General features: G+C 70.7%; 216 protein-coding genes, 5 tRNA genes, 2 pseudogenes and 1 riboswitch (2 of these 224 cut by a window edge). Of the genes and pseudogenes, 125 read left to right on the top strand and 98 right to left on the bottom strand.

Annotated features, from left to right (window positions below):
• The 36 genes from ACIPSJ_RS01565 to ACIPSJ_RS01390 form a co-directional block, all read left to right on the top strand.
• Positions 1-339, top strand: partial view of a DNA-methyltransferase gene (locus ACIPSJ_RS01565; protein ID WP_401342620.1) — the final stretch only. 384 nt of this gene lie to the left of the window's left edge; only the last 339 of its 723 coding nucleotides appear in the window; its start codon lies beyond the left edge, outside the window; the stop codon is at positions 337-339.
• 126 nt (positions 340-465) lie between these two features.
• The gene (locus ACIPSJ_RS01560) at positions 466-636 is read left to right on the top strand and encodes a hypothetical protein (RefSeq protein ID WP_362752589.1); all 171 of its coding nucleotides are present in this window, start codon (positions 466-468) and stop codon (positions 634-636) included.
• 398 nt (positions 637-1,034) lie between these two features.
• Positions 1,035-1,283 carry a MerR family transcriptional regulator gene (locus ACIPSJ_RS01555; protein ID WP_401342619.1) on the top strand — a complete coding sequence of 83 codons (249 nt, stop codon included), beginning with the start codon at positions 1,035-1,037 and terminating at the stop codon, positions 1,281-1,283.
• A 48-nt stretch (positions 1,284-1,331) separates the two neighbouring features.
• On the top strand, positions 1,332-1,661 hold the full coding sequence (locus tag ACIPSJ_RS01550) for a hypothetical protein (RefSeq protein WP_401342618.1): 330 nt from the start codon (positions 1,332-1,334) through the stop codon (positions 1,659-1,661).
• Between the two features lie 9 nt (positions 1,662-1,670).
• Positions 1,671-1,847, top strand: coding sequence for a hypothetical protein (locus ACIPSJ_RS01545; protein ID WP_401342617.1), 177 nt, complete (start codon positions 1,671-1,673; stop codon positions 1,845-1,847).
• A 37-nt stretch (positions 1,848-1,884) separates the two neighbouring features.
• The gene (locus ACIPSJ_RS01540; protein WP_401342615.1) at positions 1,885-2,379 is read left to right on the top strand and encodes a hypothetical protein; all 495 of its coding nucleotides are present in this window, start codon (positions 1,885-1,887) and stop codon (positions 2,377-2,379) included.
• Positions 2,376-2,564: a hypothetical protein gene (locus ACIPSJ_RS01535; protein ID WP_401342614.1), complete on the top strand. Its 189-nt coding sequence runs from the start codon at positions 2,376-2,378 to the stop codon at positions 2,562-2,564. The genes ACIPSJ_RS01540 and ACIPSJ_RS01535 overlap by 4 nt, the downstream gene beginning before the upstream one ends.
• On the top strand, positions 2,561-2,872 hold the full coding sequence (locus ACIPSJ_RS01530) for a hypothetical protein (protein WP_401342613.1): 312 nt from the start codon (positions 2,561-2,563) through the stop codon (positions 2,870-2,872). Before ACIPSJ_RS01535 ends, ACIPSJ_RS01530 begins: the two co-directional genes overlap by 4 nt.
• Before the next feature lie 179 nt (positions 2,873-3,051).
• Entirely contained in the window at positions 3,052-3,312 is a 261-nt protein-coding gene (locus ACIPSJ_RS01525; protein WP_401342611.1) for an HNH endonuclease, read from the top strand.
• Positions 3,313-3,462: 150 nt separating this feature from the next.
• Positions 3,463-3,942, top strand: a complete 480-nt coding sequence (locus ACIPSJ_RS01520; protein WP_401342609.1) for a phage terminase small subunit P27 family — start codon at positions 3,463-3,465, stop codon at positions 3,940-3,942.
• A complete protein-coding gene (locus ACIPSJ_RS01515; protein ID WP_401342607.1) occupies positions 3,914-5,704 on the top strand; it encodes a terminase large subunit in 1,791 nt (596 codons plus the stop codon). The genes ACIPSJ_RS01520 and ACIPSJ_RS01515 overlap by 29 nt, the downstream gene beginning before the upstream one ends.
• A gap of 61 nt (positions 5,705-5,765) precedes the next feature.
• A complete protein-coding gene (locus ACIPSJ_RS01510; RefSeq protein WP_401342606.1) occupies positions 5,766-5,948 on the top strand; it encodes a hypothetical protein in 183 nt (60 codons plus the stop codon).
• Positions 5,948-7,879, top strand: a complete 1,932-nt coding sequence (locus ACIPSJ_RS01505; RefSeq protein ID WP_401342604.1) for a phage portal protein — start codon at positions 5,948-5,950, stop codon at positions 7,877-7,879. Before ACIPSJ_RS01510 ends, ACIPSJ_RS01505 begins: the two co-directional genes overlap by 1 nt.
• Positions 7,880-7,892: 13 nt before the next feature.
• Positions 7,893-8,810, top strand: coding sequence for an HK97 family phage prohead protease (locus ACIPSJ_RS01500; protein WP_401344529.1), 918 nt, complete (start codon positions 7,893-7,895; stop codon positions 8,808-8,810).
• Between the two features lie 6 nt (positions 8,811-8,816).
• Positions 8,817-10,142 (top strand): phage major capsid protein, encoded by a 1,326-nt coding sequence (locus ACIPSJ_RS01495; protein ID WP_401342602.1) that lies wholly within the window; start codon positions 8,817-8,819, stop codon positions 10,140-10,142.
• Positions 10,143-10,157: 15 nt separating this feature from the next.
• Positions 10,158-10,370, top strand: coding sequence for a hypothetical protein (locus tag ACIPSJ_RS01490; protein ID WP_401342600.1), 213 nt, complete (start codon positions 10,158-10,160; stop codon positions 10,368-10,370).
• Between the two features lie 86 nt (positions 10,371-10,456).
• Positions 10,457-10,870: a hypothetical protein gene (locus ACIPSJ_RS01485; RefSeq protein ID WP_401342598.1), complete on the top strand. Its 414-nt coding sequence runs from the start codon at positions 10,457-10,459 to the stop codon at positions 10,868-10,870.
• Positions 10,860-11,423, top strand: a complete 564-nt coding sequence (locus tag ACIPSJ_RS01480; RefSeq protein ID WP_401342597.1) for a mobile element protein — start codon at positions 10,860-10,862, stop codon at positions 11,421-11,423. Before ACIPSJ_RS01485 ends, ACIPSJ_RS01480 begins: the two co-directional genes overlap by 11 nt.
• A gap of 23 nt (positions 11,424-11,446) precedes the next feature.
• Positions 11,447-11,767, top strand: a complete 321-nt coding sequence (locus tag ACIPSJ_RS01475; protein ID WP_401342596.1) for a hypothetical protein — start codon at positions 11,447-11,449, stop codon at positions 11,765-11,767.
• Positions 11,767-12,135: a hypothetical protein gene (locus tag ACIPSJ_RS01470; protein ID WP_401342594.1), complete on the top strand. Its 369-nt coding sequence runs from the start codon at positions 11,767-11,769 to the stop codon at positions 12,133-12,135. The genes ACIPSJ_RS01475 and ACIPSJ_RS01470 overlap by 1 nt, the downstream gene beginning before the upstream one ends.
• The gene (locus ACIPSJ_RS01465; RefSeq protein WP_401342592.1) at positions 12,135-12,380 is read left to right on the top strand and encodes a hypothetical protein; all 246 of its coding nucleotides are present in this window, start codon (positions 12,135-12,137) and stop codon (positions 12,378-12,380) included. Before ACIPSJ_RS01470 ends, ACIPSJ_RS01465 begins: the two co-directional genes overlap by 1 nt.
• Positions 12,377-12,805, top strand: coding sequence for a hypothetical protein (locus tag ACIPSJ_RS01460; RefSeq protein ID WP_401342591.1), 429 nt, complete (start codon positions 12,377-12,379; stop codon positions 12,803-12,805). The genes ACIPSJ_RS01465 and ACIPSJ_RS01460 overlap by 4 nt, the downstream gene beginning before the upstream one ends.
• A gap of 76 nt (positions 12,806-12,881) precedes the next feature.
• The gene (locus tag ACIPSJ_RS01455; RefSeq protein WP_401342589.1) at positions 12,882-13,448 is read left to right on the top strand and encodes a hypothetical protein; all 567 of its coding nucleotides are present in this window, start codon (positions 12,882-12,884) and stop codon (positions 13,446-13,448) included.
• Positions 13,449-13,542: 94 nt separating this feature from the next.
• Positions 13,543-13,881 (top strand): hypothetical protein, encoded by a 339-nt coding sequence (locus tag ACIPSJ_RS01450; RefSeq protein ID WP_401342587.1) that lies wholly within the window; start codon positions 13,543-13,545, stop codon positions 13,879-13,881.
• A 29-nt stretch (positions 13,882-13,910) separates the two neighbouring features.
• Positions 13,911-14,294, top strand: coding sequence for a hypothetical protein (locus ACIPSJ_RS01445; RefSeq protein WP_401342586.1), 384 nt, complete (start codon positions 13,911-13,913; stop codon positions 14,292-14,294).
• A 15-nt stretch (positions 14,295-14,309) separates the two neighbouring features.
• Positions 14,310-18,785 carry a hypothetical protein gene (locus ACIPSJ_RS01440; protein ID WP_401342584.1) on the top strand — a complete coding sequence of 1,492 codons (4,476 nt, stop codon included), beginning with the start codon at positions 14,310-14,312 and terminating at the stop codon, positions 18,783-18,785.
• A 24-nt stretch (positions 18,786-18,809) separates the two neighbouring features.
• Positions 18,810-19,769 carry a phage tail protein gene (locus ACIPSJ_RS01435; RefSeq protein WP_401342582.1) on the top strand — a complete coding sequence of 320 codons (960 nt, stop codon included), beginning with the start codon at positions 18,810-18,812 and terminating at the stop codon, positions 19,767-19,769.
• 1 nt (position 19,770) lies between these two features.
• Positions 19,771-20,925 carry a siphovirus ReqiPepy6 Gp37-like family protein gene (locus ACIPSJ_RS01430; RefSeq protein ID WP_401342581.1) on the top strand — a complete coding sequence of 385 codons (1,155 nt, stop codon included), beginning with the start codon at positions 19,771-19,773 and terminating at the stop codon, positions 20,923-20,925.
• 9 nt (positions 20,926-20,934) lie between these two features.
• Positions 20,935-21,879, top strand: coding sequence for a hypothetical protein (locus ACIPSJ_RS01425; RefSeq protein ID WP_401342579.1), 945 nt, complete (start codon positions 20,935-20,937; stop codon positions 21,877-21,879).
• A complete protein-coding gene (locus ACIPSJ_RS01420; protein WP_401342578.1) occupies positions 21,879-23,312 on the top strand; it encodes a hypothetical protein in 1,434 nt (477 codons plus the stop codon). The genes ACIPSJ_RS01425 and ACIPSJ_RS01420 overlap by 1 nt, the downstream gene beginning before the upstream one ends.
• A gap of 9 nt (positions 23,313-23,321) precedes the next feature.
• Complete coding sequence (locus ACIPSJ_RS01415) at positions 23,322-24,641, top strand: hypothetical protein (RefSeq protein WP_401342576.1); 1,320 nt, start codon at positions 23,322-23,324, stop codon at positions 24,639-24,641.
• Between the two features lie 117 nt (positions 24,642-24,758).
• Positions 24,759-25,649 (top strand): peptidoglycan-binding protein, encoded by an 891-nt coding sequence (locus ACIPSJ_RS01410; RefSeq protein ID WP_401342574.1) that lies wholly within the window; start codon positions 24,759-24,761, stop codon positions 25,647-25,649.
• A 54-nt stretch (positions 25,650-25,703) separates the two neighbouring features.
• On the top strand, positions 25,704-26,012 hold the full coding sequence (locus tag ACIPSJ_RS01405; RefSeq protein WP_401342572.1) for a hypothetical protein: 309 nt from the start codon (positions 25,704-25,706) through the stop codon (positions 26,010-26,012).
• Between the two features lie 36 nt (positions 26,013-26,048).
• Positions 26,049-26,393 carry a hypothetical protein gene (locus ACIPSJ_RS01400; RefSeq protein WP_401342570.1) on the top strand — a complete coding sequence of 115 codons (345 nt, stop codon included), beginning with the start codon at positions 26,049-26,051 and terminating at the stop codon, positions 26,391-26,393.
• A gap of 16 nt (positions 26,394-26,409) precedes the next feature.
• Positions 26,410-26,589, top strand: coding sequence for a hypothetical protein (locus ACIPSJ_RS01395; RefSeq protein WP_401342568.1), 180 nt, complete (start codon positions 26,410-26,412; stop codon positions 26,587-26,589).
• Complete coding sequence (locus tag ACIPSJ_RS01390) at positions 26,586-26,897, top strand: hypothetical protein (RefSeq protein WP_401342566.1); 312 nt, start codon at positions 26,586-26,588, stop codon at positions 26,895-26,897. The genes ACIPSJ_RS01395 and ACIPSJ_RS01390 overlap by 4 nt, the downstream gene beginning before the upstream one ends.
• A 53-nt stretch (positions 26,898-26,950) precedes the next feature.
• Here ACIPSJ_RS01390 and ACIPSJ_RS01385 read toward each other — a convergent pair whose 3' ends face one another.
• Together ACIPSJ_RS01385 and ACIPSJ_RS01380 are read right to left on the bottom strand one after the other, a co-directional pair.
• Positions 26,951-27,805, bottom strand: a complete 855-nt coding sequence (locus tag ACIPSJ_RS01385) for a DUF5753 domain-containing protein (protein ID WP_401342564.1) — start codon at positions 27,803-27,805, stop codon at positions 26,951-26,953.
• 13 nt (positions 27,806-27,818) lie between these two features.
• Positions 27,819-28,559 carry a DUF6879 family protein gene (locus tag ACIPSJ_RS01380; RefSeq protein ID WP_401342563.1) on the bottom strand — a complete coding sequence of 247 codons (741 nt, stop codon included), beginning with the start codon at positions 28,557-28,559 and terminating at the stop codon, positions 27,819-27,821.
• Between the two features lie 175 nt (positions 28,560-28,734).
• Between ACIPSJ_RS01380 and ACIPSJ_RS01375 the strand changes: the two genes are divergently transcribed.
• Genes ACIPSJ_RS01375 through ACIPSJ_RS01355 form a run of 5 tightly spaced genes read left to right on the top strand, consistent with a single transcriptional unit; the run spans position 28,735 to position 30,791 of the window.
• Positions 28,735-28,947 carry a hypothetical protein gene (locus ACIPSJ_RS01375; protein ID WP_401342561.1) on the top strand — a complete coding sequence of 71 codons (213 nt, stop codon included), beginning with the start codon at positions 28,735-28,737 and terminating at the stop codon, positions 28,945-28,947.
• Entirely contained in the window at positions 28,944-29,339 is a 396-nt protein-coding gene (locus ACIPSJ_RS01370) for a DUF6415 family natural product biosynthesis protein (RefSeq protein ID WP_401342559.1), read from the top strand. The genes ACIPSJ_RS01375 and ACIPSJ_RS01370 overlap by 4 nt, the downstream gene beginning before the upstream one ends.
• Positions 29,336-30,118: a hypothetical protein gene (locus tag ACIPSJ_RS01365; protein ID WP_401342557.1), complete on the top strand. Its 783-nt coding sequence runs from the start codon at positions 29,336-29,338 to the stop codon at positions 30,116-30,118. The genes ACIPSJ_RS01370 and ACIPSJ_RS01365 overlap by 4 nt, the downstream gene beginning before the upstream one ends.
• Positions 30,115-30,594, top strand: a complete 480-nt coding sequence (locus ACIPSJ_RS01360; RefSeq protein ID WP_401342555.1) for a hypothetical protein — start codon at positions 30,115-30,117, stop codon at positions 30,592-30,594. The genes ACIPSJ_RS01365 and ACIPSJ_RS01360 overlap by 4 nt, the downstream gene beginning before the upstream one ends.
• Entirely contained in the window at positions 30,591-30,791 is a 201-nt protein-coding gene (locus ACIPSJ_RS01355) for a hypothetical protein (protein ID WP_401342553.1), read from the top strand. The genes ACIPSJ_RS01360 and ACIPSJ_RS01355 overlap by 4 nt, the downstream gene beginning before the upstream one ends.
• A gap of 76 nt (positions 30,792-30,867) precedes the next feature.
• Here ACIPSJ_RS01355 and ACIPSJ_RS01350 read toward each other — a convergent pair whose 3' ends face one another.
• The gene (locus ACIPSJ_RS01350) at positions 30,868-31,104 is read right to left on the bottom strand and encodes a helix-turn-helix domain-containing protein (RefSeq protein ID WP_401342551.1); all 237 of its coding nucleotides are present in this window, start codon (positions 31,102-31,104) and stop codon (positions 30,868-30,870) included.
• 489 nt (positions 31,105-31,593) lie between these two features.
• A complete protein-coding gene (locus ACIPSJ_RS01345) occupies positions 31,594-33,678 on the bottom strand; it encodes a hypothetical protein (RefSeq protein WP_401342549.1) in 2,085 nt (694 codons plus the stop codon).
• 409 nt (positions 33,679-34,087) lie between these two features.
• Here ACIPSJ_RS01345 and ACIPSJ_RS01340 point away from each other — a divergent pair, with 409 nt between their 5' ends.
• The 7 genes from ACIPSJ_RS01340 to ACIPSJ_RS01310 all read left to right on the top strand — a co-directional run bounded on the left by ACIPSJ_RS01340 (position 34,088) and on the right by ACIPSJ_RS01310 (position 40,214).
• Positions 34,088-35,167 (top strand): MBL fold metallo-hydrolase, encoded by a 1,080-nt coding sequence (locus ACIPSJ_RS01340; protein WP_401342547.1) that lies wholly within the window; start codon positions 34,088-34,090, stop codon positions 35,165-35,167.
• 54 nt (positions 35,168-35,221) lie between these two features.
• Complete coding sequence (locus tag ACIPSJ_RS01335) at positions 35,222-36,031, top strand: alpha/beta hydrolase (RefSeq protein WP_401342545.1); 810 nt, start codon at positions 35,222-35,224, stop codon at positions 36,029-36,031.
• Positions 36,028-36,855: an SDR family NAD(P)-dependent oxidoreductase gene (locus ACIPSJ_RS01330; protein WP_401342543.1), complete on the top strand. Its 828-nt coding sequence runs from the start codon at positions 36,028-36,030 to the stop codon at positions 36,853-36,855. The genes ACIPSJ_RS01335 and ACIPSJ_RS01330 overlap by 4 nt, the downstream gene beginning before the upstream one ends.
• A gap of 71 nt (positions 36,856-36,926) precedes the next feature.
• The gene (locus ACIPSJ_RS01325; protein ID WP_401342541.1) at positions 36,927-37,916 is read left to right on the top strand and encodes an alpha/beta fold hydrolase; all 990 of its coding nucleotides are present in this window, start codon (positions 36,927-36,929) and stop codon (positions 37,914-37,916) included.
• A gap of 14 nt (positions 37,917-37,930) precedes the next feature.
• Positions 37,931-38,410, top strand: a complete 480-nt coding sequence (locus ACIPSJ_RS01320) for a cupin domain-containing protein (protein WP_359215540.1) — start codon at positions 37,931-37,933, stop codon at positions 38,408-38,410.
• Positions 38,411-38,450: 40 nt separating this feature from the next.
• Entirely contained in the window at positions 38,451-39,284 is an 834-nt protein-coding gene (locus ACIPSJ_RS01315; protein ID WP_359215543.1) for an alpha/beta hydrolase, read from the top strand.
• Between the two features lie 30 nt (positions 39,285-39,314).
• The gene (locus ACIPSJ_RS01310; RefSeq protein WP_359215546.1) at positions 39,315-40,214 is read left to right on the top strand and encodes an alpha/beta hydrolase; all 900 of its coding nucleotides are present in this window, start codon (positions 39,315-39,317) and stop codon (positions 40,212-40,214) included.
• Positions 40,215-40,265: 51 nt separating this feature from the next.
• On the opposite strand, the gene ACIPSJ_RS01305 is transcribed toward ACIPSJ_RS01310, so the two are convergent.
• Both ACIPSJ_RS01305 and ACIPSJ_RS01300 read right to left on the bottom strand, forming a co-directional pair.
• Positions 40,266-43,049: an AAA family ATPase gene (locus ACIPSJ_RS01305; protein ID WP_401342538.1), complete on the bottom strand. Its 2,784-nt coding sequence runs from the start codon at positions 43,047-43,049 to the stop codon at positions 40,266-40,268.
• Positions 43,050-43,142: 93 nt separating this feature from the next.
• Positions 43,143-45,857, bottom strand: coding sequence for an AAA family ATPase (locus ACIPSJ_RS01300; RefSeq protein WP_401342536.1), 2,715 nt, complete (start codon positions 45,855-45,857; stop codon positions 43,143-43,145).
• A gap of 118 nt (positions 45,858-45,975) precedes the next feature.
• Between ACIPSJ_RS01300 and ACIPSJ_RS01295 the strand changes: the two genes are divergently transcribed.
• The 3 genes from ACIPSJ_RS01295 (at position 45,976) to ACIPSJ_RS01285 (ending at position 48,530) form a co-directional block, all read left to right on the top strand.
• A complete protein-coding gene (locus tag ACIPSJ_RS01295) occupies positions 45,976-46,551 on the top strand; it encodes a TetR/AcrR family transcriptional regulator (protein ID WP_355710637.1) in 576 nt (191 codons plus the stop codon).
• Between the two features lie 105 nt (positions 46,552-46,656).
• Entirely contained in the window at positions 46,657-47,451 is a 795-nt protein-coding gene (locus ACIPSJ_RS01290) for an SDR family NAD(P)-dependent oxidoreductase (RefSeq protein ID WP_401342534.1), read from the top strand.
• Between the two features lie 56 nt (positions 47,452-47,507).
• Positions 47,508-48,530, top strand: a complete 1,023-nt coding sequence (locus ACIPSJ_RS01285) for a methyltransferase (RefSeq protein ID WP_401342532.1) — start codon at positions 47,508-47,510, stop codon at positions 48,528-48,530.
• A gap of 1 nt (position 48,531) precedes the next feature.
• Here ACIPSJ_RS01285 and ACIPSJ_RS01280 read toward each other — a convergent pair whose 3' ends face one another.
• The 5 genes from ACIPSJ_RS01280 to ACIPSJ_RS01260 all read right to left on the bottom strand — a co-directional run bounded on the left by ACIPSJ_RS01280 (position 48,532) and on the right by ACIPSJ_RS01260 (position 54,814).
• Positions 48,532-49,587, bottom strand: a complete 1,056-nt coding sequence (locus ACIPSJ_RS01280) for a LacI family DNA-binding transcriptional regulator (protein ID WP_359215561.1) — start codon at positions 49,585-49,587, stop codon at positions 48,532-48,534.
• Positions 49,588-49,682: 95 nt separating this feature from the next.
• Positions 49,683-51,140, bottom strand: a complete 1,458-nt coding sequence (locus ACIPSJ_RS01275; RefSeq protein ID WP_401342529.1) for a GH1 family beta-glucosidase — start codon at positions 51,138-51,140, stop codon at positions 49,683-49,685.
• Positions 51,141-51,339: 199 nt separating this feature from the next.
• Positions 51,340-52,260: a carbohydrate ABC transporter permease gene (locus ACIPSJ_RS01270; RefSeq protein ID WP_359215567.1), complete on the bottom strand. Its 921-nt coding sequence runs from the start codon at positions 52,258-52,260 to the stop codon at positions 51,340-51,342.
• Positions 52,261-52,274: 14 nt separating this feature from the next.
• On the bottom strand, positions 52,275-53,267 hold the full coding sequence (locus ACIPSJ_RS01265) for a sugar ABC transporter permease (RefSeq protein ID WP_355710650.1): 993 nt from the start codon (positions 53,265-53,267) through the stop codon (positions 52,275-52,277).
• A gap of 230 nt (positions 53,268-53,497) precedes the next feature.
• Positions 53,498-54,814 (bottom strand): extracellular solute-binding protein, encoded by a 1,317-nt coding sequence (locus ACIPSJ_RS01260; RefSeq protein WP_359215571.1) that lies wholly within the window; start codon positions 54,812-54,814, stop codon positions 53,498-53,500.
• A 627-nt stretch (positions 54,815-55,441) separates the two neighbouring features.
• Here ACIPSJ_RS01260 and ACIPSJ_RS01255 point away from each other — a divergent pair.
• Entirely contained in the window at positions 55,442-56,869 is a 1,428-nt protein-coding gene (locus ACIPSJ_RS01255; RefSeq protein ID WP_401342526.1) for a GH1 family beta-glucosidase, read from the top strand.
• 178 nt (positions 56,870-57,047) lie between these two features.
• Positions 57,048-57,737 (top strand): hypothetical protein, encoded by a 690-nt coding sequence (locus ACIPSJ_RS01250; RefSeq protein WP_359215577.1) that lies wholly within the window; start codon positions 57,048-57,050, stop codon positions 57,735-57,737.
• A gap of 116 nt (positions 57,738-57,853) precedes the next feature.
• Here the strand turns inward: ACIPSJ_RS01250 and ACIPSJ_RS01245 are convergent, their stop codons facing one another.
• The 4 genes from ACIPSJ_RS01245 to ACIPSJ_RS01230 form a co-directional block, all read right to left on the bottom strand.
• Positions 57,854-58,435: an NADPH-dependent FMN reductase gene (locus ACIPSJ_RS01245; RefSeq protein ID WP_401342524.1), complete on the bottom strand. Its 582-nt coding sequence runs from the start codon at positions 58,433-58,435 to the stop codon at positions 57,854-57,856.
• A gap of 98 nt (positions 58,436-58,533) precedes the next feature.
• Positions 58,534-60,000, bottom strand: coding sequence for a cellulose binding domain-containing protein (locus ACIPSJ_RS01240; protein ID WP_401342522.1), 1,467 nt, complete (start codon positions 59,998-60,000; stop codon positions 58,534-58,536).
• Between the two features lie 108 nt (positions 60,001-60,108).
• Positions 60,109-61,509: a HAMP domain-containing sensor histidine kinase gene (locus ACIPSJ_RS01235; protein ID WP_355711392.1), complete on the bottom strand. Its 1,401-nt coding sequence runs from the start codon at positions 61,507-61,509 to the stop codon at positions 60,109-60,111.
• A complete protein-coding gene (locus ACIPSJ_RS01230; protein WP_359215589.1) occupies positions 61,506-62,216 on the bottom strand; it encodes a response regulator transcription factor in 711 nt (236 codons plus the stop codon). Before ACIPSJ_RS01230 ends, ACIPSJ_RS01235 begins: the two co-directional genes overlap by 4 nt.
• A 98-nt stretch (positions 62,217-62,314) precedes the next feature.
• Between ACIPSJ_RS01230 and ACIPSJ_RS01225 the strand changes: the two genes are divergently transcribed.
• Positions 62,315-62,845 (top strand): hypothetical protein, encoded by a 531-nt coding sequence (locus ACIPSJ_RS01225; protein ID WP_359215592.1) that lies wholly within the window; start codon positions 62,315-62,317, stop codon positions 62,843-62,845.
• 67 nt (positions 62,846-62,912) lie between these two features.
• Here the strand turns inward: ACIPSJ_RS01225 and ACIPSJ_RS01220 are convergent, their stop codons facing one another.
• Together ACIPSJ_RS01220 and ACIPSJ_RS01215 are read right to left on the bottom strand one after the other, a co-directional pair.
• Entirely contained in the window at positions 62,913-63,782 is an 870-nt protein-coding gene (locus ACIPSJ_RS01220) for a spermidine synthase (protein ID WP_401342519.1), read from the bottom strand.
• Between the two features lie 36 nt (positions 63,783-63,818).
• Positions 63,819-64,205 (bottom strand): hypothetical protein, encoded by a 387-nt coding sequence (locus tag ACIPSJ_RS01215; protein ID WP_359215598.1) that lies wholly within the window; start codon positions 64,203-64,205, stop codon positions 63,819-63,821.
• 255 nt (positions 64,206-64,460) lie between these two features.
• On the opposite strand from ACIPSJ_RS01215, the gene ACIPSJ_RS01210 reads away from it, so the two are divergent.
• Positions 64,461-65,885: a hypothetical protein gene (locus tag ACIPSJ_RS01210; RefSeq protein WP_359215601.1), complete on the top strand. Its 1,425-nt coding sequence runs from the start codon at positions 64,461-64,463 to the stop codon at positions 65,883-65,885.
• 117 nt (positions 65,886-66,002) lie between these two features.
• Here the strand turns inward: ACIPSJ_RS01210 and ACIPSJ_RS01205 are convergent, their stop codons facing one another.
• Positions 66,003-66,599, bottom strand: coding sequence for a histidine phosphatase family protein (locus tag ACIPSJ_RS01205; RefSeq protein ID WP_401342517.1), 597 nt, complete (start codon positions 66,597-66,599; stop codon positions 66,003-66,005).
• Between the two features lie 211 nt (positions 66,600-66,810).
• On the opposite strand from ACIPSJ_RS01205, the gene ACIPSJ_RS01200 reads away from it, so the two are divergent.
• The 7 genes and pseudogenes from ACIPSJ_RS01200 to ACIPSJ_RS01170 all read left to right on the top strand — a co-directional run bounded on the left by ACIPSJ_RS01200 (position 66,811) and on the right by ACIPSJ_RS01170 (position 73,228).
• Positions 66,811-67,764, top strand: a complete 954-nt coding sequence (locus ACIPSJ_RS01200) for a phosphatase PAP2 family protein (protein ID WP_359215607.1) — start codon at positions 66,811-66,813, stop codon at positions 67,762-67,764.
• Complete coding sequence (locus ACIPSJ_RS01195) at positions 67,718-68,899, top strand: hypothetical protein (protein ID WP_401344527.1); 1,182 nt, start codon at positions 67,718-67,720, stop codon at positions 68,897-68,899. Before ACIPSJ_RS01200 ends, ACIPSJ_RS01195 begins: the two co-directional genes overlap by 47 nt.
• Entirely contained in the window at positions 68,890-70,479 is a 1,590-nt protein-coding gene (locus ACIPSJ_RS01190) for a hypothetical protein (protein WP_401342514.1), read from the top strand. Before ACIPSJ_RS01195 ends, ACIPSJ_RS01190 begins: the two co-directional genes overlap by 10 nt.
• Positions 70,476-71,813, top strand: coding sequence for an AAA domain-containing protein (locus ACIPSJ_RS01185; protein WP_401342512.1), 1,338 nt, complete (start codon positions 70,476-70,478; stop codon positions 71,811-71,813). The genes ACIPSJ_RS01190 and ACIPSJ_RS01185 overlap by 4 nt, the downstream gene beginning before the upstream one ends.
• A 258-nt stretch (positions 71,814-72,071) precedes the next feature.
• A complete protein-coding gene (locus tag ACIPSJ_RS01180; RefSeq protein WP_359215616.1) occupies positions 72,072-72,437 on the top strand; it encodes a hypothetical protein in 366 nt (121 codons plus the stop codon).
• 73 nt (positions 72,438-72,510) lie between these two features.
• Positions 72,511-73,164, top strand: a pseudogene (locus ACIPSJ_RS01175) (bifunctional DNA primase/polymerase); the annotation flags it as partial.
• Positions 73,155-73,228 (top strand) — tRNA-Lys (locus ACIPSJ_RS01170). The pseudogene ACIPSJ_RS01175 and the gene ACIPSJ_RS01170, both read left to right, overlap by 10 nt.
• An 80-nt stretch (positions 73,229-73,308) precedes the next feature.
• Here ACIPSJ_RS01170 and ACIPSJ_RS01165 read toward each other — a convergent pair.
• A complete protein-coding gene (locus ACIPSJ_RS01165) occupies positions 73,309-74,541 on the bottom strand; it encodes a M6 family metalloprotease domain-containing protein (RefSeq protein ID WP_401344525.1) in 1,233 nt (410 codons plus the stop codon).
• A gap of 372 nt (positions 74,542-74,913) precedes the next feature.
• On the opposite strand from ACIPSJ_RS01165, the gene ACIPSJ_RS01160 reads away from it, so the two are divergent.
• Positions 74,914-76,758, top strand: a complete 1,845-nt coding sequence (locus ACIPSJ_RS01160; protein WP_401342510.1) for a putative bifunctional diguanylate cyclase/phosphodiesterase — start codon at positions 74,914-74,916, stop codon at positions 76,756-76,758.
• Here ACIPSJ_RS01160 and ACIPSJ_RS01155 read toward each other — a convergent pair.
• The 3 genes from ACIPSJ_RS01155 to ACIPSJ_RS01145 all read right to left on the bottom strand — a co-directional run bounded on the left by ACIPSJ_RS01155 (position 76,728) and on the right by ACIPSJ_RS01145 (position 79,518).
• Positions 76,728-77,825 carry an LLM class flavin-dependent oxidoreductase gene (locus ACIPSJ_RS01155; protein ID WP_365682135.1) on the bottom strand — a complete coding sequence of 366 codons (1,098 nt, stop codon included), beginning with the start codon at positions 77,823-77,825 and terminating at the stop codon, positions 76,728-76,730. The genes ACIPSJ_RS01160 and ACIPSJ_RS01155 overlap by 31 nt on opposite strands.
• Before the next feature lie 152 nt (positions 77,826-77,977).
• A complete protein-coding gene (locus ACIPSJ_RS01150; protein WP_359215625.1) occupies positions 77,978-78,709 on the bottom strand; it encodes an aspartate/glutamate racemase family protein in 732 nt (243 codons plus the stop codon).
• A complete protein-coding gene (locus ACIPSJ_RS01145) occupies positions 78,706-79,518 on the bottom strand; it encodes a decarboxylase (RefSeq protein ID WP_355711378.1) in 813 nt (270 codons plus the stop codon). Before ACIPSJ_RS01145 ends, ACIPSJ_RS01150 begins: the two co-directional genes overlap by 4 nt.
• Before the next feature lie 161 nt (positions 79,519-79,679).
• On the opposite strand from ACIPSJ_RS01145, the gene ACIPSJ_RS01140 reads away from it, so the two are divergent.
• The gene (locus ACIPSJ_RS01140) at positions 79,680-80,633 is read left to right on the top strand and encodes a D-2-hydroxyacid dehydrogenase (RefSeq protein WP_359215629.1); all 954 of its coding nucleotides are present in this window, start codon (positions 79,680-79,682) and stop codon (positions 80,631-80,633) included.
• Between the two features lie 16 nt (positions 80,634-80,649).
• Positions 80,650-82,074 carry an amidase gene (locus tag ACIPSJ_RS01135; RefSeq protein WP_401342507.1) on the top strand — a complete coding sequence of 475 codons (1,425 nt, stop codon included), beginning with the start codon at positions 80,650-80,652 and terminating at the stop codon, positions 82,072-82,074.
• Here the strand turns inward: ACIPSJ_RS01135 and ACIPSJ_RS01130 are convergent.
• Complete coding sequence (locus ACIPSJ_RS01130) at positions 82,055-82,549, bottom strand: DUF3830 family protein (RefSeq protein ID WP_401342505.1); 495 nt, start codon at positions 82,547-82,549, stop codon at positions 82,055-82,057. The genes ACIPSJ_RS01135 and ACIPSJ_RS01130 overlap by 20 nt on opposite strands.
• 47 nt (positions 82,550-82,596) lie before the next feature.
• Between ACIPSJ_RS01130 and ehuB the strand changes: the two genes are divergently transcribed.
• The 6 genes from ehuB to ACIPSJ_RS01100 all read left to right on the top strand — a co-directional run bounded on the left by ehuB (position 82,597) and on the right by ACIPSJ_RS01100 (position 86,845).
• Entirely contained in the window at positions 82,597-83,526 is a 930-nt protein-coding gene (ehuB, locus tag ACIPSJ_RS01125; RefSeq protein WP_401342503.1) for an ectoine/hydroxyectoine ABC transporter substrate-binding protein EhuB, read from the top strand.
• Complete coding sequence (ehuC, locus tag ACIPSJ_RS01120) at positions 83,523-84,239, top strand: ectoine/hydroxyectoine ABC transporter permease subunit EhuC (protein ID WP_359215640.1); 717 nt, start codon at positions 83,523-83,525, stop codon at positions 84,237-84,239. The genes ehuB and ehuC overlap by 4 nt, the downstream gene beginning before the upstream one ends.
• The gene (gene ehuD / locus ACIPSJ_RS01115; protein ID WP_359215643.1) at positions 84,236-84,886 is read left to right on the top strand and encodes an ectoine/hydroxyectoine ABC transporter permease subunit EhuD; all 651 of its coding nucleotides are present in this window, start codon (positions 84,236-84,238) and stop codon (positions 84,884-84,886) included. Before ehuC ends, ehuD begins: the two co-directional genes overlap by 4 nt.
• Positions 84,876-85,658 carry an ectoine/hydroxyectoine ABC transporter ATP-binding protein EhuA gene (ehuA, locus tag ACIPSJ_RS01110; RefSeq protein ID WP_401342500.1) on the top strand — a complete coding sequence of 261 codons (783 nt, stop codon included), beginning with the start codon at positions 84,876-84,878 and terminating at the stop codon, positions 85,656-85,658. The genes ehuD and ehuA overlap by 11 nt, the downstream gene beginning before the upstream one ends.
• Before the next feature lie 267 nt (positions 85,659-85,925).
• A complete protein-coding gene (locus ACIPSJ_RS01105; protein ID WP_359215649.1) occupies positions 85,926-86,684 on the top strand; it encodes an IclR family transcriptional regulator C-terminal domain-containing protein in 759 nt (252 codons plus the stop codon).
• 87 nt (positions 86,685-86,771) lie between these two features.
• Positions 86,772-86,845, top strand: a tRNA-Lys gene (locus ACIPSJ_RS01100).
• Here the strand turns inward: ACIPSJ_RS01100 and ACIPSJ_RS01095 are convergent.
• The 5 genes from ACIPSJ_RS01095 to ACIPSJ_RS01075 form a co-directional block, all read right to left on the bottom strand.
• Positions 86,811-88,466, bottom strand: coding sequence for an AMP-binding protein (locus tag ACIPSJ_RS01095; protein WP_401342497.1), 1,656 nt, complete (start codon positions 88,464-88,466; stop codon positions 86,811-86,813). The two genes, ACIPSJ_RS01100 and ACIPSJ_RS01095, sit on opposite strands and share 35 nt — an antisense overlap.
• Before the next feature lie 126 nt (positions 88,467-88,592).
• Positions 88,593-89,066 (bottom strand): DUF3592 domain-containing protein, encoded by a 474-nt coding sequence (locus ACIPSJ_RS01090; protein WP_359215654.1) that lies wholly within the window; start codon positions 89,064-89,066, stop codon positions 88,593-88,595.
• Between the two features lie 129 nt (positions 89,067-89,195).
• A complete protein-coding gene (locus tag ACIPSJ_RS01085) occupies positions 89,196-89,801 on the bottom strand; it encodes a lytic polysaccharide monooxygenase (protein WP_401342495.1) in 606 nt (201 codons plus the stop codon).
• Between the two features lie 115 nt (positions 89,802-89,916).
• Positions 89,917-91,047, bottom strand: coding sequence for an SPFH domain-containing protein (locus tag ACIPSJ_RS01080; protein ID WP_401342493.1), 1,131 nt, complete (start codon positions 91,045-91,047; stop codon positions 89,917-89,919).
• A gap of 53 nt (positions 91,048-91,100) precedes the next feature.
• Complete coding sequence (locus tag ACIPSJ_RS01075; protein ID WP_401342491.1) at positions 91,101-92,402, bottom strand: peptidoglycan-binding protein; 1,302 nt, start codon at positions 92,400-92,402, stop codon at positions 91,101-91,103.
• 197 nt (positions 92,403-92,599) lie between these two features.
• On the opposite strand from ACIPSJ_RS01075, the gene ACIPSJ_RS01070 reads away from it, so the two are divergent.
• The 3 genes from ACIPSJ_RS01070 (at position 92,600) to ACIPSJ_RS01060 (ending at position 96,970) form a co-directional block, all read left to right on the top strand.
• A tRNA-Lys gene (locus ACIPSJ_RS01070) sits at positions 92,600-92,673 on the top strand.
• A gap of 404 nt (positions 92,674-93,077) precedes the next feature.
• Positions 93,078-95,036, top strand: a complete 1,959-nt coding sequence (locus ACIPSJ_RS01065; protein ID WP_401342489.1) for a glycosyltransferase family 2 protein — start codon at positions 93,078-93,080, stop codon at positions 95,034-95,036.
• Entirely contained in the window at positions 95,033-96,970 is a 1,938-nt protein-coding gene (locus ACIPSJ_RS01060) for a kelch motif-containing protein (RefSeq protein ID WP_359215669.1), read from the top strand. The genes ACIPSJ_RS01065 and ACIPSJ_RS01060 overlap by 4 nt, the downstream gene beginning before the upstream one ends.
• A gap of 6 nt (positions 96,971-96,976) precedes the next feature.
• Here ACIPSJ_RS01060 and ACIPSJ_RS01055 read toward each other — a convergent pair whose 3' ends face one another.
• The gene (locus tag ACIPSJ_RS01055; protein WP_401342487.1) at positions 96,977-97,492 is read right to left on the bottom strand and encodes a MarR family winged helix-turn-helix transcriptional regulator; all 516 of its coding nucleotides are present in this window, start codon (positions 97,490-97,492) and stop codon (positions 96,977-96,979) included.
• 31 nt (positions 97,493-97,523) lie between these two features.
• On the opposite strand from ACIPSJ_RS01055, the gene ACIPSJ_RS01050 reads away from it, so the two are divergent.
• A complete protein-coding gene (locus ACIPSJ_RS01050) occupies positions 97,524-98,471 on the top strand; it encodes an EamA family transporter (RefSeq protein ID WP_401342485.1) in 948 nt (315 codons plus the stop codon).
• On the opposite strand, the gene ACIPSJ_RS01045 is transcribed toward ACIPSJ_RS01050, so the two are convergent.
• From ACIPSJ_RS01045 to ACIPSJ_RS00985, 13 genes are all read right to left on the bottom strand, one after another.
• On the bottom strand, positions 98,374-99,393 hold the full coding sequence (locus ACIPSJ_RS01045; RefSeq protein WP_401342483.1) for a glycoside hydrolase family 6 protein: 1,020 nt from the start codon (positions 99,391-99,393) through the stop codon (positions 98,374-98,376). The two genes, ACIPSJ_RS01050 and ACIPSJ_RS01045, sit on opposite strands and share 98 nt — an antisense overlap.
• Before the next feature lie 346 nt (positions 99,394-99,739).
• Complete coding sequence (locus ACIPSJ_RS01040; RefSeq protein ID WP_359215681.1) at positions 99,740-100,417, bottom strand: class F sortase; 678 nt, start codon at positions 100,415-100,417, stop codon at positions 99,740-99,742.
• A 13-nt stretch (positions 100,418-100,430) separates the two neighbouring features.
• On the bottom strand, positions 100,431-100,979 hold the full coding sequence (locus ACIPSJ_RS01035; RefSeq protein ID WP_401342481.1) for a hypothetical protein: 549 nt from the start codon (positions 100,977-100,979) through the stop codon (positions 100,431-100,433).
• A 118-nt stretch (positions 100,980-101,097) separates the two neighbouring features.
• Positions 101,098-101,877 carry an HAD-IIA family hydrolase gene (locus tag ACIPSJ_RS01030; RefSeq protein ID WP_359215686.1) on the bottom strand — a complete coding sequence of 260 codons (780 nt, stop codon included), beginning with the start codon at positions 101,875-101,877 and terminating at the stop codon, positions 101,098-101,100.
• 161 nt (positions 101,878-102,038) lie between these two features.
• Positions 102,039-103,106: a 2-aminoethylphosphonate ABC transporter substrate-binding protein gene (locus ACIPSJ_RS01025; protein ID WP_401342479.1), complete on the bottom strand. Its 1,068-nt coding sequence runs from the start codon at positions 103,104-103,106 to the stop codon at positions 102,039-102,041.
• A 47-nt stretch (positions 103,107-103,153) separates the two neighbouring features.
• Complete coding sequence (locus ACIPSJ_RS01020) at positions 103,154-103,951, bottom strand: ABC transporter permease subunit (RefSeq protein WP_359215692.1); 798 nt, start codon at positions 103,949-103,951, stop codon at positions 103,154-103,156.
• Positions 103,938-104,828 (bottom strand): 2-aminoethylphosphonate ABC transporter permease subunit, encoded by an 891-nt coding sequence (locus ACIPSJ_RS01015; protein ID WP_401342476.1) that lies wholly within the window; start codon positions 104,826-104,828, stop codon positions 103,938-103,940. The genes ACIPSJ_RS01020 and ACIPSJ_RS01015 overlap by 14 nt, the downstream gene beginning before the upstream one ends.
• Positions 104,791-105,843 (bottom strand): ABC transporter ATP-binding protein, encoded by a 1,053-nt coding sequence (locus ACIPSJ_RS01010; RefSeq protein ID WP_401342474.1) that lies wholly within the window; start codon positions 105,841-105,843, stop codon positions 104,791-104,793. Before ACIPSJ_RS01010 ends, ACIPSJ_RS01015 begins: the two co-directional genes overlap by 38 nt.
• A complete protein-coding gene (locus tag ACIPSJ_RS01005) occupies positions 105,840-106,472 on the bottom strand; it encodes a phosphonatase-like hydrolase (RefSeq protein WP_401344523.1) in 633 nt (210 codons plus the stop codon). Before ACIPSJ_RS01005 ends, ACIPSJ_RS01010 begins: the two co-directional genes overlap by 4 nt.
• A gap of 38 nt (positions 106,473-106,510) precedes the next feature.
• Entirely contained in the window at positions 106,511-107,596 is a 1,086-nt protein-coding gene (locus tag ACIPSJ_RS01000; RefSeq protein WP_401344521.1) for a TIGR03364 family FAD-dependent oxidoreductase, read from the bottom strand.
• 180 nt (positions 107,597-107,776) lie between these two features.
• On the bottom strand, positions 107,777-108,532 hold the full coding sequence (locus tag ACIPSJ_RS00995; protein WP_359215707.1) for a GntR family transcriptional regulator: 756 nt from the start codon (positions 108,530-108,532) through the stop codon (positions 107,777-107,779).
• A 42-nt stretch (positions 108,533-108,574) separates the two neighbouring features.
• Entirely contained in the window at positions 108,575-109,591 is a 1,017-nt protein-coding gene (locus tag ACIPSJ_RS00990; protein ID WP_401342472.1) for a hypothetical protein, read from the bottom strand.
• Positions 109,592-109,696: 105 nt separating this feature from the next.
• A complete protein-coding gene (locus ACIPSJ_RS00985; RefSeq protein ID WP_401342470.1) occupies positions 109,697-110,842 on the bottom strand; it encodes an ROK family protein in 1,146 nt (381 codons plus the stop codon).
• 48 nt (positions 110,843-110,890) lie between these two features.
• On the opposite strand from ACIPSJ_RS00985, the gene ACIPSJ_RS00980 reads away from it, so the two are divergent.
• Together ACIPSJ_RS00980 and ACIPSJ_RS00975 are read left to right on the top strand one after the other, a co-directional pair.
• Positions 110,891-111,976: a Gfo/Idh/MocA family oxidoreductase gene (locus tag ACIPSJ_RS00980; RefSeq protein WP_401342468.1), complete on the top strand. Its 1,086-nt coding sequence runs from the start codon at positions 110,891-110,893 to the stop codon at positions 111,974-111,976.
• Entirely contained in the window at positions 111,976-112,476 is a 501-nt protein-coding gene (locus ACIPSJ_RS00975; protein ID WP_401342466.1) for a heme-degrading domain-containing protein, read from the top strand. The genes ACIPSJ_RS00980 and ACIPSJ_RS00975 overlap by 1 nt, the downstream gene beginning before the upstream one ends.
• Positions 112,477-112,485: 9 nt before the next feature.
• On the opposite strand, the gene ACIPSJ_RS00970 is transcribed toward ACIPSJ_RS00975, so the two are convergent.
• The 3 genes from ACIPSJ_RS00970 to ACIPSJ_RS00960 all read right to left on the bottom strand — a co-directional run bounded on the left by ACIPSJ_RS00970 (position 112,486) and on the right by ACIPSJ_RS00960 (position 116,389).
• Positions 112,486-114,594: a protein kinase gene (locus ACIPSJ_RS00970; protein WP_401342464.1), complete on the bottom strand. Its 2,109-nt coding sequence runs from the start codon at positions 114,592-114,594 to the stop codon at positions 112,486-112,488.
• A 214-nt stretch (positions 114,595-114,808) separates the two neighbouring features.
• Entirely contained in the window at positions 114,809-115,666 is an 858-nt protein-coding gene (locus ACIPSJ_RS00965; RefSeq protein WP_359215722.1) for a fumarylacetoacetate hydrolase family protein, read from the bottom strand.
• A 195-nt stretch (positions 115,667-115,861) separates the two neighbouring features.
• Positions 115,862-116,389 carry a winged helix-turn-helix transcriptional regulator gene (locus ACIPSJ_RS00960; protein ID WP_401342461.1) on the bottom strand — a complete coding sequence of 176 codons (528 nt, stop codon included), beginning with the start codon at positions 116,387-116,389 and terminating at the stop codon, positions 115,862-115,864.
• A 68-nt stretch (positions 116,390-116,457) separates the two neighbouring features.
• On the opposite strand from ACIPSJ_RS00960, the gene ACIPSJ_RS00955 reads away from it, so the two are divergent.
• Entirely contained in the window at positions 116,458-117,864 is a 1,407-nt protein-coding gene (locus ACIPSJ_RS00955; protein WP_401342459.1) for an MFS transporter, read from the top strand.
• A 110-nt stretch (positions 117,865-117,974) separates the two neighbouring features.
• On the opposite strand, the gene ACIPSJ_RS00950 is transcribed toward ACIPSJ_RS00955, so the two are convergent.
• A complete protein-coding gene (locus ACIPSJ_RS00950) occupies positions 117,975-118,571 on the bottom strand; it encodes a hypothetical protein (RefSeq protein WP_401342457.1) in 597 nt (198 codons plus the stop codon).
• Between the two features lie 335 nt (positions 118,572-118,906).
• Complete coding sequence (locus ACIPSJ_RS00945) at positions 118,907-119,692, bottom strand: class E sortase (RefSeq protein WP_401342455.1); 786 nt, start codon at positions 119,690-119,692, stop codon at positions 118,907-118,909.
• 263 nt (positions 119,693-119,955) lie between these two features.
• On the opposite strand from ACIPSJ_RS00945, the gene ACIPSJ_RS00940 reads away from it, so the two are divergent.
• Entirely contained in the window at positions 119,956-121,428 is a 1,473-nt protein-coding gene (locus tag ACIPSJ_RS00940; protein WP_401342453.1) for a beta-1,6-galactanase, read from the top strand.
• 65 nt (positions 121,429-121,493) lie between these two features.
• On the opposite strand, the gene ACIPSJ_RS00935 is transcribed toward ACIPSJ_RS00940, so the two are convergent.
• Complete coding sequence (locus ACIPSJ_RS00935; protein WP_401342451.1) at positions 121,494-121,781, bottom strand: DUF1905 domain-containing protein; 288 nt, start codon at positions 121,779-121,781, stop codon at positions 121,494-121,496.
• 77 nt (positions 121,782-121,858) lie between these two features.
• Here ACIPSJ_RS00935 and ACIPSJ_RS00930 point away from each other — a divergent pair, with 77 nt between their 5' ends.
• Positions 121,859-122,878, top strand: coding sequence for a hypothetical protein (locus tag ACIPSJ_RS00930; RefSeq protein WP_401342449.1), 1,020 nt, complete (start codon positions 121,859-121,861; stop codon positions 122,876-122,878).
• 123 nt (positions 122,879-123,001) lie between these two features.
• On the opposite strand, the gene ACIPSJ_RS00925 is transcribed toward ACIPSJ_RS00930, so the two are convergent.
• From ACIPSJ_RS00925 to ACIPSJ_RS00910, 4 genes are all read right to left on the bottom strand, one after another.
• Positions 123,002-123,361: a hypothetical protein gene (locus tag ACIPSJ_RS00925; protein WP_401342447.1), complete on the bottom strand. Its 360-nt coding sequence runs from the start codon at positions 123,359-123,361 to the stop codon at positions 123,002-123,004.
• 80 nt (positions 123,362-123,441) lie between these two features.
• The gene (locus ACIPSJ_RS00920) at positions 123,442-123,663 is read right to left on the bottom strand and encodes a hypothetical protein (RefSeq protein ID WP_401342445.1); all 222 of its coding nucleotides are present in this window, start codon (positions 123,661-123,663) and stop codon (positions 123,442-123,444) included.
• Complete coding sequence (locus ACIPSJ_RS00915) at positions 123,660-124,046, bottom strand: hypothetical protein (RefSeq protein WP_401342443.1); 387 nt, start codon at positions 124,044-124,046, stop codon at positions 123,660-123,662. The genes ACIPSJ_RS00920 and ACIPSJ_RS00915 overlap by 4 nt, the downstream gene beginning before the upstream one ends.
• Positions 124,047-124,097: 51 nt before the next feature.
• A complete protein-coding gene (locus tag ACIPSJ_RS00910) occupies positions 124,098-124,397 on the bottom strand; it encodes a hypothetical protein (RefSeq protein ID WP_401342441.1) in 300 nt (99 codons plus the stop codon).
• A 1,155-nt stretch (positions 124,398-125,552) separates the two neighbouring features.
• On the opposite strand from ACIPSJ_RS00910, the gene ACIPSJ_RS00905 reads away from it, so the two are divergent.
• The 6 genes from ACIPSJ_RS00905 (at position 125,553) to ACIPSJ_RS00880 (ending at position 137,992) form a co-directional block, all read left to right on the top strand.
• Complete coding sequence (locus ACIPSJ_RS00905) at positions 125,553-127,646, top strand: hypothetical protein (protein ID WP_401342439.1); 2,094 nt, start codon at positions 125,553-125,555, stop codon at positions 127,644-127,646.
• The gene (locus tag ACIPSJ_RS00900) at positions 127,646-128,596 is read left to right on the top strand and encodes a hypothetical protein (RefSeq protein WP_401342437.1); all 951 of its coding nucleotides are present in this window, start codon (positions 127,646-127,648) and stop codon (positions 128,594-128,596) included. The genes ACIPSJ_RS00905 and ACIPSJ_RS00900 overlap by 1 nt, the downstream gene beginning before the upstream one ends.
• Positions 128,589-134,174, top strand: coding sequence for a DEAD/DEAH box helicase (locus tag ACIPSJ_RS00895; protein WP_401342435.1), 5,586 nt, complete (start codon positions 128,589-128,591; stop codon positions 134,172-134,174). Before ACIPSJ_RS00900 ends, ACIPSJ_RS00895 begins: the two co-directional genes overlap by 8 nt.
• A 153-nt stretch (positions 134,175-134,327) precedes the next feature.
• Positions 134,328-135,752 carry a PIN-like domain-containing protein gene (locus tag ACIPSJ_RS00890; protein WP_401342434.1) on the top strand — a complete coding sequence of 475 codons (1,425 nt, stop codon included), beginning with the start codon at positions 134,328-134,330 and terminating at the stop codon, positions 135,750-135,752.
• 508 nt (positions 135,753-136,260) lie between these two features.
• Positions 136,261-137,241: a NaeI family type II restriction endonuclease gene (locus ACIPSJ_RS00885; protein WP_401342432.1), complete on the top strand. Its 981-nt coding sequence runs from the start codon at positions 136,261-136,263 to the stop codon at positions 137,239-137,241.
• A 232-nt stretch (positions 137,242-137,473) separates the two neighbouring features.
• On the top strand, positions 137,474-137,992 hold the full coding sequence (locus ACIPSJ_RS00880) for a very short patch repair endonuclease (RefSeq protein WP_401342430.1): 519 nt from the start codon (positions 137,474-137,476) through the stop codon (positions 137,990-137,992).
• On the opposite strand, the gene ACIPSJ_RS00875 is transcribed toward ACIPSJ_RS00880, so the two are convergent.
• Complete coding sequence (locus tag ACIPSJ_RS00875; RefSeq protein ID WP_401342428.1) at positions 137,970-138,659, bottom strand: hypothetical protein; 690 nt, start codon at positions 138,657-138,659, stop codon at positions 137,970-137,972. The two genes, ACIPSJ_RS00880 and ACIPSJ_RS00875, sit on opposite strands and share 23 nt — an antisense overlap.
• A 218-nt stretch (positions 138,660-138,877) precedes the next feature.
• On the opposite strand from ACIPSJ_RS00875, the gene ACIPSJ_RS00870 reads away from it, so the two are divergent.
• From ACIPSJ_RS00870 to ACIPSJ_RS00860, 3 genes are all read left to right on the top strand, one after another.
• Complete coding sequence (locus ACIPSJ_RS00870) at positions 138,878-139,555, top strand: hypothetical protein (RefSeq protein ID WP_401344519.1); 678 nt, start codon at positions 138,878-138,880, stop codon at positions 139,553-139,555.
• A gap of 89 nt (positions 139,556-139,644) precedes the next feature.
• A complete protein-coding gene (locus ACIPSJ_RS00865) occupies positions 139,645-141,060 on the top strand; it encodes a transcriptional regulator (protein ID WP_401342427.1) in 1,416 nt (471 codons plus the stop codon).
• Entirely contained in the window at positions 141,057-142,880 is a 1,824-nt protein-coding gene (locus ACIPSJ_RS00860; RefSeq protein ID WP_401342426.1) for a DEAD/DEAH box helicase, read from the top strand. Before ACIPSJ_RS00865 ends, ACIPSJ_RS00860 begins: the two co-directional genes overlap by 4 nt.
• 54 nt (positions 142,881-142,934) lie before the next feature.
• Here ACIPSJ_RS00860 and ACIPSJ_RS00855 read toward each other — a convergent pair whose 3' ends face one another.
• The gene (locus ACIPSJ_RS00855; RefSeq protein WP_401342424.1) at positions 142,935-144,065 is read right to left on the bottom strand and encodes a DNA cytosine methyltransferase; all 1,131 of its coding nucleotides are present in this window, start codon (positions 144,063-144,065) and stop codon (positions 142,935-142,937) included.
• 270 nt (positions 144,066-144,335) lie between these two features.
• Here ACIPSJ_RS00855 and ACIPSJ_RS00850 point away from each other — a divergent pair, with 270 nt between their 5' ends.
• Positions 144,336-144,962: an HNH endonuclease gene (locus ACIPSJ_RS00850; RefSeq protein WP_401342423.1), complete on the top strand. Its 627-nt coding sequence runs from the start codon at positions 144,336-144,338 to the stop codon at positions 144,960-144,962.
• An 8-nt stretch (positions 144,963-144,970) separates the two neighbouring features.
• Here ACIPSJ_RS00850 and ACIPSJ_RS00845 read toward each other — a convergent pair whose 3' ends face one another.
• Positions 144,971-145,597, bottom strand: a complete 627-nt coding sequence (locus ACIPSJ_RS00845) for an ATP-binding protein (protein ID WP_401342421.1) — start codon at positions 145,595-145,597, stop codon at positions 144,971-144,973.
• A gap of 215 nt (positions 145,598-145,812) precedes the next feature.
• Between ACIPSJ_RS00845 and ACIPSJ_RS00840 the strand changes: the two genes are divergently transcribed.
• From ACIPSJ_RS00840 to ACIPSJ_RS00820, 5 genes are all read left to right on the top strand, one after another.
• The gene (locus ACIPSJ_RS00840; RefSeq protein WP_401342419.1) at positions 145,813-146,661 is read left to right on the top strand and encodes a helix-turn-helix domain-containing protein; all 849 of its coding nucleotides are present in this window, start codon (positions 145,813-145,815) and stop codon (positions 146,659-146,661) included.
• A complete protein-coding gene (locus ACIPSJ_RS00835; protein WP_401342418.1) occupies positions 146,662-146,859 on the top strand; it encodes a DUF397 domain-containing protein in 198 nt (65 codons plus the stop codon).
• A 109-nt stretch (positions 146,860-146,968) separates the two neighbouring features.
• Positions 146,969-148,690: a hypothetical protein gene (locus ACIPSJ_RS00830; RefSeq protein ID WP_401342416.1), complete on the top strand. Its 1,722-nt coding sequence runs from the start codon at positions 146,969-146,971 to the stop codon at positions 148,688-148,690.
• Positions 148,687-149,214, top strand: a complete 528-nt coding sequence (locus ACIPSJ_RS00825) for a hypothetical protein (protein ID WP_401342414.1) — start codon at positions 148,687-148,689, stop codon at positions 149,212-149,214. The genes ACIPSJ_RS00830 and ACIPSJ_RS00825 overlap by 4 nt, the downstream gene beginning before the upstream one ends.
• A 40-nt stretch (positions 149,215-149,254) precedes the next feature.
• Positions 149,255-149,767, top strand: coding sequence for a nucleoside deaminase (locus ACIPSJ_RS00820; protein ID WP_401342412.1), 513 nt, complete (start codon positions 149,255-149,257; stop codon positions 149,765-149,767).
• 31 nt (positions 149,768-149,798) lie between these two features.
• On the opposite strand, the gene ACIPSJ_RS00815 is transcribed toward ACIPSJ_RS00820, so the two are convergent.
• From ACIPSJ_RS00815 to ACIPSJ_RS00805, 3 genes and pseudogenes are all read right to left on the bottom strand, one after another.
• Positions 149,799-150,275, bottom strand: a complete 477-nt coding sequence (locus tag ACIPSJ_RS00815; protein ID WP_401342410.1) for a DUF6924 domain-containing protein — start codon at positions 150,273-150,275, stop codon at positions 149,799-149,801.
• Positions 150,276-150,433: 158 nt separating this feature from the next.
• Positions 150,434-150,595, bottom strand: a pseudogene (locus tag ACIPSJ_RS00810) (alpha/beta hydrolase); the annotation flags it as partial.
• Positions 150,596-151,106: 511 nt separating this feature from the next.
• The gene (locus tag ACIPSJ_RS00805) at positions 151,107-151,949 is read right to left on the bottom strand and encodes an alpha/beta fold hydrolase (RefSeq protein WP_401342409.1); all 843 of its coding nucleotides are present in this window, start codon (positions 151,947-151,949) and stop codon (positions 151,107-151,109) included.
• 771 nt (positions 151,950-152,720) lie between these two features.
• On the opposite strand from ACIPSJ_RS00805, the gene ACIPSJ_RS00800 reads away from it, so the two are divergent.
• Positions 152,721-154,634: an N-acetylmuramoyl-L-alanine amidase gene (locus tag ACIPSJ_RS00800; protein WP_401342408.1), complete on the top strand. Its 1,914-nt coding sequence runs from the start codon at positions 152,721-152,723 to the stop codon at positions 154,632-154,634.
• Positions 154,635-154,759: 125 nt separating this feature from the next.
• Here the strand turns inward: ACIPSJ_RS00800 and ACIPSJ_RS00795 are convergent, their stop codons facing one another.
• Entirely contained in the window at positions 154,760-155,692 is a 933-nt protein-coding gene (locus tag ACIPSJ_RS00795; RefSeq protein ID WP_401342406.1) for an SDR family oxidoreductase, read from the bottom strand.
• A 149-nt stretch (positions 155,693-155,841) separates the two neighbouring features.
• On the opposite strand from ACIPSJ_RS00795, the gene ACIPSJ_RS00790 reads away from it, so the two are divergent.
• The 7 genes from ACIPSJ_RS00790 (at position 155,842) to ACIPSJ_RS00760 (ending at position 161,411) form a co-directional block, all read left to right on the top strand.
• The gene (locus ACIPSJ_RS00790; RefSeq protein WP_398944435.1) at positions 155,842-156,384 is read left to right on the top strand and encodes a TetR/AcrR family transcriptional regulator; all 543 of its coding nucleotides are present in this window, start codon (positions 155,842-155,844) and stop codon (positions 156,382-156,384) included.
• Between the two features lie 58 nt (positions 156,385-156,442).
• Positions 156,443-157,630 carry a serine hydrolase domain-containing protein gene (locus ACIPSJ_RS00785; RefSeq protein WP_401342405.1) on the top strand — a complete coding sequence of 396 codons (1,188 nt, stop codon included), beginning with the start codon at positions 156,443-156,445 and terminating at the stop codon, positions 157,628-157,630.
• A 99-nt stretch (positions 157,631-157,729) separates the two neighbouring features.
• Positions 157,730-158,488, top strand: a complete 759-nt coding sequence (locus ACIPSJ_RS00780; protein WP_401342404.1) for a class I SAM-dependent methyltransferase — start codon at positions 157,730-157,732, stop codon at positions 158,486-158,488.
• 22 nt (positions 158,489-158,510) lie between these two features.
• Positions 158,511-159,053, top strand: coding sequence for an MOSC domain-containing protein (locus tag ACIPSJ_RS00775; RefSeq protein WP_393533746.1), 543 nt, complete (start codon positions 158,511-158,513; stop codon positions 159,051-159,053).
• A gap of 151 nt (positions 159,054-159,204) precedes the next feature.
• Positions 159,205-159,711 carry a SigE family RNA polymerase sigma factor gene (locus ACIPSJ_RS00770; RefSeq protein WP_359215776.1) on the top strand — a complete coding sequence of 169 codons (507 nt, stop codon included), beginning with the start codon at positions 159,205-159,207 and terminating at the stop codon, positions 159,709-159,711.
• A 29-nt stretch (positions 159,712-159,740) separates the two neighbouring features.
• Positions 159,741-161,036, top strand: a complete 1,296-nt coding sequence (locus ACIPSJ_RS00765; protein WP_401342401.1) for a hypothetical protein — start codon at positions 159,741-159,743, stop codon at positions 161,034-161,036.
• Positions 161,037-161,108: 72 nt separating this feature from the next.
• Positions 161,109-161,411, top strand: coding sequence for a hypothetical protein (locus ACIPSJ_RS00760; protein WP_359215782.1), 303 nt, complete (start codon positions 161,109-161,111; stop codon positions 161,409-161,411).
• A gap of 63 nt (positions 161,412-161,474) precedes the next feature.
• Here ACIPSJ_RS00760 and ACIPSJ_RS00755 read toward each other — a convergent pair whose 3' ends face one another.
• Positions 161,475-162,431, bottom strand: a complete 957-nt coding sequence (locus tag ACIPSJ_RS00755; protein WP_359215785.1) for a helix-turn-helix domain-containing protein — start codon at positions 162,429-162,431, stop codon at positions 161,475-161,477.
• 144 nt (positions 162,432-162,575) lie between these two features.
• Between ACIPSJ_RS00755 and ACIPSJ_RS00750 the strand changes: the two genes are divergently transcribed.
• The 4 genes from ACIPSJ_RS00750 (at position 162,576) to ACIPSJ_RS00735 (ending at position 166,791) form a co-directional block, all read left to right on the top strand.
• Positions 162,576-163,034 carry a hypothetical protein gene (locus ACIPSJ_RS00750; RefSeq protein ID WP_401342399.1) on the top strand — a complete coding sequence of 153 codons (459 nt, stop codon included), beginning with the start codon at positions 162,576-162,578 and terminating at the stop codon, positions 163,032-163,034.
• Between the two features lie 119 nt (positions 163,035-163,153).
• On the top strand, positions 163,154-164,575 hold the full coding sequence (locus tag ACIPSJ_RS00745; RefSeq protein ID WP_401342397.1) for an alginate lyase family protein: 1,422 nt from the start codon (positions 163,154-163,156) through the stop codon (positions 164,573-164,575).
• Positions 164,576-164,713: 138 nt separating this feature from the next.
• A complete protein-coding gene (gene ctaD / locus ACIPSJ_RS00740; protein ID WP_359215793.1) occupies positions 164,714-166,408 on the top strand; it encodes a cytochrome c oxidase subunit I in 1,695 nt (564 codons plus the stop codon).
• A gap of 17 nt (positions 166,409-166,425) precedes the next feature.
• Positions 166,426-166,791 carry a cytochrome C oxidase subunit I gene (locus ACIPSJ_RS00735; RefSeq protein WP_401342395.1) on the top strand — a complete coding sequence of 122 codons (366 nt, stop codon included), beginning with the start codon at positions 166,426-166,428 and terminating at the stop codon, positions 166,789-166,791.
• Positions 166,792-166,814: 23 nt separating this feature from the next.
• Here the strand turns inward: ACIPSJ_RS00735 and ACIPSJ_RS00730 are convergent, their stop codons facing one another.
• Both ACIPSJ_RS00730 and ACIPSJ_RS00725 read right to left on the bottom strand, forming a co-directional pair.
• On the bottom strand, positions 166,815-168,305 hold the full coding sequence (locus tag ACIPSJ_RS00730; RefSeq protein ID WP_401342393.1) for an MFS transporter: 1,491 nt from the start codon (positions 168,303-168,305) through the stop codon (positions 166,815-166,817).
• Positions 168,306-168,366: 61 nt separating this feature from the next.
• A complete protein-coding gene (locus ACIPSJ_RS00725) occupies positions 168,367-169,695 on the bottom strand; it encodes a DUF445 domain-containing protein (RefSeq protein ID WP_359215801.1) in 1,329 nt (442 codons plus the stop codon).
• 188 nt (positions 169,696-169,883) lie between these two features.
• Between ACIPSJ_RS00725 and ACIPSJ_RS00720 the strand changes: the two genes are divergently transcribed.
• A complete protein-coding gene (locus tag ACIPSJ_RS00720; protein ID WP_401342391.1) occupies positions 169,884-170,897 on the top strand; it encodes an alpha/beta fold hydrolase in 1,014 nt (337 codons plus the stop codon).
• Here the strand turns inward: ACIPSJ_RS00720 and ACIPSJ_RS00715 are convergent, their stop codons facing one another.
• The 4 genes from ACIPSJ_RS00715 to ACIPSJ_RS00700 are packed head-to-tail and all read right to left on the bottom strand — an operon-like array spanning position 170,898 to position 174,299.
• Entirely contained in the window at positions 170,898-171,674 is a 777-nt protein-coding gene (locus tag ACIPSJ_RS00715) for a DUF1707 domain-containing protein (protein ID WP_401342389.1), read from the bottom strand.
• Positions 171,675-171,719: 45 nt separating this feature from the next.
• Positions 171,720-172,733, bottom strand: a complete 1,014-nt coding sequence (locus ACIPSJ_RS00710) for an ABC transporter ATP-binding protein (RefSeq protein ID WP_359215862.1) — start codon at positions 172,731-172,733, stop codon at positions 171,720-171,722.
• On the bottom strand, positions 172,691-173,455 hold the full coding sequence (locus ACIPSJ_RS00705) for an ABC transporter permease (RefSeq protein ID WP_401344517.1): 765 nt from the start codon (positions 173,453-173,455) through the stop codon (positions 172,691-172,693). Before ACIPSJ_RS00705 ends, ACIPSJ_RS00710 begins: the two co-directional genes overlap by 43 nt.
• Positions 173,456-173,498: 43 nt before the next feature.
• Positions 173,499-174,299: an ABC transporter permease gene (locus ACIPSJ_RS00700; RefSeq protein ID WP_401342388.1), complete on the bottom strand. Its 801-nt coding sequence runs from the start codon at positions 174,297-174,299 to the stop codon at positions 173,499-173,501.
• A gap of 701 nt (positions 174,300-175,000) precedes the next feature.
• Here ACIPSJ_RS00700 and ACIPSJ_RS00695 point away from each other — a divergent pair.
• Entirely contained in the window at positions 175,001-177,325 is a 2,325-nt protein-coding gene (locus ACIPSJ_RS00695) for a transglycosylase domain-containing protein (RefSeq protein WP_401344515.1), read from the top strand.
• Between the two features lie 37 nt (positions 177,326-177,362).
• On the opposite strand, the gene ACIPSJ_RS00690 is transcribed toward ACIPSJ_RS00695, so the two are convergent.
• The 3 genes from ACIPSJ_RS00690 to ACIPSJ_RS00680 all read right to left on the bottom strand — a co-directional run bounded on the left by ACIPSJ_RS00690 (position 177,363) and on the right by ACIPSJ_RS00680 (position 178,553).
• Positions 177,363-177,686 carry an SMR family transporter gene (locus tag ACIPSJ_RS00690; RefSeq protein WP_365692970.1) on the bottom strand — a complete coding sequence of 108 codons (324 nt, stop codon included), beginning with the start codon at positions 177,684-177,686 and terminating at the stop codon, positions 177,363-177,365.
• A gap of 31 nt (positions 177,687-177,717) precedes the next feature.
• Positions 177,718-177,791: riboswitch (guanidine-III (ykkC-III) riboswitch) on the bottom strand.
• A gap of 53 nt (positions 177,792-177,844) precedes the next feature.
• Entirely contained in the window at positions 177,845-178,147 is a 303-nt protein-coding gene (locus ACIPSJ_RS00685) for a co-chaperone GroES (RefSeq protein WP_076089203.1), read from the bottom strand.
• A 73-nt stretch (positions 178,148-178,220) separates the two neighbouring features.
• Positions 178,221-178,553: a DUF3618 domain-containing protein gene (locus ACIPSJ_RS00680; protein ID WP_355711312.1), complete on the bottom strand. Its 333-nt coding sequence runs from the start codon at positions 178,551-178,553 to the stop codon at positions 178,221-178,223.
• A 96-nt stretch (positions 178,554-178,649) separates the two neighbouring features.
• Between ACIPSJ_RS00680 and bcp the strand changes: the two genes are divergently transcribed.
• Both bcp and ACIPSJ_RS00670 read left to right on the top strand, forming a co-directional pair.
• Complete coding sequence (gene bcp, locus ACIPSJ_RS00675) at positions 178,650-179,117, top strand: thioredoxin-dependent thiol peroxidase (RefSeq protein WP_359215821.1); 468 nt, start codon at positions 178,650-178,652, stop codon at positions 179,115-179,117.
• 39 nt (positions 179,118-179,156) lie between these two features.
• Positions 179,157-179,243 (top strand) — tRNA-Leu (locus ACIPSJ_RS00670).
• A 20-nt stretch (positions 179,244-179,263) separates the two neighbouring features.
• On the opposite strand, the gene rdgB is transcribed toward ACIPSJ_RS00670, so the two are convergent.
• The 4 genes from rdgB to ACIPSJ_RS00650 all read right to left on the bottom strand — a co-directional run bounded on the left by rdgB (position 179,264) and on the right by ACIPSJ_RS00650 (position 181,538).
• Positions 179,264-179,869: an RdgB/HAM1 family non-canonical purine NTP pyrophosphatase gene (gene rdgB / locus ACIPSJ_RS00665; RefSeq protein WP_359215824.1), complete on the bottom strand. Its 606-nt coding sequence runs from the start codon at positions 179,867-179,869 to the stop codon at positions 179,264-179,266.
• A gap of 94 nt (positions 179,870-179,963) precedes the next feature.
• Positions 179,964-180,368, bottom strand: a complete 405-nt coding sequence (locus tag ACIPSJ_RS00660; RefSeq protein WP_401342384.1) for a hypothetical protein — start codon at positions 180,366-180,368, stop codon at positions 179,964-179,966.
• Between the two features lie 117 nt (positions 180,369-180,485).
• Positions 180,486-181,226, bottom strand: coding sequence for a ribonuclease PH (gene rph / locus ACIPSJ_RS00655; RefSeq protein WP_355711308.1), 741 nt, complete (start codon positions 181,224-181,226; stop codon positions 180,486-180,488).
• A gap of 78 nt (positions 181,227-181,304) precedes the next feature.
• Complete coding sequence (locus tag ACIPSJ_RS00650) at positions 181,305-181,538, bottom strand: PTS glucose/sucrose transporter subunit IIB (RefSeq protein WP_359215832.1); 234 nt, start codon at positions 181,536-181,538, stop codon at positions 181,305-181,307.
• A gap of 202 nt (positions 181,539-181,740) precedes the next feature.
• Between ACIPSJ_RS00650 and ACIPSJ_RS00645 the strand changes: the two genes are divergently transcribed.
• Positions 181,741-183,039: a PTS transporter subunit EIIC gene (locus tag ACIPSJ_RS00645; RefSeq protein WP_401342382.1), complete on the top strand. Its 1,299-nt coding sequence runs from the start codon at positions 181,741-181,743 to the stop codon at positions 183,037-183,039.
• A gap of 132 nt (positions 183,040-183,171) precedes the next feature.
• Complete coding sequence (locus tag ACIPSJ_RS00640; protein ID WP_401342381.1) at positions 183,172-184,476, top strand: PTS transporter subunit EIIC; 1,305 nt, start codon at positions 183,172-183,174, stop codon at positions 184,474-184,476.
• Positions 184,477-184,603: 127 nt separating this feature from the next.
• Here the strand turns inward: ACIPSJ_RS00640 and ACIPSJ_RS00635 are convergent, their stop codons facing one another.
• Entirely contained in the window at positions 184,604-185,356 is a 753-nt protein-coding gene (locus ACIPSJ_RS00635; protein WP_401342379.1) for an MBL fold metallo-hydrolase, read from the bottom strand.
• A 237-nt stretch (positions 185,357-185,593) separates the two neighbouring features.
• Here ACIPSJ_RS00635 and ACIPSJ_RS00630 point away from each other — a divergent pair, with 237 nt between their 5' ends.
• Positions 185,594-186,052: a type II toxin-antitoxin system PemK/MazF family toxin gene (locus tag ACIPSJ_RS00630; RefSeq protein WP_355711303.1), complete on the top strand. Its 459-nt coding sequence runs from the start codon at positions 185,594-185,596 to the stop codon at positions 186,050-186,052.
• Positions 186,053-186,055: 3 nt separating this feature from the next.
• Here ACIPSJ_RS00630 and ACIPSJ_RS00625 read toward each other — a convergent pair whose 3' ends face one another.
• The 9 genes from ACIPSJ_RS00625 to clpS form a co-directional block, all read right to left on the bottom strand.
• Entirely contained in the window at positions 186,056-186,556 is a 501-nt protein-coding gene (locus ACIPSJ_RS00625) for a hypothetical protein (RefSeq protein WP_401342378.1), read from the bottom strand.
• A 122-nt stretch (positions 186,557-186,678) separates the two neighbouring features.
• Positions 186,679-188,748 carry a putative Ig domain-containing protein gene (locus tag ACIPSJ_RS00620; protein ID WP_401342377.1) on the bottom strand — a complete coding sequence of 690 codons (2,070 nt, stop codon included), beginning with the start codon at positions 188,746-188,748 and terminating at the stop codon, positions 186,679-186,681.
• 246 nt (positions 188,749-188,994) lie between these two features.
• Positions 188,995-189,945, bottom strand: coding sequence for a cysteine synthase (locus tag ACIPSJ_RS00615; RefSeq protein ID WP_365693035.1), 951 nt, complete (start codon positions 189,943-189,945; stop codon positions 188,995-188,997).
• A gap of 7 nt (positions 189,946-189,952) precedes the next feature.
• The gene (locus ACIPSJ_RS00610) at positions 189,953-190,231 is read right to left on the bottom strand and encodes a MoaD/ThiS family protein (RefSeq protein WP_089106666.1); all 279 of its coding nucleotides are present in this window, start codon (positions 190,229-190,231) and stop codon (positions 189,953-189,955) included.
• A gap of 87 nt (positions 190,232-190,318) precedes the next feature.
• Positions 190,319-190,414: a putative leader peptide gene (locus tag ACIPSJ_RS00605; protein ID WP_355711299.1), complete on the bottom strand. Its 96-nt coding sequence runs from the start codon at positions 190,412-190,414 to the stop codon at positions 190,319-190,321.
• A gap of 216 nt (positions 190,415-190,630) precedes the next feature.
• Entirely contained in the window at positions 190,631-191,044 is a 414-nt protein-coding gene (locus ACIPSJ_RS00600; RefSeq protein WP_401342374.1) for a Mov34/MPN/PAD-1 family protein, read from the bottom strand.
• Positions 191,045-191,177: 133 nt separating this feature from the next.
• A complete protein-coding gene (locus tag ACIPSJ_RS00595; protein WP_401342372.1) occupies positions 191,178-192,617 on the bottom strand; it encodes an amino acid permease in 1,440 nt (479 codons plus the stop codon).
• A gap of 333 nt (positions 192,618-192,950) precedes the next feature.
• Positions 192,951-193,556, bottom strand: coding sequence for a DUF2017 domain-containing protein (locus tag ACIPSJ_RS00590; RefSeq protein WP_359226599.1), 606 nt, complete (start codon positions 193,554-193,556; stop codon positions 192,951-192,953).
• Between the two features lie 37 nt (positions 193,557-193,593).
• Positions 193,594-193,911, bottom strand: coding sequence for an ATP-dependent Clp protease adapter ClpS (gene clpS, locus ACIPSJ_RS00585; protein WP_359226597.1), 318 nt, complete (start codon positions 193,909-193,911; stop codon positions 193,594-193,596).
• Positions 193,912-193,968: 57 nt separating this feature from the next.
• Between clpS and ACIPSJ_RS00580 the strand changes: the two genes are divergently transcribed.
• The gene (locus ACIPSJ_RS00580; RefSeq protein WP_401342370.1) at positions 193,969-195,315 is read left to right on the top strand and encodes a nicotinate phosphoribosyltransferase; all 1,347 of its coding nucleotides are present in this window, start codon (positions 193,969-193,971) and stop codon (positions 195,313-195,315) included.
• A 148-nt stretch (positions 195,316-195,463) separates the two neighbouring features.
• Positions 195,464-196,048, top strand: a complete 585-nt coding sequence (locus ACIPSJ_RS00575) for an isochorismatase family protein (protein WP_401342368.1) — start codon at positions 195,464-195,466, stop codon at positions 196,046-196,048.
• A 74-nt stretch (positions 196,049-196,122) separates the two neighbouring features.
• On the opposite strand, the gene ACIPSJ_RS00570 is transcribed toward ACIPSJ_RS00575, so the two are convergent.
• Together ACIPSJ_RS00570 and ACIPSJ_RS00565 are read right to left on the bottom strand one after the other, a co-directional pair.
• The gene (locus ACIPSJ_RS00570; RefSeq protein ID WP_355711293.1) at positions 196,123-196,452 is read right to left on the bottom strand and encodes a hypothetical protein; all 330 of its coding nucleotides are present in this window, start codon (positions 196,450-196,452) and stop codon (positions 196,123-196,125) included.
• Between the two features lie 122 nt (positions 196,453-196,574).
• A complete protein-coding gene (locus tag ACIPSJ_RS00565) occupies positions 196,575-198,923 on the bottom strand; it encodes an immune inhibitor A domain-containing protein (RefSeq protein ID WP_359226592.1) in 2,349 nt (782 codons plus the stop codon).
• Positions 198,924-199,347: 424 nt separating this feature from the next.
• On the opposite strand from ACIPSJ_RS00565, the gene ACIPSJ_RS00560 reads away from it, so the two are divergent.
• Entirely contained in the window at positions 199,348-199,641 is a 294-nt protein-coding gene (locus tag ACIPSJ_RS00560; RefSeq protein ID WP_355711291.1) for a hypothetical protein, read from the top strand.
• A gap of 88 nt (positions 199,642-199,729) precedes the next feature.
• Here ACIPSJ_RS00560 and ACIPSJ_RS00555 read toward each other — a convergent pair whose 3' ends face one another.
• Positions 199,730-200,389 carry an RDD family protein gene (locus ACIPSJ_RS00555; protein WP_359226590.1) on the bottom strand — a complete coding sequence of 220 codons (660 nt, stop codon included), beginning with the start codon at positions 200,387-200,389 and terminating at the stop codon, positions 199,730-199,732.
• 72 nt (positions 200,390-200,461) lie between these two features.
• Complete coding sequence (locus ACIPSJ_RS00550; protein WP_401342366.1) at positions 200,462-201,991, bottom strand: RDD family protein; 1,530 nt, start codon at positions 201,989-201,991, stop codon at positions 200,462-200,464.
• 242 nt (positions 201,992-202,233) lie between these two features.
• On the opposite strand from ACIPSJ_RS00550, the gene ACIPSJ_RS00545 reads away from it, so the two are divergent.
• Positions 202,234-202,647, top strand: coding sequence for an SsgA family sporulation/cell division regulator (locus ACIPSJ_RS00545; RefSeq protein WP_401342364.1), 414 nt, complete (start codon positions 202,234-202,236; stop codon positions 202,645-202,647).
• 27 nt (positions 202,648-202,674) lie between these two features.
• Here ACIPSJ_RS00545 and ACIPSJ_RS00540 read toward each other — a convergent pair whose 3' ends face one another.
• Entirely contained in the window at positions 202,675-204,081 is a 1,407-nt protein-coding gene (locus tag ACIPSJ_RS00540) for an FAD-binding oxidoreductase (RefSeq protein WP_401342362.1), read from the bottom strand.
• A gap of 92 nt (positions 204,082-204,173) precedes the next feature.
• On the opposite strand from ACIPSJ_RS00540, the gene ACIPSJ_RS00535 reads away from it, so the two are divergent.
• On the top strand, positions 204,174-205,658 hold the full coding sequence (locus ACIPSJ_RS00535) for a tetratricopeptide repeat protein (RefSeq protein ID WP_401342361.1): 1,485 nt from the start codon (positions 204,174-204,176) through the stop codon (positions 205,656-205,658).
• Between the two features lie 52 nt (positions 205,659-205,710).
• Here ACIPSJ_RS00535 and hppD read toward each other — a convergent pair whose 3' ends face one another.
• Entirely contained in the window at positions 205,711-206,859 is a 1,149-nt protein-coding gene (hppD, locus tag ACIPSJ_RS00530; RefSeq protein WP_359226580.1) for a 4-hydroxyphenylpyruvate dioxygenase, read from the bottom strand.
• Positions 206,860-206,980: 121 nt separating this feature from the next.
• Between hppD and ACIPSJ_RS00525 the strand changes: the two genes are divergently transcribed.
• The 3 genes from ACIPSJ_RS00525 to ACIPSJ_RS00515 all read left to right on the top strand — a co-directional run bounded on the left by ACIPSJ_RS00525 (position 206,981) and on the right by ACIPSJ_RS00515 (position 208,434).
• The gene (locus ACIPSJ_RS00525) at positions 206,981-207,460 is read left to right on the top strand and encodes an Lrp/AsnC family transcriptional regulator (protein WP_359226578.1); all 480 of its coding nucleotides are present in this window, start codon (positions 206,981-206,983) and stop codon (positions 207,458-207,460) included.
• 197 nt (positions 207,461-207,657) lie between these two features.
• Positions 207,658-208,242: an ArsR/SmtB family transcription factor gene (locus tag ACIPSJ_RS00520; RefSeq protein WP_401342359.1), complete on the top strand. Its 585-nt coding sequence runs from the start codon at positions 207,658-207,660 to the stop codon at positions 208,240-208,242.
• A 12-nt stretch (positions 208,243-208,254) separates the two neighbouring features.
• A complete protein-coding gene (locus tag ACIPSJ_RS00515; RefSeq protein ID WP_401342357.1) occupies positions 208,255-208,434 on the top strand; it encodes a hypothetical protein in 180 nt (59 codons plus the stop codon).
• Between the two features lie 76 nt (positions 208,435-208,510).
• Here ACIPSJ_RS00515 and ACIPSJ_RS00510 read toward each other — a convergent pair whose 3' ends face one another.
• From ACIPSJ_RS00510 to ACIPSJ_RS00500, 3 genes are all read right to left on the bottom strand, one after another.
• Positions 208,511-209,299 carry a S16 family serine protease gene (locus ACIPSJ_RS00510; RefSeq protein ID WP_359226572.1) on the bottom strand — a complete coding sequence of 263 codons (789 nt, stop codon included), beginning with the start codon at positions 209,297-209,299 and terminating at the stop codon, positions 208,511-208,513.
• A 97-nt stretch (positions 209,300-209,396) separates the two neighbouring features.
• Complete coding sequence (gene menC / locus ACIPSJ_RS00505; RefSeq protein WP_359226570.1) at positions 209,397-210,506, bottom strand: o-succinylbenzoate synthase; 1,110 nt, start codon at positions 210,504-210,506, stop codon at positions 209,397-209,399.
• A complete protein-coding gene (locus ACIPSJ_RS00500; protein ID WP_359226568.1) occupies positions 210,503-211,282 on the bottom strand; it encodes a chorismate synthase in 780 nt (259 codons plus the stop codon). Before ACIPSJ_RS00500 ends, menC begins: the two co-directional genes overlap by 4 nt.
• Positions 211,283-211,397: 115 nt before the next feature.
• On the opposite strand from ACIPSJ_RS00500, the gene ACIPSJ_RS00495 reads away from it, so the two are divergent.
• A complete protein-coding gene (locus tag ACIPSJ_RS00495) occupies positions 211,398-212,945 on the top strand; it encodes a PucR family transcriptional regulator (RefSeq protein ID WP_401342354.1) in 1,548 nt (515 codons plus the stop codon).
• On the opposite strand, the gene dapE is transcribed toward ACIPSJ_RS00495, so the two are convergent.
• From dapE to ACIPSJ_RS00470, 5 genes are all read right to left on the bottom strand, one after another.
• A complete protein-coding gene (gene dapE, locus ACIPSJ_RS00490) occupies positions 212,923-213,969 on the bottom strand; it encodes a succinyl-diaminopimelate desuccinylase (protein WP_401342352.1) in 1,047 nt (348 codons plus the stop codon). The genes ACIPSJ_RS00495 and dapE overlap by 23 nt on opposite strands.
• A complete protein-coding gene (locus tag ACIPSJ_RS00485) occupies positions 213,966-215,414 on the bottom strand; it encodes an amino acid permease (RefSeq protein WP_359226562.1) in 1,449 nt (482 codons plus the stop codon). Before ACIPSJ_RS00485 ends, dapE begins: the two co-directional genes overlap by 4 nt.
• Before the next feature lie 246 nt (positions 215,415-215,660).
• Entirely contained in the window at positions 215,661-216,302 is a 642-nt protein-coding gene (locus ACIPSJ_RS00480) for a helix-turn-helix domain-containing protein (RefSeq protein ID WP_355711279.1), read from the bottom strand.
• Positions 216,303-216,660: 358 nt separating this feature from the next.
• Positions 216,661-218,457 carry a DEAD/DEAH box helicase gene (locus tag ACIPSJ_RS00475; RefSeq protein ID WP_401344513.1) on the bottom strand — a complete coding sequence of 599 codons (1,797 nt, stop codon included), beginning with the start codon at positions 218,455-218,457 and terminating at the stop codon, positions 216,661-216,663.
• A gap of 107 nt (positions 218,458-218,564) precedes the next feature.
• Positions 218,565-220,013 carry an MFS transporter gene (locus tag ACIPSJ_RS00470; protein WP_401342350.1) on the bottom strand — a complete coding sequence of 483 codons (1,449 nt, stop codon included), beginning with the start codon at positions 220,011-220,013 and terminating at the stop codon, positions 218,565-218,567.
• Between the two features lie 177 nt (positions 220,014-220,190).
• Here ACIPSJ_RS00470 and ACIPSJ_RS00465 point away from each other — a divergent pair.
• Positions 220,191-220,265: transfer RNA gene (locus ACIPSJ_RS00465), tRNA-Cys, on the top strand.
• A gap of 214 nt (positions 220,266-220,479) precedes the next feature.
• Complete coding sequence (locus ACIPSJ_RS00460; protein WP_401342348.1) at positions 220,480-221,115, top strand: DUF6082 family protein; 636 nt, start codon at positions 220,480-220,482, stop codon at positions 221,113-221,115.
• A 564-nt stretch (positions 221,116-221,679) separates the two neighbouring features.
• Here the strand turns inward: ACIPSJ_RS00460 and ACIPSJ_RS00455 are convergent.
• A protein-coding gene (locus ACIPSJ_RS00455) for a beta-1,3-glucanase family protein (protein ID WP_401342346.1) crosses the window boundary here: on the bottom strand, positions 221,680-222,683 show its 3' portion. 355 nt of this gene lie beyond the right edge of the window; 1,004 of the gene's 1,359 nt are visible here — the last part of the coding sequence; its start codon lies beyond the right edge, outside the window; its stop codon occupies positions 221,680-221,682.

Here is a 222,683-nt window from a genome sequence, read left to right as displayed (position 1 = left end):
CCGGTCAAGGACGGGTTCCGCCGCGAGTGCGAGTACGTACTGTGGGGCACCCGCGGTGAGCCCTACCGGCACGCCCCCACCGTGTACCTGCCCGGCTTCGTCACCGGCAGCCAGCCACGCGGGACCGCCCGCCAGCACATCACCCAGAAGCCGCTCACCGTGATGCGCCAGCTCGTACAGATCGTGCCGCCCGGCGGCCTGATCCTCGACCCCTTCACCGGATCGGGCACTACCGGCGAGGCCGCGCTCCTCGAGGGCCGCGCGTTCCTCGGCATCGAGCAGTCCCCGCCGATCGCTGCCACCGCACGCACCCGGCTCGCCGCCGTGGACGTAGCCTAGGCGCACCCTCAGGAATCCGGCCGCGCGCAGCCTCACGCGACGCGGCGGGGTTCCTCGTTTCCTCACCAACCCCTTACGGAACGTGCGAACATTCCAGGCCGCACACCATCACAAGGGGGCCCATAAATGACGAAGATCAAAACCAGACGCAAGATGGGATGGATCACCATCGCGTTCCACTGGACGATGATGGTGTTCACGGTGGGCCTATGGACTCCGGTGTTCCTGGCCGCCCGCCGGCGCCGCCTCACCGTCACCCACGTCCCCAACGGCCACCAGTACACCTACCCGCAGTAGAGGCCCGAGGAGACCGCGTGCGCCCGTACCCCAGCACCGCCCGGGCGCTCCGCGCCGTACGCCGCCGCCACGGCGCCTACCTGCGCGCCATGTACCGCGCCCTCCCGCGCCGCCACGCCCTGAAGGCTGCGGAGGAGGCTGGCACCGATCTCCCGCGGCTCGTGGGCACTTCGGCTGACTACCTTCGTCCCATCCAGGACCACATCGCCGCCCGGACACGGCACTACGAACGGCACTGGGGCCCCGCGCTCGAGCAAGCTTTCCGCGCCTCGGAGATCACAACGCTGGACAGCGTAACGATCAGCACTGCATAATCCGGTGCCAGCAGCACCCTTGTGCCCACACGCCACACGAGCCCCCGCCCGAGCGGGGGTTTTCGCATGTCAGGGGGTGATCACATGCCCCACACCACCGAGGCCGGCCGCGAAGACGCCGACGGGAACCTGTGGTTCACGATCCGCGAGGCCGCCGACTTCACCGGCCGTGACCCCCAGACGATCTACAGCTGGGAACGCCGCGGCCACCTCAACCGCGCGGCCGCCGCCGTCGACGAACGCGGCCACCGCATCTACAGCCAGCAGCAGATCGCCGCCGCCGAACGCCGCGCCCGCCAGAACACGGCCGTCGTCCGCCGCATCGCTCGCTGACCCATCTCCGACGCGCATGGCGTCACCCAACACACCCAGGAGGGCGCCATGGCGCGCACCGCCGTATCCGTCACCCAGATCACCCGGGCCGGCGCCGCCGCCGGCACCGAGGCCTCCGGCGACCCGACGAACAACCACACGATCCCGAACAACGGGAAGATGGTCCTGCAGGTCCGCAACAGCGGCAGCACCGTCGCCCGCACGGTGACGTTCCGCTTCCCCGGCCTCGTCGACGGCCAGGCCGTCACCCCGCGCGCCGTCAGCATCCCGACCTCGGCCACCCGTTGGTTCGGCCCGTTCCCGACCGGCGACTACGGCAGCCAGCTCCTCGTCGACGTCGACAACGCCGAGCTCAAGCTCACCGCGTATGGCGTCTGACGACACCCGATGGCCGCACTCGCCAAGGTCACCGTCGTCTGCCCCGGCTGCCACGAGCCCATGGATCTCTCCCTGATCCTCGACCGGGACGCTCAGCCCGGCCCGGGCGAACTGGTCCTGGCCGTCGACCGCAAAGCCGTGGAGCAGCACCGGGCCCGGCACAACACACCTGCCGCAGACGCCTGACGGCACATCCCCCGACGACACCTGAGAGGCAACCCGCATGCCCCGCCTTCAGATCCTCGAGCTCCCCACGGAGCACCACGGCGACGACATGAGCACGCCGTACCTCCTCGTCGTTGACGAGGCCCCCCACGACCCTGCCGCCCGCGCGGCCTTCCTCCAGGACCTCAAGGACCACGACCTCGTCGCCCGTACGGGAGCCCGCGCCGTCCTATGCTTCGAGAGCACCATGGAACTCCCGGCGAACCAGGTCGTGGCCGGTGAGCAGGCCTACCCCGTCGCCTTCCAAGTCCTGCCCGACTTCACCGAGTTCCGCGCCCAGGTCGCCTCCGAACTCCAGACCACGCAGCAGCGTCTCGCCGAGGGGCAAGTCCGCGTCGCCGCACAGCACGTCACCCCGGCGAAGACGGATGCCGAGCACCGCAACAGCATCGCCGATCTGCTCGTTGCGCGGGCGCAAGAGGACCGTCACAACTTCACCTGCCTGGACACCATCGACGAGGTCGCGGCCTGGCTCCGTGAGGAACAGGGATGAACGCCGGCCACGCGGCGCCCCGCACCGCACGCGAGGCTGCCCAGCTCCTGGCCCAGCAGGGCAAGCACTCCCACCTGCACGCCGAGCACGAGACCGTGTGCATCAGCGGCCACTGCACAGTCATACCGACCGTGCTCGGCACCAGCCTGCGCCCCGAGCCGACAGCCATCCGCCGATACCTGTGAGCGGCGGCAGCTACAACTGGCTCTACGAGATCCAGGACCTCGAGGACCTCCAAGCCCGACAGCACGACCTCGAGGCCATGGCCAAACGTCTCGCAGGCCTCGGCTACGCCCATGACGCCGCCCGCGAGACCGAGGAACTCCTCGTCCTCTTCCGTCAGTGGCAGACCCGAGCAGCCGTCCGCGTATCCCGCCTCGCCGACCTGTGGCAGGCCATCGAGTACTGGGACTCAGCCGACCGCACCGAGGACGCCGTGCACACCGCCCTCGCCACCTACCGTGCCGACACCGACGACACCCCACCGTCGTAGCCCAACCCGGGTGGCCATGTGCCGCGCAGGCATGTTCACGGAGGGACGAGCCCATGCCGACAGCACCTCCAAGCCGCTGTACGGAGCCCGAGTGCAGCACGCTGACGACACGAGGCCGCTGCGAGGAACACCAGCGCGAGCCGTGGCGAGGCAGGCCATCACCCCAAGAGCGCTACGGCATGAGCAGCGGGACCATGCGCGCGCTGAAGGCCCGTGTCTCGGAGCGGGACAACGGCTGCTGCTACGTCTGCGGAGGCGAGGACGCCGACGAGCTCGAGCACAAGATCCCCGTGAGCCAGGGTGGTGCGCCCCGCGACCTGGACAACCTGGGACTGATCCACTCCGAGCCGTGTCACCGAGAGAAGACCGCGCGCGAGGCCCGCGAAGGGGCACGTCGCGCACGCAAGAGGCGATCACAGAGCAACGATCGACGCGCGTGATCGGGGGGTAGGGGAGTCAAAATCACGGGGCAAGATCGTCAGGGGACCGCCGCGGCCAGAGCGGAAGACACCGTCTCAGAATAAATTTCGGGCGCTGGGCCCCCGAGGCTGATCACGCTGGGTAAACATGCAGGTCAGGGGGGTGATCTTATGGGGCGGACCGCACAGCCGGCCGCGCTGAGGCTCATCGGCGGCCGTGGCAACGGCACAGACTCCGGCGGCCGCAAGGTCAACCCGGGGCCGGCCTTCCGCCGGATCGCACCGAACCCCCCGACCTGGATGAGCGCCGAGGCGAAGGCCGAGTGGCGGCGCGTAGCCCCCGGCCTGCAGCGTCTGGACCTGCTCAAGGAGGAGGACCGGGCGACGCTGACCGCGTACTGCGAGACCTGGTCCCAGTTCGTCACGGCCACCCGGACCGTCACCCGCGAGGGCATCACCTCCGAGGTGACGACCATCAGTGCCTCCGGGGCCGAGACGACGCGCACCGTCCCCAACCCGGCGGTGGCGATCGCACGGTCTGCCGGCCGCGAACTCCGCGCGTACGCCGCCCAGTTCGGCCTGACCCCGAGCAGCGAGCAGGCCCTGGCGAGAGGGGCCGATGATGGCGAGGACGACAACCCCTTCGCGTAGCTCCGCCAAGCCGGGCAAGGCCCGGGCGGCGCAGCGCACGGACACGGTCGAGCTGCCGGACGCGGAGACCCTCGAGCGGCTGAAGCTCTCGCCCGAGGTCGCCTGGTACCTGGCCTCTCGCGGTATCCCGCTGCCGGACTGCCCGCCGCTGTTCCAGACCCCGTCGCCGGGCGAGGCGCCGGGGGCGCTCTTCGACCCGGCGCGCGTCGACAAGGTCGTCAACGCGTTCTCCAAGCTGCGGCACACCAAGGGCCAGTGGGCCGGACAGCCGCTGATGCCGGATCCGTGGCAGGTCGCGTACGTGATCGCCCCGGTGTTCGGGTGGGTGCACTGGGACGACGACGCCGGCGACCACGTGCGGGTCGTGTCCGAGCTGTACGTCGACGTCCCCCGCAAGAACGGCAAGAGCACGCTGTGCGGCGGCATCGCGATCTACATGACGTGTGCCGACGGGGAGCCCGGCGCCGAGGTCCTCGCCGCGGCAACGACCAAGGACCAGGCGCGGTTTGTCTTCGATCCGGTGCGGCAGCTCGCCGACAAGGCGCCCGCGCTGAAGGGGCACGTCAAGCCGCTCAAGGACAAGATCGTCCACCCGAAGAGCGGTTCGTACTTCCAGGTCATCTCGAACGTGGCAGACGCCCAGCACGGTGCGAACCTGCACTGCTACGTCTGCGACGAGCTGCACATCCACAAGTCGCCGGACATGCTCGAGACGCTGGAGTCCGGTACCGGCTCCCGGCGCCAGCCGCTCGGCGTGGTCATCACCACGGCGGACACGGGCAAGAGGGAGACGCCGTACGACAACAAGCGCCGGCGGATCGAGCAGTTGGCCCGCCGGGTCCTGGTCGACCACAGCGTGTACGGCGTCATCTTCGCTGCGGAGAAGGACGCCGACCCGCACTCCGAGGCGACCTGGCGCGCGGCCAACCCCGGGTTCGGTGTCTCCCCGACCCGCGCATACCTGGCGAAGGCCTCGCGCAAGGCCGAGTCCTCGCCCGCCGACCTGGCCTCCTTCAAGCGGCTGCACCTGGGGATCCGTACACGCCAGGACGTCAAGTTCCTGCCGCTGGACGCGTGGAACCGCAACGCGGGCATGGTCGACGAGCAGGCCCTTGCCGGCCGTGACACCTGGGGCGGCCTGGACCTCGCCGCGACGTCCGACCTGTGCGCGCTGTGCTGGCTGTTCCCGAACGACGAGGACGGCACCCTGGACGCGCTGTGGCGCTTCTGGACGCCGGAGGACAACATCGAGGCCCTGGACAAGCGGACCGCGAAGGCCGCCTCGAAGTGGGTCAAGGAGGGCTGGCTCACCGCCACCCCGGGCAACGTCGCCGACTACGACTGGATCAAGGCTGCGATCCGCAGAGACCGGGACACCTTCCGGGTCCGTTCGATCGGCTACGACCCGTGGAACGCGAGCCAGTTGACGAACGACCTGACTTCCGAGCGGGCCAACCTGGTCAAGGTCCGGCAGGGCTACCAGACCATGTCGCCCGTGCTGAAGGAGACCCAGCGCCTCATCCTGCAGGGCACGCCGGAGCGGACCGTGCTGCGGCACGGCGGCAATCCCATCGCCCGCTGGTGCGTCGACAACCTCGCCATCGCCATGGACCCGGCGGGCAACGTCAAGCCCGACAAGGCCAACAGCGGCGACAAGATCGACGGCGTGTCCGCGCTGCTCACTGCACTGGCTGAGGTCATCGCCAGGCCCCCGCGCCGGAAGTCCCGGTACGCGGACGAGGACGAAATCATGGTCGTGTAGCGGCCGGAGGGGAGGCCGCGAGATGTTCGCGTGGCGCCGTACAGCTGTACGGAAGAGGGTTGTGGTCAACCTCGCCGACAAGGCGTTCAGCGGGATCCTGTGGGCCAAGCGAGGCCCGCTCCTGGTCCTGCGGGACGCCGAACTCCTCGAGGCCGGCCGCGTACCGCAGCCGGTGGACGGCGAGGTCGTCATCGAGCGGTCGAAGGTGGAGTTCACCCAGGTCCTCGCCGGAGGCGGTAGCTGATGGCGTTCATCGTCTCCTCCGGCGAGCTCGCCACCACCGGGGCCGGAGTGCTGCCGGCGTACGCCCCGATGACACTGCGGGCGGCGCCCTGGGAGTACGAGATGATCTGGCGCACCCAGCCGCAGGTGCGCACGGTCATCGGGTTCATCGCGCGGAACATCGCCCAGCTCGGCGTGCACGTCTTCCGCCGGATCAGCGATACCGACCGCGAGCGGCTGACCGACCACCCGCTCGCGCAGGTCCTCGCCGAGCCGCTGCCGAGGATGACGCAGTACCGGTTCATCGAGCGGATAGTCAGCGACCGGGCGCTGTACGACAACTACTACGGGATCAAGCTCAAGCTGAATGGGCGGCTGCGGATCCTGTCGGTGCCGCCCACGCTGATCCGCCCGTACGGCGGGAACTGGATCGCCCCGGAGTATTTCGAGACCGCGGGCGGGCGGCAGTTCGGGGTGGACGAGGTCGTCCACATCCACGGGTACTCGCCGAACGATCTGACCTACGGCGAGTCGCCGATCGAGGCGATCCGGGATCTGATCCTGGAGTCCTCCGAGGCATCCAAAGCGCGGGCGCAGATGTGGAAAGGCGGGTCCCGGATAACCGGTGTCCTCGTCCGACCGCCTGACGCCCCCGAGTGGGGGCCGGAGGAGAAGGCCCGCTTTCGCGAGATGTGGCGGTCGTTCTCGCAGGGCGGGGGTGCCGAGGGCGGTACGCCGCTCCTCGAAGACGGCATGGACTACAAGGCCGTCGGCTTCAACCCCGAGCAGGCCCAGTACATCGAGGCCCGGAAGCTAACCCGTGAAGAGGTCGCGGCGATGTGGTACATCCCGCCGCCGCTGATCGGAATCCTCGACCACGCCACCTACAGCAACATCAAGGAGCAGCACGCCCACCTGTACCAGGACACCTTGGGGCCCTGGACGGTGGAGTTGCAGCAGGAGTTCGGAGCACAGGTCCTGCCCGACCTGCCGGACAACGAGAACGTCTACTGCGAGTTCAACGTCGAGTCGAAGATGCGCGGGGACTTCGAGTCGCAGGCCGCCGCGGCCTCTACCGCGACAGGCGGACCGTGGATGACCCGCAACGAGATCCGGGCCCGCAACAACCTGCCGCGCGTCGAGGGCGGCGACGAGCTGATCGTGCCCATGAACGTCACCGAGGGCGGCCTCGCCAGCCCGAGAGACACCGCACCGGACGCTGGCACACCCCCAAAAGCACAAGCCCGGCAGGTGTCGGCCAAGGCCGGGCAGTCCTCGCAGACCGCATCGGACGATGAGCTGCGCGAGGAGTTCGTCACCGCGCTGAAGGTCTTGACGGCGGACGAGTTCGCCCGGCTGACGAAGTCGGAGCCGGATGACGCGGAGGCAGTACGGGCCTGGTGGGCGTCGGACCGCGGTGTCCGCCAGGCGAGGTTCCTGAAGGTCATCTCGGACTACATGGTCCGCTTCGGCCTGGCGGGTGCTCGCCGTGTCCTGGAGGAGTTCAACCCGGACGAAGACGGCTGGTCGGCCGATGTGCTGGAGCCGTGGCTGCTGGTCGCCGCGATGCATCATGCCGAACTGCACGACGCAGCCGGTGAGGCAGCTGCGGTCGCAGCAGCTCAGGACGTACCCGAGGACGGCGACCTGGCCGCCGCCCTCCTGGTGGCCGGCGGTGTATGGGCGGCAGCCGCGTTGACACGCAGCCAGACCGCGGCCACGGAGGCCTTGTCGTTCGGCGGCCACGATGCGGCCGAGGCCTCCGGGCTCGGCTTCAAGACCTGGCACACCACCAGCACCGACCCGCGCTCCCAGCACCTCGCCATCAACGGCGCGAAAGTCTCGCTGGATGCCGCGTTCGCCAACGGGCTGCGCTGGCCCGGCGACAGCACAGGCGACGCCGACGAGACAGCGAACTGCCGCTGCACCCTCGACTACGCGAAGGAGGACTAACGCCGTGCGCACGATGGAAGTGACCGCGAAGGTCAAGGCGGCCGGCACCGCGGACGGCCTGGAGGACGGCCAGTTCCTGGCCCTCGTCTCCGTGTTCAACAACGAGGACAGCTCCGGCGACGTCGTACGGCCGGGCGCGTTCACCCAGACTCTGGCGGACTGGACGGCCAAAGGCGACAGCATCCCGGTCATCTGGTCCCACCAATGGAGCGATCCGTTCGCCCATATCGGCCGGGTCATCAAGGCGACCGAGACCCTCGAGGGTCTGGAGGTGCTCGGGCAGATCGACGACCTCGCGGGCGGCGACGAAAACCCGACCGCCAAGCAGGTGTACCGCCTGCTCAAGGGCCGTCGGGTCACCCAGTTCTCCTTCGCCTACGACGTGCCCAACGGCGGCGGGGCGTGGGTGAAGGACGACAACTACCGCTGGGGCGGCTATTACGAGCTGCGCCAGGTCGACCTGCACGAGGTCGGCCCGTGCCTGCTCGGCGTGAACAGCGAGACCGAGCTGCTCGCCGCGAAGTCCGCGCACATCGCCGCCGGCATCAAGGCCGGCCGCGTGCTGTCCCAGACCAACTACGACCGTCTCACCGCGGCGTACGAGTCGATCGGTGAGGTACTGACCGCCGCCGCCCCTGAGCCCGATCCGGAGAAGGCCCGGTCGGCGGCGGCCCCGAAGAAGAACGACACCCCGGAGGAGACCGGCCAGGCCGGCTCTGCGGCGGCCAGCGGCACCACGCCGCCCGCCCAGCCCCCAGAGCCCGCGCCCGCCAAGGTCGCCCCCGAGGACACCACGAAAAGCAGCACCGAGGACGAGACCACCCCGAGCTCCCGCGAAGCATCCCAGGATGCCGCCAAGGCCGGTTCCGTCTCCGCCCGTCTGCGCACCAGCCTCCGGCTCCTGGAGCTCGAGGCCTCGCTCACGGAATGAGGAGACATGCCCCAGACCATCAAGGAACTCTCCGAGGAGATGAAGGACCACCTCCTCAAGGCCCAGGCGATCGCCAAGGCCGCCGAGGAGGAGAACCGCGACTTCACCACCGAGGAAGCCGCGCAGCTGCGCGAGCACATGTCGAAGGCGACCGCCGCGAAGGCCGCCATCGAGGAGCGCAAGGGCAACGACGAGCTGAAGGCCACCCTGGCCCAGCTCGGCGACGACATCGCCCTGAACGCCAAGACGGACAAGGACGGTAAGCGGCAGACCGCGTCCGGGTTCCAGCTGCCGGACAAGGCGAAGTCGCTGGGTGAGCAGTTCACCGATTCGGCCGAGTACAAGGCACTGCTGTCCCAGGCGCCGAACGGACAGTTCGCGAAGAACCAGCGCGTGCAGTCGGAGATGGTCGGCTTCAAGAGCCTGGTCACCGGCGGCTCGGACACCTCCGGCGGGGCCCTGGTCACGAACGACTACCGCGGCCTGGCCGTCGGCCTGGACGTGTTCCAGCGCCCGCTGCGTCTACGTGACGTCGTCACCCCGGGCACCACCACCTCCGACACGGTCGAGTACGTGCGCGTCACCTCGGTGACGAACAGCGCCGCACCCGTCGCCGAGGCGACGTCCTCGGCGGCGCCGACCGCGCCGAACGGCGGCGGCGCGCTGGTGAACAACGCCGGCGGCGGCTACAAGCCCGAGTCCGGCATCGCCCTCGCGAAGATCACCACCGCGGTCAAGACGATCGCGCACTGGATGCCCGCCACCAAGCGCGCACTCTCCGACGCCGCCCAGGTCCGCACGCTCATCGACGCCTTCCTCATGTACGGCCTGGAGGAGGAGCTCGAGGACCAGATGATCCAGGGCGACAACACGGGCGAGAACTTCGAGGGCCTCTCCAACGTGTCGGGCACCCAGTCCCAGGCCTGGGACACCGACCTGCTCACCACGGCCCGCAAGGCGAAGACCAAGGTCCGCACCGTCGGCCGGTCCATCGCCAACGCCTACCTGCTCCACCCGGTGGACGTGGAGTCGTACGACCTCCTGCAGGACAACGAAGCCAGGTACTACTTCGGCGGCCCCGCCGGCGCCGGCACCGCACAGACCCTGTGGGGCCTGCCGGTCGTCGAGACAGAGGCGGTGCCGCAGGGCACCGGCTACGTCGGTGACTTCCGCAAGGCCGTGCTCTGGGACCGCGAGCAGGCCACCGTCCAGGTCACCGACAGCCACCTGGACTTCTTCGTCCGCAACCTGGTGGCGATCCTCGCCGAGATGCGCGCGGCGTTCGGCGTTCTGCAGCCGTCCGCGTTCGTCGAGATCGACCTGACCCCCTGATCGGAGGCTGACCTCATGCCGTACCTGATCCCCGCCGAAGGAAAGGCCCGCGAGGGCAAGCAGGCCGCGGCGCAGGCCGACATGGCGGCCGTCACCACGACGGCCGCCGCCGGCGCCAACCCGACCAAGGCCGAGTTCGACAAGGTCGTCACCGACCTCACCGCGGCCCGGACGACGATCAACGGCCTGCTCGCCAAGCTCAGGTCGGCCGGCCTGATCGCGCCGTGACTCTGTTCATCCACCGCAATGCCGGAGGGCGCTGCCCGTGCGGAGCCGAGAACGCGACGTGCGGGCCGCCCTCCAGCGTGGTGCCGGTGGACCAACTCATCGAGGAGGTACCCGCGGTGAGCGGACCCCTGAAGAAGTACCGCGTGAAGCGCGGCGGCGTGGAAACCGTCATGAAGCTCTCGGACGCGGATGCCGCCCGGCTCGGTGTGACGGCCGAGGACGCGGTCGACGGCGCCTCCACCATCCAGCCGGTCGAGCCCGTCACCGACGATGCGCCGGACGACGAGACCGGTGGCAGCGACGGCACCGCTGACGAGGGCAGCGAAGACGGTGCCCAGGGCACGGCGCCGGTGATCAGCGAGGAAGCGGGCGCACAGCAGGTGCAGCCCGCGGCGGCGAAGGCCCCGGCCAAGAAGGCGCCGGCCAAGCGGCAGCAGCCGGCCGCCGCGAGCAAGGCGCGCACTGCGGCGGCGAACAAGGCCGCTGACGGTGGCAGCTGACGAGTTCCTCGCCGACCCGGCCGAGCTCGCCGTCAAACTCGGCCGGAGCGAGGACGATCCGAAGCTCCTGTACGCGCTGCGCGCGGCCTCGAGGCGGTTCCGTGGGCAGGTCGGTCACCAGGTCACCCTCGTCACAGACGACGAGGAGACGCTGGACGGGAACGGCCGGGAGTCCGTGCTGCTGCCCGTGTGGCCGGTGACCGCCGTCTCCGCGGTCGTGCTGAGCGGCACCACGCTGCTGGAGGGGACCGACTACGAATGGTCGGAGGCGGGGATCCTGCGGCGCCTGGGATGCTTGCACTGGCCCGACCGGCTGCGCTGCCTGCGCGTCGTCTACAGCCACGGATGGGACGGCCTGGACGAGGTCCCCGGGGACATCCAAGAGGTCGTCCTGGAACGGGCCGAGGCCGGCGTCAACATCCCGGTCGGCGTCCAGTCCCAGACCGTCGGCGGACAGTCCGTGACGTTCGGCGCGCAGGCCGCGACCGGGTCCACGGAGGCCTGGGTGAAGGCGGTAGAGAAGTACAAGGTCCGTACTTCGGGGGACGCATGATGTTCATGCAGTCCGTCGTGCGCGTGCGTGCGCCTCTCGTAGAGGACCGCTACAAGAACAAGAAGCGGGACTGGGACAACCCCGAACGTACGGCGGTGGACGGGGTCAACGTCCAACCGGCAGCCGTACCGGTGCGGTCCCAGGAGGACACCCAGGACCGGCAGATCACGGTCACCGTCTGGAACCTCCAGACGCCCCAGGGCGTCGACCTGGATCTTCTGGAGACGGACCGGATCGAATTCAACGGCATGACGTTGGAGGTCGACGGCAAGGTCGGCCGTTGGCCGGACCCTTTCACCGGCGGCGTGCACCACATCGAGGCACGTCTGAAGGAAGTCTCCTAGTGGCCCGGGCGCGCTTCGAGTTCAACCGCAGCGTCTTCCGGCAGATCGCCTCTGGCCCGGAGATGGCCGCCTACCTGCTCGACCTGGCCCACGAGGGTCTGGCGATCGCCCGGGGGCTCGCGCCCACGTACACAGGCCCAACGTGGGGTGACGCGGGACGCGCCGGCGACTACAAGAAGTCGCTGGACGCGAAGCTGACCCGGAACTCCTTCGGCTACCGCAGCGAGATCGGTGCCAACGTGGCATGGGCGCTGCAGGTGGAGTTCGGCTCGGGCCGCCCCTACACCACTCAAGAGCGGCCGCAGGAAGGGCACTCACCGAAGTGGCGTGTCCTCGGCCGCACCCTGGACGCCATGAGGAGCAACTGATGCCCCGTGTGAAACTCGCCCACTGGCACAGTGGGAACCCGCCGGGCGCCGAGATCGACGTCACCGACCAGCAGCTGGCCGATCTCCGGCGCGACGGCCGTGTCGCCGAGGTCCTCGCCACTGCGACCGAGCCGAGCTCGGCCGAGCAACAGGACCAGGCCACCCAGCCCGAACCGCCTTCCGAGGCGGAACCGGCCTCCGAGGCCCCGGAGGCCGCGCCGGCGCCGAGGCCTCGCAAGCGGTGAGCACGGTGCCCGTCGTCGTCTTCCCGGACGCCGAGCTCGTCGCCGTCACCGTGCTGCGGGCCGCGCTGGAGGCGGGCGTCACCGTCGGCACGGAATGGCCGCAGGACCTGGCCGCCGCGGTGAAGACGGGCGTGGTGTCGGTGACCCGCGGCGGCGGCGCCACTGTCCAGCGGTTCGTCACCGAGGACATCACCCTCGACATCGACGTCCTGGCTGCCGACAAGGGCCAGGCGCACGACCTCGCCCAGCTTGTCCGCGCGTACCTGCAGGCGGCGCAAGGCGCCACCGTGAACGGCGCCCAGATCTACTCCGTCGCGGACATCTCGCTGGTGTGGCTGCCGTATCAGCCCGATGCGGAGACCACCCCGATTCCCCGGTACGTGCTGGTGATGCAGATGCGTCTGCGCGGCCGGCGCGCCGTGTAACCCGCAGCAGTCCCCGTTCCTTTGTGCCCGTCGGCCACCGGCCGCGCGGGTCCCTCGCATGCCTTGGAGGCATCCCGTGGCGCTCGATGCAGACAACGTAAGGGCCGCACTCGGCGGCAAGATCCTGATGGCCCCCAAGGGGAGCACCGCGCCCGCGGACCTGGTGACTCCGTGGGACGCGGCCTGGGTCGACCTCGGCTACATGTCCGACGACGGTGTGTCGATGGACTACTCCACCGACGTCGAGGACATCAACGCCTGGCAGTCCCTCAGCCCGGTGCGCCGGATCCTGACCAGCGTCGACATGACGCTCGGGTTCACGGCCATCGAGCTGAAGTCCAAGACCATCACCGCGTACTTCCCGGGGTCCACGATCAGCGAGGTGACCCCGGGCACGGTGTACCGCCTGGACATCCCCGCGGCCCCCGGCCCGCAGGAGGCCGCGTTCGGCCTGGAGTGGGTCGACGGCGACATCATCAACCGCCTCGTCATCCCGCGCGGTGAGATCACCGACCGGGGCACCATCACCCTCGGCCGCTCGTCCGCCGTCGGCCTCGAGATGACCGTCTCCGCGTACGCCAGCAGCGCGCCGGAGATCGCGACGTGGCTGTCCAACGACCCGGCCTGGGCCCTCGCGGCCTGACAGGTCCGGCTCTCCCTGACTCCCCTGGCAGGCGTGCGATGCGGGTCGCGTCTGCCAGGGGGCACAACCCGCTACCACCCGCCAGGAGAAGACCATGAGCACCACCAGCAAGAACAACCCGGGGACCGAGACCGTCAGCCTCGACGCGCTCATCCAGCAGAAGCGCGACGCACTGCCCGCCGACATCACCTACGAGGCGCTCGGCGTGACCTTCACGCTGCCGCCCATGCGCGCGCTGCCGTGGTCGCTGCAGGAGAAGGTCGGCAGCCTGAACGACACCTTCGCCGTGCTCCAGGAGACGCTCGGCGAGGAGAAGGTCACCGAGATGTACGCGGCCGGGTTCCAGCTCGGTGACCTCGAGGTCATCGCGCTCGACTGGCAGAAGCGGGCCGGCATGCAGCCGGGGGAATCGAAGGCCTCCGCCGCTTCCTGACGGAGCACGGGGAGGCAGTCGAGTGGGACATGGCCCGGTACTGGCCGGGCCGGTCCCTGCTGGAGCTGTACCGGGGCGAGATGTCCTGGCGTGAACTGCGCGTCTTCCTGAGGTACTTGCCGTGGGAGTCGGCCACCGCGCGGGCCGTGCGCAGGTCCAAACCGGAAGAGGACTTCTGGACCCCCGACCGGCAGCTGCTCGCGTCCGTCGTCGACGCGCAGCGCGAGGCCACCTACACGATGGTCAAGCTGCACGGAGATCCGAAGAAGACGAAGCGCTTGAGGCCCCCTGAGCCGATCCCTCGGCCAGGCATCAAGCGGCGCAACCCCACCACGATCCGGTTCGGCGGCCGCCATGGCAGCGGCGCCGAGCAGCTGGCGAAGGTCTTCGGAGGCCGCGCCACCAACTCCTGACGGGAGGTAGGTGGCGTGGCTGGTACCGGTGGTGTGCTCGTCGGCCGCGGATACGTCGCGATCCGGCCTGAGTTCGAGGGGGACTGGGACCGGTCCGTCAACGCGCGCGCGTCCAGCGCGGGCCGCAGCGGCGGGTCGGCCTTCAGCAAGGCGTTCGGTATCGGGCTCAAGGGCATCGGTGCCCTGGCCGGTGTCGCGATCGGCGCGAACCTCGCGTCCACGGCGGCCGGCGCGTCCGCGCTCGCCCCGGCCCTGATCACTGCCGGGGCCGCGGCCGGCGCCCTCAAGATCGGCCTGTCGGGTGTCGGCGACGCGATGAAGGCGGCGTTCGCGGACAGTTCGGCGGACGCGAGCGCTGCAGCGTCGGCGACCAAGGCCGTGGCGACGGCACAGCGCGGGCTGGCCAACGCCCAGCGGTCGCTGGCGGATGCGCAGGTCGAGGCGGCGAAGCGGGTCAAGGACGCGCAGGAGGCCGTGGCGGGCGCCGAGCGGGACCTGGCTGATGCCCAGCGCGATGCCCGCGACGCGCAGAAGGACCTCAACGACGCGCGTGAGGAGGCCACGCGCGCGCTCGAGGACATGAACGTCCAGCTCGCCAAGTCCAAGCTGGACGAGGAGCAGGCGACCCTCGACCTGGCGGCGGCCGAGGAGGCACTCAAGGCCGCGCAGGCCAAGCCGGGGACGGACCCGAAGGACCTCAAGGAACTCGAGATCCGCTACGAGCGGGCCAAGCTCGATCTCCAGCAGCAGCAGACGGAGACGAAGCGGCTCGCCGAGGACACCGCGAAGGCCACCAAGGCCGGCGTCGAGGGCAGTGACCAGGTCCTCGCGGCGAAGAAGAAGATCGCCGACGCCAACGAGACCGTCGCCGACAAGGAGCGGGCGCTCGCCACGGCGCAGGCCAGTGTCGACGAGGCGCGCGCGGACGGGCAGCGGCAGATCGCCGACGCCCAGCGGGCCGTGGCGGACGCCGCGGCTGCCGTCGCGGATGCGCAGGCCGCGGCGGCCGGGCAGGCCTCCGAGTTCGACAAGGCCATGGCCAAGCTGGCGCCCAACGCGCGCAGCTTCGTGTCGGCGGTGCTGGGTCTGGGCCCGGCCTGGACGTCGATGAAACTCGGCGTCCAGAACAGCCTGTTCGAGGGCCTCGACTCCACCGTCACGAACCTGGGCCGGGCCACCATCCCGGTCCTGCAGCGGCAGCTGACCGCGACCGCAGGCGTGTGGAACGCGATCGCCAAGAACGCGGCCGGCGCCGTCACCGCGATGGCCAGGGCCGGCGTCCTGGACCAGATCCTCAAGGGCGCCACCGACAACCTGGCCGTCTTCGAGAACGCTCCGGCACAGATCCTCACGGCGTTCGGGCAGCTCACCCTCGCGGCACAGCCCGCGTTCAACCAGCTGCTCACCCAGTTCGCCGGCGCCATCACCTCGTTCACCGACGGCATCGCCGCATCGTTCCAGTCCGGCGGCCTGGAGACGGCGATCACCACGGCGTTCGGGATCCTGGCCCAGTTCGGGACCCTGCTCGGCAACGTCCTCGGCACGGTCCTGTCGATCGTGAAGGCCGCCAGCGACGCCGGCGGCCAGATCGTCGGCGTGCTCGGCGCCGTGTTCGGCGAGCTCAACCAGATCCTCGCCGCGCCCGAGATGCAGGCCCAGATGCGGACCCTGTTCGCGTCCGTGGCACAGATCGTCAGCGCGATCGTCCCGGCCATCGGGACAGTGATCCAGGCCGCCGTGCCGCTGATCACCGCGATCATTCAGCCCGTCGCGCAGCTGGCCGTCGTGCTCGGTCCGGTCCTGCAGCAACTGGTCACCTCGCTCGGCACCGCGCTGATGCCGATCGTCCAGGCACTCGGCCCGGTCCTGGTGACGGTCGGCACCGCGCTCGTGCAGCTCGTCAGCGCGGTCACGCCGCTGCTGCAGCCCATCGCCGCCCTGATCACCTCCGTGATCACCGCCCTGGCGCCCGCGCTCACCCCGATCGTGAGCGTCCTCACCGCCGTCGTCGGAGTCCTCGTCGGCCCGCTGACGCAGGTGGTCGTGGCCCTCACCCCCGCCCTCACCCAGGTCGGGACGGTCATCGCCACGGTGTTCCAGATGATGGCGCCGCTGTGGCAGCAGTTCGCCGGCGTCCTCGGCCAGGTCGCCGGCCTGGTCGCGAACGTGTTCGCGGCGGCCCTGACCCAGCTGATGGGCGCGGTGCAGCCGCTGATCCCGGTCGGCATGCAGCTGGTGCAGACCGTGTTCGGCGCACTCACCCCCGTCCTTCCGATCGTGGCCGGCGCCTTCGGCACGATCGCCCAGGCCGCGTCGCTCCTGCTGCCCCTGCTGGGGCAGCTCGTCGGCACGCTCGCCGCTCAGCTCATCCCGGTCGTCGGGATCATCGCCCAGACGCTGGGCCAGGTCGCCGGTCTCCTCGCGGGGGCCCTGGCGCAGATCCTGCCGCCGCTGTCGGCCGCGTTCCTCACGCTGGTCCAGGCCGTCTCGCCGCTGCTGCCGCTGGTCGGGCAGCTCGTCGGGATGGTCGTGCAGATGGCGGCCGGTGTGCTGGTGCAGCTGCTGCCGGCCGTGGTGCAGCTGGTGCAGGCCGGACTGAATCTGCTGGTCGCACTGGCCCCGCTGCTGCCGATCGTCGGGCAGCTCGTCGGCCTGGTCGTCCAGCTCGCCGTCGGCCTGCTGTCCCGGCTGCTGCCGCCCATCGTCGCGGTGGCTGCGTTCCTGGTCGGCGGGCTCGCCAGCGCACTGTCCACGGTGATCGGCTGGGTCGCCGGCCTCGTCAGCGTGTTCGCCGACGTCGTCGGCTGGGTGACGACCCGTCTCGGGCCCGTCTTCACCTGGCTGTCCGACAAGGTCATCACGCCGGTGTGGAGCGCGATCAAGTGGCAGATCAAGACCGCGTGGGCCCTGACCATCGGCCCGACCCTGACCGCGTTCAAGCTGGGCCTCAGCGGCCTTGGCACCGTCCTCACGTGGCTGCGGGACAAGGTCGTCAAGCCCGTGGTCGGCGACCTCGTCTCGATCATCAAGTACGGCTACAACAAGGGCATCAAGCCCGTGTTCGACGCGCTGGGGTCAGCCCTCGATCTGATCGGCAACGGGTTCAAGGCTGCCGTGGACGCCAGCCGAACCCAGTGGGACAAGCTCAAGCAGGTCGCCAAGACCCCGGTGTCCTTCGTGATCAACACCGTGTACAACGCGGGGATCGTGGCGCTCTGGAACAAGATCGCCAAGGCGTTCGGGGCGCCGGCGTTGCCCGAGTTCCACCCGAAGGGCTTCGCGTCCGGCGGTGTCCTCGACGGAGTCCTGCCCGGGTACACACCCGGCCGGGACGTGCACCGGTTCGTCAGCCCCACCGGCGGCATGCTCGACCTCAGCGGCGGCGAGTCGATCATGAGGCCGGAGTTCACGCGCGGTGCGGGCTCCGGGTTCGTGAACTACTTCAACCGGGTCGCCCGGTCCTCCGGAGCGGCGGGCGTCCGCAAGGCCCTCGCGCCGGTCCTCGGCGGCAACCCCCGCACCACCGCGGTGGATCGCTCCCTGCGGTACGCGCGCGGGGGGATCTACCCGCACCAGGCGTTCGCGGACGGCGGGGTGTTCGGGTGGATCAAGTCCGCCGGGTCCGCTGTCCTGGGCGCCGGGTCGAAGGCCTGGAACGCCGTGAAGAAGTCGGCCAGCTGGCTGGGTGACACGCTCCTGGCGTCCGCACGTGCGGGCGTGAAGAACGTCGTCGCCCCGCTCCTGGCGGACTTCCCCGGCATGGACACCTCGCTGGGGCAGCTGATCCGCAAAATCCCCGACCGGATCATCGACGCCCTGACCGGCTACTCGAAGAAGGCCGACGCCAAGGGCGCCGGCGGAATCGGGGGGCCGAGGATCCAGGCAGGCCTGCGGTGGGCCCGCACCCAGAACGGACTGCCGTACCAGTGGGGCGGCAACGGGAACCCGAGCTGGGACTGCAGCGGGCTGGTCTCCGCGGTCGAGTCCGTGATCCGGGGCGAGAAGCCACACCGCCGGTGGGCGACCGGTGCTTTCCACGGGAAGACGGCGCCGCCCGGGTGGGTCCTGCACGGCGACTCCGCCTACCGGATCGGCGTGACCAACAAGGGCGTTGGACACACCGCCGGAACCATCGGCGGGGTCAACATCGAGAGCCGCGGCGGCGACGGCGTGGTCATCGGCAAGGGCGCCCGCGGCTACCGCGACAAGCTCTTCACCGACTGGTACGGCTTCCAGCCCGGCAAGCACGACAGCGGCGGGTGGATGGAACCGGGCTGGGCCTACAACGGGCTCAAGACCCCGGAGGCCGTCTTCACCCCGTCGCAGTTCCGGCAGTTCGAGGGCGCGGCGAACGCCGGCGTCGCGGCCGCGCAGGCGGGCGGATCGACCACCTACCAGATCAACGCCCGTACGGCCGACTTCACCGTGGCCGACCTGCAGCGCGTCCAGCGCGTCCAGGAGGCCCGGGCACGAGTGGGGAGGCCGCGCTAGATGCCCCTGATCACAGCCCCATATGTGGCTCCTCCGGTAACGGAGGAGCCACCGGGCAGCGGGACGATCGTCCCCCTCCCGGAGATCGGGTACGCCAGCGTCCAGTACACCGACCCCTCGGGGACGGTGTGGCCGCTCACCGACCGGGACTCCGCCGGCTGGTTCACCCTGGCCGACGGAGTCTCCGGCCTGGGGGCCGTGCCGTACGACCTCACCAGCGACCCGCACCCGCGCGGCGGCGCACGGCTGCGGCACGCCCAGCCGCAGCCCCGCACCATCGTCTGGCCGCTGTTCGTCCAGGGCGCCGACCACATGCAGTTCCTGCAGCGGTGGCGGGCGCTGGCCACCGCCTTCACCCGGACCCTGCGAGAGGAGGAGGGCCCGGGCGTGCTGGAGATCGCACGGCCGGACGGCACGCGCAGGACGATCGAGGTCTTCTACCTGGACGGGTTCGAGGGGCAGAGCAAGCGCGGCTACTACCGCGACGCCGACAGCGCGGTGATCTCCCTGTGGTGCGAGGACCCCTACTGGACCGACCCCGTGCCGCAGGTCGTACACCGTGAGACTGGCGCGCTCAGCTCGTTCCTCAACCCGTTCCCGACGATCTCCTCCAGCCAGATCCTCGGCAGCACGGTGGTCACGAACCCCGGCGACACCACCGTGTGGCCGACCTGGACCATCACCGGTCCGGCCTCCCTGGTGACGTTCACCCACAGCGGCACCGGCGAGTCGTTCACGCTCAACCCCTCGGCGTCGGCCATCGGCCACGGCAACCTGCTCGCCGGCGAGAAAGTCACCATCAGCACCGACCCGCCCGCCGTCACCTTCCAGAACGGCGACAACTGGATCGGCGGACTGAACTGGCCGGCGGCCACCTTGTGGGGGCTGGCCCCCGGCGACAACCCGGTGGCCTTCACACTCGCCGGATCCGGCGCGGCCTCCGCCGTCGACCTCACCTTCAACCCCCGCTACGAGACGGCCTGACATGGCCATCACCCTGCTCACCACCGACAAGAACATGACCGTCCAGGGCAACCCGCTCACCGGCTGGACCAACCTGGACGTGACCACCTCCTTCAACGCGCCGGCCTCCGGCACCGTGACGCTGCCGGCCTACCCGGAGGTCATGAACCAGCTGGTGCCCGGCCGCCGCATCGTGGTCATCCGCGACAGCGCGATCTGGACTGCCGGCCCGATGGAGGAACCGACCAACTACCGGTGGTCCCTCGACGACCCGGGCGTCGGTGTCGTCGACGTCAACTTCAGCGACGACCTGGCCGTCATCGCCGGGAACATCACCTGGCCCGAGCCATCGCTCACCTGGGCCGGGCAGCACGGCAGCACCTACCGGTCGTTCACCGCCACCAACGCCGAGACGATCATCCGCACCCTCGTGAACGAGAACTGCGGACCCGGGGCGATCGCCGCACGCCGCATCCCGAACCTCGTCCTCGACACGGTGGCCTCGGCCGGGACCAACACCGCGGTGTCCACTCGGTTCGAGGCGCTGCTGGACGTGTGCCGCACCGTCGCCTCGGCCGGCGGAGGCATCGGTTTCCGCACCCGCCAGGACGGCAGCCAGATCAAGTTCGGCTGCTACGCCCCCAGCGACAAGACCGCGACCGCCCGGTTCTCGACCGGCCTGGGCAACCTGCGCTCGGTCGCGTACTCGCAGTCCGCGCCGACCGTCACCCACGCCCTGGTCGCCGGGACCGAGACCACCGGCAGCAGCGTCCGCACGTACGTCGAAGTCGCCAACACCAGCGCGGCCAGCGCCTGGTGGCGGGTGGAGAAGTACGTCGACGGCGGCGCCGCCAACGACACCAACGGCGAGCTCACCGCCTCCGGCACCAGCGAGCTCGCCGACGGGGCCGCCCCCGTCCAGCTCGCCACGGTCACCGTCGACACCGACACCCTGCGCGCCGGCCGCGACTACGGCCTCGGCGACCTGGTGGCCGTCGCCCTCCCGCACGGCCTGCAGCTGACCGACGTCGTCCGCTCGATCCACCTGCAGGCCACCCCCGGCGACGGCGAGCAGGTGTCCTCGGTCATCGGCTCCCAGGACGCCACCAGCGACCCCCGCATCGTGCGCCTGGTCCGCACGCTCAACCGTCGGCTCGGCCGGCTCGAGACACGCTAAGGAGCGGCAGTGGCACAGGACAGCTGGCCCTCACCATCACACAACGCACGGGCCCTCACCGACGTGGAGTACGAGCTGCTCGCCGCGCGGTTCTCCGACGACGGCGTCTACGGCGCCCCGAGCGACACCTCCGTGGTCTCCGCCGGCGCCGGCCTGTCGGTCGACGTCCGCGCCGGGGTCTACGCCTCCGTACGCGGGCACGTCTGGTACTCCGGTACCTCCGTCACCAACCTCACCGTCGCCGCGAACGCGACGACGAGCTTGCGCTACGACCGGGTGGTGCTGCGGCTGGACCGCTCCACCTGGAACGTCACCGCCGTGGTCAAGACCGGCACCGCCGGCGCCGGAGTACCGGACCTCACCCGGGACACGGGCAGCACGGGTGTGTGGGAGATCCCGCTCGCGACCGTGTCCGTGGCCGCGTCCGCCACAGGTGTGGGTGTGGCGGCCAAGGAGCTGTACGTCGGGACCAGGGTCCGGCCGTGTACGTCGATCTCCCTGCCTGACCCGCCGACGGCCCCCGGCGAGCTCGTCTTCCAGGCGACGGACGAGAAGTTGATGTTGTGGACGGGGTCGCTGTGGAAGACCGTGTACCACTACTCGGGCATCGTGGCCTGCGACGCGACCCTGTCCGCGTGGACCATCAGCACCTCCTCGGTGCTTGAGGAACGCAACGGCCTGGTCAGTCTCCGCATGGGCTCCTTCTACCGGGCCGGCGGTAGCTTCGCGGCCGGCACCGAGTCGCGGCTGCCCGTGCTGATCCCGAGCGCCTACCGGCACGCCTCCCGCGATCAGTACGGGCTGGCGTACATCAGCGGCGGCGCCGTCGGCCGGGTCATCATCTACTCGTCCGCCAGCGAGCGGGCCGGGCAGGTCTGGCTGACGAACAAGTCCGTCGAGATCGACACCGGAGACTTCGTCCTGCCGATGTCCGGCATGAGCTGGGTGATCTGATGCGCTACCAGTTCGGCGCCGGAAGCGCGGACTTCGTCGTCACCCCGGCAGACGGATTGTGGTCCGTGGCCCAGGGCGCCGCGATCACGTTCTGGGACTCGGCCCACGACGGCACCCAGTACACCGACCTGCTCAACTCCGGTGGCGAGGCCATCTCGTCCGTCACGTCGGACACGTACGGTGCCGTGCCGAGCTTCTACGGCCCGGACGAGATCACCGGCATGTGGGCCGACGCCGGCGGCAGCTCCCGGGCGTGGATGTCCGCACGCGGCGCGTACGCGCCAGCGTCCAGCTCGGCCGTGGAGGGGAAGGGCCTGTACGTACGGCCCGGGTGGGGCAGCTTCTGGCGGGCCGCCCGGGCCGCGGCCGGCACCGGCAGCCGAGCGACCATCGCCGTGGTCGGCGGCTCGTCGACGGTGGGGTTCTTCGCGTCCGATCTGGTCACGAAGAACTGGCCAGCACTGCTCGCATCCTCGCTGCAGACCGCATACGGCGACGGCGGATCCGGCTACCGGTCGAGCCTGTTCTCGGCGAACGGGATCGCCGGATCCGACGCGACGGCCATCACGGCCTGGACCGCGACCGGCAGCTTGGTCGTCCAGTCCGGGACCTGGACCACGGGCGGCTACGCAGCCGGGCCCGGCTGGGGGTACACCTACGCGTCCGTCAACGGGGCGTACTTGACCTTCACAGTGCGCGGGACCAGCGCGGTCATCTACACGCTCGGCGCGGACGGCAGCCGCCCGTCGTGGGCGTACTCCGTGGACGGCGGCGCCGAGACCACCGTGACCGACACGGCCACGACCGGGCTCGCCGTGCTGACCCGGACGATCACCGGCCTGTCCGCCGGCAGCCACACCATCCGGATCCGGCACGCCGGTACGACCGGGCAGTACCTGTCCGTCCTCGGCGTGGCCGGCACCAACGCCGGCGGCGTGGTCCTCAACAACTACGGCGCGAAGAACGCGATCGCCGCGGACTACAACGCCACGCTGCGCGCCGGCTGGAACGGCGGTCCCAGCACGACGGCCGACTTGCTCATCTACATGGCCAGTCCCGAGGACGTCATCAACGGCATCTCGGCGGACGACTGGGCGGCCCAGGTCCGCCAGCACCTGGCCACCATGCGCGACGGCGGCACCCTCACCGGCGCCACCGACGTGGTCCTGGTCCTCCCGCACATCGGCACCGCCGACGCCCTGGGCTGGCGTTACCAGGACTTCGCCGACCGCGCGCTGTCCCTGGCCGTTGCCCACGAGGCCGCCCTCGTCAACTTCTGGGCGCTCGGCCGGAACTCCTGGAACTACTGGTCCAGCTTGGGCTACTGGGCCAACACCGCCACCCCGGGGGCTGCGGGCACGGACGCCGTAGGCATGTCCGACGCTGGCCACGCCTACGTGGCGTCCGTGATCAGCGCGCTGCTGCAGAGCTAAGGAGGCCACATGGCAACAACGCAGGTCGCCCAGGTGATCGCCGTAGCGCGCTCGCAGGTCACCTACAAGGAGGGCTACGTCGAGGGCGGCTGGAACAACATCGTCCGGTACGCCCTCGAGGTCCCCGGGTTGAGCGGATACCAGGGGCAGAGCTGGTGCATGACGTTCACCAGCTGGGTGGCGATGCGCGCCGGGGTGGCGTCCCTCTACCCGCGCGGCGTGGACTGCTCGGCCGGCGTCGCCTGGTTCACGGCCGCATCCCGCTGGTCGTGGTACCCGTGCCTGGGCGCCCAGGTGTTCTACGGGACATCGGGCCAGGACCACACCGGCATCGTCTACGCCTACGACGCCACGTTCATCTGGACCATCGAGGCCAACACCAACACGAACGGGTCGACGGAGGGAGACGGCGTCTACCTGCGCAAGCGCAGGCGGACCGACGCCATCGTCTACGGCTACGGCATGCCGGCCTTCGCCGAGGGCGTCATCACCGCGGACCCGGCGCTCGCCGGCACCGCCGGTTACACCTACGCCGTATCCAACTCCGGCCCCGGCGCGGGCACCCTGCTCCGTGCGGCACTGGCCGCCGGGAACGTAGCCGCCGACGCGGTGTCTGTCGGGGGCCCTCTGACCGCGGGCGGAGTGGCAGTTCAGCAGGACAGCCTGACGCGCATCGGTCTGGACGTCACCGGCTACTCCGGTTCGGCCACCGCGCCGATCGTCAGGTTCCGCGATGCCGACGGCGGCAACGTGTTCCAGATCGACGGTGCAGGGCGGATCGTCTCCTCGGTCAACCCGGGGATGTGGCGGCCGGCGGATCAGGGCCTGCTCGCGTGGACGATGGACCCTGCCTCCTGCACCCCTTCGGGGTCCTCGCTGAGCGCCGGGTACATCTACTTCACGAAGATCATCCTCAGGAACGCCGCGACAATCGCGAGCCTGTGTGCGGTCGTCGGCACTGCGGGCAGCACGCTGACCTCCGGCCAGTGCCTCGCCGGTCTGTACAGCACGAGCGGCACCAGGCTCGCCGTCACCGCGGACATGTCGACGACGTGGAACTCCGCCGGTGACAAGTCGATGGCGTTGACCAGTTCGTACGCCGCAGCTGCAGGCAGCTACTACATCGCCTTGTTGTTCAACGGGACGACGTCCCCGGTGTTCGCCGCGGGCTCGTCGCTGGGTGCCTCCTTCACTCCCGGCAACGCGCACCTGTCCGCCGGGTCGTACAGGTTCTGCCGGTCGGGGTCGGGGCAGACCTCCCTGCCGGCCAGCTTCACCATGTCGGGCGCAACGCCGGACGCGAACAACATCTGGACCGCAGCCGCGTAGACGGGCCTGGGCCTGTCCCCCTTCCGCGACCGGGCCCCGGCTACGGCCAGGACTCGGCTCGTCCAAATCCCGCAGCCCCGCGCCCTTGGCCGGGGCCTTGTCGTATCTGGAGTACCCATGGCCACACCCCTGACAGCTGACTCCCTCGTCGCCGCGCTGCGGGCCGAGGGCGTGACCGTCGTCGAGCACGACGGCTGGCGCACCCACAACCGGGCCGGGCACGGCGCCTGGGGCCCGGTGAACGGCGTGATCATCCATCACACCGTTACCTCCGGCACCGCCTCCTCCGTCAAGATGTGCTACGACGGCCGATCCGATCTGCCCGGCCCGCTCTGCCACGGCGTCATCGCCAAGGACGGCACCGTGTACCTGGTCGGCAACGGTCGCGCCAACCACGCCGGCAGCGGCGACGGAGACGTCCTCGAGGCCGTCGTCGAGGAGCGCGCCACTCTGCCGGCGCCGAACGAGAACAACACGGACGGCAACGTCCACTTCTACGGCTTCGAGTGCATCAACCTCGGCGACGGCAAGGACCCGTGGCCCGACGTCCAGCTCGAGGCCATGGTCCGCGCGTCGGCTGCGCTGTGCCGCGCGCACGGCTGGAGTGCCCGCTCGGTCATCGGCCACAAGGAGTGGACCAACCAGAAGGTCGACCCCAAGGGCTTCGCCATGGCCGACTTCCGTAGCCGGGTCGAGGCCCGCCTGGGCGAGAAGCCGGCCAGCTCTGCGGGATCGACGCCGAAGCCGAGCACGCCGACGTACCAGCCTTTCCCCGGCGTCGCGTGGTTCAAGAAGAACCCGAAGTCACCGATCGTCACCGCGATGGGCAAGCGGCTGGTGGCCAACGGCTGTTCGGCGTACAAGTCCGGGCCGGGCCCGCAGTGGTCCGACGCCGACCGGGCGTCGTACGCCAAGTGGCAGCGCAAGCTCGGCTACACCGGCACGTCGGCCGACGGCTGGCCGGGCGCGAAGTCCTGGGCGGCTCTCAAGGTCCCGTACACCTCCTGACCCACCCGCGGCCTGCGCTCCGCTCGCCGCCCGCTTCCAGACGAAAGAGGCATCATGCCCACCTCCCTGTTCATCTCCGCCATGCGCACGGGCGTCCCGCTCGTCGCGGGCTGGCTGCTCACCCTCGTGGTCAAGGCCGGCGTCACCATCGACTCCGACAAGGTCACCTCGGCCGTGACCGTGGTCCTGTCCCTCGCCTACTACGTGCTGTTCCGCCTGCTCGAGCTGGCCGGCACCCGGCTGCGCGGCAGCGCCCTGCAGAGCGTGGCCGGGCTGGCCCTCGGCTGGGCCCGGCCCCCGTCCTACCCCACGGTCGACGTGATCCCGCCGGTCACCGGGACGTACACCAGCACCACGTCCTGACCCACCCGTCCCCGTCCGCCGTAGAGAGGAGGGCCGTTGGCAGAGGAACTGTTGGGGTTCGCCCCGGTGACAGGCGGGGCCGCGGCCCTCGTCGGGATCATCGTCCTCCTGGTCCTGCGCGGCCAGCTCGTACCGCGCCGCCAGCTCGAGGACCTCCGCGCCGACAAGGATCAGCAGATCGACGACCTGCGCGCCGAGCGAGACACCTGGCGCGAGGCTCACACCGTCAGCGAGGAGGCGCGCCGCGAGTCCCAGGACCAGGCCGGCGAACTCCTCGAGCTGAGCCGGACATCCGCGTACTTCTTCGCCGCTCTGCCGCGAGCTGCGCGGGAGGTGAGTACGAGTGCCGAAGTGGACCAGGCGCCTGCGCCGCCAACGTGAGACCGAGGAGCGCCCGATGACCGACGGGCAGCGCGCGGCCCAGGCCGCGCTGGACCGAGCCCAGGTCGCGCGGGCCCGGGTGCATGCTCAGGCCCGCGAGGTACGGGCAGAGGCGGCTGACTGGCGGGCTCGGCGCGAGCGGAACCACTTCGCCGAACTGGTCCGCAACATGGTGTTGGGAGGTGAGGGCAGATGACGGTGGCCGAGCTCCTCAACGCCAGCGTGTCGGGGGTGGTCGCAGTGTGCGCGGCAGCGTTCATCGCGGAGTACACCCGGCGGGCAAGGTGGGAGGACCACGCCGTGGGCTGGTACTTCGTGGCAGCGGTCGCGACGATAGGGCTGCTGGGCCTGTACACCGTGGTCATCACCATCGTGGTCGACGGCCCGGTGGCGAGCGTGCTGCGCGTTGTCCGCTCTCTGCTCCTGCTCGGCGTCGCCGGGCTCCTGGTGCAGGCGACCGTGTCCGTACGACGGGCGTACCCCCGCCGGCGGAAGAAGACCTGACACAGCACGGCCGCGCGGCCCCCTCTCGCCTTCGGGCGGGAGGGGGCCTTTCGTCATGCCCTGGGGTTCACCGAGCGCTGGGCTCGGGTGATGAGGGCCTGGGCGTCGGCGCCGTACACAGCGGACTGGCTGAGCGTGGTCCAGACCCGCATGTAGGTGGCCACGCTGTCAGCGTCATCGAGCCAGATCTCCGCGTGCCAGTCCTCCGCGATGACCAGACGATCGTCGAGGACCCAGAAGCCGTTCGCCGTGGGAATCCGCAGGCTCGCGCCGAGGGGGACGATGCCGAGTTCCACCGTGTCCATCCCGACCATGCCCGCCAGACGGTCGAGCTGCGCGGCGAGGACGGAGGGCGAGCAGATCAGGGCGTGCAGAGCGGCCTCCCAGATGAGGGCGTGGAACCGGCGGCCTCCCTGGTGGAGCCACTGCTGGCGCAGTATGCGGGTACGGACGGCCTCTTCGGTGTCGCGGACGGAGCCGTACAGGTCGGCGTAGCGCAGGAAGATGGCGCGGGCGTAGTCGGCGGTCTGGAGCATGCCTGGGATCACCGACTCCTCCCAGGCGTAGATGGTCTGGGAGCGGTCGACTTCGATGTTCCAGACGTCCTGGACGGGGCGGTGGCCGGAGGCGAGCTGGCGGCGCCAGGACCTGATGTGCGACTCGAAGCCCCGTAGCCGGGCGAGGAGTTCCTCGGCGACGTCGGGCTGGCCGACGGCTGCGGCCCAGGCGGTCAGGTCCTCGGGGGCAGCGGTCTGGCGGCCGCCCTCGAGCTTGTACACCTTGGAGTGCGGCCAGCCGAGACGTGTGGCGAGCTGGGTGCCGGTGAGCCGTCCGCCCGCGGCCCCGAGGCGCAGCTCCCTCAGCCGTAGGCCGAGGGCCTCGCGGGCCTGCTGGTAGTCCGTGCTCACCGGCGGCCCGCGGTCAGTCGCGCAGTTGCGCGGCGAACTCGGCGGCCGGGACCGCTCCGTGCATGGCGCGGTCGCGGATCTGGCAGTAGCGCAGGACCTCGGTGGGCTCGGTGATGATCTCGACGTCGTGGAATACGTCCTGGTCGTCGAAGCGGAGGCGGGCGACGAGGCGCGAGTCGAAGATCCAGAAGTCCTCGCTGCCGAGCAGGCGAGTGTCGGCCTCGCCGCGGGGAAGGTAGCGGATGTCCTCGCCGGCCGCGGTGTTGCGGGGGGAGTCGATGAGGAGGAACAGCTGGCCCTCGGTGGGCGGCTCGTCGACGATCCGGACTCGCCCGATGGTCTTGTCGGCGAGGACCTGGGCGCGGATGTTCCGGGACCAGTCGTCGTCGTAGTCGAGGGTGATGCTGCCGGTCTCGACGAACTCCGCGTAGGTCGGGTCTTCGCGGTCTGAGGCGTAGCCGCCGCGAGTCTCCAACCGCCAGGCGGTGTACTCGAAGGTCTCGAAGAGCCGGCCGAACTCGTCGAGGCCGATCACCTTGGGCACGCGGTCCATCTCCTTCGGAGCGTGGTTGACGAGCAGCTCGCGCGGGACGGCCACGGCCGCGTCGTCTGGGCCGAGGTGGAGCAGCTGGTCGAGGTCGTCGGCGTCGAGCGGCCGCCCTTGGACGATGACCTCGCCGGAGTCGACGTCCTCGTGCAGAGCGGGGCATCCGCCGTTCTTGCTGTCCGTGCCGGTGAACCGCAGCTGTCGCATGTCGCTGTCGCCTCTCAGGTCGGTGTCGTTCCACTCAGCATCGCCACGGTGGACAGCCTGATCTACAGCCCGCTGCATCCCATCGGAGAACAGCCGAGAACACCAGGCAGTCCGCGGAGAACATTCGAGAACATCTCATCGCCGACGTCAACAGCGCCCGCCTACGGTCCCGTTCATGACCTCGGAACACGCCCTCGATCTGGCCGCCGATCCGCTCGCGGCCGTGGAATCTCTCAGGTCCGCCCTCGACCAAGCGGGCATCGTTCTGCCGTCGCTCAGGGTCGACCCCGGCGGCGCAGCGCTGGGCCTCATCGACCTCGGCCGCGTGCGCGCGAATGTGGCCGCGCAACTGGCCGAGGCCCTGCAGAGGGGAGGCGCTGCAGCATGAGCACGACGGCTCCCTCCATGCCGCCGGACATCCAGACCATGCGCACCAGCGTCACGCTCGTGCTCGCCGCAGACGTCCCCAAGGCAGACCCGCAGGACCCCGACTCCCGGGACGCTCCCGAGCTGCACTTCACCGGCGCCGAGTTGGAGTCGCTCTCGGACACGTACCGGGACCACATCACGGCGCTCATCCCCGCGGTGGAGGCCAGGGCCGAGCTGCTACCCGAGCGCCATGCCGACCGCGTAGCGGCGATGATGTGCGTCGGCGAGGCGAGGATCCGTCTGCGCCTGGGACCCGGCGGCACCGACGCCCTCCGTGGCTCTGTCGCGTCCCGGCTGGCCCGCTCAGTGAAGGCGCTGTGCCGGCACTACGACCGGCTGGTGTCGCGATGACCAGCGCCGCGCCTACTACTGCCGTCTACGATCCGGCGGACCCGCACCGCAGCGGCGCCGCCCTTGTCACCCAGCAGCTCGACGTGCTCGGGCTCGGCGAGCACTGGGTGCAGACCGGCGAGCAGAACGGCCGGCGGGTCGTCGACCGGCGGATCCCGCCCGGGCACGGCTGGTGCCGGGCTGTCCGGGTCTATCAGGCCCTGTGGCCGGCCACGGCAGACCTGTGCGTCGAGGTCGACTGGTTCGCCGACCCGGACATCCCCGCGGCCGAGCAGGACGAGCACTGGCGCACCCGGCTGGCCACCGTCACGGCCGGCCTCAAATTTTTCGGCTATGCGGTCCAGATGCCCGGGCCGCTGCGTATGCCGGGCGTCGACCGGTACCAGCCGCTGATCGTGTCCCGCCTGCCGCGCGGTGCCGCCCCGGCCCCTGTCCCGGCTGACGGCTGGGACCACCTGGAGGTCGTCCCCAGCTACCGGTGGCCCGCCCGAGAGCCCGCCCAGCACCTCGACGTCGTGCTGAAGGACAGCCGCCTGACCAGCTACGTCACCCGCCGCCTGGAAACCCATCTGTGGCCGCCGTACACCACCGCCGCCGCGCTCGTCCTGTGGCCCGGCCCCCAGGACGCGACCGTGGACGACTGGACCAGCGCCCTCGCCCGGGCGCGCCGCGTCCTGCGCATCGCCGGATACCGCTTCCTGGACCACCGACGCCCCTGGGACCCGGCCATCGACCACCTCCCCTACCTGATCGCCTACCGCCGCGAGGACCCGCGATGAACGCTTCCGTATCGGTGCTCTCGGCCGAGGACCAAGGATGGGTGCACGACCTGGTGATGCTCCGGCTGCCCGAACGGATCACCGTCGAGGCCCGTACCGGACAGGACTGCCTGTGGTGCCTGGCTCCGCTCGACACCACCGGCATCGACCTCGAACCAGGCGTGACCCGCTTTCGGAGCTGCGCCGTCTGCTACCTCACCCGGCTGGCCTGGGCGATCACCTGGCGCGACTGGCACACCCACATCCTGGCCTGCGACACCTGCCAGCGGGGCGAAAACTGCATGACCGCCCGAGGCCGCCGCGCCCAGAACGAGAAAGCATGCGCCGCCCTCGGCGAGACCCTGAGCTGCACAGCCGGCTGCCTCCTCCCCATCGACAGCAGCGACCAGGCCGTGGCCGTCGTCTGGGACGGGCTGACGCACTCGTACCCCGGATACGCCCACACCGCATGCTTCCCGGCGGAGGTGCCGCGATGAAGACGATCAGCCCGGAGACGAAGGACCGCGTGGCTAACGCCCGCGGCGAGGGCTACCGGGCGGCCGGCCTCTGCGCGTCCCGACACTCCAGCGGCGCTCTGTGCACCCGCAGCGCCAAGGACCGCCACGGCTCCGGCAAGCACGGCAACCCCTACATCCGGCAGTCACCGACGGACGCCGTCGGCCTGCGCTGGTGAACTCCGGTCCCGGCGTGCGCCGACGCGCCGGGACCGGGCGGGACAGGTCGCCCCCGCCTCCCCCGTCCGCGGCCTCTCACCCGACCAGGTCGCGCAGCTGCACACCCATCGCCTGCGCAATGCGGATCAGCGTGTCGAGCTTCGGAGAGGAGTGACCTTGCTCGATCCGGGAGTACGTCGCCACGTCGATTCCGCTACGGCCACAGACATCGGGCTGGCTGAGGTCCAGCCCCTCGCGCACGCGGCGAATCTGGGCGCCCACCTGACGGCGGCGAGCAATGACCCAGTCGTCGGGTGGGGTGGGGCGAGACACCCGTCAACGCTCGCGGTGTCATGATCGCCGGGGAATAGGGTCAACCCTAATTTGTGTGATCTTGGAGCGGGGTGGGAATCGAACCGGAGCACCCCCCTCCACCACGTCCTTCCCGCGCTCCTCCCCCAGGCGGGCGGGAAGGACCGCAGCGCCCCCGCATCATGCGGGGGCGCTGTCATGTTCGAGGGGCGTAGGCGGAGAAGCCGCCAGGGGACGATCACGGATACAGCGTTTTCTACTCACACCCCGCCCGCGTCGCACTCTCCGTTCCCGGGCTGTTCCCACGGGAACAGAGAGCGGAATTGATCTGCATCCAGCGTCATTGAGCGTCATCGAACGGCACGCATTTGTCCCGATATTCCACATCGCCGCAGGTCACGGTATGTTCAAAAAACTGGTTCGAGTCCCGTCACTCACCCTTCGGTCAGAGGCCGATGATCTGTGATTACAGGTCATCGGCCTCTTTCGTTGTCCGGGGGTCTGCTGGAATCAGTCGGGCGGGTAGATGAGCGTGCCGGAGTCGACGTCGTCGACGTATCGGCCGGCGAGGTCGGCGTAGTACGCGTCGGACGGGTCGCCGTCCGAGAGGTCGGCGGCCTTGACGGTCGGGGATGTGGCGGTGCCGTCGGTGGAGACCGCCGCGGCAAGGTCGACGAGCCGGCCGGGGTAATCGTCGAGCAGGTAGTTGTTGACCTGCTCCCGGGCGGCCTCCTGGGTCGCGGTGCCGGGGTGGGCGGCGGTGAACGGCGGGATGGTGGCGAGGTAGACGGTGATGCCGGAACTCTGGGTGACCGGCTGCTGGTCGACGTAGATCTGGCTGTCGTCGGTGTAGTACGAGCTCAGCCGGGTGTCGAGGGAGGCCAGTCCTCTCTCCACTTCGGTGGCGCAGGTGTCGGCGTTGCCGGCGCAGTTCAGCAGGTCGTCGGCGCCGAGGGAGACGAGGACGGTACGCACGTTGCCCTGGGCCAGCACGTCCCGGTCCTCGGGGTTGAGCGCGTTGGTCGGAACGGTGCCGTCGGTGATCTGCGGAAGCAGGTCGGTACCGGTGCCCGCGTTGAGCACGCCGTAGGCCACGGAGGCGTTCCCGTGCGGATCGTCGACCAGGGCGTCGGTGATCGCGTCGCTCAGGTGATGCCGGCCGTCCTCGCTCGCGGTGTCCCCGTTGACGCTCTGGTCTCCGTAGAGGACCAGCGAGCCGGTGGGCTGTGTGGTGGAGGTGGTGACATCGATGCCCGAGAGGTACGGCAGACCGGTGTACGTGGTCTGCGTGTAGTGGGCGGCGGCCGTGTCACCGGTGCGGTCGGCGGGGTCGCTGACCCAGACGGGAGCACGGGCCACGGAGTGACCGGGCATGGCGGACACCGAGCCGTGCACCCGCATGCTGACCAGTACGGTTGCTTGCTGCCGGACGGTCAAGGCGACCGGGTCGCTGACGGTGTCGGCGCCCGCGGGGATGGTGACGGACGGGGAACCGCCGAAGGTCAGCGGCGTCGGAGCCGCTGCTGCGGTGGCGCCGCCTGTGGCGGTGTCCTGACGGGCGATGGAGGCCGCGTCGAAGGTCACCGGGGTGGCGCCCGTCGCGTTGGACAGGTGGACCCGCACCCCGTTTCCGCTGTCGGTGCCGATGCTGACGTGGGCCGGGACGCGGAGAGTCTGGTCGTCGACGGTGGCTGTGCTGTCGTCGGACAACTGCACTCTGCCGGTGTCCGGGACCGCGGCCCAGGTGCCGACCCAGTGCCGGGCGGTGGGTCCGCTGCCGGTGAGGGTCGTCGGCCGTATGCCCAGCCCGAGGATGTGCAGGGCGGGCCGGCCGGCCTGGACGCCGTCGCCGAGCAGCGGCAGGGAGATGCTACTGACGACCGAGCCGGGGCAGGCCAGCGGGACGCTGACGGCGTAGACCTTGGGGCCGGAACTCGGGCTGGTCTGGGTGTTGTTGCCGTGGTTCTCGTGGGCCAGGGTGATCGAGGCCGCGGCGGGCGGACCGGAGAGCCAGTCCGGCACGGTGTCCAGACGATAGTCCTGGTCGGCGGGGTCGCCGTCCGGGTTCAGGCAGTTGTTCCCGGCGTAGGTGATGGTGCCGGTGGCGCCTGTGACCGCGTCGCCGGTGGCGAAGGCGAGGAAGACCACGGCATCGCCGGTGTCGGCCACGCTGCCGCCCGGCAGGGTGAGGGTCTGGCCGGAGGCCAGCATGTTGTCGTAGGTGCCGGTGCCGAAGTGCGGCAGCGTGATGGTGGCGCCGTCGACGGTCACGGTGCCGCCGCTCCGCCAGCCCGCCGTGCCCGTCAGGTCGGCGGCGTTGAAGCTGTCGCCGGAGCCGTCGGCGTCGGCAGGACTGGTCGTGGTGGTGAAGGTGCTGGTGGCGGTGTTGTTCAGGCAGCCGTCGGTGTCGTTGACCGCACAGGTCGGCCGGACGGTGGACTGCGAGAGAGCGCTGTGCGACGCGGCACGGCGTGGCGGGGCCGCGGTGCCGGACGCCGCGTGGGCCGGCGCCGTCAGTGATCCGGCCGCAAGGGCCGTGGCCGCGACCACGACGGCGGCGAACGGCCCTGACGCGGAGCGTCTGAAAACAGGCATGGCTAAGCGGAAGACGGACATGGAGGTCGGGATCCTTCCCGGGACAGGGGCGGTCCCCCCGGTGGGTCCGCGCCGCTGTGCATTCTGAAGGCCGGTCTGTGCGCGGTGCATCACCAATTTGATCGCCAAGCGGCCGCCTACAGACCGTTTTCGAGTCTTGTGAGTCGAGATGCGTTTCCAGCGTGAGTGATTCTTTGGGTTTCCTGTGGGGTTTCTTTACGTCCGATGCCGACTCGGCCGATTCCGGTCATCCGTGCGGCGGATCCTCAACTTCCCTGTGCACCAGGGGAGGTCGGGAGTCCGTTCGGCTGGGGTGGAGCCCCAGTGCGAACGTCGCTCGCGGGGTGCTGTCCTGGCGGGGTCGGCGATCGCCGCCTTCGTCCCCCGACCGAAAGGCGACCACCCTTCCATGCCTTCCGAGCTCCAGCCTCCGACCGGCCGCCGCGGATTCCTCAAGGGCGCCGCCGGGGCACTCGCCGTCCCGGCCGCCGCCGCGTTCGTCGGCGCGTCGGCCGGGCCCGCCCACGCCGATGACGGCGGGCTGCCCGACTACGCGCCCGTCCCGGCCGCCGCGGCCGGGCCCCAGGTGAACGAGGCCGGCTACTACGTGGACCGGATCGCCGGAAACCTCTACTGGGTCACGGACTCCTTCTACCAGGCCATGTTCCTGACGACCCGGCGGGGCGTCGTCCTCGTCGACGCTCCGCCGACCATCGGGCACAACCTGCTCCGCGCGATCGACGACATCACCCGGGCCAACGGCCGGCCGGGCCGGGTCACACACCTGGTCTACTCGCACTCGCACGCCGACCACATCGGCGCCGCCGGCCTGTTCGGAACCGACGTCGTCCGGATCTCGCACGCGGCGACGGCCGGTCTGCTGGCCCGCGCGGCGGACCCCAACAGACCGCTGCCGACGGTCACCTTCCAGGACAAGTACCAGCTCAAGGTCGGCGGGGAAACCCTGCGCCTGGCGTACCACGGCCCCAACCACTCCCCCGACAACATCTTCGTCCACGCGCCCGAGTACGACACCCTGATGCTGGTCGACGTCCTGTACCCGGGCTGGGTGCCGTTCAAGAACCTCGCGGTCTCCCAGGACATCCCCGACTGGATCAAGGCCCAGAGCATCGCGATGGACTACCCGTGGCAGACGTTCGTCGGCGGCCATCTCGGGCGGCTCGGAGTCCGCGCGGACGGCGCCCTGCAGATCCGGTACATGGACGATCTGGAGGCCAGCACCCGGTCCGCGATCGCCTCCGTGGACCCGGCCCCGTTCTTCGCCAAGTACGGCGCGCAGGGGAACTCGTGGGCGATCTTCAAGACCTTCCTCGACGCGGTCGCGGACGCCGCGGCCGCGCCGGTGGCCGCGAAGTACACCGGAGTCCTCGCCGCCGCCGACGTCTTCACGCGGGACAACGCGTGGACGCTGCTGGAGTCCCTGCGGATCGACGCGGGTGTCCTCGGGCCGTTCGGCATCCACCCCTGAACCACAGGCTCTCGACAACAGACCCTGAACAGCACCGACAAGAGAGGCCCAGCCATGACCGTCCCCCTTCCCGTGGTCTTCATCCACGGACTCTGGCTGCACAGCACCTCCTGGCAGCCGTGGATCGAGCTGTTCCGCGCCGAGGGCTACGACCCGTCCGCGCCCGGGTGGCCGGGCGACCCCGACACCGTCGAGGACGCGCGGCAGAACCCCGAGAGCATCGCCGGCCACGGCATCGACGACGTCGTCGAGCACTACGCGGCCCTGATCGAGGCCCTGCCCGTGCGGCCCGTCGTGATCGGCCATTCGTTCGGCGGGATGATCGCGCAGAAGCTGCTCGGCCAGGACCGCGCAGCCGCGGCGGTCGCGATCGACGCCGCACAGATCAAGGGTGTGCTGCCGCTGCCGCTGTCCGCGTTGAAGGCGACGCTCCCGGTCTTCAAGAACCCGGCCAACAAGCGCCGGTCGGTCTCCCTGACCGCGGAGCAGTTCCGGTTCGCGTTCGGCAACGCCGTCGCGGAGGAGGAATCGGCGGCCCTGTACGAACGCTGGACCATCCCCGCGCCGGGCAAGCCGCTGTACGAGGCCGCCTCCGCCAACTTCAACCCCCACTCGCCGGCGAAGGTCGACACGGACAACAACGGACGCGGCCCGCTGCTGCTCGTCTCCGGCGGCAAGGACCACACGGTGCCCGAGGTCGTCACCCGGGCCACCCTCAAGCAGTACCGGCACTCCGAGGCGGTCACCGACATCATCAACTTCCCCGACCGGGGGCACTCGTTGACGATCGACGGCGGCTGGCGCGAGGTCGCGGACACCGTGCTCACCTGGCTGCGGCGGCAGGGCCTGGAGGCCGGGCGGTGAACTCCGGTCCCCAGGCCGCCGGGACGTCCGCCGGCGACGCGGGCCTGGCCGGGCGGACCGTCGTGGTCACCGGCGCCGGGCGCGGCATCGGACTGGCCGTCGTCGAGGCCTTCCTCGCGGCCGGCGCCCGCGTCGTCGCGGGTTCGAGGGAACGCACCGACGCACTCGACCAGCACGTGAAGCAGGGTGCCGAACTCACCGTCGTGGAGGTCGACCTCGCGACGCCCGACGGTCCGGCCGCGCTGGTCGCCGAGGCCGTGGCGCTCCATGGCGGTGTCGACGTCCTGGTGAACAACGTCGGTGCGGTGCGGCCGCGGGTCGACGGCTTCCTGAGCGTGACGGACGAGGACTGGGAGTGGACGTTCACGGTCAACCTCATGGCCGCCGTCCGCACCACCCGGGCCGCGCTGCCGCACCTGCTCGCCACCGGCGCGGGACGCATCGTCACCGTCTCCTCGGTCAACGCCCGGCTGCCGGACCCGCTGGTCATCGACTACGGCGCGGCGAAGGCGGCGCTGACCAACTTCTGCAAGGCCCTGTCCAAGGAGGTCGGGCCACACGGTGTGCGGGTCAACACCATCGGTCCCGGCCCGGTGGAGACAGCGCTGTGGCAGGGCGCCGGCGGTGTCGCCGCCACGGTCGGCGGGGCCCGGGGCGTCGACCCCCGGGAGGTGGCCCGCGGCGCGGCGGACCAGTCGGTGACCGGCCGCTTCACCCGGCCGTCCGAGGTGGCCGATCTGGTGGTCTACCTCGCCGGTCCCCGGGCGGCGAACATCACCGGCGCCGACTTCGTCGTCGACGGCGGCCTCGTCGACTCGCTCTGACCGGCCGTCACGGCGCGGCGGGCGCCCGGCCAGCCGCGCCTCACCTCCCCTCGTGTCCCCTGGAGAGATCCGTGAGATTCCGCCTGCCCAGATCCCGCCGCCTGGTGGCCGCGGTCTTCGCCCTGGCCGTCGGCCTCGGCTCGACCACCCTCACGGCCTCGGCCTCCGACAAGTCGGCGCCGTCGTCCGGCGAGCGGATTCCCGCCGGCTTCAGTGAGCACAAGACCCGGGTCGCCGGGATCGGCATCGACTACGTGATCGGCGGCCACGGACCGACCCTGGTCCTGATCCACGGCTACCCGCAGACCTGGTACGAGTGGCACGGCATCATGCCCGCGCTCGCCAGGCACTACACCGTCATCGCGCCGGACCTGCCCGGCGCGGGCCGCAGTGACGCCCCGGCGTCCGGCTACGACAAGAAGACCATGGCCGCCGAACTGCACGCGCTCCTGGTGTCGCTCGGCAAGGACCAGGACGTGAACGTCGTCGGCCATGACATCGGCACGATGGTCGCGTACGCCTACGCCGCGCAGTACCCGCACAGCGTCAGGAAGCTCGTGCTCAGCGAGGCCCCGATCCCGGACGCGGGCCTCTACGAATTCCCGTCGCTGACGGCCCAGGGCCCCGGCGCATGGCACTTCGGCTTCTTCTCCTTGCGGACCGGCCTCCCGGAGAGCCTGGTCCGGGGCCGCGAGCTGACCTGGACGACCGGGTTCATGCGGGGCATCGCGGTGCGCAAGGACGCCCTCGCCCCGGACGACCTCCAGGTCTTCGCCTCCTACCTGCGCGACTACGCCCACCTGGAGGCGAGCTTCGCCTGGTTCCGCACGTTCCCGCAGGACATCGCCGACAACGCGCGGTTCCGGAAGAAGCGCCTGACCATGCCGGTCCTCGCGGTCGGCGCCGACGGCAGCCTCGGCTCGTCGGTCGCGAAGCAGGTGCGCCGCTACGCCACCCACGTCACCCCGGCCGTCGTCGCCGACTCCGGCCACTGGATCTACGAGGAGCACCCGAAAGAGATGACCGACATGCTGCTGCGCTTCCTGGACGGCCCCCGATGACCTCAGGAGCGAGAATGACCGGCTTCTTCCCGACCTTCGGCCCGACGCCCGAGCGCGAACCCTTCTGGTTCCTCGGCGGCCAGGCCAGGATCCTGCTTCCCGGTACCGCGACCGACAACCGCCTCAGTCTGATGGAGTTCGCCGACCCGGCCGGCCACGCGCCCCCGCACCACGTCCACGAGGACGAGGAGGAGGTCTGGTTCGTCCTCGACGGCGAGGTGACGTTCTTCGTCGGCGACCAGCGCCACGACCTGGTGCCCGGGCAGGTCGCGTACGGGCCGCGCGGGGTGCCGCACAGCTACCTGGTGCGCTCGCCCGAGGGGGCGCGGATAGCGGTGCTGTTCAGCCCGGCCTGCATCGAGGAGTACTTCCGGGCCAACGGCACCCCGGTGGCCGAGGCCGGGGACCTGCCGCCCGAGTTCGACCTCGGCGCGGTCGTGGCCTCCGCGGAGGCCTTCCACCTGCGCGTCACCGGACCGCCGCCGTCCTTGTGAGCCGCCCGCCGGTCCGCCGAACACACGAAGGGAAACCGACATGCCGTACATCACCGTCGGCCAGGAGAACTCCGCCGACATCGAGCTGTACTACGAGGACCACGGGAGCGGGCAGCCCGTCGTACTGATCCACGGCTACCCGCTGGACGGCCACTCGTGGGAGAAGCAGCTCCCGGCCCTGCTCGACGCGGGCCACCGGGTCGTCACCTACGACCGGCGCGGCTTCGGCCGGTCGTCGCAGCCGACCACGGGCTACGACTACGACACCTTCGCCGCCGACCTCGACGCGGTGCTGACCGAGCTGGACCTGACCGACGCGGTACTCGTGGGGTTCTCCATGGGCACCGGGGAAGTCGGCCGTTACCTGGGTACGTACGGCTCGCAGCGCGTCGCCAAGGCCGCCTTCCTGGCCTCCCTCGAACCCTTCCTGGTCAGGACCGACGACAACCCGGGCGGCGTCGACCGGTCCGTGTTCGACGGCATCCTGGAGGCGGTCACTAAGGACCGCTACGCCTACTTCACCGGTTTCTACGAGGCGTTCTACAACCTCGACGAGACGCTCGGCAGCCGGATCAGCGAAGAGGCCGTGCGGGCGAGCTGGAACGTGGCGGCGGGCGCGTCCGCGTACGCGTCGGTGGCCTGCGTACCCACCTGGATCACCGACTTCCGCGCCGACGTCGCCAGGATCGACGTACCGACGCTGATCCTGCACGGCACGGCCGACCGGATCCTGCCGGTCGACGCCACCGGGCGGCCCTTCCACGCACTGCTGCCCTCGGCCGAGTACGTCGAGATCGAGGGCGCCCCGCACGGCCTGCTGTGGACGCACGCCGAAGAGGTCAACGCCGCGCTGCTGGCCTTCCTGGCCAAGTAGCCGACGGGAACCGGTGACGAGGAGGCGGCGATGACGGGATCCGGAGCGCTGGGGATGAGGGATCACTCCGGTGTCCCGCTCACCCACGGCCGGCCACGGGTCAACGGGGTCGATCTGCACTGTGCGACGGGCGGCAGCGGCGAGCCGGTCGTCCTGATCCACGGCGTGCCGAAGACCATGTTCTTCTGGCGCCACGTCATCCCGCTGCTCACCCCGCACCACACGGTCGTCGCGGTGGATCTGCGGGGATTCGGCGGCTCGGGACGTCCGGCGACCGGGTACGACACACGGACCCTGGCCGCCGACGTCGCCGCGCTCATGGCGACGCTGGGACACGACCGGTACCGCGTGGTGGGCGAGGACTGGGGTGCGGCCGTCGCCTACGCCGTCGCGGCCTTCCACCGCCCGAAGGTCGTGCAGCTCGTCTTCCAGGAGACGAGGCTGCCCGGCCTCCCGGTGCCCGACCTCGGGCCGCTCGCCGCCGAGGATCCCCGCACCGGCTGGCACCGCTCGCTGTTCGGCCTGCCGCACTACCCCGAACTGCTGATCACCGGCCGGGAGCGTGCCTTCTGGACGTACTTCATGCGGCGGATCATGTGGGACCCGAGCGCGTACACGGACGCCGACGAGGACGAGTACACGCGCGGGCTCGAAGAACCGGGCGGCAACCACGCGGTGTTCGAGCTGTACCGGGCGACGGAGACCGATGCCGAGCAGAACCGGCCGCAGTTCGCGGTCCCGCTGGAATGCCCGGTGCTGGCCGTCGGGGGGCGCGCCTACCTCGCCGCGGAGCCCGGGGAGCAGATGGCGCAGGTCGCGGTGGACGTCACGCCTGTGGTGATCGAGCAGGCGGGGCACAACATCCCGTTGGAGGCGCCCGCCGAACTCGCGCGCCGCTACCTGGACTTCTTCGCGTCCGCGGCGAAATGACGCCCGCGTCGCGGCCGGGACGGCGGCCGCGACGCGCCGGTTCCCACGGGGTCACCCCCCGGTCTCCGGGCCGGGTTCGCCGATCGCGCGCGGGATCTGCTTGCGGGAGGTGATACCGAGTTTGCGGAACACCTTGTTCAGATGGAACTCGACGGTCGAGGCGGTGACGAACAACCGCGCCGCGATCTCCCCGTTGGTCAGCCCCGAGGCGGCCATGGCGGCCACCTGCCGTTCCCGCGGGGTGAGATCGAACCTGGTCTCCTCGGTCCGCCTGCGGGCCTTCTCACCGGTGGCCAGCAGCTCGATCCGGGCCCGCTCGGCGTACGGCACCGCGCCGAAGGCGTCGAAGCTCTCGTACGCGGCGCGCAGTTGCTTCCGGGCATCGGATCGGCGCTTGCGGCGGCGCAGCCACTCGCCGAACAGGAGCCGGGTCCGGGCCAGTTCCAGGGCCAGCGGACCCTGCCCCAGCAGTTCGACGGACTCCTCGTAGAACTTCTGGGCATCGTCGCCGTCGGCCGTCAGCGCCCGGCCGAGGGCCAGGGTGCCCAGCGCCCAGGGAGTACCGGCGAGCGGGGCGCGTTCCTCCAGCCGGGCCAGGGCCCGGTCCGCGCTGTCCCGGTCGCCGGTGCGGACGCCGGCCTCGACGATCAGCGGCAGCACGAGGTTGCCGCAGGTCGGAGGGTCCTCATCGAAAACGGCCCGCGCGTGCTTCAACGCCTGCCGGTAGTGGCCCTGCCCCAGCTCGAACAGGGTCAGGGCGTGCTGCGCCATCAGCTGGTGCAGGCCGAGCCCGATGTCCCTCAGCTCTGCGGTCCGCCGAACCGCCGCCCGCAGCTCGGCCTCCCGGCCGGTCAGGGCGAACAGGTGGAGCCTGTTGATGTCCCCTCCGCCGGGAAACCCGGTGGCGGCCACGATGTCGTCGAACTCGGCGTAGCGGACCTCCGCCTCCGTCAGCCGTCCGTCCAGGAGTTCGTAGCGCGCCTGGACGAGCAGCGCGATGCTCAGCGCGTACAGCGCGCCGGCGTCGCGGTCCGTCGCGGCCAGACGGTCGGTGAGCTCGCGCCCCGCTTGGACGTCCCACAGATCGTCGCAGGCCATCAACAGCATCACCGCGAACGGACTGTTCGCGTCCCTGATCTCACCGCCGTCCCTCAGCCCGTCCAGGGCGGTGCGCAGCACGGGCGCGCCGTGCTCGTAGCCCTCGGCCACGCGCCGGGACAGGCCCTCCATCAGCAGGTCCCGGTCGCGCACCGCGGAGTCCGGGTCGTGCCGCGCGGCCACGACCGCCGCCGCGACCTCGGTCAGCGACGAGCCCCGCATGGCGTCGTGGGCGACCAGCGCGGCGTGCAGCGCCTCGCAGAGCAGCTCCCAGGTCAGCCCCGGGTCCTGTGGGCCGAGGCTGGTCACGGCGTCCATCAGCATCGCCGGGACGTCGGCGACGGCGATCCGGAACATCTGCGCGGTCGCCCGTATCCGCAGCTCGCGCGTGCGCGTCACCGGGCCGCCGAGGTCGGCGCCGGCCAGGTCCAGCGCGGTCCCCGCCGCCGGCGCGTCGCCGGACATCAGATGGGCCTGCGCCGCGTCGAGCAGCCGCTCGGCCCGTTTCTCCGGGTCCCCGGTGAACTCGGCGGCACGCGACAGGAACAGGGCCTGCTGGGAGTAGCCGCCGCGGGCGCGGGCCCGCTCGGAGGCGGCCGCCAGGTCGTCGGCGACGCCGTCGTCCACGCCCTCGGCGGCCTCCGCCCGGTGCCAGGCACGGCGGTCGGCGTCCCGGACGGGGTCGCAGGCGGCGGCCAGCGCCGCGTGCACCCGGCGGCGCTCGCCGGGTTCGGCCGCGGCGTAGACCGTCGAGCGGATCAGGGGATGCCGGAAGGCCGGAGGCATGTCCCGGCCGAGGACTCCCACGGCGGCCGCGGGCCGGACGGCGCGGGCGGACAGGCCCAGCCGCCCGGCGGCCCGCCACATCATCCCCGTGTCGTCCGAGGGGGCGGCCGCGAGCAGCAGCAACAGGGTTGCGGTCTCGGCCGGCAGGGCTCGGACCAGGCGCTGGAAGTGGCCCTCGAGAAGCCGGCCCACCGGCAGCGGATCGGGCAACGGGGCGACACCGGACAGCTGTTCGGCAGCCAGGGCGTCGGCCAGCTCCAGCAGGGCGAGCGGATTGCCGCCGGTGCCGGTGACGATCCGGCCGGCCACGTCCGCGTCCACCCGCCGGGCGACGGAGGAGAGCAGGGCCCTGGCCTCCGGCTCGGGCAGACCGGTCAGGGGGTGCATGTCCAGCGCGTCGAACAGGCCGTTGTCCCCGAGCCCGTCGCGGACGGCGATGATCAGGCCCAGGGAGTCGGCGTGCAGCCGGCGGGCGAGGAACGCGAGCGCCTCGGCCGACTCCCGGTCCAGCCACTGCGCGTCGTCGAGCAGGAACAGCAGCGGCTGGTCGGCGGCGGCCTCGGAGAGCAGCGTCAGGGTCGCCAGCCCGACCAGGTAGCGGTCCGCGGGCGGCCCCGGCGCGAGACCCATGGCCGCGTCCAGCGCGGTCCGCTGCGGCCCGGGCAGCCGGCCCGTACCGTTCAGGAACGGCCGCAGCAACCGGTGCAGCGCGCCGTAGCCGAGACCGGTCTCGGTCTCGGCCGCGGTCAGCCGGACCACGCGGAGTTCCGCGGCCCGGTCCGCGGCGTACTCCAGCAGCCGGGTCTTGCCGATCCCGGGTTCGCCGGTCAGCACCAGGACTCCGCTGAGGCCGTCGCGTACCGCGTCGAGCAGCCGCCCGACGGCTTCGCGTTCGGCATGGCGACCGACGATCGGCAGCCCGGACGGGTGTTGGACGCCGTTCCCCACCATGGGACCGCTCCCCTGCTTGTCGCTGTCCTGACATGGGGACGCTAGGAGCAGCGCGGCGGCGGCAGCGAGCGTCATGTGACGGTGGTGTACCGGTCAACGCAGGGCGCTGACCACCGTCCGCAGCTCGGCGCGCGAGGCCACGCCCAACTTGGGGAAGATCCGGTGGAGATGCGAGCTGACGGTACGGTGCGAGAGGTAGAGCCGCTGGCCTATCTCGCGGTTCGTCAGGCCCTCGGCGGCGAGCTGGACGATCTGCAGTTCATGGGCGGTCAGCTGGTCCCGGGCGTCCGGGGCCCGGCGGCGGCTGGTCTCGCCCGCCGCACGCAGCTCCCGGCGGGCCCGCTCCCCCCAGGGGATCGCGCCGAGCGCGTCGAACATGTCGCGGGCGGCACGGAGGTGGTCGCGGGACTCGACACTGCGCCGCCGGCGCCGCAGCCATTCGCCGTAGGCCAGATGGGTACGGGCCCTGATCAGCGGCCAGGCGCCGAGGTCTGCGCCCAGCGCGTCCGCGAAGAGCGGGTCGGCGTCCTCGTCGGCGGCCAGCAGCGCCCGGACCAGACGCAGTTCGGCGTGCAGCACCGGCGCGGAGGTCACCGTGGCGACCTTCTCCAGCTCCGTCACGACCGGGAGCACGGCGTCCAGCCGCCCGCAGTGCGTCGCCGCGTCGACGAGGTCGCCCACGGCCGTCAGCCGCAGCGCGACCTGGAACGCGGGATCCGCGGGATCGTGCAGCCGGCGGAACTGGCCGAAGGCCTCCTCGAACCGGCCCGCGCCCAGCGCGGCCAGCCCACGTGCCATCGACGCGGTGGCCAGCACCGGACGGGCCCCGGCCGGCAGCCCTGTCTCCTCCGCCTCCTCGGCCAGCGCCAGGGCGGAATCCACTTCACCGCGCAACGCGGCCAGCTTGGCGGCGGTGGCGGTCATCAGCGCGTACATCATCGTCTGGCTGGTCTCGCGCGCCAGTCTGCGTGACTCCTCGGTCGCGGCGATCGCCGCGCCGAGGTCGCCGACCACGAGAGCGCTCCACGCGTCAGCGCCGACCGTCCGGGCCAGCAGCCCCAGGCGTCCCTGGGCACGCAACGGGGCGCTGCCGGCCGCCGAGAACGCCCGCGCCAGGTCGAAGCCGCCGACGAGGAGCGCGGCGGTGCTGAGCATCCGGTAGGCGCGGCCGTCGTCGCCCTCCTTCAGGGCGATGTGCCGGGCGCGCTCCAGGACGAAGGTGCCTCGGTCGACCGGTGCGGCGTAGGCGCAGATGGCCAGCCGCCACGGGTCGAGTTCGTCGAGCTCCATCCGCTCCACGGCCCGCAGGACCGTGGAGCGGCCGTGCGGGCCCGGGTCGGACCAGAAGCACAGCTGTGCCGCGCTCCACAGGATCCGCAGCGCCAGCGCACGGTCCTCCTCTGCCATCTCCTCGGCGAGGGCCGTCAGGGAGTTGGCGCCCGACGCATGGCTGTGCAGTCCCTCGTCGAAGCTGCCGCGCAGCCAGACGACCGTGGCGTGCTGCCGTCGCGACAGCGGCCCGGTGAGCGCCTGGTCCAGCAGCCGGGTCACGGTCTCGGGCCGGCCGAGCTCGACGGCGAAGTCGGCGGCGCGCAGCAGCCGTTCGGCTCGGCGGTCGGCGTCCTCGCTGAGCGCGGCGGCCTGTTCGAGGGCCGTGACGGCCGCCGCGATGCCACCGCGGTGTGCGGCCCGGTGAGCGGCGTCCTCCAACGCGGCGGCGACCGTCTCGTCCGGGTCGTCGGCCGCGGCGGCGCGGTGCCGCAGCTGCCGGTCGGGGTGTTCCCAGAGCACGGCGGCGAGCGCGGCGTGTGCGGCGTGGCGGACGCCGGTGGGCATGGTCTGGTGGATCGCCGACCGCATCAGCGGATGCCCGAACCTGATGTCGTTGCCGACGACTTGGACGAGCCGGGCGCGCACGGCCGGGTCGAGTTCCGCGGGTCCGGCCGTGGCGCCGGTGAACAGCCGGGTCGCGCGGTAGGCCTCGGGGAGCGACGAGCTGTCGTTGAGGGCCGCGATCCGCAGCAGACTGCGGGTGATGTCGGGCAGGGTCTCCAGGCGGTCGGTGAAGGCCCGTTCGAGCCGCTCGGTGAGCGGCAGCTGGGACATGTGCGGATCGGCCGACGCGCCGAGGGTGCGGGAGAGTTCGGTCAGGGCCAGGGGGTTCCCGGCGGCCTCGGCCAGCAGCCGGCGATGCGCGGTCGGCCGCAGCTCCGGGGCGCGGTCCGCGAGGAGTTGCGCGGCCTGGCCGTCCGTGAGCGGCCCCAGGGTCACGGAGGTGAGTTCGTCGGAGTCCAGACGCGACCGGTAGCCCTCGCGTGCGGCTCCCACGATGACCACCCGCTCCGTACCGACCCGGCGCGCCACGAAGGCCAGGACGCTGGCGGTGGCGTCGTCGAGCCACTGGACGTCGTCGACCAGGAGCAGTACCGGCGCGAGGGCGGCCGCGTCGGCCAGGAGGTTGAGAACGGCCAGGCCGACCAGGAAGACGTCGGGAACACCGGCCTCGGCCCGGCCGAGGGCGGTGTCCAGCGCCTGCCGGTGCGGGGCGGCGAGCGCGGCGGCCTCCGGGGCCAACGGGCTCAGGACGAGCTGCAGACCGGCGTAGGGGATGTCGCTCTCGGCCTCGGCACCGCTGGTGCGCAGGACCCGGTGGCCGAGCCCCTCGGCGAGGGCGGCGGTCTCGGCGAGCAACGCCGTCTTCCCGATGCCGGGGGCGCCGCGGACCAGCACCGCGCTCCCGTGGCTCCGCGGCTCGGCCAGCAGCCGGCGCAGCAGATCCAGCTGATCGTCCCGACCGACGAGCTCCACGTTCCCCCCATCAGCCGGGTCCCCCGGACTCGGTCTGTCTGGAAGCTCAGAGTACTGCCCCGTGACCGGCCCTCTCGTTGTGGATTGACTATTCCACAAAGTGAGCTACTCTTGCGGCATGGCACGCACCAGGGAATTCGACGTCGACCGGGCGACGGACCGCGCCATGGACCTGTTCTGGCGCCGCGGCTACGCCGAGACGTCCCTGCAGGACCTGCTGCAAGAGCTGTCCATCGGCAGTGGCAGCTTCTACGCGGCCTTCGGCTCGAAGGAACAGCTCTACATCCGCTGCCTGGAGCGCTACACCTCCCTCCAGGGCAGCGACCTGCAGAAGACCCTGGACGGGACGACCGGGATCCGGCCCGCGATACGCAAGGTGCTCACCTCCATGATCGAGGCGGACCTGGCCGAGCCCACGCGCGGCTGCCTCGTGGTCAGCGCCTCCACCCAGTGCGGCGAGCAGCCTTCGGCGGCGGACCGCGTGACCGTCGCCGTCCGGCAGGTCGAGTCCTTCCTCGCCGGAGCCCTGGAGCAGGCGCAGGTCCGGGGCGAGCTCTCCCCGGACAAGGATCCGAGGGAACTGGCGCGGTTCCTCACCACCTTCATCCAGGGGATCCGCATAGTCGGCCAGGCGCGCACGGGGAGGGAGTTCGCGGAGGACGCCCTGTCCGTAGCGATGCGCGCACTGGACTGACCGCCACAGGCGACCCCGACCCACCGCACCCGCACCCGCACCCGCGGGAAGCCATACCGTAATTATGTATTGATCAATCCAGAAAGAATCCGGGAAGGAACCGTCATGGAACTGCACCTCAAGGACAAGGTCGCCGTCGTCACCGGAGCCAGCAAGGGCATCGGCCTGGCCGTGGTGGAGAAGCTGGCCCGCGAAGGCGTCAAGGTCGTGGCCGGCAGCCGCACCTCCACCCCCGAACTGGACGCCCTCGCGGCCGGTCACGACGTCACGTTCGTGCCCGTCGACCTGTCCACCACGGCGGGCGCGGAGACCCTGGTCCAGCAGGCCGTGGAGCGCCACGGGCGCCTGGACATCCTGGTCAACAACCTCGGCGCCGCCGAACCCCGTGAGTCGTTCCTCAAGGTCGACGACGCCGACTGGCAGCGGATCTTCGACCTGACCTTCTTCAGCGCCGTCCGCGCCAGCCGCGCCGCCCTCCCCCATCTGATCGCGACGGGGGACGCGGCCATCGTGAACATCACCTCGATCAACGCCCGGCTGCCCTTCCCCATGGTGGTCGACTACTCGGCTGCCAAGGCGGCGCTGACCAACCTGAACAAGTCCCTGTCCGAGGAGTTCGCGCCCCAGGGCGTGCGCGTCAACGCCATCGCTCCGGGTCCGGTCCGCACGCCGTTCTGGACCGCGCCGGGCGGCTTCGCCGACGCCACCGCCGCGGCCGCCGGGACCACCGCGCAGGAGGCGCTGGACGTCGTCGTGCCGCAGAGCATGGGGATCACGTCCGGACGGATCAGCGAGGCGCACGAGATCGCCGACCTGGCCCTGTTCCTCGCCTCCCCCCTGGCCGCCAACATCACCGGCACCGAGACCCTCGTCGACGGCGGCCAGACCAAGACGCTCTGAGACCCGCACGGCACCTGCCGTGCAGATCCGACTTCCAACCCGAGTGGAGAAAAGAAATGTCGATCGACGCCTCGATCACCCCCGAGCCGCTTCTCCGGCTCGGCCTCGGCTTCATGGCCTCCAAGACGCTGCTGAGCGCGGTGGAGCTGGGAGTCTTCACCGCGCTGGCCGACGGCGGCCGCGACCGTGAGTCCCTCGCCTCCGAGGTGGGCCTGCACCCCAGATCCGCCGCGGACTTCCTCGACGCCCTGGTCTCACTCGACGTGCTGACCCGCGACGAGGACGGCACCTACCGCAACACCCCCGCCGCGGACGTCTTCCTGGACCGGGCCAAACCGTCGTACGTCGGCGGCATCCTGGAGATGGCCAACGCACGTCTCTTCGGCTTCTGGAACAACCTCACCGACGCGCTGCGGACCGGCGCCCCGCAGAACGAGGTCGCGCACAGCGGCGCCCCGTTCTTCGCGACGCTCAGCCAGGACCCGGTCGCCTGGCGCGCCTTCCTCAACGGCATGAACGGCGTCAGCACGCCCCTCGCCGCCGCGCTGGCCGCCGACTTCGACTGGACCGGCCGCCACCATGTCGTCGACCTCGGCGGAGCCCTCGGCGCCGTGCCCGCCGCCGTCCTGCGCTCCCACCCGGACATCACCGGAGCCGTCTTCGAACTTCCCCCGGTCAGCCCGGTGTTCGAGGAGTTCGTCGCCGCCCACGGCCTGACCGACCGCCTCACCTTCCACGGCGGGGACTTCTTCTCCGACCCGCTGCCCGCGGCCGACGTCTACGTCATGGGCCAGATCCTCCACGACTGGAACCCGGAGCAGCGCCGGTTCCTGCTCAAGAAGGCCTACGACGCCCTGCCCGACGGCGGCACCCTCATCGTCTACGACGCCATGATCGACGACGAGCGCCGCCACCACACCTACGGCCTGATGCTGTCCCTCAACATGCTCATCGACACGGAGGGAGGGTCGGAGTACACGGTCGCGGACGCCACCGAGTGGCTCCGGGCCGCCGGCTTCGCCAAGGTGGAGGCCCGCCCCCTCGCCGGCGGCTACACCGCCGCCTACGCCACCAAGTGAGCTAGGAGGACGCCCGGGCCACCAGCGCCGTCGGCAGTACCGCGTGCCGGCGCTCCAGCCCCCGGGCGGCGGCCGGACGCCGGTCGGCGATCTCGGCCAGCAGCAGGTCGATCATCGCGCGGCCCATCTCCTCGATCGGCTGGCGGACGCTGGTGAGCGGCGGGTCCATGTGACGGGCGATGGCCGAGTCGTCGTACCCGACCAGCGCCACGTCCTCGGGGATACGGCGGCCCGCCACCCGCAGCACCTGGCGGGCGCCCGCCGCCATCACGTCGGAGCCGGCGAACACGGCGTCGAGGCGGGGCTCGCGCTCCAGCAGCCGGGCCATCGCCCGCCGGCCGCCCTCCTCGGTGAAGTCGCCGGGCTCGATGAGGAGTTCGTCCGCCGCACGGCCCGCGTCGCGCAGGGCGTCGCGGTAGCCGTCGACGCGGCGCTGGGCTCCGTACACGTCGAGCCGGCCGGTGATGTGAGCGATCGTGCGGCGGCCGCGGGTCAGCAGGTGCTCCACGGCCGACCGGGCGCCGCCGTAGTTGTCGGAGTCCACCGAGGTCAGCGTCTCCTCCGCCGAGCGGGGGCCGCTGATCACGGCCGGGATCTCCAGCTGGGCGAGCAGGTCGGGCAGCGGGTCGTCGGCGTGCACGGACACCAGCAGCACCCCGTCCACCCGGTGCGCGGCCAGGTACTGCGCGAGCCGGCGCCGCTCGCGGTCGCTGCCCGCGAAGATCAGCAGCAACTGCATCTCGGTCTCGGAGAGTTCGGCACCGACGCCGCTGAGCATGTCGGAGAAGTACGGCTCCGCGAAGAACCGGGTCTCCGGCTCGGGAACGACCAGCGCGATCGCGTCCGTGCGGTTGGCGGCCAGCGCGCGGGCGGCGGTGTTGGGGACGTAGCCGAGTTCGTTGACGGCCGCCTCCACGGCCGCGCGGGTCGCGTCGCTGACCCGGGGCGAGCCGTTGATCACGCGCGACACCGTGCCGCGGCCCACGCCGGCCCGGGCGGCGACCTCCTCCAGGGTCGGCCGCCGAGTGCCCCGGCCCCGCTCACCCTTGACCGTCATGGTCGCCGCCTTCCGTTCGCAGCCCTCAGGCCAGGAAATGTAACAGCCGGGGCCCGGCCGCTCCGGGCCCCGTCACGCCCCGGGGCCGTACCGGGTCAGCCCTGCTCACCGGCGCTCGGCAGCGCGTTCCGGCGGATCACCTCCGCGTACCAGTGTGCGCTCGCCTTGGGGATGCGGCGCTGGGTGCCGTAGTCGACGTAGACGGCGCCGAAGCGCTTGGAGTAGCCGTAGGACCACTCGAAGTTGTCCAGCAGCGACCACAGGAAGTAGCCGCGCACGTCCGCCCCGTCGGCGACGGCCTGCCGGACGGCGTCCAGGTGGGAGTGGAGGTAGGCGATCCGCTGCGGGTCGTTCACCCGGCCCTCGGGCGAGACGTAGTCGTCGAAGGCGGCGCCGTTCTCGGTGACCATCAGCGGCAGCCCCGGGTGCGAGGCCGCCAGGTCGGTCAGCAGGGTGTGCAGGCCGCTCGCGTCGATGGCCCAGTTCATCGCGGTGAGCTGGTCGTTGGCCAGATGGAAGGTGACGTCGTCGGCGCCGGTCCACGGGGAGTGGTCGCTCGCGCCGTGGCCGTCGTCGCGGGTGCCGGCGCCGCCCTCGACGGCCGCGGAGACCACGGTCGGCGAGTAGTAGTTGACGCCGAGCAGATCGATCGGGCGGGAGATCTCGGCCAGGTCGCCGTCGTGCACCAGCTCCGCCCAGTCCACGAGGTGCGCGGTGTCGGCGAGCAGGTCCTCGGGGTAGGCGCCGTCCAGGATCGGGCCGGTGAAGATCCGGTTGCCGACCGCGTCGATACGCCGGGCCGCCTCGGCGTCCGCGGCGCTGTCGGTCAGCGGGCGCACCTGGTGCAGGTTGAGGGTGATGGAGGTCTGCGCGGTCGACGGCAGGTTCTCGCGCAGCGCCCCGGTCGCCAGCCCGTGGGCCAGGTTGAGGTGGTGCGCGGCGCGCAGGGTGGCGGCCGGGTCGGTGCGCCCCGGGGCGTGCACGCCGGAGCCGTAGCCCAGGAAGGCGCTGCACCAGGGCTCGTTGAGGGTGGTCCACAGCCCGACGCGGTCCCCGAGGGCCCGGGCCGTGATCTCGGCGTAGTCGGCGAAGCGGTGCGCGGTGTCCCGCTGCGGCCAGCCGCCCGCGTCCTCCAGTTCCTGCGGCAGGTCCCAGTGGTAGAGGGTGGCGACCGGGGTGATGCCCGCTTCGAGGAGTTCGTCGGTGAGCCGCCGGTAGAAGTCCAGGCCGCGCTCGACCGCGGGCCCCCGTCCGGTGGGCTGCACCCGGGACCAGGAGACGGAGAACCGGTAGGCCTTGAGGCCGAGGTCCTTCATCAGCGCCACGTCGCCCTGGTACCGGTGGTAGTGGTCGGCGGCGATGTCACCGGTGTCGCCGTTGCGGACCCTTCCGGGGGTGTGGCTGTAGGTGTCCCAGATCGACGGTGTACGACCGTCCTCGGCGGCGGCGCCCTCCACCTGGTACGCGGCGGTGGCGGCTCCCCAGACGAAGCCGGGCGGGAAGGAGGTGTCTGAGGCCGACTGGGCCGTGGTCTCGGTTCGTACGGCGGTCATCTGAGAGCGCTCCCGGAGTGGCGTGGAGAAGGGGGGAAGGGGAGAAGGGGAGAAGAAGAGAGGCGTGAGAAGGGGGGCGGACACGGTCCTGCCGCGGGGAGGCGGCCGGGTCGCACGCGGCCACCGGCCCGGGCACGGGCCCGCAGCTGGGGCGGACCCGTACGGGACGGCGGCGGAACCGGGGGCGGACCGCCCGGCGTCAGCCCTTGACGGCGCCCGCCATGATGCCTCCGACGATCTGCTTGCCGAAGATCACGAAGACGAGCAGCAGCGGCAGCGTGCTGATCAGCGCGCCGGCCATGACGATGCTCTGGTCGGGGGTGTAGGAGGCGCTGAGCTGGCCGAGCGCGACCTGGAGGGTGGGGTTCTCCTGGTTCAGGGCGAGGAAGGGCCAGAAGAAGTCGTTCCACGCCTGGACGAAGGTGAGCATGCCCAGCACCATCATCGCGGGCCGGGCCGCGGGCAGGACCACGTTCCACACGATGCGGATGTTGGTCGCGCCGTCCACCTTGGCCGCCTCGATGAGCTCGTAGGGCAGGGCCTCCAGCAGGTACTGGCGCATGAAGAAGACACCGAAGGCGCCGACCAGGGTCGGGAAGATCACCGACTCCAGTTTTCCGCCCCAGCCGATGTCCGCCATCATCATGAACAGCGGGACCACGCTGAGCTGCGGCGGGATCGTCAGGGTGGCGATGACCGCGGTCATCAGGGCGCCCCGGCCGCGGAACCGCATCTTGGCGAAGGCGTAGCCGGCCAGGGTGCAGAAGAACAGGGTGGCCGCGGTGATGCAGCCCGACACGATCACGCTGTTGACGATGGCCTTGCCCAGATGGGCCTGTTCCCAGGCGGTCTGGAGGTTGCTCCACAGTCTGCCGCCCGGCAGCAGCGGCGGTGGGCTGTCGAGGACCCGCTGCTGGTCGTGCGAGGCGGCCACCAGCGTCCAGTACAGCGGGAAGACCGAGCCCAGGCCGACGACGACCAGGGCGAGGTAGGTGAGGGGGCCGCCCTTGAGCTGCTGCCCGGCGCCGAGCTTGAGGCGTACGCGGTTCCTGCCCGGGGAGGCGACCGGCGGCACCGGGTCGAGGCTCGGTGCGGTGTTGGTGGGGCTGGTCGTGGTCATCGATATCGCTCCCGTCAGGCCGCGCTCTTGCGCAGGAACCGGCCGACGATCAAGTTGATCAGGGCGATGAGCAGCAGCAGGGCGAGCATGGCCCAGGCCACCGCCGCGGCCGGGCCCAGATGCCCCAGCTTCCAGCCGTAGTTGTAGAGGTAGATGCTGAGGGTTTCGTACTGGTGCTCGTTGCCGCCGGTGGAGCCGAGCGTGCCGCCCTGGAGCAGCAGCGGCTCGCCGAACAGCTGCATGGAGCCGATCGTCGAGATGACGATGGTGAACAGGATCGTCGGCCGCAGCGAGGGGATGGTCACCTTGCGGAACTGCTGCCAGCGGGTCGCCCCGTCGATGGAGGCGGCCTCGTACAGGTCGGTGGGCACGGCCTGCATGGCCGCCAGGTAGATCAGCGCGTTGTAGCCGGTCCAGCGCCAGATGACGATGACCGAGATGGCGATCTTGGACGTCCACTCGCCGTTGCCCCAGTCGGTGTTGCCGATGCCGACGAAGTGCAGCACCCAGTTGAGGATGCCGCCGTCGGCCCGGAACACCAGGGCGAAGACCAGGGCCGCGGTCGCCACCGAGGTGGCGTACGGGGTGAGCACGACCGTCCGCCAGAACGTGCTGGCGCGCAGCTTGTAGTTGAGCAGGTGGGCGAGGCCGAGGGCCACGAGCAGCTGCGGGACGGTCGAGATGACGCCGATCAGGAAGGTGTTGGTGACGGCCGTCCAGAACTCCGAGTCCTGGAGGATCTTGGTGAAGTTGTCGAAGCCGACCCACTCCGACGTGCTGAGGCTCGTCATCTCCACCCGGTGCAGGGCGATCCAGCCCGTGTAGAGGAGCGGGTAGAGCCCGAAGGCACCGAAGACGAGGAAGAACGGAGCGATGTACGCGTACGGGGACGCGAGGTCGTCGAAGCGCCACAGCCGGCTGCGCCAGGTGCCGCGTCCGTTCGGCACGGCACCGGAGCCGCCGGCGGGCGGGGTGGGGGCACCCCGTGTGGGTGTCGTCGTTGCCACGGGGGATTTCCTTCCTGGGGGGATTCGGCCGGGGAACGGGGGCGGGACAGGGCGGGGCGGGACAGGACGGGGCCGGACGGCGGCGTCGGGGTCTCCCGCTGCTCCGGGCCCGGCCGGGGGACGCGGTGCGCCGGTGTCCGGCGCGCCCTACCCACGCGCCGGGCACCGGAACCTCGTACGGCACGGCGCGCGGTACGGGCGGCCGGCGGGGCCGCCCGCACCGCGGGTCGTCAGCCGATCACCTTGTCGATCGCCTCGGTCGCGGCCTTCCACGCGTCGGCGGGCTTGGTGCCCCGCTGCTCCATGTTGTTGATCTGCGTGGAGATGGTGTCCTTGATCGTCGCGTCCTTCGGGCCGAGCACCGCCTCGGGGATGGTCTTGGCCTCGTCCGCGTAGATCTGGCCGATCGGCGCGTTGTTGAAGTACGGGAGCGTCGCGTTCTTCACGCCGGGCAGGTCATAGGCGCCCTTGTTCGACGGGAAGACACCGATCGCCTTGAAGACCTCGGCCTGCTGCTCCGGGGCGGTCAGCCACTTGACGAGCTCGGCGGCCTCCTTGGCGTGCTTGCCGCTCTTGGGCACGGCCAGGAAGGAGCCGCCCCAGTTGGCCGCGGTCGAGCCCGGGGCCTTGGCTATGTCCCACTTGCCCTTGAAGGCGTCACCGGAGTTGGTGGAGATCTGCCCGGCCATCCACGCGGGGCAGGCCACGGTCGCCACGCTGCCCTTGCGCAGCGCCGCCGTCCAGGCGTCGGTGAACTGCGCCAGACCCTGGGTCAGCTTCTTCGACGCGGCCTCCGCGGCCAGGTTCCAGCCCTGCTGCACGGAGGCGCTGTCCTTGTAGATCGGCTTGCCGGAGGCGTCGTAGTACTGCTGCGCGGAGGAGCTGACGACCGCGTTGTACATGGCGCTCGCGGAGTCCATGAAGTAGGTGCCGGACGGGGCCTTCTTCTTGTACTGCTCGCCGAGCTTGAGGTAGTCCTCCCAGCCGCCCGCGACGGCCTTGGCGACCGCGTCGCGGTCGGAGGGCAGACCCGCCTTGTCGAAGAGGTCCTTGCGGTAGCACAGGGACATAGGGCCGATGTCGGTGCCGGCGCCGATGACCGTGCCGTCCGAGGCGGTGGCCTGCTTCTCCTTCCAGGAGACCCAGTCGTCCACGTTGATCGTCTTGCTCAGGTCGGTGAACTTGGCCGCCTGGGTGTCGACGACCTCCTTGATGCGGCCCACCTCGATGCCGGTGACGTCCGCCAGGCCACTGCCCGTGTTCAGCTGCTGAAGGAGCTTGGGGTAGTAGTCCTGCTCGTTGGCGGTGGTCTCTTCCTTCACCGTGATGTTCGGGTGCAGCTTGTGGTACTTCGCGAACAGGTCGGCCTCCTTGTAGCCGAACTGCCCGAAGTCCGCCACCGTGAGAGTGATGTTCCCGTTGGAGTCCGAGGCGTCCGAGTCGCTGTCGCTGCTGCAACCGGTCAGCAGCAGCGCCGAGGCGGTCAGGACCGTTGTGGTCAGGGCCGCCGCTCTGCGGCCGCGACGACCGGGTCGGGTGATGCGCATTCCACTACTCCTTGTTCCAGTGGGGAACGGGATCTCAGGAAACAGACCGCCGGGGACCGGCGATCCGGACCTGCCCTCTCGGTGCGAGCAGCGGCCGGCCCACCGCACTCGACGTGCGGCGAAAAGGTGCTGGTCAACGAGGTGCGGTGACGACAGAGGGAAAGGCCATGGGGTGGTTCGCTCCACACGGGAGAGATTCCCCGGCTACCCGTGGGACCGCTCCCACGCGGCATGCCGGAAGACTGGTTCCTGTCGGGCCGACTGTCAAGACTTGAAAACGGCGTTGTTGCCCAAGCGTGTTGTGGACGTCACGGGAACGTGTCGCGCCGGGGGGTTTCACCGGCCCGACATCAGCCCGCCTCATCCAGGAATCACGCAGGTCACAGACGCGACAGCGGTCGACGTCCCAGGAATTGAGCCGCTCACCGCCGCACGCCCGGGGTTTCCCCGAGCAGAACGCGGCACGCTCGGACCGGACGCCGAGAGGTGAACGATGGGCTTTCCGGGGCGCCTGGCAGGGACCGGACGCCCCGGGCCGGCGGCGGGGCCGCGGGAGCCCGCAGCACCTCTTTGCCATGGGAGCGCTCCCATGCATAATGGCGACAAGCCGACCATGGGAGCGCTTCCATGCCCGATTCGCCGACCGAGGCCTTTCCTCCCGCCTTCCTCTGGGGCGCCGCGACCTCCGCGTACCAGATCGAGGGGGCGGTGCGGGAGGACGGCCGCACGCCCTCCATCTGGGACACCTTCAGTCATACGCCGGGCAAGACGGCCGGCGGCGACACCGGTGACATCGCTGTCGACCACTACCACCGCTACCGCGACGACGTGGCGCTCATGGCGGACCTGGGCCTGAACGCCTACCGCTTCTCGGTCTCCTGGTCGCGCGTCCAGCCGACGGGCCGGGGCCCGGCGGTCCAGGTGGGCCTGGACTTCTACCGCCGGCTGGTGGACGAGCTGCTGGCGAAGGGCATCAGGCCCGCGATCACCCTCTACCACTGGGACCTCCCCCAGGAGCTGGAGGACGCGGGCGGCTGGCCGGCGCGGGACACGGCGTACCGGTTCGCCGAGTACGCGCGGATCGTCGGCGAGGCGCTCGGCGACCGGGTGGAGCAGTGGATCACCCTCAACGAGCCCTGGTGCAGCGCCTTCCTCGGCTACGGCTCCGGCGTGCACGCCCCCGGCCGTACCGACCCGGCGGCCACCCTGCGCGCCGCGCACCACCTCAACCTCGCGCACGGACTGGGCACTTCGGCCCTGCGGTCGGCGATGCCGGCCCGCAACCAGGTCGCGATCAGCCTCAACTCCTCGGTGGTACGGCCGCTCACGCGGGACCCGGCCGATCTGGTGGCGGTCCGCACCATCGACGACCTGGCCAACGGCGTCTTCCACGGCCCGGTCCTGCACGGCGTGTACCCCCCGTCGCTGTTCGCGGCGACGGCGTCGGTGACGGACTGGTCCTGTGTCCAGGACGGCGACCTCGCCGCGATCCACCAGCCGCTGGACGCGCTGGGGCTGAACTACTACACGCCGACGCTGGTGTCGGCGGCGGCCGACGCCGGCGTCGGTCCCCGCGCGGACGGCCACGGCGCCGGCGCCCACTCCCCGTGGCCGGGCGCCGACGACGTCTCCTTCCACCAGACCCCGGGCGAGCGCACCGAGATGGGCTGGACGATCGACCCGACGGGCCTGCACGAGCTGATCATGCGCTACACGCGCGAGGCACCGGGCCTGCCGCTCTACGTCACCGAGAACGGCGCCGCCTACGACGACAAGCCCGACCCCGACGGCAACGTCCACGACCCCGAGCGCATCGCCTACCTGCACGGCCACCTCTCGGCGGTCCGCCGCGCCCTCACCGACGGCGCGGACGTGCGCGGCTACTACCTGTGGTCCCTGATGGACAACTTCGAGTGGGCGTACGGCTACGAGAAGCGGTTCGGGGCGGTGTACGTCGACTACGCCACCCTCGCCCGCACCCCGAAGTCGAGCGCGCGCTGGTACGCGGAGGCGGCCCGTACCGGAACGCTGCCGCCGGCGGGGGCGGCCGTCTGACGACGTCGTTCGGCTGCGGCGCCGTCGTGGCCGGTCGCGCAGTTCCTCCCCCAGCCTTCGGCCGGGTGCCGCGCCCGTCTCACAGGAACCCCTCAGCGGCCGATCAGCGGCCTCCCAACTCCCTGGCGTCTCCTAGGACGTACGAGGTGATCGGACCTCGGGGACAACGGAGGACGTCATGGGTTTCGTCGCGCTGGTGATGGTGGCACTGCTCGTCGCCGGGGTGGTGGCCTTCGCCGGCCGGAACCGGCAGCGGGCCGCGGCCGGTGCCGGGCGGACGGCGCAGCAGGACTTCACCGCCGACGCCGGAGCCGAGGCCACCCGCTGGGTGGACCGGCTGGGCGGGGGCATCGCGACCCTCGACGCGGGCGACGAGCGCGCGGCGCGCCAGGCGCTGGCGGACGCGGCGGAGCGTCATCGCGCGGCGCGGAACCAGATGGCGACGGCGTACACCCCGGCGCAGTACGCGCTGGTGACCCAGACCGCGGTGGAGGGCCTGCACTACGTACGGGCGGCCCGCACCGCCCTCGGCCTCGACCCGGGCCCGGCGCTGCCGCCGATGGGCGCGGCGACGGCGGGGCAGCAGGTGACGGTGGGCGGCCAGACGTACACCTCCGCGGACCGCCCGGGTGCCGGGACGCCGTACTACTACCCGGGCGGTTCGGTCGGCGGCCGTACCGTCCCCGGCGGCTGGTACAGCACGCCGTGGTGGAAGACGGCCCTGGTCGCGGGCGCGGCGGGGGTGGGCGGCATGCTCCTCGCCGACGCCGTCTTCGACGGCTTCCACCACCACGGTCCGCCGCTGGGCGGCCCGGGTGGCCCGGGCGGGTTCGGGGGCGGGGGCTTCGGCGGCCCGGGGATCTTCTGAGCGTCCGGCCACGACACGGCGCGGCGTACGCGGTGGTTCCGCGTCCGGCCGCGCCGTGCCGTGTCGCGCCGTGTCGCGCCGTGTGAGATCTGGTGTCGGCTGCCCGTCGGGCCGGTTCAGGCGGCCGCCCGCGCGGGCGTGCGCAGCGTTCCGAGCGCCCGCTCCCAGGCCAGCAGTTCGTCGACCAGCCCGTGCACCCCGGCCGCCTGCGACTCCCGCGGCCGGAACTGGGTGAAGTCGACGAAGTCCTCGCGCAGCGTCAGCGCCACCTGCGGCCCGATGTCGGCCATCCGCAGCACTCCCGCCTGCGCGCGCAGCTTCTGTACGGCCATCACCGCGCCGAAGACGCCGTAGCCCACGTATCCCACCGGCTTGCCGCCCCACTCCTCGTAGAGGTAGTCGATGGCGTTGGTCAGGGCGGCGGGCGGGGCGGTGTTGTACTCGGGGGTGACGACGACGAAGGCGTCGCACCCGCCGATCCGCTCGGCCCACCGCCGAGTGTGCGGCCTGGCGCCCGGTGTCCGCATCGCCGGCACGGGTTCGTCCAGCAGCGGCAGCGCGTACTCCCGCACGTCCACGAGCTCGAAGTCCGCGCCGTCGTCCACGTGTTCGGCCGCCTGGTCACGCACCCACCGCGCGACCTGTTCGCCGTTGCGGCCGGGGCGGGTGCTGCCGATGATGATGCCGATCCTGGTCATGTCCGTCTCTCCTGCCGGTCCCGGAGTCTGTCTCCGGGACCTGGGACGAGACAGCCCCGCCGGTTGTGACATCGCGGCACCCGTCCCGCGCGGCGCGGTCAGCCGATCGCGGCGAACGCCTTCGAGAAGGCGTTCTTGTCCTGGACGATCGAGCTGCAGGTGGCGTCCGCGGTGGACTTGGCGCCGCCGGCGCACTGCTGGTCGCGGGTGGCCGACCACATGGAGAGCCAGCCGATCCCCTTGGACTTGGCGAAGTCGACCAGCTGGGCGGCGTCGTCGACCTTGAAGACCTCGACGGAGACGTCGTTGACGCCGATCATCGGGGTGACCGCGACGGCCTTCCAGGCGGCGGAGTCGGAGAGGCCGAGGACGCTCTTGATCTGGGCCTGGGTGGCGGTGGCCGCCTGGATGGCGTAGGTGCCCATGTCGCCGTTGTACGCGGGCCCGTAGTCCATCGCCATGATGTTGACGGCGCTGATCTTCACGCCGTTGGCCTTGGCGTCCGCGAGCAGGTTCACGCCGTCCTGGGTGAGGCCCTCGGGCATCACGGGGAGGGTGAACGACACGTCCAGGTCCGGGTGCTGGGCCTGGAGCTTGGCGATGGCCTTGGCGCGGTTGGTGTTGGCCGTGGTGTTGGGCAGCGCGCCGCCCTCCACGTCGAAGTCGACCTTGGTCAGGTCGTAGGCGTCCACGACCTTGCCGTACGCCGTCGCCAGCGCGTCCGCCGAGGAGCAGGTGGTGGCGAGTTCGGAGCCGGACGCGCCGCCGAAGGAGACCCGGACGTCACCGCCCTTGGCGCGCAGGGCGCCGATCTGGGACGCGACGCCGTCGCTCGCCAGGTCGGTCACCCCGCCCCACTTCGGCGTGCAGCCGCCGCCGTCGGTGACGAAGGCGAGGTTGTAGTTCTTCACACCGGTCGCGTTCGCCGCCGCGAGGAGGTCGAACGCCGGGTAGAGAGAGGTGTCGACGTACGGGGCGAAGCCGGCGGAGGCGGTGGTGCCGGTGCCGCTGCTCTGGGTGGGGGTGGCGGAGGCCGTGGCCGTGGGGGTGGCTGTGGGGGTGGCCGTCTTGGTCGCGGTCGGGGTGGGGGTGGGGGTGGCGGACTGCGTCGGGCGGCCGCTGGGCTCGGGGGTGGCCGTGCCGTCCGCCGAACAGCTCGCGTTGTCGATCCGGCAGCCGGTCGGGTCCCCGCTGCCGTTGACCACGAAGCCGACGGTGTCCGCCTCGCCGGCCGCCAGGCCGTCCGTGTCCCACTTCGGCGGCTTCACGGTGACGTGCTGCCCGCTGACGGTGTACTCGGCGTTCCACAGCGAGCTGAGCTTGGCGCCGGCCGGCAGGTCGAACTCCAGCGTCCAGTCCTTCTCCCTGGCACCGCTGTTGTTCGTGACGACGTACTGGGCGGTGTACCCGGTCGACCAGTCGCTGGTCTTCGTGTACGCGGCGCCGACTCCGGCGGCCTGCGCGATGCCGGTGAACAGGATCGCCCCGCCACCGACCACGGCCGCCGCGACCAGACCGCCTATCGCCTTGTTCCTGCCACTGATTCTGCGCCGGTGCGTGCTCATGCGCGTGCCTGCCTTCGCCTGCCGATTGGGGGGTGCGGCAGCACGCTAGCGACCGGGATTCGGACAAACGGCCTGATAGGGACGGCCGTTGGGGATCTTAGGGTGCGCTTAAGGAAGGGATCGGGACCGATTAAAGGTCGAGACCATTCTCCGCCGGCGCATCGACCCCCGGTGCCCCCTGCCCCTGCGCTCCGGCTTCCCGCCGTCCAGCTGGAGCCAGATCCGCACCTCGGTGCCGCCCAGCACCGACGAGCCGATCCGCACGTCCCCGCCCGTCGACTCGGCGAGCCGGCGCACGATGTCCAGGCCGAGCCCGGTCGACCCGGCCGCCCCGGACCCCCGCCCCCGGGCCATCGCCGCCTCGGGGTCCCGGATGCCCTGTCCGGCGTCGGAGACCAGCACGATCACCGCGTCCTCCGCGTTGTGCACGTCGACCGCGAAGGCGGTGCCCTCGGCGGTGTGCCGGAAGACGTTGCCGAGCAGCGCGTCGAGCGCGGCGGCCAGATCGGCGCGGGCCACGGGTATGCGCACCGGCCGCTCCACGCCGGCCACCCGCCACTTGCGGCCCTCGTCCTCGGCGAGCGCCGACCAGAACCCCATCCGCTCCCGCACCACCTCGGCCGCGTCGCACCCGGCCCCCGGCCCGATCGCCGCCGTCTGCGGCTTGGCCTCCCGGGCGGTCCGGATGATGGTGTCGACCTCCCGCTCCAGCTGCGCCACGGCGGCCCGGGTCTGCTCGGCGGCGGTGCCGTCCCCGAGCGAGGCGGCGTTCAGCCGCAGCACGGTGAGCGGGGTCCGCAGCCGGTGCGACAGATCGGCGGCCAGCTCCCGCTCGTTCGCCAGCAGTTGGACGACCTGGTCGGCCATCGAGTTGAACGCGACCGCCGCCAGCCGCAGTTCGGTCGGCCCCTCCTCGGGCACCCGCGATCCGAGCCTGCCCTCGCCCAGTTCGTGCGCGCCCTCGACCAGCCGCCGGGCGGGCCGCACCATCCGCACACCCAGCCGGTCGGCGACCGCGACCGAGCCGACGACCAGTGCCAGGCCGACGGCGGCGAGCACCGCCCAGGCCGTGGAGACACCGTGGGTCACCTCGGACTCGGGCACGTACACCTCGACGACCGCGATGGCCCCGGAGCTCAGCGCCACGGGCTGCAGCAGGGTCGACCCGCCGGCCACCTCCGTGGTGGAGGCCCGCCCCAGCTTCCGTACGGTCGCGATGTCCCGGCCGGCGGCGCGCTGCCGCCCGATGTCGACGGCGGCGCCGCCGTCCGTCGCCGGTATGTGCACGGCCATGCCCGCGTCCAGTCCGGCCGCGGCCACCACCCGCTCCAGCTGGTCCCGGTCGGTGGTGATGGACAGGGCCGGGGCGACGGCGGCCGCCTGCCGCTCCGCGTTGGAGAAGGCGCGGTCGCGGGCCAGTTCCTTGACGACCAGGCCGAGCGGGACCGCGAAGGCGACCACGACCATCGCGGTGACCGCCAGCGCGACCTTGACCAGTGCCCATCTCATCGGACCGGCCCCCGCTCCGCGCCCGGCGGCTCCAGCTTCACGCCGACCCCGCGCAGGGTGTGCAGATACCGCGGCCGGGCCGCGGTCTCCCCCAGCTTCCGCCGCAGCCACGACAGATGGACGTCGATGGTCTGGTCGTCCCCGTACGACTGCTGCCAGACCTCCGCCAGCAGCTCCTTGCGCGGTACGACGACCCCGGGCCGCCCGGCCAGGAACGCCAGCAGGTCGAACTCGCGCCGGGTGAGATCGAGCCGGGTCCCGTCCAACTCGGCCTGCCGGCGCAGCGGATCGACGGTCAGTCCGCCGACCCGCAGCACACTGGACGGCGCCGCCTCGCCGCCGCCGGACCTCGCCCGGCGCAGCACGGCGGCCATCCGCGCCGACAGGTGTTCGACGGAGAACGGCTTGGTCAGATAGTCGTCCGCACCGGCGTTGAGCAGCCGGACGATCTCCGTCTCGTCGTCGCGCGCGGTGGCGATGATGACGGGCACGTCGGTGATGCCGCGCAGCATCTTCAGCGCCTCGGAGCCGTCCAGGTCCGGCAGTCCGAGGTCCAGGATCACCACGTCGAAACGGAAATGGGCGACCTCGCGCAGCGCCTCCAGTGCCGTGCCGACGCTGCGCACGGTGTGCGAGGCGTCGGCGAGCTGCCGGATGAGCGCCGAGCGTACGAACTGGTCGTCCTCGACCACGAGCACACTTGCCATGCGCCGCACCGTACGCCATGCGGCGGACGCTGGTCTGGGCCTGTGGATAACTCGGGACGAGTGCGCGCGGCGGTACCGCTGAGGCAGTATGGCCCGCGATGCGCAGAGGACTCGTACACGTACTGGCTTGGCTGCTCGCCACGGGCGCGGCGGTCACGCTGTCGTGGTGGGGCGTCCACACGGTGATGGCGGGCACGGCCTACGACCCGCCCCGCGCCCTGCCCGTCACGGCGGCGGACGACGACCCGACGACCCAGGGTTCCAAGCCGCTGGCGTCCGCCACCTCCCGTGCGCCGAGTCCCTCCCGGACCGCCGCGCCCCGCCCCTCCGCGAGCCCGACCCCGACGGCCTCCCGCACCCCGACCGCGGCCCCCAGCCCCTCCCCCACGGCCTCCGCCTCCGCTTCGGGCCAGGTCAAGGCCTACGACACGGACGGCGGCCGGGCCGTCTTCGACCTGGGCGAGACCAGCGCCACGCTGGTCTCGGCGACCCCGGGCACGGGCTGGTCCATGCAGGTGTGGAAGACGGAGTCCTGGATCCGCGTCGAGTTCAGCAGGAGCACGGACCGGGTGTCGGTGTTCTGCACGTGGCACGACGGCCCACCGAACGTGCAGGTGGAGACCTATTGAGCGTCCTCGCTGCAGCGCCCCGTCAGGGGCGCGGGGAACTGCGCGACAAGCCCCCACCGGCCCGCAGCTAACGAAACACAGAAGGTGGCGGCGAAGGCGAAGCCACAGCACTGTCATCAGTCACAGCCACTGCCCCGCCCGTGAAGTCCCGCAGCGCCCGCCCGTGTTCGACGCGCCCCGGGTGCGGGTCGGATGCGCAGCGCCGGGTCAGCTCGGCCACCGGCAGCTGGACGTCGGCCGCCATCAGCACCGCGTTGCCGAACCGCTTCCCCCGCCACACCCCGGCGTCCGCCACCACCGCCACCTCCGCGAACCGCGCCCCCACGGTGGCGATCTGCCCTCTCAGGTGGGCCAGCGGCGGCCCGTCCGCCAGGTTGGCGGCGTAGACACCCCCCGGCCGCAGCACCCCGCGCACCGCGTCGAGGAACTCCGTGGACGTCAGGTGCGCGGGTGTGCGCGCCCCGCTGAACACGTCGGCGATGACCAGGTCCGCCCACGCCTGCGGAACCTTGCCCAGTCCCTCCCGGGCGTCCACGGACCGCACCCGGATCCGCGCGCCGGGATCCAACGGCAGTTCCCGCCGGACGAGTCGGACCAGCGCCGCGTCCCGCTCCACGATCTGCTGGGTGGACCGGGGCCGGGTCGCCGCGACGTACCGGGCGAGCGTGAACGCCCCGCCGCCGAGGTGCACGACCTGCACCGGCCGGCCCGGCGGTGCGAGCAGGTCGATCACATGGCCGAGGCGGCGCTGGTACTCGAAGCCGAGGTGCGCCGGGTCGTCGAGGTCGACGTGGGACTGCGGGGCGCCGTCGAGGAGCAGCGTCCACGCCCGGCCGCGGTCGGGGTCGGGTATCAGCTCGGCGAGGCCGCCGTCGACGGCCTCGACGACCGCGTCGGCGGCGCCCGCCGCGCGCCGTGAGTTCCTGGTCCTGCCCATTCCGCCATTTTCCCAGGCGACGGCCGTACGGGAAATTCAGCGGCAGCTGTCCGCGGCCTCGATCATCCGGGCCGCCTCCCCGAGCGCCCGGCGCAGCACCGCGGGATCCGTCGCGAGGTCGGCCTCGCCGGGCGGCAGCAGCCAGTCGGAGCCCTCGACCGGCGGCTCGGGGTTGAGCCGCAGCCCCCGCCCGTCGGTCTCGGTGCACGTGCACGTGGAGCCGGGGACGTCCCAGCCCTCCGCCGTACCGGCCGGCACCACGAAGCCGAGGGTGTCGCCCCCGTCGTCGTGGAGGACGGGCCCCACCGCGTCCCCGGCCCCCCGGCGCAGGATGTCGACCGCCTCCAGGCCCTGCCGGGCCGGCACCGTCACGAGATCGCATCCCGCGTCGTCACAAGGATCGTTGCTCTGGCTGGTCTCCATCCCGGCCTCCACCACGCAGCCCTCTTGCAGTCCATGACGTCCAACGCGCCACCGCGTCAACGGCTACGGCGGAAGTCAGCCGCAAAGGATGGCAGTTCATGGCAGATCGTGGATGAGATATCCGGTTTGTAGCCAAACCCAGCGTCACGGGTCCAACACAGCAGGTACGTTCTTGCCCGCCGGAATCAAGGGTCCACTCGGACAACTCACCACGAGTCCGGCATGGTTCGACGGTTCGCACGAGAGGACCCGGCCATGGCGTCGTCAACCACGACCTCGTCGCAGCCCGATCGGCCGGTACGGCCGAACCTCGCCTTCCGGCAGCTGCGCGGCCGGCACTCACCGGCCGAGTTCGCCGCGCTGGTACGGCGTGCCGCCCGCGAGATCGGCGAGCGGGTGAGCTGTGACGCGCGCTACATCGGCCGGGTCGAGGCGGGTGAGATCCGCTGCCCGAACTACGCGTACGAACGGGTGTTCCTCCACATGTTCCCCGGTCGCACGCTCGCCGACCTCGGCTTCGCGCCCCGGTCGTCCGTTCGCGGACGCGGGGCACGGTCGCCGGAGGACGTGCCCCTCTCCCTCTCGGGAGGTGAGACGCAAGGGGCCGTCGAGCCGTATGACCCGCAGGACCCGTACGAGACGCACGACAACTACGAGGAGAGCGACGTGCTGCGTCGCCTATTCATGACCGGCGGGGGCGCCACCGTGGCCGCCGCCACGCTGGGGCCCCTGGGGTCCACGATCGACGCCGTGGCGGCGGACCGGCCGGTGCGCCGCGCCGGGTCCTCGCACGCGGCCGCCCTGGAGGAGGCCGTACGCCGGATCCGGCTGCTGGACGACCGGCACGGCGCGGACGGGCTGTACCGGCGCGCGGCGGCTCCGCTGCGCGCGGCGTACGCGCTCCTTGACGCGGGCGCGACCCGGCAGACGACCGCAGAGCGGTTGCACTCGGGCGCCGGTGAACTGGCCATCTCGGTGGGCTGGCTGGCCCATGACTCGGGCCGCTTCGACGACGCCCGCTCGCACTACGCGGAGGCGCTGGCGACGGCGCGGATGACCGGGGACCCGGGGCTGGAGGCGCACGCCTTCTGCAACACGGCGTTCCTGGCGCGGGACGCCGGACGCCCCCGGGAGGCGGTCCGCGCCGCCCAGGCCGCGCAGCGCGTCGGGCGCCCGCTGGGCTCGGCCCGTCTGATGTCGCTCCTCGCGCTGCGCGAGGCGGGCGGCTGGGCGGGGCTCGCCGACCGCACCGGCTGCGAGCAGGCGCTGGCCCGTGCCCAGGCCCTCTTCGAGCGGGGCCACTCGGAGTCCGACCCCGAGTGGATGAGCTTCTACGGGGAGGCCGAGCTGGAGGGGCTGGAGGCGCAGTGCTGGTCCATGCTGGGCGACTGGCCGCGGGCCGCGCGGCACGCGCGCCGGGCCGCCGAGCTGCAGGATCCGCACTTCACCCGGAACATCGCGCTGTACACGGCGGAACTCGCCGACGACCTCGCGCGAGGCGGCCACCCGGACGAGGCGGCGAGGGCGGGGATGCGGGTGCTCGACCTCCTGGACCAGGTGCAGTCGTCGCGGATCCAGGGGATGCTGGCGGGAACGGCACGCGTACTGCTGCCGCACCGGCGCGCCGGCGGCGTCCAGGAGTTCCTGGACCGGCACACGTCCACGCCGAGGGTTGTGTAGGCCGATATTCGGGTGCGGGTGGGTGGGGGCTGGTCGCGCAGTTCCCCGCGCCCCTGAAGGGGCGCTGCAGCCGGCCGGCACCGGAAAGCGAGCCTTGCCCCAGCCCTCGCCCCCGGGTCAGCCGGCCAGGTGCCCCAAGTCGTTCCAGCTCTCGATGGCCGGTTCCCCGTAGGCCCAACCCAGCACGGACAGCGAGGTCGGGTTCAACCTGATCCGTGCCGCGAAGTCCAGCGGCATGCCCAGCCAGCGCGCGCCGATCGACCGCAGGATGTGGCCGTGGGCGAAGACGAGGACGTCGCGGTCGGCCGCGCGGGCCCAGGAGACCACCTCGTCGGCGCGCGCGGTCATCTGGGCCAGGGACTCCCCGTCGGGGACGCCGTCGCGCCAGATCAGCCAGCCCGGCCGGGAGGACTGGATCTCCGCGGGGGTCAGGCCCTCGTACGCGCCGTAGTCCCACTCCATCAGGGTGTCCCAGGGGGCCGCGCGGTCGCCGAAGCCCGCGAGTTCGCAGGTCTCGCGCGCGCGTGCCAGCGGGCTGGTGCGGACCTCGGCGTCGGCGAGGCCGTCGAACGGCGGCCGGTGCAGGCGCTCGCCGAGCAGCTTGGCGCCCCGGCGCCCCTCCTCCAGGAGCGGTACGTCGGTCCTGCCGGTGTGCTTGCCGGACAGCGACCACTGCGTCTGTCCGTGCCGGGCCAGCAGGATGCGCGGTGCCATGGAGGACGAACCTTTCGGAAGAAATTCGGAAGCGGGACACCTCCATCATCACCCACGCTGGGAACGCGCCGGGAACGGGCAACCCGGTGGGCGTTCTCCGCGTCTTTGAGGGCTGAGCACCCCGCATGGGCGGGAACACGCGCAACGTAAAGTGTCACGGTCGGCCCGCCGGTCGCCGCGCAGACAGGGACGAGAAGGGGGAGGCAGTCGGATGCCGCAGACCGAGAAACCGGGCACCGAGGTGACTGCGAGAACCCGGCTGCGCTGGTGGACCGAGCTGCCGTTGATCCTGCTGGTGTACGGCTGCTACTCGGCCGGCCGCCTCCTCGCGCGCGGGGACACCGCCACCGCCGTCGACCACGGTCTGGCGATCCTGCGCATCGAGAAGGACCTGCGCCTCAACGCCGAGCACCCGCTCAACCGCCTCTTCACGCACGAGGCGTGGCTCGGCGTGCCGGCCGACTTCTGGTACGCCTCGCTGCACTACCTGGTCACCCCGGTGATCCTGGTCTGGCTGTTCCGCCGGCGCGCCGAGGCCTACCGCCGGGCCCGCACCTGGCTGATGACGTCCACGTTCATCGGCCTGATCGGCTTCACCCTGCTGCCCACCTGCCCGCCCCGGCTGCTGGACGCGAAGTACGGGTTCGTCGACACGATGGCCCAGTACAGCTCCTACGGCTGGTGGGGCGGCGACGCCAGCGCCCCGCGCGGTCTGGGCGGCATGACCAACCAGTACGCGGCGATGCCGAGCCTGCACTGCGGCTGGGCGCTGTGGTGCGGGGTGATGCTGTGGCGGTACGGCAACACCCGGCTGACCAAGGTGCTCGGTGTGGCCTACCCGGTGCTGACCGCGCTGGTGGTCATGGGCACCGCCAACCACTACTTCCTGGACGCGGTCGCGGGCGCCGTCGTCATGGGCGCCGGCTTCCTGCTCGCGCCGTACGTGATGCGGGTCGCCGATCTCGTCCGGCGGCGGATCACCCCGCGCGCCTCTCTCGTCGCAGCGCGCTCGGAAGGCTCGGGCTCCCCGATTGTCAGTGCCGGATGCCAGACTTCGGCGGGTGAGCGAATTCCATCGCAGCGCGAGTCCCGGCTCGCCTCCGGAGCCGAACCGGACGCTGCCCCCACAGACGCGGGGGACGGCGCTCCGGCACCGGCTCGCTGAGCTGCGCGGCCCCGACGTCCCCGCCAAGGCCCTCGACGCGCGCGCCCTCGCCGCGCTCGCCGCGAACCCGGGGTGCAGACGGCGCGCGATCCTGGACGGCGCAGGGGTGGACAAGACCGCGCTGGCGGGCGCCCTCGGCGCGCCGTCGGCCTTCGGCCAGTCGCAGTTCGCGCTGACCCGGGGCAACGCCTTCGAGGCGAAGGTGAAGGCGGACGGCGGGGCGGAGTTGCTGCGGCTGGTGCGCGAGCACCTCGATCCGGGGGCCGAGCCGGCCACGCGGGCCGCCGCCGTACCCGATCTGTCCGCGATCGGCCCCGAGGGCCGTACGGCCCGCACGGCCCTGGCACTGCGCGAGGCCGCACAGGCCACCGAGGCCACCGAGCCCGCCGAGGACAGCGAAGGCGGCGAGAGCAGCCAGGGCGGCCGGGGCGGCGGCTGGGTCCTGCTCGACCATCCGATGCTGGCACTGGAGGTGGCCGGGTCCCCCGCCTTCCTGGAGCCGGACGCGGTGGTGGTGCACCCGGACGGCAGCTGGACGGTCGTGGAGATCAAGTCGTTCCCGATGCTGGACGGTTCCGCCGACCCGGCGAAGGTGGGCGCGGCCGCCCGGCAGGCGGCGGTGTACGTCCTGGCCCTCGAAGAGGTCGCGGCCCGGCTCGACCCGGCCCCGCGCGTGCGCCACGACGTGCTGCTGGTCTGTCCCAAGGACTTCTCCAACCTGCCCACCGCCTCCGCCGTGGACGTTCGCAAGCAGCGCGCGGTCACCGCCCGCCAACTGGCCCGCCTCACCCGCGTCCAGGACATCGCCGACGCCCTCCCCGAGGGCACCTGCTTCGCCCCCGGCCTGCCCGCCGAGCAGCTCACGGCGGCCGTCGAGGCGGTCCCGGCGGCCTACGCCCCCGAGTGCCTGTCCGCCTGCGAACTGGCCTTCCACTGCCGGCAGCGGTCCCGCGCGGCCGACGAGGTGACCACGCTCGGCCGCGCGGTCCGCGCCGAACTGGGCGGGCTGGCCACGGTCGAGGACGTGCTGTCGGCGGCCCGGGGCGAGAGCGGCGACGCCGCCGACCCGGCGGTCGCGGCGCTGCGCAGGGCGGCGGCGCTGCGGGCGGAGGCCCTGGGGGTCCCGTGTCCCTGATCACCACCCTGGCCCGCCTCGAGGCCCTGAGCACCGGCACCGCCCGGGCCGCGGCCACCGTCCGCCACCGGCATGTCTCCGCGCACCCCCTCGTCCTCGTGCCGCTCACCACGGCCGGTGAGGCCGGGGCCCCGCTCGGCGCGCTCGTCGGCACCGACCGGGACGCCCCGCGCCTGCTGGTCGTACCCCAGCCGCGCGACCGCGACCTGCGGTTCGCCTTCCTCGCCGAACTCGCCGACGCCGTCCTGCCGTACCTGGACTCCTACGCCGAGACCGTCGAGGCCGCCGAGCGCACCGAGACCGACCCGGAGACCGGCAAGCGGGTCAAGGTCGAGGTCGAACTGTGCGCGGACGCGCCCCAGTTGATCGTCCCGGGCCGCGCGGGCATCGAGTACGTGCGGCTGCTGGGCCGCTCGACGCGGTTCCGGCGCACGGCGGAGCAGGACCCCGAGGCGCCCTTCCCGGCCCCGCCCCGGGTGCCGTTGCTCGGCCGCTGGCTCACCCACTTCGGCGAGCGCGCCCGCGTCCCCGGTTCCTCGCTGCTGCTCGCCATGACGGACCTGCTGTCCCGGCACTGGGCCACCGGCCAGTCCGGCATCGAGGACCAGCACCTGGGCGCCCTGCTCGCCTGGATCGACCCTCCGCGGGGCAGCACGGGCGCGGAGGCCGCGCGCGTGGCCGAGCTCGCCCGGGACCCCCACGGCCAGTTGGTGTGCCCGCCGGCCGGGCCCGCCACCGACCCCGCCTTCGACAACAAGCTGCTGGCCCCCGCCTTCGAGCGCTACGACCGCGCCCGCACCGCCCTGGCCACCGCCGAGGACGGTCTACAGGCCGACGACCGGCTGGCGATCCTCACCGCCGCCGAGCGGGAGATCCGCGACCTCGTCGAGAGCCGCACCCGGCCCACCTGGGACGCGGTCTGGAGCGGCCTCGACCTGCTGCGCGGGTTGCCCGAGGGCGCCCGGGTCGAGGAGCGGTGGACGCGCGACCGCTGGTCGTTCACCGGCCACCGGGACCGCGTCCTGGCGGGCGAGCCCCCGCAGCCGCGCCGCGACGACGCGGTCACCGCCGCCAACAAGCTGGCCACGCGCGAGCGCGAACAGGCCCGCCTGGACGCCCAGGAGGCGCTCGACGACCCGCTGGTGATGGCGGGGCGGCGGCTGTCCGGGGAGGCGTTCGCGGGCGAGGTCCTCGATGTCGTCATGGCGTACAGCGAGGGCAAGCGGCCCAGCCCGCGCCCGCTGGTGACCGTGCGCACCGAGGACCGGCCGTACCTCGGCGAGCGCGCGAAGGCGTACCGCTCGCTCGGCGGCAAGCCGCAGTCCATGGAGTTCGTCGGGTCCGAGGGCGAGGGGATCCTGGTGCTGCGCGTCCTGGACAAGATGGGCCGCGGCAAGGAGCCGGAGGAGGGTTCGGTCCCGGAGAAGGGCGACCGGCTCACCTTCACCCTGTTCGAACACGAGCAGCGCGGCGGGGCGAAGCTGCCCGACCCGGAGGCGACCCCGTGGACACACGGCGGCCCGCCCGGCGAGGCCGCGCAGGAGGCCCCCGACGCGGTGACGCAGGAGGACCTGCTGTGACAACCACGGATTTCGATCCCGGAACGGCCGCCTCCCGCGCCACCGCCGCGATCCTCCACGACACCCTGAACGGCACCGACCGGGGCGTGGTCGTGGACTCCCCGCCGGGCGCCGGCAAGTCCACGCTGGTGGTCCGCGCGGCGCTGGAACTCGCGGACGCGGGCCGCCCGCTGATGGTGGTCGCGCAGACCAACGCCCAGGTCGACGACCTCGTCCTGCGGCTCGCCGAGAAGAACCCGGAGCTGCTCGTCGGCCGCCTGCACAGCAGTGACGCCGACCCGTACGACAAGGCGCTGGACGACCTGCCGAACGTCCGCAAGTCGGCGAAGGCGGCCGACCTCAGGGAGGCGCCGGTCGTGCTGTCCACCGCCGCGAAGTGGGCGCACGTCCAGGTGGACGAGCCCTGGCGGCACGCGATCGTCGACGAGGCGTACCAGATGCGCTCGGACTCGCTGCTCGCCGTGGCCGGGCTGTTCGAACGGGCGCTGTTCGTGGGCGACCCCGGCCAGCTGGACCCGTTCGCGATCGTGGGCAGCGAGCAGTGGGCGGGCCTGTCGTACGACCCCTCTGCGTCCGCCGTCTCCACCCTCCTCGCCCACAACCCGGGCCTCCCCCAGCACCGCCTCCCGGTCTCCTGGCGGCTGCCCGCGTCCGCGGCCCCGCTGGTCTCCGGCGCGTTCTACCCGTACACCCCGTTCCGCAGCGGCACCGGCCACGGCGACCGCCGCCTCACCCTCGCCGTCCCCTCCGACGGCTCAGGACCCGACCGGGTGATCGACGAGGCGGCCGAATCCGGCTGGGGCCTGCTGGAACTCCCCGCCCGGCACACCCCGCGCACCGACCCGGAGGCGGTCCGGGCGGTGGCGACGGTGGTACGACGGCTGCTCGACCGGGGCGGCGCGGCCTCCTCCGAACGCTCCCCCGACCCCTCGCCCCTCACCGCCGACCGGATCGCGGTCGGCACGGCCCACCGGGACCAGGCGGCGGCGGTCCGCGCGGCCCTGACGGAGCTGGGCGTGAGCGACGTCACGGTCGACACGGCGAACCGTCTCCAGGGCCGCGAGTACGACGTGACCGTGGTCCTCCACCCGCTCTCCGGCCGCCCCGACGCCACCGCCTTCCACCTGGAGACCGGCCGCCTCTGCGTCCTCGCCTCCCGCCACCGCCACTCCTGCATCGTCGTCTGCCGAGCCGGCGTCACCGACCTCCTCGACGACTACCCCTCCACAGAACCGGTCCAGCTGGGCACCCTCGTCAAGTTCCCCGACGGCTGGGAGGCCAACCACGCGGTCCTGGCACACCTGGCCGAACACCGAGTGCCCTGGCGGCCGTGACGAACGCCGAACCAACCCCACCCCCTCGCCGGACGGAGTCCGGCACGCCGCCGGAGGCGGCCAACGGATACAGCCCCCGACGGCTGGGAGGCCAACCACGCGGTCCTGGCACACCTGGCCGAACACCGAGTGCCCTGGCGGCCGTGACGGGCGAGCGCAGAGTCATGCGTCGGCCTCAGGGTCCCCTTGCGCGGGCGCGAGACAATGGACGGTGGCCCATCGAACCGTTGGCACCGAACCGTACGAGGAGGACCAGACATGGCGGAGCCCACGCCGCGTCGGAACGAACCGCGGCGACGCCCCGCGCCCCTGCTCTTCGAGCCTGTGGAGGCGGTCGCCGATCCGGAGCACTTCTTCGGCCTGGAGTCGCTGGACGACCCCGGGGCGCTGCTGAACCGTGCGACGGAGCTGACCCAGGCGTTCCGGGTGGCCACCGACCGGGCGGTGGAGTTCCAGGCGATGGCCGCCGCCCAGCTCGCGGACCCGCGCCGGTTCGACCGTCTGACCCCGGCCGACATCGCCGAGCGGGCCGAGTGGACCGAGGACTACGCGAAGAAGATGGTCGAGTTCGGCCGGGACCTGCTGAGGGGGGCGGAGGAGGCCGAGTCGGCGGAGCCCGTATAGCGGCGAGGCATATGCCAGGCGGGCAAGATACCCCCCTGCGCCCGACCCCGTCCCGGTTTTCCGCAACTCACGGCGAGCGGCAGCTCACGATGGGTATCAATGTCCCATGAGCAGTCCGACGAGCAGCACACCGTACGAGACGCCTCTCCGTGGCCCCGGCGACCGCTCCGACGCGGCCGGGGTCACCCCCGACGGAGCCGCCTGGCTCGCCTCCGCAGGAACGTATCCGCGGAGCACGCTCGCCCTCTGGGAGGAGCGGCCGGACGCCCCGGTCGTACTGCCCTGCGGTACGGCGTTCGACGTGGTGAACACCCCGGCACTGTTCGGCCGCCGCATGCTGGACCGGCTGTGGGACGAGGGGCCCGGCTCCGGACCCGTCGCGGTGTTCCGGGGCCGCATGCTCCTGTTCGCCGCCCCCGGCACCGCCGCCCGGCTGCCCTCGCTGCTGGGCTGGGAGGAGTGGGGCGGCCGCGGCCAGGCCGTACCGCCGCTGCTCTGCCACGGCACCGGCGACGCGGTGACCGTCCCGGCGCTGAACGCGGACCGCTCCCCCACCCCCGCCGGCACCCGCTGGCTGGTCGCCCCGGACACCCGCCACCCGTGGCTCCCCGGTCCGGAGATCCTGCTCTGGGCGGCCGTACGGGCGGCCCGCTCGGCCGTGCGGATTTCGATTTTTCCTCCCGCCGATCAGGATGCTAAGGTCTACGACGTCAGCAGGCGCCGCTAGCTCAGTTGGTTAGAGCAGCTGACTCTTAATCAGCGGGTCCGGGGTTCGAGTCCCTGGCGGCGCACGCGAAGTAGTCGGAAGGCCAAGCTCCTGCGAGCTTGGCCTTCGGGCTTTTCTTCGGCCACCGCGGCTCACTCCAGCGGCTCACTCCAGCGGCCCCGGCGTGATCCGCACGTTCCAGGACCCGGACGCCGTCCGCCCCTCCACCTCCACCTTCACGCCGTCCCCCGGCACGGTGAAGGTCTCACCGAGGGCGACCGGGGCGTCGGCCAGCGGCGGGTAGACCGAGTTCTCCCAGCAGGCCTCCGTGTGCGGGTGGGCGTCGATCACCTCGACGGGGCCGCCGCCGGAGGCCGTCTCGTCCCGGACCCGGTAGACGAGGATGCCCTCCCGGCAGGCCGCGCTGTCGTTGCCCAGGGTGCCGCGCGCCTCGAAGGCCAGCGCGCTGTCCGGCCCGGTGCGGACCACCGCCAGTTTGGTGCCGCCGCCGAGCCCGAAGGCCGGGGCGCCCGCCGCGCCCTGCGCCGGTCCGCCCGGTCCGCCCGGTCCGCCCGGTCCGGCGGAGAGCGGTTCCAGGGTGAGCCGGGTCGGCCCGGCCCCCCGGACGCACGCCACCTGGCGCGGATCCAGCCATCCCAGCTTCCACTTGTGCCAGCCGAACAGATCCGGCGAGAGCCCGAACTGGCTGCCCATCAGATCCCAGTCGCCGACATAGGTGTCCCAGTCGCCCTTGCCGTCCACCGGACGATGGTAGAGGTCGGGGAGGTCGAAGACATGGCCGGTCTCATGGGCGAGAACCAGCCGGTCCGGCGGATGCTTCTCGAAGACGGTGACGACCCGGCGGACATCCGTGCCGTCCACATGGAACGGGGTCGTCAGGTTGACCACCTTCGTGGCGTCGGAGTCCACGCCGGGCGCGTCCGGGTCGGCGACGAAGTACACGATGTCGTAGCGCTTGAAGTCGACCTCCCGGTCGGCCGCCGCGAACGCGTCCCGCAGGTAGGCGGCCCGGAGCGCGATGCTCCAGTCCCGCTGTATCCCGTAGGCGACCGACGGCCGGGGCATCCTCAGCCAGTGCGTCAGCGGGTGCGGCCGGATGGTGAACTTCCCGTAGGAGGCCTGCTCGTAGTACCGGCTGGTGGCCGGGAAGTGGTCGGCGGCGAGTTCCGCGGGGGTGGTGCGGGGCGGCGAGTCCGGGAAGGACAGGAACACCATCACGGCCGAAAGCGGCTGGGTCGGGCGGGTGTAGGCCGCGTTCCAGGTGTCGACGCCCTCGGAGTGGTGCGCGTCGGTGCGGGGCAGGGCGCAGGGGGCGGTGGAGAACGGCTCGGCGGCCGACGGTCCGGTCAGGATCGTCGTCGCGACGAGCGCCGCCATCGTGGTGGACACGGCGGCGGTGCTGCGCAGCGGGAGACGCGGCACGGAAGGACCTCCGGGGCGGTTCGCGGGACACCGCCACCCAGCCTGTGTGAGTTTGTCGCGTTATGACCTGTTTATCTGCACCAGAAGGGTGAGGAACCCCCTGCTCACCACGGGGAGACCCGAACGGCCGACACCCCGACACACTCACGGAACGTCACAAGTGGTCGGGCGCCTCAAGAACCCGTCCAGGTGCGGGCAGAAACGATCTGTCAGAACCGGTGCTTCATCGTGGACACTGGACAGTGGCTGGAAGGCCCTCGGGCCAGCCTCTATGATCGGCACACTTTCCTGCACGGACAGAGATCGAGTGCACTGCGGGAGCGAGCGGTGAGCGGAACCTCCGAAGGGCCGACGCCCGCGGCAGACCTCGACCGGTCCGCCGTCACAGAGAGTGACAAGAGCTATCAGAAGTCGTACGACGAGACGACCGACCCGAACACCTACGAGCACGCCTTCACGGCCGCCGCGCTGCCCATGGCCGTCGTCGACCGCGAAGGCCATGTCACCACCGCCAACGAGGCGTTCGGCACCCTGATCGGTGCCGACCCGGCCGGGCTGACCGGGCGGGTCGCCGCGGACCTGGTGGACCTGGCCTCCGACGCCCGTACCTGGCACGCGTACCGCGAGGTGCTGCGCGGCCGGCAGGCCAAGCTGCGCTGCACCCGCCGGCTCAAGCACCCCGACGGGCACTCGCTGTGGGTCCAGGTGACCGTCGCCCCGCTGTCGAAGACGCGACCGGGCGTGCTGCTCTCGGTCTCCGACATCAGCGAGCGCCGTGAACTCCAGGCCCGGCTGCGCCACTTGCAGATGCACGACCCGGTGACCCGGCTGCCCAACCGGACGCTGTTCTTCGAGCGGCTGTCGGCCGCGCTGGAGGCGGAGGCGTACGAGCAGAGCGGCACCGGCCGGATCGGCCTGTGCTACCTGGACCTGGACGGCTTCAAGGCGGTCAACGACACCCTCGGCCACCGGATCGGCGACCGGCTGCTGGCCGCCGTCGCCGAACGGCTGACCCGGGTCGCCGACGAGGCCGGCTTCGCGCGGGCCGGGGCACCGCTGGTGGCCCGGCTCGGCGGCGACGAGTTCGCCCTGCTGGTCGAGGACTCCACGGGCACCGAGCAGTTGGCCGACCTGGCCGAGTCGGCGCTGGCGGCCCTCCAGGCGCCCTTCGACCTGGCCGGCCAGCGGCTGTCGCTCTCGGCGTCGATCGGCGTGGTGGAGCGGCACGCGGCCGGCACCACCGCCACCGGCCTGATGCAGGCCGCCGACACGACGCTGTACTGGGCGAAGGCCGACGGCAAGTCCCGCTGGACGCTGTTCGACCCGGAGCGCAACGCCCACCTGGTGACCCGCCAGGCGCTCTCCTCCACGCTCCGACCGGCCATCGAGCGCGGTGAGTTCACCCTGGAGTACCAGCCGCTGGTGGGCATGGAGGACGGCCGGCTGCGCGGTGTCGAGGCGCTGATCCGATGGAATCATCCGCAGTTCGGCACACTGACGCCGAATCGGTTCATCGGAATTGCCGAGGAGGACGGCTCGATCGTCCCGCTCGGCCGCTGGGCCCTGACCACCGCCTGCCGGCAGGCCCGCCGCTGGCAGCTGGACCACCCCGGCGAGCCGCCGATCTTCGTCAGTGTCAATGTCGCCGTCCGCCAGGTCTGGGACTCCGACCTGGTCGCGGACGTGGCCGAGACCCTGGCCGAGACCGGCCTGGCCCCGCACCTGCTCCAGCTGGAGCTGACGGAGTCGGCGGTCATGGGCTCGGCCGGCCGCCCCCTCCAGGCCCTCCAGGCCCTGAGCGACATGGGCGTCCGGATCGCCATCGACGACTTCGGCACCGGCTACTCGAACCTCGCCTACCTCAGCCGCCTCCCGGTCTCCGTCCTCAAGCTGGACGGCTCCTTCGTGAGGGGCTTCCAGTACGACGACCCGGGCGACCGCCCGAACCCGGCGGACGAGGTCGTGGTCGAGGCAATGATCCAGCTGGCCCACCGCCTCGGCCTCACCGTCACCGCCGAGTGCGTGGAGACCTCGGCGCAGGCCTCCCGGCTGCGGCACATCGGCTGCGACACCGGCCAGGGGTGGCTCTACTCCCGGCCGGTGGCGCCGGATCGTATCTCCGAGCTGCTGGGCACCCGGAGCTACGCGGACACCCCGGTCGGCAAACCGTAGGCGTCGGCGACCAGTTCGTAGGAGCGCAGCCGCAGCTCGCCGCGGTGGGCGTGCGACGTGAGCATCAACTCGTCGGCGCCGGTGCGCTTCTGCAGGTCGTCGAGACCGGCGCGGACCTCGTCGGCGGTGCCGTGCACGATGTTGGAGGTCCACGAGTGCACGAACTCCTCCTCCATCGGGGAGAACTCGTGCTTCTCGGCCTCGTCCGGGTCGGGGAACAGCCCCGGCCGCCCGGTGCGCAGCCGCAGCATGTTCAGCGCGCCGGCCCGCACCTGGCGCCGGGCCTCGCGCTCGTCGTCCATCGCGAGCACGGAGACGCCGATGAGGGCGTAGGGCTCGTCGAGGACCGCGGACGGGCTGAAGGACTCGCGGTACAGGTCGAGGGCCGGGACGGTGTTCTGCGCGGAGAAGTGGTGCGCGAAGGCGAACGGCAGCCCGAGGATGCCGGCGAGCCGGGCGCTGAAGCCGGAGGAGCCGAGCAGCCAGATCGGCGGCCGGTGCGGCGACTGCACCCCGCCCGGGGTGGTGGCCTGGATCGGCCCGGGGATCGCGTGGATCCTCCGGTACGGGTGCCCGTCCGGGAAGTCGTCGTCGAGGAACCGGGTGAGCTCGGCGAGCTGCTGCGGGAAGTCGTCGGCGCCCTCGTTGAGGGTCTGGGTGCGGCGCAGGGCGGCCGCGGTGGCCCCGTCCGTGCCCGGCGCCCGCCCGAGCCCCAGGTCGACCCGCCCCGGCGCCAGCGCCTCCAGCGTGCCGAACTGCTCCGCGATGACGAGCGGCGCGTGGTTGGGCAGCATGACACCGCCCGAGCCGAGCCGGATCCGCTCCGTGTGCGCGGCGAGGTGGGCGAGGATCACGGCCGGCGAGGAGGACGCCACCCCCGGCATCGAGTGGTGCTCGGCGACCCAGTACCGGTGGAAACCGCGCGCCTCGGTGAGCCGCGCGAGCGCCGCGCTGGTGCGCAGGGCGTCGGTGGCGGTACTGCCGGTGCCCACGGTCACCAGGTCCAGTACGGAGAGGGGGACGGGGGCCGTCCCGTGCGTGATGCCCCGGATCTCGTCTGCCGACACGGTGAGAGCCTCCTGCTGTAGCGGCCGTGAACTGTCCTGAGGGGCGATAACAGGAGGATGGCTCCGCTTATTCCGGGCTTCTTCTTCCTGGCGTTGTTCTTGGCTTTTTTTGGGGGGTCCAGGGGGCGGAGCCCCCTGGTACGGCGACCGGGTCAGACCTGCACGAGGGGCTCGCGGGTGAACAGCGCACCCAGCGCCGGCGCGTTCACTCGCCGGTCCGCCAGCCGCAGGCCCTCCCAGACGGTCACCTGGTTCGCCGTGAGCACCGGTTTGGACAGCGCCTTCTCCAGGAGGGACAGGTGCGCCGCCGTGTGCAGGGCGGTGTCCGGGAGCAGCACGGCCTCCGCGCCGGAGGCGTCCGCGGCACGCGCGAGGGTGAGGACCTCCTCCTCCCCCCACGTCCCCACCTCCGCCGCCGTGACGACCCCCGAGGAGCGGACCCCGGTCACCTCCAGGCCCGCGGCCCGCAGGAAGTCGGCGAAGAGGGCGGCCACGTCGTCCGGGTAGGTCGCGCCGACCGCCACCCGCCGTACCCCTAGCTCCCGTGCCGCGCGCACGAAGGCGAACGACGTGGAGGAGGCGGGCATCCCGGCCGCCGCGGCGAGGGCGCGGACCTGCTGCTGGGCGCCCTCCCAGCCGTACACGAAGCTCCCGCTGGTGCACGCCCACACCACCGCGTCCGCGCCCGCGAGCCGCAGCTGGGCCACCCCGGCGGCCAGCCGCGCCTCGGCGCCCATCTCGCGCAGCGCGTCCACCCGGTGCGCGTCCTCGCCGATGTCGGTGTGGACGACGTCCACCCGGACGTCGCTGCCGAGGAGCTGTTCGATACGGGGGTAGTCGTCCTCGGCGGAGTGCCCCGGGTAGAGGAGTCCGAGCGCTGTCATGTCCACCCTTCCTGCTGTTCTTCCGGCAGTGCGGGCCAGTCACGCGACGCCGCCGAGCCGTCCCGGTGGTCGTCACCGTGACGGATCAGCGCCTGGTACGGCCCCACGGCTCGGGTACCCAGCCTGCGCAGCGCCGCCCACATCGTGACCTGGTTGGCCGACAGGACGGGGAGGCGCAGTTCGGCCTCCAGCTGGGGGATGACGTCGTAGGTGGGGAGGTTGGTGCAGGAGATGAACAGGGCGTCGGCGGCCCCGGGCCGTACCGCGCGCCGGGCCATGGTCACCACGTCCCGGTACGGCACCTGCCAGATGTGCCGGGTCAGCCCCATGAACGCGCAGCCTGCGACCCGTACGCCCGCCTCCGCGACGTACTCCTCCAGAACCCGGGTCACCGAGACGGTGTAGGGCGTGACCAGCGCGAGCCGTCGTACGCCCAACTCGGTCAGCGCGTCGAGGAGGGCTCCGGAGGTGGTCACGGACGGCACCGCGCCGGACCGGGTCATCGCCTCGCACATCGCGCGCTCCCCGGCGATCCCGCCGACGAAGCTGCCGGAGGCGCAGGCGTAGGCGACCACCTCGGGGGCGACGGCCGTCAGCGCGCGGACCGCCTCGCCGAGGGTCTCGTGCTCGCTGACCAGCCGGGCCAGGTCGAGGCTCACCTCGACCGGCACGAAGGGGGTCCTGGTCAGGTGCAGGGAGACGTCGTCCGGCACCCAGCGCCACAGCTCGCGGTCGAGCGCGAAGTCGAAGGGCGCCACGACGCCCACGCCGCGCTGGGGACGAGGTCCGCCCAGAAAGGAGACGTCCATGGGAAGTCACCGGCCTCACCTTGGAGATCGAGGAGGTAACGGTCGACGGATACGCCCGTGTTGACGAAGGTAGGTTCGAGTGCCAGCGTGGTCAATCCGCGCATCTGAGACCTTGCGTCCGCCCATGTCAGACGCTGTCGGACACCGGGAGACCACCCCGAATGACGCCGCCCGTGCCCACCCTGCTGGTCCTCGACGCCGACCCGCCGCCGCGGCTGGGGCGGCTCACCGGCCGTGCCCGGATCGTCCGCACGGACGCGGCCGGCCTGGCGGCCCGGCTGCCGACGGCCGATGTGCTGCTGGTCTGGGACTTCGCCTCGCACGCCGTCCGCGAGGCGTGGCCCGGCGCGGGGCCGAGGCCGCGCTGGGTGCACACGGCGAGCGCGGGCGTGGACCATCTGATGTGCCCCGAGCTGGCCGCGTCCGACACGGTCGTCACCAACGCGCGCGGGATCTTCGACCGGCCGATCGCCGAGTACGTGGCCGCGCTGGTGCTGGCCGTCGCCAAGGACCTGCCGGGGACCCTGGGTCTCCAGCGGGAGCGGACCTGGCGGCACCGGGAGGCGCGCCGGGTGGGCGGCACGCGCGCCTGCGTGGTGGGCTCCGGGCCGATCGGCCGGGCGATCGTCCGCACACTCAAGGCCCTCGACATCACCACGGCCCTCGTCGGCCGCGTCCCGCGCACCGGCATCCACGGCCCCGCCGACCTGGACCGGCTGATGTCCCGCGCGGACTGGGTGATCTCGGCCGCGCCGCTGACCGAGCAGACGTACGGCATGTTCGACGAGCACCGCTTCGGGGTGATGCAGCCGTCGGCCTGCTTCATCAACGTCGGCCGGGGGCAGCTGGTCGACGAGGAGGCGCTGGTGCGGGCGCTGACCAGGCGCTGGATCTCCGCCGCGGCCCTGGACGTCTTCGCGACCGAGCCACTGCCCGCCGACAGCCCGCTGTGGGACGTGCCCGGCCTGATCGTCTCCCCGCACATGAGCGGGGACACGGTCGGCTGGCGGGACGAACTGGGCAGCCAGTTCGTGGAGTTGTACGAGCGGTGGGCAGCGGGCAGATCTCTGCTGAACGTGGTCGACAAGCAACGCGGATACGTGCCCGGTCACTGACCCTCGGGAGGGGCCCATGCAGCTCACCGACCTCACCGACCTCACCGCCCGACAGCTCCTCGACGGCTACCGCACGGGCGAGTTCGGCCCGGTGGAGGCCACCCGGGCGGCGCTGGAACGGGCGGCGCGGATCCAGCCGGAGGTCAACGCCTTCGTCCGTCTCCTGGAGGAGGACGCGCTTGCCGAGGCGCGGGCGGCGGAGGAGCGGTGGCGGCGGGGCGAGCCGAGGGGTCTGCTCGACGGGGTACCGGTCACCGTCAAGGACATCCTCCTGCTGCGCGGCCACCCGACCCTGCGCGGCTCCGGGACGATCCCCGCGGCCGGGTCCTGGGACGAGGACGCGCCCTCGGTCGCCCGGCTGCGCGAGCACGGCGCGGTGTTCGTGGGCAAGACCACCACTCCGGAGTTCGGCTGGAAGGGCGTGACGGACTCCCCGCTCTCGGGGATCACCCGCAACCCGTACGACCCCTCGCGCACCGCCGGCGGATCGAGCGGCGGCAGCGCGGCGGCCGTCGCGCTGGGGGCCGCGCCGCTCTCCCTCGGGACCGACGGCGGCGGCAGCGTCCGTATCCCGGCCGCGTTCTGCGGGATCTTCGGCCTGAAGCCGACGTACGGCCGGGTGCCGCTCTACCCGGCGAGCGCCTTCGGCACGCTGTCGCACGTGGGCCCGATGACCCGGGACGCGGCCGACGCGGCGCTGCTCCTGGACGTGATCGGAACACCGGACGCCCGGGACTGGTCGGCCCTGGGACCGGCGCCGGGGTCCTTCTCCGCGGCCCTCGGCGAGAGCGTGCGCGGGCTGCGCGTGGCCTTCTCCCCCTCGCTGGGCGGGCAGGTGGCGGTCCGTCCGGCGGTCGCGGCGGCGGTACGGCGGGCGGTGGCGGAGCTGGCCGGGCTCGGCGCGTACGTCGAGGAGGCCGACCCGGACTTCAGCGACCCGGTGGAGGCGTTCCACACGCTGTGGTTCGCGGGCGCGGCCCGGCTGACCCAGCGCTTCTCCCCCGAGCAGCGGGCGCGACTCGACCCGGGGCTGCGGGAGATCTGCGGCCGGGGCGCCCGGCTGAGCGCGCTCGACTATCTCGCGGCGGTGGACGTCCGGATGGACCTGGGCCGCCGGATGGGTCTCTTCCACGAGCGCTACGACCTGCTGGTGACGCCGACCCTGCCGCTCACCGCGTTCGAGGCGGGGGCGGAGGTGCCGAAGGGCGCGGGTTACCGCAGGTGGACCGGCTGGACCCCGTTCACCTACCCGTTCAACCTGACCCAGCAGCCGGCGGCGACGGTCCCCGTCGGGACGGACCCCGACGGCCTGCCGATCGGGCTGCAGATCGTGGCCGCCCGCCACCGCGACGACCTGGTCCTGCGCGCCGCGCACGCCCTGTACGAGGCGGGGGTGGCCTCGGCACCGGCAGGCGTCGCGGCTATGCCCTCCGGAAGCTGAGCGTCTCCCCCGCCGCCCCGGTGCGCCACAGGTCGTTGCAGGCCTCGGCGATCTCCGCGAGGCCGTCCACCACCTGCCCCCACACGATCCCCGGCACCCATCCCACGTCCCCGTTGAGCAGCAGGTTGTTGCGCTCGTAGAAGAGGGCCAGGTCGACCACCGTCGTACCGGCGCGCACCTCGCGGTCGTAGCCGTAGGCCTTCGTGCCCAACTCGGTGCCGGCGAAGGAGAAGTAGCAGAGGTCGCCGGGGACGGGGGTGACGGTCGGGTTCTCCAGGGGCGGTTCCGTGCCGGCGAATGGCGGGAAAAGCGCGTAGATCTCGTTGCGGGCGTACTTGGCGTGGTAGACGTCCCCGGCCAGTGGCAGGGCGTCCCAGACGGCGGCGCAGGTGAGCGGGGCGCGGTCGTCGAGGAGGCGGGCGGTGGCGGTGACGCCACGGCTGACCAGCGAGACTTCGAGGTGTCGATTGCCCATGCAATCCATGGTGCATAAGTGGGTCGGGTCCGGGTAGCCGCGCCGCCATGGCTCCACCACATGCGAACGACATAGACACATCTGGGTACGAATCCAGACAAAGTAGGCGTGCCGTGCTCGCAGGTGTCGCCGCCGTCGGCGCGCTCGCCGCCGCCGGGTGCACAAGGGTGGCCACCGCGTCCACCGACAACGGCGGTGACCTGCTGCAACGGCTGCGCGCCCAGGGGGTCGTGCGGCTCGGGATCGCCGGTGAGATCCCCTTCGGATACATCGACAGGAACGGCCATCTGACCGGTGAGGCACCGGAGTTGGCGAAGGCGGTCTTCAAGCGGCTCGGGGTCGACTCGGTACAGCCGGTGCCGACCGAGTTCGGTTCGCTGATTCCCGGACTGAATTCGCAGCAGTTCGACGTCGTGGCCGCCGGGATGTACGTCAACCCGGAGCGGTGCGCGCAGGTGATCTTCGCCGATCCCGACTACCAGATGCTCGACTCGTTCGTCGTACGGAAGGGCAATCCCAAGGGGCTGCACGACTACCAGGACATCGTCGCGAAGAAGGCGAAGTTCGCCACGGGGACGGGCTACGCGGAGATCCAGTACGCGGTCGAGGCCGGGTACAAGGAGAGCGACATCCTGATCGTCCCCGACCAGGTCGCCGGGCTGAACGCCGTGGAGGCAGGGCGGGTCGACGTGTTCGCCGGGACCGCGGTCACCGTCCGCGCGGTCGTCAAGAAGTCCGCCAAGGCCGAGGCGACCGAGCCGTTCGCGCCCCTCGTGGGCGGCGAACCGCATGTCGACGGGGGCGCGTTCGCGTTCCGGTCGGCGGAGACGCGGCTGCGGGACGCCTTCAACGGGGAGCTGCGCAAGTTGAAGCAGAGCGGTGAACTGCTGCGGATCCTGCGGCCGTTCGGCTTCACCAAGGCCGAGATGACCGACCTGACGGCGAAGGAGCTGTGCGGGGGAGGCAAGAGCGGATGACGTCGGGACTGTGGGAACTCGTACTCAAGGGCGTGTGGACCACCGTCCAGCTGCTCGTGCTCAGCGGGCTGCTGATGACGGCCGTCGCCCTGGTGGTGGGCGTGGCGCGGACGAACCGGCACTGGATCGTGCGCTTCCTCGCCGGCTTGTACACCGAGGTGTTCCGCGGCACCTCGGCGCTGGTGATGATCTTCTGGGTGTTCTTCGTGCTGCCGGTCGCCTTCGGCTGGCAGCTGGTGCCGCTGTGGGCGGGCACCCTCGCGCTCGGGCTGACGTACGGCGCGTACGGCGCGGAGATCGTGCGCGGAGCGCTGAACGCGGTCGACCCTGCGCAGAAGGAGGGCGGGATCGCGCTCAGCTTCACGCCCTGGCAGCGGCTGCGGCTGATCCTGCTGCCGCAGGCGGTGCCGGAGATGATCCCCTCCTACTGCAACCTGCTCGTCGAACTCCTGAAAGGCACCGCGCTGGTGTCCATCACCGGCATGGGCGACCTGGCGTTCAGCGGGAACCTGGTGCGGCTGGCGTTGCAGGAGAGCGCGCACGTCTACACGTATCTGCTCCTCATCTACTTCGTGATCGCGTTCGCCATCACCCGGCTGATGCGTGAGCTGGAGAAGCGGCTGAGGGCCGGGATCGGCAAGGGCCCGGGGAACGAGCCGGAGGCGCGGGCGCGCAAGCGCCGGGAGACGACCGGGGTCGGTGGTGTCGCGTGAAGTGGGACTGGAGTGCCGTAAGCGAGTTCATGCCGCGTTTCTGGGACGGTCTGCTGGTCACCCTGCAGGCGCTGGCCCTCGGTTCGCTGATCTCGTTCTCGCTGGGGCTGGTGTGGGCGCTGCTGATGCGCACGCCCACCCGCTGGGTGCGCTGGCCGGTCGGCGTGGTGACCGAGTTCGTGCGCAACACCCCGCTGCTGGTGCAGCTGTTCTTCCTGTTCTACGTGCTGCCCGAGTGGGGGCTGACCTTCTCCGCGCTGACCACCGGTGTCGTCGCGATCGGCCTGCACTACTCGACGTACACCATGCAGGTCTACCGGGCCGGTATCGAGGCGGTCCCGGCCGGCCAGTGGGAGGCGGCGACGGCGCTCAGCCTGCCCGCCCGGCGGACCTGGTTCGCGGTCATCCTGCCGCAGGCGCTGCGCCGGGTCGTGCCACCGCTCGGCAACTACGTGATCTCGATGCTCAAGGACACACCGATCCTGATGTCGATCACCGTGCTGGAGATGCTGGGCCAGGCGCGGCTCTTCTCCCAGCAGCACTTCCAGTTCACCGAGCCGGTGACGGTGATCGGCGTCGCCTTCATCGTCATCTCCTACCTCGCCTCCCTTCTCCTGCGCACCCTGGAGCGTCGCCTTGTCCGTTGAGACCAGCAAGCAGCCGAGTACCACCGATACGACACCCACCGAGCTGATCCGCCTGGAAGGGGTGACCAAGCGGTTCGGGGACAACACCGTCCTCGACGGGCTCGACCTGAGCGTGCAGGCGGGCCGGCACGTCACCCTGATCGGGCCCTCGGGCTCCGGCAAGACCACGATCCTGCGCCTGCTGATGACCCTGACCGAGCCGGACTCCGGCACCGTCACCGTGGACGGGCAGCGGCTCTTCCCGGCGTCGGAGAAGGAGCTGCGGGAGGTCCGCAAGAAGATCGGGATGGTCTTCCAGCAGTTCAACCTGTTCCCGAACATGACCGTGCTGCGCAACATCACCGAGGCCCCGGTGACCGTGCTCGGCCTGCCGAAGGACGAGGCGGAGGCGCGCGCCCGGGAGCTGCTCGACCTGGTGGGCCTCGCCGACAAGGCCGACGCCAAGCCGACCCAGCTCTCCGGGGGCCAGCAGCAGCGCGTCGCGATCGCCCGGGCCCTGGCCATGCGGCCGAAGGTGCTGCTCCTCGACGAGGTGACCTCGGCGCTCGACCCCGAGCTGGTCGCGGGCGTGCTGGACCTGCTCAGGGACATCGCCCGCACCACCGACATCACGATGCTGGTCGTGACCCACGAGATGAACTTCGCCCGGGACATCTCCGACCAGGTCCTGATGTTCGACGCGGGCCGGATCATCGAGGCGGGCCCGCCGGAGCGGATCTTCAGCGAGCCCGAGCACGAGCGGACGCGGGAGTTCCTCGGCGCGGTGCTGTAGATATATCCCGGTACGGCGCCGTAAAAGTTTCCCCGCGTGGCGCCGTGACTACAGGAAGTGAACGCCCGATCCCCCGAGGTCCAGCGGCCGGGACATCCCTCTGGCATATGCCAGAGGGTCTTTGCCGCAGGCGGGAGGGCTGGAATCTCGCCAACACCCCCTCCGTTTCCGGCTCTTGCCCGTTATCGTGGAGAGGATCCGCAGTCCGGATCGCGGCCCAAGCAGTGCTGACAAAGCAGCAAGCCGAGCGAGCGCAGGGGGACCACCGTGGCGCTGAAGCACGAGCCGACCGCCCCGTACCACTCCGCCCAGGACGCGCTCCGTGTCCTGGAGACGGTGGCCGGGCACTCCACCGGCGTCACCGACACCGAACTGGCCCGTCTCACCCGCCTGGACCCCGACCGGCTGACCGCGCTGCTGCGCATGCTGCGCCGCGAGGGCTACGTCGAGCAGGTCGCCGACGGCGCGTACGTCACCGGCGAGACCCTGCGCCGCCTCGGCTCCGCGCACGAGCGGGAGCAGGCCCTCGGCGAGCAGCTCCAGCAGACCCTCGACCGGCTGCGCGACTCGGTCGGCGCCGCGATCTACCTCAGCCGGTACGTCGACGGCGAGGTGAGGATCGGCCAGTACGCGGCCGGCCCGGCCACCCCCGCGGTCAACGAGTGGGTGGACTTCCGCTCCTCCGCGCACGCCACCGCGATCGGCAAGAGCCTGCTCACCCAGCTCGACCACAACGCCCGCCGCGACCACCTCTCCCGGCACAAGATGGCCCGCCTCACCTCGCGCACCATCACCAGCGACAAGCTGCTGCTCTCCCGGCTGGCGGCCCAGCCGCCGACGGTCCCGGTCCTGGACCTCCAGGAGTACGCGATCGGCACGGTGTGCGCGGCGGTGCCGATCACCGCGGGCTCGTCCGTGGGCTGCCTGGCCCTCTCCCTGCCGGTGGAGCACGCCCACCGGCTCCGCCAGGCCGCCGACGCCCTGAACCGCAGCGCGGCCCCGGTGCTGCTCTCCCTCGCGATCTGAACCCGGTCGAAAGCACCCTCGCGGACCAGGTAGTATTTTCTTCGTCGCCAGCCGCGAGAAGAGATTCAGACGGTCGGCGGGAGTCATGCGCCGCTAGCTCAGTTGGTTAGAGCAGCTGACTCTTAATCAGCGGGTCCGGGGTTCGAGTCCCTGGCGGCGCACCGATGAAGGGCCTCTCGTGGACACGAGGGGCCCTTCGGCGTCCTCCGGGGTCAGCCTGCGGTACGTCCGCTCCCCCGGCGGCCGCCACCACACCGGGTCGGCGCACCGCACCCCTTCCCGCCGCAGCGCCGCCCGCTGGATCTTGTTGGTCGCCGTCACCGGCATCCGCTCCACCACCCGGACGAACCGGGGCGCCATCTTCGTCCCCAGATCGGGCTGGGCCAGCAGGAACTCGGCGAAGTCCAGCGGCTCGAACCGCCCGGCGATCGTCGCCATCACCTGGTCCCCGGTCACCGGGTCCGGCACCCCGTACACGGCGACGGCGTCCGCCCCCTCGTACCGCGCCACGATGTTCTCGATCATCGCGGCGGCCAGGTTCTCCCCGTCGACCCGGATCCGGTCGTCGGTGCGCCCGGCGAAGTACAGGTAGCCCTCCCCGTCCCGGTAGAACAGGTCCCCGGTCCAGTACCAGCCTCCCCGGCGCCGTTCGGCCTCCGCCGCCGGGTTCCGCCAGTACCCCTCGAAGGGGTTCGGCGCCCGGTTCACCAGCTCCCCGATCGCCTCCTCCCCGTTGAGCAGCCGCCCCCCGGAGTCGAAGACGGCCACCGGGCACTCCTCCCCCGTCTCCTGGTCGAGGACGACGAGCCCGGCCGCCGCCCGCCCCACCGCCCCCGCCGGTGTCCCCGCCGACCACTGCACGGCCGCCCCGCCCTCGGACGACCCGTACCCCTCCACCAGCCTGACCCCGAACCGCTCCTCGAAGGCCGCCGCGTCCACCGCCCCGGCCTCCGTCCCGAACCCGAGCCGCAGCGGGTTGTCCCGGTCGTCGGCGCGCGGCTCGGTGGCGAGGATGTACTGCACCGCACGCCCGACGTACGTGAAGTAGGTCGCCCGGTAGCGCCGCACGTCCGCCAGGAACCCCGACGCCGAGAACCGCCGCCGCAACGCCACCCCGGCCCCCGCCACCAGCGCCGGCGCCCAGTCGGCGATCACCGCGTTCCCGTGGAACATCGGCATGCAGACGTAGTGCACGTCGTCCGCCCCGACCCCGAACTGCCCGGCAAGGGACCGCCCCGCCGCCGCCAGCCGCCCCTGCGAACAGAGCGCGGCCTTCGGCGCCCCCGTGGAACCGGAGGTGAAGTAGAGCAGGATCCGATCGGCCGGGACGGCCCGCGAGTCATCGGGAAAAGCGCCCAGGTAGGGGGCGAGCAGCGCGCCGTACTCCGGTTCGTCCGTGACCAGGACCCGTACCCCGGGCAGCTCCAGCCCGTCCAGCAACGGCAACCACGCCCGCTCGGTCACCAGCACCGGGCACTCGGTGTGCAGGATGTCCCGGGCCAGCTCGGGCCCCCGCCGGGTCGGATTGATCCCGGCGACGGCGGCCCCGGCGAGCGCGGCGGCCCCCAGCCACAGCGGGAACTCCGGTGTGTTGTCGAGCAGCACCCCGACGTGGGGCACAGCACCGGCGGGCAGCAGGTCGGCGAGCAGCGCCGCCCGCGCCGCGGCGCCCCCCGCCACCTCGTGATGGGTCAGCACCCGCTCCCCGCACCACAACCCCGGCCGGTGGTCACCCCACCGCGCGGCCACCGCTTCAGCGATCGTGCGTATCTCGGCGTCCATGGAGAGGCAGAGTAATTGACACACCGTCAGATTGCAGCGCCCCGTAACGGGCGCGGGGCTGTGACATTTGCGGCTCCGCCGCGTGGGCGCGAGCAACCACGACGAACCCGCACCCGACCGGCGACCTCACGGCCCGAACTCCCCCACCGCCGAGAACATGAAGTGCGCCACCCCCATGAAGACCAGCGCGAACCCGATGAACACCCCGAAGAACGCCACCGTGCACCCGGTCCCCACCGCCAGCTTCCCCGGCGCGGGCGGCTGCGACGTCGCGCCCTCGGGGTGCTCCGGCAGGTAGTACACCGTCACGAAGTCACCCTCGATCACGGTCGACCGCCCGCTCGCCTCGTCGAAGCGGACGACCCGCCCCTCGGCCGTCGTGAACTCGTAGACATGGTGCAGCGTGGTCGTCACGGACGTGTCCCCCGCACCGCCGCTGGTCCTCGTGTACGACCGCAGACAGCGCGCCTCGGCGGTACGCCCGTGACGCCACGTCCGGCTGATCTCGCTCGACCTCCGCAGCGTCTTGACCAACCCGAGGACACCGACGACGACGAAGATGCCGGGAAGGATGTAGAAGAGCGCTTCCACCAGGCCCATGAGAGTCCCCCGCTTCCGAACACCGGTCCGACTGACCGGTGTGGCGGGAACGTACCCCTCCGACCAGTGGCAGGTCCTCAAGCGAAGCTCAGATCAGCCGGGTGTTACCCAGTCGTCGAACGACGCCGGTCAGAACGTGACGTCCGAGCAGGCATAGAACGCGTTGCCCGTGTCGGCGATCGTCCAGACCGCCACGATCACGTGGTGACCGCTCAGCCCCGACGGCAGCGTGCCGCTGTGGCTGAGGGTGGCCGGCGGGCGCTGGCCGTTGTAGGGGACGGTGAGGAACGGGATGGTGTTGAGGTCCGAACGGGCGAGGGCGTGGTTCTGGTTCCACCCCTGCTTGGTGACGTAGTACTTGAAGTCGGTGGTCGCGTGCATCGCCGTGAACTGCCAGCGGAAGGTGTACGACTGACCACCCGTCACCCTGGTTGTCGGCCAGGCGCCGCCCGACGGGGTGGTCGGCGAGCTGAGCTGGGCGAACCTGCTCAGCCCGCCGTTGCAGATCTGCCCGTCGGCCGGCCCGGAGGCCGGGAAGCCCTTGGGGCCCTCGACGCTCTGCGGCTCCCACTGGATGTCGCCGCAGTTGGCCACCGTGCCGTTGGCGCAGAGCTTCTGCCGGCTGACGGGGAGGTCGGTGTAGCCGTGCCCGCTGGCGCCGCCGGTGGAGAGCGCGAAGGCTCCGGCGGTCGCCACGCCGAGCACGACGGCGGAGATCTTGGTCCGTTTACGCATGCTGCCGCTCCTGGAGAACGTGGGGGAGGTTCCGATGAGCCGTGCAGGTCTAGACCAAGTCCCAGATTATTGCCGCTACTTGACCGTGTCTATATCGAAGACGCGTCCATCCCCATCACAGGACGGACTCCGCGCGCCCCGAGCAGAACGCCACCGTCAGGTCCCGCACCAGCACCTTGCGGTCGTAGTCGTCGAGTTCGACCAGTCCGCGCATGGTCAGCCGGGTCACCGTGTCCTCGACCGAGTCCACGACCGAGGTGAGCATGGTGGCCCGCTGCCGGGCGTCCAGCGCGGCGATCCGGCGGCGCTGCATGGCCCCGGCCACCTCCGGGGCGTACTCCACCCGGACCGGCCGCACGGAGAACACCTCCAGGCCGATCCCGGCCGCGTCCGCCGAGACCAGCCGGGTCAGCGCGTCCCCCGCCACCTCGACCGAGCCCCGGGCGGTGCCCGGCAGCTCCACCGGCACCCGGGCCAGCGCGGCCTCCACGCACTCGCGCAGATACGTCTCGTGGTCCTCGACCCCGAGCACGGCCCGCGCGGTGTCCCGCACCCGCCACACCACCAGGACGACGACCCGCAGCGCGACCCCGTTGCCGTCCGCGGCCGGCATCTCCTCGCTGCGCCAGTGCCGCAGCCGGACGTCGACCCGGCGGCGCAGCAGCAGCGGGTTGACCCAGAGCAGGCCGGTGCGCCGTACCGTCCCCCGGTAGCGGCCGAACAGGCCGAGCACCCAGGCCCGGCCGGTCACCCCGCGGGTGAGCCCCGCGAAGCCGAACAGGCCGAGTGCGCCGGCTCCGGCGTACGCGGCCCACTGCGCCGGGCCGAGTCCCGCGCCCGCGTACGCCGGGAGGCGCAGCGCGTGCGCCGCGAGCGGCGGCAGCACCCCCGCCCACCAGGAGGTGGCGAGGCCGCCGGCCACACCGCCGAGCCCGGTGCACACCCCGGCCGCGCCGGGCAGCGCCCGGGCGGGGCGTTCCACCAGTTCGGGGTCGACGGCGGCGGCCGGCCGGGGCTTGGTCATGGCCGGGCGGCGCAGCCGGGGCTGTTCGCCGGTGCCCTGCCGGCGGCCGACCACGGCGGGCCGCAGCGGCACCGACACCGGGTCGGGGTCGTCGCGGAACAGCAGGTGGACGGGGATCTCGGTGGTGACCTCGTTCTGGATCAGCCGGGGGGCCGGACGGGCGGGCGTCCCGTCGTCCAGGGGGTCGTCCGAATCAGGGGTGTGCTCGGTGGTCGTGCTCATGCCTGCCTCCAGCCTCCGCGCCAGATGCTTCATTCAGGTGATCGTCGGGTCCGTCACAGGAACAGGCGGCGCCAGGTCTCCGGCCCCGGGTAGCCGTCGGCCGCGCCGCCGCGCCAGCCCTGGGCGCGCTGGAAGGCCTCGACGGCACGCCGGTCCGCCTCGTCCCAGGCCGGCCCCGGCCCCTTGGGGTAGAAGCGGCCGTAGCCCTTCGCGACCAGCTGCCGGCCGAGCCGGGTGACGTGGTCGTTGCTCGCGCCCGGGCGGAAGTAGTTCTTGCCCGGATAGCCCGGGACCCCGTGCGAGGCGGGGGCGGGCGTCGCCGTCGCGGCGGGTTTGATGTTCTTGCCCTTGCCGCCGGCGAGGAGTTCCCAGGTGCGCGGCCCGGGCAGGCCGTCGGCGGCGGCGCCGGTCCAGCCCTGGGCCAGCTGGAAGGCCTTGGTGGCCCGCTGGTCGGCCGGGCCCCAGACCGGCCCGGGGCCCTTGGTGTACTGGCTGCCGGCGCCCCGGGCGATCAGCATCCGGCCGAGCAGGGTGACGTACTTGTTGTCGGCGCCGGGCCCGAAGTAGACCGCCCCCGGGAACGGTCCGGCCGCCTTCTGGGCCTCGGCGCCCGAGGCGCCCGGGTCCGCGACCACGCCCTTGTAGCGGTAGGGGACGTACTTGGCGGAGTTGCTCCAGTAGGCGTAGGGCGTGGACTGGCGGCGGGCGTGCGGGGGTGTCTGCTCGTACGCGGTGTAGGCGGTGTGCGTGTAGTCCGTCCAGCCGCCGAAGAGCACGACGTGCGAGCCCTTCTCGGGGTTGTCCGGGTTGTGGAAGAGCAGCATGTCGCCGGGTTCGAGCTCCTCCTTGGTGATCTTCGTGCCGAACTGGTCGAGGCTGCCGGTCCACTCGTTCCCGGTCAGGCCCCAGGCCATCGAGACATAGCCGGAGCAGTCCTGCCGGTACCCGTCGGTCCAGTAGAGGGTCATGCTGTACGGCACCTGGGCGGTGACCCAGGTCTTGGCGCGGTTGATGATCTCCGCGCGGGTGATGGGCGGTGTCGTGACCGGGCCCTGGACGGGCTTTCCGGCCGGGCCGTGCAGGGGGGACTTGGCGCCCTGCGGGGTGTCGGGCTCGCCGTCGTCGGGGACGGCGGGCCGGTGGGGGGCGGGCGGGGTGCTGTGGGCCGCGGCCGTGGGGGCGGCCGCGGTGAGGGCGGCGGACGCGGCGGCGGCCACGACCAGGACGCTCCGGGCGGCCGGATGCCCGCCGAAGCGGCCGGGCAGCGGGGCCGCGCCCACCCGCCGCCAGTGGACGCAGCCGGGGCATTCGCAGTCGTTCGCGGGGTCGAATTCCTCGAATACCGGGGCCGGCATGCGATTCCCCTCACACTTCGGGTGGATATGTCCGGGACTGTGCACGTTGATCAGTTTCCCAACTGTCTTCCCGGTGCGCATGCTGACGGTCCGAATGATGTACGGCAGGGGGCCGACGGGGGTCGCCCCGGTGGCCTACGCCCCGGTCGCGGTCGGGAGCACCCTCCCCGGTCCGGTAGAGTTCTCGATGTCAGCAGGCGCCGCTAGCTCAGTTGGTTAGAGCAGCTGACTCTTAATCAGCGGGTCCGGGGTTCGAGTCCCTGGCGGCGCACCGACAGCAGAAGGCCCTCCGCAGCAGCGGGGGGCCTTCTCGCGTACACCTCACCGGTCACATCGGGCCACTTCGGCACCCTCTGCCCCTGTCTGTCAACAACCGACACGGTCGGTCCATAGAATCCCCACACGCTCCACAATGAACGCGTATGACCGGTAAACACCGCGTTTCGCTCTTGCGATCATGCTGAGCACCGTAGAACCCTGGTTGTCCAAAGTGCTGGTGTTTCGCGGCACTTGGGGGGTAGATAGCCGGTTGCCAGATCTGCGGGGTGAGGGGCCCCGATCAGGCGTCGGTGCCGAGGGGGGCACCTTTTGACGCGCCCGGCAGGGTCGAGGGGGATCCGAGCGGGCGGTTGGACCGATGAAACACGCGCTGATCTGCGTGTGGGGGGATGACTCATGACGTCGACGCCGATGGGCGCCCGGCAGGAACAGGAATACGACCCGTCACAGACCACACAGCTCCGGGTGCCAGGGCACCGCACCACCGCCGGCGCCCTGGGCCGCATAAAGAAGACACTGCCCAGATACGACTACGAGCACTACAGCCGGCTCGCGGGCCCCCTCACCCAGCCCGATCCGGACACGCCGTACCGGGTGCAGTACCGCTCACTGCTCTCCCAGGAGCCGCACCGCCTGCGCGCCGCGCTGATGCTGGGCGCGGCCCCGCTGCTCTCGCTGGTGCTGCTGACCTGGCTGCTGCAGCCCGAGCACTGGACCCAGCGGGACTATCCGGCGTACGACTTCCTCCCGGCCCTCGACATCGTGATGCTGGTGTCGATCGGCCTGATCGAGTTCTTCCGCTGCATGAACGTGCTGTCGAACGCGCACGCCACCCTGGTCGCCCGCGACCCGGTCCCGGTGGTCCCGGAGACCGGCACCCGGGTCGCCTTCATCACCACGTTCGTGCCCGGCAAGGAACCCCTCGACATGGTCACCCGCACCCTGGAGGCGGCCGTCCGGCTGCGCCACCGGGGCCTGCTGCACGTGTGGCTGCTCGACGAGGGGGACGATCCGGAGGTGAAGGAGGTCTGCGCGCGCCTGGGCGTGCACCACTTCACCCGCAAGGGCGTCGGCCGGTGGAACCAGGCCAAGGGCCCGCACCGCGCGAAGACCAAGCACGGCAACTACAACGCCTGGCTGGAGGCGCACGGCGACGAGTACGACTTCTTCGCCTCCGTCGACACCGACCACGTGCCGCTGCCGAACTACCTGGAGCGGATGCTGGGCTACTTCCGCGACCCGGACGTCGGCTTCGTCATCGGCCCGCAGGTCTACGGCAACTACGACACCTTCGTCACCAAGGCCGCCGAGTCCCAGCAGTTCCTCTTCCACGCCCTGATCCAGCGCGCCGGCAACCGCTACGGCGCGCCCATGTTCGTCGGCACCTCCAACGCCGTACGGATCCGGGCGATCAAGCAGATCGGCGGCCTGTACGACTCGATCACCGAGGACATGGCCACCGGCTTCGAGATGCACCGCGCGAAGAACCCGGCGACGGGGAGGAAGTGGCGCTCGGTGTACACCCCGGACGTGCTCGCGGTCGGCGAGGGCCCGAACGCCTGGACCGACTTCTTCACCCAGCAGCTGCGCTGGTCCCGGGGGACGTACGAGACGATCCTCAAGCAGTACTGGAAGGGCCTGTTCAGCATGGGTCCCGGCAAGCTCTTCAACTACACGATGATGATCATCTTCTACCCGATGTCGGCCCTCAACTGGATCCTGGCCGCGCTGAGCTGCGCGCTGTTCCTGGGCCTGGGCGCCTCGGGTGTGAACATCGACCCGACCGTGTGGCTGATGCTCTACGGCAACGCCTCCGCGCTCCAGATCGGCCTCTACATCTGGAACCGCCGGCACAACGTCTCCCCGCACGAGCCGGAGGGCTCCGGCGGCGTGGCCGGCATGGTGATGTCGGCCCTGTCCGCACCCATCTACGCCCGTTCCCTCATGGACGCGGTGCTGCGCCGCAAGAGCAGGTTCGTGGTCACACCGAAGGGTGAGTCGGCCAGCCCGGACACCCTGTTCGGGACGTTCCGGATCCACTGGTTCTTCATCCTCGTCTTCGGCGGTTCGCTCGTCTCCGGCTTCCTGAACGGCCACTCGCAGCCGGCGATGCTCACCTGGGCCTCGCTGGCGCTGCTGATCACGGCCGCGCCGATCTTCGCCTGGCAGTACACGCTGCGCAAGGAGCGCGGGGCACCGGTGGCGGCGGCCGAGCCGGAGGACGCGGTGCCGGCCGGGTACGTGCCCGCGGGACACGCGCCGCAGCAGCGGCCGGCCTGGGCGCCGCCCGCGGGCGGCGGCACCGAACAGACGATGCGGATCGCGCTCGGCGGGCTGGGGGGTCGTAAGGAATGAACGAGAGTGCCGGCCGCCGCCGGGCTCGTCGTCTCGCGATCGGCACGGTGGTGGTGCTCGTCCTGGCCGGGATGAACGGGCCGTGGGTCTACCGCTTCGGGACCGAGCAGTACCACCAGTACAAGATCAACAGACCCGAGTACAAGGCCGAGAACGGCCACTGGGACGTCATCGAGTTCCCGAAGGAGTACCGCCAGGACACGATCCACGCGGTGCTCCTGCACACCGGGAAGGTGCTGCTCGTCGCGGGCTCGGGCAACAACCAGGACAACTTCGACGCGAAGATCTACGACAGCCGGATCTGGGACCCGGTCAAGGGCACGATCAAGAAGGTGCCCACCCCGGCCGACCTGTTCTGCACCGGGCACACCCAGCTCGCCGACGGCAACATCCTGATCGCGGGCGGCACCAAGCAGTACGAGAAGCTCAAGGGCGACGTCAAGAAGGCCGGCGGCGTCATGATCCTCTACAACGAGAACCCGGACAAGCCGATGACCCTGCCCAAGGGCACCCGGTTCACCGGCAAGCAGAACGGCAGGACGTTCCTCTCCGACGACTCGGTGCTGATCCCGCGCGCGACCAAGGTCTTCGACAAGAAGACCGGCAGGTTCCTGCGGAACAACCCCGGTTACGCGCGGGTCGTCGTGGAGGCCCCGAAGCAGGGCACCCGGTACGAGACCGGCACCCAGGACAACTACAGCATCCAGGGACTGACCGGCGCCGACGCCCGCAACACCTACGGCATCGCCAACAAACTCGGCATGGACAAGCGGGACTTCGAGGGCATCAAGAACGCCTACGAGTTCGATCCGGTCGCCGAGAAGTACATCAAGGTCGACCCGATGAACGAGGCCCGCTGGTATCCGACGCTGACGACCCTCTCCGACGGGAAGATCCTCAGCGTCTCCGGGCTCGACGACATCGGGCAGCTGGTGCCGGGCAAGAACGAGGTCTTCGACCCGAGGACGAAGACCTGGACGTACACCACATACAAGCGCCAGTTCCCGACCTACCCCGCGCTGTTCCTGCTGGAGAACGGCAAGCTCTTCTACTCGGGCTCCAACGCCGGGTACGGGCCGGACAATGTGGGCCGCGACCCGGGGATCTGGGACGTGGACACCAACGCGTTCACCAAGCTGCCCGGGCTGAGCGACCCGAACATGCTGGAGACGTCCGGAACCGTGCTGCTGCCGCCGGCCCAGGACGAGAAGTACATGGTGGTCGGCGGCGGCGGGGTCGGCGAGTCCGCGCTGTCCACCAGGAAGACCCGGCTGATCGACCTGAAGGACCCCGACCCGAAGTTCGTGGACGGGCCCTCCCTGGAGAAGGGGACGCGGTACCCGCAGATCTCGGTGCTGCCGGACGACAGCGTGCTGGTGTCGGGCGGCTCCGAGGACTACCGGGGGCGCGGCGACTCCGACATCAAGCAGGCGCGGATCTACGACACGGCCACCGACTCGTTCAGGCGGGTGGCCGATCCGCTGGTGGGCCGGAACTACCACTCCGGCTCGATCCTGCTGCCGGACGGCCGGGTCATGTTCTTCGGGTCCAACCCGCTGTTCGCGGACAAGGCGAACACCAAGCCGGGCGTCTTCGAACAGCGGATCGAGATCTACACACCGCCCTACCTGTACCGGGACTCCCGGCCCTCGCTGAGCGGCGGTCCGCGGACCATCGCCCGGGGCGGCACGGGCACGTTCACCTCGCAGCACGCCTCGACCATCAGGAAGGTCCGGCTGATCCGGCCCAGCGCCACCACCCATGTGACGGACGTGGACCAGAGGTCGATCGCCCTCGACTTCAGGACCTCCGGGAACAGGATCACGGTGACCGTGCCCAAGGACCGGAACCTGGTGCAGTCGGGGTGGTACATGCTGTTCGTGGACGACGACCAGGGGACGCCGAGCAAGGCGCAGTGGGTGAAGGTGCCCTAGCGCGCCCTAGCCCTCCTCGACCCGGGACAGCCAGGTCGTGAGCAGGGTTTCGAGGGTCTCGGCCTCGGCGGGCGTCAGCAGGTCGAGCAGCCGGCGCTCGTTGCGCATGTGGTCGGTGAACGCGCGGTCGATCAGTTCGCGGCCGGGTCGGGTGAGGGCGACGATCCGGCCGCGCTGGTCGTCCTCGGACCGGCGGCGGGTGACGAGTCCGGCCTCCTCCAGGCGGTTGATCCGCTTGGTCATCGCGCCGGTGGTGACCATGGTGTGCGCGGCGAGTTCCCCGGGCGCCCGTTCATAGGGGGCACCGGCCCGGCGCAGGGCGCACAGCACGTCGAACTCCCCCTCGCCGAGGCCATAGCGGCCGTAGACGAGGCAGAGCTCCTCGGTGAGCCGGTCGGCCAGCCGGTGCAGTCTGCCGATCACCGCCTGCGGGGCGACATCGACGTCGGGCCGCTCGCGGCGCCAGTCGGCCTGGATGAGGGAGACGCGGTCCGGCACGTTCGGTTCGTCCATGCGTTCCATAATAGCTTCCCGGGAAGCTATATTGCCTTCCATGGAAGCTACTCTGCGCCGACGGGCGCTGACCGCGGTCGCGCCGGTGGCCTGGGGCGCCAACTACTACGTCACCCACCAGTTCCTGCCGGCGGACCGCCCCCTCTACGGGGCCGCCCTGCGGGCGCTGCCCGCCGGTCTCGTCCTGCTGGCCGTGTGCCGGCAACGGCCGCGCGGTGCCTGGTGGTGGCGGTCCGCGGTGCTCGGCCTGCTCAACGTGAGCGTGTTCTTCGTCCTCGTCTACGCCGCCTCCCAGCTACTGCCGACGAGCATCGCCTCGACGGTCATGGCGCTGTCCCCGCTGGCGATGATGCTCATCGCCTGGGCCCTGGTCGCCGAGCGGCCCGGCACCGCGCACCTGGCCGGTGCCGCGATCGGGCTCGCGGGGGTCTGCCTCATGCTGCTCACGGGGGCCGACGGCGTCAGCGTGCCGGGGATCCTCGCCTCGGCCGCGGCCATGCTCGTGTCGTCCTTCGGCCACATCCTGACCAAGCGGTGGAGCGCCGGCACCGACGTGCTCGCCTCGACCGCCTGGCAGCTCACCGCCGGCGGCCTGTTCCTGCTCCCGGTCGCCGCGGCGATGGAAGGGCCGCCTCCCGCGCTCTCCCCGGCGGCGCTTCTCGCGTTCGGCTACGTCACCCTGATCGCCACCGCGCTGGCCTTCGTCGCCTGGTTCACCGGCCTGCGCCACCTGCCCGCGGGGACCGTCGGACTGATCGGCCTCCTCAACCCCCTCACCGGCGTACTGCTCGGCACCGCGGTCGCCGGCGAGGTGCTGACCGGCCGCCAGCTGTGCGGGCTGGTCCTCGTCCTGGCCGGCGTCGTCCTGGGCCGGCCCGCACGCACGGAGGTCAGGAAGCCGACGCCAGCTTCAGCGCGTAGGCCGGCCACCAGTCCCCCGCCTGCGGCCCGCCCTTGCACGTCCCGTCCGACTCCCCCGGGCGCTTGACCCACAGGTAGGCGTCCACCAGCGGATCCGCCGTCTTCGTCGTCGGCGGCTCCCCCAGCGCCCGCCCCGGCGGGTTGCACCACCGCTCGTCCGGATTCCCGCCCGCGTACGGCCCGTTGCCGTTCCTGCTGGTGTCGATCACGAAGTGCTTGCCGCCCACCTTCCGCGACAGCTGCCTGCCGTAGGCGATGGAGTCCTCGGTGGAGTAGAAGTTGGAGACGTTGACCGCGAAGCCGTCCGCCAGGTCGACGCCCGCCCGCTTCAGCGGCTGGTAGATCTGGTCGGGGTGGCCCCAGCCGGCGTTGCCCGCGTCCAGGTAGACCTTGGTGTTCTTCAGCGCCTTGAGCGTGGTGATCGCGCCGCGCAGCAAGTCGTAGCGTTCTTCGGCGAATTGGGCCTGCGTGCAGCCGTCGACCAGGTGCAGCACGGCGTCCGGTTCGAGGACGACGGTCGCGGGGCGGTCCTGGATGCCCCGGGCGACCCCGTCGATCCACGCCCGGTACGCGTCGCCGTCGGCCGCGCCGCCCTGGCTGTACTGGCCGCAGTCGCGGTGCGGGATGTCGTAGAGGACCAGTAGGGCCGTGCGGCCGGAGTTCTGCGCGGCCTCGGTGAAGCCGCGGGCCTCCTGCTCCGGGTTCTCCGGGCCGATCCACTCACCGGTCGGCTGTGCCGCTATTCTGCGGATCCGCTCGGCGTCGGCGTCCTTGCCGGCCTGCGCGTAGGCCTTGACCTGGCGGGCCGCGTTGGAGTCGGGGTTCACCCAGAACGGGTCCGCCCCCTCGGGCTGTTGGGTGATCGCCGCGCCCGGGTCGGCGGTCTCCTTCTTGTCGTCCCCGCCGCCCGAGGAACAGCCGGCGAGCAGCAGCACCGCCCCCAGCGCCCACGCCCAGACCGACGAGCGGGCCCCCCTGCTGTCGTACATCCAATTCCCCCCTGGGTGCACTTGGCCAGGCCCCAATCGTGACATACCCGCCGCACTCGCCACGAGATCGCCCAAGAGTTGTCCGCGAGCTGTTACAGCCCGCGGCGACGGCGGCACCGGCGCCGCGCCGCTCGACGCTTGGCGGGCGGGGAGCTAGGCCCCGGCGTCCGTTGCCCTCTAGAGTCGTTTCCAGGCGGCCCCGGCTCCCGGTCTGCCTTCTTCGCCTCCCGCGCCTGACGCCGGGTTACTCCCGCAGCCCGAGCGCGCGCGGTCGAGGACCGGCCCGGTCGGCGGTCTCAGGGGAGCGGGTCGTCGACCGGGCCAGGTGGGTGCCGCGGCGGCGGCGCTATGCGGCGGTTCCGGTGAGGTACGCCGAGACGACCACGTTCGCCGTGTAGCTGTGGGTCGTCCGGTCGAAGGTGCCGCCGCAGGTGATCAGCCGGAGTTCGGCGCGGCCCGACTCCCGTGTTCCGTAAGCCTGTTGTGCGTCGAAGTGGTCGCGGGGCAGGACCCTGATGTCGTCGACGGTGAACTCGGCGACCGTGCCGTCGGCGCGGACCACGCGGACCGTCTCGCCCGGGTGCAGGGCGCTGATCTTGTAGAAGACGGCGGGCCGGGTCTCGGTGTCGACGTGTCCGACCAGGACCGCGGTGCCGGCCGCCCCGGGTTCGGTGCCGGAGCCGTACCAGCCGACCACGCCGGGCTGGTCGAAGGGCGGCGGGTCGACCCCGCCGTCCGGGTCGAGGCCGCGGGCGACCACGGGGGCCTGCACGCCCAGGTCCGGGATGTCGATGCGCTGGGGCGCGGCCGAGGTCAACGGCTTGGCGGCGGGCGGGAGTTCGGCGCCGAGGGGACGGCCGACGGCGGCCACGTCGCCCGTGGTGGCGCCCGTCATGCCGTCGGGCACCTCGGTCACCCCGCGGCCCCACAGCCAGAGCCCGAGCAGCAGGATCGCCCAGGCCACGCCGGTCAGCAGCCGTCCGGTGCCGGCGGGCCGACCGGAGTCGTCGCGGTCGTCGGACATCCCGGTGCCGTCCTCAGCGCGAGCCACGGCCCCGGCGGGCGCCCAGCAGCCCGACGGCGATCGCGGCCAGCGCGGCGAGGACGAGTCCGACGACCGCCTGCGCGGTGTCCGGACCGGCCGAGCGCGACTCCACCGACGCGAGCGGGGCGGTCCCCCCGCCGCCCGCGCGCACCGGCGCCATGGGCGAGGGCAGACCCTGCTGCCCGCCCTGCGGCGACAGGGACGGCTGTCCTACGACGGTGACGCTGCCGGTGAGGACGGAGCCGGCGCAGCTGACCTTCACGGTGTAGGTGCCGGCGCCGGTCGTGGAACGGACCTGGGCCTCGCCGGTCAGGGCGCCGTCGAAGCCCGCCAGCCGGGCGTCCGAGACGAAGGCCGTGGAGGCGGCGCTGCCGGTCGTACCCGAGCAGCCGCTCACCCGCAGCGCGACGACGGAGCCGGGGGCCGGGGAGGCCGGGCTCACGGTGACGCCCCGGCCGTCCGCCGCATGGGCGGCCGCCGGGGAGAGACCGGCGGCGCAGGCCAGTAGTCCGATACAGAGAGTGAGGCGTAGTGAGCCCATCGTGAACCTCCAGATATCTGGAGGCTCCCCCGCACCGGGCGCCCCCGCATCCTCGGGGGGCGCCTTCTTGCTCCGGACGAGTGAGATCAGGTTTCGCACCCGCCCGGTCGGACGGACGTCAGATCCGTTCGACGAGGTCCGCGATCGAGTCCACGACCTGCGACGGCCGGAACGGGTAGCGGTCGATGTCGTCCGGCTGGGTGACGCCGGACAGCACCAGGAAGGTGCGCATCCCGGCCTCCAGGCCGGCGAGGACGTCGGTGTCCATCCGGTCGCCGATCATCGCGGAGGTCTCCGAGTGGCCGCCGATCGCGTTCAGGCCGGCCCGCATCATCAGCGGGTTGGGCTTGCCGACGAAGTACGGCTCCTTGCCGGTGGCGGCGGTGATCAGCGCGGCCACCGAGCCGGTGGCGGGCAGGTCGCCCTCGGTGGACGGGCCGACGTTGTCGGGGTTGGTGGCGATGAACCGGGCGCCGTCGTTGATCAGGCGCACCGCCCTGGTGAGCGCCTCGAAGGAGTAGGTGCGGGTCTCGCCGAGGATCACGAAGTCGGGCTCGTGGTCGGTGAGGACGTACCCGATGTCGTGCAGCGCGGTGGTCAGTCCGGCCTCGCCGATCACGTAGGCGCTGCCGCCGGGCCGCTGGTCGTCCAGGAACTGGGCGGTGGCCAGCGCCGACGTCCAGATGTTGTCCACCGGCACGTCCAGGCCCATCCGGCGCAGCCGTGCGTGCAGGTCACGGGCGGTGTAGATGGAGTTGTTGGTGAGCACCAGGAACGGCTTCTCGGAGTCCCGCAGCTTCTTCAGGAAGGCGTCCGCCCCCGGGATCGGGACACCCTCGTGGATGAGGACCCCGTCCATGTCGGTGAGCCATGACTCGATGGGCTTGCGGTCTGCCATGTCGTGCGTCTCCTGGCGTGCGTCTGCGTACGGCGTACGAGCGGGTCATACGGTCATGCGTATGCGGGGGGGGCGCCGGAACCACGGCGTACCGACGCCCCCAGCCTAGACACAGGTCCGATCACACGGGAATGCCCTGCTCGGCCGCGGTCCGCCGCCGGTCAGCTGCCGGTCGCCGACTTCCAGGCCTCCACGTACGACGTCAGGTTCTTGTCGATGTCGTTCCAGTCGGGCGTGAACACGTCGACGCCGTCCATCAGCTTGGTGAGCGCGATCGCGTTGGCGTCGACGGCCTTGACGTCGGTGCGGGCGCTGAAGCCGCCGCCGATCGAGCTGACCTCCTGCTGCTGCTTCCGCGCGAGCATGAAGTCGAGGAGCTTCTTGCCGTTCTCGCTGTGCGGGGCGCCCGTGAGCAGACCGGCCGCGTAGGGCAGCGCGAACGTGGTGGGCTTGCCGCCCTCGGCCGCCGGGAACCAGATGCCCAGGTTCGGCATGGTCTTGGACTGGGCGTAGTTCATCTGGACGTCGCCGTTGGCGACCAGCAGCTCGCCCTTGTCGACCTTGGGCGCGAGCTTGCCGGTGGAGGCGGACGGGCCGACGTTGTTGGCCTGGAGCCTGCCGAGGTACTCCAGTGCCTGCTTCTCCCCGCCGAAGTCGTGGATCGCCTTGATCAGCACGGCGGTTCCGTCACCGGCGACCCCGGGCGTGGAGTACTGCAACTTGTTCTTGTACTTGCCGTCGAGCAGCTCCTCCCACGTCGTCGGCGCCTGCTTCAGCTCCTTCTTGTCGTAGACGAAGCCGAAGTAGTTGTTGACGACGGAGGTCCAGGTGCCGTCGGCGCCCTTGTCGGCACCGCCGACCCGCGCCGATCCCTCGGGCCGGTACTTCTGCAGCAGCCCCTTGCCGTCGGCCTGCTGGATGAACGGCGGGAGCGTGACCAGCACATCGGCCTGCGGGTTGCTCTTCTCCCGCACGGCACGCTGCACCACCTCGCCGGAGCCGCCCTCGACGTACTTGACCTTGATGCCGGTCCGCCGGGTGAAGTCGGCGAAGACCTTGTCGTACCAGCCGTCGTTGTTCTCCGCCTTGAGCCCGTCGGCGCTGTAGACGGTGACGGCCTTCTCGTCGGCGGCGGCCGAGGAGCCACCGCAGGCGGTCAGGAGCGGAGTGGCGAGCAGCGAGACGGCTACGGCGATCTTGAGCGTGTTTCTGGACGTGATTCCGGGCATGGCGAGGCGAACTCCTTGCGTCGGTCAGGGTCGGTACGGGCCGTGGATCAGCGGTACGAGGCGCGGTTGCGGACGCGGGAGACGACGAACAGCGCGATCAGGGTCGCCGTCATGAGGACCACCGCGAGGGCGGAGCCGGCGAAGAGGGCCCCGCGGTCGGTGGCCGAGTAGATCAGGACCGGAAGCGGGGTCCAGTCGGGCGGATAGAGCATCATCGTGGCGCTCAGCTCGCCCATGGAGAGAGCGAAGCAGAGCCCTGCGGCGGCGGTGAGCGAGGGCAGCAGCAGGGGCAGCCGGACCCGCCACAGCACATACGCCGGCCGGGCACCGAGCGAGGCGGCGGCCTGCTCGTAGGCGGGGTCGAGACGGGTGATCGCGGCCGACACCGACTGATGGGCGAAGGCCGTCACCAGCACGGTGTGCGCGAGGATCACGATCCACCGGGTGCCGTTGAGCAGGAACGGCGGCTTGGAGAAGGCCACCAGCAGCGCCAGCCCGACCACGACCGACGGCACGGCGACCGGCAGCACGAACAGCGCGTCGACCAGCTGCCGCTGACGTTTCCTCAGTGCCGCCCCGGCCAGCGCCGCCCAGGTGCCGACGGCCAGCGCCAGCAGACTCGCGCCGACGGCCGTGACCAGGCTCGTGGTGAGCGCCTGGAGGGCGTCACCCCGGGTGGCCGACCGGAAGTTGCCGGCCGTCAACCCAGAAGGCAGCACGCCGGACCAGTGGGTGGCGAAGGAGGCGCCGAGGACGACGAGGAGGGGCAGGGCGAACAGCGGCAGGAAGAGCACGGCGAACACCGCCCACACCGCCCACTTGGCCCCACGGCTATGCACCAGCACGACGGCTCACCACCCGGTAGAGGCCGTACAGCCCCACGGAGATCAGGACGTTGACGACGGCGACGACACAGGCACCCGGATAGTCCGACTCCAGGATCGCCTTGCTGTAGACGAGCATCGGGAGGGTCGTGACCCCTTTCGCGCCGGTGAACAGCACGATGCCGAACTCGTTGAGGCAGAGGACGAGGACGAGACTCCCGCCTGCCGCGAGCGCCGGCAGCGCCTCCGGCAGGATCACCTGCCGGACGATCCGCGGCGCCCGCGCCCCCAGACTCGAAGCCGCCTCGATCTGCGCGGTGTCCACCTGCGAGAACGCGGCGAGCAGCGGCCGCATCACGAACGGCGTGAAGTAGGTGACCTCGGCGAGCAGCACACCCCAGGGCGTGGTCAGGAACTGGAACGACCCGACGATCCCGGTCGTGCCGTAGATGAAGAGAAGCGCGAGGGTGATGAGGAAGGAGGGAAAGGAGAGGTAGACGTCGATGAACCGGGCGACGGCTTTCGCCCCCGGGAAGGGGATGAACGCGATCACGAGAGCGAGCAGGAACCCGAGGATCAGACACCCTGCGGTGGAGGCGACGGCGATCCAGACGGTGGTCCAGAGCGCGTTGCGGAACGACTCCGAGGCGAAGACGTCGGCGTAGGGCTGGAGCGAGGTGCCGCCGGTGTCCGGACGCACGGACTGCTGGACGACAAGGGCCAGCGGATAGAGGAAAAAGAAGCCGAGGAGCAAAACAGGCGGCAGGACGATTCCCCAGTGGCGCGGGACTGCATCTGATGTGCGGCTACCGCCGCGTGGGCGCGACCAGCCCCCACCGGCCCGCAGCCGAGCCACAACCTCACCCACGGCCCACACCACCCGGCAGCAACACCGCATCCTCCGGCGCGAAATGCAGACTGACGGAATCCCCGAACCCCGGCGGATCCCTCAACTCCCGCACATCCGCCATCACCACCTGCCCGTCCACCTCCACGTACAGCCGATGCGTGGCCCCCCGCCACTGCACATCCGTCACCGTCCCGACCAGCCTGTTCGGCCCCTCCCCCAGCCCCACCAGATGCGGCCGCACACACAACGTGGCCCGCGCCCCCGAGACCGCCCCCGCCGTGTCGACCTCGACCGACACCCCCGCGAAGTCCGCTCCCCCGGCCGCCACGGTCACCGGCAACAGGTTCGCGCCGCCCACGAACGACGCCGTGAACTCGTCGGCAGGCGCCCGGTACAGCTCCCTCGGCGTCCCACACGCCCGCAGCCGCGCCCGGTCCATGACGGCGATCCGGTCGGCCAGCGTCAACGCCTCGACCTGGTCATGGGTGACGTACAGGATCGACACGTCCGGCAACTCCCGGTGCAGCCGCGCCAGTTCGGCGAGCATCCCGGACCGCAGCCGAGCGTCGAGCGCGGACAGCGGCTCGTCGAGCAGCAGCACCTCCGGCCGGATGGCCAGCGCCCGCGCGATGGCGACCCGCTGCTGCTGCCCGCCGGACAGCTCGCGCGGATACCGCCGCGCGTAGGCGGCCATGCCGGTCATCTCCAGCGCCTCGGCGACCCGTTCCCGGGTCTCGCCCTTGCCCGCCCTCCGCGCCCGGAGCCCGAACGCGACGTTGTCGGCGACCCGCATGTGCGGGAACAGCGCGTACTGCTGCACCACCATCCCGATCCCGCGCCGGTGCGGCGGCAGGTCGGTCACGTCGCGCTCGCCGAGGAACACCCGCCCGGCGACGGGCCGTACGAACCCGGCGACCGCCCGCAGCGCGGTGGTCTTGCCGGAGCCGGACGGCCCGAGCAGGGCCATCACCTCGCCGGGCTCGACGGTGAGGTCGAGGGCGTCGAGGACGACGTTCCCGTCGTAGGCGACGCTCACCGAATCGAAGCGGATGCCGCTGCTCATGCGAGCACTCCGGGCAGGTCCGCGACGGAGTCGAGCACATGGGTCGCCCCGGCCGCCCGCAGCGCCGCCGCGTCGTGCGCGCCGGTCAGTACCCCGGCGACCAGGCCGGCGCCCGCGCGGACGCCGGTGAGCATGTCGTACGAGGTGTCACCGGCCACGGCGATCTGGCGTACGTCGTCGGCGGCCGCCGTGTGCAGCAGCGCGGCGAGGACCATGTCGGGGTACGGCCGCCCGCGGCCCCCCGCGTCGGCGGGGCACAGGGTGAGCGGGACCAGGTCCTGCCAGCCGAGGGCGGCGAGGATCGCGTCCTGGGTGGCGCGGGCGAAGCCGGTGGTGAGCACGACCGTACGGCCCTGGCCCTGGAGCCGCTCGATGGTCTCGCGGGCGCCGGGCAGGGCGTGGACCCTGCCCCCGTCGACGAGTTCGGCGTAGGCCGCCTCGAAGGCCTTGTTGGCCTCCTGCGCCTTCGCCTCCTCCCCGAACAGGTGCCGGAAGACGGAGATCTTGGACTCGCCCATGGTGGCGCGGACGTAGTCGATCATCTCGTCGGGGTCCGCGCCCAGGTGGCGGGCGGCCGCCGTGAACGCCTGCTCGACGAGCCCGCCGTCGGCGACGGTCGTACCGGCCATGTCCAGCACGACAAGTCGGATGTCCTCGGTCAATTCCCTCACCAGCCCAGTTCGTTCGCGGTCGTCTCTGCTATCGCGGGCGAGCAGGTCATGCCGCGCCCGCCGGGCCCGGTGACCAGCCACACCCCGTCGGCCACCCGCTGCCGGTGCACGACCCGCGAGGGGTCCGTGCACTGGGCGTACACCCCGGCCCAGCGGTGCCGGACGCGTGGCAGCGGCCGGCCGAGCAGGGACTCGACGACCCCGGCCAGGTGCTCGTACGGCTCCTCGACGGTGTCGAAGGCGAAGGGGTGTTCGTACTCGTGGGTGTCGCCGATGGTGAGGCCGCCGTCGGCGCGCTGCACCATGAGGAGCTGCATGCGGTGGAGGGCGGCGGTCTCCGGCTGCGGCTGGCGGGCGTTGAGCTCGTCCAGGGCCGGGGAGGCGTACGCCGGGTAGTAACGGAAGCTGTCGGCGTCGGCGACCGAGGTGGGGAGGGGTTCGCCGAGCGGGTCGGTCTGCATCATCTGGAGGCGCACCCGGCGCACGGGCAGGTCGGGTCCGGCGAGTTCGCGGACCAGGCCGCCGAGCCAGGCCCCGGTGGCCAGGACGACGGCGTCGGCGCGGTGGACGTCCCCGTGGTCGTCGCGGACGGCTGCCGCGCCCACGACCTCGCGGACCTCCCGGCCGGGCAGGAAGGTGTAGTTCGGGGACTTCAGCAGCTCGGCGCGGAGGGCGAGCTGGGCGGTGCGCGGTTCGACGGCCGCGTCGCGTTCGCAGTGGAGGGCCGCGTCGAAGGCGCCGCGCAGGGCGGGGTTCAGGGCGCGGGCCTCGGCGGGGGTGAGCAGCTTGTGGCCGCGGGCGGCCGCGTCGGCGCGGGCCACGGCGGCCTCGGCGACGGCGAGTTCGCGCGCGCCGCGCACCGGGGTCAGCGACCCGTTGGCCCGGAAGCCGAGCCCGGGCACCCGCCCGCCGATCTCCTCCCACAGCTCCCGGGCCCGCAGGGCGGTGTCGAGTTCCTCCCCGCCCGCGCGCCCGCTCACCCAGATCTGCCCGAAGTTGCGCAGCGAGGCGCCGCGGGCCTCGGCCTCGCGCTCGATCTGCACGACCTCGTGGCCGCGTTCCACTGCCTGCCAGGCGTGCATGGTGCCCACCACGCCGGCTCCTACGACTGTCACTCTCACGACCGCCACGCTCCTCGCGAACCGGTAACCGGAAAGGTCCGGATGCCAACGAGAGCGTGAACTGGTCATCACGTTTGGACTAGACCCGTTATCCTTTCGTGATAATTCAGAGTAGTCGAGAGTCGCCCAAATCGGTACTTTTCAGCCGCCGAGATGCGTCGTGAACGAGAACCGGTCCCCCCGGTACAGCGACCGCACCCGCTCCAGCGGCGCGCCCTCCGTGTCCCGTGACACCCGGTGGATCAGCAGCATCGGCAGGGCCGGCGGGGTGCCGATGAGCAGCGCCTCGCGCGGGGTGGCCAGCACGGTCTCGATGCGCTCGTCGGCGTCCCCGAACGCGATGCCCTTCTCGTGCAGGTAGCCGTAGAAGGAGGAGTCGGGGTGGAAGTCGGCGTCGAGGTCGGGGACCCGGGCCACCGCGACGTACGTGCTCTCCAGCCCGACCCGCTCGTCGTCGGCGAGCAGCACGCGCTCCAGGTGCCAGACGGGTTCGCCGCGCTCCAGGCCGGTCTCGGCGGCGAGCGCCGGCGGACAGGGGAAGCGGTCGAGGGTGACCAGGCTGCGGCCGGGGGTGCGCCCCTGCCGTCGTACGCCCTCCGTGTAGCTGGCGAGGGAAAGCGGCTGCTCCAGCTTGGGCCCCGCGACGACCGTGCCGCGGCCCTGCCGCCGGAGCTTGCCCTCCAGCACGAGTTCGCGCAGCGCCTGCCGGACGGTCTCCCGGGCGACCCCGTACTCCTCCGACAGATCACGCTCGGTGGGGATGAGGCCGCCCTCGCCGAGCGCGCCGACGAGATGGTCGATCCGCGCCTTCACCGCGTAGTACTTCGGGATGCGGCCGTGCTCGGGGATGCCGGAGCGGACGGGGGCGCCGGGGGCCTGGTCGTTCGGGTAGTCCACGCAGGGATCGTCGCAGACGGCGCTTTCCGCGTCGGAGACAGGTCACCGCCGCCGGCGCGCCAGCAGGAACGCGCTCCCTCCCACCGTGAGCAGCGCGACGGTGGCCGCGAGCAGCCCGTGGGCCAGGCCGAGGCCGGTCCGGGCCAGTTCGCGGGCGCGTTCCCCGGCTTCCGCGGCCTCGTCGACGAAGGGCAGCGCGCTGCCCGGGGCGGCGGTGGGGGTGGGGGTGGGGGTCCCGGGGGCGGTCCCGGTGCCCGTCCCGGGGCTGGGCCGAGTGACGGCGGAGGCGGTGGCGGAGGCCTCCGGGTCGGTGGGGTCGGTGGGATCGGTGGGATCGGCGGGATCGGTGGGGTCGGTGGGGGTCGCGGGGACGGCCGGGGTGGCGGGCGCGGGGCCCGTGGGAGGCGGTGGAGGCGGGGGCGGGGGGGCCTCGCCGATGCCGAAGCGGTAGTCGTTCGACTCCCCGACCCACTGCCCGTCCGACCCCTGCCGCTGGACTGCGGCCGCGTTGACCGTGACCGCGTTCGTCACGGCGTCGGAGGCGACGGCGAGTCTGACCTTGACCGAGACGGTCGCGCCGGACGCGATGGTGAACCCCGGGAAGTCGTTCCCGTCGAACACGCCGACCAGCTCCGACTCGTCCGTCTCCGTCAGCATGACCGGCCGGGTGCTCGGACCGTCGTAGAACTCCAGCTCGGTCTGGGAGGGCTTGAGGGCCCTCTTGTCGTCGGCGAGGACGACGACCGGGTGGACGTCGGTGCAGGTGCGGGGCGTGGTGTTCGTGAGGTCGAGATACCAGACGCCGAATCCGCCACCGGCCTCGTAGGTCGAGGGGCCGTCATGGATCCGGGCGGTGAGGGGGAAGCCCTGCTCGTCGGCGCCCGCGCAGGACGCGTCGGTGACGGCGGGGGCGGCGGGTGCGGCCGGGACGGAGAGGGCAGCGGGTGCAGAGAGGGCAGCGGGCATGGCTGAGGCCGCGGGGACGGCGACCGCCGACGACACGGGGGCGAGAACGGCGGCTGCGGCCACGCGGAGGAACAGGGACGTGCTCAGTCGCATGATCATGTGATCCTGCCGCGCCCGGCCGCGACCGTCCGGCCGCCACTCCGCACAGCGGGACCGACTCCGCCCGATCAGCCCCCACCGCCGGCTTCCCCACCACCGTCAGCTCCCCACCGCCTCCCCTCCCCCTCCCCCTTCCGCACGTCCGAACAGCGGGGCGAGCAGCAGGTGGGCCGCGCCCACGGCGACGCCCCGGTCCCCGCCGGGGGCGAGGCGTACGGGGACGGTCGTACCGAGGCCGCTCTCGCGGCGGGCGCGTTCGTCGAGGACGGCGGCGACGCCGTGGACGAAGGTCTCCGGGTCGGCCGCGATCGTCCGGCCGCCGAGCAGCACGAGGTCGATGTCGAGCAGCCCGGCCAGGTTCGCGGCCCCGACGCCGAGGATCCGCGCCGCCTCGCCGGCCTCGCCGCGGGCCATCGCCGCCAGGCACAGCGCCTCGATACAGCCCCGGTTGCCGCAGTGGCACGGCGGCCCGTCGAGCTGGAGGACCTGGTGCCCGAACTCCCCGGCACCGGTGCGCGCACCCCGGTGCACGCTGTCGCCGATCACCAGGCCGGCGCCCAGCCCCGTACCGAGGAGCAGGCAGGCGAAGGAGCCGTGCTCGCCGCCGACGGCGAGTCCGAGGGCGGCCGCGTTGCTGTCCTTGTCGACGACGACCGGCACCCCGAGCCGCTCCGCGAGCGCGTCCCGCAGCGGAAAGCCGTCCCACTCGGGGAACCCGGTGACCCGGTGCAGCACCCCGTGGACGTGGTCGAGCGGACCCGGCGCCGCGACCCCGGCCCCGAGCACCGAGTCGCCCCCCAGCCCGATCAGCTCCCCGGCCGGCTCCGCGACCGCCGCCAGCACGGCCTCCGCCCCGGCGCCCAGGTCCACCGCCGCGTGCCGCTCGGCGACGACCGCGCCCTCCAGGTCCACCAGGACGACCCGCAGCTCGTCGCGGTCGAGCTGGATGCCCACCGCGTGCCCGGCGTCCGGCACCAGCCGCAGCACGGTGGCCGGCTTGCCCCCCGTCGACGCGCGCCGTCCGGCCTCCGCGGCGAAGCCCTCGTCCCGCAGCCGGGCGGTGATCTTGCTGACCGCCTGGGGAGTGAGCCCGGTCCGCTCGGCCAGTTCGAGCCGGCTGATGCCGGCCCCGCCCGCCGTCCGCAGCAGATCCAGCACCAGCGCGGTGTTGTGACTGCGTACGGCCAGCAGATTCGCTCCGGCCGCGCCGCCCGGTCCGCTCCTCGTCCTGTTCACGCCAGCCATTCTCCCCACCACTTGCACTTTGGCAACAGCGTTGCGAAAGTGGGACCCATGACCCGCATGACAGCTGCCCCTCCCCTCCGCGTCGGCCTCATCGGCTACGGACTCGCCGGATCCGTCTTCCACTCCCCCCTGATCGCCGCCACCGAGGGCCTGGCCCTGGACACGGTGGTCACCTCGAACCCCGAGCGGCAGGCGCAGGCGAAGGCCGAGTTCCCGGAGGTCCGGACCGTCGGCACGCCCGACGAGCTGTTCGACCGGTCCGCCGAGCTCGACCTCCTCGTCATCGCGTCCCCGAACAAGACGCACGTGCCGCTGGCGACGACCGCCCTCAAGGCGGGCCTCCCGGTCGTGATCGACAAGCCGATCGCCGGCACCGCCGCCGAGGCCCGCGATCTGGCCGCCCTCGCCGACGAGCGCGGCCTGCTGCTCTCGGTCTTCCAGAACCGCCGCTGGGACAACGACTTCCTGACCCTGCGGAAGCTGCTCGCGGACGGCGAACTGGGCGACGCCTGGCGCTTCGAGTCCCGCTTCGAGCGCTGGCGCCCGCGGCCCAAGGGCGGCTGGCGCGAGTCCGGCGACCCGGAAGAGATCGGAGGTCTCCTCTACGACCTCGGCAGCCACGTCGTCGACCAGGCCCTGGTCCTCTTCGGCCCGGCCACCGAGGTGTACGCCGAGTCGGTCGTCCGCCGGGCCGGCGCCGAGACCGACGACGACACGTTCATCGCCCTCACCCACGCCGGCGGCGTCCGCTCCCACCTCCACGTCTCGGCGACGGCGGCCCAGCTCGGCCCCCGCTTCCGGGTCCTGGGCTCGAAGGCCGGCTACGTCAAGTACGGCCTGGACCCGCAGGAGGCGGCGCTCCGCGAGGGCGAACGCCCGGGCACCTCGGACGGCTGGGGCGTGGAGCCGGAGTCGCTGTACGGCCGTATCGGCGCGGGAGAGTCCCCGGTCACCGGCGGCGGCCGTATCGTCCCCACTGTCCCCGGCGACTACCCCGCGTACTACGCGGGGGTGGCCGCGGCCCTGCGGGGCGAGGGCCCCAACCCGGTGACCGCCCTGGAGGCGGCCGCCGCCCTGGACGTACTGGAAGCAGCGCGCCGCTCGGCGCGGGACAAGGTGACGGTGACCCTCTGATGCACCACCCGCAGATCACCCCGAGGACCGCTCCCGAACTCACCCCGTCGGTGGAGGAGTTGGAGAAGCAGGAACACCGCCTGGTCTTCCGCCAGTTCACGAACGACGACGCGTGGGCGCTGGGCTCCCTGCTGGTGGAGATGGCCCGGGAGCGCCAGGCCCCCGTGGCCATCGACATCCACCGCGCCGGCCAGCAGCTCTTCCACGCGGCCCTGCCCGGCTCGACCCCCGACAACGACGCCTGGATCACCCGCAAACGCCGGGTCGTCGAGCGCTACGGCGCCGCGTCCTACCTGGTCGGCGCCCGGTTCCGCGCCAAGGGCACGACCTTCGAGGAGTCCGCCCGCCTCGACCCCGACGCGTACGCGGCCCACGGCGGCTCGTTCCCGATCAACGTCGAGAACGTCGGCGTCATCGGCTCGGTGACGGTCTCCGGCCTCCCCCAGCTCCAGGACCACCGCTTCGTGGTGGAGGCCCTGGAGACCTTCCTGAAGGTGTAGGGCGGCTCCTCACACGGGGTGGTTGACGTCCGTCATGGACAACTGGTCGTAGCCGTACCGTGTGTAGAGGGCGTTGCCGATCAGTGCCAGGTCCGGGTAGGGCCCGGTGGTCTCGACGGGCTGCCGGGTCCGCCAGCGCCGTTTGCCGTCGCCGGGGTCCAGGGAGAGGAGGAGGCCTCCTCGGGAGCCGAAGTACAGCGGTCCGGGCTTCCCCGGGGGCGCGATGGGGGCGGACACGGCCGCGAGTGTCCGTTGCGTCCACATCGGCTCGCCCGTCAGGCACGACACCGCGGACAGCTCGCCGTTGAGGCGGGCGAAATAGAGGGTGCCCTCGATCAGGGCCAAGGGGGCGTGGTCGGGCGTGAGGTCGTTCAACGGAACCCGCTCCGGCGCGCCATGGCCGGGGTTGACGTGGTGAACGGCGACCGGGACGTTGGAATCGTCCTTGTACTCCACGAACACCAGCGTGCCCCTGTGGGTTCCCACCGGGGTCACCTCGTGGGGGATGTCCGCGATCTTCCGGAATCGTCCGGCCTCGGAGCCGATGGCGTACACGACGGTCCGGTAGGAGTACGCGCCGTCCGACCTGGGGTTGCACAACGCGTAGGGGCGATGGTCCAGCACCGCCGGGCCGCATGTCAGGCGCTTGTCGGCCCGGCCGACCACCCGGTCTTCGCCGGTGCGCGCGTTCACCGCGACAAACGTCTCTCCGTCCCAGCTCTGGGTGAGTACGAAGTCGGCGGAGCCGTCCCGGAAGACGTCCGCCTGGTGGGCGTTGCCGATGTCGACGAACCAGCTTCGCTTCCCGTCACGCGGGTCGTAGCCCTCCAGACGGGAGTCGTTCGTGCGGGGCTTGGGAACCACGGCGAGGACCGTGCCGTCGCGGCCCACCCCGATCAGGGCTGCCGTCGTGTCGGACTTCGGGTGCTTCCACAGCCGTTTGCCCGTGGCGGCATCGATACGGGTCAGGGCGATCCCGTTGCCCCCGCAGTAGATGTCCTTGGCGGACGCCAGGCAGGTGCGGTCCCCGGCACGGCGGGGAGGCTCCAGGAAGTCCCGCTCGAACCCGGTCCCCGACGAGGGCAGCGTGACCCGCCACGGCTTCCAGCCCGCGGGGAGCGAGGAGTTCAGCAGTGCCCGTGCGCCGTTCCGGCCGGCGGCGTCGATCCGCTCGTGCGGTGGCCCGAAGGCCAGCACCAGGCCCGCCACGACCGCGCCCGTGACGAGGAGGGCACCAGCCGCGATCCATGCCAGGCGCCCCCGGGCAGACCCGCTGCCGCCGTCGGCGGCCGGCGCCGGACCCGGGCCGCCGTAGCCCTCCGCCGGCACCGCCCGCAGGCGGTCCAGCAGCCTGTCCACCGACGGCCGGTGCTTGGCCTCCTTCGCGAGGCACGGCTCCGCGACCTTCCGCAGCGCCGTATGCAGGTCGCCCAGCCTCGGCTGTTCATGCACGACGTTGTAGATCGTCATGTAGGGGGTGTCCGCTTCGAAGGGGCTCACGCCCGACGCGGCGTACACCAGCACCGACGCGAGAGCGAAGACGTCCGTCGCGGGGCCCGCCTCCCGAGGGGAGACCAGTTGCTCGGGCGACATGAACGGTGGAGTGCCCAGCACCCGGCCCGTGGCCGTGAGGGTCCGGCAGTCGGCGCCACGGGAGATGCCGAAGTCGATGACGCGTGGGCCTTCGTCGGACAGGATGACGTTGGACGGCTTGAGGTCCCGGTGCACGACACCCACCCGATGGATGTCACGCAGCGCCTCGGCCAGCCCGATTGCCAGCTCCCGCAGTTCCCGGCCGGACATCGGACCCTGTGCGACCCGCTGTTCAAGGGTGGGGCCGGCCACGTAGGAGGTCGCCATCCAGGGGCGGTCCGCATCGGGGTCGGCGTCCACGACAGCGGCCGTGAAGGCGCCGCTGACCCGGCGGGCGGCGGCGACCTCGTGGCGGAACCGCACCCTGAATTCCGGATCCTCCGCGTATTGCTGGTGGACGACCTTCAGCGCGACCCGGCGCCCGGACTCGGACCGGGCGGCATAGACGACGCCCATCCCGCCGGCCCCGAGTCTGGCCTCCAGCCGATAACCCCCGACCGACTCCGGGTCCGCGGTGTTGAGCATCGCCGAGTACTCCCCCGTCACTGTCCTGACAGCGCGACACTCACGGTAGAAGCGGGGCGGGTCGGCCAGGGCCTCAAAAGGGGGAGGTTACGCCGTTCGGGTAGCGGTCCGGCTCCGTCGGCCGCGCACCTCCGCGCGCGGCGCGATGCGGTCTCCTCGTGTCCCGCACCGCTTCGCACGGCACCGGAGACAGGGCTGCTCGTGACGGTCGCTGTCAGGCGTCCTTGAGCTCCTGCCGCTGACGACCGAGCCCGCCGATCTCCAGCTCCACCACGTCCCCGCCCCGCAGGAACGGCTTCGGCTCGGGCGCCCCCAGCGCCACCCCCGCCGGAGTCCCCGTGTTGATGACGTCCCCGGGGTACAGCACCATGAACTGGCTGACGTACCGGACGACTTCGGCCACCGAGAAGATCTGCTCGGCCGTCGTCCCGTCCTGCTTCAGCTCCCCGTTCACCCAGAGCTTCAGCGACAGCCCCTGCGGATCCCCGACCTCGTCCGCGGTCACCAGCCACGGCCCCAGCGGGTTGAACGTCTCGCAGTTCTTCCCCTTGTCCCAGGTCCCGCCGCGCTCGATCTGGAACTCCCGCTCGGACACGTCGTGCGCGACGGCGTACCCGGCGACATAGGCCAGCGGATCCTCGTCGTCGGCCACGTAACGGGCGGTCCGCCCGATGACGACGGCGAGCTCTACCTCCCAGTCGGTCTTCACGGACCGGCGCGGCACCAGCACGGTGTCGTTCGGCCCGACGACCGTGTCCGCGGCCTTGAAGAAGATGACCGGCTCGGCCGGCGGCTCGGCGCCCGTCTCGCGCGCGTGGTCGTGGTAGTTGAGCCCGATGCACACGATCTTGCCGATCCGCGCCACCGGCGGCCCGATCCGCAGCCCGGCCGCGTCGAGCACGGGCAGCTCCCCCGCGTCGGCGGCGGCCCGGACCCGCCCGAGCGCCGCGTCGTCGGCGAGCAGCGCCCCGTCGATGTCGTCGACGATCCCCGACAGGTCCCGCAGCACACCCTCGGCGTCGAGCAGCGCGGGCCGCTCCGACCCCGCCGTACCGACTCGCAGCAGCTTCATGGTCGTCACCATCTCCCTTGATAGCGGGCGCCCGGCCGATGGGTGCAGCCATCGGAGGACTGGTCGATCCTCCAATGAGAGGGTGCAGCGGGCAAGAGCCTGTTCACGTACTGGACCGTAGCCACCAGGACCCCACGGGCACGACAGACGCCCGTCACCGCCTTCAGCGCCTTCACCGCCTTCACCGCCGGGGCGTCACGCCTGACCGGTCTCCAGCGGCTCCAGGAGGCGCTTGGGCTTCAGGAGCGCCCGGCTGACCGGGTCGGCCGGATCCGGATCGAGTCCCGGTCCCGGCGTGACGAGAACGTCCGCGACGGGAACCACGGTTCCGCAGGCGGGGCATTCGCCGTACGAGCCGAGTTCGGTCCCGCACTCCGCGTGCCGGAAGTAGCGCAGCCGGCGGTCCATGAGGTGCTCGCGCCCCCAGACGGAGAGGGCGCGCAGGGTGGGCCAGAGGGCGATGCCGCGCTCGGTGACGACGTACTCGTCCCGGGGCGGCGACTCCTGGTAGCGGCGCTTCTCCAGGATCCCCACGTCGGTGAGGGTCTTCAGCCGGGCCGACAGGACGGCGCGCGGGATGCCGAGGTGGACGAGGAAGTCGTTGTAGCGCCGGACGCCGTAGAGCGCGTCACGGATGACGAGCAGCGTCCAGCGCTCGCCGACGACCTCCAGTGCGCTCGCCAGCGAGCACTCCTGCGTCACGTAGTCCTTGCCCAGAGCCATGGGGACCACCTTAGTCAGTTTCCCTGCCATGGGTTCAATGAACGAACCGACGGTGCTACGGTACCCCTATGACTAGGTTCAGTGAAAGAACCATGAAGCGTGCGAGCCCGTCGACACCCGACCCCGAGGCGCCCCCGGCCCGGGACGGCCGCCCCACCCTGGCACTGACCAGCGCCGCGACCGCCGTCGCCCTGATGACCTACACGGCCCCGATGGTCACGCTCCCGGACACGGCCGCCGCCCTGCACACCCCCCTCTCCGCACAGGCCTGGCTGCTGAACGGCACCCCGCTCGGCCTCGCCGCCCTCCTCCTGGTGGCGGGCAGCCTGGCCGACGACTACGGCCGCCGCCGGATCTTCGTCGCCGGCACCCTCGCCCTCGGCCTGACCACCGCCCTCGGCGGCCTGACCACCTCCACCTGGGCGTTCACCCTCGCCCGGGTCGCCCAGGGCGCGGCGAGCGCGGCGATCCTGGCGAGCAGCCTGGGCCTCCTGGTCGCCGCCTTCCCGAGCCCGCGCGGCCGGCTGCACGCGACCGGCGTGTGGGGCGCGTTCGTGAGCGGCGGCATCGCGCTCGGCCCGCTGGTCGCCGGTGCGATGCCCACCTGGCGGGTGGCCTACGCGGTACTGGGCGCGGCCGCGCTGATCGTGGCGGGCCTCTCCTTCCGCACCCTGACGGAGTCCCGCTCACCGCGCGGCGGCCGCCCGGACATCGCCGGAGCCGTGACCTTCGGCCTGGCCCTGGTCGCCCTCGTGGCGGCCCTGACCCTGGGCCGGGACGGCTGGCTACGGCCGCAGGTGGGCCTGCTGTTCGCGACGACGGTCGTACTCCTCGCGCTCTTCACCCTGATCGAGCGCCGCCACTCCCCGACCCCGATGATCGACCTCTCCCTCCTCCGCAGCCCCCGCTTCCTGGCCTCCTCCCTCGGCGGCCTGGTCACGGGCCTCGCGGTGATAGGCCTGTTCAGCTTCCTGCCGGCCCTGCTCCAGCAGACGCTCGGCATGTCCGCGATGGACACGGCATGGCTCTTCCTGCTCTGGTCCGGCCTCTCCTTCACGGTGGCGCTCCAGGCCAAGCGCCTCGCGGGCCGCGTCCCGTCCCGGTGGCAACTGACCGTCGGCTTCCTGCTGCACGCGGGCGGCGCCCTCGCCATGCTGGGCGCCCTCAACGCGGGCTCCTGGCCCCGGCTCCTGCCCGGCCTGGTACTGAGCGGCGCGGGCAGCGGCCTCCTCAACGCCGCGCTCCCCCTCCTCGCCGTGGAGTCGGTCCCGCCCGCCCGCGCGGCCATGGGCTCCGGCGCCCAGCAGACCTTCCGCTACATCGGCTCCTGCGCCGGCGTGGCCCTCACCATCGCCCTCGCCACGTCCTCCGGCGGCGGCCTGGCCCACGGCGCGGACGTGGCGATGGTCGTGTCGGCGGCCGTCGCGGTGCTGGGCGCGGCGGGGGTGGCGGCCCTGCGGGAGCGGACGCGTTAGCGCATCCGGCGCCGAAGGGCCTCCCGTCATCAGCGAGGGAGTGCCCGACGCGTCGGACACTCCCTCGGAGCGAGCTCGAACTCAGCTCGGACCAGGTTCTGTTCTGCCGGTCACCGGGCAGCCCGTGCCGCCGGCCGGGCAGAGGGCGGCTGGACGTGCGGAGCGGGAACGGCAGCGGGCTTCCGCATGGGGGCGACTCCGTTCGGCGTGACCTCTTCGAACCCCGACGCGACACCGTTGCCTCGCCATGCGGAGCCGTCCCAGACGAACGCCGCGGCCACCGTCCTGTAGAAGCCCGGCGAGCACGAGGCCCACCCGCCCCAGTCAAAGACAACCTCCGGCCCGTACAGGCCCCATTGGTTCACGCCGGTGCCACCGAACTTCCAGGCGCTGGTACGGCAGTCCACCCACATGGACCCGTTCCATCGCTGAACGATCGCTCGCGTGGCGGCCCAGCCGTCGGGCTCGGTCAGACCGGTACCGCATCCCTGCTTCAACGCGAAGGTCTCGCTGTAGGCGAGGTTGCCGGACAGTACGCCGGGTTTCTTGTGGTCGATTCCGGCGTTTCCTTGGACGCACAGACCGGCGGCGTTGTACACGGTGACCCTGCGGGCCCAGGTGTACGCGCTTGCCGGTTGGGTCCACAGCGCTGCCGTCAGCAACGCCACGAACATGCACAGCGTGGCTTTCAGAGACAGACGGGACATGGTCCTGCTCCCTCCGGTACTTGAACTCACTTGCGACTCGGCGACCGCCGTAAGACACATCACGTCCCCGGCACGCTCGACTCCAGGAATCCGCTGGAATCTACGAGAGTCCGCGAGATGCGCCCATGTGGTCCTGCGGCCGAGGGGCCAGACAGTGGGGCGGCCATGACGTACCCGGCCCCACCGGTGTGTCCGCGACTGCGGACGTTCCGCGACTGCGGACGTGAGTGCTCCGAGATCGTGGACCACGGGCTCACTGACTCATACAAGGTAGGCGATGCGGTCGTCCGTCGCCTGTCGGGCGCCCGGCCCGCCGAACCGCGGGCCCCGACGCCCTACGCGCGCGGCCGCATCGACACCAGCTTCCCCCACACCACCATCCGGTACCGGGACGTGAATTCGGGCGTGCAGGTGGTCAGGGTGATGTAGTACCCGGGCTGCTTGTACCCGTACGACGGCTTCACGATCGACCGCGGTACGGCCCTGACGACCCCCGAGTCACGGGCCGACGTCTGCGGCAGGATCTGGTCCACGGCGTAGGTGTAGGTCGCCGACTTCGTCTCGACCTCGATCGTGTCCTTCCGCCTCAGCCGCGGCAGGTACCGGAACGGCTCACCGTGCGTGTTCCGATGCCCCGCGAGCGCGAAGTTCCCGGCCTGGCCCGGCTGTTGGGTCCCGGGATAGTGACCGACGTACCCGTGGTTGAGCACCTTCGGCTTGCTGACCCCCTCCGCGATCGGCACCCGCAGACCGAGCCGGGGAATGACGAGGATCGCGTACGCCCGGGAGTCCACCACCCGGGTCGTGTACGACGTCTGCCGCCGCCCACCACCGGACCCGCCCGACCCCGAAGCCGACCCGGACGAACCGGAGCCCCCTTTCACCGCACCGCTCGACCCCCCGCCCCCTGCCGACCCCCCGGAGTCCCCCCACTCCCGCTCCAGCGCCTCCACCTTCCGCTCGGCCCCCTGCTTCGCCTCCCGGTTGGTCCACCACAGCTGGTGCACCACGAGCAGCATCAGCACCACGCCCACGGTGACGAGGAGTTCGCCCCCGGTCCACACCGCCCGTCGCCGCCGCGCCCGCCACCGCCGGTCACCGTGCCCCACGACCCACCGCACCGCGCACCTCCCGCCGCCCCCGGTCCGACCCCCGGTTGGGCCCGCACGATAAGACGACCGTCACCAAGTCACCAGAGCCATAGGGCTTCCTCTCACGCCCCCTCCCCACGATCACTTCCTCCACGGGTTTTAGAAAGCAGTGTCACAACTCTCGACAACCCCACACGCCACACCTGATGCTTCCTGTTGGCATGCGGGGGGACGAGTCAACGCCGGTCCGGGAACCGGTGCTTGAGCCGCAACGGAGAGGTTGAGAAGCAGCCATGATCCGACGCAGAACACTCCTGGCCGCCGCGAGCGGCGGCCTCCTGGGCAGCGCCCTGGCCACGGGCACGGCCCGCGCCGACGCGACCATCGCGGTCAGCCCGTCCACGTCGTACGGCACCTGGGAGGGCTGGGGCACCTCACTGGCCTGGTGGGGCAACGTCTTCGGTACCCGCGACGACTTCGCCGACATCTTCTTCACCACCAAGTCGACGACGTACAACAGCACATCGCTCCCCGGCCTGGGCCTGAACATCGCCCGCTACAACCTGGGCGCGTGCAGCTGGAACAGCGTGAGCGGCGAATCGATGGTCGCCTCCGCGAACATCCCCGCGTTCAAGCAGATCGAGGGCTACTGGCAGGACTGGAACAACGAGGACCCCACCTCCTCGGCCTGGGACTGGACGGCGGACGCCACCCAGCGCGCGATGCTCGTCAAGGCCGTCAACCGGGGCGCCACCGCCGAACTCTTCGCCAACTCCCCCATGTGGTGGATGTGCCTGAACCACAACCCGTCCGGCGCCTCCGACGGCGGCAACAACCTCCAGTCCTGGAACTACCGCCAGCACGCCTCGCACCTGGCGTCGGTGGCGCTGTACGCCAAGAACAACTGGGGCGTGAACTTCGCGACGGTCGAGGCCTTCAACGAACCGTCCTCCTCCTGGTGGACGGCGACCGGCACCCAAGAGGGCTGCCACATGGACTCGACCGTCCAGTCGGCCGTACTCCCCTACCTCCGCAGCGAGTTGAACAGCCGGGGCCTGACCAGCACCAAGATCTCAGCCTCCGACGAAACCAGCTACGACCTGGCCCGCACCACCTGGAGCGCCTTCTCCTCCACCACCAAGGGCTACGTCGACCGCGTGAACGTCCACGGCTACCAGGGCTCCGGCGGCCGCCGCGACCTCCTCTACACCGACGTCGTCACCACGGCCGGCAAGGCCCTCTGGAACTCCGAGACCGGCGACAACGACGGCACCGGCTACACCATGGCCTTCAACCTCCTCTACGACTTCCGCTGGCTGCACCCCACCGCCTGGGTCTACTGGCAGGTCATGGACCCGTCCACGAACTGGGCGATGATCGCGTACGACGCGGACACCCTGGCGGCGGGCGCGGTCACCACCAAGTACTACGTGATGGCCCAGTTCAGCCGTCACATCCGCCCCGGGATGAAGATCCTCGACACGGGCGTGAGCAACGCGGTGGCGGCCTACGACAGCTCGGCCAAGCGCCTGGTGATCGTGGCACTGAACACCGCCACCTCCGCCCAGACCTTCACCTTCAACCTCTCCGGCTTCACCACGGTGACCGGCGGCACGAGCGGCTTGGTCCCCCGCTGGAACACGGTGACGACGGGCGGCGACGCGTACAAGTCGTACTCCGACACCTACCTCTCCGGAAAGACTGTGGCGGTGTCGGTCGCGGCGAAGGCCGTCCAGACCCTCCAGATCGACGGCGTGACGATCTGACGACGCCAGAGGGTCTCCCGGGGGACGCCCCCCGGGAGACCCCTGGGAGACCCCCGGGAGTCCCCTCACAACCGCACCCTCATCTCCACCCGCACCTCATCCCCCTCCCCCAACCCCCGCGCCTTCCGCACCGCGCTCTTCAACGGCAGCAGATACCCGCCGCCCTTCGGAAACAGCGACGTCTCGAAGACCACCCCGCCCACCACCGCCTCGACGGGAATGACCCCCCACCCGTACGACGCCATGGCGGCCACGGCCCGAATCTCCTCGGCCTCCTCCTCGGGCACCGGCACGAAGTAGTACGGAGAAGGCCCCCGCCACTCCACGACACACCCACCGAACTCGAACCGCACCGAACGACTCCCCTCGCTACCGACTGCCCCCTATCCCTATCTCTTCTTTGTCACCGCCGGGCAGTACGGTGTCGTTCATGCGCCCCGACACGCCTGCCGAGAACGTCGACCACACCGCCGAAGCGGCACGCCTGGAGCGGACCGCCGGCCTCTACCCCGAGGACGCGGAAGCACTGCTGCTGCAAGCCGCGGCCCACCTCGAACTGGCCGACGCCCGCCCCGCCGCGACCGCCCTCTACGACCGCCTCCTCGCCACCCCGGACACCCTCGAGAACGCGCCCCTGGTCCGCGCCCTCAAGGCCTCGAACCTCTGGGAGTACGACCACGAGGCAGAGGCACGCGCGATCATCGACGGCATCCGCGCCACGGCCCCCCGCGACCCGGCCCCCTGGGTCATCGTGGCCGAGTCCCTCGAATCCCACGACGAGCTCGAAGCGGCGCACGACACGTTCACGGAGGCGGCGACCCACCTCCTCACGGACGCGACGGAACCCCCCTACGCCACGCACCCGGTACTGTTCGGCCGCCACAGGGTCCGCCGCATGCTCGGCCTCCCCCACGACGACTGGGACGCCCGCGCCGACACCCTCCACTCCTCCCCGGTCTCCCTGGACGAACTCCACGACCCCAAGCGCGTCTGGTCCCTGGGCTCCGACAACCCGGCCGAGCTGGAAGCCGAGATCTCCCGCCTCCGAGCAGAACTCGGCGCCTACCGCGAGGCCCTCTCCCGTCCCTTCCCGGTGGCCGTCCTGCACTGGCCGGCGAACGAGCTCTCGGAACTCCTCTCCGCCTACCCGGACCTGGCCACGGAGTACCCCTCCCACCCCGAGCACCTCTCGACCATAGAGTCCTCCCTCCGCGAACTCTCCACCTCCGGCACCCCCAACCTCGGCATCGTCACCGCCACCGTCCCCTCCTACGAGGCCTTCGCCGCCTCCGAGGGCACCTCCCCCGGCGACCCGACCCTCCTCCCCCAGTACGCCACAACCCTCGCAGCGCGGGGGCGGGCGGTGGTGTGGCCGCCGCAGCGGACGTCGGACTGCTGGTGCGGGGTGGGCTCGGTCTACGCCGAGTGCCACGGCGGCACCGACGCCTGAAGCATCCGGCGCGTCCCCCGCTCCCGTCCGTCTGGGGCGTGCCCGGAATCCTGGCCCGGATTCATGGCGTGGAGCTGAGCGATGGGCACCTCGATCTGCCGACCCTGCCCACCGCTCACGGGATCAGTGTTTGCGGAGTTGCGCGGCAAGGGCAGCCAGCGTCCGGGAGGTCTCGGTCAGACTGGATACGGCGGCCTCCAGCTCCGAAGCCAGGCCAGGAACGGCGGTGAGTGCGGGGGCGGCGGTGACAACAGGTGTGCCCCGATAGCCGATGGCACCTTCGTCGTGGCGCTGGTAGTAGCCGGTTAATGCCTGCCCGGCGGGTGCCCCGGCGAAGCGGACGCGGGCGAGCTGCGTCTCGGCCGAGCCGGAGTTACGGGTGATGTCGAGACGGTAGTGCCGGTACGTCCGTGCGTGGCCGTGGAGGGCGAACTCCCGTGTCTCCCAGCGCGCGGTGAACGTCTCGCCGGTACGAGTGTCCAACGGCGTCCATGTACGGCCGTCGTGGGAACCGTGAAGCGTCCAGTCGCGGGGGTCGCGGTCGGGCGCGTCGTTCGCCGACGTCAGTACGAGGCGACGGCGATGGGGCGGGCGAGGGTGAAGTCGAGCCGGGCGGTGTCGTCCCGGGCCAGCCATTTGCTGCACTTCTCATCGAGGAGGTTGTCCGCCACCTCGCCGACGTCATCGAACTCGTCGCTCGCGTCGACATCCGTCACCTCGACGTCCGTGAAGGCGGTGTGCAGTACGGCCGTGCCGGAGTTGCCGTGCTGGTCGCGCCAGCTCACCCGCTCGACGGGCGCGCTCCACCGTCGTCGACCAGCAGCCGCAGGTCGGTCGAGCCGTGCCAGCCACCGCCCCACCCTTCCTCCGTATGAAAGCGGTGCAGGGTGGCTGCCGAGAGGTTCTCGGTCTCCTCGGAGAAAGGCCACCGGTCGGTGAGGTCTCCTCGGTACTCGTACGCCGTACCGTCCTGCGCGCGGTAGCAGCCAAAGAAGCCGAACATCCCGGCCGCGAAGCTGATAGGGGCCTCGGCTCCGTCCTCGCCCCGCCAGGAGAGCTGCGCGGGCAGGAACTGCTCGTCCCCGTCGTGGAAGAGCAGTCTCGGCGCCGGCTGCCAGGGATCGGAGGAGGCGTGGGCCGGCCGCAGTTCCGTACGGTAGGCAAACACCGAGTCCCGGGCAGCCTCCGCCAGCCGGGCCCGCTCCGAGCGCCCGCGTTCCTAGACGGGGTCGAGGGTGATCCGGTACAGCCAGAGCCTGCTGGAGGCCTTGGCCGAGGACTGTACCTTCAGCGTGCTGGTGCCGGGCACGAGCAGATCCCCAGGCACGGCAAAAACGTTGTCATGCGCCAGGTCCCCACCGCCGGGCACGGTCAGATCCTCGGCGAGCACGGTGCCCTGCAGCCGTACGGTCCTGGGCGCGTACCCCGGCGAGGGCCCGAGCTTGGACACGAGCGCCGTGACGGTGAGCGTCGCCTGGACGACATCACACGGACCCTCCACCTGGAAGTCCACCGCCACCGACCCACCCGACCCGCCCCCCAACACCACATGCGATCCGGCGAACCGAGCCCTGCGGTACCGGGCCCGCACATTGGCCAACCGGGCGGACTCAACCGAAAAATCCGCGTATATAACTCTAAATCCTATACTTACTTCATAATTGACAATACAGCACCAGCATTTGCACCCGATGATGCCGACCGTGATCAGGGACCCTAGCCCTCCCGCTGACAGCGGCACACAGAACACCGCCGACGCCACGGTCAACCGTCCCTGGCCTCCCTTTGCCACCCAGCCTGGTCAAAACCTCATCACGGGAACGGTCTCGGCGTACGAGACGCTCGCAGCCTCGGAGGAGTTCATCACCTGGCGATACAACGCTGCACCCGCAGTACGCGACGACACTGACTGAAGGGGCCGACGATGGCTTGGCCGCCGCAGCGCACCTCGGCCTGCTGGTGCGGGCTGGAGCCGTACGCAGCGCGCCATGGGAGTCCCAACCTCCGCATGACGACGTCAGGGACAACTGCCACCTTCACGGGTTTTGTCCACGTGATCGGCTGGGTTCACCGTCGTAGAGTCCGCAACGGTGATACAGCGACGTTGCCAGGCGGGCGGATCGACGGGCTGTGGGGTGAAGCACCCCGACCCGGCCGGCGTGCCACCGCTCAGTGGGTCAGGTCCTCAGGGTGCGGTGGAGATGCCGGTCGGCGGCCGACCGCTGGCCAAGGACCGCTTGCCGCTCTCCGAGATGCCCAGATGCCTCGCGATCGCCCGGATCGGCATCTACTCAGCCCAGCGCAGTCTGCGAACATCTGCCCAGCCCTCCCCCAGGTCACCATCTGCCTCTAATCCGTTGCCAGAGGTTCAGGATTCGGGTCGTGACGTCGAAATCTTCTTTCCTGCGAGGCAAGATCACGATTGCGGCACAGGTGGTCATTTCGTGTAGAGAGCATGGATATTCTGCCTCCAGTCCCGGTTCCTTCGCGTTGAGGTACCTGTTCGGACTGAGACGACTTGCCTATCGCGTCAGGAGCCCCGTGAGTAGCGTTGGTTGGGCTGGGCGGTTGGCAAGGTCATCCGCCGTGGCCGGCATGCCGGGGGCATGGGGGCGCGTGCGCCCGGAGCCGTAGATGGGCACGCGGCGTGGGTGGGGGGAGCTGGAAAAGTTAGATGAAGTCTGAGTACAAACAGTGGCACGAGGTGCTCTCTTCGGAGTTCTTCGGTGCGGACAATGCGCTTCGAAGCACCGTCCTGTACGTCGACGCCGAAGTCGAACGGGAACTGGCCGACCGTGTAGGCATGGGCCTCGCTGAGGCTGTCGCCGGTGAACTCAACTGGAGCGATCCGGACCGACCGCTGTTCAGCCGCATTCAGCGCGAGTGCGAGGTATGGGAGCAGCAAGGGAGCGCGGTCCCGCCGCCCAGCCTGCCGGTGCTGGCTCTGTCCGTTCTGGCTGCTACCCGTATGGCGTCCTCTGACGGCATGCTGAAGACCAATTTCTACGGGCGGTGGATCCAGCTCTTCGGCGAGCAGCTCTCCAGCTCCCGGGCTAACAAGCTCGAGCACGCCTTCCAGGACGTCGCAGTGATGTGGGAGGAACTCGACACCTGGCTTGAGCAGACAGGCGGCCTTTACGGCACCAGCACGGTCAGCACTGACGAGTTCTACTGGAAGATCGGCTTCCCCATCTCGCAGGCGCTGGTGCGGGGTTCGGACCGGCAGGTCCTCACCCGGTTCTTTGCGGCCACCCGCTTGCGGCCGCACAACCCCGACGAGGTCTCTGGCCGCGAGCTGCTACGGCGCCTGCGGGTATGGACAGCAGGACGGGACCGGCGCCTGTCGCCTCGGCTCATGGAGGAACTTTCCAGTGCCCCGGATACGGGCGAAACCCTGATCGCCAGCCTGGTCAAGCGGCTCGCCGATGACTGGGACGGCACCCTCCACGAGCCGGAGCGCGAGCACCGACGCCGCGCCATCGGCCTGAGGCTCGTAGTCGCGGACCGAGGCAGGCGGCTCGAATGGCTCGCAGATGCCTGCAACGGCATCGACGAGACAAGCGTCGCTGTGCCGGGCGGCCGTACGTTCACGCTGTATAAGGCGTACGGGGATGTCTACGAGGGATTGGAGTCGCTGCATCCCTCCTGGCAGCAACTGGAACACGGCCTGCACCTTGAGGGCGACGACCTGGTCCTTGAGTGGGCTCCCCAAGAGGTGGTACTGCTGCGGCTGCACCCGCACCTGGGCGAGTGGGTGAGCACTGAGTACTTCGAGCCCGGCGAGCAGCACTGGATCCTGGCCGCTGACTCGGCCCTCCGCGCAGTGCGCTCCATGGTCGATGCCCTCGGCAGCCGCACCGTCCGGGAAGCGCCGGCGCCGGTGCCTGGTTGGAAGCTGTTCAAGGGCGTGCGTGCTGTCAACGGGATGGCCTTCGCCCGCACTCTCAACCGAGGCGGAGACCACGCGCACGTCCTTGAGCCCCAAATCCGGCACCGCGCTGCGCTGTCCGGTGGTCTGCGCATCGCACCCGAGTACCGGGTGGGTGCCGGAGTAGCAGGCCATTTCCTCCGCGGCGGTGCTCCCGACCTCCTGTTGCCGGCCAACGACTCTCCTGACGGCCGGGTAGAGGTCGTCCTCGACGGCCGCACCGAGAAGCTGCGCGCCGACCCACGAGTGCCTTTTCCGCTCTGCATGATCCCCCTCGAAGAAGGGGATCACCGTGTGGGTACGGCACACAGCAGCCAGGTCTTTACGCTGCACGACGGGCTGCACGAGGGACTGCCGCCCGGCACCGGAACGCTCGGATACCTCTGCGACGGCACCGCCCGGCCCGAGCTGAGCGATGCAGCAGGCTCTGAGACCCGAATCCGCGGTGCAGAGGCGCCGCGCAGTATCAGCCCCCCGCGGACTGAGCTGCTGCGCTCAAGCGTCCTGGAAGCCGTGTTGCTCGATGCCCACGGCGGAGTGCGCCCGGCCAAGCAGCAGTCAGTCCCCGACTGGATGGCCTCCCGTTTGCCCGCACATGCGCTCGGCCCCTGCCTTGAAGTTGAGGTACCTGCTGGCTATGTCTGGCTGGTCTACCGGACAGCGGCCCGCTGGTCGGTCAGGGCGCTGGCAACAGCAGAAGACATACCCTCGCCCGCTCCGGCGCCTGACGACTACGCCTGGGCGTACGCCGTCCTCAGCGCCGCCCAGCGCCTGCAGGACCCTGTCTGGTTCGACTACGTAGCGGCAGCGGAAACGATCAGCGGAAGACGGGGAGCCTGATGGCCGATGCAGGAGACCTGCTGCTGCGCTGGCTGAGCGAGCAGGGCGCCGGCACCCTGTCCGACGCCAAGCAGGGGATGTGGTGGCTGGCAGCCAAGCACTGCCAAGACATCGAACCGGGAGCCCCGGGCCGCTGGCTGCGCGATGCTGTCTCCCTGGCCTACATGGACATAGATTGGCCCAACCGGCGCTGGTGCGCGGCCCCTCCAGTCCTGACCCGATTGCCGCAGGCGCGGGGACTGGCGGTACTCACCGGGAGCCGGACGGCCGCGTTCGAGGCGCGCGTAGCGCAGGCGGGACAGGACGGCTTGCTGGAGCTGTTCCGGGTGCCCAGCGCCCGCCCGCCCAGGGACATCCCTTTGCCCCCGTCCCTAATCGTCCAGTACGACGACGAAGCAGGGCTCGCAAGCTGGGCGGCCGAGCTCGGCGTCTCCTACACACCCTGCTTCGCGCTACAAGGAGCTGCGCTGCTGCCGCCTTTGAGCCCTGAAGCGCCGACCTCTGCACCGGAGTTCGGCAAACCGCTGGAACAGTACAACCTCGAGCGCGGCGAATACCGGCCCGTCCCGCGGCCCCGGGACGATGGCCTGTACCGGCTCAAGCGGCGCGATAGCAAACGCGTATGCCAGATCCTGCGCGACGGCCAGTGGTACGAGACGAGCCACGAGCAGGGTGTCTACCTGGCACTGGAGACCCGGAGCCGGGCAGCGGATGTACTGCGCTGGCTGCCCGAGAAGGACTGCGGGCGTGAGCGGTTCGGGACCCTCTTCGTCGACTGGGGCTACCCCCTGCCAGACCTGCACCGGCGCGTCGCCGTGATGTGCTGCGGCCTCGCGCCCCGCATTAACGCCCAAGCCGAGAACCTCGCCTACGACAACGTGCCCTACGCCATAGCCATCAAGATCGCACAATCGCTCGGCCAGCATCTAGGGGAGAACAACGATGAGTGACACCGCTTCGCAACAGCCTGGGGATGCTGGCCGGGACGTGGACATTCTCGGTACGTTCGAGCACTTGAAGGACGCGCTCTTCCGCTACTACAACACGCCGTTCGGGCTCGCTGACGAGCACCTCCAACGCGAGCGCCAGGACTTGTTTGACGTGAACGGCGGAGCCTGGCAGCGCCCCTTGTTGGAGGTCCGCCCGAGCTACGTCCAGATGGATGCGGGCATCGCGGCCTCCGTGAAGGCAGCAGGAGCCCACCCTGACCTTGCGGAACTGGTACAGCTCGGACTGATGAAGGGCGTCCCCTCGCTCTACGAGCACCAGCACCGGGCTCTGGCCGCCGCTGTGCGGGACGGGCGCGACGTCGTCGTAACGGCCGGCACGGGGTCCGGCAAGACGGAGTCGTTCATGCTGCCCATCCTGGCCGACCTCGTCAGCGAGTCCGCCGCCTGGCCGGCCGCCTCCCTGCCGACGAACCGCTGGTGGACCTCTCCCTACGGCGACTACCAGCCGCAGCGGGCAAGCGAGTCCGGTCGGCATGCAGCGGTACGCGCTCTGGTCCTCTACCCCATGAACGCGCTCGTCGACGACCAGATGATGCGCCTGCGCAGGGCGTTGGACAGCGACGACGCCAGGGCGTGGCTCGCCCGGTCGCGGCCCGGCCACCGCTTCTACTTCGGCCGCTACACCGGGGCAACCCCTGTCCCCGGCAAGATCGGCTCGCCAGCTGGCGTCAAAACACTGCGCAAGGAGTTCACCGCCACAGAGGAGCGCTCCAGCCAGGCGCAGAAAGCTCCCGGCGACGGCCGCTACTTCATCCCCCGCCTGGACGGCGCCGAGATGCGCTGCCGCTGGGACATGATCCAGGCTCCACCCGACATCATGATCACGAACTACAGCATGCTCAACGTCATGCTGATGCGCTCACGTGAGTCGCAGATCTTCGACAAGACACGCCGCTGGCTGGAGGATGTGCCCGAGGCCCGCTTCACCTTGGTCGTCGACGAGCTCCACATGTACCGTGGCACCGCAGGCACAGAGATCGCCTACCTCCTGCGCAACCTGCGTCACCGCCTCGGCCTGGACCACAGGCCGGACAAGTTCCGCGTCCTGGCCGCGTCCGCTTCCCTCGAAGCCCCGCGCGATCTGGACTTCCTGCAGGAGTTCTTCGGCGTCGACCGCAACCGGTTCGAGGTCCTCGGCGGCCAACTTGTGCTGCCCCCGCACACCCGCACCGACATCTCCCAGCACGCCGACGCCTACGCCGCCCTGGACCCGGATCCCGAGGCCGCCCAAGCGGACCAGCTTCTGACCGACACCGGCGCCGGTGAAGCATTGGTCAACGCACTGCGCGACAGCGACCGGCTCATAGCCGATTTCGATTCCGCCGTCGCCGCCCGCCTCTTCCCTACTACCGACACGGCCACGCAAGAGAAAGCGCTGCGCGGAGTCCTCACCGCGTTGCGCCGCTCAGCCAACCCACGGGCCCCCAAGCTGCGCGGACACCTCTTCTTCCGCAACATTCCCGGCGTCTGGGCCTGCTCAGACCCGCAGTGCCCCGACGCCCCGCACCCGGAAGGCACGCAGAGGACCGTCGGCAAGCTGTACTCGCGTCCTACGTCGCGCTGCAGCTGCGACGCACGAGTCCTGGAACTCCTCTACTGCCAGAACTGCGGAGATGCATTTCTCGGCGGCTACGCACCGGCCTCGGCCTTCCGTAACGCGGCGAAGGGGCGCCCCTTCGAAGCCGGCCTGCTCGCGGACCTGCCCGACCTCGACTCGCTACCCGACGCCGCTGCCCTGGGGCCGAGCGCGGCCAACTACGTCGTCTACTGGCCGCGTAAGGAGGACCCGTCGGAGAAGCAAGAGTGGGGTGCTACCTCGGACAAGGGCGTGCTGAGCGCCAACTTCGAGTTCAAGCGCAGCCACTACGACCCGGGCACCGGCACCCTCCGCAACCAGCGCGATCACACCGGCTGGTCCTTCCACACCAGCGTGCCGCAACCTAAGAAGGGGCGGCCCCGGCTCAAGGCTGAGGACCTCCCAGCGGCACCAACCCAGTGCCCCAACTGCGGCGACGACTGGGAGCTCAAGCAGGTCGGCAGTGAACACCTCAGCCTGAGCGACCCGCGCCGCATGCGCACACCTGTCAGGTCCATGCGCACCGGTTTCGAGAAGGTCAACCAGGTACTGACCACCGGGATCCTCTCCCTCCTGCCGAACCGGCAGGCCGTGGTCTTCTCCGACAGCCGTCAAGACTCAGCGAAGCTGTCCGCAGGCCTGGGGCTGCGCCACTACCAGGACCTCCTGCGCCTGCTGCTCGCCAAGGAAGTCGAGGGCCAGGGCGATCCGGTCGACGACCTCGCAGCCGTATCGGGCTTCTACCGCAAGTCCCCCGACAACCCCGTGGACAAGGAGACGGGCAAGGCCGCACGCGCCCGACTGCGCGCCCGAGACCGGGAATCCTTCGACACCTGGGAGAAGCTTCAGAAGCCCCGCGGAGGAGACCTCGACGACGACCTTGACGACGACCTCCCCGACCCGGCAGAAGAGGCCGCGCTCTATAGCCGCCTTAGCCGCGTGCCCAGCCTCGACAGCCACGGCGCCGCCGTCGCCGAACGTCTGGCCCAGCTCGGCATCAACCCCGGTGGCCCGAAGGCGTCCTTGCAACAGACCAGCTACCAGAGAGGCTCCCAGCCGCAGTCCTGGACCTCTCTGTACAAGTGGCCCGAGCCTCCCGGCGGCAAAGTGCGCGACGAATCCAGCCTGGTCCTCAGCGAACGGCAAGAAAACCTGCGCCAGGACATCCGCGAAGCCCTGAGCAACGAGCTGCTTAACGGGTTGTTCGGCAGCGCCGGACGCGACTTCGAGTCCCTGGGCCTGGGCTGGCTCACCCTTGCCTCCGACCAGGCGCCGCTCGAAGCCGAGCGAGCATCCGATGCCGCACTGGCCCGGGCCAGCCTGCGGGTCCTCGGCCACATGCGCCGTTTCGCAGGACTGCGCAGCCCGGCTGACGAACCGCCGAAGAAGCTACGGGACTTCTGGGCCAGCACGGCCGACCACCTGGGGCAGGACCCAGACGACCTCCGGCAGACCGTCGAGCAGATCTGGGGAGAGGCAGTAAAGAAGTACGTCATCCAGCCCGAGCACGTTGCCTTGCGCCACGGCCGAGCAGTGTCCTGGACCTGCTCCGTCTGCCGCAGACGGCACCTCCACCCCGGCGTCGGAATATGCACGAAGTGCCGACGGCCCCTGCCCGCCGTGTCCGAGCCGTTCGAAGGCACAGACGCCGACTACTACGCTTGGATGGCGCACAGGAGGTCTGGCGATTTCCGCCTCAACTCCGCCGAACTCACCGGCCAGACCGACCGCCTGGACGCGCAGGCCCGCCAGGCCCGCTTCCAGGGGATCTTCCTCGATGGCAAGGAGCACGAGCTTCCCGACACCCTCGATGTCCTCTCCGTCACCACCACGATGGAAGCCGGAGTCGACATCGGCCCGTTGTCCGCTGTCCTGATGGCGAACATGCCGCCGACCCGGTTCAACTACCAGCAGCGCGTCGGACGGGCAGGACGGCGAACCTCGCCGGTCGCGCTCGCGCTCACCGTGTGCCGCGGCCGCAGCCACGACGAGCACTACTTCCAAGACCCCAAGCGCATCACCAATGACCCGACCCCGCCGCCGTACCTGTCCACCGGCATGAAGGACATCTACCAGCGGGTCCTCGCGGCCGAGGTGCTGCGCAGGGCATTCGACGCTGTGCAGGGCGCGGATGGGGACGACGCAGGGCTAGACCCGACCCGCAACGTCCACGGCCAGTTCGGCCGCACCGCGGACTGGCCCGCCGTCAGTGAAGCGATCAGCGTGTGGATCAAATCGCACGACGCCGAAGTCCGCAGCCTCGCCGAGGCTCTCGCCGACCGCACGCGCAGAACTTGGTCGTCGGCGCAGGCAGCGGCATGGGTGGCCCAGGAGCTCGTCACCCGCGTCACGCAGATCGCCGACGAGACCCACGGCCACCATGAACTCAGCCAGCGGCTGGCGGAGTCTGGCCTACTGCCGATGTTCGGATTCCCCACCTCAGCCCGTTACCTGTACACGAAGCGCCCCTCCGACTCCTACCCCTGGCCGCCGAGCGGAGTGGTTGACCGGTCGCTAGACATCGCGATCTCGCAGTTTGCTCCCGGCGCCGAGACGGTAAAGGACGGCCAGGTCCACACGGCGGTCGGCGCCGTCGCGTTCGAGCCGACCGGACGAATCCCTCGAGCCGCGGTTGAGCCACTGGGGCAGCCCATCCTCATCGGAATCTGCCGCGCCTGTGGCCACCTCGCAAAGGACGTGGAGGTGCTGCCGGAGCAGGAGGATGCCCCTCCGCGGCCCTGCCGCGCCTGCGGGACGGCCGACGGCTCCTACCGCGAGATCGAACTGCGCGAACCGGCCGGCTTCTACTCCGGCGGCAAGGCCCGCGACTTTGACGGCAACTTCGCATGGAGGGCTCGGTCACTCGCCCCTCGCACCGCCGCAGACCTTGAGCATGGCGCACCGCAGAAGATCGCAGCGCCCGGCATGGTGGTCCACGCCGGCAAGGGGCAGCGATACGCGGTCAACGACAACGGCGGCCGACTGTTCCGCTTCGCGAAAGTAAGCCCGGCTGCACGCTGGTCCGGCGCGTACCTGGAGACCGGGGCGGCTGAGCTGTTCCCCTGGCTGGCGAAGGACATCGCCGTCGACGAGGAACCCCTCACCACCGCTATCGGCGCCACCCAGCACACCGACCTATTCCTGCTCGGACCCCAGGCAGGTGAGATCCCGGCGCTCGGTCTGCGCCTGAACCTCACCTCCGTGCCGCAGAGCACCGGCTTCCCCGATGACCGCTCGGGCAGGCGGGCGGCCTGGTACTCGCTGGCCGCCCTGCTGCGCACAGCCGCGGGCTCGCTCCTGCAGGTACAGCCCAACGAGATCGCATCCGGTATCCACGGAGCGGGCTCCGGGAGCAGCAAGGCGCGTACCTTCGCCTTCCTCTCCGATACATTGGACAACGGCGCTGGCTACTGCACACACCTGGCCGACCGGGAAGTCTTCGAACAGCTCATGGCGACCGCCAGCACGATGCTGGCCGACTTCGCGGACGGTGCACACGGCCGTGACTGCCGCGGCTCGTGCTACCAGTGCCTGCGCGACTACACGAACATGGCGTATCACAGCCTTCTGGACTGGCAACTGGCGAGCGAACTCCTGGCCGTCCTCCAAGGCACGAGCGCCACCGGCAGCCAGCGTGGTCGCCGAGCCGCGGGACTCCTGCGGAACTGGGCGTCCGACTTCCCGCCCGACGATGCGCACTTTGTAGACGACCTGGGGGGCACGGGCCCCGCCGTCCTCTTCGAGGAGCGGGTCTGGGTCGCCGCCAAGGGCCCATTTGAGGCGGCTGACGCCACGCTGTCCTCCCCTCACATCAGCACCGTGCGTGACGCCGCCGCAGCCGACAACCGAGGTGTTCCCGATGTGGTATTCGTCGATGACTTCCTTCTAGACAAAGCCCCGACGCGAGTGTCAGCCATGCTCGCCGACTTCGACAGCGTGTAGAGGGTTCGCCCCTTGCTGTTCTGGGGCCGGAAGGGGCAACGGAGTGCTGATAGGTAGCGCTGCCGTCGCAGCCGTAACTCCGCCTACCGGCTGTCGGCTGCTCGTGCCAAGATGATCGGCTACGGGAGAGGCACAGCCGAGCTGGAGAGAGATATGGGCGACCCGGTACTGTTGCGACGGTTCGCAGCCTGGCTCCAGCCCGGGCCGTCTGCTGAGGACGGAGAACGCAGCGTCTTCTTCAAAGACGGCGTCATCGTGCTGGACACGAACGTCCTACTGAGCCTGTACGAGTACACCGAGACCTCCAGGCAAGAGGTCCTGTCTGCGCTGGAGCAGACCGCAGGACGGCTATGGATGCCTTACCAGGTCGGCCTTGAGTTCGTCCGAGGCCGCCGCAGCACACTGGAGTCCCGCAAGAGAGCCCTAGCCGATGCCGCATCAGAGGTCAACAAGAAACTCATGGCGGCCCGTAAAGCGATAGTCGAGGCCAAGAACGTCGTGTGCGCCCAGCTCGACAAGTACGCCCGAGCTCAGGAGGAGATAGCCAGGCTCGACTCACTCGTCGCGAATTCCGACGTCGATGCACACCTCGACGTGTACCGGCACGAGTTCAAGCGCCACCTGGACATGCTCAAAGCCGACCACGGCTTGGCGTTGAACTCGGCCGATGCGGAAGATCCCATCCTTCCACGCATCGCGAAGCTCTACGGGGAAGGCGTCGGCGAGCAGCCGGACGACGATGTTCTGCGCAAGCGTCTGGAGGAGGCGACCGGCTTCCGGTTCCCGAACAAGATCCCGCCCGGATTCTCCGACTCCGACAAGGACACGCCGCTGAAGTCCGCTGGGGACTTCCTTCTCTGGGCGGAGCTGATCGAGCATGTCCGCCAACTGCCGCCCAGCGGCCGCCGCGTACTGTTCGTGTCGAACGACACCAAGGAGGACTGGTATGAGCAGGGCTCCGGCTCGGGCAGCTCCCGTCCGTGGCCAAGCCTTGTCGACGAGCTGAAGCGGAGGGCCCAGGCAGATTTAAGGATCGAGACGCCGCCGCACTTCTTCGGCGGGATCAGGGAGTTCCTGGACGCCGAGCTCGCCGCAGACACGTACGCGGAGATCGAGCGGGTGTCAGAGGCGTTTGAGGTGAAGGTGCCAGACGCCCGGCTGGTGGTCACGCAGGAGACAGCGCCTCACCTGGATCCGCCGGAGGGACTGGCGCATGCTGCGTTCAAAGCAGTGGGGCTCGCCTCTTCGACCGTGCGTAGCGCTGCGGAGACGGCGTCGCCGTCCTGGCGGCTTTTCCAATGGTGGCTGATCGGTGTGACAGCCCAGCTCGGGCGGCGGGCTGCAGGAGAAGCGGAACCGGCCGTCAGCATCGCTGCGGCTTCAAGAAGCAGCGGACCGCCCTCCGGGGACTGGGTCGCTGGTACCGCCCTCTCACCGGGCGAGTGGCTCCACCGGGACTCATCGTGGATCGCACCCTGGTTCATGGACTTGTTGGGATCCGCTCCGCAGACGGACCGCGCGGTCCTGCGCCAACTGGCAGCACAGCAGGCGGAGAGCAACAGGCGCTCCGGCATCTGACGCCGTGTGCCACGCCGACATCGCTCAGGAAGCACGAGACACGCCGCAGGACCCAGGCCGTCCCGTCCGACGACCACCCGCCGTCACCAGCCGTGGCGACCGGGCTCCGCTCGCAATGGAAGGTAGCCACCAGGCAGGAAAGTTGTCCATTAGCTGCTTCTCAGGCCTGGAGAACCACCTGAACGCACAGCAACTGATCAACCAGCCAGACTCGGCCTTGGCCAGAGACAGCCTCCTGCTCTCGGGCCGTATCGCGATGCACTGCTGCTGACGTCGTTGGCACTCGCCACGACCGTGCGGTTAAGGCCGGCACCGCAACCGGCACGGCTGCCTCTGGCCAAGTCTTCTTGGCGATCACGTGATTCCGCCGAAGACGGCAGTCGGCGCGGAGCGGCGGGGTGGTGCGCTTCCAGACAAAGCGTTCCTCCCGTCCAGATGCAGTTATCGTCGATGCGTTCTGAGACGCCCTCGCTTCATGCACCACGAGTGACTCACCAACGGGGAGAGCATGCTTCCTTTCGAAGAAGCCGACATCCAGGCCGCCACGTCGGTCGCCCTGCGCAGCATGGCGGCCTTGCCAGATCCTGAACTGGACCAAGTCTACGAACACGTCAAGGCGCTCGATCCTACGGGCCGGCGATTCGCCACGGTCCTCCGTGACACCATCGACCAGTTGCTCAACGGCGAGGTGACCGGGCGGTACGACTGGAAGACACTCTTCAAGACCGAGAAGACGCACGCGGGGACCTTGGTAGAGATCAACCTGCAGCGCGAGTTCAGGTTCGCGGACGGTGAGGCCATGGACTACCAGATCGCCGGCATCGACGTGGACTGCAAGTACTCACAGCAGTTCGGCGGCTGGATGATTCCGCCGGAGGCGGTAGGCCACCTCTGTTTGCTGGCCTGGGCGGACGACTACAGGTCACGCTGGAGCATCGGTCTTGTCCGGATACGTGGTGAGTGGCTTAACACGGGCAACAACCGTGATCTCAAGCTCACCATCAAGGCTGCGCACCGAGACAAGATCCACTGGCTGTGGCGGGACGAACCGCTGCCCGAGAACGTGCTCCTCCACATGGATGCCGCCGATTGCGACGCCGTGTTCGCCGCGGGTTCAGGTCAGCAGCGCTTGAACGAACTCTTCCGGCGGGTTCAGAAGCGGCGCATCGGCCGCAACGTGGTGCGCACCGTGGCCCAGCAGAAGGACTACATGAAACGAGTCCGCGGCAACGGCGGCAGCCGGTCGGCGCTGAGGCCAGAGGGCATCCTCATCATGGGGGACTACGCCAGCCACCGCATGATCGCCGACCGACTCGGCCTTCCCCTCCCCGAAGAAGGCGAATTCGTCAGCGCCAGGGTGACACCCTCCGGACCTCAGCACGGGGATTCCCCGCGAGTCTCCCTGGACGGGAAGGAATGGGTCCTCGCTCAGCCAGATGACCTGGTCGTACCCGCACCGGCTCTTCCTTCACACACCAGAGGAGACTGACGCTAGACACGCGGGGCCGCATTTGCCTGCCGCAGTACTCTATAAGCAATTAAATAATCCGATCGCCATAAATAGCACACCATGAGTTTCATCAAATGCTCGGCCCTCAACGTGCCCGGCCCCTACCTGATGATGGACAGCGGAGCCCGGTCGCAGCGAGCTCACCGAACAGGACCGTCTTCTCCTGCTGGAACATTGCCGCCAACTCTGACCGGCTGATACCTCACTACTGATGACTACTCCCACCCCAGAACCAGATCCGTCCAAGGCCGCCTGGGTGCCGCCCGAGGGCTCTTGGGCCTCGTCCGCCGCACGCCGCCGCAACATGCAGGCGATCCGGAGCCGGGACACCACGCCTGAACGGCTTGTCCGCCGGCTGGCGCACGCCCAAGGTCTGCGCTACCGAGTAGCGGCTCGCCCGCTGCCCGACCTCCGCCGCACCGCCGATATGGTCTTCCGGCCCGCGAAAGTAGCTGTCTTCATCGATGGCTGCTACTGGCACGGCTGTCCGGAACATTACGTTTCCCCAAAGACCAATCCCGGCTACTGGTCCGACAAAGTGGCTCGGAACATGACCCGGGACCGCGATACGGACGAGCGCCTGCGGGCAGCCGGCTGGCTTGTCCTGCGCTTCTGGGAGCACGAGTCAGCGGAAGAAAACAGTGCAGAGATCTGCCAGGCGGTGATATCCAGGCGTCCGGCCTCTCCTGGCGGCAAGGCAGACACAGCTACAGAGCCAGGGACATCTTGAGTACCCGCCGGGCCATGATGTTGTCTTCGATCCTCAGAAACTCGTAGGCGATCTCCGCAAGCTGGCGCCCGTCGCGCCCGGTCTGCGCGTAGCGGAGAATCACGTCTGCCTCGGACCCCAGCCCGCATGCCTGGCACGCGGCCACCGCGTGAGCCACTTCGGCCGGCTCGCTGGCCACGCCCACGTGTCTCAGGATGCCGGCAACATCCTCGGCCCTTCGGTTCTGCTTCATGTCCAGCAGGGTCAGCGCGGTGGGCCACTGACCTTGCGCGTGTTGCCGGTCCCCCTGCGCTCGGGGGACCGGCAACACGGTGCGCTCGCAGTTCGCGCACAAAGCCGCCGGCGGTTCGCATGCCTTGACCCGAAGATTCTCAAGCTCTTCCCAGGTGATTGGCATGGAGGCGTCGCTTGTCCTCGCGACTGTCTCGGCCAGTTCGTAGAGTCCGCGGATCACCTCACGCTTTGGCTTGTGGATGCGTGCGTTGAGCAGGTCGGAGAGTGCGCTCGCCGAGGTGTCGCAGCCGCAGTCCCGCCTCGCCAGCTCCTTGTGTATCTCCCTCAGAGAGAGGTCGACCACGTTCAGCAAGCGACGCACGGCCCTGGCCAGCGCCTTTCTCTCCTCCGATATGCCAGCATCCAGTTCTTTGAAGCGACCCGGTCTCGGCACGCCAGCTCCTTCTGTCCCACCCCATCAAAGCTTTGACGACAGTGTGCCTCTGCCCATCCGCCACTGGACACTCAGTGTTGTCCGGATGCTCATCCGGACACCCAGACACTTCGCTTTCAGGCGGACTTGATGTTCCGTTGTGTCTAGCGGGCCACTGTCAGGCACCAACTGCCCTGACACGCAGTCGGGCTGGCCCGCTCAGGCTCTGTGAGGTGCAGATGAGCACGGCCTTGCCTTCTTGGCAGGACAGCAAACTGGGCACGATGAAGCGCGCCGCTCTCTGGCTCGTCCAAGTGGTCGGCGAGGGGAACGTCTTCACCAAAACGGAACTCCGTGACGCCTTTCCGGATGTGGCGCAGATCGACCGCCGCATGCGGGATCTCCGCGACTTCGGATGGAAGATCGACACCAAGCGCGAGGACATCGACCTCGACGCGAACGAACAGCGCTACGTCCAGCGCGGCGAAGCCGTCTGGGAGCCCGGCCGCGGCACTCGCCCGAAGAGCGCGATCACGGTGAACCAGCGCCGGGAGCTGCTGGCTACCTACAACCACAAGTGCAGTTCGTGTGGTGCCACTCCCGGGGACACGTACACCGACTCGGAAGTCACCGCTCAGCTCGATGTGGCCAAGCGCGAGGTCCGGCTGCCGAACGGCACAAAGGTTCAGCAGTACGTCGTCGAGTGCAACCGGTGCCGGGTCGGCGGTATCGGTTCCACGTACGACGTGTCGGCGCTGCTCTCGGAGGCCTCCGCGCTCCCTTCGTTCGAACTCGACATCCTGAAGTCCTGGATCAGGGAGGATGCCCGGACCTTCAGTTCAGTGGAGGATGTCTGGGCGAAGTACCGGGCGCTGCCGGCTGAGGCACGCGAAGCCTTCCGCAGCGGCTTGGGCTAAACGCCGATGGGGGCGGGCCAGCCGCCGGCGACCGCCCCCACCCGTTCCAAACCGGTCCCACAGACCGCTCCAGCTATGAGAGGTAATTCATGCCGACGGACTTCGGCGTCCCGCCCACAGCGAACGAAATCCGCGCCAAAGTGGAGCAGCGTCTCGAAGACGCGCGCTCGGGAGACTCTGTACCCGAAACACTCCGCGTGGAGTTCCGGGGTCGTCCGATCCACGTCGAAGTCATCGACATGCCGGTCGATGGTCTCTACTACAATCCGGCAACTCACAGGGTGAGCGCACAGCGCGCCTACGACCCCGCGCAGGAAGAGGCGCTGACGAAGGACCACTGGTCCGAGGCCGGCCAGGGCTACCTGCACCAGCTGCTGATGGCGAAGCCGTCTGACCCGCACCAGCGCGACCCTGATTTCGAAAAACTGAGGCAAAGCCTCCAGGACCACCGCCAGAACGAGCCTGGGCTCATCTCCCGTGACGGTGTTCTCGTCAACGGAAACACCCGGCGAGCCGCTCTCAAGGAGCTCGGCGTCCAGTCCATCCGCGTGGGTGTACTGCCTGCCAGCTGCACCTGGGACGACATTCGCTCTGTCGAATTGTCCTTGCAGCTCAGGCCCGACCGACGACGTGAATACTCCTACATCAACCGCCTGATGGCCATTGAGGAGCAGATCCAGCAAGGTCTTCCTCTCGCTGCTATCGCCAAGCTGTTCCACACCTCGACACCCGCACTTGAGCGAGATACCTGGGTTCTCGGACAGTTGCGTGATCTAGTGAAGCGCAGCGAGCACGGTCGGACCAAGCTACGACTGATGGATTTTGAAGACGCTCAGGAACGCTTCGCTGAGCTGTACCGGACCTACGCAAAGGAGAAGGCCAAGGACAAAGAGAAGGCCGACACCCTGCTTGAGTACCGGCTGGCAGCCATCGTGCTAGATGTCGCCAAGACCGACATCCGTTTCATCCGCACGGACTTCCGGGAAAACTATCTGGCTCATCGTCTGCCTGAGGGTCCCTGGGACATGCCTGCGGAGTCTCCGAAGGCAGTCTCCATTCCAGGCCTCAACCGCAGTGTGCCAGGGCCTAGTTCTGAGACAGCCAAGGCGCGTGCCCTTACTGACGCGCTCCTCAGAGCCAAGGCTACGCAGAATTCCGGGACCACCGCGACTCCCGAAGAGATGGCCGAGGCCAACCGCTCCATGACCCAGCTGGAGAAGGCGTTCGACGAATCGATCGATGCCGCTGAAGATGCGATCCGTAAGCAGAAGAAGCGGCTTGTCGCTCCCGACCGCATCATCGCCGCAGTCGATGATCTTCAGCAGTGCGTCACAGACCTGGTACTGGCGCGGGGCAACAACAGCCTGGACGAGGGTGCTTTCGATGACACGCTGATCGTGCTCAGGCAAACGCTGGCCAAGCTGTCGGCGGAGGCGTCAAAAAGCATCCAGCTCCCAGGGGAGGGCCTGTCATGGCTGCGTGAAGCCGTGGCAGACCAGCGATGACGCACTCTGACCTCCCTTCTCTCCGGATTGCCTTCGACATCACGAGGACGCGGGCAGTGCTCCGCGCCCGGCCCGGTCTGGAAGGGGACTTCGGGATGCTGGCCACCCGGGTGACTCCGGGTGGCCAGCGTGGCCCACTGACCTCGGATGCCGATCTGGACAGCTTTCTGTTCTCCATCGGCGAGCTGGCCAGCTGGCCCCACTCTGATGTCGAGTGGGAGCCTGAGCTGGCCAGCCTGGTCACCGATGTCCTCGATGACGCCGAGACTGTGCAGACCCGGCTCAGCTCCCCAGCTGTCGTTTCTGATGAAGTACCGCTCGCGCCCGACGGCGTCCACGCACTGCTGGGCGCAGGCTGGCAAGCAGACCTCACTTCGTTCCAGCTGAGGGACATCGCGGAGTTGCTGTCACTTGGACACGGCGCGAACTTCAGCGTTCCCGGTGCCGGCAAGACCCGGACGGCGCTGGCGGTTTTCAGTGCCTTGCGCGAGCGGGGAGAAGTCCGGCGCCTGCTCGTCGTATGCCCCAAGCCAGCCTACGAAGCATGGCAGTTCGAAGGAGATGCCTGCTTCAAGGAGCCCTTGCTCACATCCGTCATGGACAGTGGATTCCCCGATCCACGAGCTGATGTCGTTCTGGTCAACTACGAACGGCTGGCTGGCTCTGTCAGCCACCTGTCAGAGTGGCTGCGTACGGCCCCGGCGATGTTCGTGCTTGATGAAGCGCACCGCATGAAACTCGGAGCCCGCGGTACCTACGGCTCCGCCTGTCTGTCGCTCGGACCGCTGGCCCGGCGGCGCCTCATCCTCACCGGGACACCAGCTCCAAACGGTGCCCGGGATCTGGAGAGCCTGCTCTCGTTCGTCTGGCCAGGACGCGGCAAGCAACTCGTCGTCGAAGCGGTCAGCGGCGGGGATCTCGCTTACGCCAGCCAGGCCCTGCGCCCGCTTTTCACACGGACGACGAAGAAGGAGCTGGGCCTTCCTCCCTTCGAACCCATAGTCCGCTATGTCGATCTTCCCCCACTGCACCGCGAGTTGTACGACGCGCTCAAGGGGGAGCCGTCCGCACGCCGAGGTGACCTGGCCTCTCTCGGCAAGGCAGCTATGCGCACGCTCATGGCCGCAATCAGCCCGGCCCTGCTGGCCCCGAGCGACACCCCTTATGAAGCAATCGCCTTTCAGCTTCCGGCGCTTGACGTCTCCGACGACGACTCGCTTCACACACTGCTCCAGCGGCTCCCTCGGCATGAGCTGTCGCCCAAATATGAGGAAACCGTTCGCATTGTCGCGAAGAACGCGCGGGCCGGCCGCAAGACACTGGTCTGGACTGGGTTCATCCGCAGTCAGAAAACCCTGGAGGAGCTACTGGCGCCGCATGCCCCAGCTTCGGTCCACGGCGCCACCCAAGACCGGGAAGCTGAGCTCAGCCGCTTCCGCGAGGACCCGTCGTGCATGGTCCTGATCTCCAACCCCGCGACCCTGGGCGAGGGGATCAGCCTTCACCAGGTCTGTCATGACGCCGTTTACGTGGACCGCGACTTCATGGCCGGCCGCTTCCTCCAAAGCCTTGACCGCATTCACCGGCTAGGGCTGCCCCCAGGCACCGAGACACGCGTGACCGTACTGGCGGCCCGGGGCACGATCGACGAAATCGTGGCCGTGCGCCTCGAAAAGAAGCTGCACTTCCTGGGCAGCGTGCTCGATGACCCGGCGGTGCGCCAACTAGGCGACCTCCAGGAGGAGGAGACCACGGGCCTGGGCATGGACGCCGATGACATCCATGCCCTACTGGCGCACTTGAACAGCCGACTGCCCTGACGGACGGCTGAGCTGCGACACCCCGTATGTGCGCCGCAGCTCAGCCGCCCTGAGTCACTGACTGGCGGCGCGGTTGCGGTCTGCCTTGAGCACTTCCATGATCGATTCGCCGATGGCCTGTGCGACAGGCGGCGGAAACGCGTTTCCGACCTGCCGGTACTGGGCCGTCTTGCCGCCCGAGAATTCCCAATACGTCGGGAATCCCTGAATGATCGCGGCTTGGCGAACCGTGAGCATGGGCCCTCCGGCACGAAATAGATCGCGGTCCTCAGTGCCGGTCGGCTTGCCGTCTACAGGCGCGTTGGCCACACCCATGCCCGAGACGCCCAGATTTGCCCACGCCTTCTTAGCCCGGCTGGGACCGAGGTCGGCGCCACCGTGCTTCTTGGAGCCGCCCACGAGCGTGGGGGCTACGCCCTTTTTAGCGTCGCATGCCCAATCATCGAAGACCTTCTGCGCTTGGACGGCTTTAACCCCTGTCAAAAAGGGTGCGATACGGTCTTGCATCGTGTCCTTAAGTGCCTTATAGACCGTTACCTCTTCGGCGCTCGGCGCAGGAGCTTCGTACTTCAGATCCTTGAGCACGTCTTTCCGGAAAGCGACGAGGATGGAGCGCGGCCGAAGCTGCGGAACACCGAACTCCGCCGCTTCGTAAACGTCCCACCCCACGACCTCGTAGCCCGGCCGCCCGTCCTCGTCAGCCTCCATCTGCTCAAGGCTGGCCTGGATCCGTGACCTGTAGTCGTCGAACTTAGGGTCCATGAGTCCGCGGACGTTTTCGATCATCACGGCGCGAGGACGGATGAGTTCGGCCAGCTCCAAGATGCGCGGGAAGAGATCACGTTCATCGTCCTCGCCGAGCTGCTTGCCAGCGTGCGAGAAAGGCGGGCACGGCACACCCCCGGCAAGCAGGTCAACCTCGCCCCGCTTGTAGAGGCCGGCACTCTTCACCAAGTCACGCGCGGGGTCGAACTCCGTCACGTCCTGGCAGAGGACATCGCAGTTGGCGCGCTCCCAGTCCCACTTCGGGTGCACCTCGATATTCTCGCGCAGGGTCGCCGCCGCGTACTTGTCGATCTCGATGAGGGCGAGGTGTCTGAAACCGGCCGTGTGCAGGCCGATCGCCTGTCCGCCAGCGCCGGCGCAGATCTCGATCGACGTGTAGCCCCGGTCAGTCCCGGTCATGACCCCTCCTCTTGCACGAACACCAGTGACGCCCCATACGGCAACCATCACAGAGGGTGACATGACCCACTGACATTGCGACTCGACACGGCGGCACACACCAGTGTGCGGCATCCTCTGCCCCATCTTGGTCACCAACAGCATGGCAATTTCGAATACTCGTACGATACCGGTGTGGCGCAGATCAACTGGACGCGTGATGAGCTGTTGCCGGCTTGCGCGCTCGTTGCCGAAAACCGCTGACGTGAGCCGCGGCCAGCCGACAAGCGAGTGCAGAACCTGTCCCAGATCCTCAGGAAGCTTCCGTTGCGCGATGGCGCGGCGGCAGATCCGAGGTTCCGCTCCCATGGCAGCGTCAGCCTCAAGAGCGGCAACATCGTGACAGCCCGTGCCGGGTATCACGGGGTCGCCATGAAGGGCGGCCAGCTGACCGGTGAGGTAGTGGCCGACTTCACAGAGCGTCCCGACGAGATGCTCTCCGCCGCCAAGGCTCTGCGTGCTGGCGTTGCATCCGCCAAGATCGTCGGCATACCCGCCCAGGAGGGCGAGACCGATTTGGCACGCGAAGGACAACTCCTCAGACGCTGGGCCCTCTACCGCGAGCGGAACAAGCCCCTGAGCGACCGGAGGATCCACGCGGTCCCGGAAGAGGGCGTCCCTCTGCGGTGCGGGGTGTGCTCGTTCGACTTCACTGCTAGCTACGGCGAGCTGCGAGACGGCTACATCGAGGTCCACCACAGCCTGCCTCTCCACGTATCGGGGGTGACAGAGACCCGGCTCCTGGATCTTGCTCTTCTGTGGTTCAACTGCCACCGCATGTGCCACAAGAGTTTCCGCGGAGAATCCTGGCGCACACCTGACGTCCTTCGCGAGCAGATGCAGAAGCTTGAGCAGTGAGCCATCCATTAGGCCGCATCCACTTCATCCTCGTAATGCATCTGAGCCAAGTCCAGAACGTCATCGGGGTCATGACCGCGGGCGGCGGACCAGTGGAGCAAGTCGGCAATAAGTTCGATCACCGACTCCTCGATGCCTGCCTCCGTGATCTTTCCGTGTCGGCCACCGCAACCGGCCCGATAACCCTCCAGAGTCTCGGCAGCTCGCTCGACGCGGCGACAGCTCTTCCCCGCGCTGAGCGGAATCTCGCACCACACCGCCTTGCCGGCTGCGGTCAGGACGGCACCCCAATCCAGCGCGCATGCCGCGATGAGATGCAGGCCCCGGCCGCATTCCTCGTCACACTCAGCCGAACTTAGCGCCGGGATGGTACGACTCTTATCGTGGACCTCCACCCGCAGTCGCTCACCTCTCCATTCGAGGATCAAGGTCGCCGACACGCCTTCGCCGACGTGCTTTAGAACGTTCGTCGCCAACTCCGTCACCAGTAGCGCGGCCTCGTCGGCGGCCGCAGGCAAGCCCCATCGTCCTAGCTGACCGACCACCGCTTTCCGAAGCAGGGGCACTTCCGCCGACGCTGCCTCGAACGGCAGGACACAGCGGAGTCGGGGCTCAGGGACCTCGCAACCAGACATGTCGGCTCCTCTTTCCCAGCCACGCGCATGCTGCGCCCGCCGTATCCGTACGACTCCAGCGCGTAGCGATCCGTAAGCGAGGATGGCATAGAGAAATCTCTCTGCGTAACTTCTCACGAGAATCCATCGAGTGAATCTGGTGGTCAGCCAGTTCCCCGCTGCCTAGCCTGAGAGCGATCACCGGGCCACGCCCGGGGCCCGGACGAAGGAGTCGCATGGCCGAGCGGACCACCACCCGCCGCCGCCAACTGGGTGCGATGATGCGCAAGTTGCGTGCCCGTAAGGGCTTGACGCTTGAGGAGGCGGGCGGGCTCGTCGGAGTCTCCAAAGCCACGGTCAGCCGGTACGAAACGCAGGCGGGGCCGGTCAAGTGGATCGTCGTCGATGCTCTGTGCCGGGAATACGGCGCAACCGACGCTGAGCGGCGGGCTGTTGTCGCGCTGGCGAAGGACGCCAAGCAGCAGGGCTGGTGGAGTTCCTTCGCCGACTCCATCCCGGAGAGCATGAACCTGCTGCTCACCCTTGAGGACGAAGCGGTGAGCGAGAGCCACTTCTCCTGCGTGTACGTCCCCGGACTCCTGCAGACCCGCGCCTACAGCACCGTGCTGCAGCGGGCCAACGAGGTCCCCCTGGAGCCAGGCGAGATCGAGCGGCTGGTCGACATCCGCATGAAGCGGCAGGAGATCCTCAACCGGGCACCCAGGCCGTTGCGGCTCTGGGCGATCCTCGATGAGTCCGTGATCCGCCGGGTCGTCGGGTCGCCGCAGATCATGAAGGAACAGCTCGACCGGCTCCTCGAAGCGAACGAGTCGCCCGCCATCACGCTCCAGGTGCTGCCCTTCTCCAAGGGGGCCCACGCCGCCGCCCTCGGCAGCTTCGTCACCATCGGCGGCACCGAGCCGGCCCTCGACGTGGTGTACGTCGACTTCCACACAGGCTCGCTCTTCCTGGAGAAGGACGAGGAACTTGACCGGTACAGACTTGCGTTCGAGTACCTTCGCGCCCAAGCGTTGGACATGGAAGCTTCCTCATCCATGATCGAACGCGCCCGCAAGGAGCTGTGAATGCCCGCCACCGGTGGACTTGCCGAAGAGCCCAGATGGTTCAAGTCGTCATACAGCGGAGGAAACACAACGGAGTGCCTTGAGGCGGCGTTCGGCCGAGGAGAAGTACTCATACGCGATTCCAAGAGACCCGCCGGGTCTCGCCTGAGCATCTCGGCCCAGACGTGGAGCAGGTTCGTGGCCGACGTCGCCGCGTGACTAGCTCACCGCCGCTGCCCAGCCGCCACGCATCAGCCATATTGGCAACTCCCCTGCCCAATGCCAGAGTTGACTGCGTCGGTTGAGACACGGGGGAATGAGCGGGGCAGTGGTGCAGAGGCGTCGGCAGGTCGTGCTGTGCGTGTGTGCTGTCGTACTCGCACTGGTCGCCGTCGGCTACCCGCGCAGCGCTGATGATGTCGTGGCCGCCACCCAGTTCAGCATCGCGTTCTTCGCCACGCTGCTGACCGGCGAGGCCGTGATCTTCGCGCTCACCTTCTCTGCGGCCAGTTCCTGGCCTTCCTTACGGGCGATAGACAGTCATATCGCCTTCCGGGAATGGGTGATCATCGGTTGGATCGCCGCGCTTTTCACGGCCTGCGGCCTGCTGGGCGGCAACAGGATCAGTGCGACCTACGGCGCGTTGTTGTTCCTGTTGGCCAACATCTTCGGGATCTTCTCCTTCATCCAGCTCTTCGGTCTGGCCAGTGTCGGCGGTCGTAACCGGCTGCTGTGCCGGACGCTGGCCGAGGCGCTGGGGCAGACAGGTGGTGCGGGGGGCGGCTCGTCGGACCGTGACTTCGAGAACAGCCCTGGCGTCAACGCCTACCTCAGTGCCATCAGCCAGGCCATGACCAGCAACGATCCGACGGCTGTGCGGAATCTCGTTGATCAGTTGGTCGGGGCCGAGGTGGGCGAGGCGGCGGCCGAGCGTGCGGTCGTGCTCCACATCGACGTGCTGCATCGGCTCGCCCGCGCCGCCCTCGTCAGCGGGGCCGATCCGATCCAGGCGACCGCCTGCGGTCACGTCCTGATCGATTCCGTCATCCGACTGTGCCGACGGTTACCCGACCCGGCCTCGCCGCTCGGCGCGCTCAGCCGGTATCTGGCCTGGCTGGCCAAGACCGCGCTTCTGATGTCGGTCCGGGGCGTCGCGTCCAACCGGTCCGCCCGTGAGCTGGTCGCGCTGAGTACCGATGCCCGGTCGAGGATCCTGCGGTGTGTCGACCCGGACCCGAAGTCGGCCGACGGACCGGACGAGATCGGCACTCTGCTCCCGGAGCCTCTCCAAGTCCTCATGTGGAGCTCGGACTTCGCCGAGTTCCATGGTGCGCATCAGGCCGGCGCCCTGTACGGCGTGTTCGAGATCCTCACCGGTACGAAGTTCATGGGGAACTACTGGGACGGCGCGTCCATCCTCACGCAGCTGCGCCGGTCGCTGTTCGGTGGCGATGGCAACGTGAATACCGCGGCGGCGGACGCAGCGCGGGCGGTCTTCGGGAGCGTCGAGGAGTACGACCACTTCTGGGCCCTTACTTCCGTGACCGCGCTCGCCACTCTGCGGGACTGCCGGGTCGCCCATCCCCCGGAGCTCGTGCGTCCCGAGTTCACCCCTGATCATCAACTGCTGGGCGCGTATCTTCGGACGTTCGCCACCCACCGCTACTTCGGCACGGCGGAGGAGGCGCGTACGGCCCTGCTCGGGCTCGTCTCCCGTACGTCCGTGCCCGGGTCGGCGATTGAGCTGGTGCACCATGGGCGGGTCGGCCGTGCGTACCGGGTGCCCGCCCCGCACGTGGAGCCGCAGCTCCGGCCCGCCGCCATGATCCTCGCCGTCGCGTGCCGGCTGGCTCCGCTCACGCCAGGCGGGTACGAAGGGGAACTGCGCGGCTTCCTCGCCATGCTGCCCTCGGTCAGTCTGAGAATCACCGCCGGTCTGGCCGCCCGCGTGCTGCCCGGGGCCGCCGCGCAGACGGATCCGGTCGAGGCCGTCGTCGTAGGCCTGAAAGTGCTGACGCTGGTCGGGGCGCACACGAGGGAGGGCGCGTGACGGACGAGGGGCTGGACCTGGGTGTCTGGCGTGAGCGTGTCGCCGCGCTGGAGTCGGGTTCGGTGACCGCCGCCGTCCTCGTGCAGTGCGACTTGGCGTGGCTCCGGCCCAATCTCCTCGCCCTCCGCAACGAGATCGACCAGGCCGTCATGAAGGCCCAGTTGCGACGCGGTGACGGATTCACCGTCGACCGCGTGGTCCTGCACAGTCTCCCGGTCGGCTTCGCCGCCGCTGCCCGGACGTTCGAGGAATGGCAGCTCCGGATGGCGGCTGCCGGTCTGCTGCTGTGCGCGGACGGCCGCCCGGCGCCCAGGATCCACCGTCTCATCCTCGGGGGCGACCAGTCGTCCGCCCCCATCCCGGATATGGTCGAACTGCTGGAAAACGGCGACTGGACCGACCACCAGCGGGCCGGGCTGGCGCTGGACATCATCCATACGGTCGGCGCCACCACGCCTCTCACGGGCTACGACATGAACCTGGACGGCCCTTTCGGCGACGCCGATCCCTCCGTCTACATGTGAGCGCGGCCGGTGGCGGCCCACCAGAGACTTTGGAGACCAGGTGCCCCTCTCCCCCGAAATCCCCGAGGACCACTCCTTCCTCGCCCAGGCCATCGAGCTGTCCCGGCACGCCCTGGAGGACGAGGGCAAGACTCCGTTCGGCGCCCTGGTCGTCATCGACGGGGAGGTCGTCGGCACAGGCACCAGCTCGGTCGTCGAGCTGCGTGACCCGACCGCGCACGCCGAGGTCATGGCCCTTCGCGCCGCAGGCGGCAGACTCGGCAGCCATCTGGTGGAGGGGGCCGTGATGTACTCCAGCAGCGAGCCGTGCCCCATGTGCCTGGTGGCCTGCTACTGGGCCCGCGTCTCGCGTCTCGTCTACGCCGCCACCAGCCACGACGTCGCGGTCAACGGCTTCGAGGACCTGCAGTACTACCGGGAGCTTTCCGTCCCCAACGCGGAGCGGACCCTTCTCTCGGAGACCTCGGTCGGCGGCGAGTCCCGTGGGATCGCCGCGGCGGCCCTGTCCGCTTGGGCCGATAAGTTGCCGTTCCCGGTGGAGCCCAAGCTCTGATATCCGCTGTCCGCGCGTCGGCCGGCGTCCGTCAAGCGGACCGGTAGATGCCCTCGCCGTCGTCGTGGGCCCACGCCGCGTACTCCTCGAAGCCCAGGTTGCCGATGCTCAGGTTGGCGTGGACGTCGTGGACGCCTGCCGGTGTGGTGCGGAACTCGGTGCCGAACGCGGTCAGTTGCTCGTAGTCCTCGTCGTCCACGCACTCCTCGCGCGTGAGGGTGGTGATCGCGAGCAGCGGGTGGCTCACGGACCGCATGGTCGTCCGGTCAGCCAGGAACACCACGGCGAGGCTCTCGTCGGCGGAGACCGCGGGGAGTATCTCGTCGGCCGGCGCGTCTGCCCAGGCCGGGTCGTCGACGAAGTGGATGCATGGCTCGTACGCGCCGTCTCCCCACGGCGCCATCAACGCCGCCGTCACGTCCTGCCACGCGCGGTCGTCGTCGTAGTCGGTCCTGACGACCAGGGCGTCGAACTCATTCCGGTCAGTGATGGCGGGCAACATTCTCATGGGGCGCTTCTCTTCAGCTCTCTTCGGCAAAGCTTGGTGACCGTGCCCGACTGTCTCATGCCGGACAGGCTTGGCCGACGGACTCCCTCTGATGCGGCCCTAGGCGCGGGCGGTGCCGGTGCGGAGGAAGGTGAGACCAGGCCCGTGCCGAGCAGTCACAGCATGCCCTGTCGGAAGCGCTTGACGCGCAGGTCGCCGAGGCGGATCGACTGCTTGCGGGTGAACAGCGCCAGTTCGACCACGGCGGTGATCAGCGAGGGCTCCTGCGCCGCGGCGATGGTGGCGGCGCCGGAAATGGAGTGGCCGACGAACACGGTGGGGCGTGATGGGTCAAGGGCGGGAAGAAGCAGAGTCGGGTTCGCGGCCGTCGGTCAGAAGGGTGCCCCCCAGCCGCCCGCTTCTTGGTCAGTGTCGTGCCTCCGTGAGCCGAGTAAAGGGCGCTCCCGCTCCGCTGCGCTCCGCGTCCGTGTCGGCTGGCGCCGATCGGCCCTCGGCCGACCCTTGACTCGGCTCACTCCGGCACGGGGAAGAAGCGAGCGGGCGGCCGGGAAGGGTGGGGTGGGGCTTGCGTGGGATGGCCCTCGGGTGGGTTGTGAGGGGGCCGTTGGCGGGGAGGGCGCGGGATGGTGGGGGCCCAGCTTGCAGTTCGGGGGCTGCCCGAAGGCTGCGGGGGTGCGCCCCGGCGGTGTTCGTCGACGTCGGCCGTGTCCAGGGTGTCCGGGGTGTTCGAGGAGTCCTGGCGGGCGAGGCGTCCCGGGCGGGTGCGGGTGGCGAGTGAGGGAGCCGCTCCCTTTCCAGTGCTCGTCGCCGCTCAGGGGAGGGGGGTGAGGGTCAGGACCGGCCGGAGGCGCGCGAGGTGACGTGGTGGACGGCCTGGTCGACGAGGTCGGGCTGGGCGACGTAGATGTAGTGGTCGCTCTTGGTGGCGACGCTCAGCCTGCTGTTGGTGGAGAGGGCGAGCCAGGCGCGCTGGCCGTCGGCCCAGGCGCGTTCCAGGGCCGGTCCGTAGGTGGGGATGGACTGTGCCAGGTACGGGACCCCGTGCCGGATGACCTCCACCGGGATGTCACCGGCCGAGCGCACCCTTGCGTCGGCGAAGGAGAGCATCTCCGGGTTCTGTCCCTGGCTGACCGCGAGGTACCCGTCGCGCGCCTCGGCACCGGGGCCGGTCGCGGACGCGGGGACGATGCGGGTGAGGTCGGCGGCCATGGTCGACGGGGTGGCGTCGAGCAGGACCAGGCCCCTGACACGGTCCTGGTGTTCGGGGGCGTAGCGGGCGGCGATCAGCCCGCCCAGGGAGTGCCCGACCAGGACGACAGGCTGGCGGCCGGCTACCCGGTCGAGCACGGCGGTCAGCACCTTTCCGGTGCTGTCGATGGTCTGCGGGCCGGCCGGTGCGTCGCTCCCGCCCTCGCCGAGCCGGTCGTAGGAGCAGACCCGGCCCTTCGTGCTGAGCGTCTTCTGTATACCGCTCAGGCTGTCCAGACCGTCGCCCAAGCCGGCCATCAGTACGACGACCGGCCGATGCGGCGCCGGCCTGCCCGTGCACGACACGTTCACCGACCGGTCGCCGACCTTGATCTTCCCGGTACCGGTGAACAGGCTGCCGCTGCGCTTCGCGACCGTGGCCGCGGCGGCCGGTTCCGGGCTGGCCGAACGGCTCTGCTGCACCATGGCCGCAGCAGAGGACGCCTGGGGAAGGCCGGTGAGAGCGGCCCCCGTCACGGCGCAGAGCAGGGCGGTCGTGGCGGTAGCGGTCCTTGTTGTGCGGAACACGGGGCTCTCCAGGAAATCGAGGGAACGGCATCGGATGCCAGCAGCCACAAGGCGCTTGAGGCGAAGGGTTTCTGGCGATGCGTCAGAGACTAGGTTCGACGCCCAGGGCCCCGCCAACAGGCTGACTCCAGTCCGCCCCGGGGGAAAGCCCCACCCTCCAACAGGGCTGTAACACCACCTACGCCCCCGGCCGGATGCCGTGGGGCTTGCGCCGCATGGCCCTTGTGCGGGTTGCGAGGGACCGTGGGTCGTTGAGGAGCCCGCGGGGAACAACGGGGATCGGCTTCTGCGCGGGAGCGGCGCGACAAGGCGAGCGGCACGGGTGGCCGCCCCTGGCGGGCGGTTCGGGTGCCGACGCAGGATCCGTTGCCGGTCGCTTCCGGAGCCCGGCGGGCGGGATTCGGGAGCGTTTCTCGGTGGCTGTGGGGATGCGCCCCGGGAGCGGTTGTCGTTGTGTGTGGTTCTCCTTCACGCGTTCAAGTGGCGTTTGAAGTGGGGAAGTTGACTCGGCTTCGAGCAGAGGAGGATCATCCGCTTCCGGGCGCCGACGGGCGGAGCCCCGCGTGGGGCGCGGGGTCGGGCGCATAGCGGTGCTGGCGATGAACCGATGTCCCGTCGTACGCATCCTCCATTCCGCCATTTGATCCTCCGAGGTTCGGGGACTTTTTCATGAGCACAAGGAATTCCAGACGGCCGGTCCTGTTGACGGCCGTCGCCGCGCTCGCTGTCGCGGGTGGGGTGGCCGTGCCGGTGCCGGCGCTGGCCGACGGTGGGGCCGGGGACGCGACGGCCACGTTGCAGCAGGAGTTCGCGGCTGCCGCCGACGCGTACCACGTGCCGCGTCAGGTGCTGTTGGCGGTGGCGTACCAGGAGTCGGCCTGGGACACGCACGCCGGGGAGTACAGCACGGACGGCGGCTACGGGCCGATGCATCTGACGGACGTCACCCCGGCGATGATGGCCGGCGGCGACGCGGGTGCGGCGGGGCGTGCGGATCTGGGGAAGCTGGCCGCCGATCCGGCGCTGCACACCCTGGAGGCCGCGGCGAAGCTGACCGGGCTGTCGGCCGAGGAGTTGCGCGAGGATCCGTCGGCCAACATCCGTGGCGGTGCGGCGCTGCTCGCGTCGTATCAGAAGGATGTCATCGGGTCCGTTTCCGCGGATCCGGGCAACTGGTATGCGGCGGTTGCCCGTTACAGCCAGTCGGATGAGCGGCAGGGGGCTGCGGCCTTCGCCGGGCGGGTGTTCGCGACCATCGAGAAGGGGGTCGGCCGTACGACGGCCGAGGGCGACCACGTACGGCTGGCGGCCGACAGCGATGTCGAGCCGGTCACCGGTCAGTTGAAGGCCCTGGACCTGAAGTCGGCGGACACGACGGCGACCGAGTGCCCGGCGACCGTCGCGTGCACCTTCGTCCCGGCGGCGGCGTCCAACGGGCAGGTGTCCAACCGGCCCGCCAACGGGATCCGGATCGACAGCATCGTCATCCACGACACGGAGACCTCGTACGACACCGCCGTCAGCCTCTTCCAGCAGGCGGGGGGCTCGGCCGCGCACTACGTCATGCGGGCCTCCGACGGCGCGGTGACGCAGATGGTGCCCACGAAGGACCTCGCCTTCCACGCGGGCAACTACTCCACCAACATGCACTCGATCGGCATCGAGCACGAGGGCTACGCCGCGCACGGCGGCACCTGGTACACGGAGGCGCAGTACGAGGCCACGGCCGACCTGGTGAAGTACCTGGCCGGGCGGTTCGGCATACCGCTGGACCGGCAGCACATCATCGGGCACGACAACGTCGCCGGGCCGAAGTCGTCCCTCGTGTCGGGCATGCACTGGGACCCGGGTCCGTCCTGGGACTGGAACCACCTGATGAGCCTGCTCGGCGCGCACACCGGGCGGCACGGGGTCGGGCCCGTCGGCTCGGTGGTCACCATCGCCCCGCGGTTCGCCGACAACACGCAGACCGTGCAGATCTGCCCGTCCGACGACCCGACCGGCGCCACCACCGCGTGCACCGAGACCCCGCAGCCGTCGAACTTCGTCTACCTGCGCACCGAACCCAGCGACACCGCTCCCCTCTTCGGGGACCAGGCGCTGCACCCCGGCGCGGCCGGCACCGACCGGATCAACGACTGGGGCAGCACGGCGGCGGCCGGACAGCAGTTCGTCGTCGCCGGGCAGGACGGTGACTGGACGGCCATCTGGTACGGCGGGTCCAAGGTGTGGTTCTACAACCCGCACGGGTGCAACACCGCGCCCGCCCACGGGTTGAAGGTGATCTCGGCGGCCGGGACCTCTCCGGTCGCGGTGTACGGCTCCAGCTACCCGGACGCCGCCGAGTACCCGGCGGGTCTCTCGCCCTCGACGCAGGCGCCGCTCAGCATGTACACCGTCCCGGCCGGGCAGGCCTACGTGGCCACCGTGGCGCCGTCCCTCACGGACGACTTCTTCCCCTCCAGCGGTACGGTCGTCACCGGCGCCAAGGCGATGTACACGATCCAGTACAACCACCGCGTCGCCCTCGTGTACGCCTCGGACGTCACGGCCACGGACGTCACGGACGCCTCGGGCTCGTGATGTCCAGCCGCTGACCGCTCGTCGGCGGGCAGCGGGTGCAGGGTGTGCCCAGGGGGTCCAGGCCTCCTGGGCACACGTGTGTCCCGGGTCCGTGCGGCACGCTCCACCGGTCCGTGCGGCCCGCCCTACTTGAACGCCGCCGCGTTCCGCCGGGCCCACCCCCCGAAGCCCCCCGCCGGCCGCCCCAGCACCGCCTCCACGTCCCCGCTCACCTTCGACTCGGCGGCCAGCGGCTCCCCCAGGACGTCCAGCGTCCCCGTGACCGCCTCCTCCGGCATGAACCGGGTCATGGCGGCGTGGGCCTCCTCGCGGGACAGCTCGACGAGGGTCACCTCCTCGGCCAGCGCCTCCGCGACGGCCCGGACCTGCTCGCGCGGGCTGATCAGCGCGGGACCCGTGAGCTCGTACGCCCGTCCCCCGTGGCCGTCCTCGCGGAGGGCCGCCGCCGCGACCGCCGCGATGTCCGCCGGGTCCACGACGGGGAGGGCGGTGTCGGCGAAGGGGGCGAAGGCCGTGCGCTGGGTGCGGATGGTCTCGGCCCAGGCGAAGGCGTTGGAGGCGAAGCCGCCGGGGCGGAGGATGGTGAAGTCCAGGCCCGACGCTCGTACCGCCGCCTCGAACGCGCGCAGGCGGGCGTGCGAGGGCGCGTCCGGGCGGGTGGCGCTGACCTGGGAGGAGACCAGGACGACTCGCTCGACGCCGGCGGACACGGCCGTGTCGAGGAGGAGGGTGGGGCTCTCGCCGTGGGCGTTGAGTTCGCCGCCGAGGACGAGGAAGAGGGCGCGTGCCCCGGTGAGCGCCGGGCGCATGCTCTCCGCGTTCCCGACATCCGCCCGGATCCAGCGGACGCCGGGTGCGGCGGGTGCGGCAGGCACGGCGGGCACGGCAGGCACGACGGGTGCGGCAGGCACGACGGGCGTGCCCGGCACGGCGGGCGCGTCGGGTGTCGCCGGGCGGTCGCGGCGGGACACCGCCACCACCTCCTCCTCGCCCGCCTGCGCCAGCAGGTCCACCAGTGTCCGGCCGATGTTGCCGGTCGCGCCTGTGACGGTGATCATCGTTCCCCCTGAGCAGTTATTAGTTAGTTGACTGACTTATAACCTTGAGGCAGAAGCTAGCACGCCCGCCCCCTGCCCTGTCTATAGTTAGTTGGGTGACCAACTCAGTGGATCGGCGGGTGCGGGCCTCGCAGAAGCGGCGGCGGCTGATGGCGGCGGCCGCGCGGGTGCTGCACGAGCAGGGCGTGGAGCGGACGACGCTCGCCGACATCGCGCGGGAGGCCGAGGTCCCGGTCGGGAACGTCTACTACTACTTCAAGACCAAGGACGAGCTGGTCCGGGCCGCGCTCGCCGAGCACACCGCGCATCTCGACGAACTCACGGGACGGCTGGACGAGTTGGCGGATCCGCGGGACCGGCTCAAGGGGCTGATCGCGGCCTGGGTCGAGCAGCGTGACGTCGCCGCCCGCTTCGGCTGCCCCACCGGCACCCTGGCCGCCGAGCTCGGCAAGCGGGCCGACGGGACGCTGGACGCGGAGGCCGGCGCGGTGATCCGGCGGCTGCTGGAGTGGGCCGCGCGCCAATTCCGCGAGCTGGGACTCTCGGGCCCGGACACCGAGCCGGACGACCTGGCGCTCACCCTCGTCGCCGGGTACCAGGGCATGTCGCTGCTCGCCCACGCCCTGCGCGACCCGGACGTGACGACCCGCGAGGGCGCCCGGCTGCTGCGCTGGCTCGACGGGCTCAACTGACCACGGGTGACCACGAATTGGCGGAGGTGGCGGGCGGGCGGCTGCCAGGATGGCGAGCATGACGACGATCCACGGTGAAGTGGCCGACGGGTTCGAGGGCGTGCGTGAGGCGTTCGCCGCCAACTTCGACGAGCGGGGGGACATCGGGGCCGCCGTGTGCGTGTACCGGGACGGGCGGCCGGTGGTGGATCTGTGGGGCGGGGTCGCCGATCCGGACACCGGGCGGGAGTGGGAGCGGGACACGCTGCAACTCGTGTACTCCGCGACGAAGGGCGTGACCGCCACCGCCGTTCATCTGCTCGCCCAGCGCGGGGAGTTGGACCTGGACGCGCCGGTGGCCGCCTACTGGCCGGAGTTCGGGGTGAACGGCAAGGCGGATATCCCGGTGCGGTGGTTGCTGTCGCATCGGGCCGGGGTCGTCGGGGTCGAGCCACCGGTGCCGGTGGACGCGGCGCTGGACTGGGATCCGATCGTGGACGCGGTCGCCGCGCAGCCGCCGGCGTGGGTGCCGGGGAGCGCGCACGGCTATCACGGGCGGACCTTCGGATGGCTGGTCGGGGAGGTGATCCGGCGGGTGTCGGGGCGTACGCCGGGGCGGTTCGTCGCCGAGGAGATCGCCGGGCCGTTGGGGATCGACTTCTTCATCGGGCTGCCGGAGAGTGAACGGGGGCGGGTGAGCCGAATGGTGTACCAGGAGCCGGCGGTCGATCTCGGCGCCATTCCGCTGGAGGTGATCCCGCCGGAGTTCCGGGAGCTCGTCGCCGCCATGCGCGATCCGCGCTCGCTGTACAGCAGGGCCTTCGCCGTGACCGAGCCCGCGGCGATCGACTTCAACTCCCCCGAGGTACAGGCCGCGGAGCTGCCCTCGTCCAACGGGATCGGCACCGCCCGGGGACTGGCGCGGATGTACGCCTCGCTGATCGGGGAGGTGGACGGCGTACGACTGTTCACCCCGGAGACGGCGGAGTCGGCGGCGGCCGAACAGGCGTCGGGGGTCGACCGGGTGCTGCTGATCCCCAGCCGGTTCGGGACCGGGTACATGCTGCCCACCGAGACCGACCGGATGACCGGCCCGCACGCCTTCGGCCACCCCGGCCGCGGCGGCTCGCTCGCGTTCGCCGACCCGGAGCACGGGATCGCCTTCGCGTACGTGATGAACCACATCGTCGAGGGCGCGGAGGACACCCGCGCGGCCTCCCTCGTCGACGCCGTACGGGAGGCGCCGACGCGGGCATCGCGGGGCTGAGAGAGCGGACCGGGTCAAGAGGTCCCATCAGGCCGATGCCGCGGACGGTCGGGGCACGGGGGTGGGCAAGGCCCGTACGCGGTCCGGATACTGGCCCGCATGGGGACCATCTACGACGGACTCGGGGTGGGGTACGGGCTGACCCGGCGGCCCGACCCGCGGATCGGGGCACGGGTGCGGGCCGCGCTCGACGGTATGACGGACGTGGTCAACGTCGGGGCGGGGACGGGGTCGTACGAGCCGGAGCGGACCGTGCTCGCGGTCGAGCCGAGCCGGGTCATGGTCGAGCAGCGGCCGCCGGGGGCCGCGCCCGCCGTGCGGGGGATCGCCGAGCGGCTGCCCTTGCGGGACGGTGCGGTGGACGCCGTGATGGCCCTGCTCACCGTGCACCACTGGGGTGATCCGGCCGCCGGGATCGCGGAGTTGCGGCGGGTCGCGCGGCGCCGGGTCGTGGTGCTGACCTGGGACCAGCGGGTGTTCCGGGAGCGGTTCTGGCTGGTGCGGGACTATCTGCCGGAGGCGGCGGAGTTCGACGACGGCCGGGCGGTCGCCCTCGCGCGGCTGGCCGAACTGCTCGGCGGGACGGTACGGGTGGAGGTGGTGCCGGTGCCGTACGACTGCGTGGACGGGTTCGGGGCCGCCTTCTGGCGGCGGCCCGAGGCCTACCTCGATCCCCGGGTCCGGGCCGGCATCTCCATGCTCGCGCAGACCGGTGCGGCCGTCCTCGCGCCCGGGCTGCGGCGGCTCGCCGAGGACCTGGAGAGCGGGCGGTGGGCGCGGCGGTACGGCGAACTGCTCGGGCTCGACTCCCTCGATGTGGGGTACCGGCTGCTCGTCGCCGACCTTCCGCCCAGGTGAGCGGCCGATTAGGGTCGGCGGTATGAACGGGGTCGTGACAGCGGTCAGTCGTAATGACGTCTACTCCTTCACCAAGCCGAACCGGGAGAGCATCACGCTGCTCGCCGGGCTCGGTGTGGAGGGCGATGTCCACGCCGGGGTGACCGTGAAGCACCGGTCCCGGGTCGCCCAGGATCCGACTCAGCCCAACCTGCGGCAGGTGCACCTCATCCACGAGGAGTTGTTCGAGGAGGTGTCGGACTCCGGGTTCCGGGTGGCGGCCGGGGAGCTCGGCGAGAACATCACCACCCGGGGCCTCGATCTGCTGGGGCTGCCGACCGGGACGCTGCTGCGGATCGGCGAGCGGGCCGTCGTCGAGGTGACCGGGCTGCGCAATCCCTGCCTGCAGATCGACGGCTTCCAGCAGGGCTTGCTGAAGCAGGTCGTCGGGCGGGACGAGAGCGGGCGGATCGTCCGCAAGGCCGGGGTGATGAGCGTGGTGAAGGTGGGGGGTGTGGTGCGGCCGGGGGACGCGATCCGGGTGGAGCTGCCCGCAGGGGACCACCGGCCGCTGGAACGGGTCTGAGGCGGGGGCGCATCTGGGTGCGGGCAGTGAGCCTGCTCTGAGATTCCCCTTGAATCCCTTTGCGTCCCTTGAAACATTTTCCGCGGCCCACCGCATCAATGAGGTGAGCGGCAGCGTGCCGGGGGCGGGAACGGGGACGGGGAGCTTGGGGATGAGTCAGGGGCCGGTGGAGGACTACGCCGAGTTCGCCGCGGCGCGGGCCGGGCACATGTACCGGTCCGCCTGTCTGCTGACCGCCGGGGACACCCACCTCGCGGAGGACCTGGTGCAGGAGGCCCTCGGGCGGATCTACGTCCGCTGGGGGCGGGTCTCCCGCGTCGGCAACCCCGCCGGGTACGCGCAGACGGTCCTCACCCGGACCTTCCTCGCGCACCGGCGGCGGTTCAGCAGCCGGGAGCGGATCAGGGACTCGTTTCCCGAGGCGGCCGACGCCGACGCCGATCCCTCGCTGCGGCTGACCCTCCTCGACGCCCTCGCGCAGCTGCCCGCCAAGGACCGGGCCGTCGTCGTCCTGCGGTACTGGGAGGACCGGTCGGTCCACGAGACCGCGGACGCGCTCAACGTGAGTTCGGCCGCCGTCCGCACGCGGTCCGTACGGGCCCTGGCCCGGCTGCGTGAACTCCTGGGCGAGGACCTCGCCGAGTACGCCCGCTCCTGACCTCAACCTTGTGGAAACGGTGGTTCGTCATGCCCGTCGAGCAGCAGCACAGCGACAACGACCACACCGGTGACGGCGACCCCTTCGAACGCGAGCTGGCCGCCGCCCTGCGGCACGCCGGCGGCGCCTTCGAGACCGACCGGGTCACGCTCGCCGCCGCCGGGGCGGCCCGGGGGCGGCGGTTGCGGCTGCGGCGGCGGACCGCCGTGCTGGGCGGCGCCGCGGGTGTCGCGCTCGCCGGCGTGGGCGGTGCGCTGGCGGTTTCCTGGGGCGGATCGTCGTCCGTCGCCCGGCCGCCGGCCTCCGTGAGTACGACCCCGCACCCCACGTCCTCCCCCGGCGGCCGGGCCGTCACCTCCGACGAGATGATCAGCACGCTGGAAAGGCTGCTGCCCGCGGGGAAGTTCGGCAAGGCCGAGGGCCGCGGGGCCGACCGGAGCGAGCCGCACTCGGTGCCGTACGCGCAGGTCGTGTACGACGACGGGCACGGCGCCGCCGCCATCAGCGTCGTCGTACAGAAGGTGGAGCCCGGCGGGGACGACGCCCGGCAGGCCGTCCGGTGCCCCGACAAGGTCTATGCGCCGTACGACAGTTGCACGACCAGCCATCTGCCCGACGCGTCCGTCGTCGCGGTGGTCAAGGGCTACGAGTACCCGGACCGGCGCGTGGAGACCAAGCTCTGGACCGCGAACCTCGTCACCCCGGACGGCCACCAGGTGTCGGTGAGCGAGTGGAACGCCGCCGCCGAGAAGGACGCGCCGATCACCCGGGACGAACCGCCCTTGTCCGCAGCGCAGTTGACGACACTCGCGGCGGCGCAGGACTGGCGGGGGATCGCCGACGGCCTGCCGGAGGACCCGACGCGGACCGGGTCCCCGACGGAGGAGCCGACCCCGGCCCAGGGCGACGCCAAGGCGATCCGGCAGACCCTCGCCTCGCTGATCCCGAAGGGGCTGAAGGTCGTGGCGCACGGGAGTGACGACGACGACCAGTTCACGTACGTCGTCGTCGACGACGGCAACGGACGGAGTCTCGTACAGATCAATGTGCAGCCGGACATGGGCGATGTGGCGGGTGACCTGTTCGGCAGCGGGAGCGAGACGCTCGCCGACGGGACACTGGTCGCCGAGCGGCAGGAGCCCGGGGAGAAGGGCGGCGCCGGGGTCGTCATGTGGACCGTGGACACCCTGCGCACCGACGGTTTCCGGGTGGTCGTCAGCGCCTTCAACTCCGGCTCCCAGCAGACCGCCGCCACCCGCACCGACCCGGCCCTGACCATGAAGCAGCTGCGCGCCATCGCCCTCAGCCCGAAGTGGCGGTCGTAGAGCCCTGCGGAACCTCCGGGGCGAGGTGGGAGTTAGCCTCGGGGGATCACGGCAGACCAGCAGGAGGCAGACATGGCGAGGGTTCCCAGTTCGGTGATCGCCGCGAGCGGGCTCGTCGGCGGGTACGGGGTCGCCCGGTGGACGAAGAAGCGGCCGCTGGGCGGAGCCGTGCTGGCCGTCGCCGGTGCCGCCGCCGCGCAGCAGTGGCGGCAGCAGGCGGGCGGCAAGGCGGCGGGGGCCCTGTCCGCCGCGTACGTCGCCGCCTTCGCCGGCTCCCATCCACTGGCGAAGAAGGTCGGCGCCTGGCCCTCCGTCCTCGGCGTGGCCGGCGCGGTGGCCCTGGCCTCCTGGGCCATCGCCGACCGCCGCGCCTGACCCCGTTACGCGCCTGCCCCCGTAACGCGTCAGACGCCCCGCGCCCCGCGCCAGGGTCACACATCACGCATCCGCGCCACGGAATGCCCGCCGATACGCCTGCGGGCTGGTGCCGACCACCCGGCGGAAGCGTTCGCGGAAGGCGGTCGGGGAGCCGAAGCCGGACTGGGTGGCGATGCGTTCGACGGGGTGGCCGGTGGTCTCCAGGAGGTGCTGGGCCCGGCGGACGCGGGCGCGGTGCAGCCACTGCAGGGGCGTCGAGCCGGTCTGGTCGCGGAAGCGGCGGTTGAGGGTACGGGTGCTCATGCCGGCCCGTGCCGCGACCTCGTCCAGGGTGAGGTCGCGGTCGCAGTTGTCCTCCAGCCAGGCCAGGAGCGGCTCCAGGGTGGCGCCGGCGGGGGCCGGCGGCTGGTCGTGGACGATGAACTGGGCCTGGCCGCCCTCCCGTTCCAGCGGCATGACCGACATCCGGGCGGTGTGCGCGGCGACCGCCGAGCCGTAGTCCGTGCGGACCATGTGCAGGCACATGTCCATGGCCGCCGCCGCGCCCGCCGAGGTCAGGAACTGGCCGTTGTCGACGTAGAGGACGTTCGGGTCGACGTCGATGTCCGGGTGCAGCGCGGCGAGGGTGTCGGCCGCGACCCAGTGGGTGGTGGCGCGCAGTCCGTCGAGGAGGCCGGTGGCCGCGAGGACGAACGCGCCGACGCAGACCGACGCGATCCGGGTGCCGTTCGCCGCCGCCGCGCGCAGGGCGTCGGCGACCTCGGCCGGGAGGACGAACGCGGGGTCCGCTACGCCCGGCACGATGATCGTGTCCGCCTCGGCCAGCGCCTCCAGCCCGTACGGCGCCTTGATCGTGAACGCGCCGCCCGCCGCGGTCACCTCCTCCGCCGGTCCGCACACCCGCACCCGGTAGGCGTCCCGGCCGTCGGGCAGCCGGGCCCAGCCGAAGGTGTCGATCGGCACGGTGAAGTCGGAGGGGATGACCTGGTCCAGGACGAGTACGGCGACGGTGTGCATGGCAGGAAAGTAGTCGGTCGACGGGTTGCCGCCAACCGCAGGGGGGTGTTCCTGGCCGGTCGCGGGGGTGGCTGGCGAGAATCCGTCGGCCCGTGGCAGTATCGCCGCTTCTGCGAGATCTTCCCGCCGCCTACGGTCGAGGCCGTGACCAAGTTCCTTCTCGCCGTCCATGTCCTCGCGGCGATCGTCGCCGTCGGCCCCGTCACCGTGGCCGCCAGCATGTTCCCGCCGGCCGCCCGCCGCGTCATCGAGGCACCGGACGACGTCCGGGCCGCCGAGACCCTTCGGCTGCTGCACCGGATATGCCAGGTGTACGCGGTGGTCGGCGTCGCCGTCCCGGTGTTCGGGTTCGCCACGGCGAGCAACATGCACGTGCTGGGCAGCGCCTGGCTGATCGTGTCGATCGCGCTCACCGCGCTCGCGGCCGTCGTCCTCGCCGTCCTGGTGCTGCCCCGGCAGAGCGCCCTGGTGGAGGGCGGCACGGACGGCCGTACCCGGCAGGCCACCGTTCAACTCGCCATGTTCACGGGCGTGTTCAACCTGCTCTGGGCCACCGTGACGATCCTGATGATCGTCCGGCCGGGGTCGACGTCCGGCGCCTGAACCGGCCCCCCGCCCCGGCCCTCGCTCCGCCCCCTGCCCGCCCCCGGTTTCTGTTATCGGGGCCGTGCCCGTCCGTCTCCCTGGGCATGCACGTGACTCGACAGATCAGCCGCCGGAGCATGCTGAAGGCCTCGGGCGCCACGGTGGCGGCCACCGCGGGGCTCGTCGCGGCGGGCCGCCCCGCCGCTGCGGCCGACGGGGCCTTCGCCCATCCCGGCCTGCTGCACACCCGTACCGATCTCGACCGCATGGCCGCCAAGGTGAAGGCGGGCGCCGCCCCCTACACGGCCGGGTTCGCCAGGCTGACCGCCAACCGGCACGCGCAGAGCGGCTGGCAGCCGCGGCCGCAGGCCGTCGTCTACCGGGGCTCGGGCACCCCGGAGAACTACGCGCTCCTCTACAACGACATCCACGCCGCCTACCAGAACGCCCTGCGCTTCCACGTCACCGGCGAGAGCGCGTACGCCGACACGGCCGTCGCGATCCTCAACGCCTGGTCCTCCACGCTCACGGCCGTGAACGGTTCCGCCGACCGGTTCCTGGCCGCCGGGCTGTACGGCTACCAGTTCGCCAACGCCGCCGAACTCGTCCGTGACCACGCGGACTTCGAGCTGTCCCGCTTCCAGGAGATGCTCAGCAAGCAGTTCGGGGCGATGAGCGACGACTTCCTCGTCCGGCACAACGGCGCCGTCGTCTCCAACTACTGGACCAACTGGGACCTCGCCAACATGGCCTGCGTCCTCGCCACCGGGATCTTCTGCGACGACCGCGCCCAAGTCGCCCGCGCGGTCGACTACTTCAGGAACGGCGCCGGACTCGGCTCGATCAGGAACGCGATTCCGGTCGTGTACGACGACGGGGCGGACGCCGGGCTGGCCGAGTGGCTGGAGGCGGGCCGCGACCAGGGGCACGCGCTGCTCGGGGTCGGCCTGATGGGCACGTTCTGCGAGATGGCCTGGAACCAGGGCATCGACCTGTACGGCTACGACGACAGCCGGTTCCTCAAGGGCGCGCAGTACGTCGCCAAGTGGAGCCTGGGCGGCCAGGTGCCGTTCACGGCGAACACCCGGCGCAAGGGCGCGATCGGGGGGTGGTCCGGGAGTGAGACGGTGACGGCCGCCGCGGGGGTGGACCCGGCCATGACGCGGCCCATCTGGGCGATGATCGCCAACCACTACACCAGGCGCCGGGGGCTGTCGGCGCCGTACCTCACCCGGATCGCCGCGAAGGCCGCCCCGGAGGGCGGCGGCGGGGACTACGGCCCGAACAGCGGCGGCTTCGACCAACTGGGCTTCGGGACACTGACGTTCACCCGGGACCGGACGAGTACGGCGGGTACGTCCGCCTCACCGAGTCCGGCGGCGTCGACGTCGGCATCCGCCTCCGCCTCCGCCTCCCCCGCGCCCTCCGCCCAGGGCGGGCGTGGTGACCTCGCCGCCACCGGGTCCGGGGACGTCGTCGGGTGGACGGCGGCCACCGGGATCACCGCGCTGGCGGGCGGGCTGCTGTTGCTGCGCAGGCGGGGGCGCCGGGCGGGCTAGGCCACCCGTGGGTCCTGGCCGCCCGATCGGCCGTATGCGGGCGGCTCGGGGCGTCGCTCCCCCGCCGCCAGCGGCCAGGATGGCCGGAGAGTCACGCCCTGGTGCGGGTGAACCGCGAGCGTCTGGAGACACACACAGGTGACCGTTCTCAACGACCCCGAGCACGCGGACGTCCCGCACTACGACAGCGAGGTCCCGCTGCGCGGCCGGCAGCCCGGCAACGTCGTGGTGAAGTGGCTGACGACCACCGACCACAAGACGATCGGCACGCTGTACCTGACCACGTCGTTCGCGTTCTTCCTGATCGGTGGCGTGATGGCGCTGCTGATGCGCGCCGAGCTGGCCCGCCCGGGGCTGCAGATCGTCTCGAACGAGCAGTTCAACCAGGCGTTCACGATGCACGGCACGGTGATGCTGCTGATGTTCGCGACGCCGCTGTTCGCGGGCTTCACGAACTGGATCATGCCGCTGCAGATCGGCGCGCCGGACGTCGCGTTCCCCCGGCTGAACATGTTCGCCTACTGGCTGTACCTGTTCGGCTCGTCCATCGCCGTCGGCGGTTTCCTCACCCCGCAGGGCGCGGCGGACTTCGGCTGGTTCGCCTACTCGCCGCTGTCGGACATCGTGCGCTCGCCGGAGCTGGGCGCCGACATGTGGATCATGGGGCTGGCCTTCTCCGGCTTCGGCACGATCCTCGGCGCGGTCAACTTCATCACCACGATCATCTGCATGCGCGCACCGGGCATGACCATGTTCCGGATGCCGATCTTCGTGTGGAACGTGCTGCTGACGGCCGTACTGGTCCTGTTCGCCTTCCCGGTCCTCGCCGCCGCGCTGTTCGCGCTGGAGGCGGATCGGAAATTCGGGGCACATGTGTTCGACTCGGCGAACGGCGGGGCGCTGCTCTGGCAGCACCTGTTCTGGTTCTTCGGCCACCCGGAGGTCTACATCATCGCGCTGCCGTTCTTCGGCATCGTGACCGAGGTGATCCCGGTCTTCTCCCGCAAGCCGATCTTCGGCTACATGGGTCTGGTGGCGGCGACCATCTCGATCGCCGGGCTGTCCGTGACGGTGTGGGCGCACCACATGTATGTCACCGGCGGGGTGCTGCTCCCCTTCTTCTCCTTCATGACGTTCCTGATCGCGGTCCCGACGGGCGTGAAGTTCTTCAACTGGATCGGCACCATGTGGAAGGGCTCGGTGTCGTTCGAGACACCGATGCTGTGGGCGACGGGCTTCCTCGTGACGTTCCTCTTCGGCGGTCTGACCGGGGTCATCCTGGCCTCGCCGCCGATGGACTTCCACGTCTCCGACTCGTACTTCGTGGTGGCCCACTTCCACTACGTGGTGTTCGGTACGGTCGTCTTCGCGATGTTCTCCGGCTTCCACTTCTGGTGGCCGAAGATGACGGGCAAGATGCTCGACGAGCGGCTCGGGAAGATCACCTTCTGGACGCTGTTCATCGGCTTCCACGGCACCTTCCTGGTCCAGCACTGGCTGGGCGCCGAGGGCATGCCCCGCCGCTACGCCGACTACCTGGCGAGCGACGGCTTCACCACCCTCAACACCATCTCGTCGATCAGTTCGTTCCTGCTCGGTCTGTCGATCCTGCCGTTCCTCTACAACGTGTGGAAGACGGCCCGGTACGGCAAGCAGGTCGTCGTCGACGACCCGTGGGGCTACGGCCGTTCGCTGGAGTGGGCGACCTCCTGCCCGCCGCCGCGCCACAACTTCGTCACCCTGCCGCGGATCCGCAGCGAATCCCCGGCGTTCGACCTGCACCACCCCGACATCGCGATGGCCGAGGCCGAGGCCCACGGCGTCCACTCATGACCGGCGCGGGACACCGAGTGGGCGACAGGCCGCGGCGGGGAGCCGGCGGGGACCTCGGCAACGAGGCGGAGGGGTACCTGCTGTGGCGGGCCAGGATCGCGGAGGCCGAGCAGCGGGCGCGGGAGTTCACCGGCGCCATGGACTGGCTGACCACGTCCCAGCGCGACGAGATCGAACGCCACTACGTCGAGGACAGCCTGCGGCGCGCCCGGCAGGACCTCGAACGGGTCGCCGCCCGGTGTGTGTCCCTGCGGGGCGAGTACGAGCGGCGGTACCGCGGGCTGCGGGTGCGCTGTGTGGGCTGGGCGCTGGCGGCAGGCGGGGGCGTCGCCCTCGTGGCGACCACGGCGGCGGTGTCGGTGTCGGTGTCGCTGGGCCGTTGAGCCGGCTGGGCCGCCGCTGATCCCTAGGCCTGGGTGGACTCCGGTGCGGCGGCCGTCAGCGGGCGGGCGATCTCCTCCAGCGGGCGGCGCTCCGCGTTCACCGCCAGCGCCGCCGCCACCAGGCCCGCCGCGCACATCAGTCCCGCGCCGATCTGGAACGCCAGCACGGTGTCGCCCACCTTCCCCGTCCCGGTCAGGTCGGCGAAGAGCAGCGGGCCGCTGATGCCGCCCGCCGCCGTGCCGAGGGCGTAGAAGAAGGCGATCGACATCGCCCTGGTCTCCATCGGGAAGATCTCGGAGACCGTCAGATAGGCGCTGGACGCTCCCGCCGACGCGAAGAAGAGGACCGCGCACCAGCACGCCGTCAGCGTGCCCGCCGTCAGCACACCCCGGCCGAACAGCCAGGCCGTGACGAACAGCAGCAGGCCCGAGAGCAGGTACGTCGAGGAGATCATCACCCGTCGGCCCACCGTGTCGAACAGCTTGCCCAGGAGCAGCGGGCCGAGGAAGTTGCCGACGGCGATGACGACGAAGTAGTAGCCGGTGTCGCCCGTCGGCACGTCGAAGAACCTGGTCAGGATCGCGCCGAAGCCGAAGGTGATCGCGTTGTAGAGGAACGCCTGGCCGATGAAGAGGGAGAAGCCGAGGACGGCCCGGCGGCGGTAGTCGTGGAAGACCGTGCGGGCGATCTCGGCGAAGGTGACGCTCTTCCGCTGGTGGATCACCAGTGCGCCGGCCGGTTCGGGGAGCGGGGCCGCCTTCTCGGCCGCCACCTGGCGTTCGACGGCGGAGACGATCTCCTCGGCCTCCCGCTCCCTGCCGTGGATCAGCAGCCAGCGCGGGCTCTCCGGGACGTTCCGCCGCACCAGCAGGATGACCAGGCCGAGGACGACGCCCAGCGCGAACGTCAGCCGCCAGCCGACGTCCATGGGCAGAAGGTCCGTGTTCAGTGCCACGATCGAGAGCAGTGAGCCGCCGATCGCGCCCACCCAGAAGCTGCCGTTGATGACGAGGTCGACGCGGCCCCGGTAGTAGGCCGGGATCAGCTCGTCGATCGCCGAGTTGATCGCCGCGTACTCGCCGCCGATGCCGAAGCCGGTCAGGAACCGGAAGGTGAAGAACCACCAGGGGGCGAAGGATAGGGAGGTCAGGGCGGTGGCGGCCAGATAGACCGCCAGGGTGGTCATGAAGAGCTTCTTGCGGCCGTGGCGGTCGGTCAGGCGCCCCCAGAAGAGGGCGCCGACGCAGGCGCCGGCCACATAGAGGGCGGCGGCCGTGCCGGTGACCTGGCCGGAGGAGATCGGGAGTCCGCTGCCCGGTTCGGAGAGGCGGCTCGCGATGTTGCCGACGACCGTGACCTCCAGGCCGTCCAGGATCCAGACGGTGCCCAGGCCGATGACGATCGTCCAGTGCCAGCGGGACCAGGGGAGCCGGTCCAGGCGGGCCGGGATGCGGGTGGTGATCGTACGGCCGCCACCCGCCACGCCGGTGCCCGCGTCCGCTGCCGCACCCATCGCGCCTCCTCGACCGGGAAAAGGACCCGAAACCCCGGCCGGGTGCCCCGCGGCGGGCGCGCTATGCGCCCAGCGCCCGCGACACCGTGAAGATCAGCACTCCGGCCAGCGACCCCACCACCGTGCCATTGATCCGGATGAACTGCAGGTCGCGGCCGATGTGCGCCTCGATCTTCCGGGTGGTGTGCTCCGCGTCCCAGCCGGCCACCGTGTCGGTGATCAGCGAGGTGATCTCCTTGCGGTACGTCGTCACGACGTGCACGGCCGCGCCCTCGACCCAGCTGTCGACCTTGTCCTGGACCTTGGGCTCGGTGGCCATCCGGGCGCCCAGCGACATCAGCGAGGCGCGCACCCGCAGCCGCAGCTCGCTGCGCTCGTCCTCGGCGGCCGAGACGATCATGGAGCGTACGGCCGTCCAGGCGGACGCGATCAGGTCCTGCACCTCGCCGCGGCCCAGGACCTCGCCCTTGAGCCGTTCGACGCGGGCGCGGGTGTCGGTGTCGGACTGGAGGTCGTTGGCGAAGTCCGTGAGGAAGCGGTCGAGGGCGCCGCGCGCCGGGTGGGACGGCATGTCGCGCATCTCGGCGCAGAAGCGGAGCAGTTCCTTGTAGACCCGCTCGCCCACCTTGCGGTCGACGAACCGGGGGGTCCAGCCGGGGGCGCCGCCCTGGACGGCGTCCATCACGGAGTCGGCGTGCAGCACCAGCCAGTCGTGCGCGCGGGTGACGACCAGGTCCACGACCCGCTTGTGGCCGCCGTCGGCGACGACCCGCTCCAGCATCTTGCCGATGCCGGGGGCGATCTCCTGGGCGTCGGCCCGGCGGGTGATCGCCTCGCCGACCACGGCCTGCACGTCGGAGTCGCGCAGCACGGTGAGCGCGCCGCGGAGCGCTGTCGCGAGCTCGGCCGTGACCCGGTCGGCGTTCTGCGGCTCCGCGAGCCAGGCGCCGAGGCGGCTGCCGATGCCCACGGCGCGCAGCCGCTGCCGTACGACGTCCTGGGAGAGGAAGTTCTCGCCGACGAACTCGCCGAGCGAGACGCCCAGCTGGTCCTTCTTCGTGGGGATGATCGCGGTGTGCGGGATCGGCAGGCCGAGGGGGTGGCGGAAGAGGGCGGTCACCGCGAACCAGTCGGCCAGCGCGCCGACCATGCCGGCCTCGGCGGCCGCGGCCACGTAGTCCGCCCAGGAGCCGGCGCCGGCGCTCGACGCCCACTTGGCCAGGACGTACACGAGCGCGACGAGCAGGAGCAGGCCGGTCGCGGTGCGCTTCATCCGGCGTACGCCACGCCGGCGCTCCTCGTCGGCGGGTGTGAAGGCGTTCATGGACTTGTAGGACGGGGCGGCGGCCGCCCGCCGCTCCCCCTCCACCGTCTCCGTACGTTCCGCCATCCGCTCCACCCGTTCGCAGCCGGTCACCCCTCACGGTGACCCCGCACATATTGTCCCCTCCTGACCTACTCCCGGGACGGCGGGAGAGTTCCCGGCGGCGGGCCGGATCCGCTCCGCTCTCTTGACCCCTCTCCATCATGAGGATTCAATCAACTTTGACCGAACGTTCACAGAAGGGAGGCTTCGCCATGCGCCATGACACGACCGCGTACCCCTACACGCCACCGCCCGCGCGTATCCGGGACGGCCTGGACGAGGCGGCCGTCCGGCTGTCCGGCGTCGACGCGTCGGTGGCCGCGCTGCCGGACACCCCGCCCCGCGCGCCCGACACGGACGGCGACGAGGAGAAGCTGGGTGGCGTCACCGTCACCCACCGGTTCGCCGACGCTCCCGGCGACGGCGGGAGCGTGCGCTGGCACTACGTCGAGTGCGGCCCCGCCGACGCCCCCGTGGTCGTGTTCCTGCACGGCGTACCCGACTCCTGGTGGCAGTGGCACCACGCCCTGGAGGCCCTCGGCTCCGACCACCGCTGCCTGGCCGTCGACCTGAAGGGCTACGGCCAGTCGGAGAAGGGCACGGGCGACTTCCGCCAGGAGGGGGTCGCCATCCAGCTGGAGGCCCTGCTGGACCAGCTGGGGACGGAGCGGTTCAGCCTGGTCACGCACGACAGGGGGACCCCGGTCGGGGACCATCTCGTCGCCCGGCTCGGCGACCGCGTCCTGCGCTACGGCCGGGGGCAGCAGCACCTCTGGCACCTGCATCCCGACCTGCACCCGCAGGAGGCGATGTTCGTCTCGCCCGACGCCCCCGCCATGCTGGCCGACGCCCGCCGGCTCGTGGTCACCGCCTACACCCTGCTCACGGAACGCGGCGTGCGGACGTCCGACCTCGTCCGCACCGTGCAGGAGTTCGGCTACGAGGGGATCAGCACCGCCGTCCCCCGCTACTTCCACTCGTCGTCGTTCCGTCAGGAATGGATCGAGCGGCGCACCCGGCTCATCCCGCGGTGGACGTGTCCCGTCCTGCTGCTGCAAGGGGCGGACGACCCCGTCCAGCCGCGCGAGTTCTACACCGATCCCGAGGTGCTCGCGCAGCTGCCGCCCGGAAGCGGTGTGCACCTCTTCGACTCCGGCCACTTCTGGCCGTTCGAGGCACCCGAGGAGACGGCCGCCGTGCTCCGCGACTTCCTCGGCCGGCCCTGACTAGCGGTCGCCGTGCCGGCGGCGCTCCCGGCGCTCCCGGCGCCACTCCTCCCGCTGTTCACGGCGCTCCCGGTGCCAGTCGTCCCGGGCCGCGTGCAGTTCGTGGCGGGCCGACCTGCGGTCGAGTTCGTCCTGGCGGCGTTCTTCCTTGAGGCGCTGGCGTTCGGCTTTGGTGACCTTGTGCTGGACCTCGACGCCGCCCCAGAAGGCGAAGCCGGTGACGATCACGCGGGGGGCGCCCGGGTCGGGGGACGCGTCGTGGTCGCGTTCGTCGAAGCCGCCCATGATGCCGATGCCGCGCATCACGACCTCGACGCCCGGCGGCACGATCACGCTCATGCCGCCCATGATCGCTATGCAGTTGATCACGACCTCGCCGTCCGCGAAGTTCGCCTCGCGCAGGTCGATCTCGCCGCCGCCCCAGAACGCGAAGCTGTTGAACCGCTTCGGCACCGTCCAGCGGCCCTTGCGCTGGAAGCCGGACATCACCGCGACCGCCCAGGAGGACGAGCCCTCGCCGCCGACGATCCGGCCCGCCCAACTCCCGCTCACCACAGGAGGCTTGCTCAGCGACACGGCCGGCGGGGCGCCCGGCGCGGGCAGATCACGCGTGATCGGCGTCAGCTCGCCGTACGTACGGGCCTTGTACGTCGCCTCCAGCCGCTCCTCGAACTCCTCCATGTCGAGCCGGCCCTCCGCGAGGGCGTCCCTGAGGACCTCGGCGACTCGTTCACGATCGGCGTCGGAGGCGCGCAGCTCCGGAGCATCGTCGGTCATAGAGAGCAGCGTACGAGTTCCCGGCGACGAGGACCATGACGGGGACTAGGCGGTGGTGCGGTCCGCGTACATCTTCGCGATCACCGTCTCGATGTCCGGCTCGCGGACGGACAGGTCGGCCAGCGGGTACTCCGCCGCGATCCGGGCCACCAGCGGCGCCGCCGAGTCCGTCGCCGGGAAGGCCAGCCACTGCCGGGGGCCCTCCACCTTCACCACCCGCGCCGACGGGCCCGCGTCGATGGGCGGGAGTTCCCGTTCCAGGTCGACCACCAGGGTGCGTTCGCTCTCGCCCGCCTCGTGCAGACCGGCGAGCGGACCGTCGTACATCAGCCGGCCGTGGTCGATGACCATGACCCGGGAGCACAGCTGCTCGATGTCCTGGAGGTCGTGGGTGGTGAGCAGGACCGTGGTGCCGCGTTCGGTGTTCAGCTCCCGGAGGAAGTCGCGGACCCTGGCCTTGGAGATGACGTCCAGGCCGATCGTCGGCTCGTCCAGGTAGAGCACGTCCGGGTCGTGCAGGAGCGCCGCCACGATGTCGCCGCGCATCCGCTGGCCGAGGGAGAGCTGTCGTACCGGGACGTCCAACAACGCCTCCAGGCCGAGCAGTTCGACCAGGCGGTCGAGGTTCTCGCGGTAACGGGCGTCGGGGATGCGGTACATGCGGTGCATCAGGCGGTAGGAGTCGATCAGGGGGAGGTCCCACCAGAGGGTGGTGCGCTGCCCGAAGACGACCCCGATGCGGTGGGCCAGCCTGGTGCGTTCGCGGGACGGGTCGATGCCCGCGACGCGCAGCCGGCCGCCGGACGGGGTGAGGATGCCCGTCAGCATCTTGATGGTGGTGGACTTCCCGGCGCCGTTCGGGCCGATGTAGCCGACCATCTCGCCGCGCGCCACCGTGAAGGAGAGCACGTCGACCGCCCGGACCTGGCGGCGCTCCCGTTTCAGGAATCCGGTCTTCTTACGGACCTCGAAGACCTTCTCGACCTCGTCGACCTCGATGAACACACTCGACACGCTCAACTCCCGGTACTCCGATACGACCTGAGACCCGCCCGCCAGGCCACCCCGGCCAGCGCGCAGCACACCAGCGCCACCAGCGGCGGCGTGAACGCCGTCCACTCCGGGAGCCGCAGCGGGTACGGCCGCCCCAGGACGTAGGCGGCCGGCACCCAGTTGACGAAGGCCAGCGGAAGCATGAACGTCACCCCGCGCACGAAGTCCCTGCCGAACACCGTCGGCGGGTACTGGAGCAGCGTCGTACCGCCGTAGGTGAACGCGTTCTGCACCTCGGCCGCGTCCTGTGCCAGGAACTGGAAGGCCGCGCCCGCCACGAACAGCGCGCAGAAGATCGCCGCGCCGGCGGCCAGGGCGAGCGGGATCAGCAGCGCCTTCGCCGGGGTCCAGTCGACGTCGACGGAGAGCAGCGCCCAGGCCAGGACCACCGCGCCCTGGCTGATCCGGCCCAGGCGGCGCAGTGCGAAGCGGTCGGCGCCGATCTGCGCGAGCACCGGGGCCGGTCGGACCAGCAGGGTGTCGAAGGAGCCGTCGCGGATCCGGCCGCCCAGTACGTCCATCGAGCCGAGCACCAGGTCGGCGACGCCGAACGAGGTCGCGGACAGGCCGTACAGGAGGGCGACCTCGGGCAGCGACCAGCCGCCGAGCGAGTCGACCCGCGAGAACATCAGCAGGATCGTCGCGAAGTCCAGGCCGGTCACCACCAGGTTCCCGGCCATCGTGAGGGCGAAGGAGGCGCGGTAGGTCATCGTGGAGCGGATCCACATCGCGGCGATCAGCCGGTACGCCCGCAGTCCCTCCCGGACACGCTCACCCACCCTGCACCACCACCCGCCGGGTCGCCGCCGTCTGCAGCAGCCGGCCGGCCGCCAGCAGCGCCACCGCCCACGCGCCCTGGAAGGCGTACGCGCCCAGCGGGGCGGTCTCGCCCATCAGCACGTCCGCCGGCAGCTGGATCAGCGCCGCCCACGGCAGGACCCGTACGACCTCGCCGAGGCCGCCCGGGAAGACGTTCAGCGGCAGGGTCATGCCGGAGAAGAAGATCCCCGTGATCGCCAGGACCTGGCTGACGCCCATGCCGTCCATGAGCCAGAACACGCTCAGCGCGACCAGGTAGCGGATGCCGAAGCTGACCAGCGTCGCCAGGAACAGCGCGACCAGGAACGCGGCCCAGGTGGCGGCGGCCGTCGGCAGGGCCATCGGGAAGAACACCGCGCCGAACACGAACGGGATCACGCCCCGTCCCAGCATCTGGAACAGCGACCGGCCCAAGTCGATCGACAGCCACCACAGTTGAAGATCGGCCGGACGGTACAGGTCGATCGCGATCTCACCCGTGCGGATACGCTCCATCAGGTCTTTTTCCGCGCCCCCGCCCTGGATCGCGAGCGTCGCGTAGAGGCACTGTCCGAGCCACACATAGGTGACCGCCTGTGCCTGGTCATAGCCTCCGAGGTGCGGTTTCTCGTCCCACAGCGCCAAGTACGTGTAGACGAGGATGATCCCGAAGGCCGTGTTGGTGAACACTCCGGCCGCGGTGGCCGCCCGGTACGTCGCGTACCGTCGGAAACCCCCCGCTGCGACGGCCGTGTACAACCGTCCCGCGCCCACGCCAACCGACCTCCCGGACCGCCCGACACCGAAGCGCAGGAGCCTACTGCGCCGGCGACACCGCAGGCCACGCAATTTCCGTGACCGAAGCGTGCCGGAATCCGGGAACGGAACGCGTGGTGCGAGAGTCTTCAACAGGGGGCGCAGAAGCGTACGAGGTCGTACGGGAACGAACGTACGACGCGAAACAGGAGTCCGTGCACGACATGAGCGACGAGCCGCAGCCGCGACAGCCGAACCAGGGCGGCGGAGGCCCGACGGAGCCGCCGGCCGCGGCCGTGGCCGAGGAGAAGCAGACCCCACCGCAGCCGGTGGCCGAGGCGAAGGAGCCGGAGGAGGCGCGGGAACCGAAGGAGCCGAAGCCTTCCACGGCGGGTGAGAAGAAGGTCGCACCGCCTCGGGCGGCGGCCGAGGACACCCAGACCCGGCAGCTCACGGCGGTCACGGTGCCGAAGGCCCGGTCGGGCGCGCCGGCCGGCGAGAAGCGGGACCCGCAGGACAGACGGGACCAGCAGGACACGCAGGACGCACAGGAGAGGCAGAACGCGCAGGACAGGCAGGACACGCAGACACGGCAACTCGCGGCGATCAGGGCGCCGAAGACACCGGCGCCCGCCGCCGCGGTCACGGCGTCCGCGGCGGAGCCCTCCCCGGTGGGGCCGCCCGCGGCCGGCGTGGAGACGAAGGGGGGCGAGAAGAAGATGAAGCGGCCCAAGCGGACCGGATGGCGGCGGATCATCCCGACCTGGCGGATGGTGCTCGGCACCTTCGTGCTCGGCGTACTGCTGCTGATCGGCCTGTTCTTCCTCGGCTACTCGATGGTGAAGATCCCGGCGGCCAACACGTTCGCCACCAAGCAGTCCAACGTGTACCTGTACGCCGACGGCTCCCAGCTCGCCCGCGACGGCGAGGTCAACCGGGAGAACGTGACCCTCGCCCAGGTCTCCAAGGACGCCCAGCACGCCGTGCTCGCCGCCGAGGACCGCGAGTTCTACACCGAGTCCGCCGTCGACCCCAAGGCGATGCTGCGGGCCGGCTGGAACACCGCGACCGGCAAGGGCACCCAGTCCGGCTCGACGATCACCCAGCAGTACGTGAAGAACTACTACCTGGCGCAGGAGCAGACCGTCACCCGCAAGGTGAAGGAGTTCTTCATCGCGATCAAGCTGGACCGCACGGAGTCCAAGGACCAGATCCTGGAGGGCTACCTCAACACCAGCTACTTCGGCCGCAACGCCTACGGCATCCAGGCCGCCGCCCAGGCCTACTACGGCAAGGACGCCGCCGACCTGGACCCGGCCCGCGCCGCCTACCTCGCCGCGCTGGTCAACGCGCCGAGCGAGTACGACGTCGTCGCGCACCCGGAGAACAAGGCGGCGGCCGTCGCCCGCTGGAACTACGTCCTGGACGGCATGGTCAAGAAGGGCTGGCTGAGCGAGTCCAAGCGGACCGGCATGAAGTTCCCGATGCCCAAGGAGCAGACCGTCTCCACCGGGATGTCGGGGCAGCGCGGCTACCTCGTCGAGGCCGTCAAGAGCTACCTGATCAAGAACAAGATCGTCGACGCCGACTCCCTGGAGGCCGGCGGCTACCGCATCACGACCACCATCGAGAAGAGCAAGCAGGACGCCTTCGTGAAGGCGGTCGACGACAAGCTGATGTCCAAGCTGGACAAGAAGAACAACAAGGCCGACAACTACGTGCGCGCCGGCGGTGCCTCGGTCGACCCGAAGACCGGCAAGGTCGTCGCCATGTACGGCGGCATCGACTACGTGAAGCAGTACACCAACGGCGCGACCCGCGGTGACTTCCAGGTCGGCTCCACCTTCAAGCCGTTCGTGTTCGCCTCCGCCGTCGACAACGACTCCACCACCCAGTCCGGCCAGACCATCACCCCGAACACCTACTACGACGGCACCAACAAGCGGGCCGTGCAGGGCTGGTCCGGCGGCGGCTACGCGCCGGAGAACGAGGACGAGAAGTCGTACGGCCAGATCACCGTCCGCAAGGCCACCGACCTGTCGGTGAACTCGGTGTACGCGCAGATGGCGGTCGACGTCGGCCCGTCCAAGGTCAAGCAGACCGCGGTCGACCTGGGCCTGCCCTCGGACACCCCGGACCTGCAGCCGTACCCGTCGATCGCGCTCGGCACCGCGACCGCCAGCGTCCTGGACATGGCGGAGGCGTACGCCACGCTCGCCAACCACGGCAAGCACGGCACGTACACGCTGGTCGACAAGGTCACCAAGGACGGCACGCAGGAGATCAAGCTCCCGGAGTCCACGGTCAAGCAGGCGGTCAGCCGGCAGGCGGCGGACACCACCACCTCGATCCTGCAGAGCGTGGTCGAGAACGGCACCGCCACCGCCGCGCAGGCCGCGGGCCGCCCGGCGGCCGGCAAGACCGGCACCGCCGAGGAGGACACCGCCGCCTGGTTCGCGGGCTACACCCCCGACCTGGCCACCGTGGTCTCCGTGATGGGCCAGGACCCGGTCACGGCCAAGCACATGCCGCTGTACGGCGCGCTCGGCCTCGCCCGCATCAACGGTGGCGGGGCCCCGACCGAGATCTGGTCGCAGTACACCAAGGACGCCCTGGAGGGCACCACGGCCTCGACCTTCGACCTGGACCTCCAGGCGGGTGCCGAGACCGTGGCCCCGGCCACCCAGGCCCCGGCCACCCCGGGCACCGGCGGCCAGGACAACGGCGGCACCACCGGCGGGAACCAGGACAACGGCGGCACCACCGACGGCGGCCAGGACAACGGGGGCACCACCGACGGCTCCACGACGGACGGCTCCACCACCGACGGCTCCACCACGTCCGGTACGACGACCTCCGGCACCGACTCCGGTACGACGAGTTCGGGCACCACGACCGGGACGACCAGTTCGGGCACCGATTCGGGCACGTCCACCGGAACCACCACCGACGGCACCAGTACGGGGACGACGAGCGGGACCTCGGACGCCGGGACCACGACCGGGACGACAGCAGGGGACAACGGAGGATTCGGATTCCAGTAGCGCCGTTGGCCCCCGGTGGATCCGCCGGTGGCTCCGGTCAGTGGCCGCTGGTCGCCTTGAGGCCCACCACGGCGACCAGCAGCAGGCACACGAAGAAGATCCGGGCGGCGGTGGCCGGCTCCCCGAGCACCGCCATTCCGTACACCGCCGCCCCGGCCGCGCCGATCCCCACCCACACGCCGTAGGCGGTACCGATGGGGAGGGTCTTCGCGGCGTAGGACAGCAGCAGCATGCTGGCGACGATCCCGCCGCCGGTGAGCAGGCTGGGGACGAGCCGGGTGAAACCGTCGGTGTACTTCATCCCCACCGACCAGCCGACCTCCAGCAGACCGGCGACGACCAGCAGAACCCAGGCAACCATGACGAGCACCTCCGAGAGACTCACGGAACGGGGTGCGTCGTCTTTGCCTTCACGGTCCCGGTACGGCGCGTCTCGTCGGGCTGGCTCCTTGGAAGGTAGCAAAGAAAACACAAAAAGGCCTGGTGACCGCAGTCACCAGGCCCTTCTCAGCCTCTGAATCAGAGATACAGGCCGGTCGAGTCCTCCGAGCCCTCGAACCGGTCGGCGGCCACCGCGTGCAGATCGCGCTCCCGCATCAGCACATACGCGACCCCCCGCACCTCGACCTCGGCACGGTCCTCCGGGTCGTACAGCACCCGGTCGCCGGGCTCCACCGTCCGCACGTTCTGCCCGACCGCGACCACCTCGGCCCAGGCCAGCCGCCGGCCGACCGCCGCCGTGGCCGGGATCAGGATCCCGCCGCCGGAACGCCGCTCGCCCTCACCGGTGTCCTGCTTGACCAGGACCCGGTCGTGCAGCATGCGGATGGGCAGCTTGTCGTGTTGGGTGTCGTTTCTGTTGGCGCTCACGCCTGTGAACCTACCCTGCCTCTGGTCAGCTCTTACGCCGCCGGGTACCGCTGAAGACCAGCAGCCCGACCACGCCCACGGCGACGAGGGCGACCGGCACCACGCGCTCCAGCCGCGGCGCGCCCTCCTCGTCCACGAACTGCGCCCTCACGTCACTCACGACCCGGTTGACCTGGACATAGGCCCTCCCGAGCGTGTGATCGACGTTGGCCGCGACCTTGGCCTTCGCATCGCCGACGATGGTCTTCGGATGCACCCGCACCCCGATCTCGTCCAGCGTCTCGGCCAGCACGTCGCGGCGGCGCTTGATGTCCGCCTCGATCTGCGCCGGGGTTCTGGTGTCCGACGTCTCCGCCACCGTAGGCCCTCCGAAGTCTGCCGTACTGCCTGTTCTGGACAGTCTGTCAGTTCTTGCCACCGTCGCCATGCCAGGACCCCCCGTTACGCTAGACCGATGAGCGAGCGACTCCAGCCCGGGGACGTGGCCCCCGACTTCACCCTCTCCGACGCCGACGGCAACGAGGTGTCCCTCTCCGCCCACAAGGGCCGGAAGGTCATCGTCTACTTCTACCCGGCCGCCCTCACGCCGGGCTGCACGAAGCAGGCGTGCGACTTCACGGACAACCTCGACCTGCTGGCGGGTGCGGGCTACGACGTCATCGGCATCTCCCCCGACGCCCCCGAGAAACTGGGCAAGTTCCGCGAGAAGGAGAACCTCCGGGTCACCCTGCTCGCGGACCCCGACAAGAAGGTCCTGGACGCGTACGGCGCGTTCGGCGAGAAGATGAACTACGGCAAGACCTATCTGGGCGTCATCCGTTCCACGGTCGTCGTGGACGAGGACGGCAAGGTGGAGCGCGCCCTCTACAACGTCCGCGCCACCGGCCACGTGGCCAAGATCATCAAGGATCTGGGCATCTGACCCGACTGCCCGGCCGCTAGCATGGCCGGGCAGCACCGCGCGGCCGTGGTGGAATTGGCAGTCACGCTGGGTTTAGGTCCCAGTGGGGTAACTCCCGTGAGGGTTCGAGTCCCTCCGGCCGCACCACTCTCCAGGCGCCCGGCTCTCTAGGCGCCCAGCAGCTCGCGCACCACCGGCACCAGCGCCCGGAACGCCTTGCCCCGGTGGCTGATCGCGTTCTTCTCGGCCGGGGTCAGCTCGGCGCAGGTCCTGCTCTCCCCCTCCGGCTGGAGGATCGGGTCGTAGCCGAAGCCGTTCGTGCCGGACGGGGTGTGCCGCAGGACGCCCCGCAGTTGCCCCTCCACCACGCGCTCGGTGCCGTCGGGCAGCGCCAGGGCCGCCGCGCAGGCGAAGTGGGCGGCGCGGTGTCCGTCGGCGATGTCGGAGAGCTGGGCGAGGAGCAGGTCCAGGTTGGCCCGGTCGTCGCCGTGGCGGCCGGCCCAGCGGGCGGAGAAGATGCCGGGGGCGCCGCCCAGGACGTCCACGCAGAGGCCCGAGTCGTCGGCGACCGCCGGGAGACCGGTGGCCTGTGCGAGGGCGTGGGCCTTGAGGAGCGCGTTCTCGGCGAAGGTGACGCCCGTTTCCTTGACGTCGGGGATGTCGGGGTAGGCGTCCGCGCCGACCAGTTCGTGGGGCAGCCCGGCCCCGGCGAGGATCGCGTGCAGTTCGGTGATCTTCCCGGCGTTGCGGGTGGCGAGGATCAGGCGGGTCATGGGGACCAGTATCCCGGCAGTGCCGGGGCCCCCGCGCCGGGTCCCGTCGGCGAGGGGGCCGGCGCGGGGGTCGGCGCGGGGGCTGGTGAGGGTGCTACGGCTTGCAGACCTTCGTCAGTTCCCCGGCCGCGTCCGTGACCCCGCTGATGTCCGGGGTGTTGTCGCCGTTCTGGACGGCGGTCTGGACCTTGGTCAGGGCCTCGCGCATGTCCTGGGTCGCCTTGTCCAGGTCGGCGTTGTCCGTCTTGCTGTCGATCTTGTCGAGGTCGTTCCCGATGGACGTGATGGCGTCGTCGATCTGGGTCGGGTCGTTCGACGCGTTCTCCACGGCCTGCTGGAGGCGGGTGACGCTGTCGGCGATGGTGTCGGCGGTCTGCACGCAGTCCAGTGCCTTGTCGACCGCGTCGCAGCCGCTGAGCAGGACCGCGGTGAGTGCGGTGGTCGCGGCCACGGCGGCGATGGCGGTGTGACGACGGCCTCGGCGTCGGCTGGCGGCCATGATGGTGTTCCTCCCCGTTGTCAGACTGGCCGGGCGCACGGTTGTACACGCCGTGCGCCCGTACCCATACGGACGCGGGGCCGGCCGCCCGGGTTGCCTCGGCTTTTTTGGTTCCCTTTACTTTTCCGCGGCGGCGGTCTCCAGCGCCGCGCGCTGGATGGCGGCGAGGTCGGTGCAGCCGTTCACCGCGAGGTCGAGCAGGGCGTTGAGCTCGTCGCGGGCGAAGGGCTCGGCCTCGGCGGTGCCCTGGACCTCGACGAAGCGGCCGTCGCCGGTGCAGACGACGTTCATGTCGGTGTCCGCCTTGACGTCCTCCTCGTAGCAGAGGTCGAGGAGCGGGACGCCGCCCACGATGCCGACGGAGACGGCGGAGACGGTGCCGGTCAGGGGCTGGCGACCGGCCCTGATGAGCTTGCGCTCCTTCGCCCAGGTGACGGCGTCGGCGAGCGCGACGTACGCGCCGGTGATCGCGGCGGTACGGGTGCCGCCGTCGGCCTGCAGGACGTCGCAGTCGAGGACGACGGTGTTCTCGCCGAGGGCCTTGTAGTCGATGACGGCGCGCAGCGAGCGGCCGATCAGGCGGGAGATCTCGTGGGTGCGGCCGCCGATCCTGCCCTTGACGGACTCGCGGTCGCCGCGGGTGTTGGTGGCGCGGGGAAGCATGGCGTACTCCGCGGTGACCCAGCCCTCGCCGCTGCCCTTGCGCCAGCGGGGGACGCCTTCGGTGACGGAGGCGGTGCAGAAGACCTTGGTGTCGCCGAAGGAGACGAGGACGGAGCCCTCGGCGTGCTTGCTCCAGCCGCGTTCGATGGTGACCGGGCGGAGTTGTTCGGGGGTGCGGCCGTCGATTCGAGACATGGCCATGAGCCTATCGGGAGCGACGGAAGGGGCTCCTCCCGAGGCGGGAGGAGCCCCTTCGCCGGTGCGCCCGAGGGCTCACATCATGTCTTCGATCTCCGCGGCGAGCGGGTCGGCGTCGGTGCCGATGACGACCTGGATGGCGGTGCCCATCTTGACGACGCCGTGGGCGCCGGCGGCCTTCAGGGCGGCGTCGTCGACCAGCGAGGCGTCGTGCACCTCGGTGCGCAGCCGGGTGATGCAGCCCTCGATCTCGTCGATGTTGTCGATTCCGCCGAGGCCGGCGACGATCTTCTCAGCCTTGCTGGCCATGTTCCTTCTCCCTGATCCGAACCGCTTTGTCGCAGTAACCCACAGTTGGCCCAACTTTGCGAGCGGTCGTGCCGCGTGTGCCGAATGATGGCGAGCACCGCGGCGGAACCGTCTGCCGACTGGTCTACACCAGCTGGTGGGCGGTCGACAAACCCCCGCGGCCGACCCCGCGGTGGAGCCGAGCGGCCCGGAGGACGCGCCCATGAGTGCCGAGAGCGCCGACAGCACGGTCAGTCCCGGGCGGGAGCGGTGGCAGACCCTGTTCCAGGGGCTGCAGAAGATGGGCCGGAGTCTGCAGCTGCCGATCGCGGTGCTGCCGGCGGCGGGGATCCTCAACCGGCTGGGCCAGCCCGACGTCTTCGGCGACCAGGGGCTCGGCTGGACGGATGTCTCCCAGGTGATGAAGGGCGCGGGCGGCGCGCTGCTCGACGGTTCGATCGGGCTGCCGCTGCTGTTCTGCGTCGGGGTCGCGATCGGGATGGCGAAGAAGGCGGACGGTTCGACGGCGCTGGCGGCGGTGGCGGGGTTCCTCGTCTACTACGGGGTGCTGCACCAGTTCCCGCAGGACTGTCCGGGCGGATCGAAGACCCTGCCGGGGATCGGCTGCCAGGTGCGCGACGGGTCGGTGTCGACGTTCACGTTCCAGAACCCCGGGGTCTTCGGCGGGATCGCGCTGGGGCTGCTGACGGCCTACTTCTGGGCGCGGTTCCACCGCACCCGGCTGGTCGACTGGCTCGGCTTCTTCAACGGCCGCCGGCTCGTGCCGATCATCATGTCGTTCGTCGCGATCGTCTTCGCGGTGCTGTGCCTGTGGGTGTGGCCGCCGGTCGGGGACGGACTGGAGAGTTTCAGCCACTGGCTGCGGGACGCGGGCGCGTGGGGCGCCGGGGTGTTCGGGGTCGCGAACCGGGCGCTGCTGGTCATCGGGCTGCACCAGTTCCTGAACGTGCCCATCTGGTTCCAGTTCGGCAGCTACACCACGCCCGAGGGCCAGACCGTGCACGGCGACATCAACATGTTCCTGGCGGGCGACCCGGACGCCGGCCAGTTCACCTCGGGCTTCTTCCCGATCATGATGTTCGCGCTGCCGGCCGCGGCGCTGGCCATCACGCACTGCGCCAAGCCGCACCGGCGCAAGGAGATCGGCGGTCTGATGCTGTCGGTGGCGCTGACCTCGTTCGTGACGGGCATCACCGAGCCGCTCGAGTACTCCTTCCTCTTCATCGCCCCCCTCCTCTACGCGGTGCACGCGCTGCTCACGGGCGTGTCGATGGCGGTGACCTGGGGGCTGGGCGTGCACGACGGCTTCAGTTTCTCGGCCGGGCTCATCGACTACGTCATCAACTGGAACCTGGCGACGCGGCCTTGGGCCATCGTCCCGATCGGCCTGTGCTTCGCGGCCGTCTACTACGTGATCTTCCGCTTCGCCATCACGAGGTTCGATCTGAAGACCCCGGGCCGGGAGCCGGAGGACGAGGTGGAGGACGTCACCAAGGCTTAAGCGGACGGTTGCCGTCCGGCGCACAAAGCGTAGTTCTCCGGTTGCGGAACTGACGGGTTCCTTATAACGCCCCCATCGTGTACAACAGGTCTACACCACTGAGTGGTGTAGACCACCACCGATGGAGGACGTATGACAACCGCCACCACAACGGCGGCTCCCACAAAGAAGTGGGGATCCGGTCTGTTCCAGGGCCTGCAGAAGGTCGGCCGCAGCCTCCAGCTCCCGATCGCCGTGCTCCCGGCCGCTGGGCTCCTGATGCGCCTCGGCCAGCCTGACGTCCAGGCGAAGCTCCATCTTCCGACCGACGTCGCGAAGGTCTTCGCCGGCGCCGGCGGCATCCTCTTCGACGGCTCGTTCGGGCTGCCGCTGCTGTTCTGCATAGGGGTGGCCATTGGCTTCGCCAAGAAGGCCGACGGCTCGACGGCGCTCGCGGCCCTGGTCAGCTTCCTCACCTACTACGCAGTGATCCACCAGTTCCCGATCAAGGACGGACACGACGGGGCCACCTACACGTCGGTCGCCCCCTTCGGCGGTTTCTGGCAGAAGGGGCACGAGGCCGCGACGGCCGCGACCTTCCAGAACCCGGGCGTACTCGGCGGCATCATCATCGGCCTGCTGACCGCCGTGCTGTGGCAGCGCTACCACCGCAAGAAGCTCGTGGACTGGCTCGGCTTCTTCAACGGCCGCCGGCTGGTGCCCATCATCATGGCCGTCGTCGGCGCGGTCCTCGGTGTCCTGGTCGTCCTCGGCTGGCAGCCCATCGGTGACGTCATCACCAGCTTCGGCGAATGGATGACCGGGCTCGGTGCCTTCGGCGCGGCGCTCTTCGGTCTCATCAACCGCGCGCTGATCCCCATCGGCATGCACCAGTTCGTCAACTCCGTGGCCTGGTTCCAGATCGGCGACTACACCAACTCCGCCGGCACCGTCTTCCACGGCGACCTGCCGCGCTTCTTCGCCGGCGACCCAAGCGCCGGTATGTTCATGACCGGCTTCTTCCCGATCATGATGTTCGGTCTGCCCGCCGCCGCCCTCGCCATCGCGCACACTGCCCGGCCCGAGCGCCGCCAAGCCGTGATGGGCATGATGATGTCGCTGGCGCTGACCTCGTTCGTCACGGGTGTGACCGAGCCCATCGAGTTCTCGTTCATGTTCATCGCCCCGCTGCTGTACGCGATCCACGCCGTGCTCACCGCGCTGTCGATGGCCGTGACCTGGGCCCTGGGCATGCACATGGGCTTCAGCTTCTCCGCCGGTCTGACCGACGTGTTCATCAACTGGGGTATCTCCACCAAGCCCTGGTTGCTGATCCCCGTCGGCCTCGCCTTCGGCGCGATCTACTACTTCGTCTTCCGCTTCGCCATCATCCGCTTCAACCTCCCCACCCCGGGCCGTGAGCCCGAGGAGGAGGTCGAGGACCTCACGAAGGCGTGAGGCTCCTCCCGTGACGTACATGACGAAGGCCCCCCGCAGCCCGGCGGCTGCGGGGGGCCTTCGTCGTGTACGTACAGGCCCCACGCGGCGGAGCCGCACATCCGCTACAGCCCTGTAAGTACGGCGGTCAGATCTCGTACGTCACCCTCGGCGCCGCGAGGTCGACCGGGCCGTCGAAGACCTCGCGGGCGTCGGCGAGGTTGACGGCGGGGTCGGTCCACGGCGGGATGTGGGTGAGGAGGAGCCGGCGGGCGCCGGCGCGGGCGGCCGTCTCACCGGCCTCGCGGCCGTTGAGGTGGAGGTCCGGGATGTTCTCCTTGCCGTGCGTGAAGGCGGCCTCGCACAGGAACAGGTCGGTGTCCCGGGCCAGGTCTTCGAGCGCGTCCGTGACCCCGGTGTCGCCCGAGTACGTCAGGGACTTCCCGGCGTGTTCGACGCGGATGCCGTACGCCTCCACGGGGTGGCGGACCCGCTCGGTGTGGACCGTGAAGGGCCCGAGGTCGAACGTGGACGGCTTGACCGTGTGGAAGTCGAAGACCTCGCTCATCGAGGAGGCGGTGGGGGTGTCGGCGTAGGCCGTGGTGAGGCGGTGTTCGGTGCCCTCGGGGCCGTAGACCGGGATCGGGGGGCACGGGCCGCCGTCGTGGCGGTAGTAGCGCGCCACGAAGTAGGCGCACATGTCGATGCAGTGGTCGGCGTGCAGATGGCTCAGGAAGATCGCGTCGAGGTCGTAGAGACCGCAGTGGCGCTGCAGCTCGCCCAGGGCGCCGTTGCCCATGTCGAGGAGCAGCCGGAAGCCGTCGACCTCTACGAGGTAGCTCGAGCAGGCCGATTCCGCGGACGGGAACGACCCCGAGCAGCCGACGACGGTGAGCTTCATGAAGCAGAAACCTCCGTTGGCGGAAACCCAGATGCGCTGGGAACTGGAGTCGGGAAAAAGGGCATGACGGGGGTCGTGCGGTTTGTCGAGCGTAAGGCGCAAAAGGGCCGGTCGCTCCTCCGCCAGGGGCCGTTGTGGGCGAACTCACCTGTGGTGTCACCGGTTCGGCTGGACCGGGGGCGCAGGAGGATTGCGCAAGGGCGCGCGGCGATTATCTCGCGCCGGTAACGTCGTCGTATGGACACGTCATGGTGGCTCGCGCTCGCGGCAGTCGTCCTGCTGGCGCTGGTCGCCACGCTCGTGGACGGGTGGGGCAGGGGGCACCGTCCGCGCGGGCACCGGACGCGTCCGCCGGGGCATCCGCGCGCCACGCGTGAGCAGGTCGGACGGCCCCATCCGGGGGACATCTGGTGGGCCAACGTGCCCTACGAGGACGGTCCCGGCGCCAAGGACCGGCCCTGTCTGGTGCTGGCGGTGCGCGGGAACCGGGCCACCGTCGCCAAGATCACCAGCAAGTACCACGACGAGCGGGCCGGGGTGATCCCGCTGCCGCCGGGCTCGGTCGGGGACGCCCAGGGCCGGCCGAGCTTCCTGGAGACGGACGAGCTGCGCGAACTCGCGGTGTGGGACTTCCGGCGCCGGGTGGGCGTGGTCGACCCGGTGCTGTGGGACCAGGTGCGGCACCTGGCCGGCTGACGGTCAGCTCACCCGTACGGTGACGTGCCACTCCTCGATCGCCTTGCAGGAGACCTGGCCGGGCGCGGTGGGCTGGGCGCACAGCGGGCGGGAGGAGCTGAGGGTGGCGGTGCCCGCGGCGACCGCGTCGTAGGCGGCGGAGGCGTCGCCCGGCTGGAGCACGATCCCGGAGTTCGTGGCCTTCAGCGCGGAGCCGGTGGCGGTGACGGCCTTCCAGGGGCGCTGCCTGCTGCCGTCGAGGCCGAGCCGGAGCTGTCCGCCGACCGCCAGGCAGACGGTACGGCCGTTGTCGGCGGCGGTGAGCTCACCGGTACCGCTGACACAGCCGGTGGAGGCACTGGGCGAGGCCGTGCCGGGCGAGGACGCGCTGGGCGAGGACGCGCTCGGCGAGGGGGACACCGCGCCGCTGCCCTTGTCGCCGCTCCCGCTCTGCGAGCCGCAGCCCGCCAGCAGCAGGAGCGTGGCCGCAGCGAGCGACGCGCGGTGGAACGTCGTACGGCGCATGGGGTGTCCGCCTTTCCGTCGGGGAACGGACCCTTGGTGCCGATGTGACGTATCCCCGGGTCGTACGGATCCCGCACCCGGACGGCTTCCGGGGGCGGGATCCGGTCACTTCGCGAGGCGGGTCAGCCGGTCGTGACGGCGGTGTCGTCGACGACGAAGCTGGTCTGCAGCGAGGAGTCCTCGACACCGCTGAACTTCAGGGTGACGGTGGAGCCCGCGTAGGACCCGAGGCTGAAGGACTTCTGCACGTAGCCGGAGGCCGCGTTGAGGTTGGAGTACGTGGCCAGGGTGGTCGAACCGGCGGTCACCGTCAGCTTGTCGTACTGGGTGCTGGTGGTGGTCTCGGCGGTGTCGATGTGCAGGTAGAACGTGAAGGTGGTGTTGGTGCAGCCGCTCGGGATCGTCACCGACTGGGACAGCGTGTCGGTGTGGGTCGATCCGTAGCCGTCGAGCCAGGCGTAGTAGGAACCGCCGTGCGCCGACTCGCTGCTGGAGTTGGTGATGACGCCGCTGGACGCGGTCCAGGTGGTGTTGCCGGACTCGAAGCCGTTGTTGCCCAGCAGCTGGGACGAGGTGCAGGTGCCGCTGGAGGAGCCGACGGTCCAGGTGAAGGAGGCCGAGCCGGAGGCGCCGGTGGAGTCGGTCGCGGTGACGGTGGTGCTGTAGGTGCCCGCGGTGGACGCCGTACCGGAGATCAGACCGGTCGAGCTGGAGATGGACAGGCCGGTGGGCAGGCCGCTCGCGCTGTAGGTCAGGGTGGCGCTGGCGCTGTCGGTCGCCGAGATCTGGAGGCTGACCGAGGAGCCGGTGGTGGTGGACTGGCTGCCCGGGTTGGTGACGGTCACCGTGTTGCCGGTGCTGGTGCCGGAGGTGAAGGCGGTGGTGCCGTTCGGGGTGCCCCAGCCGGTCGGGCCGTCGTAGCCGGTCTCGGCGGTGCAGAAGTAGGCGGTCGAGCAGGAGCCGTTGTTGCCGCTGGTGACGTCGTACAGGTTGCTGGTGTGCGAGTACGGGTACTTCGCCGGGTAGTCGCTGGAGCCCGGGGTGCCCGCGAGGGCGTAGACGCCGGCGATGATCGGCGAGGAGGCACTCGTACCGCCGTAGACCGCCCAGCCGGAGCCGCCGTAGGTGTCGTAGACCGCCACGCCGGTGGCCGGGTCGGCGACCGCGGAGACGTCGGACTCCATGCGCTTGGTGCAGCCGGTGTCGGTCTGCCAGCTCGGCTTCGCGTCGTAGGAGGAGCAGCCGGAGCCGGTGCCCTCGGAGGAGCTGGTCTTCCACACGGACTCGGTCCAGCCGCGGGTGGAGGAGGAGGTGGAGAGCGCGGTGCCGCCGACGGCGGTCACGTACTGGGAGGTCGCCGGGTATTCGGCGCCGTAGTCCTCGTCACCGGCGGAGACGGTGATCGCGACACCCGGGTGCTTGAAGTACGAGGTGTCCTCGCTGGTCTGCGAGGAGGACTCGGAGCCGCCCCAGCTGTTGGAGACGAACTTGGCGCCGAGCGCGACGGCCTCGTTCTCGGCGGTGCCGAGGTCGGAGTCGGTGGCCGAGCTGGCCTCGACGAGGATGATGTTGCAGTTCGGGCAGACCGCGCTGACCATGTCGATGTCGAGCGCTTCCTCGCCGGCCCAGCCGGAGTCGTTCGTCGGCAGCGAGGTGGTCGAACCGGTCTGGCTGACCTGCTTGAAGCAGCCGTTGGCGACCGTGCACGCCGACAGGCCGTACTGGGAACGGTAAGTGGCCAGGTCGGAGGCCGCGTTGGGGTCGTTGTAGGCGTCGACCACGGCAACGGTCAGACCGGAGCCGCCCGTTGAGGGCAGGTTGTAGGCGCTGTGCAGGTTGGTCGGGCTCAGGCCGGAGGGGGCGGCCGCGAGCGCCGAGGACAGCTGCTGCTTGATGTCGGTGCGGCGCTGCGCGAAGCAGTTGACCTCACCGGGCTTGGAGACGGTGGCGCACAGATGCTTGGTCGGCACCTTCTGGCCGGCCTTGCCGGTGCTGTGCACGGCCTGCCGGGCCGGGTCGGTGAGCGCCTTGGAGTTCTGGGTGACCCGGGAGGTCTGCGCGGTGTGGGCGGTCTGCGCCGCGGCGGTCTGCGCCTGCGCGGTCGGTGCCGCGACGAATCCGGAGACGGTGAGGGCGAGGGCGGGGAAGGCGAAGGCAATGAGTCTTCGCAGGCTCCGTCGTGATTCACGCATGGGGTACTGCCTCCATCAGTGGGGTTACAAGGCAGGCCCGTGACGCGCGTAGCGGCGGCAGAGTGCGCGCAGTCATGAGCATGACATTCCGAACACCCTGCGACGCCGAGGTGCGTGGCATGACAGGACGGTGCAGAACCTAACGGGATCCGGTCGCGGACGGCTCCCCCGGACGAAGATCTTTGCCCCGGCATAGAGAGCGCTTAGCCCCCTCATAGGAGGGGGTTGGCGCGTACATGATGAGGACTATGCCCAGAGCTGACCCTGGAGGGTCGCGATGGCTTCCTCGGTGGTGGCGGCGGTGTAGACGCCCGTCGACAGGTACTTCCAGCCGCCGTCGGCGACCACGAACACGATGTCCGCGCTCTCCCCGGCCTGAACGGCCTTCTTCCCCACGCCGATCGCGGCGTGCAGCGCGGCGCCGGTGGAGATGCCCGCGAAGATGCCCTCCTGCTGCAGCAGCTCCCGGGTCCTGGTCACGGCGTCCGCCGAGCCGACCGAGTAGCGGGTGGTGAGCACGGAGGCGTCGTAGAGCTCGGGCACGAAGCCCTCGTCGAGGTTGCGCAGCCCGTAGACCAGGTCGTCGTACCGCGGCTCGGCGGCGACGATCTTCACGTCCGGCTTCTGCTCACGCAGGTACCGGCCGACGCCCATGAGCGTGCCGGTGGTGCCGAGCCCGGCGACGAAGTGCGTGACCGACGGCAGGTCGGCGAGGATCTCCGGACCGGTCGTCGCGTAGTGCGCGCCCGCGTTGTCCGGGTTGCCGTACTGGTAGAGCATCACCCAGTCGGGGTGCTCGGCGGAGAGCTCCTTGGCCACGCGCACGGCGGTGTTGGAACCGCCGGCGGCCGGGCTGGAGATGATCTCCGCGCCCCACATGCCCAGCAGGTCCCGGCGCTCCTGCGAGGTGTTCTCGGGCATCACGCAGACCATGCGGTAGCCCTTGAGCTTGGCCGCCATCGCGAGCGAGATGCCGGTGTTGCCGGAGGTCGGCTCCAGGATGGTGCAGCCCGGGGTGAGCCGGCCGTCCTTCTCCGCCTGCTCGATCATGTGCAGGGCCGGGCGGTCCTTGACCGAGCCGGTCGGGTTGCGGTCCTCCAGCTTCGCCCAGATCCGGACGTCGGCGGACGGCGAGAGCCGCGGCAGGCACACCAGGGGGGTGTTGCCCACCGCGGCCAACGGGGAGTCGTAGCGCATGCCGATCTCAGGCCATGCCACCGGCGACCGCCGGCAGGATCGTCACGGTGTCGCCGTCGGTGAGCTTGGTGTTGATGCCGTCGACGAAACGGACGTCCTCGTCGTTCAGGTACACGTTGACGAAGCGGCGCAGCTTGCCGTCGTCCACGATGCGGGCGTGGATGCCGGCGTGCCGGGTCTCGAGGTCGTTGAAGAGGTCGGCGATGGTGTCACCGCTGCCCTCCACCGCCTTCTGACCGTCGGTGTACTGGCGGAGGATGGTCGGGATGCGGACCTCGATGGCCATGGTTGCGGGCTCCTGTCGGGAAGTCTGGGTGGTTGGGCGCGCACAGCAGCACGCCGCGGCTCATGGCCGTACGGCGGCAGGGAAACGTCAACAGATGGCGCTGTTCAGCCTGCACAGGTCGACGTGCAGCCGCGCCACGAGCATGCTGCCCGGCGCCTTCTCGCTCACGTCGTTCAGAACCATGGGGTCATCGTATCGATTCCCGGCCGATGTCCTGGAGTGTGATCCCACATACCGGACGGATTCTGACCGAACTTTGAGACATGGCTGGAGGCAGCCGACGTAAGGGGCGCGGGGAACTGCGCGACCAGCCCCCACCGGCCCGCAGGTGCCCACCGGCCGGTCCGGCACCGCCGAAATCCACCGCCGTGGCTGAGCGCCGCCGCGGCGGAGAAGATTTCAGACCACCCTGACCTCCTCCTCCGTCACGTCGCCGTCCACGATGCGGTACGAGCGGAACTGGAAGTCGCCGAGGCCGTCGGTGTCGGCCGTCGAGACGAGGACGTAGTGGGCGCCGGGCTCGTTGGCGTAGGAGATGTCCGTCCGGGACGGGTACGCCTCCGTCGCCGTGTGGGAGTGGTAGATGACCACCGGCTCCTCGTCGCGGTCGTCCAGCTCGCGGTAGAGCTTCAGCAGGTCGCCGGAGTCGAACTCGTAGAACGTGGGGGACATCGCCGCGTTCAGCATCGGGATGAACCGCTCGGGGCGGTCCGAGCCCGCCGGGCCCGCGACGACGCCGCACGCCTCGTCGGGGTGGTCCTTGCGCGCGTGGGCGACGATCTGGTCGACGAGGGCCTGGGTGATGGTCAGCATGTTCGCCAGGATAAGCAAAGGGCCGCCCCGTACCGGTGGGTGGTACGGGACGGCCCGGATGCCGGACGCCCTGAGCGGCTGCCGCGGGGGGCGCCACGAGTGCTCCCCGCGGCGGGCGTCCCGGAGGGGTTGGTCAGTTCGCCTTCTCCAGCGGCGCCGTATCGTGCCGCGCGGCGACCTCGGGGTTGCGGTTCTTCAGGACCAGCCAGCCGACGCCGAGCGCGGCGGCCCAGCCGGCCATCACGTAGAGGCAGACGCGGGAGTCGGCGTCGTAGGCGATCAGGCAGGTCACGAAGAGCAGGAACACGATGGCGATCCAGCTGCACACCGCGCCGCCCGGGGCCGGGAAGGAGGAGGCCGGCAGCCGGCCCGCCTCGACCGCGCGGCGGTACAGCACGTGGCTGATCAGGATCATCAGCCAGGTCCAGATGCCGGCCGCGGTGGCGACGGAGGTGACGTAGCCGAAGGCCTTCTCCGGGACGACGTAGTTGAGGACCACGCCGATGCCCATGAAGAGGACCGAGACGGTGATGCCGAACGCCGGGGTCTTCGACGCGGACAGCCTGCGGAAGACGGCCGGGGCCTCGCCGCTGTCGGCGAGGGTGCGCAGCATGCGGCCCGTGGAGTACATGCCGGAGTTGCAGGAGGAGAGGGCCGCGGTGAGGACGACGAAGTTGACGATGCCGGCGCCGGCCGGGATGCCGATCTTCGCGAAGGCCGCGACGAAGGGCGAGACGCCCGGGGCGAACTCGGTCCACTTCACGACGCAGAGGATCACCGTGAGCGCGCCGACGTAGAAGAGGGCGATGCGCCAGGGCAGGGTGTTGATCGCCTTGGGGAGGGTCTTCTCGGGGTTCTCCGACTCGCCGGCGGTGACGCCGACCAGCTCGACCGCGAGGTAGGCGAACATGACGCCCTGCAGGGTCATCAGGGAGGAGCCGACGCCCTTGGGGAAGAAGCCGTCGAACTGGTAGAGGTTCGCGACCGAGGCGGTGTCGCCGGCGCTGCTGAAGCCGAAGGTCAGGACGCCCAGGCCGATCACGATCATGCCGATCAGGGCGGTGACCTTGACCATGGAGAACCAGAACTCCAGCTCTCCGAACACCTTCACGGAGATCAGGTTGACCCCGAAGAGGATCACCAGGAAGACCAGCGCGGTCACCCACTGGGGGACGGAGGGGAACCAGTAGTTGACGTAGATCGCGGCGGCCGTCAGTTCGGCCATGCCGGTGACGACCCACATCAGCCAGTACGTCCAGCCGGTGAAGTAGCCGAAGAACGGGCCGAGGAACTCCCGGGAGTACTCGGCGAAGGAGCCGGAGACCGGACGGTAGAGCAGCAGCTCGCCGAGGGCCCGCATGATGAAGAAGACGATGGCGCCGGCGAGGGCGTACATCAGGATGAGGCTGGGTCCGGCCTTGGCGATGTTCGCCCCGGCACCCAGGAAGAGCCCGACGCCGATGGCGCCGCCGATCGCGATCATCTGGACCTGGCGGCTGCCGAGCCCGCGCTCGTACCCCTCTTCAGAGGCGCCGGAAGTCTTCTCCGGTGTGTCGACCTGAGCGGAGGTCATGTGTGGTGTGCGCCTTTCTCCATGCCGAACCGGGCCTCTCGTCGGCCTCGGATCGGGTTTCGATCCCCCCGGATGATGGAGCGGTGCCGTGCCGGTGGTGGCCGGCCTGGTGGCGCACCCGGTCGTACACATGGGTGGTGTGTTCGCCGGGCGGTCGTGAAGATTTATCACGCCCGCAACACTGATCACCGGGGTCCGCCGAGGGCGATTGTGGCGCACACCACCGGAAGAAGCGGACAAAGCGCGACCGAGACGGACATATACGGCCGCATCGGTGACAGGATCGTTATCCGGATTTGAGCGTTCTCTGAGCGAACGGAAAATCAGGGCAGATTACGGCATAAGGGTCGCTACCAGGGTCTCCTGGAGGCCGCCGAGCCACAGATAGGCCATCACCATCGGCTTGCGCGGGTCCTCGTCCGGGAGCCGGTAGAGCAGGTCGGTGTCGTCCTCGTCGGTGATGTCGAGCCGGGAGCCGATGGCCAGGCGCAGGTCGTTGAGGGCGCCGAGCCACTGCCGGGACTCCTCCTGGGACAGCTTGAGGACCGCGCCGGACTTCTCCACGGGGGCCAGGGCGTCCAGGGAGCGGATCACCGCCAGGGCGCTCTCCCGCTTGCCGGCCCGCAGGTCGTTCTCGGTGTAGCGGCGGAACTCGGCCGAGTGGTCCCGCTGCTCCGCCGCCGCCTGCTCCGAGTCCGGGAGCTTCTCCGGGTCGCAGTAGGCGTCCGGGAAGAGCCGGCGCAGCACCGGGTCGCTGGGCGCCTCGCTCGGGCCCTCCGCGAACAGCTCGGCGAGCGGATCGCCGGAGGCGTCCTCGGCGGGACCGGGGCCGATGAGCTCCAGGAGCTGGACGGCCAGCGTCCGGATGATCGAGATCTCTACGTCGTCGAGGGCGACGGCCGCGCCGCCGCCGGGGAGCGGTTCGAAGATTCCTGGCATGGAGGGGGTTCGCTGCTTCCGGTCCTGGTCGAGGAGGCTATTTCCGGTCCTGCTGGAGGGTGGCCCACAGTCCGTAGCCGTGCATCGCCTGCACGTCGCGCTCCATCTCCTCGCGGGTACCGCTGGAGACGACCGCCCGGCCCTTGTGGTGCACGTCCAGCATGAGCTTGTGGGCCTTGTCCTTGGGATAGCCGAAGTACGTCTGGAAGACGTACGTCACATAGCTCATCAGGTTGACCGGGTCGTTGTGCACGAGCGTGATCCACGGGACGTCGGGCTCGGGTACGGCGAAGGTCTCCTCCGCCGATTCGGTGCGTTCGATCTCTACGGGAGCGGGTGACGTCACATGGCCCATGCTGCCACGGCCGCCAAAAATCGTCACACTGACGAAATGGGGGTAGCATCTGTTGCCATGAACACTGCGGACCTTGGGCTGCCGGTGGATGTTCCGTCGACGGCGCTCTTCACCGACCAGTACGAGCTGACGATGCTGCAGGCCGCACTGAAGGCGGGTACGGCCGAGCGGCGGAGCGTCTTCGAGGTCTTCACCCGGCGGCTGCCGGAGGGGCGCCGCTACGGCGTCGTGGCGGGCACCGGACGCGTCCTGGACGCGGTCGAGAACTTCCGGTTCGACGACGACGTCCTCGGCTTCCTGGCGGAGCGGTCCATCGTCGACGGGCCGACCCTGGAGTGGCTGGCCGGGTACCGCTTCAGCGGGGACGTCTGGGGCTACCCCGAGGGCGAGGTCTACTTCCCGGGGTCGCCGATCGTACGGGTGGAGGGCTCCTTCGCCGAGTGCGTGCTCCTGGAGACCGTGATCCTCTCGATCCTCAACCACGACTCGGCGATCGCGGCCGCCGCCTCCCGGATGTCCTCGGCCGCCGGGGCCCGCCCGCTGATCGAGATGGGCGCCCGCCGCACCCATGAGCTGGCCGCCGTGGCCGCCTCCCGCGCCGCCTACGTCGGCGGCTTCGCCACCACCTCCGACCTCGCCGCCGGCTTCCGCTACGGCATCCCGACGGTGGGGACGAGCGCCCACGCCTTCACCCTGCTCCACGACCACGAGCGGGACGCCTTCCGGGCCCAGGTGGACTCGCTCGGCCGGGGCACCACCCTGCTGGTGGACACCTACGACGTCGCCGAGGCGGTCCGGACGGCCGTGGAGGTGGCCGGGCCGGAGCTGGGCGCGGTCCGCATCGACTCCGGCGACCTGCTGCTCGTCGCCCACCGGGTGCGCCAGCAACTGGACGAGCTGGGCGCCGTGAACACCCGGATCATCGTCACCTCGGACCTCGACGAGTACGCCATCGCCTCGCTGGCCGCCGCCCCCGTGGACGCGTACGGCGTCGGCACCCAGCTGGTCACCGGCTCCGGGCACCCCACCTGCTCCATGGTCTACAAGCTGGTCGCCCGCGCCGAGTCCGCCGACCCGAAGGCGCCGCTGGTGCCGGTGGCGAAGAAGTCGTCGGGCGGCAAGACGTCCGTCGGCGGCCGCAAGTGGGCGGCGCGGCGGCTGGACGCCGACGGGGTGGCGGAGGCCGAGGTCGTCGGTACCGGCGAGGTCCCGGCCGGCCTGGTCGACCAGCAGCTCCTGATCGAACTGGTGAAGTCCGGGGAGGTCGTCGCCCGCGAGCCCCTGGACGCGGCCCGTGGGCGGCACGCGGCGGCCCGGGCCAATCTGCCCCTCTCCGCGACCCAGCTCTCCCGTGGGGAACCGGTCATTCCGACGGAGTACGTACGGGGGCGCTCGGGTAGCTAGAGCGGGTGCCCGCGTACGCGCCCCGCAAAGCCCCCTCCCCTACGCCCCCGTAAGTCTCTACGCTCGGAGGTTCAGGCCGGGCCCGCACCCCTCTTTTCCGCGTCTCCCCCGTCGACGGACCCGATACCGAAAGCGAAGGACACCGACCATGCGCCGCGCCTTGATCGTCGTTGATGTGCAGAACGACTTCTGCGAGGGGGGCAGCCTCGCGGTGGCCGGAGGTGCCGATGTGGCCGCCGCGATCACGGAGCTGATCGGGCAGGCCCCGGCCGGCTACCGCCACGTGGTGGCGACCCGCGACCACCACACCGCGCCGGGCGGCCATTTCGCCGACAACCCCGACTACGTCCACAGCTGGCCGGCGCACTGTGTCGCAGGCACGGAGGGGGTGGGCTTCCATCCCAACTTCGCCCCGGCGGTCGCCTCCGGCGCGGTGGACGCGGTGTTCAGCAAGGGCGCGTACGCGGCGGCGTACAGCGGCTTCGAGGGCACCGACGAGAACGGGGTCGGGCTCGGCGAGTGGCTGCGCGAGCGGAAGATCGACGAGGTGGACGTCGTCGGCATCGCGACCGACCACTGCGTGCGGGCCACCGCCCTGGACGCCGTGCACGAGGGCTTCCGCACACAGGTGCTCCTCGCCCTCACGGCGGGCGTCGCCGAGGAGACGACGGAACGCGCGCTGGAGGAGCTGCGGGCAGCGGGCGTGGAACTCACCGGGAAGCCGGTGGTCTGACACTTGCTTCGGTAGTGGGCGGCTGCGGGTCGGTGGGGGCTGGTCGCGCAGGCCCCCGCGCCGCTTGCGGGGCGCTATGCGGCCGTGGGTCTTCGGAGGAGGGATCTGATCGGTCTCCAGAGTTCGGTGGCGGTGACACCGTTGTCAGGGGCCGTTCTCCATATGAGGCCGTCGGGGTGGTGGAGGACGGCTGTGATCTCGTCCGGGGTGGGTGGGGCGGCGTTGCCGCGCAGGTAGACGGCGCGCATGCCCAGGTTGCGGAGCCTCGTCAGGGCCCGGGCGCGGTTGTGGGCGTGGACGAGTACGCGGACGGCGGAGCAGCCGTCCGCGGTGGCGGGGCTGGGCAGGTTCAGCGCCACCACCACCCTGCCGTTCGGCAGCTTGCAGAAGCCTCCTGCGGCCATGCGGTCACACCCCCGTGCGTCTCGGTGTCAATAAGAAAGCCACAGGACGCACCTAAACACGATCGGCGGCGACCCGCCAAGGGGGTCACCGCCGAAACGTGTCTGACCTGCGAAGACGCGATTTACTTCACCGCGGGGCCGACCCGGAGGGAGATCGTCGAGCCGTCCCGGGCCTCCTTCTCGATGCTGATCTTCGTGTTGGTGTCAGTGATCTTGACGCCGCCGGCCGGGTTCGACGCGTCGTAGTAGTCGCTCCTGTGGTCGTTGAAGACCGACACCCCGGAGGACTTCCTGATCTTGGTCGCCACGTCCGCCTTGTGCAGCGTGATGCCGTCCGTCGCGTAGAGGCTGAACGGCGAGTCGTAGGCCTGGATGCGGTTGCGCATCAGCGTGCCGTCGGACCACTTCAGCGCCGTCGGGTGCGAGTCGATCGGGAGGATCAGACCGGTACCGGGGTGGACGCTGGTGTTGTTGTCCGCCTCGGAGGTGTCCCACTTCCAGATCAACAGGCCGTTCTGGTACGGGTAGTGCTCCACCCAGTCCGGACGGGTCGTCGAGAAGCCGAAGTTGTACGGGCCGACCTTGAGGGTCTTGTCGTACGACACGTACTGGCGGTTCTCCGCGATGTAGTACTGCGCGTAGTCCTTGGTGAAGGACGCGCCGATGCGGGAGAAGCCGGAGGCGGTCCAAGCGGCGTCCGCGGACTCCGCGTTGTCGGAGAAGACCGCCGAACCGTCCGCCGTCACCGTGATCTCGTCGGCCGCGAAGCCCTTGAGGGCGACCCCGCCGTCGGTCTGGTAGCGGAAGCGGAGCTGGATCTTCTGGCCCGCGTAGGCGTCCAGCGGGTACGACAGCTTGGTGTACGCGTCGACCGAACCGGTGAGCGCCGGCTTGTCGCTGCCGTCGCGCGGGATGGCCGCACCGTTCACCGTGCCGTCCAGGGCGGTCCAGTTGGCGCCGCCGTCGGTGGACACCTCGGTGTAGAGGTAGTCGTAGTTCGCCTCGATGTCGTACCAGCCGTCGAGCGACAGCGTGGCCGACGACTTGCCGGTGAGGTCGACGTCACGGGTCAGCGTGTTCTTGAGGTTGTCGCCGCTGCCGCTCCACCACTGGGCCGAACCCTCGGCCGGGGTGACCACGGTGGTGGTGACCGCCTTGTCGGGGAGCGAGACCACGAGGGCCTGCTTGTTCTTGGTGTTGTACTCGGCGACGCCCAGCTTGTGGCTGGACCTGGCGTCGGCCTTGGCCACGTCGTAGTTGAGCCAGCCGAGCTGGAGCTTGTCCCAGGCGTTCATGTCGCCCGGCAGGTCGCCGATGGCCTCCTTGCCGGTGCCCAGCCAGGAGCCGGAGGACATCAGGGTCCAGAAACCGGTGGAGTTCTCGCCGCCGTTGGTGTCGTACTCGTCCGGCAGGCCGAGGTCGTGGCCGTACTCGTGGGCGTAGACGCCGAGTCCGCCGTTCTCCGGCTGCATGGTGTAGTCGCCGACCCAGATGCCGGTGTCGCCGACCTGGGTGCCGCCGAGCTTGTTGTCGGCCGGGCCGGTGGCGCCGGCGTCGGTGCCGAAGGCGTACCAGCGGTGCGCCCAGATCGCGTCGGTGCCCTGGGCGCCGCCGCCCGCGGACTCGTCCTCGCCGGCGTGCACGATCTGGAAGTGGTCGACGTAGCCGTCGGGCTCGTTGAAGTTGCCGTCGCCGTCGTAGTCGTAGCGGTCCCACTGGTCGTACTTGGCGAGGTCGGCCTTGATGGCGGCGTCGGACTCGCCGGCCGCCTTCTGGTCGGCGACCCAGGCGGTGAGGCCGTCGCGCACCAGGTTCCAGACGCTGGAGCAGGTGGTCGAGCCGCAGGCGTTGTTGCCGTAACGCGCCTCGTTGTAGGGGACCTTGACCCAGTCGGTGACCTCACCGTCGACCGAGTAGCGGCCCGAGGACTGCTTCTCGTAGTACTTCTTCAGCGACTCGGTGTTCTTGCCGGTGCCGAAGTAGAGGTCCTGGAAGTGGGCCTGGTTGTAGTCCGCCTGCCACGCCGTGGAGTTGTCCTTGGTGCGGTCCGGCTGGGCTATCTGGTTGTGCAGCGGGCCGGCCGTGCCGTTGTAGCGCGGGTCGGTCTGGTCGCCGAACTCCACCAGGATCGTGAAGATCTTGTCCGTCTTCTCGCGGCCGAGTTCGACGTACTTGCTGTCGCCCTTCTTGCCCTTGAGCTGGACGACCTTGGATCCGTCACGGTCCTTGACCTGGGCCTTGCCGGATATGACCTGGTCGAGGGCCTCCTGGCGCTGGGCCTCCTGGGTCTTGCTCAGGGGGCCGTCGAGGTCGTGCTCCTCCTGCTTCGCCGACGGGTCGTGCCGGTCGACGGTGGCAGCCTTCGCCGGGGTCGCGGCCTCCGCGACCGCGAAGGTGGCGAAGCCTACGGAGGCGGTCGCGAGCGTCACGCCGACGGCGAGTGCTCTGAACGTCCAGGGTCTGCTGGTCACTTGAGTTCCTCCCCCGCGCCGCGCGCACGGCAAGGAGGACCGGGTGATGGTTGGGGGTCCGTGCGCGCACGTTCAACGCGTCGATTCAAGTGACGACATTTGACTACTGGTTTACGAGAAAAGACAGACCTTGACTCGGAGCGTTCAACTGCACTATGCGGAGAGGAAGTTCGCTTTACGGACGCCGAGGGTGCGCACTGCCCACGACGGAGCCCCCTCAACCGGCGCGCATATGCCTGCGGTTGCCGTATGCCATGCGACCGTGCGCCCCCTGTGCACCGGTACCGTGGGTTAGGTCACGCTTACCGGACGTTCCACTCGGGCATGCACGCGAATAGAGTCGAACGGTGGAACGCCCGGAAACCGGTGAAAACAAGGCCGGTTCCCCCGTCTCACCCCCAATTCTTCCGAGGACACGATTGCCATGCCTCGTCCGACCCCGGCACAGCTCGTCTACGGTTCGTGCACCGTGATCTGCTCGACGCTCGCCATGCTGCTGCTGTCACAGACGAGTTCGGGCATCGGGATCGCGGTCATCGCGCTCGCGGCGCTCGGTCTGGGACTGCTGGTCGCCATGACGGTCCCGCTCCCCCGGCCGCGCACGGTCGCACAGTCCCTGCCCACCCCGACCGCACTGCCCGAGGTGCGGGTCCCCGTGCACCGGGAGACCGTGGCCGCCGCCGCGGCCGAACCCGTCCGGGAGCCCACCGCGCCCTGACGCACCCCCACCAGTGAAGCCGAAGTCGGCGGGTCCGTGAGACTGACGGACCCGCCGACTGCTGTGGTGCCCCCTGCCCCCGCCCCGCTCAGGTGGTGACGACGACCGTCTTCGCGGCCTTGTCGTGCAGCCCCTGCTTGTACGGCTTGTCGAAGTAGCTCCAGCCGCCGCAGATCACGGTCCAGACGCAGGCGCAGCAGAAGGCGAACGGGATCCACAGCACCAGGGCGCGCAGCAGTGAGGTCTGGGCGGAGGGCGTGGCGCCGTCGTTCAGGTTGGCGACCCGCATGCCGAGCCACTTCTTGCCGAGGGTGCGGCCCGACTTGGCGATCATCAGGGTGTCGTAGGCGACGAACAGGACGGCCGCGATCAGCGACTGCGCGAAGGACCGGCCGGCCGAGATCTTGTCCCCGTCCATCTGGTACTCGCTCACCCCGAACGCCCAGGTGAGCAGCACCACCACGATGCCCACCAGGATCATGTCGATGATGCGCGCGAGGGTGCGCTTGCCGCTGTCGGCGAGCGGGGGCATTCCGGCGAGCGGGTCCTCGGGTCCGCCCTGGCCGCCGCCCGCGCCGTAGGGGCCGCCGCCGTAGGAGGGCGGCGGGGGCTGCGCGCCGCCGTACGGAGCGTCGTACGGCGAGCCCGACCCCTGGCCCTCGCCCGGGCCTGACGGAGGCTGCTTCCTGAACGGGTCGTCGTCCGGCGGCTGTCCGGAGCCCGGGGGCGGAGGCGGTTCGGTGCTCATGGCCCGAGTGGACCGCGCGGCGGCCGGGTCCGCATCCGGCGCGCGGCCGTACGGGGTACGGCCGCCGCCTTGTCAGCCCGCGACGAAGGTGTGTGCCGCCTTGTCGTGCCAGCACTGGTGCCAGGGCCGGTCGAACAGGCACCAGGCGACGCCGATGATCCCGACGCCGAGCAGACCGGGCACGGTGTACACCAGCCAGCGGCGCAGCGCGGCGCCGAAGGCCGGGGGCCCGTGGCCCTCGATGTCCTGTACCTCCAGGCCGAACAGCTTCTTGCCGAGGGTGCGCCCCCACTTGGCGGTGGGCAGCACCTCGTAGAGGACGCCGACGACGAGCAGGACGCCGAGCACGATCCCGAGGTACAGGCCGGTCGTGCCGTCGAGCAGCCAGACGGTCTCGGTACGGCCGGACAGCTTGGCCGCGTCGATCTTGTCCTGGACGTGGTCGGCGGCCCGGGTGCCGAGCGGTACGGCGGCCACGGCGGTCACCGCACCGACGACCAGGCTGTCGACGAGCCGCGCCGCGAACCGCTTGCCGAGCCCCGCGGGACGGGCCGCCGCCTGCCGCCGGGCGGCCGCCTGGAACACGTCGTCCACCGGCGGCTTCCACGGCGTCACCTGCTGGTCGCCGGCGAGCTGGTGCACCTGCTGCGCCCACGAGGACTGCCCGCCGCCGGCGCCCGGGGCCATGGGAGTGCCGGACGCCATCGGGGACGGGGCCGCGGCGGACTGCTGCGGGGGTACGGCGGGGGCGACGGCCTGGGCGGCGACGGGGGCCGCCCCCTGCGCGGGCGGGGCGGGCTGCGGCTGGGCGGCCGCCGCCCGGGCCGCGGCCGCCTTGCCGGCGCCGAAGCCGGGGCGACCGGTACCGGGCCCGGCGGCTCCGGCCGCGTCGGCGGCTCCCGTGGCCCCGGCGGCTCCGGCTGCGGCGCCGGGCGCGCCCACCGGCCCCTGCGCACCGAAGCCACCCGCGCCACCCGCACCCGCAGCGCCCGTACTCGCGGAGCCCTGCCCCCCGGACGACCCCGGCGCCCCGAACCCGCCCGAACCCGCCGCGCCGAACCCGCCCGCGCCCGAAGCCGGGGACGGTGTGCCCTCGCCGCGGATCGGGCGGAACGTCATCGTGCCGTCGTCCATGGGGGGTTGGGCCGTGGGCGGGGTGCCCGCGGGGCCGAGTGTCGGCCTGCGGAAGATGAACGTGCCGCCGGAGTCGACGTCCCCCTGGTCGGCCGGCGGGATCGTGGCCGTGCCGTCGGTGCGGGAGGCGTGCCCGTCCGGCCGGGGCGGGGAGCCCGCCGCCGCCCGGGGGTCGGTGCCCCAGGCCCCGCCCTCCGCGGTCCAGCCGGCGGCCGGCCCCGGCTGCGGGTCCTCGTCGAAGAAGTGCGGGCCGGTCTCCTCGACTCCGGAGGGCGCGGGGGACGCGGAGGGCGCCGGGCCGGAGCCGGGCGGCGGAGCGAGCGGTTCGCCGTCGGACGGGGCCGGGCGGCTGGTGCCCGGCACCCACGCGGCACCGTTCCAGTAACGGACGTAGCCGGGGATGGACGGGTCCGGGTAGTAGCCCTCGCGGGGCCGTTCGTCACCGGGTGCCGGGGTTGGGGCGCTCATGTCCGTCGTCCCGTATCTGCTCGGGGGTCGTGTGGGAGCCTCCACATCTATCAGACCCGGGTGCCCGCCACCGCCAGTCCCGCAGGACCCGCCCCTTTCCGGGCGGCCCTGTGCACCCCCTTCACCGCACCCGAAAAAAATTTCCCGGAACCCGCGTAATGCTCGCGGCCCCAGCCCCTCTCCACACGTACGGGCCCATGCGCAGGCGCCCGCACGACTGATCGAGAGAGGAAACGGACGTCATGCATCACACCGTGGTGGAACGCGAACTGGAGCTGCGGCTCATCCTGTCCCCCGAGCGGAGCATCCCGGTCCCGGCGCGGCTCAGCTACCGCTCCGACGACCCGTACGCCGTGCACGTCAGCTTCCACGTCAACTCCGAGTGCCCGGTCCACTGGACCTTCGCCCGCGATCTGCTCGTGGAGGGGGTGTTCCGGCCGAGCGGGCAGGGGGACGTGCGGGTGTGGCCGACGAAGTCGGAGGGCCGCAGCGTCGTGCTGATGGCGCTGAGTTCACCGGATGGCGACGCCCTGCTGGAGGCGCCGATCCCCCAGGTGTCCGCCTGGCTGGAGCGGACGCTGCGGGTGGTGCCCCCGGGGACCGAGGGCGGGCAGCTGGGGATCGATGACGCGCTCGACCAGCTGCTCGCCCAGTGAGGCCGGTGAGGTCTTCGACGGATGGGATCAGAACAGCTTGCCGGGATTGAGGATGCCCAGCGGGTCGAAGACGTTCTTGACGGCCCGCTGCATCTCCACGCCCACCGGCCCGATCTCCCGGGCCAGCCACTCCTTCTTCAGGACGCCGACGCCGTGTTCGCCGGTGATCGTGCCGCCGAGTTCCAGCCCGAGGCCCATGATCTCGTCGAAGGACTCGCGGGCCCGGCGGCACTCGTCGGCGTCCTGAGCGTCGAAGCAGACGGTGGGGTGCGTGTTGCCGTCGCCCGCGTGGGCGACGACCCCGATGGTCAGCCGGTGCTTGTCCGCGATGCGTTCGACCCCTTCGATCAGGTCGCCGAGCCGGGAGCGGGGCACGCACACGTCGTCGATCATCGTGGTGCCCTTGACGGCCTCCAGGGCGACCAGCGAGGACCGGCGGGCCTGGAGCAGGAGTTCGGACTCGGCGGCGTCGTCGGCCGGGACCACCTGGGTGGCGCCCGCGGCCTCGCAGAGCTCGCCGACCGCGGCGAGGTCGGCGGCCGGGTCCGTGGTGTCGAAGGCGGCGAGCAGCAGCGCCTCGGTGGACTCCGGCAGGCCCATGTGGGTGAGTTCGTTGACCGCCTTGACGGTCGTACGGTCCATCAGTTCGAGCAGGGACGGCACATGGCCGCCCGCCATGATCCGGCACACCGCGTCGCAGGCGGCGGCCGCGGAGCCGAACTCGGCGGCCAGCACCAGCTGGCCGGGCGGCTTGGGCTTCAGCGCGAGGACCGCCCGTACGACGACACCGAGCGAGCCCTCGGAGCCGACGAAGAGCCGGGTCAGGTCGTATCCGGCGACGCCCTTCGCGGTACGCCGGCCGGTGGACATCAGCCGTCCGTCGGCGAGGACGACGTCCAGGCCCAGCACGTACTCGGCGGTCACCCCGTACTTCACACAGCACAGCCCGCCCGAGGCGGTGCCGATGTTGCCGCCGATCGTGCACATCTCCCAGCTGGAGGGGTCCGGCGGGTAGGAGAGGCCGTGCTCCTCGACGGCGCGGGAGAGGGTGGCGTTGACGACGCCGGGTTCGACGACGGCGATCCGGTCGACCGGCGAGATCTCCAGGATGCGGTCCATCCTGGTCAGCGAGAGCACGATGCAGCCGTCGGTGGCGTTGGCGCCGCCGGACAGGCCGGTGCGGGCGCCCTGCGGCACGACCGGGACGCGCAGCTCGGTGGCGATCCGCAGGACGTGCTGGACCTGCTCGACCGTGCGCGGCAGCACGACCACGGCCGGGGTGCCGGCCGGGCAGAAGCTCGCCATGTCGTTGGCGTAGGAGGCGGTCACGTCCGGGTCGACGAGGACCGCGTCGGCCGGCAGGCCCGCGAGGAGCCGGTCGGTGAGGTTGCCGGTGGTCTCGTCCCGAGGCGCTTCGATACGGCTCATGATCACAGCGTCGCACCCGGGGCCATCGGTGTGAACCCCACAGGGTCCGTCCTTGGGCCGCATGGATGTGGTGGTCGTATTGACGCACAGTGTCCGGCATGTGCGCGCTCGACAACCGACCGTCCGGACCTGCCACCTCGCTGCTCACGGAGCCGGAGCCGCCCCGCCGGCGGCGCCGGGTGCTGCGGCGGCTGCTGGTCGTCGCACTGGCGGGCGGGGCGGCGGCCGGCGGGGTGCTGCTGCTGTGGCATCCGAACGAACCGCGCCGCGCTCTCCGGCCCCCGGCGGCCGGGCCCCAGGTGAACCGGCAGGCGTCGGCACAGCTGCTGACGGCGGTCGTCAACGGGCTGCCCGCCGCGCTGCCCGACCTCACGACCCTGATCGGTGAGCGGGAGGCCCGGGTGCGGGAGCGGCCGAGGGACGCGCACGCCTGGGCGGTGCTGGGGGCCGCGTACGTGGAGCGGGCCCGCCGGACCGCCGACACCGCCGACTTCCCCAAGGCCGAGAACGCGCTGCAGACCTCGCTGGAGGTGTCCGCCCGGGGCAACTCCGAGGCGCTCGGCGCGCTCGCCGCGCTGGAGAACGCGCGCCGGGACTTCCCCGAGGCCAAGCGGTTCGGCGAGGAGGCGGTGAAGGCGGCGCCGAAGCGGTGGTCGACGTATCCGGCGCTGATCGACGCCTACAACGGGCTCGGCGACTACAAGGCGGCCCGGTCCGCGCTGGACAAGCTGATGGCGCTGAAGGTCGGGGCGGACGTGAAGCCGGCCGTGATGGCGCGGGCCTCGGCCGTGTACCGGGACCGGGGCTGGCGCGAGGACGCGGCGGCACAGGTGACGGACGCGGCGGCGGCCGCGCGGACGCCCGCCGAGCAGGCCGCGTATCTGTGCCAGGCCGGGCAGCTGGCCTGGGAGCGGGGCGACCGCGACGACGCGCTCCGGCACTTCAAGGCGGCCGTGGCCCTCGACCCCGACCAGTCGGCGGCGCGCGCCGGGCAGGGGCGGGCGCTGGCCGCGCTGGGCCGGACGCAGGAGGCGGTGACCGCGTACCAGGGGGCTCTCGCCCATCGCCCGGCCCCTCAGGTCGCGCTGGAGCTGGGCGAGTTGTACGAGTCGCTGGGGCTGGGGCGGGAGGCCGAAGCCCAGTACGGGCTGCTGCGGACGCAGGTGCAGCGGGAGCTGGACGCCGGGATCGACGACGATCTGGTGATCGGGCAGTACGAGGCGGACCACGGGGACGTCCAGGAGGCGGTGCAGCACCTGGAGGCCGAGTGGGACCGGCAGCCCGGCATCGAGGTCGCGGACGCCCTCGGCTGGGCACTGCACCGTTCCGGCGAGGACCAGGAGGCCCTGCGCTACGCGTCCATCGCGACCGACTCGACCAAGGGCGGCGGCATCCGCAGCGCCCTCTACGCCTTCCACCGCGGCATGATCGAACGCGACCTCGACCTCGACGCCCCAGCCCGCCGCCACCTCCAGGACGCCCTCCGCATCAACCCCTACTTCTCCCCCCTCCAGGTACCGGTAGCCAAAACAACCCTCACCGCCCTCGGCCAGGAACCCCCGGAGGAGCCCCTGCCCGGGTGACACCGGCAAGGGCAACGCCCTAGGGACGCCGGCCGAACCCACCCCCGTCGGCTCACAGATTCCCGCGCCGCTCCTGCTCCCGCTCGATCGCCTCGAAGAGCGCCTTGAAGTTGCCCTTGCCGAAGCCCATGGACCCATGCCGTTCGATGATCTCGAAGAAGACCGTCGGCCGGTCCTGGACCGGCTTGGTGAAGATCTGCAGCAGGTAGCCGTCCTCGTCCCGGTCGGCGAGGATCTTCAGCTCGCGCAGGGTGTCGATCGGCACCCGGGTGTCGCCGACCCACTCGCCGAGGGTGTCGTAGTAGGAGTCCGGCGTGTCGAGGAACTGCACACCGGCCGCGCGCATGGTCCGTACCGTCTCGACGATGTCGTTGGTGTTGAGCGCGATGTGCTGGACGCCCGCGCCGCCGTAGAACTCCAGGTACTCGTCGATCTGGGACTTCTTCTTGGCGATGGCGGGTTCGTTGATCGGGAACTTGACCTTGAGGGTGCCGTCGGCGACCACCTTGGACATCAGCGCGCTGTACTCGGTGGCGATGTCGTCGCCCACGAACTCCTTCATGTTCGAGAAGCCCATGACCTGGTGGTAGAAGCCGACCCACTCGTTCATCCGGCCGAGTTCGACGTTGCCGACGCAGTGGTCGACGGCCTGGAAGGTGCGGCGGGCGGGCGGGGCGACGATCGGGGACGCGGCGACGAACCCCGGGAGGTAGGGGCCGTCGTAGCCGACCCTCTCGACGAGGGTGTGCCGGGTCTCCCCGTACGTCGCGATCGCGGCCAGCACCACCGTCCCGTGCTCGTCCTTCAGCTCGTACGGCTCGGCCAGCGACCGCGCCCCGTGCTCGACCGCGTAGGCGTACGCGGCACGGGCGTCCGGCACCTCGATGGCGAGGTCGACGACCCCGTCGCCGTGCTCGGCGACATGGCGGGCCAGGAAGCGGCCCCAGTCGGTGTCCGGCTTGACGACGGAGGTGAACACGAACCGGGCCGAGCCGTTCTCCAGGACGTAGCTCGCGGTCTCACGGCTGCCGTTCTCCGGTCCGGAGTACGCGACCAGCCGCATGCCGAAGGCGGTGGAGTAGTAGTGCGCCGCCTGCTTGGCGTTGCCCACGGCGAAGACGACCGCGTCCATTCCCTTGACCGGGAAGGGGTCGGCCTGCCGGACGGTCGTGTCGGGAGTGTGCTGTGTGGTCTGCGTCATGGTCGAAGGGTGAACCTGGGGGGCAAGGTGTGCAATAGTTCGCGTTTCGGCTGGGCAATATGTTCAGCAGTACGCAAGTGAAGGCGGACTTTCTGTACAGGATGACCATCCGGAGGCGGGCATGGCGATCGATCATCTGGACGGGCGGATCCTGGTGCTGCTGGCCCGGGAACCGCGCGTCGGCGTGCTGGAGATGTCCCGCAGGCTGGGCGTGGCGCGGGGGACCGTGCAGGCCCGTCTCGACCGGCTTCAGTCGAATGGAGTGATCCAGGGATTCGGCCCCCAGGTCGATCCGGCGGCCCTCGGCTACCCGGTCACCGCCTTCGCCACCCTCCAGATCCGGCAGGGCCAAGGCCCGGACGTCCGGGCGCACTTGGCGACCGTGCCGGAGGTACTGGAACTGCTCACCACCACCGGCAGCGGGGACATGCTGTGCCGGCTGGTGGCCCGCTCCAACGCCGATCTCCAGCGGGTGATCGACCGGGTCGTCGGTTTTGATGGCATTGTCCGGGCCTCCACGGCGATCGTCATGGAGAACCCCGTTCCGCTGCGGATCATCCCGCTGGTCGAGCAGGCCGCGGCAGACAGCGAAGGGACCTGACCGACTCGGGACCCGCGACCCGGGGTGAGCGCGCGTGAGCTTCTGGGTGCGTCGAGGGCGAGGACCCGCACCAGGTGGCGCTGGACTGGATGAAGGAGCAGGGGTTCGTGAAGTAGTCCCACTCCGCGGGGAGTTCCAAAGAAGTTGATGCAAAAGAGTGGTTGCAAAGGACTCTTTGCATAGCTATCTTTGTACGCATGACGGAGCACGAGGAACGGAAACAGCGCCGGCTGGACGCCCGCTCGCTGCGGGGGCTCGCCCACCCGCTGCGGATGCAGCTGCTGGACGCGCTACGGCAGCACGGTCCCGCCACCGCGTCCCAACTGGCCGAGCGGCTGGGCGAGTCCAGTGGCGCGACCAGCTACCACCTGCGCCAGCTGGCCGAACACGGCTTCGTCGAGGACGCCCCCGAGCGCGGCAAGGGCCGGGAGCGGTGGTGGCAGGTGGTGGACCAGAGCATCCGCTTCGACAGCGCGGACTTCGAGGACGCGAGTCCCGAGGTGCGGGGGCTGACGGAGGTGTTCCTGCAGGAGGGCGCCGCACGTCACGCCCGCGAGCTGTCCACCTGGCTCGGCACCCGTGACCAGTGGCCCCAGCCCTGGGCCCGCTCCACGGACATGAGCGACATGACCCTGCGGCTCACCCCCGACCTCGCCCTCGAACTGATCGGCAAGCTGCACGACCTGATCGACGGCTACCGGGACCGTGTCCCCGACAAGGACACCCCCGACTCCGAGCAAGTACGCATCCACACGCACCTGTTCCCCATCGAGACGGACTGAGAGGCACCCACCATGTACACCCAGGCCCACCTCGCCCGGCACCACATGACCGACCTGCACACCCAGGCAGAGGCCTACCGACTGGCGAAGCAGACCAAGCCGGAACGGGAACTCCGCACCCGACTCGGCTGGACCCTGGTGGAGGTAGGCCTCCGCCTGGCGACCCCGGCCCCGGCAGCGGCACCCCTTTAGGAACTACGGGACTGCAGCGCCCCTTCAGGGGCGCGGGGAACTGCGCGACCAGCCCCCGCTCACCGCCAGACGCAACTCAACAGCTGGGAACGCTCTTCCCCTTCTCCAACGCCACCAGATCAGACACCGCCCCCTTGAGGCTGGTCACCGGCACCAACCGCAACCCCTTCGGCAGCTCGGCCTTCGCATCGGCGCACTCGTCCCGGGGCACCAGGAACACCGTCGCCCCGTCCCGCCGAGCCGCCTGCGTCTTCAGGGCCACCCCGCCCACCGCCCCCACGGTTCCGTCCGCACTGATCGTGCCCGTACCGGCGATGTTCTTCCCCGCGGTGAGGTCTCCCCCGCTGCCGTTCCCGTCGAGCTTGTCGATGATCCCGAGCGAGAACAGCAGCCCCGCGCTCGGCCCGCCCACATCCGCCAGCTTCAGGGTCACCTTGACCTTGCCGGCGCTCAGATCGAGGTACTTCAGCGCCGCCTGGGTCGCCGCGTCCTGCGACTGCTCCATCTGCTCGGTGTTGTGCTGCTCGACCTCCTTGACGCTGTCGCCGCTCGGGTACACCGCGTCGCGCGGCATCACCGCCCGGTCCGTCCGGAACCAGTTGCCGATGACATCGCTCAGCGACACCCGCGCGTCCGGCCCGGTCGCCTCGATCGTCGTCATCCGCAGCTGACCGCTGGTGGTCCGGGTGGGCGCCCCGGCGATGGTGATCACCGGGGTGCCCTGGTTGTCGCCGAGCACGTTCGCCGTCATCCCGGGCTGGGCCACCGAGAACGGCAACGGCGCGAAGACGGCCGTACCGATCAGAGCCACGACGGGAATCGCACAGACGGCGATGGCCTGGAGACGCGTGAGACGTGAGAGCACGGAGTCAATCTAACGCGACGACCTGTTCAGGCCACCGCCCCGGCACCACCCCGGCACCTCCCTCGCACCACCCCCGCGCCACCCCACCCCGCCCCGGTCAGCGCGGGAGCAGCTCGCGGCGTTCACGGGTGAACCGGCGCAGCGCGTCCGGCAGCGGCTCGATCCCGATCCCGGGACCGGTCGGCACCGGGAGGTGGCCGTCGTCCAGGACGAACGGCTCGGTGATGTCCTCGGCGAAGTACCGGCTGGACGCCGAGGTGTCGCCCGGCAGCGTGAACCCCGGCAGCGCCGCCAGCGCCAGGTTGGGCGCCCGCCCGATCCCGGTCTCCAGCATGCCGCCGCACCAGGCCGGCACCCCGTGGGCGCGGGCCACGTCGTGGATGCGGCGGGCCTCCAGGTAGCCGCCGACCCGCGCGGGCTTGACGTTCACCACCCGGCACGCGTCCATGGCGATCGCGGCCGCCGTGTCGCGCGCGCTGTGCAAGGACTCGTCGAGACAGACCGGCGTCGCGATCCGCCGTTGCAGCTGGGCGTGGCCGTAGAGGTTGTCCTCCTCCAGCGGTTCCTCGATCAGCAGCAGCCCGAACTCGTCGAGCCGCCGCAGGTGCTCCGCGTCGGCGAGGCCGTACGCCGTGTTCGCGTCGACCTGGAGCGGCAGCGTGTCCCCGAACCGCTCGCGCACCGCCCGTACCGGCTCGACGTCCCAGCCGGGCTCGATCTTCAGCTTGATCCGGACGTACCCCTCGGCGAGGTACCGTTCGACGTCGTCGAGCAGTTCACCGACCGAGTCCTTGATGCCGACCGAGACACCGGCCGGCACCCGGTCCCGTACCGACCCCAGGAACACGGACAGCGGCATGCCGTACGTCCGCAGCTCCGCGTCCAGCACCGCCGTCTCCAGCGCGGCCTTCGCCAGCTCGTGCCCCTTGACCTTCGCCGTGGCGGGGCCGACCGCGGCGGAGGTCGGCTCCCGCAGCGCCGCCACCCGCGGCACCAGGAAGTCCCGCAGCACGATCTCCGCGCCGGCGACGAACTCCGAGCAGTACAGCGGCTCGGGGTCGGCGGCGAACTCCGACCAGCCCTCGGCGGTGTCGGTGACGACGTGGAGGAGGAAGGTGTCCTTCGTCGTCATGGTCCCGAAGGACGTACGGAAGGGCGTGACCAGCGGAATCGCGACATGCACGATCTCCACGCGCTCCAGCTTCATACTGCCGTTCCCTCCGTCGTGCGGGCGAGCGTGTACCAGCCGTCCCGGGACATCCCCACGGCCCGGAAGCCCTCGGCGAAGGCCGCCGTGAACACCTCGCGGACGGCGTACCGCCAGCGCAGCGCGAGCGCCGGGTCGGCGGCCCGCAGCCGTACGACGTCCTCCGGCACCCGGCACCACACGGCCCGGTCGCCGGGGTCGCGGCGGGCGAGGACCTCGCCGTCGGGGCCGTGGTGGCTGACCGGGGCGTCACCCGGCACGAGGGAGGCACCGGACGGCACGGGGTCCGCCGTCAGGTCCCAGGTCACGGTCAGCCGGTCGCTCTCGTCGCCGTCGTTCACGCCGTCGGCCATCGGGCCGTAGAAGTCGACGAGGTACTCGGTGCCGGTGGCGCCCAGCTTGGCCAGGTTGAAGCGGGCGTTGCGGCCGACCAGCGGGTCGAAGGTCCAGCGCATGGTGCGGGCGCCGCGCTCCAGGGCCCAGGCGCGCTGGGCCCGCTTCACGGCGTACCCGAGGCCCTGGTCGGCGGCGGCGACGAGGGAGTAGGTGTCGCGGTCCGGGCCGAACACGGCGACGGCCGCCCCGGCCAGCCGCGTGCCGTCGTAGGCGGCGTGCACGGCGCCGCCCGCGTGGACCAGGCTGTGCAGGACCTCGGCCGGGTACGGCGGGGCGGTGCGGGGCGTCTGCCAGACGTCGCTGAAGTAGTCGGTCACGGCCGCGAGCCCGGCGACGTCGTGGACGGTACGGATGCCGACTCCGGTCTCGGTCAGGGTCATGATCCGAGTCTCGGAGCCGACACCCTCCCCCGTGTTGTGCGGACGGACAAGGAATGCGTAGCGTCATGAGGAGATCGGCCAAGAAGCCCTCGTTGAAGACTCCCGAAGGACCCCTATGGACGCCTGCACCCTCGGCGACCTGCTCGACATCGTCGGCGGTCCCTCCGTCCGGCTGCACACGGCCCCCGCCGGGCTGGCCGTGCCGGTGACCGAGGCGCTGCTGTACGACGCCCACGCCCCGCTGCCCCGGCGGCCGGGGGCGCTGCTGCTGGCGGTCGGGGTGCGCGCGGCGGCGGCCGGGCCGCTGGTGCGGGCGGCCGCCGAGGCGGGGCTGACCGGGGTGGTGGTGCGGGGCGCCGACGGGCCGGTCGGGGAGGCGGAGACGCACGGGATCGCGCTGCTGTCGGTCGACGAGGACGCCGCCTGGCACCACGTCCATCTGCTGCTGGCCTCGGCGATCGGCGCCCGCCCGGCGGCCCCCGGAAGCGGGCTCGGCGACCTGTTCGCGCTGGCCGACGCGATCGCGGCCGGGATCGGCGGGGCCACCGCCATCGAGGACCCGCGGCAGCGGCTCCTCGCCTACTCCACCGTGGCCGGGCAGCCGGTCGACGAGGACCGCCGGCAGGGCATCCTGGGCCTCCAGGTGCCGGCCAGCGCCGAGAACACCGAGCAGTACCGCACCCTGTTCGCCGCCGAACGGCCGGTCCGGCTACCGGCGTTGAGCGAGGCCGACCTGCCCCGGCTGGCGATGGCGGTGCGGGCCGGCGGCGAGACGCTCGGCTCGGTCTGGGTGATCGACGGCGGCACGCTCGCGCCGGACGCCGAGGAGACCCTCGCCCAGGGCGCCGCCACCGCCGCCCTGCTCCTGCTGCGCGCCCGGGCGGCCCAGGAGCTGGCCCGGCACCAGAGCGGCGACCTGCTGCGCCGCCTCCTCGACGGCACGGCGGACGCCCCGGCCGCCGCGGTCCGGCTGGGGGTCGAGGGCGAGGTGCGGGTGGTCGCGTTCGCGCTGGACACCACCACCAGCGTGCCGGACGCCGAGCGCACCGCGCTGCGCCTGCTGGACGTCGTACGGCTGCAGTGCGAGGCGCGCTACGGACGGCACGCGTGTGTGCTGGTCGACGGGGTGGTGTACGCGCTGCTGCCCGGTCCGGGGGCCCGGCACCGGCCGCTGGCCGAGGACATCGTGCGGCGGGCCGGGCAGGCGCTGCGGGTGCCGGTGCGGGCGGGTCTCGGCGAGCTGGTCCCGGACGTGGGCGGGGTGGTCGGTTCCCGGGCGGACGCGGATCTGGTGCTGCGGGTGCTGGACCCGGAGCGCCCGGTGGCCACGGTGGACGAGGTGCGCCCCCGGGTCACCCTGCTGCGGCTGGCCGAAGTGCTCGGCGAGCGGCGGGAGTTGACCGCGGGGGCGTGGCAGCGGGTGCTGGCGTACGACGCCGGGCACGGCACCGAGTACGCCCGTACCCTGGTCTGCTGGTTCGACGCGGGCTGCGACATGGCGGGCGCGGCCGAGCTGCTCGCCGTCCACCCCAACACCTGCCGCTACCGGCTGCGCCAGGTCCGCCAGCACGTCGGGATCGACCTGGCCGATCCCGACGAACGGCTGGTGCTATGGCTGCAGTTGCGGGTGCTGGCCGGGCTCAGCGCAGCAGCCACGCCCTGAGGCTCTCCTCACAGGCGCGCAGCTGCCCGACCGGCACGTACTCCCCCGCCGTGTGCGCCAGGGAGGGGTCCCCTGGGCCGTAGTTGAGCGCGGGCACGTCCAGCGCCGCGAACCGGGCGACGTCGGTCCACCCCAACTTGGGCCGGGGCACGGCCCCGAGCGCCTCGACGAGCCCGGCGACCCGGTCCAGCCGGGGCAGCGCACCGCCGACCACCTCGGTGACCCGCACCTCGTACTCCGGGAACAGCCCGCGTACGTACGCCTCCGCGTTCGCCTCCGAACGGCTGGGCGCGAAGCGGTAGTTGACGCTCACCACGCACTCGTCCGGTACGACGTTCCCGGCGACCCCCGCCCGTACGGCGACCGCGCTCAGCCCCTCCCGGTACTCAAGACCGTCGATCACGATCCGCTCGGCGGTGTGGTCGTCGAGCCGCTGGAGCACCCGCGCCGCCTTGTGGGCGGCGTTGACGCCCTGCCAGGCACGGGCGGTGTGCGCGCGCCGCCCGGGCACGACGATGTCGGCGGCGAGATACCCCTGGCAGCCGGCCTCCACCCCCGCGTCGGACGGCTCCATGAGGATGGCGAGGTCGGCGGCGAGGAGGTCGGGGGCCAGGTGGTTGAGGCCGTTGCGCTCCCCTTCGACCTCCTCGCACTCGTAGAGGACGAAGGTGAGGTCGACGGCCGGTTCCGGGACGGTGGCGGCCAGCCGCAGTGCGACCGCCACCCCGCCCTTCATGTCACAGGCGCCGAGTCCGTGCACGCAGCCGTCGGCGAGCCGGGAGGGCAGGTTCCCGGCGGCCGGGACGGTGTCCAGGTGCCCGGCGATCAGGACGCGCCGGTCCCGGCCGAGGGCGGTGCGGGCGACGACGGTGTTGCCGACCCGGTCGACCTTGAGGTGTCCGAGGCCGCGCAGGGCGTGCTCCACGGCGTCGGCGATCCCGGCCTCCGCCCCGCTCTCGGAGGGGAGGTCGACGAGGGCCCGGGTGAGGTCGACGACGTCGGCGGTGAGGTCGAGGGCGGTCATACCAGGTCCCGGGTGGCGAGCTTGGAGTGCCGGATGCCGTAGCAGCCGTAGAGGACGAGGCCGACGGCCATCCACACCCCGAAGGCGATCCAGGTGTCGGCGCCGAGGCTGAACAGCATGTAGCCGCAGAAGCCGACGCCGAGGACGGGGACGACCGGGGAGAACGGCACCCGGAAGGAGCGAGGCGTGTCCGGGCTGCGCCGCCGCAGGATCACCACGGCCAGGTTGACCAGCATGAACGCGAAGAGCGTGCCGATGCTGGTGGCGTCGGCGAGGCTGCCGAGCGGCACGAGGGCGGCGAGGACGGCGATGAAGGAGGAGACGATCACGGTGTTGGCGCGGGGCACCCCGGTGCGCGGGTGCACCTTCGCGAACAGCGGCGGCACGAGCCCGTCCCGGGACATCGCGAACAGGATCCGGATCTGCCCGTACTGCACGGTGAGCACCACGCTGGTGGTGGCGACCACGGCGCCGATGGAGAGCAGGATCGGCCACAGGTTCCCGCCGCCGACGGAGCGCACCAGCACCTCGCTGAGCGTCGCCTCGGTCCCCGCGAACTCCTTCCACGGCATCGCGCCGAGCGCGGCGACCGCGACCAGCACATACAGGGCCGTGACCAGGACGAGGGAGAGGATGATCGCCCGCGGCAGGTCGCGCTGCGGGTTGCGGGCCTCCTCGCCCGCGGTGGAGGCGGCGTCGAAGCCGATGTAGGAGAAGAACAGCGAGGCGGCGCCCGCGCTCATCCCGGCGGCGCCGAGCGGGAAGAGCGGCTGGAAGTTCCCGGCGTGGAACGCGGTGAACGCGACCGCGCAGAAGAGGATCAGGGCCGCGATCTTCACGCCGACCATGATGACGTTGGCGACGGCGCTCTCCCTGGCCCCGCGCAACAGCACGACCATCGCGAGGACGACGATGAGCGCGGCCGGGATGTTGAGCGTGCCGCCGGCGCCGGGCGGGGCGCTGAGCGAGTCCGGCAGGGTGACGCCGAAGGCGAGGTGGAGCAGTTCGTTGACGTACTGCCCCCAGCCGACGGCGACGGCGGCGACCGAGACGCCGTACTCCAGGATCAGACACCACCCGCACACCCAGGCGACGAGCTCGCCGAGGGTGGCGTAGGCGTAGCTGTACGACGATCCCGAGCCGGGGATCATGCCGGCCAGCTCGGCGTACGACAGGGCCGAGAACAGGGCGGTGACGCCGGCCAGCACGAAGGAGACGACGATCGCGGGGCCGGCCTCGGGCACGGCCTGCCCGAGCACCACGAAGATGCCGGTGCCGAGGGTCGCGCCGACGCTCAGCAGGGTGAGCTGGGTGACGCCCATCGTGCGCGTGAGCGGGCTGGCGCCGGCCTCGCCCACGAGGGTGTCGACGGACTGTCGCCGGGTGAGCCGACTCGCGGTACGGCCCTGTCCCCCTGGCCGTGGCCGTGTCCCAACCGTCTCCATGTTCCGGCTCCCTCCGCCGTGGGCACTTTGTCTGGCCCTGATGATGCGGAGGGAGCGGGGTCGGGGTGGTGGGGGGATCGGCCAGAGGGTGGGGAGTGGGATTGGCGGATCGGCCAATGCGGGTGGGTGGGCGAAACAAAGGGGGCCGGAGGACCGTGGGTGGGTGCGGGTGCGTGGGGGCTGATCGCGCCCACGCGGCGGAGCCGCACATCGACACAGCCCCGTGCCCCTGACGGGGCGCTGCCGCTACCGCAGCGCGTCCGCGACCTCCCGGGCCGCGTCCATGACCCGCGTCCCCACCCGCTCCGGCACGGCATCGGCCAGCATCACGACCCCGACGCTGCCCTCGACCCCGGTCACCCCGAGCAGCGGGGCGGCCGCCCCGCTCGCCCCGGCCTCCAGCTCGCCGTGGGTCAGGGTGTATCCGGGGTCGGCCCTGGGCGAGTGCCGGGCGGACAGGATCGCCTTCCCGGCGGCCCCGCGGTCCAGCGGATGCCGGAACCCGGCCCGGTAGGCCACGTGGTAGTCCGTCCAGGTCGGCTCGACGACCGCGACGGCGAGCGCCTCGGTCCCGTCGACCAGTGTCAGATGCGCCGTCGCCCCGATGTCCTCGGCGAGCGAACGAAGCGCCGGCAGGGCCGCTTCCCGTACGAGCGGATGAACCTGCCGGCCCAGACGCAGCACGCCCAGCCCGACCCGGGCTCGCCCGCCCAGGTCACGCCGTACCAGCGCATGCTGCTCAAGCGTGGCGAGCAACCGGTACACCACGGTCCGGTTCACGCCCAGTTTGTTGGAAAGCTCGGTGACGGTCAGCCCGTGGTCCGTGTCGGCCAGCAGTTTGAGGACCCGTAGTCCCCGGTCGAGCGTCTGAGAGGTCTCCGCGGTCACGACGCCCACTCCTTAAGTGGTGAGGTCGGCAACCTCCGACGCGGCGGATGCGTCGCCGAGTCCCGTCAGCGACGCGCTTCAGAGGCCGCCGATCGGCATGGCGGCCCGGCGGCTCCGGGCCCAGTCGCTTCACGGCTGCGCTCCGCGGCGGCGCTGCCACGGGGCGTGTGCGTAGCGGGACAGTAGCGGTGCGGGTTCGCTGAGCGGAAGTCTCCGTCCAGAATCCGGTCACACACCGGTATGGACTACTTCGATTTGAACCGGTATGTGCACAGCAAGTACCCAGCGCCCTCGCATGAGCGCCCCGAAAGGGGCGCGGGGAACTGCGCGACCAGCCCCCACTCGGCCGCAGCCGAAGTCACCGCATCCGCGTGGCCCACTCCTGCACCTTGGCAATACGCTGCCGCAACTGCCCCGCAGTCGCCTCCGCACTCGGCGGCCCCCCGCACACCCGCCGCAGCTCCGTATGAATCACCCCGTGCGGCTTGCCGCTCTGGTGCACATACGCGCTGACCATCGTGTTCAGCTGCTTCCGCAGCTCCATCATCTCCTTGTGGGAGACGACGGGCCGCCGCTCGGCCGGCAGCTCCAGCAGGTCCGCCTCGGTGTCCGGCTTCTTGCGGCTGTGCGCGATCTGCCGGGCCTGCCGCTTCTGCAGCAGCATCTGCACCTGGTCGGGTTCGAGGAGACCCGGGATACCGAGGTAGTCCTGCTCCTCCTCGCTCCCGGGGTGGGCCTGCATGCCGAACTCGGCGCCGTCGTAGAGCACCCGGTCGAAGACGGCCTCGGACTCCAGCGCCTCGAAGGAGAACTGCTCCTGCTCGCCGGTGTCCTCGTCCTGCTCCTTGTTCGCCTCCTCCATCTCCTTCTCGGACTCGGCGTACGGGTCCTCCTCGCCGTCCTTCTTCGGCTTGTCGAGGGCGTGGTCGCGCTCGACCTCCATCTCGTTGGCGAAGGTGAGGAGATCGGGGACCGTCGGCAGGAACACGGACGCGGTCTCGCCGCGCCGCCGGGACCGCACGAACCGCCCGACGGCCTGGGCGAAGAAGAGGGGGGTGGAGATGGTCGTGGCGTAGACGCCCACCGCCAGCCGCGGCACGTCGACGCCCTCGGACACCATCCGCACCGCGACCATCCACCGGTCGTCACTCGCGCTGAAGTCGTCGATCCGCTTGGAGGCGCCGGTGTCGTCGGAGAGGACCAGGGTCGCTTTCGTCCCCGTGATCTCGCGGATCAACTTGGCGTAGGCGCGCGCCGATTCCTGGTCGGAGGCGATGACCAGGGCTCCGGCGTCCGGGATGGCCTTGCGTACCTCGGTCAGCCGCTGGTCGGCGGCGCGCAGCACGGCCGGCATCCACTCACCGCGCGCATCGAGCGCGGTGCGCCAGGCCTGGCTGACGGCGTCCTTGGTCATGGGCTCGCCGAGCCGGGCGGCGATCTCGTCACCGGCCTTCGTCCGCCAGCGCATGTTGCCGCTGTAGGAGAGGAAGATGACCGGGCGCACGACGTGGTCGGCGAGCGCGTTGCCGTATCCGTAGGTGTAGTCGGCGGACGACCGCCGGATCCCGTCCTGCCCCTCCTCGTACGTCACGAAGGGGATGGGGTTGGTGTCGGACCGGAAGGGCGTACCGGTCAGGGCCAGCCGCCGGGTGGCCGGCTCGAACGCCTCCAGGCAGGCCTCGCCCCAGGACTTGGAGTCACCGGCGTGGTGGATCTCGTCGAGGATGACGAGGGTCTTGCGCTGCTCGGACCGATTCCGATGGAGCATCGGCCGCACGCCGACACCGGCGTACGTCACCGCCACCCCGTCGTACTCCCGGCTGAGCGGGCCCGCGCTGTACTCCGGGTCGAGCTTGATCCCTATCCGGGCCGCGGCCTCCGCCCACTGCTTCTTCAGGTGCTCGGTGGGGGCTACGACGGTGACCTGCTGCACGACATGGTGGTGCAGCAGCCAGGAGGCGAGCGTCAGCGCGAAGGTCGTCTTCCCGGCGCCGGGCGTGGCCACGGCCAGGAAGTCGCGTGGCTGCTCCTGGACGTACTTCTCCATGGCCCCCTGCTGCCAGGCCCGCAGCTTGCTGGCGGTACCCCAGGGCGCCCGGCCCGGGAAGGCCGGCGAGAGATGGTGAGCGGAGGAGGAGGCGGTGGTAGTCACGATCTCCGTAGCAAGGTCGGGTATGACAACCGGGCCACCCTACCGGCGCCGTACCGCTGTCAACGCGCGGACAAGGCCGGGTCACCCCCGGGTGGGACTCACGTCACAGATCACGAAGCCGTGCGGTCGCCGGGGTCCCGGAGCCGGGCCGCCACCCAGGCCCCGACGAGCGCCACGCCCGCCATCGGCAGGAACACGACGGCGAAGGCGCCGGGGTGGGAACCGGAGCCGGCCGTCCCCGTCATGCTGCCGCCGCCGAGGGCGGCGAAGGCCGCGCCGGTCGCGGCGAGCAGCACCACGTTGGACAGGGCGTCGGAGATCTGGAGGGCGGCGGAGTTGGTGCCGGCCTCCTCGGGGGCGGAGAGCCGGAGCATCAGGACGCTGGCCGAGGCGATCACCAGCCCCATCCCGAAACAGCCGAAGCTCCAGGCGACGGCGACGGTCCACACCGGCACGGCGGGCAGCAGCACGCTGGGGGCGGTCGCGACCGCCGCGGCGACCAGCACCATGCCGAGGGTCATCAGCCGTTCCCGGTACGGCTGCATGCCCGGCCGCGCCTGCACCCACGAGCCCACCGCCCAGGTCACCCCGCCCGCCGCCAGTGAGAACCCGGCGAGCGTGGGGGACAGCCCGCGCTGGGTGACGAGCATCAACGGCACGAACGACTCGGCGGAGATGAAGGAACCGGCGGCGATCCCGCGCAGCAGCACGACCGACGGCAGGCCGCGCACGGCGCGGTACGTCCCGCGGGGCAGCAGCCCGAGCACGGACGGTACGAGCAGCGCGGCACCGGCGGCCCCGGGCAGCAGGGACAGCCATCGCGGGTCCTGGGCCGCGTACTGGAGCAGCCCCGCGCCCAGGGAGATGCCGAGGGCGAGCCGGATCCGCCGCCGGTCGAAGGCCTTCGGGCCGCCGCCCGGCACGGGACCGCCGGCCCGGCGCCGTATCTGCGGCAGCGCGAGCGCCAGCGGAAGGAGGACGAGCACCGGTATCCCGAGGAACACCCACCGCCATCCGAGCTGCTCGGTGACGGTCCCGGCGGCGAGCGGCCCGACGATGGACGGCACCACCCACCCGGCGGCGAACCCCGCCAGGATCGAGGGCCGCAACCGCTCCGGGTACGCCCGCCCCACGACCACGTACAGCGCGACGATGACCAGCCCGCCGCCGAACCCCTGCACGGCCCGGCCCAGGATGAACACCCACATGCCCTGCGCGGTCCCGGCGACCAGGAGCCCGGCGGCGAACGCCCCGATGCCCGTCGTCAGCGCCCCGAGCGGCCCCTTCCGGTCCGACCACTGCCCGGCCAGCACCATCCCGAACAGGCTGGTCGTGAAGTACCCGGAGAAGGCGAACGCGTACAGCGACAGCCCGTCCAGCTCCCGGGCCGCGACCGGCATCGCCGTCCCCACGGCCGTCGCCTCGAACGCGATCAGCAGCACCACGGACACGATCCCGACGCTCAGCGCCCGGTACGACCGCCCCAGCACACCCTCGTCATCAATTCTGTCGGCGGTCTCATCCGCGACAACGGCGTCGCTCGGCTCAAGGGCGGTCATGCCGACCACGGTAAGGCCCAAGCGCCACTTTGGCCCCTGTCGAGAGCCGTACCCCACCTCGGACCTTGGTCGTAGACCCCCTCCCGTTTCATGAACGCCGTATGGCAGTCCCATTGCACCCCCACCGACCCCCTTGTCCCCCTCCCCCACACCCCCATACCTTCATCTCACCGACACGGCCGTGTGCCCGAGTGGCTTAGGGACTCGCCTGCAAAGCGAGGTACGTGGGTTCAATTCCCGCCACGGCCTCCACCTGCCTGACCGGGCAGAACGAGAAGGGCGGCACCCCGCATGGGGTGCCGCCCTTGTGGTCTTCCGTCTCATCTCCCGTCTCAGTCGTCGCTGCAGTAGTCGCACGTTTCAGGCACAGGCTCCTCGCCCCAAGTGCCGCCTTCCGCGTCCCCTTGCCCAGCGTCGGTGAGCTCCCCAAGATGGGTACGGCGTCCGGGGATCGAGGGGGACAACAATGATCACTGCGCAGCACCGACGCGTAATTCTCTGGACCCTAACGGGATTGCTCACGGTCCTCTTTATACTGATTACACCCTTCTTACTTGAAGGAGTAGCCCCTTCAAGTAAGGATTGGCAAAAGCTCAGCAACATCAGCCAGGCATATGGAGCGCTATCGGTCTTCTTTTCCGCAGCCGCTCTCCTCGGGGTAGTCGCATCCTTGGCTCACCAGTCACGGCAGACGGAAGTCTCGATCGAGCAAGCAATACGAGCTTCACACCAAAACGTAATTGAACTGGTATTGAGCGATCCTGACCTCATGGCAGGCGGCGAGCCACCTCCGGTCGAAATGACACAGCGGCAGGCGAGGCAAGCGATTTTGGCGAATCTCTTCGTCAGCAACTGGTTGGCTACCTATCGTCTCAACCGCATGACTGACGACGCACTGCGAGTACTGCTGGCACACCATTTCAAAGGTGAAGTTCCCCGCCTCCACTGGGCTGCAGCTGGGGAGCATTGGCAGCAGCTCGCTAGTGCTTCCAAGGCACGCAAAGAGGTCCGTTTCGTTTCCATAGTGAACGAGATGTACAGGCAAGCGGTCTCCCAGGGGCCACCAACCCCTGCCAGTTCCTACTTCTCGGCCAACGCGTAGCAACTGGGCTGATAACCTGCCCCATCGGCCGTCGCCAGAACATGCTCGCTGCGGCCAACGGAACAGGGCACGCCGCTTGCTTGCGACCTCTTTACGATCCGAGAATCCCAAGCGACGCGACATTTCCAATGAAGGTCCTTCTCAGTTAGTCGGCACCAGCGCGCCGGACGCGCCGTCGTCAACGCCGTTGGGTCGATTCATTTCGCTATTCCAGATCAGACAGTCGACCTGTCGCACAATGTCGGCCTGTATCGCGTCGCCCATGTGCTGATACCGGGCAGTTGACCACTCTATGAGACCCATAACAGTCAGGTCGATTCGGAGATCAGTCGCAATGCGTGGTTGAGATTGGATTGATCCACCCCAATGAAGGTTGACGTCACTCCTGCGTCTGCGCGGTCTCTTCGACGAGCCTGAGGTGACGGATCCGGAGTGGCCGGCGACCCAAGCAGCCCTGAGCGAGGCGCTGGAGACCCTTCGGCAGGCCATGCGCTCAGACCTCGGCTCCCTCCTAGAACCGGAAAGGGCGGCACCCCCTGGGGGTGCCGCCCTTTCCGGTTCTGGTTACCAGCCGACGGCGACCAGGAGCCACTGGGGGTTGGCGTGGGAGATGAAGGAGGACTGGCCGGCGACGTCGTCGTAGGGGAAGCCGTAGGCGAGGTGGTTCAGGGCGTTGTCGTGCCAGAACTTGGCGTAGTAGTTGGCGGGGGCCGCCGTGTAGAACTGGGCGGGGTCGGACTGCTGGGAGGCCGGCAGGGTGGCGACGTGGCGGTTGAGGGCGGCGCACATGGTGGGGTCGGCGGCCAGGGAGGCCGCGCAGCCGAAGATGTCGGAGGTGGCGGCGGTCACGCCGACGGACTGGGCGTACGAGGTGAAGTAGTTCGCGTTGGTGCCGCCAGCGCGGAAGCTCGGGTCGCTGCCGGGCGCGATGATGCGGTACGGGGCCTGGGTCTGGGCCAGGACCTTGAACTGGCTCGGCACGGCGTCGGTGAAGCGCTGGAAGGTGGTGGCGCGGTCCTCGGCGAAGGTCTGCCGGTTCTCGCCGACCTCGGTGTCGTAGCCGTCCTTGGTGTGCAGGCGCATGGCGAGCTTCAGGCCGAAGGCGTCGACGCGGGTGGTGTTGCCGTTGAAGACGTTGTCGCCGACCGTGAACTCGATGAAGTCGTAGTACGCGCTGGTGGGTGAGCCCAGGTAGAAGTACATGCGGCCGGCGGAGTTGGCCGGCATGTCGAGGTAGGGCTGCTCGGCGATGGAGTGGGTCTGGCCGTTGAAGCTCCAGTACACCTGGCTGTCCGGGTACTTGCCGTTGGTGCGGTTGAGGATCTTCACCTCGACGGCGTTGTTCGCGGCGGGGATGTCGCTCGTGCTGCCCCAGAAGTCGTCGGGCGGGGTGGTGGAGCCGGGGCCGTAGACCTGGAACTCCCAGAGGGAGTAGCCGTACGGGGTGGCCCGCGTGGTGCCGTGGAGGCGGACGTAGCGGCCGCTGCCGGTGACGGTCAGGTTCTGGGTGCCGCCGGTGGCGGTGGTCGTGGAGTAGACGGTGGTCCAGGTGGTGGCATCGGTGGAGG

This window comes from Streptomyces sp. NPDC090088, from assembly GCF_044747345.1.
In the GTDB taxonomy this organism is placed as follows: Bacteria; Actinomycetota; Actinomycetes; order Streptomycetales; family Streptomycetaceae; genus Streptomyces.
This window is presented reverse-complemented; position numbering and strand designations above follow the sequence as displayed.

Coding starts and splice junctions, on each gene's coding strand:
- ACIPSJ_RS01560 (WP_362752589.1), top strand. CDS start 466: ATGACGAAGATCAAAACCAGACGCAAGATGGGATGGATCACCATCGCG.
- ACIPSJ_RS01555 (WP_401342619.1), top strand. CDS start 1,035: ATGCCCCACACCACCGAGGCCGGCCGCGAAGACGCCGACGGGAACCTG.
- ACIPSJ_RS01550 (WP_401342618.1), top strand. CDS start 1,332: ATGGCGCGCACCGCCGTATCCGTCACCCAGATCACCCGGGCCGGCGCC.
- ACIPSJ_RS01545 (WP_401342617.1), top strand. CDS start 1,671: ATGGCCGCACTCGCCAAGGTCACCGTCGTCTGCCCCGGCTGCCACGAG.
- ACIPSJ_RS01540 (WP_401342615.1), top strand. CDS start 1,885: ATGCCCCGCCTTCAGATCCTCGAGCTCCCCACGGAGCACCACGGCGAC.
- ACIPSJ_RS01535 (WP_401342614.1), top strand. CDS start 2,376: ATGAACGCCGGCCACGCGGCGCCCCGCACCGCACGCGAGGCTGCCCAG.
- ACIPSJ_RS01525 (WP_401342611.1), top strand. CDS start 3,052: ATGAGCAGCGGGACCATGCGCGCGCTGAAGGCCCGTGTCTCGGAGCGG.
- ACIPSJ_RS01520 (WP_401342609.1), top strand. CDS start 3,463: ATGGGGCGGACCGCACAGCCGGCCGCGCTGAGGCTCATCGGCGGCCGT.
- ACIPSJ_RS01515 (WP_401342607.1), top strand. CDS start 3,914: ATGGCGAGGACGACAACCCCTTCGCGTAGCTCCGCCAAGCCGGGCAAG.
- ACIPSJ_RS01505 (WP_401342604.1), top strand. CDS start 5,948: ATGGCGTTCATCGTCTCCTCCGGCGAGCTCGCCACCACCGGGGCCGGA.
- ACIPSJ_RS01500 (WP_401344529.1), top strand. CDS start 7,893: ATGGAAGTGACCGCGAAGGTCAAGGCGGCCGGCACCGCGGACGGCCTG.
- ACIPSJ_RS01495 (WP_401342602.1), top strand. CDS start 8,817: ATGCCCCAGACCATCAAGGAACTCTCCGAGGAGATGAAGGACCACCTC.
- ACIPSJ_RS01490 (WP_401342600.1), top strand. CDS start 10,158: ATGCCGTACCTGATCCCCGCCGAAGGAAAGGCCCGCGAGGGCAAGCAG.
- ACIPSJ_RS01465 (WP_401342592.1), top strand. CDS start 12,135: ATGCCCCGTGTGAAACTCGCCCACTGGCACAGTGGGAACCCGCCGGGC.
- ACIPSJ_RS01450 (WP_401342587.1), top strand. CDS start 13,543: ATGAGCACCACCAGCAAGAACAACCCGGGGACCGAGACCGTCAGCCTC.
- ACIPSJ_RS01445 (WP_401342586.1), top strand. CDS start 13,911: ATGGCCCGGTACTGGCCGGGCCGGTCCCTGCTGGAGCTGTACCGGGGC.
- ACIPSJ_RS01430 (WP_401342581.1), top strand. CDS start 19,771: ATGGCCATCACCCTGCTCACCACCGACAAGAACATGACCGTCCAGGGC.
- ACIPSJ_RS01420 (WP_401342578.1), top strand. CDS start 21,879: ATGCGCTACCAGTTCGGCGCCGGAAGCGCGGACTTCGTCGTCACCCCG.
- ACIPSJ_RS01415 (WP_401342576.1), top strand. CDS start 23,322: ATGGCAACAACGCAGGTCGCCCAGGTGATCGCCGTAGCGCGCTCGCAG.
- ACIPSJ_RS01410 (WP_401342574.1), top strand. CDS start 24,759: ATGGCCACACCCCTGACAGCTGACTCCCTCGTCGCCGCGCTGCGGGCC.
- ACIPSJ_RS01405 (WP_401342572.1), top strand. CDS start 25,704: ATGCCCACCTCCCTGTTCATCTCCGCCATGCGCACGGGCGTCCCGCTC.
- ACIPSJ_RS01395 (WP_401342568.1), top strand. CDS start 26,410: ATGACCGACGGGCAGCGCGCGGCCCAGGCCGCGCTGGACCGAGCCCAG.
- ACIPSJ_RS01390 (WP_401342566.1), top strand. CDS start 26,586: ATGACGGTGGCCGAGCTCCTCAACGCCAGCGTGTCGGGGGTGGTCGCA.
- ACIPSJ_RS01380 (WP_401342563.1), bottom strand. CDS start 28,559: ATGCGACAGCTGCGGTTCACCGGCACGGACAGCAAGAACGGCGGATGC.
- ACIPSJ_RS01375 (WP_401342561.1), top strand. CDS start 28,735: ATGACCTCGGAACACGCCCTCGATCTGGCCGCCGATCCGCTCGCGGCC.
- ACIPSJ_RS01370 (WP_401342559.1), top strand. CDS start 28,944: ATGAGCACGACGGCTCCCTCCATGCCGCCGGACATCCAGACCATGCGC.
- ACIPSJ_RS01365 (WP_401342557.1), top strand. CDS start 29,336: ATGACCAGCGCCGCGCCTACTACTGCCGTCTACGATCCGGCGGACCCG.
- ACIPSJ_RS01360 (WP_401342555.1), top strand. CDS start 30,115: ATGAACGCTTCCGTATCGGTGCTCTCGGCCGAGGACCAAGGATGGGTG.
- ACIPSJ_RS01355 (WP_401342553.1), top strand. CDS start 30,591: ATGAAGACGATCAGCCCGGAGACGAAGGACCGCGTGGCTAACGCCCGC.
- ACIPSJ_RS01345 (WP_401342549.1), bottom strand. CDS start 33,678: ATGCCTGTTTTCAGACGCTCCGCGTCAGGGCCGTTCGCCGCCGTCGTG.
- ACIPSJ_RS01340 (WP_401342547.1), top strand. CDS start 34,088: ATGCCTTCCGAGCTCCAGCCTCCGACCGGCCGCCGCGGATTCCTCAAG.
- ACIPSJ_RS01335 (WP_401342545.1), top strand. CDS start 35,222: ATGACCGTCCCCCTTCCCGTGGTCTTCATCCACGGACTCTGGCTGCAC.
- ACIPSJ_RS01320 (WP_359215540.1), top strand. CDS start 37,931: ATGACCGGCTTCTTCCCGACCTTCGGCCCGACGCCCGAGCGCGAACCC.
- ACIPSJ_RS01315 (WP_359215543.1), top strand. CDS start 38,451: ATGCCGTACATCACCGTCGGCCAGGAGAACTCCGCCGACATCGAGCTG.
- ACIPSJ_RS01310 (WP_359215546.1), top strand. CDS start 39,315: ATGACGGGATCCGGAGCGCTGGGGATGAGGGATCACTCCGGTGTCCCG.
- ACIPSJ_RS01305 (WP_401342538.1), bottom strand. CDS start 43,049: ATGGTGGGGAACGGCGTCCAACACCCGTCCGGGCTGCCGATCGTCGGT.
- ACIPSJ_RS01295 (WP_355710637.1), top strand. CDS start 45,976: ATGGCACGCACCAGGGAATTCGACGTCGACCGGGCGACGGACCGCGCC.
- ACIPSJ_RS01290 (WP_401342534.1), top strand. CDS start 46,657: ATGGAACTGCACCTCAAGGACAAGGTCGCCGTCGTCACCGGAGCCAGC.
- ACIPSJ_RS01285 (WP_401342532.1), top strand. CDS start 47,508: ATGTCGATCGACGCCTCGATCACCCCCGAGCCGCTTCTCCGGCTCGGC.
- ACIPSJ_RS01280 (WP_359215561.1), bottom strand. CDS start 49,587: ATGACGGTCAAGGGTGAGCGGGGCCGGGGCACTCGGCGGCCGACCCTG.
- ACIPSJ_RS01275 (WP_401342529.1), bottom strand. CDS start 51,140: ATGACCGCCGTACGAACCGAGACCACGGCCCAGTCGGCCTCAGACACC.
- ACIPSJ_RS01270 (WP_359215567.1), bottom strand. CDS start 52,260: ATGACCACGACCAGCCCCACCAACACCGCACCGAGCCTCGACCCGGTG.
- ACIPSJ_RS01260 (WP_359215571.1), bottom strand. CDS start 54,814: ATGCGCATCACCCGACCCGGTCGTCGCGGCCGCAGAGCGGCGGCCCTG.
- ACIPSJ_RS01255 (WP_401342526.1), top strand. CDS start 55,442: ATGCCCGATTCGCCGACCGAGGCCTTTCCTCCCGCCTTCCTCTGGGGC.
- ACIPSJ_RS01250 (WP_359215577.1), top strand. CDS start 57,048: ATGGGTTTCGTCGCGCTGGTGATGGTGGCACTGCTCGTCGCCGGGGTG.
- ACIPSJ_RS01245 (WP_401342524.1), bottom strand. CDS start 58,435: ATGACCAGGATCGGCATCATCATCGGCAGCACCCGCCCCGGCCGCAAC.
- ACIPSJ_RS01240 (WP_401342522.1), bottom strand. CDS start 60,000: ATGAGCACGCACCGGCGCAGAATCAGTGGCAGGAACAAGGCGATAGGC.
- ACIPSJ_RS01235 (WP_355711392.1), bottom strand. CDS start 61,509: ATGAGATGGGCACTGGTCAAGGTCGCGCTGGCGGTCACCGCGATGGTC.
- ACIPSJ_RS01230 (WP_359215589.1), bottom strand. CDS start 62,216: ATGGCAAGTGTGCTCGTGGTCGAGGACGACCAGTTCGTACGCTCGGCG.
- ACIPSJ_RS01225 (WP_359215592.1), top strand. CDS start 62,315: ATGCGCAGAGGACTCGTACACGTACTGGCTTGGCTGCTCGCCACGGGC.
- ACIPSJ_RS01220 (WP_401342519.1), bottom strand. CDS start 63,782: ATGGGCAGGACCAGGAACTCACGGCGCGCGGCGGGCGCCGCCGACGCG.
- ACIPSJ_RS01215 (WP_359215598.1), bottom strand. CDS start 64,205: ATGGAGACCAGCCAGAGCAACGATCCTTGTGACGACGCGGGATGCGAT.
- ACIPSJ_RS01210 (WP_359215601.1), top strand. CDS start 64,461: ATGGCGTCGTCAACCACGACCTCGTCGCAGCCCGATCGGCCGGTACGG.
- ACIPSJ_RS01205 (WP_401342517.1), bottom strand. CDS start 66,599: ATGGCACCGCGCATCCTGCTGGCCCGGCACGGACAGACGCAGTGGTCG.
- ACIPSJ_RS01200 (WP_359215607.1), top strand. CDS start 66,811: ATGCCGCAGACCGAGAAACCGGGCACCGAGGTGACTGCGAGAACCCGG.
- ACIPSJ_RS01180 (WP_359215616.1), top strand. CDS start 72,072: ATGGCGGAGCCCACGCCGCGTCGGAACGAACCGCGGCGACGCCCCGCG.
- ACIPSJ_RS01165 (WP_401344525.1), bottom strand. CDS start 74,541: ATGGCGGCGCTCGTCGCGACGACGATCCTGACCGGACCGTCGGCCGCC.
- ACIPSJ_RS01150 (WP_359215625.1), bottom strand. CDS start 78,709: ATGACAGCGCTCGGACTCCTCTACCCGGGGCACTCCGCCGAGGACGAC.
- ACIPSJ_RS01145 (WP_355711378.1), bottom strand. CDS start 79,518: ATGGACGTCTCCTTTCTGGGCGGACCTCGTCCCCAGCGCGGCGTGGGC.
- ACIPSJ_RS01140 (WP_359215629.1), top strand. CDS start 79,680: ATGACGCCGCCCGTGCCCACCCTGCTGGTCCTCGACGCCGACCCGCCG.
- ACIPSJ_RS01135 (WP_401342507.1), top strand. CDS start 80,650: ATGCAGCTCACCGACCTCACCGACCTCACCGCCCGACAGCTCCTCGAC.
- ACIPSJ_RS01130 (WP_401342505.1), bottom strand. CDS start 82,549: ATGGGCAATCGACACCTCGAAGTCTCGCTGGTCAGCCGTGGCGTCACC.
- ehuB (WP_401342503.1), top strand. CDS start 82,597: ATGGCTCCACCACATGCGAACGACATAGACACATCTGGGTACGAATCC.
- ehuC (WP_359215640.1), top strand. CDS start 83,523: ATGACGTCGGGACTGTGGGAACTCGTACTCAAGGGCGTGTGGACCACC.
- ACIPSJ_RS01095 (WP_401342497.1), bottom strand. CDS start 88,466: ATGGACGCCGAGATACGCACGATCGCTGAAGCGGTGGCCGCGCGGTGG.
- ACIPSJ_RS01090 (WP_359215654.1), bottom strand. CDS start 89,066: ATGGGCCTGGTGGAAGCGCTCTTCTACATCCTTCCCGGCATCTTCGTC.
- ACIPSJ_RS01085 (WP_401342495.1), bottom strand. CDS start 89,801: ATGCGTAAACGGACCAAGATCTCCGCCGTCGTGCTCGGCGTGGCGACC.
- ACIPSJ_RS01080 (WP_401342493.1), bottom strand. CDS start 91,047: ATGAGCACGACCACCGAGCACACCCCTGATTCGGACGACCCCCTGGAC.
- ACIPSJ_RS01075 (WP_401342491.1), bottom strand. CDS start 92,402: ATGCCGGCCCCGGTATTCGAGGAATTCGACCCCGCGAACGACTGCGAA.
- ACIPSJ_RS01065 (WP_401342489.1), top strand. CDS start 93,078: ATGACGTCGACGCCGATGGGCGCCCGGCAGGAACAGGAATACGACCCG.
- ACIPSJ_RS01060 (WP_359215669.1), top strand. CDS start 95,033: ATGAACGAGAGTGCCGGCCGCCGCCGGGCTCGTCGTCTCGCGATCGGC.
- ACIPSJ_RS01055 (WP_401342487.1), bottom strand. CDS start 97,492: ATGGAACGCATGGACGAACCGAACGTGCCGGACCGCGTCTCCCTCATC.
- ACIPSJ_RS01050 (WP_401342485.1), top strand. CDS start 97,524: ATGGAAGCTACTCTGCGCCGACGGGCGCTGACCGCGGTCGCGCCGGTG.
- ACIPSJ_RS01045 (WP_401342483.1), bottom strand. CDS start 99,393: ATGTACGACAGCAGGGGGGCCCGCTCGTCGGTCTGGGCGTGGGCGCTG.
- ACIPSJ_RS01040 (WP_359215681.1), bottom strand. CDS start 100,417: ATGTCCGACGACCGCGACGACTCCGGTCGGCCCGCCGGCACCGGACGG.
- ACIPSJ_RS01035 (WP_401342481.1), bottom strand. CDS start 100,979: ATGGGCTCACTACGCCTCACTCTCTGTATCGGACTACTGGCCTGCGCC.
- ACIPSJ_RS01030 (WP_359215686.1), bottom strand. CDS start 101,877: ATGGCAGACCGCAAGCCCATCGAGTCATGGCTCACCGACATGGACGGG.
- ACIPSJ_RS01025 (WP_401342479.1), bottom strand. CDS start 103,106: ATGCCCGGAATCACGTCCAGAAACACGCTCAAGATCGCCGTAGCCGTC.
- ACIPSJ_RS01015 (WP_401342476.1), bottom strand. CDS start 104,828: ATGCGGTGTTGCTGCCGGGTGGTGTGGGCCGTGGGTGAGGTTGTGGCT.
- ACIPSJ_RS01010 (WP_401342474.1), bottom strand. CDS start 105,843: ATGAGCAGCGGCATCCGCTTCGATTCGGTGAGCGTCGCCTACGACGGG.
- ACIPSJ_RS01005 (WP_401344523.1), bottom strand. CDS start 106,472: ATGGCCGGTACGACCGTCGCCGACGGCGGGCTCGTCGAGCAGGCGTTC.
- ACIPSJ_RS01000 (WP_401344521.1), bottom strand. CDS start 107,596: ATGCACGCCTGGCAGGCAGTGGAACGCGGCCACGAGGTCGTGCAGATC.
- ACIPSJ_RS00990 (WP_401342472.1), bottom strand. CDS start 109,591: ATGCGACTGAGCACGTCCCTGTTCCTCCGCGTGGCCGCAGCCGCCGTT.
- ACIPSJ_RS00985 (WP_401342470.1), bottom strand. CDS start 110,842: ATGGCTGGCGTGAACAGGACGAGGAGCGGACCGGGCGGCGCGGCCGGA.
- ACIPSJ_RS00980 (WP_401342468.1), top strand. CDS start 110,891: ATGACCCGCATGACAGCTGCCCCTCCCCTCCGCGTCGGCCTCATCGGC.
- ACIPSJ_RS00975 (WP_401342466.1), top strand. CDS start 111,976: ATGCACCACCCGCAGATCACCCCGAGGACCGCTCCCGAACTCACCCCG.
- ACIPSJ_RS00970 (WP_401342464.1), bottom strand. CDS start 114,594: ATGCTCAACACCGCGGACCCGGAGTCGGTCGGGGGTTATCGGCTGGAG.
- ACIPSJ_RS00965 (WP_359215722.1), bottom strand. CDS start 115,666: ATGAAGCTGCTGCGAGTCGGTACGGCGGGGTCGGAGCGGCCCGCGCTG.
- ACIPSJ_RS00960 (WP_401342461.1), bottom strand. CDS start 116,389: ATGGCTCTGGGCAAGGACTACGTGACGCAGGAGTGCTCGCTGGCGAGC.
- ACIPSJ_RS00955 (WP_401342459.1), top strand. CDS start 116,458: ATGACTAGGTTCAGTGAAAGAACCATGAAGCGTGCGAGCCCGTCGACA.
- ACIPSJ_RS00950 (WP_401342457.1), bottom strand. CDS start 118,571: ATGTCCCGTCTGTCTCTGAAAGCCACGCTGTGCATGTTCGTGGCGTTG.
- ACIPSJ_RS00940 (WP_401342453.1), top strand. CDS start 119,956: ATGATCCGACGCAGAACACTCCTGGCCGCCGCGAGCGGCGGCCTCCTG.
- ACIPSJ_RS00930 (WP_401342449.1), top strand. CDS start 121,859: ATGCGCCCCGACACGCCTGCCGAGAACGTCGACCACACCGCCGAAGCG.
- ACIPSJ_RS00905 (WP_401342439.1), top strand. CDS start 125,553: ATGAAGTCTGAGTACAAACAGTGGCACGAGGTGCTCTCTTCGGAGTTC.
- ACIPSJ_RS00900 (WP_401342437.1), top strand. CDS start 127,646: ATGGCCGATGCAGGAGACCTGCTGCTGCGCTGGCTGAGCGAGCAGGGC.
- ACIPSJ_RS00895 (WP_401342435.1), top strand. CDS start 128,589: ATGAGTGACACCGCTTCGCAACAGCCTGGGGATGCTGGCCGGGACGTG.
- ACIPSJ_RS00890 (WP_401342434.1), top strand. CDS start 134,328: ATGGGCGACCCGGTACTGTTGCGACGGTTCGCAGCCTGGCTCCAGCCC.
- ACIPSJ_RS00885 (WP_401342432.1), top strand. CDS start 136,261: ATGCTTCCTTTCGAAGAAGCCGACATCCAGGCCGCCACGTCGGTCGCC.
- ACIPSJ_RS00880 (WP_401342430.1), top strand. CDS start 137,474: ATGACTACTCCCACCCCAGAACCAGATCCGTCCAAGGCCGCCTGGGTG.
- ACIPSJ_RS00870 (WP_401344519.1), top strand. CDS start 138,878: ATGAGCACGGCCTTGCCTTCTTGGCAGGACAGCAAACTGGGCACGATG.
- ACIPSJ_RS00865 (WP_401342427.1), top strand. CDS start 139,645: ATGCCGACGGACTTCGGCGTCCCGCCCACAGCGAACGAAATCCGCGCC.
- ACIPSJ_RS00860 (WP_401342426.1), top strand. CDS start 141,057: ATGACGCACTCTGACCTCCCTTCTCTCCGGATTGCCTTCGACATCACG.
- ACIPSJ_RS00855 (WP_401342424.1), bottom strand. CDS start 144,065: ATGACCGGGACTGACCGGGGCTACACGTCGATCGAGATCTGCGCCGGC.
- ACIPSJ_RS00845 (WP_401342421.1), bottom strand. CDS start 145,597: ATGTCTGGTTGCGAGGTCCCTGAGCCCCGACTCCGCTGTGTCCTGCCG.
- ACIPSJ_RS00840 (WP_401342419.1), top strand. CDS start 145,813: ATGGCCGAGCGGACCACCACCCGCCGCCGCCAACTGGGTGCGATGATG.
- ACIPSJ_RS00835 (WP_401342418.1), top strand. CDS start 146,662: ATGCCCGCCACCGGTGGACTTGCCGAAGAGCCCAGATGGTTCAAGTCG.
- ACIPSJ_RS00815 (WP_401342410.1), bottom strand. CDS start 150,275: ATGAGAATGTTGCCCGCCATCACTGACCGGAATGAGTTCGACGCCCTG.
- ACIPSJ_RS00805 (WP_401342409.1), bottom strand. CDS start 151,949: ATGGTGCAGCAGAGCCGTTCGGCCAGCCCGGAACCGGCCGCCGCGGCC.
- ACIPSJ_RS00800 (WP_401342408.1), top strand. CDS start 152,721: ATGAGCACAAGGAATTCCAGACGGCCGGTCCTGTTGACGGCCGTCGCC.
- ACIPSJ_RS00795 (WP_401342406.1), bottom strand. CDS start 155,692: ATGATCACCGTCACAGGCGCGACCGGCAACATCGGCCGGACACTGGTG.
- ACIPSJ_RS00790 (WP_398944435.1), top strand. CDS start 155,842: ATGGCGGCGGCCGCGCGGGTGCTGCACGAGCAGGGCGTGGAGCGGACG.
- ACIPSJ_RS00785 (WP_401342405.1), top strand. CDS start 156,443: ATGACGACGATCCACGGTGAAGTGGCCGACGGGTTCGAGGGCGTGCGT.
- ACIPSJ_RS00780 (WP_401342404.1), top strand. CDS start 157,730: ATGGGGACCATCTACGACGGACTCGGGGTGGGGTACGGGCTGACCCGG.
- ACIPSJ_RS00775 (WP_393533746.1), top strand. CDS start 158,511: ATGAACGGGGTCGTGACAGCGGTCAGTCGTAATGACGTCTACTCCTTC.
- ACIPSJ_RS00770 (WP_359215776.1), top strand. CDS start 159,205: ATGAGTCAGGGGCCGGTGGAGGACTACGCCGAGTTCGCCGCGGCGCGG.
- ACIPSJ_RS00765 (WP_401342401.1), top strand. CDS start 159,741: ATGCCCGTCGAGCAGCAGCACAGCGACAACGACCACACCGGTGACGGC.
- ACIPSJ_RS00760 (WP_359215782.1), top strand. CDS start 161,109: ATGGCGAGGGTTCCCAGTTCGGTGATCGCCGCGAGCGGGCTCGTCGGC.
- ACIPSJ_RS00755 (WP_359215785.1), bottom strand. CDS start 162,431: ATGCACACCGTCGCCGTACTCGTCCTGGACCAGGTCATCCCCTCCGAC.
- ACIPSJ_RS00745 (WP_401342397.1), top strand. CDS start 163,154: ATGCTGAAGGCCTCGGGCGCCACGGTGGCGGCCACCGCGGGGCTCGTC.
- ACIPSJ_RS00730 (WP_401342393.1), bottom strand. CDS start 168,305: ATGGGTGCGGCAGCGGACGCGGGCACCGGCGTGGCGGGTGGCGGCCGT.
- ACIPSJ_RS00725 (WP_359215801.1), bottom strand. CDS start 169,695: ATGGCGGAACGTACGGAGACGGTGGAGGGGGAGCGGCGGGCGGCCGCC.
- ACIPSJ_RS00720 (WP_401342391.1), top strand. CDS start 169,884: ATGCGCCATGACACGACCGCGTACCCCTACACGCCACCGCCCGCGCGT.
- ACIPSJ_RS00715 (WP_401342389.1), bottom strand. CDS start 171,674: ATGACCGACGATGCTCCGGAGCTGCGCGCCTCCGACGCCGATCGTGAA.
- ACIPSJ_RS00705 (WP_401344517.1), bottom strand. CDS start 173,455: ATGTGGATCCGCTCCACGATGACCTACCGCGCCTCCTTCGCCCTCACG.
- ACIPSJ_RS00695 (WP_401344515.1), top strand. CDS start 175,001: ATGAAGCGGCCCAAGCGGACCGGATGGCGGCGGATCATCCCGACCTGG.
- ACIPSJ_RS00690 (WP_365692970.1), bottom strand. CDS start 177,686: ATGGTTGCCTGGGTTCTGCTGGTCGTCGCCGGTCTGCTGGAGGTCGGC.
- ACIPSJ_RS00685 (WP_076089203.1), bottom strand. CDS start 178,147: ATGCTGCACGACCGGGTCCTGGTCAAGCAGGACACCGGTGAGGGCGAG.
- bcp (WP_359215821.1), top strand. CDS start 178,650: ATGAGCGAGCGACTCCAGCCCGGGGACGTGGCCCCCGACTTCACCCTC.
- rdgB (WP_359215824.1), bottom strand. CDS start 179,869: ATGACCCGCCTGATCCTCGCCACCCGCAACGCCGGGAAGATCACCGAA.
- ACIPSJ_RS00660 (WP_401342384.1), bottom strand. CDS start 180,368: ATGGCCGCCAGCCGACGCCGAGGCCGTCGTCACACCGCCATCGCCGCC.
- rph (WP_355711308.1), bottom strand. CDS start 181,226: ATGTCTCGAATCGACGGCCGCACCCCCGAACAACTCCGCCCGGTCACC.
- ACIPSJ_RS00650 (WP_359215832.1), bottom strand. CDS start 181,538: ATGGCCAGCAAGGCTGAGAAGATCGTCGCCGGCCTCGGCGGAATCGAC.
- ACIPSJ_RS00645 (WP_401342382.1), top strand. CDS start 181,741: ATGAGTGCCGAGAGCGCCGACAGCACGGTCAGTCCCGGGCGGGAGCGG.
- ACIPSJ_RS00640 (WP_401342381.1), top strand. CDS start 183,172: ATGACAACCGCCACCACAACGGCGGCTCCCACAAAGAAGTGGGGATCC.
- ACIPSJ_RS00635 (WP_401342379.1), bottom strand. CDS start 185,356: ATGAAGCTCACCGTCGTCGGCTGCTCGGGGTCGTTCCCGTCCGCGGAA.
- ACIPSJ_RS00630 (WP_355711303.1), top strand. CDS start 185,594: ATGGACACGTCATGGTGGCTCGCGCTCGCGGCAGTCGTCCTGCTGGCG.
- ACIPSJ_RS00625 (WP_401342378.1), bottom strand. CDS start 186,556: ATGCGCCGTACGACGTTCCACCGCGCGTCGCTCGCTGCGGCCACGCTC.
- ACIPSJ_RS00620 (WP_401342377.1), bottom strand. CDS start 188,748: ATGCGTGAATCACGACGGAGCCTGCGAAGACTCATTGCCTTCGCCTTC.
- ACIPSJ_RS00615 (WP_365693035.1), bottom strand. CDS start 189,945: ATGCGCTACGACTCCCCGTTGGCCGCGGTGGGCAACACCCCCCTGGTG.
- ACIPSJ_RS00610 (WP_089106666.1), bottom strand. CDS start 190,231: ATGGCCATCGAGGTCCGCATCCCGACCATCCTCCGCCAGTACACCGAC.
- ACIPSJ_RS00605 (WP_355711299.1), bottom strand. CDS start 190,414: ATGGTTCTGAACGACGTGAGCGAGAAGGCGCCGGGCAGCATGCTCGTG.
- ACIPSJ_RS00600 (WP_401342374.1), bottom strand. CDS start 191,044: ATGCTGACCATCACCCAGGCCCTCGTCGACCAGATCGTCGCCCACGCG.
- ACIPSJ_RS00595 (WP_401342372.1), bottom strand. CDS start 192,617: ATGACCTCCGCTCAGGTCGACACACCGGAGAAGACTTCCGGCGCCTCT.
- ACIPSJ_RS00590 (WP_359226599.1), bottom strand. CDS start 193,556: ATGCCAGGAATCTTCGAACCGCTCCCCGGCGGCGGCGCGGCCGTCGCC.
- clpS (WP_359226597.1), bottom strand. CDS start 193,911: ATGGGCCATGTGACGTCACCCGCTCCCGTAGAGATCGAACGCACCGAA.
- ACIPSJ_RS00580 (WP_401342370.1), top strand. CDS start 193,969: ATGAACACTGCGGACCTTGGGCTGCCGGTGGATGTTCCGTCGACGGCG.
- ACIPSJ_RS00575 (WP_401342368.1), top strand. CDS start 195,464: ATGCGCCGCGCCTTGATCGTCGTTGATGTGCAGAACGACTTCTGCGAG.
- ACIPSJ_RS00570 (WP_355711293.1), bottom strand. CDS start 196,452: ATGGCCGCAGGAGGCTTCTGCAAGCTGCCGAACGGCAGGGTGGTGGTG.
- ACIPSJ_RS00560 (WP_355711291.1), top strand. CDS start 199,348: ATGCCTCGTCCGACCCCGGCACAGCTCGTCTACGGTTCGTGCACCGTG.
- ACIPSJ_RS00555 (WP_359226590.1), bottom strand. CDS start 200,389: ATGAGCACCGAACCGCCTCCGCCCCCGGGCTCCGGACAGCCGCCGGAC.
- ACIPSJ_RS00550 (WP_401342366.1), bottom strand. CDS start 201,991: ATGAGCGCCCCAACCCCGGCACCCGGTGACGAACGGCCCCGCGAGGGC.
- ACIPSJ_RS00545 (WP_401342364.1), top strand. CDS start 202,234: ATGCATCACACCGTGGTGGAACGCGAACTGGAGCTGCGGCTCATCCTG.
- ACIPSJ_RS00535 (WP_401342361.1), top strand. CDS start 204,174: ATGTGCGCGCTCGACAACCGACCGTCCGGACCTGCCACCTCGCTGCTC.
- hppD (WP_359226580.1), bottom strand. CDS start 206,859: ATGACGCAGACCACACAGCACACTCCCGACACGACCGTCCGGCAGGCC.
- ACIPSJ_RS00525 (WP_359226578.1), top strand. CDS start 206,981: ATGGCGATCGATCATCTGGACGGGCGGATCCTGGTGCTGCTGGCCCGG.
- ACIPSJ_RS00520 (WP_401342359.1), top strand. CDS start 207,658: ATGACGGAGCACGAGGAACGGAAACAGCGCCGGCTGGACGCCCGCTCG.
- ACIPSJ_RS00515 (WP_401342357.1), top strand. CDS start 208,255: ATGTACACCCAGGCCCACCTCGCCCGGCACCACATGACCGACCTGCAC.
- menC (WP_359226570.1), bottom strand. CDS start 210,506: ATGAAGCTGGAGCGCGTGGAGATCGTGCATGTCGCGATTCCGCTGGTC.
- ACIPSJ_RS00500 (WP_359226568.1), bottom strand. CDS start 211,282: ATGACCCTGACCGAGACCGGAGTCGGCATCCGTACCGTCCACGACGTC.
- ACIPSJ_RS00495 (WP_401342354.1), top strand. CDS start 211,398: ATGGACGCCTGCACCCTCGGCGACCTGCTCGACATCGTCGGCGGTCCC.
- dapE (WP_401342352.1), bottom strand. CDS start 213,969: ATGACCGCCCTCGACCTCACCGCCGACGTCGTCGACCTCACCCGGGCC.
- ACIPSJ_RS00485 (WP_359226562.1), bottom strand. CDS start 215,414: ATGGAGACGGTTGGGACACGGCCACGGCCAGGGGGACAGGGCCGTACC.
- ACIPSJ_RS00470 (WP_401342350.1), bottom strand. CDS start 220,013: ATGACCGCCCTTGAGCCGAGCGACGCCGTTGTCGCGGATGAGACCGCC.
- ACIPSJ_RS00460 (WP_401342348.1), top strand. CDS start 220,480: ATGATCACTGCGCAGCACCGACGCGTAATTCTCTGGACCCTAACGGGA.